Raw genomic sequence first — 229012 nt, 5'->3', positions numbered from 1 at the left:
TCGACGGCCCACCGGCTGCTCGAGCAGATGTGCGGGATCGGCGCGGTCGAGCGGCTGTTCCGCGGTTACGTCGTCGGCCCCCTGGCGGGCAGGCTGGTCCAGGGGCGTGGGCGGTTGCACGCGAGGATCCGCGCGGCGGTGGGGAGACCGGCGATCCGGCTGGCGAAACTGACCAGGGCCGACGTCGTGGTCTGCGTGCTGGCGGGGTCCGAGGTCGTGGTCGTCGCGGCGGTCTCGGGGCATTCCGCGAGAGTGCCCGCCGTCTCGCCGGGCTCCATGCTGCCGTCCTCGGCCGCGGTGGCCGGGGTGCTCCTCGGCGGGGTCGCCCGTGGCGCGGCCGCGCCGATCCGGTGCCCGGAAGGGCGGGCCGTGGCTGCGATCGGTTTGCTGACCACCCCGGCGAATGATCTCCAGCTGATGCGGCAGCTGGTCGACGCCGCCGCGCTGGAAGCCGGTCACGAGTTGGCCGAATCCGCCCACTGATGGCCGGGAAATCACCAGTCCGCTGAGTGGACCGACCTCTTCACGTGGATTTCACAACTGGTCAGCCTTCTCCGAGTGAACGGCGCGTCGTCGCGCGCCCGTGAACGGGGAGGTGCCCGATGGGCTCACGTGCCGGCTCCAGGTGGCTCGCGCTGACGACGGCGTTCGTCGTCTCGCTCGGGATGGGGGTGGTGGTCACCCCGCCACCGGCGCGGGCGGCGAGCCCGGGTGTCGGCACGCTGGTCAACGCGTTGGCCGGGCCCTCGAACAGCTTCGCCACCTGGAGCAAGGGGCTCGGCGCGATCGGGCAGCTGGCCAAGGCCTTGCCCGCCGTGCAGACCAGCCCCGGCGCCGCTCTCGGGTTCGACACCCTGGCCCAGGAGGCGTTCAACGCGGGCACCAAGAAGCTGTCCGCCGCGGTCGACGACGCCGATCTGGACATCGACCAGCCGATCACGTTGTCGGCCGACCGGGCGGGGACGCTCAAGACCACCCTGAGCACCGTCGGGGAGGACAAGAAACTCGACCTCACCCTGACCGTGTCCCGCGTACTGCAGAACCAGGCGCTGAACATCCCGGTCCCGCTCGGGGAGGGCAGCAACGCCCCGCAGTCCGCGTTCTCCTCCACCGGCGGCGTGCGACTCACCGTCGGCACCACGGTGAAACTGACCCTGATCTGGGACAAGGCGCACGACAAGGCCTACATCCTCAACGACGGTACGACGCCGTCGCTGACCGTCGACGCTTCGGCGGACTTCCCCGACGCGAACGCCATCAAGGCCGTCAACGCGGCCATCGGTGTCCTCGGGGTGAAACTCGTCGAGACGGACACCTCACTGGATCTCAAGGCGCATTTCGCCGCCACGATCAACGATCCGGACAACGACGGGCGGCTGGCGTTCCTCAACAACGACGGCACCGCGGGGGAGCTGGCCCAGAACGGTTCGCTGGCCGGTCTCGTCAGCTTCGGCTTCGCCAGCCCGGCTGGTTCGCTGAACGGTTCCCTGCACCTCGCGGCAGCGCCGGCCGCCTCCTTCTCGCTGGCGCTGCCCGCGGTCGACGCCAAGATCGGCATCGGCTGGCCGGACATCGCCACCGGATCCCCGCAGATCACGCCGGAGGGCATCGGCACCGTCGGCCCGTTCCTCAACATGACCCCGCGCGACCTGGCCACCGGCCTCGCGCAACTGGCGACGACGCTGACCTCGATGCAGCGCGCGAAGTGGGGCGACGCGGCGAACCCGATCGGCAACCTCGACCTGCCGTTCCTCAAGGGCACCCTCGCCGACGCGATCCAGCTCAACGAGTCGATCAAGAAGTTCCTGCAGGACAACACGAAGACCGCGGCGGACCCGACACAGGCCGGTGAACCGCTGTTCGCGTCGCTGCAGCAGATGCTCGACAAACTCAACACCGCGGCGAACCTGCCCGGTGGGGGCAAGATCGGCATCTCCGACGTCCACTTCCCGCCGGGCTCGACCAAACTCGACTTCAAGATCACGTTGTCCCGCAAGGCACCGGCGACGGCCGTGGACCTCAACGCGGCCGCGGCGGCGGCGTCCGGACCGGCTGGCACCCCGGCCAAGACGAGCTACACGCAGACCACCCTCAAGGACGAGAACCAGACCTGGAAGCCGGGGGAGTTCGCGGGACGGCGCGTCGTCGCCGGCGCGGCGGGCGCGACCGTCGAGAACAACGACGGGAACACGCTCTTCCTGCAGGCACCCGGCTGGACGCCGGTGATCCCGGCCGCCAACGCGCCGTACACGATCTCCGGGATGCAGGGCGACGTCGGCGTCGTCCAGCTCGGCAACGACCTGAAGACCGGCGGCCGCGGTGTCGGCGAGGCCAACGCCGTCAACGCCACCGCGAAGGTCAAGCCCAGCTACGACGCCGCGGTCACGCTCGTGCTCGACCTGCGGAACCCGACCGTGCACACCCCGCCGATCGAACAGAAGAACCCGGACGGCAGCACGACACTGGTCGGCGCGACACCGACCGGCCCGGACCGGGTGCTGCTGCGCACCTCCGGCGCTCCCTCGCTGTTCACCGCCGACTTCCCGATGGACGCGGGCATCGACCTCTTCGCCAACGCCGGATTCCTCCAGGTGCAACTGAAGGGCGCGGCACACGTCTGCCATCCGAACGCGGGTGCGGACTGCGCCGGCACACCGGGCGCGGACGACCACATGGTGCAGGTGAAACTCAAGGACTTGGGCGACCTGACCTTCGGCGCTGTCGTCGACAAGCTGCTGCACGATCCGGGAGCGCTGCTCGACTTCCAGGTGCGGGTCCGCGGGGCGGGCGGTGTCGATGCCAGCGCGCCGGGTACGGGTGACTTCCTGAAGGGTGCCACGGCGCACGCGGGATTCACCTGGAACGACCTGACCAAGCCGACCGGTCCCGACGGGCCGCAGTTCAACGCGAGCGACCTGTCCGAGCTGGCGAACTTCGACTTCGATCCGGCCAACCCGAAGGCGCTCTTCTCGATCATCCTCAAGACGCTGCAGACCCTCAACGCGTCGCTCGGCGACGCCTCGCCGTCGGGGGCCGCGGTGTTCGGCACGAAGATCCCCCTCGTCGGCCGTTCGCTGAAGGACCTTTTGCGGGCCGACCAATCCGGCTCCGGCCCGACCGTGAGCTACGGCCCGAATTCCGTGAAGGACATCGCGCGCACCGTCGAGAAGGGCAACGCGTTCCCGCCCTCGCTCGTCGGCCGCACGGTCGTCGCGGGCACCCAGGTGGGCGTCGTCGGCAGCGTCACGCCGGACACGCTCGTCCTGGCCGGCCCCTGGGCCAGCCAGCCTTCACCGGCCACGTCCTATGTGGTCCGGTCCGAATTGGACGACGTGATCTCGATGCTGGAGGCGGCGCCGTCCGACAACCTGCAGCGCCTCGTCCAGACCATCAACACGCGCTTCAAGGACAGCGTCCCGGTCACCTTCGAATACGCCGAACCCGGCGGGACACCGTCGCTGATCATCCGGCTGGACTGGAAACGCGCCTATCACACCAGTACGCCGGTGCAGTTCGACTTCAGCCTGCCGACCGGCGGTCAGCGGGTCGCCGGGGTGCAGGGCGACGGCTCGGTCTCGCTCGGCGTCGGCGGTCAGGTCAAGATGGGCCTGGTCGTCCCGCTGCAGCCCGGTGCGGGCCCGGCCGACGCGAACGCGCTGCGGGTGCTCGACGATTCCAAGATCGGCGTGAAACTCGACGCCACCGTGGAGAACGCCACCATCGCGACCACCTTGGGCCCGTTGAGCGTTTCGCTCGGCGACCCGAAGTCGGCGGACAAGGCGACCGCGAAGGCGTCCTACTCGATCGACCTCGCCAAGGGCGGTGGCACCGGCGCGCCGGTCAGCTTCACCGACTTCCTCGGCGCCGTCGGGCCGACGATCAACGCCGGCAGCACCGCGGTCGGCTGCGGCCTCGACGGCGGGACGCCGCTGGCCCTGTGTGCCAAGTTGCCCTTGTACATCAGCGAGGACGGCGGCGCGACCTACAGCAAGGTGATCACCGACGCCGCCAAGTCGAACAACTTCGCCTTGCGGCTGCCCAAATCGACCGCTGCCGACGATTACTTCAACCTCGGCGGGGCGCCCATCGACGGGCATCCGCGCTTGGAGACACCGGATCCGGCCTTGCTGGCGGACGCGCTCGCGGCCAAGCTGATCGACTTCGGCAGGCTCGACGGCCTCGACAGCTACCTCAACCTCGTGGAGCAGGCCCTCAACACCGCCAGCTTCGGCGGCAAGCTGCCGTTGCTCGGTGACGACCTCCAGCAGGGCGCGGACTTCATCGGGAAACTGCGCACGGCGATCCACACCGCGCTGGACCAGTTGCCCGCGAACGGTCATTTCACCGACATGGCCGCGGTGCGCGGCTGGGTCAACGACCAGCTCGGCGGCAAGCTCGCCGGAGCGGGCCTCAACCCGGACACCGTCACCGTGGACACCCTCTGCAAGACGCCGCTGGGCACCGTCGGCACACCGACGGTCAAACTGCACGAAGGCGCCACGGCGGCGGACAAGACCTACCGCTACGTCGTCGCGTCCTATGTGACCGTCAACGGTGAGAAGAAACAGGCCAAGGCCAGCGATCCCGGCCAGATCACCACCGGCCCGGCCGCACTGTCCACAACGGACTCGCTCGACATCGCCTGGGAACCGGTCACCAACGCGGCCGGGTACCTGGTGTTCCGTGAGGAGGGCGGCGCCTTCAAGCTGATCGCGGACGTCACCGACGCCAAGCTCACCGACGTCGGTACCGCTTCGATCGGCGGGGCACCGGAGAACCCGCCCGAGAACCCGCGGCCGCACGACTGCTCGTACAACGACCTCGACGCGGTCACGATCAGCCTGAACGTCAGCCAGGGCGACTTCAGCGGCGACCTGCTGAACTGCGCCGGCCTGCCGTCCGGCCACGAATGCCTCAAGAAGACCGTGCCGCTGGACCTGGGCATCCCCGGCTTCTCGCTGAAGGCCGACGGCGGCGCGGGCCCGGAGGTCCAGCTCGGCTGGCGGCTGCACCTGGCCATGGGTATCAGCCGAAGCGAGGGATTCTTCGTCGACACCAAGGATTCCGCGCAACCCGAGTTCGCGGTCGGGCTGAACGTCACGCTGCCGAAGAAGATCGACGCGCAGCTCGCGTTCATCAACATCACCGCGGAGAACTGCACGAAGCAGAAGAGCCAGGACGACTGCAACCACGCGGCGGCCCCGGCGAACGACGCGGGCGTCCTGCCGCTGTTCGGCGGCGCGTTCAAGATCGACCTGGTGGCGCCGGACGATCCGACCAACGGCAGGCTGCATCTGACCGATCTGCAGAACGCCGGACTGGACCGGCTCGCCGACGTCAAACTGCACGCGAGCGCGGACATCAACTGGCTGCTCAAGGCACGGCCGGGGGAGGACGCCGGCTTCCCGGGCATCCAGGCCGACTTCCGGCTGCACTGGGCGTGGAACAACGTCAAACCGGGGACCAACAGCGCCGACGGCGGCAACTCCCCGCTGACGCTGGCCTTCGACAAGGTGGCCATCGACAGCGGCGAGATCTTCGGCAAGATCCTCGGTCCGATCGTGAACAAGATCAAGCAGGTGACCGGACCGCTCGACCCGGTGATCAAGACGCTGTACGCGCCGATCCCGGTCCTCTCGGACCTGTCCCATCTGGCAGGCGGCGGAGACGTCACCATAGTGTCCATCGGCAAGGCCTTCAGCACGATCGCCGGTGGCCCGGACCTGAAGTTCGTCGACACCATCGCGGGGGTCGTCAACTTCATCAACCACTTCCCGACCTGCACGACCTCGTGTCTCATCCCGCTCGGCTCGTTCGAACTCGGTGGCCAGAAGGCGCTCGACACCACGGTCACGCCGGACAACACGGAGAGCCTGATCAGTGCGAAGAAGGACGCCGGTGGCGGCAACGCCTTCACCCCGATCCTCGGCGCGATCAACGGCAAGAACCAGAACAACGACCCGGAGTCGGCCAACCCGATGACCACCAAGGCGGCGACGGCCGGGTTCAGCTTCCCCGTGTTCGAGAAGCCCGCGTCGCTGTTCAATGTCCTGCTCGGCGGTGACGTGGACCTGGTCAAGTTCGACTCCGGACCGCTGCGCCTCGGCTTCGACTGGCGTCAGCAGTTCGGGCCGGTGTACGCGCCGCCGCCGGTGGTGATCACGTTGCACGGTTCCGCGTCGGTGACGCTGCGCATCGTCGCGGGCTTCGACACCTTCGGTATCCGCAAGGCGTTCGAAGCGGCTCGTGCGGGCGAACTCGACCTCGCGACCGTGGGGCAGGCGTTCCTGCAAAGCCTGTTCTTCTACACCACGGAAAACGGCAAACCGATCCCGGTGGTGTCGTTCACGGGTGAACTCGCCGCCGGGGCGGCGGTCACGGCGGTGATCATCACCGTCGGGATCGAAGGCGGCGTCGGGCTCACGGTCTCGTTCCTGTGGAACGATCCCAACCACGACGGGAAGTTCCGGATAACGGAGTTCCTGCAAACGGCGCTGAACAATCCGATATGCCTGTTCACCGTTTCAGGGCGCCTCTATGTCTTCCTCAAGCTCTACGTGACGGTCGGCTTCGGCCCGTTCTCGGTGTCCTTCAGCTTCACGATCGTCGACGTCACGCTGCTCGACTTCACCGCGACACCGAACTGCACGCCACCACCGCCGAAACTCGGCGGGCTCAGCGGTGACGGGAAGACGCTCGTGGTGTACGCGGCCGCGCTCGGCCACACCGCCCAGCGCGGTGGCGGCACCGGCGACCCGTACGAGTCGAACAAGCAGGAGAAGGACACAGTCAAGATCACGTCGCTGCACGACTACGCGAACCCGGCGAGCCCGGCGTTCACCGGCGTGGCCGTGGACATGCTCGGGATCCGGCGTGAGTTCCGGAACGCGAACATCGAGCGGGTGGTCGTGGACGGCCGCGGTTACGCCAAGCCGATGAGCGTGACGTTCATCGGGGACGCCAAGCTCGACACCGCGAAGGACGGCCCACCGCCGCCGACCGCGCAGTTCGACCGCGACGCGATCGTGTTCGGCGGCGACAAGAACGACCAGATCAAGACCGGTATCGGCAACTCGTGGGTCGACGGCGGCAAGGGTGACGACACGATCGTCACCGGTGACCGCACCGTGCTCGCCGCGGACAGGAAGAGCTATGTCCAAAATGGAGCGAAGGCGCGCGTCGCGGGCGGCCCCGGCGTCGACAGCATCACCGTCGGCAACGGCGAGGACGTCGTCGCGGGCGACTCGAGCCTCGGCGCGCCTCCGGTGACCTCGGTCGGCTTGAAGGAACTGAAGAACGACGGCCGCGACGGTGGCGACCCGATCACGGACGGCGCCGGCGGTCCGACCGTCTCCGTGCCGAACTGGGCGATCCTGCCCGATCCGGCCGGCGGGACCGGGACCGGCGACGGAGGCGACACGATCAAGGTCGGTCTCGCCAAGTCGACCGCGTTCGGCAACGGCGGCGACGACACCCTCGGTGTCGCGGCCGACGATCCGCTGAAGGACGTGCCGACGCTTCCGCAGGCGCTCTTCGTCTCACCGGGCGCGATCCTCATCGGCGGTGACGGCAGCGACCGGTTCGCCGGCGGCACCGGACCGGACGAGATCTACACCGCGGGCAAGGTCGACCCCGGCATCGACGGCTACGGCTCGGACGACGCGAACACCACGGGCGGCCCGGCGGGCGGGCCGGTCAACACCGTCGACACCGGCTCCGGCGACGACAAGGTGTTCGGCGGCAAGGGACAGGACCGGGTCACCGGCCACTCGGCGAAGACGCAGAAGGACGACTTCCGCGGTGGCGGCGGCAACGACATCCTGTTCGGCGGATACGGGGCGGACACCCTCTACGGCGGGCCGGACGACGACTACGTCATCGCCGAGCCGTCCACTTTGGACTTCCCGGATCCGGCGAAGACCGACGACTACGGTCCGCTCTACTTCGTCACGCACACCCCGCTTCCGCAGGGGGTGAGCCCGTCGCACAAGACGCTGGTCGGCGGCCTCGGCCGGGACCACATCATCGGCGGCGACGGTGGCGCGGACGTGTACGGCGACAAGCAGACGACACCGTGCAAGGCCGGTGCGCCGCTCCCGTCGACCCCGGTCGACGAGACGGTGAACGACGCGCTCGACGGCAACGACCGCGTGCTCGGCGGCGCCGGTGTGGAGAACGTGCGGGCAGGCGGCGGTGACGACAATGTCGACGCCGAGGCGAACGAAGACCTCGTGTGCGGTGAGAAGGGCAAGGACATCCTGCACGGCGGCCGCGACGCGGACCAGGTCTGGGGCGGCTCGGACGACGACTCCGTCCACGGCGACACCGGCGCGGACACCTTGTACGGCAACGACGGCGTCGACACGATGTTCGGTGGCGACGACCCGGACACCATCGAGGGCAACAACGGCAAAGACTGGATCTCCGGTGGCCTGTCCGGTGACGTGATCGTCGGCGGCACCCGGGCGGCCGGGCAGCCCGACGACGCCGACAAACTGTTCGGCGACGGCGGCACCGACACGATCATCGGCGACAACGGCGATCCGGCGGCGCCCGGGGGGCCGGTGTTCGACCTGGCCAGTAGCGCGGACGCCACGCTGGGCGGCGACGACACCATCGGCGGCGGCATGGACACCGACGCGCTCTACGGCGGGCTGGAGAACGACACCGTCTCCGGCGGGAAGGATCCGGACCGTATCGAAGGAAACCCCGGCGCCGACACGCTGAACGGGGAGACCGAGGCCGACGACATCATCGGCGGCAGCCACCAGACGCCCGGCGACCCCGCGGTGAAGAACGCGGCCGGTTACCCGGACGCGGGTGACACGATCTCCGGCGGCGACGCCGACGACGTGATCACCGGTGACAACGCCACGATCACCGTCACGGGCGGTGCCGACACCGGCGATCCGGTCACCCGGGGCCGCGGGCTGTCGGCGGGCAGGCACGTGGTGCTGTTCGACCTCGGCTTCACCGCGAACGCGGCGAACTCCGGCGGTGACACCATTTCCGGTGGCAACAACACGGACGTCGTCTACGCGCAGGCCGGAACGGACACCGTGCACGGCGACGCCGGTGACGACTACGTCGAGGGCGACCAGGACGCCGACAAACTGTTCGGCGACTCCGGGCAGGACGATCTCCTCGGTGGTTCGTCCGCCGTGGAGATGGGCGGTGGCCAGGGCACCGTCGGTCAGCTCGACACCGGGGACACCATCTCCGGTGGCGAGGACGCGGACGTGATCGCCGGTGACAACGCGCTGGTGACCAGGGACGCGGGCATTCCGAAGAGCCCGATCACCCAGGGCCGCTTCGACACGGACCTGCCCGGGGCACTCCCGATGACGCACCGCAGCATCCAGCTGTACGACCTCGGTGACACGCCGGTGCCGAACACCTCCGGCGGCGACGACATCACCGGTGACAACGGCTGCGACGCGATCCTCGGCCAGTCCGGCAACGACCGGATCAAGGGCGGCAACGACGGCGATCACGCCGAAGGCGGCCCTGGCCGGGACTGGATCGAAGGAAACAACGGCGACGACGACCTCGTCGGTGGCAGCTCGACGATCCACGGCGGCGACACCGCGCTGACCACCCAAGGCCAGCCGGACACCGCGGACGTGGTCTTCGGTGGCACGGGCGACGACGTGGTACTCGGCGACAACGCGATCACAGACCGGATCGCGCCGCCGTCGCCGTACCTGCTCCGCGTGGGCAGCAACGGGACGTTCGAGACGCAACGTTCTCTGCGACTGCTGGATCTCTCGTGGAGCAACGGATTCCTCGGCGCGCCGAGCCGTGCCGTGGCGGGCGGGGACCAGCTCTCCGGCGGTGGCGGCGTCGACGCGATGTTCGGCCAGGACGGCGACGACCAGATGTCCGGCGGCGCGCACGACGACTACGCCGAGGGCAACGGCGGGCACGACACGATGTTCGGCGACCGCACCCTCGCGGAGGCCGGGATCGCGATCAGCCCACCCACGCCGGCGTGGCCTGGTGCGGCGTCGGACGACCTCGGCGACGTCTCCGCCCCGAACGGCCAGGACGACCTGATCGGCGGCAGCTCGCTGGCGGTCTTCCGCGACACGGCCGACGACGCGCACGGTGACGGGGCCGCCGACTTCATCCTCGGTGACAACGGCACCGCGATGCGGGACATCGTGGACCAGACCGGCAAGCCGGTGGCGCTCGGCGACGACCTCACCAAGGTCTCGCTGCCGCTGACGAACCGGATCTACGCGAAGCGTTACGACCCGCAAAACCTCCCGCAGGGCGCGGCGTTCGTGCGCCACGGCGTCAACGGTGCCCCGACGCGCTTCTGCACCACCACACAGGCGACCTGCGAAGCGATCGGCGCCTCCGGCGGCGACAACCTGTGGGGCGACGCGGGGGAGGACACCCAGTACGGACAGGACGGCGACGACCTGATGTACGGCGACACCGGCACGACGACGGCTCCGGGTGACGGCGCCGACGACATGTACGGCGAGCTGGGCGGAGACCGGATGTGGGGCACCGGCGGCGAAGACGCCATGGTCGGTGACCGCGGCGGCGTCGTGGACGTGTTCCAGAACGGGTCGAACAAGTTCGTGATCGACAATCCCCAGGTGCCCGCGATCCACTACGAGGGCTTCCTGGCCGGCTCTGTCACCCGGCAGGTCGACCTGCAGCACGACGTCAACGGCGACACCTTCGCCGCACCCGGCAACGCTCCGGCGATGCCGCACCGCGGCGACCTCGAAGGCGGCGGCGACCGCATCCGCGGCGGCGACGACCACGACTCGATCCACGGCGGCTTCGGCGACGACCTGGCCAACGGGGATTCGGGCGGCGACATCGTCTTCGGCGACGACGGCGCGGACGTGCTGTGGGGCGGCAAGGGCGGTACCGACCCGGCCAACCCGAACGACCGGGGTGTCAACGACTCGCTCGTCGATCACCTCATCGGCGGCAAGGGCGCCACGTCCGGACCGTCGGTCGACCCGAACACCGGCGCGCTGGGTTCGGACATCCTCGACTGGCGCCCGCGTGGCACCTACGGCGCACCAGGGCAGACGACCTGCACCGCGAACCCGTGGCCGCAGACGTTCGGCAACGGCAAGAACGCGGTCACGGTCGACCCGTGCTCGTGGTTCGAGATGACGAACCTCGACAACGCCGACGTCGCGGACAACCAGCACCACCAGGGCATCGACTGGATGTACGGCGGCTGGGACCGTGACGTGCTGCAGGCCGACGTCGCCGACAACGGGCCGAATCAGGGCGACCGGCTGCTCGACTGGGGCGGTGCGTACAACCTCTACACGCACTGCAACGCGGCCTATGGCGGCTACAACGACGTCCGGCAGCACAGCCCGACGCATCAGGACTTCCTGCAGCGGTGGGCGTATTCGCTGGGTGCCGGGCAAGTCGCCGGGGACGTGACCACGGCGGGCACGTCGGCCTACGACGAACTCGCCCTGGTGTATCAACCGGACATGAACGACCACGGCACGGGGCCGGCGTTCCCGACCACTCCTGGTCACTTCGACAACCCGAACGCGTGCGCGCCATGAGGACGGTCGTTCTTCCGGTCCGGGACGGTACCGGCAACGCGTTGATCGGCTTTCGTGTCACGACGGAAGAGGAATCGGCTTACCCGGTCGAGCGAAGTGCCGTGCCCGCGTCGCTGGTTGTCGTGCTTCACGCGAGCACCGTGCTGATGATGTTCGACAGCTGGCGGAAGCAGTGGGAGCTACCAGGAGGAAAGCGGGAATCAGGCGAAACCCCGCGTCAGGCCGCCGTGCGGGAGCTGCGCGAGGAGACCGGTATCCAGCAGGTGGACTTGGCCTTCGTCGCGCTGGCCGAGTTCGACCTCGTCAATCCGGAGCGGAGGGAACTCCTTGCTGTCTATAGGGTTCAGCTTCAGGTGGTGCCCCGGCTGACGGTGAACGACGAAGCGCTGGACTTCCGATGGTGGCCGCCATCGGAACCGGTCGGCGAGGACATGAGCCCGCTGGACGCGGAGATAGCCAGGCGGGTGGTCCGCTCCTCGGTCACGTGACGTCGGATGAGGCCTCGGCCGGGACTAGCGATCCGATCGCCGGTATTTGCCCGGCGGGGTGCCGTAGTGGCGTTTGAACGCGGTGGCGAACGCGAATTCGGAGTGGTAGCCGACCTTACCGGCGACGGTGCTCAGTGGCGCGTCGGTGGTGCGGAGGAGGCGGGCGGCGGTGGTCATGCGCCACCAGGTGAGGTAGCGCAGCGGTGGTCCGCCGGTGAGGTCGGTGAACCGTTTGGCGAAGGGTGCTCTGGACATTCCCGCCAGTGCGGCCAGCGACGCGACGGTCCACGGGTGTGCGGGCTCCCGGTGCATGGCCGCCAGTGCCGCGGCGACCGCCGGGTCGGTGAACGCCGTCGCCCAGCCGGTCTCGGTGGTTTCCACCCAGGCGCGGAGGGCGTAGTGCAGGAGCGTGTCGAGAAGTGCGGGAATGACGCCGTCGGTGCCCAGGCCCGGCCGGGTCAGTTCGCCGGTGAGCAGCTCCACCGCGGCCTTCAGCTCGGAGCGGTCGTGGGTGGTGAGGTGAACGATCTCGGGTAGGTCCCGCAGCAACGGGTGCATGCCGGCGGGGGACAGCTCGTAGGCGCCGCAGAGCGTCACGGTGACCGCGCCTGTGCCGCCGGGATCGACGGCTGTGGGAGCACACGGGCGCGCGTTCGTCGCGCTGGCGGCACTGTCTGCCAGCACGTGGCCTTCTCCGTGGGGCAGGAGCACGACGTCGCCCGGTTCGAGCCGGACCGGTGCGCTCCGGTGGGGGAGGACGACGCAGGTGCCCCGCACCACCACCCGGAATCCGACGGCGCCCGGCACCGCCGGGAACCGCAGGGCCCACGGCGCGTGCCAGGTCTCCACGAAGGATCTCGGTCTGCCGGTGCGCATGACGGAGAGCACTTCGCTGAGTACGTCCACGACGGTCAGCATAGGACGATCGCGAAGGAATCGGGGACGTTCACACATGGATCGTCTTGATCACCGCCCTTATGGTCACGGACATGAGAGCAGCACGGATCCACCAGTACGGCGATGCGAACATGATCCGGATCGACGACCTCGCCCGTCCGGCACCCGGACCGGGGCAAGTGCTCATCCAGGTCGCCGCGACTTCGTTCAACCCGACCGAGGCGGCACTGCGCTCCGGAATGCTGCGCGACCTGACTCCGACGGAGCTGCCGCTGACCCTGGGCTGGGACGTCGCGGGCACGATCACCCAACTCGGTGACGGGGTGCCCGCGCACGCGGTCGGTGACCGGGTCATCGGCATGATCGGCGCCGCGGCCGCCGAGTTCGCGGTCGCCGACGCCACGGCGGTGGTCGCCGCACCCGTCACCATTCCGCTCGCCGACGCGGCCGCTCTGCCGCTCGCCGGACTGACCGCGTGGCAGGTGATCGAACGCGCCGGGCTCACCGAGGGCGAGCGAGTCCTGGTCAACGGCGCGGGCGGCGGTATCGGCGGATTCGCCGTGCAACTCGCCAAGCGGGCCGGAGCGTGGGTGATCGCCACGGCCGGTCCCCGCAGCACCCAGGCGGTCCGGCGGCAAGGCGCCGATCACGTCATCGACTACACCGCCACCCCGCTCGCCGATGCCGTCGACGGCCGGGTCGATGTCGTGCTGAATCTCGTCCCCCTGAACCAGGCGCAGGCGACCGCGGTGGCCGCACTGGCCCGGCCCGGCGGCCGCGTCGTCTCGGCGACCAACGTGATCGTGGCGCCCTCCGGGGTCACCGCCACGCACGTCGTCGCCGACAACGACCCCGTCCACCTGGCCGCGTTGGTGGGCCTCGTCGACCGTGGCGCGGTCACCGTCGACATCTCCGAACGCCGCACGCTCGACGACCTCGCCACCCTCCACCGCAGAAGCGAAGCAGGCGACATCCGCGGCAAGATCATCATCCGTCCGTGAGCAGGTTCCGGGAGAGGGTCACCGGGTACGGGCGCGGACGTGGATCCGTTCGCCCTGCTTGCCGAAGAGGCTGAGCACCTCGACCCCCTCGGGGCCGGCCGCGCCGAACCAATGCGGCGTCCGGCAGTCGAACTCGGCCGCCTCGCCGGGCCCCATGACGACCTCCTGGTCCCCGAGCACGAGCCGAAGCCTGCCCCGGAGCACGTAAAGCCACTCGTATCCGGTGTGCGTGCGCGGGCGGGGCGCCTCGTCGTCGGGCGGGATCGTCATCTTGTAGGCGCGAGGCTCGCCCTGGTGCCGGGTGAGCGGGATGAGGACTCGCCCGTCCGGGGGCAGCGGTGGTTCCAGCACCCTCGGTGAGGAGACGATTTCGTCGACGCGCAGGCCCAGCGTGGCGATGACCGGCAGGATCAGTTCGAGGCTGGGCTTGCGCTGCCCGGATTCGAGGCGGGACAGGGTGCTGGTGGAGATGCCGGTGGCGCGGCTGAGTTCCACCAGCGTCGTCCCCTTCTTCTCCCGGGCGCGACGCAGCCGGGGAGCGATCAGCTCGATCGCCGCGGTGACGGCGGGTTGTGTCTCCATGAGGCCAGACCACCAGCTCGTCCCGGTTTCGGCAACTTTCTTTGCTGAAACCGCCAAACCCGCCCGATGCTGGCGCCATGATCGAAACCAACCGGCTCCCCACCGGCGTCTATCTCCTCGCTTTCAGCCTCTTCGCGATGGGGAGCGCCGAGTTCCTGATGGCCGGGGTCCTGCCCTCGGTCGCCACGGACCTCGGCGTCTCCCTCTCCTCGGCGGGCGCGCTCATCACCGCGTTCGCCCTCGGTGTCGTCCTCGGCGGCCCGCCGTTCGCCGTGCTCAGCTTGAAGTGGCCACGACGCACCGCGCTGATGACCACACAGGCCGTTTTCGCCGCCGCCATCGCGGCGGGCCTGCTCGCCGACGACTACTGGACCCTGCTGGTCACCAGATTCGTCGCCGGTCTCGCCTACGCCGGCTTCTTCGCCGTCGCCGCGGTGACCGCGATCAGCCTGGTGACCCCCGACCGCAACGCCCGTGCCTCCGGCGTCGTCGTCGCCGGACTCAGCGTCGCCATGGTCGCCGGAGGACCCGCCGGCACCTTGCTCAGCAACCTCACGGACTGGACCGGCGGCTTCTGGGGCGTCGTCGCGCTCACCCTGCTGGGCGTGGTCGCCTGTGCTTCCGGCCTGCCCGTCACCGCGGCGTCGGCAGAACCCAGCCTCGCCGCGGAACTGCGCGCGATGCGGACCCCACGCCTCTGGGGTGTCTACGCGATCACGATCCTGAGCACCGCCGCGTACATGGTGTCCTTCAACTACCTGGCCGCGGTCCTCGCCGACGTCACCCGCGTTCCCGCTGTCTGGATCCCCGCGATACTCGCGCTTTTCGGCATCGGCGCCTTCGCCGGTCTCTCCCTCGGCGGCCGGATCTCCGACCGGCGGCCGCACCACGCGCTGCTCGGCGGGGCACTCGGCATCGCCCTGTTCTCGGCCCTGCTCGCCCTCTTCGCCGCGTCCACCTGGATCGTCGTGCCCTTGGTGTTCCTGCTGGGCGTCGCGGCGTTCGTGCTGAACCCGGCCCTGTACGGCCGGGTCTTCGCGATCGCCGCTTCCGCGCCGACGCTGGCCGGTGCCACCACGGTGTCGGCCTTCCAACTGGGCATCAGTCTCACTCCCGCCTTCGCCGCCGGGGTGCTGAACCTGGGTGCCTCGGTCACCGCGGTGTTCTGGATCGGCGCGGCACTGGCATTGGTCACGATCCCGTTGGTGATCCTCGATCGCTCACCGCGTACCGACTGGTCACCCGTCCCGTCGTCCCGGTGACCGTGGTTGATCGTGAGACACGGTCAGGCCGGTGGCTTGCGACCAGACACAACGCCACGTGCCGTCGGCCTTGGTGTAGACGTCGGTGTGCCATGCCTCGTGCCGCGGGATGTCCGCGCCGTCGACGGTGACTTCGATGACGCACCGGTAGCGGAGGACGACGACGTCGGTGCCGACGATGGCGTCCACGTCGCCGGTCAACCCCAGTTCCCGGTAGGCGACCCGCCCGGTGGTGAGGAGATCCAGGTATTCGGCCTTCGTCCACACGGTGCCGGTCGGGTTGCACAACCGGTACTCCGCGGCGTGCAAGCGGTCGTAGGTGCCGCGATCCACGTCGAGGAGACATCGGATCCGATCCTGCTCGGCCTTGATCACCTGGCCGGCCACATCGTCGGTCATATCCGCTCCTTTTACTTCTTCGGTCTGGTCGGCGACACCTGCGCCCACAATCAGTCGGAAGGCGTAGAGGTGGTTTCTCGCTGACGTCGAATGGCGGGGAGTGGCCCGGCGGATCGCCGGGCCACTCCTGTCCACTCAGCAGACGTGGTCGTACCAGGCGTTGTTCACGTCTCCCGCGCCACCGAGGTCGGTGATTCCGCGATTGGGGATGTGTTTCCATCCGTCGGTGGTCCTCGTGTAGTCGACCCAGATCCAGATGCAGCTGTCCGCGCAGTGGTTGTAGTAGGCGGTGACGGCGGTCTTGTAGAACCCGCACACCTCCATGGACGTGGGCTTCGCGGCGTAGGCCGTCGTTGTCTCCGCCGGCGCCGCGACGGCGGTGGCTCCGGCGAGGGTCATTCCCGCGACCACCGACGCGGCGATCGTGGAAGCTTTGAGCAAGCGCATTTCTCTGTCCTATCTTCTGGCGACGAATGATTTCTGGCTACAACGCGCGACAGTTCCCTGCCCGGGTGAAAAGGAATCGAGTATCCTTTTTTCGGCAGGTCTCTGGCACGCTCACAGACTAGAAGGGGCGCGGTGTTCGTGGATTGGAAGAATGTCGTCTTTCATCAGGATTGAGTGCGCGTCCATCGATCGGACGAAAGGCTAGAAGAGCGGGCGGCCCGCTTCCAGGTTGGTGCCGGTCAGTGGGGTGGGGCGCAAGCTGAAGAGGCTGCCGAGATGGAGGTCGGTCGCGCTCCCGGGTCGCAGCAACGCCGTCGGGGTGCGATCGATCAGCAGGCGAAAGTCACGGTTGAGGTGCGCCTGATCGGTGTACCCGCACATGGCGGCGAGCGTGGGCAGCGGCGGCGGGTTCGTGCCTGTCAGAAGCCGGATCGCTTGGTGGCATCGGGCTACCCGCCCGACGGCTTTCGGTGGTAGCCCGACTTCCCGGTGGAAGCGGGTGGCCAGATGTTGTCGGCTCAGACCGGCCCGTTGCGCGAGGTCGTCGACCTTGACCGCGCCGCCCGATACGGTCAGGCTGCGCCAGCTGCGGTCGAGTGGCTCGGGCAGTTCCGGTGCGTCCAGGAGCCAGCTCGCCAACCGCCGGTCGAGGATCCGGAACCGGTGGTTCGAATCCCTCGCTTCCTGTAGCTCTTCCCGCAGAATCCTGGCTCGTACGCCCAGAAGATCGTCGATTCCCACACTGGCGTGGCTGATTTCCCGCAGTGGCAGGCCGAAGAGTGCTCGTGCGCCCAGCGGGGTCAGCTCGACGATGACCCCTCGCTCCCGGCCCACCCGCGTGTAAGTCAGCGGCTTGGTCGACAGCCCGACGACCGGGGAAACCGCCGCCAGCGGTGAGCCGGCCACGTGATGCCGGACAGGCGTGTCCAGATCGATCACCACCACGACCGAGTTCAGCGCGGCCACGGTACGTGTCTCCGGCACCGGTGCGATTCGCTGGAAAGCCAGGTAGAAGCCGACCCAGCGCGTCAGGCGACGATCCGGCAAACGGGACATCCAGAACTCGTCGTCGGACGACGAAGCCTCCGCCATCGCTGTTCCCCTCGGTTCCGGCGATGCTGTGCGACATCGTGGCACGGAATGATCATGGCAGGACATGCGCTCTCTGCGGGGCTGTCCAACTGTGAATGAACCGAAAAGAGCAGCCATGACTCCGATCCAAGGGGCGTGTCCGTCACTAACCTCGAATTCGCGTTCTCGACCCGACGAGTACACCTCGAAACGGGTCTTTTCGGCAGATTCCTATCCGGCCGCGGCACTTTCGTCTCACACGACCTCGTCCGCCTGTTCCTGCGCGAGCCGGCGGAGAACGAACTCGACGAGGCCGAGCGTGGGGAGGCGTCCCGCCGGTACGGCTACGACCAGGGCGTCTGGTGTCCGCGGTTGATCCAGTTGCGCATGATGTCGGCGGCGAGCCAGTGTCCGAGGATCTCCGCCTCCTCGACGACTGGGATCCCGTTGCGGCGCCGGAGGGGATCGGCTCCGCGGGCGAGCAGGAACGCGGTGATGTCGGCGTGCGGAGGTTCGCCGGTCTGGACGTGACTGTCGTGCTCGACATCGACGGCATGGCGCAGCAGGGTCCAGCCGTCTCCATTGTCGTCCTCGACGTCGTGACCGGCGTCGAGCAGATCCCGAAGCTGAGACAGGCTGTGGAGTTCGACTGCTTGGTGAGCTGGTGACCAGTTCATAAGGGGCTGTTGTCCCCTTCGCGGTCGGCTGGACGACGGATCGCTCGCGCTGGGGCTCCGCCGAACGCGATTGCCCGCACGGCGCCATGATCACGGGCACCAGCGGGGTGACATACCCGGGCTCGATGGACGTGCATGTTCCCAACATGCCAGATCAGCCTCTCTGCTCGTCCGCCACCGCGACAGGGCCCCGAGCACCGGTGTCTTGACGAGGCTGCGATCTCCTGCCAAGCTCATGTGACAGGTCGCCATGTGATGTCACAGTTGTGCTCGGATCAGGGTGGCGTATTGGGGGTCGTGTCGAAGGTGGCAATCCATACGCGGTGCTGAGGCGGGTGTGTGACGAGCGCGCGTCGCGTCAATACGGCGAGGCTGGCCTCGGTTATCGTCGATCCCCTGGGGTGGTGCCGGGTATGACGGTCTCGTCGTCGATCGCGCTGAGCAACTACAGTGCCACCCCGTCCGAGGTCAGGAGCAGATTTTTTCAATGAACAGATCCTGGGCTATTCTCGCCTCGGTAAGCCTGCTGCTAGCGGCTTCAGCCTGCGGCGGTCCGGACGAAAGTCCCACACCTCCTCCTTCGTCGTCGTCGAGCAAGCCGGCACCGAGCAAATCTGCCCCCAGTAGCACGCCGCCTGCCTTCACCCCTGCGATCTCCCCGGCGAAGGTGACCGCCGCCTGCCCGTTCCTCGGGGCCGGAGAACTCGCCCCGATCATCGGCATCGTGGGTATCGTCGCCACGGAAGAACCACCCGGAGCGACCAAGACGGCGCCTGAGTACACCTGCGCTTACGCAACCGACGGTCAGCGGACCGAAACGAGGCCAAGGCTCTACTATTTCGCCTTCGCCAAAGCCAATCCCAACACTCCGGTCTTCACGACGGCCGAGAACTGCCCTGGCCCGAACACGCCGATCCCCGGGGTCGGAGACGCCGCGATGTACTGCGACCTGGATGACTACTGGACCACGCTCGCCGTCGCCAAGCGCGTACACGGAGAGACCAGGATGCTGAATCTCCATCTCCCGCAGCTCCGGAAGAAAGAAGGCTACATTCAGGTGGCGAAACTTTTGGGAGAGCGACTGTAATCCGCGAGGTCTCTTTCTTCACACTTGGAGGCAGCGGCGCAAGCGATTCAGCAGAACCGGGTGAAGCGCATCATTATGCTGGCATCGATGATCAGGACTACCATTCAGGTGCGACGGCAGTCAGCTTTTCATCGAAGCGGCCATCCCCGGTGAGCTGGACGAACTCGAGATGAGGTGCACGCCGCGATCTCGATCGAAGTGAAGCCAGGCTGACCGTGCCCGACGGCCGCTCTGCGAGCCTCAACGCTAGGGTTCGACCGTGGCCGTGCTGGAGATCTCGGATCTGGTCGTGTCTTGGGATGTGCGCACCGGCGAGCGTGTTCCCGTCCGCCGAGCGGAGGTGGTCGCCCGGCTGCAAGCGGCAGGGGACCGCCCAGCCGCCCGGGTCGTACGCCGGTTGCCGGTGATCGGCGAATATCTGGATCCCGCCGCGGTGGACCGGCTCCTGGTCCGGGTGCACACGGAACTGCAACGGCTCAACGAAGAACTGCACATGCCCCGCCGGTTCGCCGAGTTGCTGATGCCGATGCTCGCCGTCGCCAGGGCGAGTGGCCGCCGTTTGCGGGTGGTGGACGTCGGCTGCGGGCTGGGGTTCACGGTGCGGAGCCTGGCCGCTTCCGGTGTGCTGGGCACGGACGTCGAACTGGTGGGCGTGGACTTCAATCGCGCCCTGGTAACGGAAGCGACCAGACTGGCGAAGGAGGAGCAGCTTCCGTGCGCGTTCGTCTGCGCGGACGCGTTTTCGCTGACCGAGGAGGCCAGTGTCTACCTGTCGAACGGGGTGCTGCACCATTTCGAGGCCGGCAAGTTGCCGGAGTTCTTCCGCGCTCAGGACCGGGCCACCACGGTGGGATTCATCCACTACGACGTCGCCGCGACCCGGCTGGCCCCGCTGGGCGCCTGGTTGTTCCACCGCGCCAGGATGCGAGAGCCACTGGGCCGTCACGACGGTGTCGCGTCCGCGCGGCGCGCTCACGGGGATTCGGTCGTGCTTTCCGCCGCCGCGGCGGCTGCGGGAATGAAGACATTCCTGTTCGAATCGTTCAGGCACACCAACCCGTTCTGCGCGGCGATGAGGCCGGTCGTCGGAATTCGCCCGGAGCTGGCCACCGAGTTCCGTCGTGCACTGGGCCACCGGGCACGCAGGCTGGTCGCCGGCTGATGGCGGCAGTGGTTCCGCTCGTCCTGGGCTTGCTCGCGCTCGTGGACAGCGGTTTCGCGGGATTCCGGGCCGCGACCGGCCGCAACGCCCGGATCGGCAAGCGCTCCTACTTTCTGCTGGCGGTGCGACGAGGACTCACGGGCGGAGCGATCGGGCTCGGACTTCTCGCCTTGCTGATCGTGGTGACCCTCGCCTGTTCGGCGGATCCGGACGCTCGTTACGGCGGACTGCTCCGCGCGGGCACGCGCATGCTCCAGGTGCTGGCGCCGTACGCGGCGCTCGTGGTGGCGTCACTGCTGGCGTATTGGCTGCTGCCGATGCGGGGGAGTACGTTCGTGATCCTCGTCGGCCTGGGGCCGTTCACCTTGCTGCGGCCCCTGATCGTGCTCGGCGCCCTGGTGTGGTCGGTGGCAGGGTCGAGCGACTGGCTCGCGTGGGTGGTCGCTACCGCGGCCGCGGCCGGGGTGCTGGCCGTCGAGCCGGTCATCCACCGTCGCTGGTACCAGGCTCCCGTGTGACCGGTCGACCACCGCGGAATCCGGCCGTGGCGGCGTGCACTCAGATCCAGTGGGCGAGTCAAGCTTCGACATCGCGGGCAAGGCGCTCGAGATATCGGGCGAAGGTGGCTCGGTCGGAGGAACTCCAACCGGCGGTGAGTTCGACGAACTTCGCTCGCTGCCACTGGTGTGATTGGTCGAGCAGGTCCTGTCCGGCAGCTGTCAACGCCACTACGCTGCGACGAGCGTCTGAGTGAGCCCGTCGTTGCTCGAGGTAGCCCTTCTCGGCCGCTGCGGCGACCATCCGGCTGGCTCCGGAGCGGTCCAGACCGAGCTGCCTGGCCACCTGGCCGATCGTTACCTCGCCCCCGGTACGCCGAAGCGCGTCGACGGCGTCGACGACGAGAACGTGCTGGGGCACCGACGCGTCGTCTCCTGTCTCCAGTGCGACACCACGGGCCCATCGCCGCGACCAATACCGCACGAGCCGGAAGAGTGCGGGCCCACCATCGTCCATGCGGCAAGTCTAGCCAAAACGTGCGGATCGCACCTATAGTACGTGCGAATCGCACGCTTCTACTGGGGAGGTTCGTCCAGTGACCGTGGTCCTCAACCACACCATCGTCCGCGCCGCCGATCAGGACGCGGCAGCGTTGTTCTTCGCCGAGCTGCTCGACCTGCGGGTCGGGGAGCGTGCAGGGCCGTTCACCCCGGTGCGGGTCAACGGCGACTTGACCCTCGACTTCGACGAGCGTCACGCCGTCGTCGCCGGTCACTTCGGGTTTCTTGTCGACGACACCACCTTCGACGGCCTGATCGCGCGTCTGGAGCGGTGGCCCCACGTGCCATACGGGTCCGGCCCCGAAAACGGTTGGGACCGGTCGATCAACCACCTGGGTGGCGGGCGTGGCGTCTACGTCGGCGACCCGAACGGCCACAGCTACGAGTTCTTCACGGCTGTGCCGCCGGCCTGATTGCTCGATTACCTCATCTCTCGATGAGTGCACGTGGTCTAGGGCGACCGTCGCGCACACGCGAAATCGCCCGCGCCCGACTTTCGGGCCTACACGCCGGTGTGACGGCAGGCCTACCTTGGGGGTGGTCTAGACCTCTCATGAGAGGAACTTTGCGATGAGATTTTCCCGCTCCGCCGTCAAAGTCGCGATACTGACCGCCGTGTTCGGCACGGTCTCGGCGTTCGTCGCCGTCCCCGCCCTCGCGCACGGCTCAATGAGCAATCCGATCAGCCGGATCATGCAATGTTTCCAGGAAGGTCCGGAAAACCCGCGCTCCGCCGCGTGCAAGGCCGCCATCGCGGTGGGCGACAGCTGGCCGATCTACGACTGGGACGAGGTCAACATCGCGGACGCCAGCGGCCGCAGCCGTGAGATCATCCCGGACGGCAAGCTGTGCAGCGCCGGCCGGAGCAAGTACAAGGGGCTCGACCTGCCCCGCGCCGACTGGCCGGCGACCACGATGCCGGGCAGCGGCCCGTACACCTTCAAGTACCAGCGGACCGCCGCGCACCCGGGCACGTTCGAGCTGTACGTCACCAAGCCGGGCTACGACCCGACGAAACCGCTCAAGTGGTCCGATCTGGAAGACACCCCGTTCTACAAGCAGGACAATCCGCCGGTCGTCGGCAACGCCTACCAGCTGCGGGCGAACCTGCCCGGCGGGCGTACCGGCAGGCACCTGATCTACTCGATCTGGCAACGCCACTGGCCCGACTCCGGCGAGGCCTTCTACACCTGCTCGGACGTGATCTTCCCCTGACCTCCACGACCCGGCCGCTGCCGGAGATCGTACGGTCCGGGCGGCGACGTACACCGACGGCTCACCGCAGCGAACGGCGCCGCCGTCGATCGGCAGGCCGCGCCTTGATGCACAGACCTTGCCCCACCGGTGGCTACACCGGTGGGGCAAGCTTTCTCAGCACAGAATGAGAATCCCGTCCGCCTTGTCGTGTGCCGCCGCCGGCAGATCACCCCAGTTACCGGGGAGAGATTCCCAGATCACGTCCCAGTAGCCCACCCAGTCCAGCAGAAGCACGGTGTGGGTCGACTTGTTGTCGATCGACGCGATCCTGTCGATGGCAGGGGACCCCGCCAACTTGTACAGACCACACGCGTTCTGCTGAAAAACCATGTTCCCGCCGGTGAGCCAGTCGTACCCGCAGAAGTAGTTCGCCGTACACGAGTCGTAGTGCTGTACGCCTGCCCCGGATCCGGTACGCGCTTCGTACGCGGATGCCACCCCGGCTCCGGTACCGGCCGTGAGAAAGAGAATCGCGCCGATCGCGATGCCTGCCGCCGAACGCACCCTTCTGGATTTCAAGTCGTCCTCCCAAGTCGCTCTTGCCTGCCTGCCACGGAGGGAGCCCTCAGTGAGCAGATTCCATGTCCAAACACCGGTGGTGTAGTCACAGTGCACCGAAGCCTTTGCGGAAACCTTGAACAAACCTTGCGACGCGATGACCTACCTTGGCCGGTGGTTCGCCGACGCCCCTCGGCGTGAGTCAGGCCGCACCAGGATTCTCGGCAAGCTGCACGGCGGCGACCTGAACCGCGCAGGTCACCGCCGAGTCACCGGTATCAGGCTTTGCCAGTCATCTCCGGAGTCCGGCCACGGCCCGCCCTCGGCCTTCGACGGTACCCAGCCGTCTGGCCAGCTTGAGCGGGCCGCCGTTCGCGCCCAGGTTCCCTTGAACATCTTCTGGCGCTGCTGCGGTGCGCGTTTGAACGTCGCTTCGCGGAACCTGACGTCCCGGAGGAATACCGCTTCGGGGAACCTTATGTCCTGCTCGAATGTGGCGCGGGTGAACCAGACATCGCCGTGGAAGATGGCGCCGCCCAGCCAGGCGTCATCGAGGAATTCCGTGCCCGTGAATCGGGCGTCTCCATGGAAGTTGGTACCGCGGAACCGTACGGGTCCCTGAAAGGACACGTCGCGGAACCTCGCGTCCTTGACGAAGGTGGCGTTGCTGAACCGGGCGCTGCTGGAAAACGTGGCATGGTCGAACTCGGCGTGGTCGAGGAATGTCGTTCCGCCGAAGTCCGTGTCGCCGGTGAAGGTCGCCTCGGTGAACCGGGCGGACCTGACTCGGCAGCGTTGGAACCGGAAGTCGATCAGCGTGGCACCGGTCAGGTCCAGATCGACATCCGGCCAGAATCTGTCCGTGTCCGGTTGCGCACCGGGTCGCAGGTGCTGCGCGAGGATCCGTTGGGCGGCGATCCGGACCTGGCGTTCCTGCGCTATCCCTGATGAAGCTGGTGAATCCTGCTCGGGGTCGGCGGCCACTTCGAAAGGCATACGCAGGTACGCGCAGAGCACATTGACCACCGTGTACCGCTGCGATGGTGTGTTCTGAGCCAGTCGTTCGAGTGCGTAGAGCCCGCCCAGCCGCACCGGGGCCTTGTCTGACCCAAGCTGTTCCACGGCCTTCGCGTACAACTCGGTGATCCGCCGCTCGGCCGCGTCCGTCTCGGTCTGAGCCGAAAGGTGCTGCTGGTGGGCCAAGGTGTCGGCGGCGACTGCCTCCGCATGCCGCTGGACGCGCTCCTTGTGCTCGAGATCCCGCCGCTTCTCCACCAGGTCCTGCTCGGCCGTCTGTTGCCGGCGGGCGGCGAGGAGCAGACCGATCGCGCCGCCGGCGCCGAGCACAATCGTGCCGACGGTCCGGATCGCTTCCAGCCCGAGGCCGTACACCGCCAGCAGCGGCCAGCTGAGGCCCGCGGCGACCAAGATCAGGACGACCGAGGTCCACGCAATCACTCGGTTGGAGAGAACCTTGCCCGCCCCGGGCTGCGACGTCATCGGTAGATCGTCATTCAAATCCCATCTCCGGTGGTATCCGCCAGAGCGGCGATTCCATCGGACCGGCGAGAGCCGTCTGCAGTGTCTCGGTGGGATGCCGGCCACCGGGGGAGCGTCGGCAGGGACGAGGGATGCAGTAGCGGCATGCGGCGCATGTCGGTTCCGAAGCAGCCGATCCTCCCGACCCGTCAGATCGGCTCGTTGGTCGCGCTTACCCCGGTGAGCGGACGAAACTGGGGTAAGCGCCGCTCCAGATGCGCCTACCATCGCCATCATGACGACGTGGCGCCGATGGTTCCAGCTCGACGAGTGTTCCGACGAGCTCGGTCAGGACGAGCAGCTGTTCCTCGGCGGACTTCAGCAGGCGGCGGCCCGGTGGGACGTCGGCTACGCCGCGAGTTGGGCGATTCGGGACGAGGAGGAGCATCCGTGTTTGATCGCCGCCGTGTCGCTCAGTGATCCCGTCCGACGTATCAGTTTGGGCGAGTTCGGCGTCCACTACCGGGACCACCACGCGCGAGGCGATCTGCTGCACAGCTGCCTGCATGAACTCCCGGACGAGCCGAGTCCGATCGCGCTCGATGTCGGCGGTACCCCCGAAGAGGTGGCCGTCGAGTGCGCGGCGTGGTTCGAGACCATCCTGCGCAGACCCGTCAAGTACAGCAGCTGGCGGAACCACCACGGTCAACTCTATGCCGAAGGCTGGAAGTTCAGCGACGACGAGGACGAGGTCGAGCTGAGCCAGTCCTACATCCCTGCCCTGGCGCCCCGTAAACAGCGCAGGCGTCTGCTCCGCGGAGGGTTCGTGTTCGGCCGGGGCTGGAGGCAGGTCAAGGGCATCGAGGATCCACCCTCGCACGAACGACGCGTGCGTTAGCAACGCGGAATCACTCGAGTGGAGTTGCCGCGACTGTCTGCCAACGACGGTCCCAACCCTGCAATTTCCTTGCCGCGCAAGACTTTCTGGAGCCTGCCACACCTCACACTGGTAGCCGCTACTGCAGAGGGCTTGGTGATCGATGCGGTCGTTGACCGCTGGGAGTTGACTCGACATGGTGATCACGACGTGGGTTCAGGCGGCCGGGACCGTGTTGCTGGGGTTGGTCGGGCTCTGGTTCGCACACAACTATCGGCGGCAGATCCGGCTCAAACTCGCCGAACGTCAGGTCGAGGCGTACGTGCGGCTCTGGGCGCTGACCGCGCCCGCAGCCCCGTTCCGCGCTACTCCCTTGGAGCCCGCAGAGCTGAAGAAGCTCTACGACGACATGAGCAAATGGTACTTCGACGACGGTGACGGCATCCTCACCTCGTCCGCGGCTCGTGATCTGTTCGTAGGCGTCCACAGCAATCTCATCTGCCCGTTCGGCGAGATGAAGCCGGCCGTACTGGCCGCGCAACTCGCCGCGTTGTCCCCGGCCGACGCCGAACGCCGTCGCGGTTGCGCGATCATCCGCCAGATATCCCTCTTGCGAACCCAGCTGAAGAAGGACTTGGCCATGCACTTCGGCGTCGGCTACTACCCCGACCTTCAGCCCGATGATCGAGCCTTTCTGGTCAGCTGTGGTCTGTCTCCCCGGCGGCGGCCGTGGCGACCACGTCGGCTGCGCCCCGCAGACCGGCCACGCGTCAACTCATGCGTGTGTGGCGCCTGTCCAGCGAAGGCTTTACCCGACGCGGGACATCCTGATTCCTGAACATGGTCACACGAAGGCCACTCCTGGTGTCCTCGCGTCGTGAACATCCGCTCATGCCGATGAGAGGACGTTAAAGTCGGCAGGTGGACGATGTCTCAGTGCGAACGGCACTCTTGGTGGCGAAGGTGGCGGAGTCCCATGGTGTCCTACAGCCGGGCGACTGGCCGGATGTCGCGGTCAGCCTGCTTCTGGAGGGCAATGAAGATCCTGAGATCGCCGAGCTGGCCGGCCTGAGTCGTCGGGTGAACGGGTGGGATACCGAACCACTGGTGGCTGCCGCGTGCGAGCGGTACGAGGTCTCACTTCCCAGCCAGGAAGAGTCAACGGATCTTGTCGCCAGGTTGATGGCGGATGACCTCCGTGCCCGCCCGGCCGTGGTCACCGCGCCGATGATTCGCCTCATGGCCCGATTCGGGTCAGCGGATTTCGCCTCGGATTCGGCCCACCGTTGCTTCGCCGCGGAGGAGTATCTGGATTGCGACTGTGCGGAGGTCGATCTTGAGTTCGAGGTGGAACTGCAGTCGATGCCGACGCTGGGGCTACCCGCGCCCGTCGTGCAGGCAATCGCGCGATCACTGCGTTCGACTCTCCCAACGGCTCAACCCCCTCACGGGCATCGCGATCGCTGATCGCGCGCAAGGTTCGAGCTCGAGAACGAGGCGTAGCCGGGCCGCAGCTAACGCACTGACATGCCGATGAGTGCACCCCTGCCGGGGCGGGTTCGCGCTGAGGCGTTGCCGGTCGGATTCGAGGTGCTCGGCTACGCGGTGCCGCACCTGCTCTCCACCGCGGAGGCACTGTGACAAGGCCAGGTTGGCCGCGCACCTACCGCGTCTCCGCCATCGCCGACCTGCGGCTTCTGCCCGGCAAAGTCCACCCGCACGGCCACCGACCCGGATGGCTGGCATCGCCCCACATGACCGAGACGATCCAGGAGATAGCCCGTCTCTTTCCGCCCCACTGAACGTGAATCGGTTCACGCGAACGAGTGAAAGCCCATCAGGCTCTGTGCGGCTGCGGGGACGATGGCGGCATCTTTGGCCGAGTGACGTGATCTGCGGAGGTTTCGTGTCGTCTGATGCGCTGCATCGCACTGTTCTGGTTGTGGACGTGGAGCAATTCAGCGGCCGGAAGAACCCGCAACAGAGGAATGTACGCAACGCCCTCTATGCGGCCTTGGCTCATGCGCTCGGCTCGCACTGGAGCGCCTGCCATCGCGAAGACCGGGGTGACGGTGTGCTTCTTCTGGCACCGGCGGATGTTCCGAAGCAGCTGTTCGTCGAGCAGGTGCCCGGTCGCCTGGTAAAAGCGTTGAGCAGGCACAACCGGGCGCACGGGACCGGCGAGCAGATCCGGCTGAGGATGGCGGTGCACGCCGGGGAAGTCCTGCTCGACGCGCACGGCGCGGCCGGCGTCGCGATCAACCACACGTTCCGGTTGCTCGACGCGCCGCCGTTGAAGGACGCCCTCGCCGGGTCGGCCGGCGTGCTCGCGGTGATCACTTCCGACTGGTGGTTCCGTGAAGTGGTCTGGCACAGCGCTGCCGATGAGACCCGCTATCGGCCCAAACGCGTCCGGGTCAAGGAAACGGAGACGGTGGGGTGGATCTGCCTGCCGGACGACCCGTACCCGCCCGACGTCAGCCAGGCGGAGTGGCCGGAGGACGTCTGCCCCTATCCGGGTCTGCGTGCGTTTCAACCTGACCAAGCGCGGTGGTTCTTCGGCCGTGAGACGGCCTTGTCGGTGTTGATGGACAAGATCGATCACCGCGGCGGGCCGGTCTTCGTCGTCGCACCGTCCGGTGCCGGCAAGTCGTCGCTGCTTCGAGCAGGCGTGACAACCGCGGTCGCCGACAGTGGACGCCCATGGCTGTTGCTCACCCCGGTGAAGGAGCCCTGCGAGACACTGGCACAGCAGGTCGCGCAGCTCGTCGACGGCAGCGTGGACGGCGTGCTTTCCGCAGTCGGATCTGATCCAGCCCAGCTGGCAAGCATGCTGCCTGACGGGACTGTCGTCGTGGTGGATCAGTTCGAAGAGGTGTTCACCCTGTGCGCCGACGAGGCCGAGCGGCGGCGTTTCATCGCCGCGGTGATCGCGATGCGTGCGGTTCTCGGGGTGCGGGGCGACTTCTACGACCACTGCCTCGCTGACGATCAGCTCGCGACGTTCCTGCCGGCAAGCCAGTTCAACCTCCAGGCGATGACCCCGGCCGGGTTGCGAGCGGCCATCGAGCGGCCGGCTCGGCAGATCGGCGTCGACGTCGAGCCGAGTCTGATCGAGGTCCTCCTGCACGAGATCGGGACGGATGCGGGCGGGCTCCCACTGCTGGCCCACGCCTTGGCCGTCACCTGGCAGCGACGCACGGGCGACAAGCTGACGTTGGCGGATTATGACCGGACCGGGCGGATCCAAGGCGCGATCGCGGCCACCGCGGACGAGGCCTACGCGCGTTGTTCCACGGCCGAGCAGCGCGCGATCTTCCAGCACATTCTCATGCATTTGGTCGTGGTCAGGCACGACGCGCCACCTGCCAGGCGGCGCGCGGATCCGGCCGACCTCGTCAAGGGTTTCGACGCACCGCAGACCGCTGAGACAGTTCTCGGCTGGCTGATCGAAAAACGTCTGGTCACGCTGGACGGCAACGCCGTCGAGCTTTCCCACGAAGTGTTGCTGCGGGCGTGGCCGCAGCTCGGCACCTGGATCGAGACGGGCCGCAACGATCAGGTCATCCGGCAGCAGCTGATCGAGGCCGCCGAACAGTGGGAGAGAGAAGGGAAACCGGTCGGATCGCTGTATCGCGGCGATCGGCTGGCCATCGCGAGGGGGTGGCAGTCCAGGAGTGAGCACCGCGGCGCCCTCACGCCGCTCGGAGCGTCCTTCCTCGGCGCGTCGATCCGGCACGAAAGCAGGCGGGCCAAAGTTCGTCGAACGGCGGTCACGATGCTGGCCGTTCTCGGCCTCGTCGCGTCCAGCGCCGCTGTCTACGCCTTCCAGCAACGCGACATCGCCCAGGAACAACGTGACGCCGCGATCTTCAACAAGGTCACCGCCGAGGCGAACCGGATACGGACCATCGACGTGTCGCTGGCGGCCCAGCTCGATCTCGTCGCCCACCGGATGCGCCCGGCCGATCCGGACACGGGCACCCACTTGATCGTCGACGCGAACGCGCCGCTGTCCGCCACGTTGCCCTCGGGCGCCAAGGACGTCAGCGTGGTGGCGTTCAGTCCCGATGGGCGAACGTTGGCCACCGGCAGCGGCAGCGGTGACAGACTCGTGCGGTTGTGGAACGTCGCCGATCCGGCCCGTGCGGTGCTGCTGAACGAAACCATCAGTCACGGCGAAGCAACCCGTGCGCTGGCGTTCAGCCCGGACGGACGCACTCTGGGCACCGGCGGCGCTGACAACACGGTGCGGCTGTGGAACGTCACCGACCCAGCCCGCCCTGAGGCGCTCGGCACTCCGATCACGGGGCACGCCAAGACGATCCGGTCGTTGGCGTTCAGTCCTGACGGGCGGACGCTGGCCAGCGCGGGCGACGATCGGACCGTACGGCTGTGGAACGTCACCGACCTCGCTCGGCCCACGGCGCTCGGCCCGCCGATGGCCAGGCACACCGACACCATCTACTCCGTGGTGTTCAGCCCTGATGGCCGGACTCTGGCCACCGGCGGCGACGATCGGACAATACGGCTGTGGGACACCGCCGCGCCGGATCGAGCCGAACCCTTCGGGCCACCGTTGACCGAACACACCGGGCCTGTCCATTCGGTGGCGTTCAGTCCCGACGGACGGACGCTGGCCAGTGCGAGCAACGACCGGACGGTGCGGCTGTGGAACGTTGCCGACCCGGCTCGCCCGGTGGCGCTGGGCCGGCCGATCACGGGGCATGCCAGCGCGATCCGATCGGTGCTGTTCGGGCCCGGTGGGCGGACGCTGGCCACCGGCGGCGACGACTACACCGTGCGGCTGTGGACCATCACCGACCCCGCCCGCCCCGCGCCCATCGGCGCGCCGATCACCGGGCATGCCGACGGCGTCAGGTCGATGGCGTTCAGTCCGGACGGCCGCATCTTGGCCACTGCCAGTGGCGACCGGGCGGTAAGGCTGTGGAACATACCCGACACTGTCCTAACTGGACATACGGGGGAAGTCAAGGCGTTGGCGTTCAGCCCTGACGGGCGCATCCTGGCCACCGGCGGCGGCGACCGGACCGTCCGGTTGTGGACGCTGGCCGATCGGCAGCAGCTGGGCCGGCTGCTCACCGGCCACCAAGACGACATCAACGCCTTGGCGTTCCGTCCGGATGGCCGCGTGCTGGCCACCGGCGGCGGCGACCGGACCGTGCGGCTGTGGAACGTCACTGATCCAGCTCGCCCGGCGCCCATCGGCGCGCCGATCACCGGGCATGCCGACGGCGTCCGGTCGATGGCGTTCAGCCCGGACGGCCGAATCCTGGCCACCGGCGGCGATGTGAAGGACGAGAACACCGTGCGGTTGTGGGACGTCGCCGACCCGGCCAAACCCGTGCTGCTGGCCCGGATCGTGATCGGACCGGACGCCAACGCCTTGGCGGTGGCGTTCAGCCCGAACGGACGAACTCTGGCGACGGGCACCGAATACAGCGATGTCGCGGTGTGGTTGTGGAACATTTCCGATCCGGCTAAGCCCACGTTGCTGGCCGGACCCCTCAAAGGGCACCAGAACGATATACGCCAGGTTGCGTTCAGCCCGGATGGGCGGACCTTGGCCAGCGGCAGCGACGACGAGCAGGTGCGGCTGTGGGACGTCAGCGATCCTGCTCACGCCACACCGCTCGGCGAATCCCTTGTCGGCCATACCAACCCCGTCTTGGGGGTGGCGTTCAGCCCAGATGGGCACACGGTGGCCAGCGCCAGCAGCGACAACACCGTGCGGCTCTGGCGGACTGCCGACCGGACGCAGTCGGGTCAGCCGCTCACCGGCCACCAGGCCGACGTCAACGCGGTGGCGTTCAGCCCCGATGGCGCCACCCTCGCCACTGGCAGCCATGACCACACCGTGCGGCTGTGGGACATGACCGTGCCCCAAGCCGTGCACAGCATCTGCGCCATCACGGGGAGCACACTCACTCGCGAGATGTGGGACAAGTTCGTGTCGGCTGAGCTGCCGTACAGTCCGCCGTGTTCCTGAGACAGGGGTTGACGTGGCTCGACTCCAGCGCCTCGGAGCGTGGGACCGGCCACATGTGCGTGCGATCCGGCGCGTCTACTGGGGAAGTCTTCCTGACATCGAATCTCTTGATCGCGGTGACGAGCTGAGCGTAGTTCAACGTCGGTGCCGAGGACAGCCTGATCAGCAGCTACCGTGCGGTCGTGACAGGTTCTGGACAACTACCGCTGCTCTTCCTCGACGTCGACGGGCCGCTTATCCCGTTCGGCGCCCCAGCTGACCAGTACCCGATCTATCGGTCCCGCCTCGATTTACCTGCGATCGGCTCGAACCCGCTCCTGGCCCGGGTCAACCCCGGTCACGGACTCCGGCTGTCCGCGTTGCCCTGCGAGCTGGTCTGGGCCACTACTTGGACCTCCGATGCCAACGAATGCCTTTCCCCGCGATTGGGCCTTCCGCCGTTGCCGGTGGTGGACTGGCCAGAGCCATCCGACCTTGATGAACAGGACGCACGCGACGGACTGCACTGGAAGACCCGAACCCTTGTCAACTGGGCGGCAAGACGCCCGTTCGCCTGGGTCGACGACGAGATCACCGACATAGACCGACACTGGGTGCACACCTGCCACGCGGCACCCGCGCTACTGCATCGCGTCGACCCACGACAGGGCATCACCGAGGCCGACTACACCACCCTCGGTGAGTGGCTGCACAGAGTCTGACGACCATCCGCCTACCAGTCAGCTCCTCCTCGGATCCTCGCGTTTCGGATAGATACCGGAGACGCGCCGTCCGCTCATGCCGCAATGAAGACCTTCGGGCAGGCGGCTGAACCTGCGCACGCTGCTCGGTCGCCGCAGGCGTCACTGATCATGGTGACGCCACTGTGAGACAACGAACTCTCTGTCTCTGGCTTGAGGCGGTCGTATCGATCTTGAGCATGGGGCGCAAGGCCTTCGGGAGCTCCTGCTCTGGTGTCGCCTGCCGCCAAGGAGAGCCGCGTGCAGAAAGGGCGAGGCGTGGCCGGTTTCATGCTCTACGGATATCGTAGACAATCGATATGAGTGAGCACGTTTGTCGCGACAACCCTGTATTTATATGATTTTTTATCGAAAGCGGAAGCAGTGTGGCGAAGTTTCCATGTTCGAGCAATCCCAGTCATTCTGCGTGAATCAGGATGCTGATCAGATTTCGCGATCTTGCACCGATCTGCTCCGATCGGGTGGGAAGGCGAAAGTGCAGGGTGCAACGAGGATGAAGTGCGGTAGTAGTAGATATTGTTCGGATACCATCCGACGGAAAGGGTGATAATGAAAAGACTTGGACTGGTAGTCGGCGCACTCGTGGCGACACTGTTGCTCATGGGGGTACCGTCCGCCCCTGCGGCCCAGCAGGTCGCGGCTGTCCCGTGCTCCACCTGGCAGTACAACACCGATGCAGGAAAGCCCATCTACAGCGGCAGTAATGGCACTGGACTTGTCGGATATACCGCTAATGGCGGGTTTGTGAATGTCACCGGGTTCGCCAACGACTTCCGTTATGGGAACTTCTACAACTCCAGCAGTGCTTGGTACAACGTGGGCTACATTTACATCGCCCACATCCATTATGTGCGCTGCTGGTAGCCGCGGAGGCGTCTTGCCCGGCGAGTGAGCGTCTGCATTCAGGTCACGACCTGTAATTTACCAGTATCGATGGCAAGGTTTGTATCAATTACTTACACTGCCCGCAAGAGGAGTTACGGTGAAGGCCGGGCGATTCCGGTCCGCGATCATCATCGTGCGGTCCAAGCGCGAGCCGTCAGGGGCAACGACGGCGGGGCAGCTTGATCGGAGCTGTTTCCTCTCATCAAATCAGCGGAAGCGCACGCTTATGCCGAGTTGAGTGCGTTGCCGGACGCCGAGATCGCAGCAGTTCAGCCGAGCTGGAACCGTTGTAGTCCGGCGCGGCCGAGAAGGATGCCCCTCGTTTCGACCATGGCTTGAGCGGCCGGACCGATGCGGTAGCCAGTCAGCCGTCGGCCATTCTGATCTTTGATGCGGGCCGGACGAGTCGTGGCTGTCAGCGCCGACCGAACCGCACGTGTCTGCCGCAGGAGGACCTGGTGGGTGGAGTCACCGACTTCGTCCACAAACCAGCGTGTGGCCAGCCTGCCGGCATCAAAGTACGGGCCGCCTTCCGGGTGCCGGTACCGGGCGTCGTGATCGCAGTACGTACCGCCGGGATCATGTCGGCGCGTTGAGCGCAGGAGTTGCATGATGGCAGCGATTGGTGGTCCGTCCGGCAGCGGGACGCCATCGGCGAGCGTGACGGTTGATGGCAGGCTCGCGCCGATCGGCAGGTGCAGAAATGCCTGAACTCCACGGCTGCCGCAGGCCATCGCGTTTGCCAGCGAGCAGTGGAGGTGGAGGGGGTGAAGCCCCAGCGGTCCCGGCTGCGAGCACTGCCATCCGGCGTCCGGGAACGTGTCGTGCAACGCCAGGTCGAACGCGCCTTCATCCTCGGGCAGCAACCAGGTTCCGACATTCATGGTCCGGGAGCCCGCGTACGCCATTATCCAGATGGTATGTCATGCCGATCGGCCATGATCCGGTGCACTCCTTCATACCGATGATCGGATGCTGGATGTCGTGTTCCTGTCGTTAGCACCGATTCACCGTCGATGGGCCCGGACGCACGGCCCGACCGTTTCGGATGCGGCACCAATGACTTTCGAGCTGTGTCGGCCGTGCCGTATGGCTCACCGATCGTCTGCGGGTCCGACCACCCGCGCCCGCCACAACCTCGCCTACTGGAAGGGGAGGTTGTGGCTACCCGTCCGGCTGATGCTCCCGACCCCCTACGCAGATCAACCAGTGCTGGTGGGAAGTTCGCCGTGCGGAGCGGGCAGTCCAACGCACCCTCATGCCGCTGACCAGCGCCCAACTGCACGCTCATGCCGACGAGCGGACGTTCGACAGTCCGGATCGACGGTGACAACCCGATCGATACGGGATGCGGCGACTCGGTAGATTCGACTGCCGGAGGTGAGCGTCCACATGGAACTTATGAGACTGGAGATCGAGCGGTACGACTGGGCCGCGATGAGATGTGGGTGCCAGCGTTCATCAGGACACCTCGCTGAAGACCTGGTGGCGGTGGCACAGGGAATGGAGGGCACGGATCTGGTCGACCACGTGGTGGCGCCCGGTGACGTGCTGGTCGAAGCGTCGTTGCCCACTCTGGCCGTGGCGCTGGCTGCGATCGCTGGCGACCTCGCGGAGCAGGCGCGGGCCAAGTTCTTCCACCTCATCCTCTGTCTCATCGGGGACAATGGGCACGCGCACGGGCTGTCCGAGGGAAGGAATCCTGTCGCGGAGTGCCGTGAACTGGCACGCACTGGACTATGGATGTTCTACAGCGAGGTGTTTGCGGGGCACTCCGGATCGCTCGCCGCCGTCTACGCTTTCGAGATCGTGAGCATCCTCGATGAGGACGGGGCTAACCGGGATCGGGTACTGCGGGTGCAGGCTGCCGCAGCAGAGCGACTGCCGTGGGACCTACGCCCGCCACGTTCGCCTTTCGAGGATTGATCGGCGGCCGTCGCCATCAGGGAATAATTCGCGTCGCGATCCATCGCACTCACATGCCGCTGAGCGTGCTCGCTCCTCGGGTCGTGACCTAGGGGGCCCATTCTGGGGATCAGGGTGCTAGACAGGTCAGCGCCTCGGCAGCGAGTCGTCGAACCTCACACCAGCCACGGTCACCGAACCAGGCCGCATCCGAAGCCACAGCGCCCTGCCGATCCGACACGGCGACGACTGCGGCCACGACCGCGCGGATCACGTCGGCCTCGTCACCGTTGCAGAGGATTGTCCCAACGGACGTGACCGGATCCACCAAATCCCACGGAGTGTCGTCCACCAACCAGTGGACAGCGTTCGTGAGATCGGGAAATCGTGTGTCCCGGCCGGCACCGTCCAGCGCAGGACGCTCCGCTGCGAGGACTACGAGTGCGGAGATCACATCCTCGCGCCGTTCCGGCCATGCGACGTTCACGGGCCCATGGTGGCATGCCGGCGAATCGGTCCTCTGCTGCTCCTCTCGCACACAGAAGCCCGTTCATGTCGAGGTCAGGTCAGGTATGACAGGGAAGATGGTGCACAACGTAATCGGGAGGCAGGACGGGTGGGGTTGCGCGACACTCCCTGGGTGATCACGATGCAGCCCGTTCTGGAGGTCCACGCGCCTGACGGCTTCGCCCTCTGGCCGGTCGCTGAGGTCGATTCGTTCGGATATCTGGCGCTCACCGGCGAACTCACGCCGCTGGAGGTCGGGACAGCGGTGATGCGCATCGCCGGCTGCAACGACATCGCACCTGAGGACGACAACCGCCCATCCCGCCCCGCCGACCCACTGGGGTCGTTCTTGCACGGCCTGCTCACCCTCGACACGCTCTTCGCGGCCGGCGGCCTGCGGGTGACCGACAGCGCCACGGGTGTGGCGTTCCTGCCCGGCTGCTGCAACGGTCTGGAGGACTGGCGCGAGTGGCACGAGGTCCTCGATGGCAGCGGGCAAGCCTGGGTCGGGCACGATCCCGATCCGCGCGCCGAACGCCACGGCGAGACAGTCCGGCTGACCGTCGACGCCGAGCAGAACGGCAGTCCGGTGATCGAGTTGCCCGCCACCGATCTCCGGCGCCTCCTCGCCGGAGCCGAACACGACCTCGCCGGCTTCCTCACGCTGGCAGCCGACTGGGCCGCCCAGAACCTGCCCCGCCACGCCGCCCCCGTCACCGCGGCCCTCGCCCGCGCACTGGACCTCCCGACACCGACCGAACCCTCAGCCGGAAACCTCGAGGCACACGCCGACACCGCTTGACCTGAAGCTGAGAGATACCGGTGGCCGTGGGTCGCAGTGATGGGCGAGGTTGTGTGGTCGGTGACGGCGTCCGAGCTGGCTGGACGGCTTCTGGACGCAACTGTGGGCTGAGTCGCCCTGCCGCAATCGTGGCTGCCGTCGCCGTCGGCGCGCCTACGTTGGGCGGTGGATGCGTAGCCGACCGCCATCCTCGCCCACGGCGACGATCGGACGAGAAAAGAACACGCCGGCGGGGCCGGCGTTCCGCCGGGTCTAGGGGGAGCTAACGCCGGTCAGGGTCGAATTGCTTGCCTGCGGGTGAAACCGGTGATTGACACGTGCGCCGAGAACGGCTCCGATCTCATCCCGACGCGTTGTGGGGAATCAGGCGCCGCGGTGGCTCTTGCGGCCAGTCACCTTGTTGTAGATGACCAGGACGATGACCGCGCCGATGACCGACCCGATCCACCCGGCAGGCTGAAAGCCGCGGATACCGACTGTGAGCAGGCCGAACAACAGGCCACCCACGACCGATCCGACAACGCCCAGCACGATCGTCCGGAGCAGGCCGATGTCGTCCTTCCCAGGGACCAGGGCTCTGGCCAGGAATCCGGCGATCAGACCGAACAGGATCCAGCCCAGGATGGTCCAGAACATCATCTCTCCTCATGTCAGTCGGACGGATGATCACAGTACGACGGAACACTGCCTGTCCGCCAAACGGAGATGATCAGGCGAGCGGGTTCCTATCAGGGGCGGATTTTGACGGTCATCCGGTGGCCGAGAGCCGGTTCTCTACCTCGTGCGCGATGAGGCGGGCGGAGTGTTGGTAGAGGTCGAGGTCGCGGTCGCCGTCCTCGGGTGTGGTGTAGTCGGCGCGACCGTCGGCCGCGTGCAGCAGCATCTCCTCGACCACCAAGTCGCCCATGCTGTGGGTGACAAAACACAGCGGACGCTGCCCGATCCCGTGACCCTGCAGTTCAGCCAGCGAGTTGATCGCACGGTCCTGGATCGGCATCGAGTCGCCCAGCCAGCGGCTCGACGCCGCGTCATACCCCAGCGACCAGATAGACAATCCCTCGATGTCCCGCCCAAGCCACTCCGGCCAGAACGAGTCCTTCCGCTTCGCCGACCAGCTCTTATAGGGGTCGCCGTCGAGGCCGTGCACGAAAACGACATCCAGCACCGGGTCCTCGTCCGTACCCACATTGACGAGCTCGGTCACCGGTTGCCCCCACATCGATTTCGGGCCGACCCGCCGCGAACTCGGCTTGGTGAACTGTCGCTTGGCGCCGCATCCGTGTTATAGCCCGATCACCGTCCGTAAACAACCCTTCATGTCGCGGGGCGGGCGTGGTCCCGACGCTGCCGAGCCCGCCTGTGCCGGTGGACACGGGACTCGCATGGCTCAGCGCTCAGCGCGCCTTATGGTGGCGGCGAGTGGCAGGCGGTCGTGATCGGATATCGGCCAGCGCCCACGGCTTCTGGCCGTGTCGCAGGTGGCCGGCGAGAAGGTATCTGACCCCTTTGGGCGTGAAGTTGGCGTCGTGGACGGCGGCGGGGGTGAGCTCGATGCAGTTCCAGGAACACCCGCCCGGTGCTGGAGGGAGCCGCTCAGTGAAGTCCCCCGAAACCGAGTTGTCCCCGTCGATGTGCGCGATGAACACGTATTCGTCGTCAACGCCGGTCTTGTCGATACTGATGAGCGCCCCAATGGTCGTATTGAGGTTCGCCTGCTCGCGGAGGGCACGCCGCAATGCGTCCTCGAACGGCCCCTCGGTGTCGTCGACCCCGCGGCCCGGCAGGAGATGTCGATGGGTGCCGTCAGGCAAGTCTTGCCGTACGGCGAGCAGGTATCCGTTCGGCGCCTTGATGACCGCGCTCAAGCGAACAGACATGAACAGCTCCTCCTGCCGGGTCGGCCCCGTTGAACACCGGTGGGCAATTCGCGCTCATGCCGCTGATCGGTCGTCACGGTGTGGCGGGGTGGTCAGGCGATGATGGCGGGGGTTGGAGGGATTTCCACGTGATTTCGGGGAGCGGGCCGCTGGTGATGTCGAGGTCTGCGCGGGCGCGGGCATAGAACTCGTTGCGTAGTCGCATGGCATTCCGGTAGGCGTTCGTGAACGCGGCCGCGTCGGGGTGCTCCTCGCGCAGGATGTACTCCAGTTGCCACACCTGCTCGCTCCATGCTCGTGCGGCGGAGATCGTCGCCGGCTCGCCGAGGAGCAGGACGGTCTCCCATCGTGCGGCTCGTTCGGTCTCCCCCTCGGCGAGGTCGGCGAACGCGGAGTCGAGGTCGATGGGCTGACCTGTGGGCAGCAGCTTTTGGGTCTCCGCGATCCGACGGCACAGCCGGACCATGTGCTTGACCGCGTTGGCGTACTCCGAATACGCGAGCAGACGCTTGTCGTCCCACCGGGCGGATTGCGTTCGCCGCCAACGGGCTCGCTCGGTGAGGGACGTGACGACGAACGTGGCGGCCGAGCCGAGCAAGACACCGGCGATGGTCAACACCTGCGCGACGATCGGGTTCACAGATCACAGCTTGCCATCTCCCAAGACGTCCTACGTACCCATTCGGAGATGGCGACAAGAGAGGCTTGCCCCGTCGCCGACCTGTCGGCCGGGCAGCGCACGCTCATGCCGCGATGTGACTGATCCGCGCATACCGGCTGAGTTCGTCGATCATCTCGTCGGTGAGGAACACGGACACCGGGTTCTGCGAGCGGTCGGAAAGGGGCACAAGGTCGTACTGGTGCTGTTGCCGTCGGCGGTCGGCCGGGCTGTCGACCGTGCCATCGGTGAACGCGACCACGGTCCGATGCTGCTCAACCGGCGAAGTGTGCGCACGGACCGGCACTGCGCAACGCGACGGCTGCGAGCGCTGTCCGAGGTGTCGGTGGCACGGCTGCCGTGGATGCATCCGCACAAGCTGCGCCATACGTTCGTGACCCTGGTATTCGGCAACGCCACCGCACTGGCGATCGACGCGGTCCCCGAATCCGCCGGGACCGCGTCGGCAATACCGGGAACACTCCAAAGTGGACTCGGCGCACCCCTGGTCGGACTCGGCGGCCAGCACACCGCGATTCCCCTCTACCTGGCCATGACGGTGTGCTCGGTCGCGGCCCTGCCGTGCGGGTCGTACTTGGTGGGAGCGAAGCCGAAGCGACCACAGCCCGCGCGGGACGCGGATCACCTGATCAGGCAACGTTGATCAGTTGCGGATGCCGGGGTCCCTCGACATCCACGAGGTTGAGAACCCCTACCAACCGCGATCTTTTGGAGTGTCCGTGTACCGACTCGCCCGATCCGCCGGCCTGGTCGCCGTCGCGGCGGCCGCCGCCCTGTTCCTCGTTCCCGCCCTCGCCGCGGAGTCGCCGTCCGGCGGCACGCCACGAAACCAAGACGGCCTCGTCCTCGGCATTCCCATCGGCCCCTTTCTCGGCGGTGTCATCCGCGGTGCGCAGAACGTGCTCGGCTAGCACGGAACAGCAGGCCAGGTGCCGGGACGCCGTCCGGCCTGGACCCACCTGGAGATGAACCACGCCGCATCGTCGGCAACGGCCCCGCCCGCGAGTCGATCCACGGGCGGGGTCGTCTGTGTCTGGACGTCCCCGGGGTAAGACCGAACCCTGATCGATACCCTCGACCTTCCGCCCGGCGGCAGCGCTGGCATGTGTGGATTGCACAAAAATAACTGAAAGTTCGTACATTTCGCGCTTCGGGAGATGTGCGTTCGGCGGTTACGATGAGCTTTCCGGCGGCAGTGGTGACCGGCAGGTGGGAGACGGCATGAGTGCGCCCCCGTGCGCCGATCCGGAGCACCCGAAGTCCGTGCAGCGGCCGCATCCTCCGATCCTGGTCGGAGGGCATGGCGATCGGGTGTTGCGGCTGGCGGCGCGGAACGCGGAGATCGTCAGCTTCGTCGGTGCCCAGTACCGCGCGGAGTACGGGCGGATGGTCATCGCGACCGCCGAGGAAATGGCGGAGCGGGCCGAGTTCGTGCGTCGCGCGGCCGGTGCCAGGGCCGAGGAGATCGAATACAACATCCTGTCCAAGGCGACCGTGCTCACCAAGGACCGGAGGTCCGCGCTCGACCAGGTCCGCCGTTTCGCGCCGCACCTGGACGACGAACGGATTCTCGCCGCTCCGACGGTGTCGATCGGGACGCCGCGGCAGATCGCCGAACAGCTCCGGGAGAACCGTGAGGTGTACGGGATCAACTACATCACGGTGATGGAACCGGCGATGGAAGCCTTCGGCAAGGTGATCGAGGCCATGCGCTGACCGGTCGTGCGAATGGCCCGCGGTCGGTCCGCGGCTGGAGCCGACGACGCCGGCGAAGTACCGGTCCTTTCCGGACAACCGTCTGTTGCCGCAGCCCTTGAACGACAAGCTCTTGAACGACTGAAGCCCTGCCCCTCCGAAGAGGAGCAGGGCTTCTGACCTGCCAAAACAGATGGTGCGCGATACTGGGATTGAACCAGTGACCTCTTCCGTGTCAGGGAAGCGCTCTCCCGCTGAGCTAATCGCGCGAGGTGGAGACGGGATTCGAACCCGTGTACACGGCTTTGCAGGCCGTTGCCTCGCCTCTCGGCCACTCCACCGTGTCAGGCCCGAGAGGGCCTTCCGAGCGGATGACGGGATTCGAACCCGCGACCCTCACCTTGGCAAGGTGATGCGCTACCAGCTGCGCTACATCCGCACATCCTCGGCCGGGATCGGAGGTCAGTACCTCGCGGTTCTGTTCCTCACCCCGTCGCCGTGGTGTGTGTGAACACTATCGGACCCCGAAAACGGCCTTGCAACCGGGGTGCCACTTGCTGTTCGCAAGCCCGTCATCAGGCCAAATCGTTGGGAATGAGGTGGGTCAGGGCGTCGTCGACGTCGACCCACAGATGCTCGTTGCCGGGCAGCACGACGTCGTAGGTCCGGTCGAGGAAGTCGGCCAGCTCCTGAGCGGACGCCTCGAACATGGCGTGCCCGGACGGCGAGTTCAGTTCGATGAGGACGGACTCGGGGTCTTCGACGGACGGGCGGATGCGTACGTCGCCGTCGCCCGCGTCGGCGAGGAGGCCGTCCGCGAGGAGATCGCGCGCGTAGACCCACTCGACCCAGCCGGCGCGGCCGGTGCGGAAGGCGGCGACGACCGCATAGGGGTCGCGTGTGTCGTATCGCAGTTCCACCTTCACGGGGACCGCGGGTGTCCGCGGCGCCAGGAGGTCGAACACCGCCGTCGAGCGGAGCGTCACGTGATCGTTGCGCATCGTCCTACCCTTCGTCTCCTTCCCGGCCCGGTCGAACCGAGTGGCGATGATGTGACGTTTCGGCCGGCCGATCGGAACGCGGTTTTGCCGCAGATCACCCGGACGGGGTCATCGGACCCCGGGTCCATGCTCCGTCACCCCATCATCACCCGCGCGACGCGCAGCCATCCATGCGCCCTGCAGGCAGTCCACATGTACATACTGCGCGGTTTAGTCGTCACGCGATAGCACCGTCGCACGAATGTCGAAACGCGTCGCGGGCGGCCCCTGGCCCCGACAACCCCGGCTAGCTCGTGGTTGTTCGCTCCGTATTTGCTGGTGAGCGGAGTGTGGTCGGAGTGAACCACCCGTTTGCAGGCGCCCTAAAGTCGTGAGGTAGAGTCTGCCGGACACCGCGAGCGGGCGATTAGCTCAGCGGGAGAGCGCTTCGTTCACACCGAAGAGGTCACTGGTTCGATCCCAGTATCGCCCACCGGATGAAGGCCCTGGACCATCGGTCCGGGGCCTTGATTCATTCTCGGACAGTGTCGACCGGCAGCCGTCCGGACGCATTCGATCCCCAGGTCGGACGCGGGTTATCCGGGGTCGGTACTTCTGCCGTCGCGGAATGGGCCGGGAGCGGGGGCACTTCGCCGGCGCGACGGCGATGTCCGCGCGCCCGCCGGTTCGAAGATCGCCGTCGGGTCCCGGTCCGGCCGGTGTGGACATTCGCCGGAAACCTTGTTTCGCGTGTCGAACAAGTAGCAAGAGACGGTCATCGAGACGACATTGTGATCCTCGGCACCATGGGCCACCATGAGAGGTTCAGACCACAGCGGAAGTGATGCGGGGCACGGAGGAACGCCTCACCCGCACGGCCCCTGCGCCGGGGCCGTCGTGATGCTGACGTGATGTGACGAAACGCCACCCCGGTGACCGATTGACAAGGTAGGTCGTCTCGCCGTCGGCGCGAGGCGCGGGCCGTGGGGCTCCGGGGGCGCGAAATCCACAGTGGACCGGCCGGAGATCGATTCAGTCAGACCGTCCACTGTGGAGTTTTCTGGGCTGTTCGGCCGTTCGGGCGCGCGGTGCTCCAAGTGGCCGGGAAAGCGGGAATTGATGACTACTTTGCGTAGTTGTTCGGGGGATACGGTCTATTACGCATCGTCATCATCTTGTTATCAACACGGCATTCATTTGCCGGAAGCCCGCGCAGGATGTGGCTGGAAATCCTTGTAACGATGGTCGGAGAGTGGCCGATACCTTGGCGTGTGTCGCCCCATCGGCCGCTGAAGGATCTTGAGAATCGATCACTCTTCGAAATCGCTCTCATTGACTCAGCGTGTTGATCCGGCGTTCGGGAATTCCCACTCCGGGAGGTCTGATGGAAGAGTCGGTGCGGCCGTCGTCCACCGTCAAAGGGACGCCGCAGCACATCGACCTTCAGTCGATCCCGCTTCCCCCGCAAAGGGGTGCGGGCGTCGCCGCCGCGGTCGACACCACGTCGGCGCGGCCGCCGTACGCGGCTTGGGAATCGCGCTACCGCGCCTGGGTCATCGGTAGTGACGTTTTCACCGCCTTCGTGCTCATCGTGATGAGCGCCTTCCTGATCGATCGCTCCGATCCGCACGACATGCACGCGGCCGGGACCGCCGCGGCCTTCCTGTTCGGATTGTCGGTCTGCCGCGCCTGGAGTCCTCGTGTGCTGGGAGAAGGCGCGGAGGAGTACCGCACGCTGGGCCGGGGCCTGGTGGCCACCGCGGTCCTCGTGGCACTGGGCGGCCTGCTCTTCGGCGCCCTCGCCGTGCAGCCGTGGGTCTTCATCGTCGTCCCGATGATCTCGGTCTTCATGTTCCTGCAGCGGTACGCGCTGAGACAGGTGCTGCACCGGCGCAGACGGCTCGGTGAATGCCTGCTGCCGGTGCTCGCCGCGGGAAGTCCCGACACGGTCGCCGATCTCATCGCCCGCACCAAGGCCGATCCCCATGTCGGCTGGCGGGTCGAGGCCGTCTGCACCTACACCGGCACCGGCGCGGAGCGGGGGAGCGGTGAGGTCGAAGGTGTTCCGGTCGTCGGGAAGCTCGACGAACTCGCGGGCCACGTCCGCCGTGGCGGCTACCGCGTGGTCGCCGTGACCGCGGATCAGCACTGGAACCCGAAACGGCTGCAGCGGCTGGCCTGGGATCTGGAAGGGACCTCCGCCGAGATGGTGGTCGCCCCGATGCTCATGGAGGTGGCCGGTCCCCGGCTGAACGTCTCCGGGGTGCTCGGCATGCCGCTGCTGCGGGTCAGCGCGCCGGCGTTCACCGGCGGCCGCCGTCTGGTCAAGGAAGTGCTCGACCGGTTCGGCTCGACCTTGCTCCTCACCCTCGTTTCCCCGCTGCTGCTGGCGATCGCGATCGCGATCAAGGTCGACGACCGCGGCCCGGTGATCTACCGGCAGCGCCGGGTCGGCCGCGACGGTCACACCTTCACCATGCTGAAGTTCCGCACGATGGTCACCGACGCCGACAAGCTCAAGCAGGATCTCCAGGCGGAGAACGAAGGCGCGGGGCCGCTGTTCAAGATGCGCAAGGACCCGCGGGTCACGCGGGTCGGCGCCCTGCTTCGCCGGTACTCGCTCGACGAGCTGCCGCAGTTGTTCAACGTCGTGAGCGGGCGGATGTCCCTCGTCGGCCCGCGTCCGCCGTTGCCGGAGGAGACCGCGAAGTACGCCCCCGACGCGCGCCGTCGTCTGCTGGTGAAGCCGGGCCTGACCGGGCTCTGGCAGGTCAGCGGCCGCAGCGACCTCAGCTGGGCCGAGAGCATCCGTCTCGACCTGCGCTACGTCGAGGACTGGTCCCTCGCCCTCGACCTGGTGATCCTCTGGAAGACCTTCCGTGCCGTGATTCAGGGACGCGGGGCTTACTGACCCCTCATCGCCTCCCCTCATCGGCCGCCGTTCCCCTGGGACGGCGGCCGTTCTTGTGATCGAGCACACACGGAGGGGTAGTTGAACGAGAAATAGTTCAGCGCTCAACTAGGTTGGGAGGAGTACAGGACGCGTACGGAAGGAAGAGTCACCCATGACCACCAGCGTTGAGCCGACCGAAGCCTTGAGCCTCCCGCAGGACGTTCAGGACCTGTTGTTCCGCGAGGCCCGCACCGCGAACAACTTCAGCGACGAGCCGGTGACCGACGAGCAGATCCGCGCGATCTACGAGCTGGTCAAGTGGGCTCCGACGTCGATGAACAACCAGCCGCTGCGCGCGCTGGTCATCCGCACCGAAGAGGGCAAGAAGCGCCTCGCGCCGCTGATGTCCGAGGGCAACCGCGCCAAGACCGAGGCCGCCCCGGTGACCGTCGTGCTGGCCGCCGACACCGAGTTCCACGAGAACCTGCCGCGCACCTTCCCGCACTTCCCGGGTGCCAAGGACCTGTTCGCCGACGAGACCGCCCGCGTCGAGACCGCCAAGCTCAACGCGCTGCTGCAGGTCGGTTACTTCATCATCGGCGTCCGCGCCGCCGGACTGGCCGCCGGCCCGATGACCGGCTTCGACGGCGATGGCATCGACAAGGAGTTCTTCGCGGACAAGCCGTGGAAGTCCCTCGTCGTGATCAACGTCGGCAAGCCGGGCGAGAACCCCTGGTTCGACCGCCTGCCGCGGCTGGACTTCGACGAGGTCGTCGAGACCGTCTGACCTCGTCCCTCGATACGCGAAGGCCTTCTTCCGACGGGAAGGAGGCCTTCGTGGTGTTAGGGGTAATGCGCGTGAGCCGCGCCGCACCTGACGACTAACATCACGGGAACCATCCGCTTTAACCGCGAGGAGTCCATCGTGTCCCAGCCGTCGTCAGTAGCAGCCGCAACCGCCCCGCGCGTGGTGGTACCGGCGGGCACTACGGCGGGCTCCGCGGTCCGCGAAGCCGGGCTGCCGACCAAGGGACCGGACACCATCGTCGTCGTGCGCGACGCCGAGGGGAACCTTCGCGATCTCGCCTGGGCGCCCGAGTCCGAGGTCGAGGTCGAGGCCGTCGCCGCGAACACCGAGGACGGCCGCAGTGTCATCCGCCACTCGGCCGCCCACGTGCTCGCCCAGGCGGTGCAGCAGCAGTTCCCGCAGGCCAAGCTCGGCATCGGCCCGCCGGTCAAGGACGGCTTCTACTACGACTTCGCCGTCGACACGCCGTTCACCCCGGAAGACCTGCAGGCGCTGGAAAAGCGCATGAAGCAGATCGTGAAGGGCGCGCAGCAGTTCTCCCGCCGCGTCTTCGATTCGGTCGACGAGGCCAAGAAGGAACTGGCCGACGAGCCGTTCAAGCTCGAACTGGTCGACCTCAAGTCCGAAGACTCCACTGTGGACACCTCCGAGGTGATGGAGGTCGGCGGCGGCGAGCTGACCATCTACGACAACCTCGACCCGCGCACCAAGGAGCGCGTGTGGAGCGATCTCTGCCGCGGCCCGCACGTGCCGACCACCAAGTTCATCCCGGCGTTCAAGCTCACCCGCGTCGCCGCCGCGTACTGGCGCGGTGACGACAAGAACCCGCAGCTGCAGCGGATCTACGGCACCGCTTGGGAATCCGCCGAGGCGCAGGACGTCTACCTGGAGCGGCTGGCCGAGGCGGAACGCCGCGACCACCGCAAGCTGGGTGTCGAGCTGGACCTGTTCTCGTTCCCGGACGAGATCGGCTCGGGCCTGCCCGTGTTCCACCCCAAGGGCGGGATCATCCGGCAGGAGATGGAGAACTACTCGCGCCAGCGGCATGTGGAGGCGGGCTACGACTTCGTCTATTCGCCGCACATCACCAAGGGCGCGCTGTTCGAGACCTCCGGGCACCTCGACTGGTACCGCGACGGCATGTACCCGGCGATGCACCTCGACGCCGAGCACAACGAGGACGGTTCGGTCCGCAAGCCCGGCCAGGACTACTACCTCAAGCCGATGAACTGCCCGTTCCACGACCTGATCTTCCGCTCGCGCGGGCGTTCCTACCGGGAACTGCCGCTGCGGATGTTCGAGTTCGGTTCGGTGTACCGCTACGAGAAGTCCGGCGTGATCCACGGACTCACCCGAGTCCGGGGCATGACGCAGGACGACGCGCACATCTTCTGCACCCTGGAGCAGGTCCCCGGTGAGCTGAAGTCCCTTTTGGACTTCGTGCTGAACCTGTTGCGCGACTATGGTCTCGACGATTTCTATCTCGAACTGTCCACTCGGAACGAAGAGAAGTACATCGGCTCCGAAGAGGTCTGGGCCGAGGCCACCGAGGTGCTGCGCACCGCGGCCGTCGAATCCGGTCTCGAACTGGTGCCGGACCCGGGCGGCGCGGCGTTCTACGGTCCGAAGATCTCCGTGCAGGCGAAGGACGCGCTGGGCCGCACCTGGCAGATGTCGACCATCCAGCTGGACTTCATGCTGCCGGAGAAGTTCGAACTGGAGTACACCGCCGGTGACGGCAGCCGTCAGCGTCCGGTGATGATCCACCGCGCGCTGTTCGGTTCGATCGAGCGGTTCTTCGGCGTGCTGACCGAGCACTACGCGGGCGCGTTCCCGGCGTGGCTGTCGCCGGTCCAGGTGGTCGGCATCCCGATCACCGAGGATCAGGTCGAGCACCTGCGCGGGGTCGAGAAGGCGCTGCGGGCCAAGGGGATCCGGGCCAACGTCGACGCGAGCGACGACCGGATGCAGAAGAAGATCCGCACCCACACCACGCAGAAGGTCCCCTTCATGCTCCTGGCGGGCGCGAAGGACGTCGAGGCGGGCGCGGTCTCGTTCCGGTTCCGCGACGGCGGCCAGATCAACGGGGTCCCGGTGGCCGACGCGGTCGAGGCGATCGCCGGCTGGGTCCAGCGCCGCGAGAACTCCTCGCCGACGGTGGCGGGCTTGGAGGCGGTCCTCCGGTGACGGGCCCCGATGGCCCTGAAGTCGTCGGACAGGACGGTGTGGGGGTTCCGGACGCGTTGCAGCGCCTGTGGACCCCGCACCGGCTCGCCTACGTGCAGGGGTCGAAACGGCCCGACGAGGGCTGCCCGTTCTGTCATCTTCCCGAGAAGAGCGACGAGGACGCGCTGATCCTCGCGCGCGGGAAGACGGTGTACGCGGTGCTGAACCTGTACCCGTACAACCCCGGGCACCTGATGGCCGTGCCGTACCGCCATGTCGCGGACTACACGGATCTGACGGCGGAGGAGACGGTCGAGGTCGCGGAGTTCACCCAGCGCGCTATGCGGGTCATCCGCGAGGTGTCGTCGGCGCACGGGTTCAACATCGGGATGAACCAGGGCGTGATCGCCGGCGCGGGCATCGCCGCGCATCTGCACCAGCACGTCGTGCCGCGGTGGGGCGGCGACGCGAACTTCATGCCGGTGATCGGGCATACGAAGGTGCTGCCGCAGCTGCTGGGGGAGACCCGGCAGCTTCTGGCGGGCGCCTGGTAGGCCTGCCGCCTGCTCACGTCGGCGGGCCCATGTTCTCAAGTCCGCGAAGGCCTCCTTCCTTGCTCTCAGAGCAAGGAAGGAGGCCTTCGCGGACTTCGGGCTGAGGTGACTACCGCTTGATGTAGAGGTCCCAGGACCAGGTCGACGCGGAGCAGAAGTAGGCCGACCACCGGCCGTTCTGCTGGCCGAAGTAGCCGTTGATCTGGCAGTCGCCCTCTGACGACCAACTGGACTCGTAGTAGTACCTCGTGTCGACGCCCGCGCTGGCAGGCTGCGCGAACGCGACCGTTGACGCCAGCGCGCCCATGACGGCGGCCGCTGCCGCGATCTTCTTCTTCACTTGTAGAGCCCCAGTTCTCTTGTGAAACACGTGCGCGCACAATCAATCATGAAACGGGCGGGCGTGTCTGCCGAACGGCCGAATTCACCGACCTGCCGACGACAACCGGGGAACGCGTGAAGCCGAGCCTCAGGAGTTGAGCGCGGCCTGCAGCTCGATGTCGATCTTGACCTTCTCGGACAGGAAGGCGTTGCCCTCCGGGCCGATGCCGAAGTCGCGGCGGTTCACCGTGGCGGTGGCCGAGACGCCGAGGGTGGTGGCGTTGTCGTTGGCCGGGTTGGTGCCGATGCCGTTGAACTCCGCCTCGAGCGAGACCGGGACGGTCTTGCCGCGCCAGGTGAGCTCGCCGTCGATGACGTAGTCGCCGCCGTCCTCGCGGATGCCGGTCGAACGGAAGGTGATGACCGGGTGCTCGTCGACGTGGAAGAAGTCCTCGGACTTGAGGTGCGTGTCACGCCCGTCGACACCGCTGGCGACCGACGAGGCGTCGATCTCGACGGTGACCGAGGAGTCGAGGATGTTGTCGGCGGTCACGACCTCGCCGGTGAAGGCGGTGAAGTTGCCCCGGGACTTCGCCAGGCCGAGGTGCTTCACGGTGTAGGCGATGTCGGAGTGAGCGGTGTCGATCGTCCACTTGCCCGCGACGTAACCCGGGATTTCGGTGGTGGTCATGAAGTCGATCTCCAAAAGTCTGTGGTCTGTCCAGGGGAACCCTCAGCTGATTGAGCGCTCAACAAATACTGTAGCGCAGTTTGGTTGAGCGCTCAACCAGGGGTAGAATGAGTCACATGTCCGAACCCCGATGGCTCTCCGACGAGGAGCAGAAGATCTGGCGCGACTTCTCCGCGGCCACGCGGATGCTGCAGGCGCACCTGGAGGGCCAGCTCCAGCATGAGGCGGGCATGCCCCACACCTACTACGAAGTGCTCGTCGCCCTGTCCGAGGCGCCGGGCCGTCAGCTGCGGATGAGCGAGCTCGCCGACGCGCGCAAGGCGTCGCGCAGCAGGCTTTCGCACGCTGTCGCGCGGCTCGAGGCGAACGGCTGGGTGCGCCGTGAGTCGTGTCCCACCGACAAACGCGGTTCCTGGGCGGTCCTCACCGCCGAGGGTTTCGCCGCGCTGGAGAAGGCCGCACCCGGGCACGTCGAGGCCGTCCGCGAGAGTCTCTTCGATCCGCTGACCCCGGAACAGGTGAAGGCGCTCGGGGAGATCAGCGCCGCCGTGCTGGGACGCCTGACGCCGAAATGTGCCGCCGCCGAGGCGGAACTGGCCCTGCGCGAAGAGTCCGGTGTGGCCTCCGGCGACCCGCGAGAGGCACCGGAACTGGCCAAAGCGGACTGAGCGGAAGCCGGTCCGGGGCGGGCACGACGGCGGGCGTCGGTGCGGGGGGATAGGCTTCGGACGCCCATCCGACCCTGCTGCTTAGGTGCACCTGAAGAACCGATGCTCAACATTTTCGCGCGCGCCTCCGTTTCCCGCGTCACCGACCCGATGGGGAAGGTGCTCGTCCGCGCGGGTCTGACCCCGAACGCGATGACCGTCATCGGCACGGCCGGCGCGGTCCTGTGCGCGCTCGCGTTCTTCCCCAACGACATGCTGCTGTGGGGCACCTTCACCGTGTGGGGCTTCGCGATGCTGGACCTGCTCGACGGCGCGATGGCCCGCGCCCGCGGGTACGGCACGGCGTTCGGGGCCGTCCTCGACGCGACCTGCGACAGGCTGGTCGACGGCGCCTTGTTCGCCGCGATCGCGTGGTGGTGCTTCGTCCACGACGACAACCGTCCGGCCGCGGCCGCCGCGTTGATCTGTCTCGTGCTCGCGCAGGTCATCTCCTACGTCAAGGCCCGCGCCGAGGCCTCCGGGCTGGAAGCGGACGGCGGGCTCGTCGAACGCGCGGAACGGCTGATCATCGCCCTCGTGGGAACCGGACTGCACGGTCTGGGCGTTCCGTACACCGTGGACATCACCCTCTGGCTGCTGGCGGTGCTTTCGGTGATCACCCTGCTGCAGCGGACGGCCGCGGTGGCCAAGGCGGCGAGGGCCGCCAAGGCGGCAGGGCCACCCGCCACGGAAGGCGGGTCATGAGCGGGTTCTCCCAGCGTCTCGGCGACTTCGGCTACGCGGCGGGCTGGCGGCTCGCGCGCTGGCTGCCGGAGCAGGTCGGCGCGGTGACCTTCGGCCTCGGCGCGGATCTCGCCGTCCGGCGGGACGGTGGCGGGGTGCGCCAGCTGCGGAGCAACCTCGCCAGGGTCGTGCCGCAGGCCGACGAGGCCGAACTCGACGAACTGACCCGCCGCGCGATGCGGTCCTACGCGCGCTACTGGCACGAGATGTTCCGGCTGCCCTCGATGGACCACAAGGAGGTCAGCCGCAAGGTCGCCCAGTCGATCACCGGGGTCGAGAACCTCGACGCCGCGCTCGCCGAGGGCAACGGCGCGGTGATGGCGTTGCCGCACAGCGGCAACTGGGACGCGGCGGGCGTCTGGCTCGCGGACTACCTCGGCGGCTTCACCACGGTCGCGGAGCGGCTGAAACCCGAGTCGCTGTACCAGCGGTTCGTGTCCTATCGCGAATCGCTCGGTTTCGAGATCGTGCCGCTGACCGGCGACAGTTCCGCGATGCGCGTGCTGCTCAAACGGCTGCGGGAGAACAAGGCGATCTGCCTGGTGGGGGACAGGGACCTGACGAATTCGGGGGTGCCGGTCAAGTTCTTCGGCGAGCAGACCCGGATGCCCGGCGGGCCTGCCAGGCTGGCCGCGACCACCGGCGCCGCGCTGATCCCGGCCGGCTGCTGGTTCACCGAGGACGGCTGGCAGATCCGGCTGCACCCGAGGATCCGGGTCACCAACCGGTCCGAGGTCCCGGCGGCCACGCAGGCGCTGGCGGACATCTTCGCCGGGGACATCGCCGCGCATCCCGCCGACTGGCACATGATGCAGAAGTTCTGGCTCTCCGATCTCGAACCCGGGGAACAGGCCGACCTCGGCGAAGCGAGCTGAGCCGATGGCTCAGGCGCGGATCATGAAGATCGGGATCGTCTGCCCCTACTCGTTCGACGTTCCGGGCGGGGTGCAGGGCCACGTCATCGATCTCGCGAAGGCGCTTCTCGCGCGCGGGCACGAGGTCTCGGTGCTCGCGCCGGCGGACGAGGACTCCGACGTCCCGGATTTCGTCGTCCCCGCGGGGAAGGCGCTCGGCATCCCGTACAACGGCTCGGTCGCGCGGCTGCAGTTCGGCCCGGTCTCCTACGCCAGGGTGCGGCGGTGGATCCGTGATGGCGAGTTCGACGTCCTGCATCTGCACGAGCCCGCCGCGCCGAGTCTGTCCCTGCTGGCGCTGAAGGTCGCGGACGGCCCGATCGTGGCGACCTTCCACACCGCGACGACCCGGTCGCGCACGTTGGCGGCGTTCCAGCCGGTGCTGCGGCCGCTGCTGGAGAAGATCACCGCGCGGATCGCGGTGTCGGCGCTGGCCCGCCGGGTCCAGGTCGAGCATGCCGGAGGAGACGCGGTCGAGGTGCCCAACGGCGTCGACGTCGACTTCTTCTCCCGTGCGCTCCCGCTGGACGGCTACCCGCGGGCGGGCGGCACGGTCGGCTTCGTCGGGCGGTACACCGAGCCCCGCAAGGGGATGGGTGTGCTGCTGGAGGCGTTGCGCATGCTGCTGCCGGAGTTCGAGGACCTGCGGATGCTGGTGGTCGGCCGCGGCGACGCGGAGCAGCTCCGGCGCGAGGCCGGCCCGGAACTCGCGTCGCATATCGACCTGCTGGGCCAGGTCGACGACGAGACGAAGGCCCGGGCGCTTCGCAGCGTCGACGTCTACTGCGCGCCGAACACGGGCGGCGAGAGTTTCGGGATGATCCTCACCGAGGCGATGGCGGCGGGCACGCCGGTACTGGCGAGCGGGCTGGACTCGTTCCGCCGGGTTCTCGACGACGGCAAGGCCGGGATGCTGACCGAAACCGGGGACGCGGCCGCGCTGGCCGACGGGTTGCGCGAGCTGCTCGGTGATCCGGCGCGACGGGTGTCGCTGGCCGCGGCCGCGGGGGAGCGGGTCGCGATGTTCGACTGGTCCGTGGTCACCACGCAGGTCCTGCGAGTGTACGAGACGGCGATCGCCGCCGATCCCCGGCGGGTCGGCGCGGGCGAACGCGAGTTCAGCCGGTGACGACGTGGTTGTGGATCGGCGGCCTGGTGGCCGTGATCGTGGTGCTGGGCGGGTTGTTCCTGCTCGCGACGGCGAACCGGCTGGACCGGCTGCATGTCCGGACGGACGCGGGCTGGGCGGCGCTCGACGCGGCCCTCGCGCGGCGCGCCGTCGTCGCCAGGGCGGCCGCCGCGATCCTGGGTGACGAGGAACTGCGCGCGCTGGCCGAACGGGCCGAGCACGCCGGGCGCCCGGATCGCGAAGCCGAGGAAAGTGAACTGACGCTGCGGCTGGCGGGCGTCGATCGGACGACGTTGCCGCCGCCGCTGGCCGAGGAATTGACCGACGCCGAGCACCGCGTCGTCATCGCGCGGCGAGTGCACAACGACGCCGTCCGGGACACCCTGCATCTGCGGCGGCGCCGGAAGGTCCGGTACTTCGGCCTCGCCGGCACCGCCCGGCTCCCGGAATACTTCGAAATCGCCGAACCCGACCTCTGACCCCTCCCGCGTTCAGTCCTCTGGATGCGGTACTTGCGTGTGCAACCACCGCATCCAGAGGACTAAATGCGGTGGTTGCGTGTGCATGGAGCGCATCCAGAGGACGAAATGCGGGAGGATGGGCGCGTGACTGACGAACAGCGGGTACTGGTGGCGGTGTTCGCGACGCCGGTGGCGTCGTTCCTCCTGCGCTACGGCAAGGACCTCGGGTACACGACGGTGTTGCTGGAGCCGGACGGCGCGCGGGCGACCGACGTCGAGAACGGCTTCGAGGCCGTCTCGACGGTGCCGGAACTGGGCTCGGATACCGACGTGGTCGTCACCGACCATGACCGGCCCGAACTCGGCGAGGTGCTCAAGGCCGTCCTCGACCGCCCGGCCCGCTGGGTCGGCGTGCTGGGCAATCCGCGCCACGCCGGTCCGCATGTGTCCGCCCTCAAGGCGCTGGACGTCCCGGAAGACCGGATCGCGCGCGTGCATCGCCCGGTCGGCCTGAACATCGGCTCGCGTACGCCGCCCGAGATCGCCATCGCGACCCTCGCCGGTCTGCTCGCCGACCGGAATGGCCGTCCGGGCGGCTTCGAGTTCTCCTCGCCACGCGTTTAGTCCTCTGGATGCGGTACTCGCGTGTGCGATCACCGCATCCAGAGGACTAAACGCGAGGGGTCAGCGGGCCACGGCTCCTTCCGGCATCGGCTCGAACCGCGCGTGCTTACGGGGGAACGTCGCCGTGCCCGAGGTCAGTGAGCGCAGATCGATCGCGTAGCGCAGCAGTTCCACGGCGGGCACTTCGGCGCGGATGACGGTGCGGCCGCCTTCACCCGATTCGGTGCCGAGAACGCGTCCACGCCGGGACGACAGATCACCCAGCACGGTGCCCAGATGCTCGTCCGGTAGCCGCACCGCCACCTCTTCGAGTGGTTCGAGCAACACGATCTTCGCGGCCGCGGCGGCTTCCTTGAGCGCCAGCGCACCCGCGGTCTGGAACGCCGCGTCCGACGAATCGACACTGTGCGCCTTGCCGTCGACGAGGGTCACCCGGATGTCGATCAGCGGATGGCCGTCGACCAGCCCCCGTTGGGCTTGAGCCCGGACTCCCTTTTCGACACTCGGGATGAACTGGTGGGGCACCGAGCCGCCGACGACCTTGTCCACGAACTCGAAACCCGAACCCCGCGGCAGCGGCTGGACTTCGATGTCGCAGACGGCGAACTGGCCGTGGCCGCCGGACTGCTTGACGTGCCGTCCGTGCCCACGGCCCGGTCCGGCGAAGGTCGAACGCAGGCTGATGCGGACGGGTTCGGTGTCCACGTCGGCGCCGCCCGCCCGCAGCCGTGACAGCACGACGTCGGCGTGCGCCTCGCCCATGCACCACAGCACCAGCTGGTTGGTCTCGGCGTTGCGGTCCAGGCGCAGGGTCGGATCGCCCGCGACCAGCCGGGAGAGGTTGCGCGCCAGCGTGTCCTCGTCGCTGCGCGTCTTCGCGATCACGGCGACCGGCAGCAGCGGCTCCGGCATCGTCCACGGTTTCATGATCAGCGGGTCGTCGGGCGAGGAGACGGTGTCGCCCGTTTCCGCCGAGCCGACCTTCGTGAGCGCGCAGAGGTCGCCCGCGACGCAATACGGGACTTCGCGCAGGTTCGCGCCGAGCGGGGAGTACAGATGTGCGACCCGTTCGTCGGCGTCGTGATCCTCGTGCCCGCGTTCGGCGAGACCGTGGCCCGAGACGTGCACCGGGCGCTCCGGGCGCAATGTCCCGGAGAACACCCGCACCAGTGACACCCGTCCGACGTAGGAGTCGACCGCGGTCCGGACCACCTCGGCCGCCAGCGGGCCGTCGGGATCGGCGCGGAGATGCGCGTGCGGCTCGCCGTCGGGCGAGGTGACCTCCGGCGGGACGTGTTCCAGCGGCGACGGGAAGGCGCGCACGATGCCGTCGAGGACTTCGGCGAGCCCGACGCCGGTCGTCGCGCACACCGGGATCACCGGATGGAAGGACCCGCGGGCGACGGCGGTTTCGAGGTCGGCGATCAGCGTGTCCTCGGCGATCTCCTCACCGGCGAGGTACCGGTCCATCAGGGTCTCGTCCTCGCTCTCGGCGATGACCCCTTCGATCAGTTCGTTGCGGGCCTCGTTCAGCCGGGCGAGATCGGCCTCGTCCGGCTCGCCGATCTTGGGCGGGAAGCCGTCCGAGTAGTCGAAGTAGCGACGCGTGATGAGCCCGACGAGCCCGTCGCGGGCGGGCAGGTACAGCGGCAGGACACCGGCTCCGAAGGCGGCCTGGCAGGCCGCGATCTCACCGGCGGGGTCGGCGCGGTGATGGTCGAGCCGGGAGACGACCACCGCCCTCGGCATCCCGACGGCCGCGCATTCCTCCCAGACCGCGACCGTGGCCGCATCGACGCCTTCTGCTGCGCAGACCACGAAAAGCGCCGCGTCGGCGGCACGGAGCCCGGCCCGCAGTTCCCCGACGAAATCGGCGTACCCGGGGGTGTCGATGAGGTTGATCTTGTGTCCCTGGTGCAGCACCGGCGCGACCGAGAGGCCGACCGACCGCTGCTGCCGGACCGCGGCGGGGTCGTGGTCGCAGACCGTGGTGCCCTCGACGACGGAGCCCGCCCGCGTCACCGTGCCGGACGCGGCGAGCAGCGCTTCGGCGAGCGTCGTCTTGCCGGATCCCGACGGGCCGACCAGTACCACGTTGCGTACTTTCGCCGGGTCGTCCACAGCGACGGCGGCCCCGGAGTCTCCGTTCTTGCTCTGTTTTTCGGCCATGCCGGTCTCCTCACCAGACGACGCCGGGTACAGGTGTGTCCTCGATCACACACCCGCGACCGCCGTCGCGGCAAGGCGACCGGCGAGGGAACCCCCGAATGTCGACCCGTCGCTATGCTCGATGGCGGACACCCGGAGGCGAATCCGACCGAATCCGAGGGTGGGGGATGAGCGATGGAGCTCGACAGGCGGACGGTGTTGAGGCTGGCAGGCGCGGTTCCGGCGATGGCGGTGGTCCCCGGCCCCGAGGGCGGGGACGAGTGGGAGCGGCTGCGCGCCCGGCTGGCGGGCCCGCTGTTCCGGCCCGGCGAGCCGGGGGACGACGAAGCACGGCTCGGGTTCTTCTCGCTGTACGACCACCGGCTGCCCGCCGGTGTCGCGGTCTGCGCGAACGAGGACGATGTCCGGCGCTGTGTCGATTTCGCGGCGCGGCATCAGGTACCGATCGCGGCACGCTCCGGCGGTCACAGCTACGCCGGATACTCCATAGTGGACAGAGGGCTCATCGTCGATCTGTCCCGCCTTTCCTCGGTCGAGATCCTGCCGGGCGGCCGGGCGGCGATCGGCGCGGGCGCGGTACTCGGCCAGGTGTACGAGGCTTTGGCGGCGGCGGGCCGCGCGTTGCCGGCCGGCAGCTGTCCGGCGGTCGGCATCGCCGGGCTGACCCTCGGCGGCGGGATCGGTGTACTGGCCCGTAAGTACGGCTTGACCTGCGACAGCGTGGAATCCGTGCGGTTCGTCGGCGCGGACGGGAAACTGCGCCTCGTGTCGGCGGAGACGGCGCCGGATCTGCTGTGGGCATTGCGCGGCGGTGGCGGCGGCAACTTCGGCATCGTCACGTCGTTCACCTTCAGGACGGCGGCTGCGCGGACGCTGACCAACTTCGCGCTGACCTTCCCGCCCGCGGTGCTCGCCGACCTCGTCGCGGCATGGCAGGAGTGGCAACCCGCGATGCCGGACGAACTGTGGGCCGGGATGGGCCTCGGCGCGACCGTCGCGAACTGTGGCGGTTGTTTCGTGGGCTCCGCCGCGCAGGTGAACCCCTTACTCGACGACCTCGTCCGCCGCGTCGGCACTCAGCCGACCAAGCGCGAAGTGACCGAGCAGGGCCATCTGGCCTCGATGCGCGCCTTCGCCGAGGAGGCCGGGTTCCCGGCCGCGGCCCGTGAGCGGGCGGATTATGTGGCCACTTCGAGAATCCTCACTCGTCCGGTGCCGGACACCGACGCGCTCGCCTCGCTGCTGACCAGCGATCCGGATCTGTACACGATCTTCGACGCCTATGGCGGGGCGATCGCGCGGGTGCCGTCGAGCGAATCGTGTTTCCCGCATCGGGACGCGCTCGGAAGCATCCAGGTGATCCGCGGTACGAGTGATGGCGAGGCTCGGGCGCGGCAGGTGATCGGCCAGGTCAGGGACGAACTCGGCCGGGAGCTGGGGCAGGCGGGCTACGTCAACTACATCGACCCGGAGATGCCGCACTGGGCGAAGGCGTACTACGGCGAGAGCCTGCCGGGGCTGCGGCGGGTGGCGCGGAAGTACGACCCGGATGGCCTTTTCGCCTTCGAGCAGGGCCTGGCGCGCTAGGTCTCGTCGCATTTCGTCCTCTGGATGCGGTAGTTGCCCGCGCAACCACCGCATCCAGAGGACCAAATGCGGGCCACGTCACTCAGTGGACTGCTGAAATCGTCGCGAACTGGCCTGCTTGAGAGGTCCAAAAGCGGCCTACCCTCGGAAGGGTCACCCTCCTCGCGCGCTTTCCGAAAGGTCCAGCAGTGTCTGACGACTCCACGAACACGGCCACCACCTCGCTCACCGGCACCGCCCGGGTCAAGCGCGGGATGGCGGAGATGCTCAAGGGCGGTGTGATCATGGACGTGGTCACCGCCGAGCAGGCGAAGATCGCCGAAGACGCCGGTGCCGTCGCGGTGATGGCACTCGAGCGGGTCCCCGCGGACATCCGCGCGCAGGGCGGCGTCGCGCGGATGAGCGACCCCGACCTGATCGACGGCATCATCGAGGCCGTCTCGATCCCGGTCATGGCGAAGGCCCGCATCGGCCACTTCGTCGAGGCCCAGCTGCTGCAGTCGCTCGGCGTCGACTACATCGACGAGTCCGAGGTGCTGACCCCGGCCGACTACGAGAACCACATCGACAAGTGGGCTTTCACCGTCCCCTTCGTCTGTGGTGCCACCAACCTCGGCGAGGCGCTGCGTCGGATCAACGAGGGCGCGGCGATGATCCGCTCCAAGGGTGAGGCGGGCACCGGCGACGTCTCGAACGCGACGACGCACATGCGCAAGATCCGCGCGGAGCTGCGTCGCCTCTCCTCGCTGCCCGAGGACGAGCTTTACGTCGCGGCGAAGGAACTCCAGGCTCCGTACGACCTCGTCAAGGAGGTCGCGGAGAAGGGCAAGCTCCCCGTCGTGCTGTTCACCGCGGGCGGCATCGCAACCCCGGCCGACGCCGCGATGATGATGCAGCTCGGCGCCGAAGGCGTGTTCGTCGGTTCCGGCATCTTCAAGTCCGGCAACCCGGCGCAGCGTGCCGAGGCGATCGTCAAGGCCACCACGTTCTACGACGACCCGGACGTCATCGCGAAGGTTTCGCGGGGTCTGGGCGAGGCCATGGTCGGCATCAACGTCGACGACGTGCCCGAGCCCCACCGTCTTTCCGAGCGCGGCTGGTAGAGCCTCGACACACTGAGAGGCCCCGTGGACTTCTGTTCACGGGGCTTCTCAGCGTCAAGGACCCGGTGCCCTTACGGCCTTCGAGCAGCGAATAAGCGGGAGTAAGGGGTCTATCCGCGCCCGATGTAGGTGATCACCCGATGCCGGAAGGCACCCCTCAGGACGAATCTGGTCATCACCAAACGAGGTAGTGAGTTCCTGAGGGGAAACGATGATGAACAGCAACGACGTTCTGCTCACCGGGGTGCTGGCCGAAGTGGACTACCGGACCGAGCAGATGCTGAAGGCCGGTCGCAGCGTGTGGGTCGAGCGAGCCCGCCGGGCGGGAAAGCGGATCCGCTCGCACCGCGCCGAGGCCCGGGTGTCGGCCCAGTAAGCGCGGAGGAAGAGGTCACGCGGTGGCGAACAGGGCCCGGGCGGCGGAAACGACCTCGTCGGGCCGCTGCTCCGGGATGAGGTGCCCGCAGTCTTCGAGCACCCGGACGCGCAGGTCGTCGGCATAGCGCTCGCCACCGCGCAGGAAGGCCGGCGGCACCAAAACGTCGCGGCCACCGACGAGGATCTCGGTCGGCACACTCAGCCGAAGTTCGCGGTACTGCCTGAGCCGGGGCAGATCGTGGACGACGAACTGCCAGTTCAGTGCCTGGCCCGCTCGCGCGTGGGCGGGCAGACGGCTGTCCTCGGTGAACTCGGAGATCGCGTCGGCCGCCGCGCCCCAGCGGCGAAGCAGGAATCCGGTCAGGCCGGGCCAGTGCCGCAGCACCGCCGGTCCGAGCAGCGGGTACTCCCAGAGCGCGGTGTGCCAGAACCGCCAGGCCTGAGCGCGGATCGCCGTCCGGTCCGGCCACGGATGTGTCATGTTGAGCGCGAGATGGTTCTCGATCCGTTTCGGCGCGCGGAGGCTGAGGAAGAAGCCGGTCCACGCGCCCCAGCCGTGTGAAACGAGCGAAACCCGCTCCAGCCCCAGTGCGTCCAGCAGGCCGATCAGGTCGTCGACGCGGGTGCGCGTGTCGTAGCCGGATTTCGGCGAATCCGACCAGCCGGCGCCCCGGAAGTCCGGGCAGAGCACGCGATGGTGTTCGGCCAAGCCGGGGAGCACGTGGCGCCAGGCGTACCAGTGCTGCGGGAAGCTGTGCAGCATCAGCACCGGCGTGCCGGTACCCGCCTCGGCGACGTGCAGCCGGAGACCGGCGACGTCCACGAACCGGTGCTTCACTCCTGCTACTTCGGGGAACGGTCTCATCGGTGCGTCCTTTCCTGCGGAGTCCTCGATCGGGAGAGGAGCGGCGGGGCGAGTACGTTCCCGGCGAAAGTGTGACCTGGATCCCGGGAACCATCCGGGGCCCGCCGTCCTCTATCAGCCGGAACCCCGCGAGGTGAGGAGGCGAATGGCCGGACTCGACGAGCTCGTGCGTGCCGCCCAGCGCGGCGACGCGCTCGCCATGCAGGAACTGCTCGGCCTGCTCACGCCTTACGTGGGGCGGTTGTGCGGCCCGATCGCGCTGGACGACGGACCCGACGCCGCCCAGGAGGCGCTGATCGCGATCTTCCGGAATCTGCCGCGGCTCGCCGAGCCCGCGGCGGTCTTCGGCTGGGCACGCGCGATCGCCGTCCGCGAAGCCGTGCGGGTGGCGAAACGGTCCCGCCGCGCCGTCCCCGCCGAACTCGCCGAAGTCCCGGCCGCCGGCGATCCGGAGCTCGCCGTCGACATCCGCGACGTGCTCGACCGGCTGAGCCCCGAACACCGCGCGGTGCTGGTGCTCCGTGACATCGAAGGCCTCGACGAGCAGACGGCGGGGGAAGTGCTGCGGGTGCCCGCCGGCACGGTGAAGTCGCGGCTTTCCCGCGCCCGCAAGAGTTTCCGAAAGGAGTGGAGCCGATGAGCTGGCCGGTCACCGAACTCGACGCGGTCGCCCGGATGCGGGTGCTCGCCGCGGCCCTGCCCGGCGCGTTCATCACCGAGGCCGTGCTCGACGCGCCCTTCGACCGGGTCTGGGCGGTGGCCGCGGATCTGGAAAACGAGCTGCCACGACTGCTGCGCACCGTCCGCTCGGTGCGGATCATCCGTGATGACGGCGAAGACCAGGTCGCCGACATCACGGGTCACTTCGGGCTGCGGGACTCCTTCGACGTCGTCCTGCGGTCCGGCTGGTGCGTGATGCAGAGCGGCCGGGTGGTCGGCGGGATGGCCGCTGTCGCCGAAGGTTCAGGGACCCGCTTCGCGTTCCTCGGCGCGCTCCGCGTCCCGGGCACTCGAACGCTCGGCCCCGTCCTGCGCCGAGCCGGGCGGCCGCTCGGTCGCGGCATGCACGCCCGCCTCCGCGAGCGCGTGGCCGAAGGATGACGCGGCTGTCCGATGCGCCTCGCATGGGACGATCAACGTCTCAAGCGTGGCGCTCGCGATCTTCCTGGCGGGAGGGGAGAGCGGCGACCGCGGTTCGGCGAACAAGGAGGAAACGGTGGCATTGCCGGCACGGCGGCCGTTGGTACTCGACGGAGGACTGTCCAACCAGCTGGCCGCGGCGGGATGCGATCTCAGCGGCGCGCTGTGGTCGGCGAGACTGCTGCTGGAGGATCCCGGCACCATCGTCGCCGCACACGAGGCCTACTACTCGGCAGGCGCGGACATCGCGACGACCGCGAGCTACCAGGTCAGCTTCGAGGGGTTCTCCGCCGCCGGCATCGACGAGGGAACGACGGCGGCCATGCTGCGGCGCAGTGTCGAACTCGCCAGGGTCGCGGCGGAACGGGCCTCCCTCGATCGAGAGTTGTGGGTGGCCGCGTCGGTCGGGCCCTATGGCGCGATCTCCGCGGACGGGGGCGAATACCGGGGCCGCTACGGTCTGCAGAAGGCCGAACTCGCGGCGTTTCACCGGCGGCGGCTCGATGTCCTGGTCGCCGCGGAGCCGGACTTCCTCGCCGTGGAGACGATCCCGGATCTCGACGAGGCCCTCGTACTCGCCGAACTCGTCGACGAATACGACGTTCCCGCCTGGCTTTCCTACACGGTGGACGGTGCGCGCACGCGGGCCGGACAGCCGCTCGCCGAAGCCTTCGCGGTCGCCGCCGGTGCGAAACGGATCATCGCCACGGGAATGAACTGCAGTCCCGCCCCGGACGTCGACGCGGCGATCGCACTGGCGGTGGAGGAATCCGGGAAACCCGCCGTGGTCTATCCCAACAGCGGGCAGACGTGGGACGCCGCCGCCCGGGCCTGGCGAGGCGAGCCGACCTTCGATCCCGGCAGGGTGAACGGCTGGATCGACCAGGGGGCGCGGTTGCTCGGTGGCTGCTGCCAGGTGGGCCCGGACCAGATCCGGACGCTGGCGAAGGTGATCGGCTCGATCGACCGTCCGGATCGGCCGGTGAGCACCGTCCGGGACGCCTGAACCGGAGGGCACGCCCGAGAGAACGTGCTCCGGCACCGGTGGGCAAGCTACCGGGATGGACATAGACGACGTACGCGCGCGGCTGGTCGGGAGATTCGGTCCCGACGCCGAGGCGTGGCTGGCGGAGGTTCCGGCACTCGCGGCGAGTCTGGCCTCGCGGTGGGGTTTCGCGCTCGGGGAACTCTTCGAGAGCGGAGCGTCGTCCGTCGTCCTGCGCTGTCGATGGCCCGACGGCACACCCGCCGTGCTCAAGCTCAGCCCGGACAAGACCTTGCTGGCCGGCCAGGTCGAAATGCTGCGCGTCTTCACGGAATCGGGCCGGGTTCCGGCCTTGCTGGCCGCCGACGCGGAGGCCGGGGCGATGGTGTTGGAAGAGATCTTGCCCGGCACCGTCGCCGAAGATCTGCCGCGGGCTTCCCTGCCGGGACAATGGGGTGAGCTGCTCGCCGCGCTGCATTCGGTACCCGTGCCGCCGCGGTGGCGGTCGGATCTGCGCGGCCGGTTCGAGGAGTCCTTCACCCGCATCGGCCGGAGGCTCTCCGAACCGGCCATCGCCGCGCGGATCGACGAGGGCACCTGGCAGCGGGCCATCCGGCGATGCGAGACGTTGCTGGACACCCAGTCCACGAAGGTGTTGCTGCACGGTGATCTCCATCCCGGCAACGTCCTGGACGGTGGCCCGTCACGCGGTCTCGTCGCGATCGACCCGAAGGCGTGCGTGGGTGATCCGTGTTTCGACGCCGTCGACTACGTGGTGGGCGGCGCCGGGCATGAGGGTGTCGAGGCTCGTTGCCAGGTGGTGGCGGCCGCGTGCGGACTCGACGGGGACCGGCTTTTCGCCTGGAGCCGCGTGATCGCGCCCATGTTCGTCATCGCGCACCTGACCTACGGCGGTCCGGAGGGGGCGCTCGACGAACTACTCGCGTTGGCTCGCCCCGACCGCTCGGCGATTCGCCCGAACGGATGACGCCCACGCCTGCTCGGCTGTGACACTCTGAGACTGGCTGTCACATCGAAGGGGGCTTCATGAGGATAGGAGAACGCTTTTATCGCTTATTGGGGGAGCCTGCCGCCGAATGGGCGGGGGTGGATCTCCCGCTCGGCCCGCCGCAGGCACGGCGGCTTTTCGCCCTGTTGCTCATCCAGGCGGGGCAACTGGTCTCCTCCGACCGGATCATCGACGAACTCTGGGGTGCCGCTCCGCCGGCATCGGCGAAGGTGCAGGTCCAGGGCCTGATCTCCGGACTTCGCCGGAATCTGCGGTCACCGCTGGGGGACCAGCCGATCCTGACCAGGGGCGCGGCGTACCTTCTCGACGTGCGGCCGGAGGAGACCGACACCGGCCTGTTCACCCGGCTGGCCGCTGAAGGCCGCGAACTGCTCATGCGCCAATGCCATCATGAGGCCGCGCAGCGTCTCCGGGAGGCGCTCGCGCTGTGGCGCGGGCCGGTGCTCGCCGGGGTCCCCGCCGCCGCCGAGGTCATCGCGCGCTGGGAGGACCAGCGGCTTTCCGTGCTGGAGGACCGGATCGAGGCCGAACTCGGACTCGGCGAGCACGACCGCCTGGTGCCCGAACTGCGCGACAATCTCGCCACGGCCCCATTCCGCGAGCGGACCTGCGGGCAGTTGATGATCGCGCTCGCCAGGGCGGGCCGGGCGGCCGAGGCACTCGACGTCTACGGGAAATGGCGCCAGGGGCTGGTCGACGAACTGGGCATCGAACCGTCCCCGGCGATCCGCGCGCTGCACGGCGAGATCCTGCGTGACAGCCCGGGTGTGACCGCGTGCCACCACCCCGCGTACCGGGAATCCGTGGTGCCGAGCCAGTTGCCGCCCGGTATCCCGGATTTCGTCGGCCGCGACGCGCTCGTCGCGGACCTGCTGGCGGAACTGACCCCGGACGAGGAGCGCGAGACACCGCGTGTCCTGCTGCTCACCGGCGCGGGCGGGATCGGTAAGTCGTCGTTGGCGATCCGGCTCGCGCATCAGGTCGCCGAGGCGTACCCGGACGGCACGCTCTTCGCCTCCTTGCGCGGCACCACGAACGAACCTCGCCCACCGGAGGCCGTCCTCGCCGGCTTCCTGCGCGCGTTCGGTGTCCCCGCCGACGCCGTCCCCGCCGACGTCGACGAAAGCGCCTGCCTGTTCCGCAGCCTGGTCCACGGGCGCCGGGTCCTGCTGGTCCTCGACGACGCCGCCGGTGAGGCCCAGCTGCGGCCACTGCTTCCCGCGGGCGGAGGCTGCGCGGTGCTCGTGACCAGCCGGTTCGCCTTGGACGGCCTTGAGATCGGCCGCCCGGTCCCGGTCGACGTCCTGCCGTCCGCCGACGCGGCCGCGTTGCTCGCGAGGCTCACCGAGTCCGGCGAGTTCGACGAGGATTCCGTTGCCGCCCAACAGGTCCTCGAATACTGCGGTGGTCTTCCGCTGGCACTGCGGATCGTCGGGAGCAGGATCGGCGACCGGTCCGGCTGGAGACTCGCCGACGTCGCCGTCGAACTGTCCGTCGAACGGCGACGGCTCGACTGGCTCCGCACCGGGGACCTCGCCGTCCGCAGCAGCCTTTCCCTCGGATACCGGCAGCTGGCGCCGGACCGGCAGCGCCTCTTCCGCAGGCTGGGTCTCCTGCCGACGGCCGACTTCCCCGCCTGGGCGGCCGCGCTGGCGGACGGCGGCGAGCCCGATCGCGTCGACGGCGCGCTCGAAGACCTGCGGCACCGGCACATGATCCAGCCGATTTCCCGCGACAGCGGCACTCCTCGCTACCGGGTGCACGAACTGCTGCGCGCGTTCGCCGTCGAGGAAGTCGGCGCCGAGCCGGAAAGGGAGCGCGCGGAAGCCGTCGAACGGGTGCTCGGCGGGTGGCTTTGGCTCGCGGAGAAGGCCGCGGCCCGGCTGCCGGGCAGTGTGCTCCGGCCTGAACCCGGTACGGCGGCCCGTACCGCGCTCGACGAAACGCCCGTGGCCGAACCGCTTTCGTGGTTCCAGAGCGAGCTTCACTCGCTGGAAGCCGCCGTCTCGCAAGCGGCGGCCGCCGGATTGGGGGAACTGGCCTGGGAAATCGCCGTGGTCGCCGCGTCTTATTTCGACCACAGTGGACTGTACGCGGAATGGTCGCGATGCCACCGGCGCGCGCTCGCGGCGGCAAGGACGTCGGGCTGCGCACGCGGGGAAGCCGCGCTGCTGCGCGGAATCGGCCAGATCCACCTGTACTGGGACGACTACCCGGAGGCGACCAGGACGCTCACCGAGTCGTACCGGATCAGCGAACGCATCGGCGATCCCGCCGGGCGGGCCAGGGCGCTGACCGGGCTCTGCGTCGTCGCCCGGTCGACCGGGCGGCCCGGGGAATCGCGGGAGACCGCCAAGCGCGCGCTGGCGATCTTCACCGAGATCGGCGACGTCCTCGGCATGGCGCATCTCCACACGTCGTACGCCGTCGCGAGCGCCGACCTCGACCTGCTCGACGAAGCCGAGGCCGAACTGGACGAGGCCTGGCGGCTCTGCGTCGAACTCGACGATCCGCACCGGATGGCGCTCGTCCTGCGCAGGCAAGGACAACTGCACCTGCGGCGCCGGGACCCGAGAGTCGCGATGTCCTGTCTGCGCCGTGCGCTCGACCTGCTCGAATCGCTGTCGGACGAGCTTTGCGCGGCGCAGGTCCGGCTCGACATCGGCCGCACCTACACGACGCTGGGCCAGCGTCAGGCCGCCGCGAAGGTGCTGACCGGCGCGTCCTCGCGGTTCACCGGGGCGGGCAACCGCAGCAGCGCGGCCGCCTGCGCGCGTCTGCTCGGCACCCTGACCGGCGCCTGACCGCCCGCTGTCTGAAGAGCCGGCTGGTGTCATCCGAGTACGCCACGACCCCAGGCGGCCGTGGCGTAGTCGGCGAAGTCCATCGGGTCGCGGCCGAGCACAGCGGCGACGTCCGGGCTCACCGGCTCGTGCTCGCCGCGCCGGATCCTGTCGAACACCATCGCCAGCAGTTTCGCCCAGCTCTCCGGGACCCCGGCGGCTTCCTGCTCCTTGAGGAACTCGTCTTCGGTGACGTCGGTGAACGTCACTTTCCGCCCGCAGGCTCTGGCGATCTCCGCCGCCGCGTCACCGAAGCTCAACGACCGTGGGCCGGTGAGCTCATAGGTCTTCCCGGTGTGGCGGGGATCGGTGAGCGCCGCCACGGCGACCGCGGCGATGTCGGTGGCGTCGATGAAAGGCTCTCGCCCGTCGCCGGTCGGCACGCGCAGGTCCCCGGCGAGCACGTAGTCACGGAACTGGCCGAGGTCGAAGTTCTGGTTGAACCAGCTCGGCCGGAGGATCGTCCAGTCCACGCCGGACTCGCGGACCGCGTGCTCGACGTCCAGCAGCTCCGGCAGCCCGTACTCCTCGATGCCGCGCCCGGACAGCGCGACCAGGCGGCGTACGCCGCGCTCTACGGCGAACCGGATGAACGGCCGGGCCCCGGTGACATCGTCGTCCGGCAACGCCAGGTAGACCGCGTCGGCGCCGGTCACCGCCGCGGCCCACGTGGACTCGTCGGTCCAGTCGAAGCGCACCTCGCCAGAGCGGGACGCGGGCCGCACCCGGTGCCCTGCCGCACGCAGGCCGGTAACCACGTGGCGGCCGGTCTTGCCGGTGCCGCCGAGAACCAAGGTCGTTGTTGTCATGAGATCCAGTCAACCGCCGGGGGAGTAGACAGAACATCATTGATCTGCTCGATTGCATGTCCATTCGTCTACGCTGTCGTCATGGATCCTTTCGCCGATCTGGTTCGCGGCGTCCGTGCCGACGGTGCCCTGCTGGGTCACTCGGTACTCACACCGCCCTGGTCGGTGCGTTATGTGCACGAGGCCGAGCTGACCCTCTGCGCGGCTCTGGAGGGGTCCAGCTGGGTGCTGCCCGTCGACGGCGAGCCGGTGCGGCTCGCTCCCAACGCGATGGCCGTGGTCCGCGGGCCGGAGCCGTTCGTGGTCGCCGACGAACCAGGCCGTCAGCCCGTCGCGACCGTGCGCCGGGGTGAGCTGTGCACGGTCGCTCCGTCCGGCGAGTTCCGGGTGGACAGCGCCGCCCCCGCCCCTCTGGTCACCGGTGATGGCGCCACCCTCGTGGTCGGCGCGTACCGGGCGCCGGGCGAGGTGGGCAGGCGGCTGCTGGATGCGCTTCCCCCGGCGCTGGTGGTATCGGGCGAGTCCGTGCCGTTTCCGGAACTGAAGCTGTTCGTCGACGAGGTGTGCTCGCTCGAACCCGGGCAGCAGGTCGTCCTGGACCGGCTGCTGGATCTTCTTCTGGTGTGCACGCTGCGGGCTTGGTTCGCGCACGAGGACACCGAGCCGCCTGCGTGGTTCTCCGCGCTCGGCGACCCGATGATCGGGCCGGTGCTGCGGGCCATGCACGCCGAGCCGGGCCGTCCGTGGACGGTGGTCACCCTGGCCAAGGTCGCCGGCGCGTCCAGGGCGGCGTTCGCGCGGCGGTTCACCGCGCTGGTCGGCGAGCCGCCCCTGGCTTACTTGACCGGCTGGCGGATGACGCTGGCCGCCGACCTGCTGCGCAGGCAGGATACGCCGGTGGCGTCGGTGGCGAGCCAGGTCGGCTACGCGGACGGCTTCGCCTTCAGTGCGGCATTCAAACGAGTCCGCGGCGTGAGCCCGAGCGTCTACCGCGCGGGCTGAGCCGTGCCGGCGCCGGATTCTCGGCGGTCGCCGTCAGGCAGGACGCCCGGCTTCGGCCAGTGCGCGTTCCCGTACTTCCCGCACGACGAGGGAGTGGGTGAACGCGGACGACACCGCGCTCAGCCAGGCGCCTTCCTCCCGCACGCCGGGATGTGCCACCTCCGGGCCGTTCGGAGGACGCGGCCAGCTGCGGCCCGCCTCGCGCATCACCAGCGCCGCCGCGAGTTCGGCGGCGGCGCGCGTGGGTTCGTCGACCGGGGCCCGCAGCCAGTCGCCGAGCTGGGGCGGAACGTGGGCCCGCAGCGCGAGGAGACCGTCACGGATCTCGATCACCCTGCGGTACAACGTGAACTCGAGATCGTGGCGCGCGGGCAGCGCGATCTGCGGATGGGCGGCGACGAGTTCCTTCCACAACGGTGTCACCGCCCGGATCCCTCGCCACGCGCGCGTCAGCCGGAGCGCGCCGTCCCAGGTGGTGAACAGTCCGCCGAGGACCCACAGCACCATCGCGCCGAGTCCGACGAGGCGGGCGCGCGGCATGAAATCGAGGTCCGCGAGGTCGGTGATCTCCAGCCACAGCGAGGGAAGGCCGGAGAACAGCACCCACGCGATGGTCACGACGGCGGCGCAGACCAGGATCCGCAGCCCGGTCCGGAACGTCCCTCGTGGACGGGCAGCGGCGCTGCGGGCCAGCGTGCGCGTGAACATCACCAAGCAGGTGACCCCGTATGTCGTGAGGACCACCTGGTAAGCGACGACGCTCGGACGCCACTGGAACGCGGGCGTGCCCACTTCGAGCCGATGCGGGACGATGTCGACGTAACACAGGGCCATCAGCGCCCAGCACAGCAAGATGGGCCAGAATGGCGTCGGCTTTTCCGGTGACCGGGTACTTCGGACCACCTGGACCAGCGCGCGCATCGCGAGCAGTTGCAGCGCGTTGGTGACCAGCCGCGGGAGCAGGTCGTCGCCGAGCAATCGGACCGTGGCATCGGCGGAAACGGCGAGGCCTGCCGCCATGCTGAGGAAGAACGTGACCAGATGCCTCGGCCCGGCACGAACCGTCAGCAGCCTGGTGATGCCGATCGACGCGAGCAGCGCGGCGGAAAGATAGCTGATCACGAACCGAGGGCGTGGCGCAGCCGGTCGGTTTCCGGCCCGGTGTTCGTGGCTCGGCGCATGAGCAACGACGCGAAGAGTTCAGCCTCCTTCTCCTGCTCCTCCGCGTACGTCGTGCGGCCGAGGACGCGGCGGACCAGGTCCACCGAAAGCGAGGGCGCGACCATCGCGGCGATCGCCTCCGGCCGCACCTCGCCTTCGACGTGCCCGCACAGCAGATGGCCGAGTTCGTGCAGCAGGATGTGCCGCTGGTGCAACGGAGACGTGTCCCGCGTGTAGAACACGTAATCCGCCCGATCGGTGGCCGCGAGCACCCCGCACGGCGCCCCCGGCCGCGCCTCGAGCGCCACCAGCTCGATGGGCCGCCCCCGCATCGCCGCGACCTCGCCGAACAACGTGGCGACGTCGAACGGTTCCGGTAGTCGCACGGTGGCCGCGATCCGCTCACATCTGCGCCAGAGCGCACTCTTCCTGCCGAACATGGTTACTCCCCCTGGTCACGCATGGCCTCGCGCCGCTTGATCGCCTCGACGATGTCGGACACGGTGCCGAGCCCCTCCTCGGACAACGTCACCGCGCGCAACGCCAGATTCCGCACGGCGACGTTGCGTAACGCTCCCAGCAACTCGACCTCTTCGGCAAGAGCTCTCCCTTGCTCGTCGTCGAAGAAGTAAGCGGGCGGCACCTGGAAGAACCCCGCGAGCGCTTCGAGGTGCCGTTTGGTCGGGTTGTCCCTACGACCCGTCCGCAGCTGCCAGAGGTAGGTGGCGGAAAACGATTCGCCGGTGCTCTCCCGGCAGGCCCGGGCCACCTCTTCGTGACTGTACTGCTCACCGTCGGGCCGCCGGACCACCTGGAAAAGGCGGTCGATCCGTTCGGTGAGCGTGGTCGCCCGTGGTTCGGTCATCGCCACCTCCGTAAGCTGAAATGAATCTGATCAAGATAGTCGTTCACATGAGTTGACAGGCGAACCGACGCTCCCTTACGGTCATCACGTTAGCTGAGATGAATGACTGAAGGGAGTCAGTCGATTCTGGCTGACGACTCAGAGGGGAGCTCTCATGAAGAAGTTGCTGACCGCGGCCGCCCTGGCGGTGGCCGCGGTGGCCTTGTCGGCGCCGCCCGCTTTCGCCGTGGAGACGGGGGACTTCTACGCCACCGGCATCGGACCGTACCCGAGCGACGCCATCAGCTCGGCGGAAAAGGTCGCCCGCACCTTCGCGCGCAACACCGGCTGGCTGGACTCGCAGTGCTATCGGCGCAGCGCCGACGTCCGGTCACACACGAGCTACTACAGCGCGACCGTCTGGCTCTACTGCCAGCGATGAAATCAAAATCAGGAGGGGAAACCATGAACAGAACGATCGCCCGCGCGACGGGGGCCGCCGTGGTCCTCGCGGGACTCATGACACTCGCACCGGGGGTGGCGAACGCCGAGGAGACCCGCGCGTTCCTCGGGACCACCGTGGAGAAGACGTCGGCCTCGGCCAAGCGGACGGCGTTGGCGCAGGCCTACAACGAGGCCTCCATGTACGGGTTCGCGCAGGAGCGGTGCGTGACCATCCACCTGTACTCGGTGAGGATCAGCTCCGTGATGTACCGGGGTGAAGCCGGGATCCACTGCACGAAGTAGGCCGTGCGGCGGAGCCGAGCCTCCCGCATTTCGTCCTCTGGATGCGGTCCTTGCGCACGCAACTAACGCATTCAGAGGACGAAATGCATGGGGTCAGGGTCGCCAGGGGGTTCGGGGGAGGGCGGGGACCCGGTGACCTCGGTGGCCGGTCATCTCCTCGTTCGCGAACAGCGCGTTGAGCACCGCCTCTTCGGTCGCCTGGACCACGGCTTCGAAGAACGGGTCGAGCCTGCCCCACGGAACGAACCGGAGGTTCTCGTACTCGGCCTCCGTCGTCCGCGGGAACCGGCTGGTCAGCGCGCCGGGGTTCGCCGTGCTGAACGCGAGGAAGAGATCGCCGGAGAAATGCGACCCGGTGGTGCCCGTGCGGGCGAGGCCGAGCGGGACGCGGCGCGCGAGCGACGTGCACTGCCCGGGGAGAAGGGGAGCGTCGGTGCCCACGAGCACGATCACCGATCCCGCGCCCGACGGCGCCGACCAGGCCTCCTCCATCGGATTGTCGGCGCTCAGTTCGAGACCGACCCGCGCACCGGCCACGGTGAGTTCGTGGCGTGAGCCGAAGTTGGCCTGTACCAACACTCCCACGGTGTACTCATCGTCCCCATAGGACACCAGACGCGATGCGGTGCCGGTGCCACCCTTGAAGCCGTAACAGGTCATCCCGGTTCCGCCGCCGACGGAACCCTCCTCGGGCACCCCGCCGCCCGCGGCGTCGATCGCGGCGACGGCGTGTCCACTGTGGATGGTCGGCGCGGTGCTGTCGTTGAGATAGCCGTCCCAGGTCTCGGCGACCACCGGCAGCAGCCATTCTGCCGCCACGTCGGGTCGTTCGCGCACCACCCAGTCGATCACGCCGCGGTGACACGCGCCGACCGCGTGCGTCGAGGTGATCAGCACCGGCAGAGTCAGCGACCCGGTCTCGGCCAGCCAGGCGGTGCCGGTCATCTCGCCGTTGCCGTTGAGGGCGTACGTCCCGGCGGCGCACGGCACGGCGAAGTCCGCACGTCCGCGCGGCAGGACGGCGGTGACCCCGGTGCGCACGGACTCGCCTTCGACGAGCGTCGTGTAACCGATCTCGACGCCGGGGACGTCGGTGAGCGCGTTGTGCTCGCCGGTCCGGCCGGGCAGGGGGACACCCAGGTCGCGGGCGCGGGTCATGACCGTTCCTCCAAGGGGTTCGAGGTGGCGGTGCGGGCGTAGGAGAGCAGCATCGCTTCGGCGGTGGCGGTCTCCAGCGTCGGCACGGCCTGGGTGAGGTGCAGGCCGTAGCCGTCCTCCAGCGCGACGAGGTTCCGCGCGATGGACACCGCGTCCGCGGTCAGGGTGAACTCGCCGGTGGCGGCGCCGGCTTCGAGGATGCCGGTATAGATCCGCACCTGCTGTTCGAAGAGCGCGATGTGGCGTGCCGCGTACACGGGATCCCGGCGGGCGATCGTGCCGAGTTCGTAGAGCAGCACGCAGAGTTCGTCGTCCGGGCCGGTCGGCAGACCGCTGCGGATCATCGAGCGCAGCCGCTCTCCCGGGTCGGTTTTCGCGGCGGCCGCCTGTTCCCTCGCCGAGCAGAAGCGCGCCACCGCCTCCCGCTGTACCTCCTGGAGCAGGTCGGCGAGGGTGGGGAAGTAGTACAGGACCGAGCCCGACGACAGCCCCGCGCCCTCGGCGATGTCCCGTAGCCGCAGGTTCAGGACCCCGCGTTCGACGACGGCGCGCCGCGCCACCTCGATCAGTTCCGCTCGCCGTTCCGGTGCCTTGCTGGGTCTTGCCATGCCCTCATTCTTCGAATCTTGTTCGAAAAACGCAAGAGCTGATCGCGGATAGGTCTTGACGTCACACCGAGAAGAGCCTTTGATGCGTGCTCAACAGTTCTTCGAAGGAGAGTCAAAGAACCGATTCCGCCAGCTCACAGGAGGTCGGCCGTGTCCACTCCCGCACTTCGCCGCGGTCTGCGCACCCTCGGCACGCTGCTCATCACGTTGTCCGCGATCAGCCCGGCCTCGTCGGTCTTCATCATCGCGCCGGGCGTCCTCTCCGGGGCCGGTACGGGCGCCTTCTACAGCTTCGTGGCCGCCGCGGTCGTCGGCGTGTTCATGGCCTTCGTCTACGCCGAACTCGCGTCGGCCTTCCCGCTGGCGGGCGGCGAGTACGCGATCGTCACCCGCACCCTCGGCAAGTTGCCGGGCTTCGCCGTACTGGGCCTGATGATCATCACGCAGGTGCTCATCGTCGCGGTGATCGCGCTCGGCGTCGGCACCTACCTCGGGGTGCTGCTGCCCGGCGTGCCCGGCCCGGTGATCGCCGCGGCGACGTGCGTGGTCGCGGCCGTCGTCGGGGTGTTCGACATCAAGCTCAACGCCTGGGTCACCGGGATCTTCCTGGCGATCGAGATCCTCGCGCTGATCGTGGTCAGCGCGCTCGGGTTGCTGAACCCGGCCCGTTCGTTCGGCGAGCTGCTCACACATCCGGTCGCCCCGGACGGCGGCCCGGCGACGGTCGGCGCGATCGCGATCGCCACCTCGGTCGCGATCTTCGCCTACAACGGCTACGGCTCGGCGGGGTACTTCGGCGAGGAGACGCAGGACGCCTCCCGTGGGATCGCCCGCGCGATCCTGTTCGCACTCGGCATCACGGTGCTCGCCGAACTGATCCCGGTGACCGCCGTACTCCTCGGGGCGCCCGATCTGAACGCGTTGTTCGCCTCGGGGAACATGTTGTCCCACTTCATCGACTCGCGGGGCGGCGGCACGCTCGGCACGGTGATCGGCCTGGCCGTCGCGCTCGCGATCATCAACGCGGTGCTGGCGATCGTCCTGATCAGCTCGCGGATGCTGTTCAGCAGCGGCCGCGACCGCGCGTGGCCGTCGCCGGTCAACCGGGCGCTGGCCGCGGTGCATCCGAAGTTCGGGACGCCATGGGTGGCCACCGTCGGCACCGGCGCCGTGGCCGCGCTGCTCTGCTTCGTCGATCCGAAGCTGCTGCTGGTGGTCACGAGTACGTCGATCGTGGCGGTGTACGCGGCGTTGTGCCTCGGCGCGATCGTCGGCCGCCGAACCGGCGCCACCGCGCACGCCCGCTACCGGATGCCGTGGTTCCCGGTCGCGCCGGTGCTGGCGCTGGCCGTGCTGGTGTTCGTCGTCTACCAGAACCTGCTCGATCCGGCGGTGGGACGGCCGAGCCTGATCGTCACGGCCTGCGTCGCCCTGCTGTCGATCGGGTACTACGTCTTCGTGCTGCGGCGGCGGGGCGGCTGGAAGCTCGCCGAGGTCGAGGAAGAGAAGGCCGAGGAGCCCGCCTGACTCAGGTGTACTCCGCGATCTCGACGCCGTAGGTGCCCGGCTCGAGCGCCTCGAAGATGTGCGGGACGTCGCCGGGGTAGCAGATGTAGTCGCCGGGCAGCAGCTCGACCGGTTCCTCCCGCGGTCCGACCTTGGCACGGCCCGCGCTCAGGACGATGTGCTCGACGATGCCGCTCGTATGCGGATCGGAAAGCCGGGGCTTCCCGGGCTCGGCGCGGATCAGGTACACGTCGCGCCGGGCGCCGGGCGGGCAGGAGCTGAGCAGCGTGCACGCGTAGTCGGCGTGTTCGGCGAACACGGTCGGTCCGCTGCCCGAGCGGATGACCTGCACGCGGGGGCGCTCGGGTTCGACCACCCGGGAGAACGGGATGTCGAGCGCGACGCACAACGCCCAGATCGTCTCGACGCTCGGGTTCCCGGTCCCGGACTCCAGCTGGGAGAGCGTCGACTTCGCGATCCCGGCGCGTTTGGCGACCTCGGTGAGGGACAGCCCGGTGCGGGCGCGCTCCCGGCGCAGGGACGTGGCGATGACGTCCAGTGGTGCGCCGTCGGACGCGGTCGGGGACATGCGTTCGCTCCATCGGTCGTTGCGTTCGCCTTGACGAACGGGGTGGCGTTCGTTCATTGTATGACGCTATGCGTTCGATTTGGCGAACAACCGTCCGTGTCCTGGGGCGCGATCTCCTCCGTGACATCGGCCTGGTCTGCCTCGCCGACACCATTGTCGGGATCTCCTACGGTGCGATCGCGGTGGGCTCCGGCTTCCCGATCTGGGCACCGATGCTGCTTTCGGTGCTGGTCTTCGCCGGCGCCTCGCAGTTCATGTTCGTCGGCATCATCGCCGCCGGCGGCAGCCCGGTCGCGGCCGTCGCCGCCGGCCTGCTGGCCAACGCGCGGCATCTGCCGTTCGGCTTCGCGATCGGTGACGTCCTGGGGAAGCGGTGGTCGTCGAGGGTGATCGGCAGCCATCTCATGATCGACGAATCGGTCGCCTTCGCGCTGGCCCAGCGCGACGAGCAGCGGCGCCGGGCCGCCTACTGGGTGTGCGGCATCGGGCTGTTCGTGTGCTGGAACGTCGGTGTCCTCGCCGGGGCGTACGCCGGGACCGCGATCAGTGACACCGACGCCTTCGGCCTCGACGCCGCGTTCCCGGCGGTCCTGCTGGCACTGGTCCTGCCGTCGCTGCGTGACCGCGCCGCCCGGCTGCCGGTGTTCCTCGGGGTGGCCGTCGCGCTGGCGACGACGCCGTTCCTGCCCGCGGGGCTGCCGGTGCTGCTCGCGCTGGTCGGCGTACTGGCCGGTGTCGCGGCGAAGGAACCGGCCGACCGCGAACCCGAAGGAGTGCGCTGATGGACCCGCTGGACTTGATCATCGCGGGCGGCGTGCTCGCCGCCGGTACCTTCGCCTTCCGCTTCGCCGGACCGGTGCTGAAGGCGCGGTTCACCGTGTCGCCCAAGGCTGAGAAGCTGATGGCGCGCTCGGCCGTCGTCCTGCTCGCCGCCCTGGTCGCGGTCGCCGCGCTGACCGAGGGGCACGAGTTCGCCGGGTACGCCCGGCCCGCCGGTGTCCTGGTCGGCGGCGTGCTCGCCTGGCGGAAGGCGCCGTTCGCCCTGGTCGTCGTGGCCGCCGCCGCGACCGCCGCCCTGCTGCGGCTCGCCGGGGTCCCCTGACCTGGCCGTTCCCCGGGACGCCTAAGCTGGGGGGAAGGTCTTTCGGGAGGTCGAGTGGCGATCGCGACGGGGGCACGGCCGGTGGTCGGCGTGCTCGCACTGCAGGGTGACGTGCGGGAGCACGCCGCGATGGTGGAGCGCGCCGGTGCCCGTGCGCTGCCGGTCCGCCGCCCCGGTGAACTGTCCGAAGTGGACGGTCTGGTGCTGCCGGGCGGTGAGTCGACGACCATGTCGAGGCTGCTCGAGACCTTCGAACTGCTCGAACCCCTGCGCGAGCGGATCGCGGACGGACTGCCCGCGTTCGGCTCCTGCGCCGGGATGATCCTGCTCGCCCGCCAGGCCCTCGACGGACGGCCTGACCAGCGGCAACTCGGCGGCCTCGACGTCGTCGTCCGGCGCAACGCCTTCGGACGTCAGGTGGACTCCTTCGAGGCGGACCTCGACTTCACCGGTATCGAAGGCGGCCCGGTGCACGCCGTGTTCATCCGCGCCCCGTGGGTCGAAAAGGCGGGCGACGGGGTGGAGGTACTCGCCAGTGTCCCCGAAATACCGGGGCCGGACGGCGCGGGCGCTAGGATCGTCGCGGTCCGGCAGGGGGCGGTACTCGCCACGTCGTTCCACCCCGAACTCACCGGGGACGAGCGCGTGCACAGGCTGTTCGTCGACCTCGTGCGACAGGCTTAGGCAAACCGACACTGTGCTCAGCGGCGGGCACAGGAGTAGATGGAGGAGAGATGAGCGGCCACTCCAAGTGGGCCACCACGAAGCACAAGAAGGCCAACCTGGACGCGAAGCGCGGCAAGCTCTTCGCCCGGTTGATCAAGAACATCGAGGTGGCGGCACGGACCGGCGGTGGCGACCCGGATGGCAATCCGACGCTCTACGACGCCATCCAGAAGGCGAAGAAGAACTCGGTCCCGCAGGACAACATCGAGCGCGCCCGCAAACGCGGCGCCGGTGAGGAAGCGGGCGGCGCCGACTGGCAGACCATCACCTACGAAGGCTACGGCCCGAACGGTGTGGCCGTGCTGATCGAATGCCTCACCGACAACAAGAACCGCGCCGCCATGGAGGTGCGGACCGCGCTCACCCGGAACAACGGCTCGCTCGCCGACCCGGGTTCGGTCGCCTACATGTTCAACCGCAAGGGCGTCGTGATCATGCCCAAGGGTGACGCCGCCGAGGACGACGTCCTCATGGCCGTGCTCGACGCGGGTGCCGAAGAGGTCAACGACCTCGACGAGAACTTCGAGATCGTCGCCGAGGCCACCGACCTCGTCCCGGTCCGGAAAGCCTTGCAGGAAGCCGGTTTCGAGTACGAGTCCGCGGATCTCACCTTCCTGCCGTCGGTCAGCGTGCCGCTGGACGTCGAAGGCGCGAAGAAGGTCTTCAAGCTCATCGACGCGCTCGAGGATTGCGACGACGTGCAGAACGTCTACGCGAACTTCGACGTTTCCGACGAGGTCATGGCCGAGGTCGGCTGATCGTTTTTCCCGTCATGCCGCGGAAAATCCGTGCCGGGGCTAGGTGCGGGCACGGACGTGGGGCAGAATGTCGCGCGTGACGACCTCCGAAGCCGACGCCCTCACCGCCGAAGAAACCGAACTGATCCAGTGGATCGAGTCGCAGGCGAAGGCGAGAGGCAACGCGGTCATCGCGGTCGCGGGGGACGAGGAGGAAACGGGCTTCTGCTTCACCGCGTGCGCCTGGGCGCTGCACAGTGTCGCGGAGGCGGTCGTGATCGGGCTGCCCGAGCAGATGGGCCCGGTGCTGCTCGACGCCTACGTCGACCGTGCGGCCAACGGCGAGATCTTCGAGGTCGGCAAGCGCTACGACGATTTCTTCGAGGGCGCGCCGGTGGTCTTCGAGCGGGTCGCGAAGGGGCACTATCCCGAGTACTTCGGGAGCGCGTTCCTGATCTACCCGGACGGGGACTTCCCGGCGCTGCAGCTGATCGTCGCCACGCCGGATGGGCACTTCCCCTGGCACCCGGACGCTCCGGAGGGCTTCGCGCGGTACCAGCCGGTGCTGACCGAATCCGGCGACCCGGAGAGCTGGACGCCGGGCGTCGACGGTCCCTGAGACCGCTGCTGAGCGCGCTATGAAAGGTCCTTTCCTTGCAAAATTTGCGAGGAAAGGACCTTTCCTTGCATCCGTCGCCCTGGTTCGTGGCGCATTCAGAGGACTAAACGCGGGCCTCAGGGGAGCCAGGGCTTCAGGTCGTCCGCCGCCTCCGGCCATTCCGCGGCCAGCGCCGCGGCGGAACGGAACTCCACGCTGTCGTCGGTGTAGGGCGGCACCACCACGGTCCCGGCCAGGCTCCACTCACCGGTACTGACCGACGCCTGCCAGACCCCGGCGGGCACCACCACCTGCGGACGCTGACCGGCCGCGACGTCCGGTCCCAGCACCGGCCGCGAGATCCGCCCGTCCGGGAACAACAACAGCATCCGGACCGGCGCCCCGGCGTGATGGGCGTAGATCTCCAGCCGGTCGAGCCGGTGCGGCGCCGAGGTTTCCGGCGGTACCAGCAGGTAGTAGATCGCCGACGCGGTCTCGTCGCGCCAGCTCTGCGCCCAGCGGCCACCTTCCACGGGCAGCGGTTGGAGACCCAGATGAGCGGTGAAGTCGGCAGGGCTCGGCATGTCTCCATCCTGCCGTCGATCGCTCCGGGTAGCCTCAGGCTCGAACGGATGTTCGTGAAACGGCGGAGGGAAACACGTGCGGGTACTCGGGGTCGACCCCGGTCTGACCAGGTGCGGGCTCGGCGTGGTCGACGGCGGCACGGGCCGTACCGTCCGGGCCGTGGCGGTCGACGTCGTGCGGACCTCGCCGGACGCCGACCTTTCCGTGCGCCTGCTGGGGATCTCCGACGCCGTCGAGCGGTGGATGGACCGCTACAAGCCCGAAGCCGTCGCCGTGGAGCGGGTTTTCGCGCAGCACAACGTCCGCACCGCGATGGGCACCGCGCAGGCGGGCGGGGTCGTCGCGCTCGCGGCCGCCCGGCGCGGGCTGCCGGTCGTCTTCCACACGCCGAGTGAGGTCAAGGCCGCCGTCACCGGCTCCGGCCGTGCGGACAAGGCGCAGGTCACCGGTATGGTCATGCGGCTGCTCGGCCTCGAGGTCAAACCGCATCCGGCGGACGCCGCGGACGCGCTCGCGCTCGCGATCTGCCATCTCTGGCGTGAGCCGATGCGGGTCCGGCTCGCCGAAGCCGAGGCCAGGGCGGCCGAGATCGCCAAGAACCACAAGGCCAGGCTCGCCGCCGCGGCACAGCGCGCCAAACAACACGAAGCGAAGACGCAGGGAGCGGCTCGATGATCTCCTCGGTACGCGGTGAAATCCTCTCCATCGGCCTCGACCACGTCGTGATCGAGGTCGGGGGAGTCGGCTTCGCCGTGCAGGCCACGCCCGCCACCCTCGCGACGCTGCGCCGCGGAGAGCAGGCGATGCTGCACACCGCCCTCGTGGTCCGCGAGGATTCGTTGACACTGTTCGGTTTCGCCGACGCCGACGCGCGCGAACTGTTCGGTCTGCTGCAGACGGTCTCCGGGATCGGCCCGCGGCTCGCGCTCGCGACGCTGGCCGTGCTCGATCCGGACAAACTCCGGTCCGCGCTGGTCGAAGGCAACATCACCGTGCTCACCCAGGTTCCCGGCATCGGCCGCAAGGGCGCCGAACGGCTCACCCTCGAACTGCGCGACAAGGTCACCGCGCTCGCCGGCCCGACCGACGGCTCCCCGGTGGCCGCCGCCCCCGGCGTGCTCCGGGGCGAGGTCGTCGAAGCGCTCGCGGGCCTCGGATTCCCGGCCAAGCAAGCCGAACAGGCCGTCGACAAGGTGCTCGGTGAGGGCGACGGGCACACGACGTCCTCCGTACTGCGCGCCGCGTTGGCCACCCTCGGGCGTAAGCGGTAACGAGCCACATGGACTATGAGGCCGTGACGGAATTCGACGCCGACGAGACGCTTTCGGCGCTGCCGCAGACCGGCGAACGCGAGGTCGAGACGACGCTGCGCCCGCGCAAACTCGACGAGTTCGTCGGCCAGCCGCGGGTCCGCGAACAGCTCGAACTCGTACTGGAAAGCGCGCGCCGCCGGGGGGTCCCGCCGGACCACGTCCTGCTCTCCGGGCCGCCCGGACTGGGCAAGACGAGTATGGCGATGATCGTCGCCGCCGAACTCAACGCCGCCATCCGGATCACCTCGGGGCCCGCGCTGGAACGGGCGGGCGACCTCGCCGCGATGCTGTCGAACCTGGCGCCCGGCGACGTCCTGTTCATCGACGAGATCCACCGCATCGCCCGCCCCGCCGAGGAGATGCTGTACCTCGCGATGGAGGACTTCCGCGTCGACGTCGTCGTCGGCAAGGGGCCCGGCGCCACCAGCATCCCGCTGGAGATCGCGCCGTTCACGCTGGTCGGCGCCACCACGCGGTCCGGCTCGCTGACCGGCCCGCTCCGCGACCGGTTCGGTTTCACCGGCCAGATGGAGTTCTACACCGACAGCGAACTCGAACTCGTCGCGCGCCGCGCCGCCACGATCCTCGACGTCGACATCGACCGGGACGGCTGCGCGGAGATCGCCCGCCGCTCCCGCGGCACACCACGGATCGCGAACCGGCTGCTGCGCCGGGTGCGCGACTACGCCGAGGTCCGGGCCGACGGCAAGGTCACGCGCAAGATCGCGCGCGCCGCGCTGGAGGTCTACGACGTCGACGAACTCGGCCTCGACCGGCTCGACCGCGCGGTGCTGACGGCGCTGGTGCGTTCCTTCGGCGGCGGCCCGGTCGGCGTGTCCACGCTGGCGGTCGCGGTGGGGGAGGAACCGACCACCGTCGAGGAGGTGTGTGAGCCGTACCTGGTCCGCGCCGGTATGCTCGCCCGCACTCCTCGTGGCCGGGTCGCCACAGCGGCCGCGTGGGAGCACCTCGGACTGCCGGCCCCGGCCGGTGCCACGCGCGGCGACCAGGGTGGCCCGACCCTGTTCGACCAGGACTGACCGGACCGTTCACGCGGTACGGGGCCCGTGGTGACGACGGGTGGCTGTGGAGTTTCCGCTGGCACCTGGCACACTCGGGTAGAGCACACCCCGCCAAATCGGACAAAACAGCGCACCGCGCGGCGTCCGCTCGAAATGGAGAACCATGAACCAGTTATTGCTGCCGCTGCTCCTGATGCTCGTTGTGGCGATTCCGCTCGTCATGGGCACCCGTAAGCAGAAGAAGGCGGCGGCAGCGCAGCAGGAGCTGCTCGCGAGCCTCGCTCCCGGTGACCGGGTGATGACCACCTCCGGTCTCTACGCGTCTGTCGCCGACGCCACCGCCGACACCACGATCGACCTCGAGATCGCCCCCGGCGTCGTGACCACCTGGCTGCGCCAGGCCGTCCGCGAGAAGGTCGAGCCGGTCGTCGAGACCGACGAGGACACCGCCGATGTCGCGGACGCCGACGAGGTCGTCGAGGCCCCGGTCGTCGAGTCGAAGGACGACGAGCGCGTCGAGGAGAAGTCCGGCGCGCAGATCGCTCCTCCGCTGGAGCACGGCAAGAAGTAAAGCCGGTAAGGCCATCCCCGACACCAGACTTTCGTAGGTGCGGGGCCAACGCCGGGCTCACGCAGCACCGAGTAGTGTCTCGGTGCTGCGTGCGTGTCCGTCGTCATAGTCGTGCCCGTTCACCGGGCATCGTCATCGAGGCAGGTTCGCGGTACCACCGGGCTCCCGTCCGGTGTGTGAACAGCCAAGTCCATTGGGGAACACCCAGTCCGTCCGAGGAGACCGAAGCACAGTGGCCGCACCGGCCGGGCATCTCCGCCCGGGACGCTATCTCGCCTTCTTCGCCCTGATCGTGGTGGCGCTGTACGCCCTGGTGTTCTTCACCGGTAGCGGCAAGCCGACGCCGAAGCTCGGCATCGATCTGCAAGGCGGCACGAGAGTCACCCTGACCGCCCGTAATCCCGACGGCGGCGACCCTCCGCGAGAGTCCCTCGAACAGGCCCGCTCGATCATCGAGCGCCGGGTCAACGGTATCGGCGTCGGCGGCACCGAGGTCGTCCTCGACGGCAGCAACGTCGTGATCACCGTTCCCGGCGAGCAGGGCGACCAGGCCAAGACCCTGGGCAAGACCGCGAAGCTGGGCTTCCGGAAGGTCGTGACGTCGCAGCCGGTGACCCCGGTCCCGCAGCCGTCCACCCCGCCTGCCTCGGGCGCTCCCTCGTCGGCCCCGCCGTCGTCGGGTGCCCCGGGTGCGTCGAGCGCTCCGCCGAGCAGCCCGGCCAACGGTGGCGGTAGCGCCGCCGGCGCGCCGCAGCAGCAGCCGAACGACAACGTCGACGAGAAGACGAAGAAAGAGATCGAGGAAGCCCGGAACATCCGGCAGAACCCCGATCTGATGTCGACGGACCAGGCGAAGCAGGCCGCGGCCGCCGAGAAGGCCTTCGCGTCGCTGAACTGCGCGCCCAACGTGTCGGACCCGCTGGTCGGCAACGACCTCACCGACAAGCCGCTGGTCGCCTGCGGTGACAAGAACACGATGAAGTACCTGCTGGAGCCGGAGTTCCTCCCCGGAACGGAGATCTCCGACGCCTCCTCGGGTTACGACACGCAGAACTCCCAGTGGGTCGTCAACCTGAACTTCAAGAGCGACGGTTCCCGGATCTGGGGCGACTTCACCTCGAAGAACATCCAGAAGCAGGCGGCGTTCGTCCTCGACACCCAGGTCGTCTCCGCGCCGACCATCCAGTCCGCGATCCTCGGCGGCCAGACTCAGATCACCGGCCGGTTCGGTCAGGCCGAGGCGAAGGATCTGGCGGACGTGCTGAAGTACGGCTCGCTGCCGCTGTCGTTCGAATCCTCGGACGCGACCACGGTGTCGGCGACGCTGGGACTCGCGTCGCTGCAGGCAGGCCTCATCGCCGGTGGCATCGGCCTGCTGATCGTGTTCATCTACTGCTTGTTCTACTACCGGCTCCTGGGCGTGCTGACGATCCTTTCGCTGGGCTTGTCCTTCATGCTGGTGTACGCGGTGTTGGTGTTGCTGGGGCGGTGGATCGGGTACACCCTCGACCTCGCCGGCGTGGCCGGTCTGATCATCTCGATCGGTATCACCGCGGACTCGTTCGTCATCTACTTCGAACGTTTGAAGGACGAGATCCGGGAAGGCAGGACCTTCCGGTCGGCGGTCCCGCGTGGCTGGTCCCGTGCCCAGCGCACGATCCTCGCCTCGGACGCGGTGAGCTTCCTCGCCGCGGCGATCCTCTACTGGCTGGCCGTCGGTGACGTGAAGGGCTTCGCGTTCACGCTCGGCATGTCGACGGTCCTCGACCTCGTCGTGGTCTACCTCGTGACGCACCCGCTGGTCGCGATGGTGTCCCGGTCCAAGTCGAAGTTCCTGTCCAACCCCAAGAACCTCGGCCTCGGCGCCGTGCAGCAGCTGGGTTCGGAACGCAAGTCCGCGGCCCGTACCGCCGGGCGCCCGAACGTCAAGGAGGCGTGACCGTGGTCGACGACAAGAACACCACCGCGGGCAAGCGCGAGAGCGTCTTCCGCCGTCTCTATGTGGGCACCGGCGCGTTCGACGTGGTCGGCGCGCGCAAGCGCTGGTACCTCTTCTTCGGTGCGCTGGTCCTGGTGTGCATCGCCTCGATGGGCATCAAGGGCTTCAACTTCGGCATCGACTTCGAGGGTGGCACCCAGATCCAGCTGCCCGCGAACGGCAAGAACGGGCAGATCACCGAAGAGCAGGCCAAGAAGTCCTTCGCCGACGCGCTGGGCAAGCCGGCCGACGAGGCGCAGAAGGTCGGCAGCGGTGTCTCGTCGACCATCCAGCTGCGTTCGGACACGCTGGACGCGGCCGAGGTCGCCAGGGTGAAGCAGGCGCTGTTCGAGGAGCTGGGCCCGATCGGGACCAGCGGGCAGCCGAGCGTCCAGGCCATCAGTGACAGCGCGGTGAGCGCGTCGTGGGGCGGGGAGATCTCCCGGCAGGCGCTGATCGCGCTCGGGGTCTTCCTCCTGGCGGTCACGCTGTTCCTGGCGTTGTACTTCGACATCAGGATGGCGGCCGCGGCGCTGGTGTCGCTGCTGCACGACATCGTGGTCACCGCGGGTGTGTACTCGCTGATCGGCTTCGAGGTCACGCCGGCGACGGTGATCGGTCTGCTGACGATCCTCGGTTTCTCGCTGTACGACACGGTGGTGGTGTTCGACAAGGTCCGCGAGAACACGCGCGGACTGCTCGGCCTCACCCGCCGTACCTACGGCGAGGCGGCCAACCTGGCGCTGAACCAGACCCTGATGCGCTCGTTCAACACGGCGCTGATCGCGATGCTGCCGATCCTCGGGCTGCTCGTGGTCGGGTACATCCTGCTCGGCTCGGGCACGCTGCAGGACCTCGCGCTGGTGCAGCTCACCGGCACCCTGGTCGGCGTGCTGTCCTCGGTCGCGCTGGCCACCCCGCTGCTGGTCGACTTCAAGATGCGTGACCCGAAGTACCGGCAGCAGGCCGACAGGGTCGCCTCGCGCCGCGCGAACCAGGCCCGCAAGGCCGCCGAGCGCGCGGACGACGACTTCGACCCGACCGACGAAGACGCGCTGGAAGCCGAACTCCGCAAGGAGAAGGCGTACGCGGCCGCGGCGAGCGTCCCGGCCCGGAACCAGAAGGCCACCAAGGGCCGTCCGTCGGGTAAGCGCAAGAGGTAACCCGGGTCTCCGCTGCTAGGAAAGGTCCTTTCATTGCAGAATTTGCAATGAAAGGACCTTTCCTAGCGTTCAGAGCCCGGACGCACGACACGAGAGCAGGGAAGTACATGGAGCTGGACAAGGCCCTCGACCTGATCGCCGAGGTGCCGGACTTCCCGGAACCCGGCGTGCTGTTCCGGGACCTGAGCCCGATGTTCGCCGACGCCGCGGGCTTCAAGGCCGTCACCGACGCCTTGGCGGCCACTATCGGCCCCGAGGTCGACCTGCTGGCGGGTGTCGAGGCCCGCGGCTTCCTGCTGGCCGCCGCCGTCGGCTACGCCCGTGGCCTCGGCGTCGCGCTGATCCGCAAGCCCGGCAAGCTTCCCCGGGTCGCCGGCCGGGTCGGCTACGCGCTGGAATACGGCACGGCGACCGTCGAGTTGCCCGAGGGCGTCGTCCAGCCGGGTCAGCGTGTCGCGATCCTCGACGACGTGCTCGCCACCGGCGGCACCGTCGCGGCCACCTGCAAACTGCTGGAAGACGCGAAAGCGCAGGTCACCGGCGTGTCGGTGGTCATGGAACTCGCCGGGCTCGGTGGTCGTTCCGTGCTTGAAGGGCGTCATGTGGAGGCCCTCCGGGTGTGTTGACCGGGCGTACCAAGTAGGCCGCGAGGGGGAGCGGCTACTCTTGATGTCCGAAGGCCGCACGAAGCGCAGGAGGTGCGGGTGAGCCAAGAGCTCGATGCCGCGGTGTCCTCGAAGGACGGCACCGAGCAGAACGGTGTGTCACGACAGGGGGCCGCGCCCACGCCCTCCGCGACGCGCCGGGTCCGCGCCCGCCTCGCCCGCCGGATCACCGCACAGCGCGCCGCGCCGGTCAAGCAGGTACTCGAACCGCTCGCCGTCATCCACCGCGAGCTGCACCCCAACGCCGATCTGGCCCTGCTGCAGCGCGCTTACGACGTCGCCGAGGAGCTTCACCGCGATCAGCGGCGCAAGTCCGGCGACCCGTACATCACGCACCCGCTCGCGGTCGCGACGATCCTCGCCGAACTCGGCATGGACACCACGACGCTGGTCGCGGCGCTGCTGCACGACACCGTCGAGGACACCGGGTATTCGCTGGAGAGCCTGAAGGCCGACTTCGGCGAGAAGGTCGGCGAACTGGTCGACGGCGTCACCAAGCTGGACAAGGTCAAGCTCGGCACGGCCGCCGAGGCCGAGACCATCCGCAAGATGGTGATCGCGATGGCACGCGACCCGCGCGTGCTGGTCATCAAGCTGTCCGACCGGCTGCACAACATGCGCACGATGCGCTTCCTGCCGCCGGAGAAGCAGGCCCGCAAGGCCCGCGAGACCCTGGAGGTCCTCGCCCCGCTGGCGCACCGGCTCGGCATGGCGACGGTCAAGTGGGAGCTGGAGGACCTGGCCTTCGCCATCCTGCAGCCGAAGAAGTACGACGAGATCGTCCGCCTGGTCGCCGATCGCGCCCCCTCGCGGGACACGTACCTGCGGTCGGTGATCACCGAGCTGACCAGCAACCTGGAGGGCTCGCGGATCACCGCGAAGGTCGAGGGACGGCCGAAGCACTACTACTCGATCCACCAGAAGATGATCGTCCGCGGGCGCGACCTCGACGACATCCACGACCTGGTGGGCGTGCGGATCCTGGTCGAGGACGTCCGCGACTGCTACGCCGCGATGGGTGTCGTCCACGCGCTGTGGCAGCCGGTCCCCGGCCGGTTCAAGGACTACATCGCGCAGCCGCGGTTCGGCGTGTACCAGTCGCTGCACACCACGGTGATCGGACCGGACGGCAAGCCGCTGGAAGTCCAGATCCGCACCTACGAGATGCACCGCACCGCCGAGTACGGCATCGCCGCGCACTGGCGGTACAAGGAGACCAAGGGCACCCACAACGGCAACGCCGTGGACGTCGACGAGATGGCGTGGATGCGCCAGCTCCTCGACTGGCAGCGGGAAGCCGCGGACCCGGGCGACTTCCTCGAATCACTGCGCTACGAACTCGCCTCGCGCGAGATCTTCGTGTTCACGCCCAAGGGCGACGTGATCACGCTGCCGGTCGATTCGACCCCGGTCGACTTCGCCTACGCCGTGCACACGGAGGTCGGGCACCGCTGCATCGGCGCCCGCGTCAACGGCAGGCTCGTCGCGCTCGAGCGCAAGCTGGAGAACGGCGAGGTCATCGAGATCTTCACCTCGAAGGCCGAGACGGCGGGACCGAGCCGCGATTGGCTGCAGTTCGCCGGTTCCCCCAAGGCGCGCGCGAAGATCCGGCAGTGGTTCGCCAAGGAACGCCGCGACGAGGCGATCGAAGGCGGCAAGGAGGCCATCACCAAGGAGGTCCGCAAGGTCGGCCTCCCGATCCAGCGGCTGGTCTCCGCCGAGTCGATGGGCGCGGTCGCCACGGAACTCCGGCACCCCGACATCAGCTCGCTGTACGCCGCCGTCGGCGAGGGCCACACCAGTGCGAAGCACGTCGTGCAGCGGCTGGTCGCGCTCATCGGCGGGGTCGACGAGGCGGAGGAGGAGCTCGCCGAACGCGCGACCCCGTCCACGGTCACTCGCCGCCGCGGCTCGAACGACGTCGGCGTCGTGGTGAAGGGTGCCAGCGACGTCTGGGCCAAGCTCGCGCGCTGCTGCACGCCGGTGCCCGGCGACGAGATCCTCGGTTTCGTCACCCGCGGTGGCGGGGTCAGCGTGCACCGCACGGATTGCACCAACGCCGACGACCTGACAGCGCAGCCCGAGCGGCTGGTCGAGGTCGAGTGGGCGCCGTCGGCCTCGTCGGTGTTCCTCGTCGCGATCCAGGTCGAGGCGCTGGACAGGCACCGGCTGCTCTCGGACGTCACCAAGGTCCTCGCGGACGAGAAGGTCAACATCCTGTCCGCGTCGGTGACGACCTCGCGCGATCGCGTCGCGGTCAGCCGGTTCTCGTTCGAGATGGGCGACCCGAAGCATCTGGGCCACGTGCTGAAGGTGGTCCGGGGCGTCGAAGGCGTCTACGACGTCTACCGGGTGACTTCGGCGTCCTAGACCGGGGTTTTAGCCGGTTCCGCGGACGAAGGCCCAGGCACTGCGGTTGAGGGTGTCCTCGATCCCGCTGAAGCCTTCGGACTGGCTGATCTCGTCCTCGACCAGGTCGACGTCCGGATCGTCGGCCGTGCCGCCGCGGCCGTCGGGACCGACCCCGAACATCGCGGCCGGATCACCGCCGGGGTCCATGATGCCGACGACGTCGTTGGTGAGGTTCGTATGCCAGCTGCCCGACATGTGCCCGGCCTCGTGGCTGGTGACGTTGCCGATCGAGCGCCCGAGGAAGGCGATCTTGTCGCTGCCCGGTCCGAGATAGGTGTTGAGCGACCACGCCGGTCCGGCGGGCGAGCTGATCTCGTCGAGCAGGACCAGAGCGGTCTCCTCCTTGCCGAAGTTGCCCGCGTCGATGGACTGGGCGATGCCGATGGTCTGGATGCCCGACTCCAGGATGGTGCCGCCGACGACGACCCGGCTGACGTTCGGCTGTCCCCACGGATCGGCGTGGTCCCGGCTGTTGAGGACGCGTAGCGCGAACCTCGGGTTGGTGCCCTTGGCGATCAGGTCCCGGTGGAGGTTTTCCTTGACGGTGGCGACGATCGCGTCGGCCAGCGCGCGCTCGTCGTCCGCCGTGAGCCCCCAGCGCGGCAGGAAGGCGGACAGCGGGGAGAGATCGCGGATCCCGCCGCCCGAGCCGTAGATCGCCGTGTTCACCCTGGCGCCGTCGAAGTCGAGGAAGATCGTGTGCACACTGCCGCGCGGCGCGGTTTCCGTACCGGGCCGGAACGCTTCGACCTTGACCTCGTACGCCCCTTCACCCGCCTCGACGCCGAGCCGGTATCGGCCGTCCTTCGGTGCCACGAAGTCGACGACGGCGTTGCCCCCGCCGGGCATCGGCGAAGTGGAGGCGAAGATGGAGGTGAGGTCCTGCGAGGAGCCGAACACCTCCCGCCCGGCCGGGTCGTACCCCGCGAGCCGTGTCCCGCCGCCTGCCACCGACGCGCCCAGTACGTCCCCCGCGCGCAGGTCGAAGGAGTAGTAGTCGAGGTCGCCGCCGCTCTTGCCGCTGGTGATCACCAGGTCGTACGGGCCCTCGGTCTGGACGCCGCGGCCGGTGCCCGGTTTCTTGGGGTCATCGGGCACGCTGAAGGGGCCCGACCCGACCATGAGGAAGTACTCGCGGCCCGGCGGGATGGTGAACGAGAGCGTGGAGTCGCTGGATCCTCCCGCGTTGTCGTTGAGTCCCCACGTGTTGCCCGCGGCGTCGAACAGCGCGAGGAAGGTGTCGAGGGCGCCCTCCGGCGTCAGCGTCCGCGCCGCGAACGTCACCGGCGTGGCCGCCGCACTCAGCCGGTAGAAGTCGACGTCACCCGTGCCATCGCCGGCACTGCCGTACGGCCCGTCACCGATGACGCCGCGGGCGCGGGCGGCCCGGCGGGTGGCGCCGACGCCCGTTTCGTTCGCGAGACCGAGGGCGTCGTCGGGTTCGGCGGCCGGGGGCAGCGTGGGGATGGAGGTATCCGGTTTGAGGTCGCCGGTCAGCCGGACCTTGGGGTTCTTGCCACGTGGCGTCCCGAATCCCGCGATGTGTTCGGCGGCGGCGGGGGAGTCGTTGGCGCCGCTGGTCCCGGCCTGCTCCTTTTCCGCGTACGGGAGCGGATTCTGAGCCGACACCTGCGAGCGCGTAGTGGTCTTCGCCGCCCTGTCGCGGGTGACGGCCGCCCAGTCGACGGTCCCGAAATGCGAAGGGAACATCAGCAGCGGGTCGGGTTGGATACCTGCGGGCGCGGCCGTCGACTGTCCGCTCAGCAAGGCCGAAGTGAGCAGAGTGACCGCGAGAATTCCGAACACGCGTTTCGCCATCGAGTTTCCCCCTGGCTCGTTGGACGACCAGAAAACCACAGCGGGACGGCGTTGAAAGCCGCCTTTTGGGGTCTTGTTCACGTTCGGCGGGCTCCGGTGGAAACGCGCACTAGGGTGCGGAACATGACTGAAGGGTTCGAGTTCACTCGCGACGGCGAGGTCGCGCGGCTGACGTTCACCAGGCCGGAGAAGATGAACGCGATCACCTATGGGATGTGGTCGGCGATCCCGGACGTGGTCGCGCGGGTGGAGGCGGATCCGGGGATCAAGGTGCTCGTGCTGACCGGTGCGGGCGCGCATTTCTCGGCGGGCGCGGACATCAGCGAGTTCCGGGAGCTGCGGTCCACCGCCGACGCGGCCGAGACCTACGACAAGGCCGTCGACGGGGCGGTGGCGGCGCTGACGGCGTCGCGGAAGCCGACGGTGGCGATGATCCGCGGGAACTGCATCGGCGGCGGCTGCCAGCTCTCGGTCGCGTGCGACTTCCGGTTCGCCGCGGAGGGCTCGCGGTTCGGCATCACGCCGGCGAAGCTCGGCATCGTCTACCACTTCGGCTCGACGCGTCAGCTGGTTTCGCTGGTCGGCCCGGCGAACGCCAAGTACTTCCTGCTCTCGGGCGAACTCGTCGACGCGTGCCGGGCGCGGGAGATCGGGCTGCTCAACGACGTCTTTCCCGCGGACGACCTGGAGGCGTCGACGAGGAAGTTCGCCGAGACGCTGGCTTCGCGTTCGCAGGCGTCGGTGCGCGGGATGAACCGGATCATCGAGAAGATCGTCGCGGGACAAGAGGAATCCGACGCCGAGGTGGACGAGATCCGGCTCGGCGCCCTGCACGGCGAGGACTACGCCGAGGGCGTGGCCGCCTTCCTAGCGCGGCGGCCGCCGAAGTTCACCTATCGCTGACGGCTCGCTCAGAGCACGGCGAGCCGGTCCACCAGCAGCTCCACCCGCTGCTCGGTGTACTCCGGCGGCAGCCGTCCCGACCTGGTCAAGGTCGCCACCCCGTGCAGGGACGCCCAGAACACCTCGGTGAACAGTCCCGGGTCGACGCCGTCGCCCGCGACCTCACCGAGGCTCTCCAATAGCGCGGCGAAGGCGTCCTTGAGAGGTTCCGGGGTCTCTTCCTGTGCGTACGCGAGGCCGCCGTCGAGCTGGAAAAGGGCGTCGTAGACCGCCGGGTTGCGGGCGGCGAAGTCGAGGTAGGCGCGGGCGAGGGCGGATACCCGGGCGCGCGGGCCGTCCGCGGCGGCGGTCGCGGCCCGCATCGCCACGGCCATCTCGGTGGCGCCCTGGAGGGCAACGGCGCCGATGATCTCGCGTTTGCCGCGGAAATGGCTGTAGAGGACGGGCTGGCTGTATTCGATGCGCTCGGCCAGCCGTCGGGTGGTGACCGCGTCCCAGCCCTGCTGCTCGGCGAGTTCGCGGGCCGTCGCCACGATGAGGCGTTCGCGGTCCGCCCGTTCGCGCTCCTTGCGTTCTTGTACCGACATGAACAGATCCTAGCATCGCTAGACAAGCGAGCGGTAGAAGTACTAGCGTTGCCACATCAGCTATCAACGCTAGATTCTGGGAGACGTCGCCATGCTCAACGCTTTAGAGGTGCTCACCACCGTGCTCGTCGGGGTGATGGTGGGGGTGGAGTTCTCCGTCGCCTTCGTCATCAACCGGATTCTCAACGGCCTCCCGGACGACAGCGCCCTGCGCGGTCGCGCCCACGGCGGCCGGATGCTCGGCGCCGTGATGCCGTTCTGGTACATCGGCTCGCTCGTCCTCGTCGCGGTGTGGGCCATCGCCGGCTGGCAGGACCAGGGCAGCGGCCTTGTCGTCACCGCCGGGGCGCTGCTGGTCCTCAGCGTGATCATGTCGATCCTGCTGCTCGTCCCGATCAACAACCGGGGCAAGACGTGGACGCCGGAGAACCGGCCCGCCGACTGGAAGCAGCAGATGAACCGCTGGGACCGTTTCCACTACGGCCGCGTCGCCGTCATCATCGCCGCCTTCGCCCTGCTGGTCGCCGCCCGCGCGTGACGCGGACGGCGGGTCCGGACGGCGCCGGAGCGGGTCAGATCTCGTCCCAGGGGTTGCTCTCGTACGCCTCGGTCAGGATCCGGCCGGTCTCCGGCGCGAACGGCAGGACGACGTCGTCCACCGACGCCACCGGCCGGCCGATCGACTCCGAGTTGGTCAGGAACATCGCGTCGAATCCCGGCAGCTCGGCCGGGCGGACTTCCCTGCTCTCCTGCGGGATCCCGCCGCGCTCCAGGCCCCGCCGCACCAGTTGCTGGGAAATCCCGTCCAGCACCGGTGCCTGAGGCCAGACCACCGTGCCGCCGTCGAGGAAACCGACGTTCCAGATCGACGCCTCGCTGACCCGGCCCTGGTAGTCGATGAACAACGCGTCGTCGTAGCCCGCCATCTTCGCCTCGCGCCTGTGGTGGACCAGCCCGAACGTGCCGACGTGCTTGACCTCGGGCAGCACCCGTTCGTAGCGCACGGACCGCAGGCGCAGCGGCGTCAGTTCGTGCTCCTGCGGCGGCCCGGTCCGGACCAGCACGTCCGGCGCCGCGGGCGCGCCGGGATCGGACCAGTCCATCGCGCGGGAGAAGATCACCACCCGCACGGACAGCGCGCCCGCGCCCTGGACGGCCTGCCGGACATACCCGCGCACGGCGTCGGTGTCGAGCTCGCTGGCGAACATCCGCCGCGTACTCGTCACCAGCCGGTTCAGATGGACGTCCAGGCCGCGGACCTTGCCGTCGCGGACCTGCATCGCGGTGAAATGACCGTAACCGAACGCGCCCGCCAGGTCTTCCGACCGGGCGGGCGCGCCGTTGAGCTCCAGCTTCACGTCAGGGGCTGACCGTGACGCCGGTGAACTTGACCTCGGTGTTGGGCGGGCCGGTCCCGTCGCCGTTGCCGGCCTGGGCGTTGGCGCCCGCCTTGGCGACCTTGTCGAGCACCTTCAGGCCGTCGTCGGAGATGCTGCCGAAGACCGAGTACTCCGCGGGCAGTTCCGCCTCGCCGTAGACCATGAAGAACTGGCTGCCACCGGAGTTCGGCTGCTGCGTCTTCGCCATCGCGAGGAGGCCGCGGCCGTACTTGATCTCTTTGAACGCCTCGTCCGGCATCGTGTAGCCCGGGCCGCCCATGCCGCTGGCTTCGGGGTCACCGCACTGCAGCATCTGCAGGCCGGTGGTGCCGAGCCGGTGGCATTTGGTGTCGTTGAAGTAGCCCTGCTGGGAGAGGCTGATGAAGCTCTGGACGGCGCACGGCGCGAGCGCCCGGTCCAGCGTCAGCGGGATGTCGCCCGCGGTGCTCTTGAGCACGACGTTCACCGTGCCGTTCGAAGAGACGTCCTTGCCTTCCGGCTTGTTCACCTTCTTCGACGCCGGCTTGGTGGTGTCGTCCTTGTAGTCGCAGGACACCGGGTTCGCCAGCGGCGTCGGCCGCTTCGGCATCGGAGCGCGCTCCGTGGGGATGGTGACCTCTGGGGTCGGGGGAGCCGAGCTCGGGGAAGCGTCGGAGGCGGCGTCGTCACCACTGTTACTGCTGACGATCCACCACACCGCGCCCGCCACGATGGCGACGACGCCGACGACCGCCACCGAGCCGACGATCTTGCGCCGCTTGGCCTTTTCGGCCCGTCGCACGATCTGTCGCTCGAGCTTGCGCTTCGCGGCTTCGCGGCGCTGCTGGTTGGTCGGCACCCGCCCTCCCCGTTTCCACTCGATGTTCACACGTCTGAGGTGGGGGAAGTCTATGGGCACAGCCTGTGAGGCCCCCGTACAGGGGCCGCTACGCTTACTTGATCGTGATCAGGGCCATCCTGTCACCTGTTCGGCGGAAGATACGAGGAGGCGTTTCGTGCTGGTTGTCGGTTTTCCGGCAGGCCCCCTCGAAGCCAACTGCTATCTGCTCGCGCCGGAAGACGGCGGGGACTGCGTGCTCGTGGATCCCGGCGAGGACATCGGCGCAGCCCTCGATGCCGCGCTGGCCGCACACGGCCTGACGCCGGTCGCGATGCTCGCCACCCACGGCCACCCCGACCACGTCGCTTCGGCGGCCGAGGTCGGCTCGCGTCACGGGATACCTCTTCATCTGCATGAGGCGGACCGGCCACTACTGGCCGCGGACGCCGGGGAATGGAAGGACGGGATCGTGCCACTCGTCAAGGGCCCGCTCAGGCTGGCCGGACTGGAGATCACGGTGTCCCACACGCCGGGCCACACCGCCGGTTCGGTGACCTTCGGGCTGACCTCCGCCGAGGGCGGCCGGATCGTGCTCACCGGGGACAGCCTGTTCGCCGGTTCGATCGGCCGGTCCTCCGGGGCGGACGGGGAACTCGTGCGATCCCTCGGCGCCAAGGTGATGACGCTGCCCGACGACACCGTCGTCCTGCCGGGGCACGGCCCGGCGACCACGATCGGGCAGGAGCGCGCGGGCAACCCGTTCCTGGCCGGGACGGGATCGTGAGCGAGATGGCGGAGTCCGGCGGCGCACCGGAGACCCCCGAGCGCCTTCCCCTGTTCCACGACGACCCCAAGCTCCGCCGCAAGCGCGGCTGCTCCGGCATCGTGGGCGTCGTGATCTTCGCGGCCGCGTTCGGCGGGATCGCCGGGCTGATCGGCGGTGAGATCGCCGGGCTCGTCGTGGCCGGGGTGATCGCGCTGCCGTTGCTCTACATCATGTTCTACAACCTGCGCCGTCGTGTCTGGCTCGAAGGCGAAACGCTCATCGTGCGGACGTGGGGACTGCGGCGGGTCGCCCTGACCTCGGCCGAGCGCATCGACCTGGTGATCAGCGATGTACGCGGCACCCGGACGGTCAGCCTGCTGGTCAACGCGGGCAAACGGCGCAAGGTGGCGAAGGTCGACCTGGCCGTCTATTCCGGTGCGGGCGGGCGGGAACTCGGCATCCTGCAACTGCGCAAGCTGGCGAACGCGCTGCTGAACAACACCGAGGCGAACGGCCTGGTGTTCTCGGAACTGCTGGTGGCGCAGCTGAAATCGGAGGCGCGCGGGGACGCGGCGGCGGAGCGGCCGCTCTACCGGCTGGCCTCGGCGGCGCCCGCCGGGAAGTACATCCAGCGGTTCACGATGGAGGCCGTCAGCCGGTTCGTGGCGACCTTGGAGTGAAGGCGGCGGAGAGCGTTCGGTCTCGTGAGTGGTGATGACGGTCAGAACCGTCATCACCACTCACGAGGATCCGGCCTTTGCGGTGCTGGGCGGCGAAGCCTGACTGTGTGGGTTTTGGGACATCTGACGTCCCAAAATCCACACAGCCCCGCGTCATAGGAGTTTGTGGTTCCGCGAGCGCAGCGCCTGTCCGTCTCGTGAGTGGTGATGACGGTTAGAACCGTCATCACCACTCACGAGACTTGGGGCTCCCGCGAGGCGATCAGCGCGGCCAGCACGGTGGTGACCGGAACCGCCGCGACGATGCCGACACTCCCGGCCAGCGTCCGCACGATCTCCTGCGCGATGTTCTCAGCGCCGAGGATCGAACCGAGGCCCACACCCGAAAGCGACGTGTACAGCAGCACCGGCAACGCCGCGCCCGCGTACGCCATCACGAGCGTGTTGACCGCCGAACCGACGTGGTCACGCCCGATCCGCAGGCCCGCGCCGTAAAGCTCACGCCAGCCGAGCGCCGGGTTCGCCCGCCGCAGCTCCCACACCGCGCTCGTCTGCGTCACCGTGACGTCGTCCAGCACCCCGAGCGCGCCGATCACGACACCGGCCAGCAGCAGCCCCCGCGCGTCGATCCCGTGCCCGAGCGAGCCGATCAGCTGCGAGGTGCTGTCGTCCAGTCCGGTGAGCGACGACGCCGCCGAGAAGATCGCCGACAGGACGCCGATCAGGACCAGGCTCACCAAGGTCCCCAGCACCGCCACCGAGGTTCTCGCCGACAGCCCGTGGGTCAGGTACAGCGCGACGAACATGATCGCGCCCGCGCCCGCGATCGCCACCAGCAGCGGACTTTCCCCGGCGAGGATCGACGGCAGCACGAACAGGGCCAGCACCAGGAAGCTCAGCCCCAGCGCGATCAACGCGGCGATTCCCTGCCACCGGCCCAGCACGATCACCGCGAGCGCGAACAGCCCGGCGAGCAGCAGCAACGGTGTGCCGCGTTGGAAGTCGACGATCTGGAACGACGCCGGATTCGCGACGTCGCCGCCGTTGTAGGACAGCACCACCTTGTCGCCTGCGGTGAACCGCGGCGTGCTCGGCTCGATCGGGAGGGTCAGCTTCAGCGGCTTTCCCGTCCCAGGGCCGTCGGTCATGGTCAGTTCGCTGGTGAGGCACGGTTTCGCGTCCGGCGGCGGATCGCCGACCTGGACCTGCCCCTCGGCGAGACACGGCCCGGTGATCGTCGCGGTGATCGTGGCGTTGACCGGAGTCCCTTGGGGGAAGGCGCTTTTCGCCGGATCCTTGCCCCAGGGATAGAGCAGGACCATCCCGGCCACGGTCGCGACGGCGAGCGGGATCAGCAGCCACATCAGCAGCTGCCGGACCCGGCGCGACGCGGGCGCCGCCGGTCCGTGGCCGTGCGAGTGCCCGTGTCCGTGACCGGCGGGCTCGGGCCGGGGCTTGGGTGCCGGTGCCCGTTCCGGCGCCGGTGCCGACGCCGGTTCTGCCGCGCGGCGTCTGCCCGGGGCGGCCTGCCGCGGCCGTTCGGCCTGGGGACGCGGGCGCCGGACGCCTTCGGGCGGGGTCCGGCGCGGCGAACGGGACGTTCCGGGCGAACGATCGGACGGGGTGTCCGTTACCCGGCGAATCGGGCCGGTGTCGTCGTCGGAGAGGTCGCGGCGGTTCACCCGCACATCCTGCACAGCCCGCGCCGCCCGCCGCTCGCGGGGCCCGGTGCGGTCAGCCGAAGGCCTGGCGCAGGTGGACCCGGCGGTAGGCGGACGGCGGGGTGTCGAAGTGGTCGAGGAAGGCCTGGCGAAGCGTCTCGGTCGAGCCGAAGCCGCACCGCCTCGCGATCGACGTCAGGGGAAGTTCGGTGCCGCACAACAGCTTCGCCGCGTTCTCGGTCCTGGCCGCCCGGACGTACCGGCTGGGCGTGGTGCTCAGATGCGCGTCGAACAGCCTCGTCAGCTGCCGGGTGCTGATCCCCGCGCGATCGGCGAGCACGGTGGTGCTGAGATCGCCCGCGAGGTGTTCGGAGACGTACGCGGTGATGTCGCGGACCAGCCGGTTCTCCGGCGGTGGGCCGGAGAGGAACATGCTCACCTGCGCCTGGTTCCCCGGTCGCTGCAGGTAGGTGACCAGCATGCGGGCGACTTCCCTGGCGAGGCTGGGGCCGTGGTCCTCCTCGACGAAGGCGAGGGTGAGGTCGATCCCGCTGGTGACGCCCGCCGCCGTGCAGACGTTGCCGTCGCGGATGTACAACGGCACCGGGTCCACGTTCACCTGCGGGTAGTTCGTCGCCAGCCGGTTCGCGAACCGCCAGTGCGTGGTGGCGCGGCGCCCGTTGAGCAGCCCGCACGCGGCCAGCACGGTGGCGCCGGTGCACACCGAGGCGACGCGACGGCTGTTCTGCGCGAGCCTGCGGATGTGGGAGACGATCCGCGGGTCGGCCGCGGCGGTCTCGTGCCCGCTCCCGCCCGCGACGATCAGCGTGTCGAGTTCGCCGGTCACCTGGTCGAGCCGGTGCTGTGCCTGCAGGGTCAGCCCGGAGTCGCAGCGGATGCCGCGGCCGTCGACGCTGGCGAGCATGATCTCGTACCCCGGCCGGCCGCCGAGTTTCGTCGCGGCGTCCAGGACGTCCGAAGGGCCGGCGATGTCGAGCAGCTCGGCATGGGTGTACCCCACGATCAACACTCGTCTGGGTGAACCCGGCATGATCGAACGCTAGCAGGATCGCCCGGCCGTTGGACATGGTTCGCAGGAATCCGGACATCCGGCTCACCGGCTCGGCCCGGCTGCGCCACCGTGGCCCTCATGACTGAGGACAAGAAGACCATCGCGTTCGTGGTGTACCCGGGGATGACCCCGCTCGACATGGTCGGGCCGCTGACCGTGCTGGACGGCATGGCGAGCACCGTCCCGGAATTCCGGACCGTCGTGGTCGGCGAGACGAAGGAGCCCATCGGCACCGACAATCCCCTGAAGCTCTCGGCGAACCACACCTACGACGAGGTTCCTTCGCCGTACGCGCTCCTCGTCCCGGGCGGCGCCGCGCCGACGCTGAAGGCGCTCGCCGACGAGAAGCTGATCGACTACGTGCGGACAGCCGCGGCGAGCGCGGAGCTGGTGACCTCGGTGTGCACGGGATCGCTGGTGCTGGGCCAGGCGGGGCTGCTGGAGGGCCGCCGCGCGACGACGCACTGGATGTTCCGGGAGCTGCTGGGCGCGTTCGGCGCGGAACCGGTCGCCGAACGCTGGGTCGAGGACGGGAACGTGATCACCGCCGCCGGGGTGTCGGCGGGGATCGATCTCGCGCTGCACCTGGTCGAGCGGCTCGTCGGCGCCGAGATCGCGCGGACGATCCAGTTCGTCATCGAGTACGACCCGGAGCCGCCGCTCGGCGCGCTCGACTGGTCGAAGCGGCCGTACGGGGACCTCAAACCGTTGCTGGAGCACACTTTGAAGGACGCGCTCGCGGACGAGCCCGCTCTGCGGGACAGGTTGCTTGCGCACACCGGACGGTAGGGCGGCGGCCATCCGGGTGAGAAGCGACGATTCGGGGACTCCGCCGGGTTAGATTCTGGCCACCCGTCCAGGTGATAGGTGCTTCGTGGAGTTCAAGGTGCTCGGCCCGCTCAGGGCCTCGGTCCCGCTGCCGTCGGCGGCTCAGCCCCGTCGGGTGCTCGGGCTGCTCCTGGCCCGGCCGAACGAGTTCGTCCACCGGAACACCCTCGTGGACGAACTCTGGCCGCAGGGGCCGCCGTCGAGTGCCGCCGCCGTCGTGCAGATGGCGGTTTCCAAGCTGCGCAAGGCGTTGTCGCCCGGAGTACCGGTGGACGACGCCCGGCAGCGGCTGCGGTCCGGCCGGGACGGCTACCGGCTGATCGTGTCGGAAGGGGAACTGGACGTCTCCGGTTTCACCGGCCTGACCGCGGCCGCGGCGACGGCGACCGGCGACGAGCGCAGGGCGCTGCTCGAACGGGCACTCGGGTTGTGGCGCGGCCGGGCGTTCGCCGACGTCCCGGCCGGGCCGCTGCTGGAGGCGTACAAGCTGTGGCTGGAAGACCGGCGGTGCTCGGTTCTGGGCAAACTCGTGGAGCTGGACCTGGCGGCCGGTGACCACAAGGCGGTCGCCGACCGGCTGGGCCCGGAATTGGCCACCCGGCCGGGCGACGAGCGCCTCGCGGGATGGCTCGCCGAGGCACTGCACGGCCTCGGCCGCCGGGACGCCGCGCTCGCCGTCCTCGACCGGTGTCGTCACGCGCTTTGGGAGCACGCGGGTGTTTCGCCGGGCGAGGACCTGCTCGCGGTCCACCGCCGGATCGCCGGAACCGGCTGGTCGGCAGGCGGCCCGCCCTGCCGCCTCCCGCCGGCGACCCCGGATTTCACCGGCCGGGCGGGCGAACTGGCGGAACTGGGCCGTGCGCTGCGCGGTCCCGCGCCGGTCGTCCTGCACGGCGCGGCGGGTGCGGGGAAGAGCGCGCTGGCCGTCCAGGCCGCGTGGCGGGTGCGCAAACGGTTCCCGGACGGTCAGTTCGTCGCCGATCTGCGGGAGACCGGCGACGTGCTCGCCGGATTCCTCCGCGCGCTGGGCCTCGCGGAAACGGAACTCCCGGCCGACCGGGCCGGGCTGATCTCCCTGTGGCGCAGCCATACCGCGGACCGGCGGGGGCTGGTGCTCGTCGAGAACGCGCGCTCCGAGGCCGAGGTCCGGCCGTTGCTGCCGAGTGGTCCGGGCTGCGCGACGATCGTCACGACACGGCGGCAGCTGGCGGGACTCGCCGGTGCCAGGCCGATCGAGGTCGGTGATCTGTCCTACGCGGAATCGCGGGTGCTGTTCGGGGCGATCATCGGCGAGGACCGGGCGGCGGCCGAACCGGACGCCGTCCGCCGGGTGCTGGCCTGCTGTGACGGGCTCGCGCTGGCGGTGCGCGCGGCGGGGACGAAGCTGCGGCAGCGGCCGAGGCTGGGCATCGCCGAATTCGCGGCGCGCCTGGAGAACGAGCGCCTGCGTCTCGACGAACTCGCCGCGGGCGACCTCGCCGTCCGCCCGGTGCTCGCCGAAGCCCTCGCCGAAGTGTCGCCGCGGCAGCGGAACTCCTTGCGTTTGCTCGGTTTCCCCGGCGCCACCGAGGTCGCAGACTGGTTCGCGGCCGCCCTGCTGGGCTGTTCGTCCCGTCAGGCGGCCGAGCTGCTCGACGAATTGGTGGATGAACACCTGCTCCACGTCGCACCGGATCAGGCCGGTTTCCCGCGGTACCGGCTGCCCGGCCTGATCCGTCTCGCGCTCCGGGAACCGCCGGATCCCGCCGCCCTCAAGCGCGCGCTGACGGTCACTGCGGCGTTGGCCGAACACGCGAGCGCCGCGCTCGGCGCCGAGTACCCGCCCGCTCGCCGGACGGACACGCCCGTGGCGGCGTCGGACCGAGTCACGGCCGACCCGATCGGCTGGCGTGACACGGAAATCGCGAACGTCGCGCTCGCCGTCCGGACCGCGCGCGGCCACGGCTGGACCGAGTTGACCGCGCGGCTGGCCGAAGCACACGGCGACCTCGTCGGCCCCCGGCACGGCGGCCCGTTGGCGCTGATCGGGTTCGACGTCGTCCGCGAACGGCTCGACCTGCCCGCGGAGGCGGGGAAACTGCTGAAGCTCGGTCACTCACACGCCGACGCGGGCGATCTGGCGCGGGCGAGGACGTGTTTCGCGTTGGCCGAAGCCAGGTTCCGCACTTCAGGCGATCCGCGCGGCACCGGATCCGCGCTCGTCGCGCTCGCCGACGTCGACGCGGACTCCGGCAGGCCCCGGTCGGCGGTCGGCGCGTTGCGGGAGGCGCTGGACCTGTTCCGGGACTCCGGTGATCTCGCCGGGCAGGCGATGGCGTCGGCCCAGTTCGGCTCGCTCTGGGACGATCTCGGCGACTTCCGGCGGGCGAAGGAGTGTTTCGAGGCGAGCCTGCTGCTTTCCCTCCATTGCGAGGACGGGCGGCAGCACGACCGGTCCGCCAAACGGTACGCCGACGTCCTGCGCCGCAACGGCAGGCTGGACGAGGCCGGTGACCTGCTGGCGAGTGCGCTGACCGGCACCCGCAGCTCGCGCGAACGCCACTGGGAGGCGCACGTCCTGCGCAGCCTCGGTGACCTTCACGCGGAGGTGGGGGAAGCGGGGGAGAGCGAACGCTGTCTTTCACGGTCGCTGGAGTTGTTCGAGCACGTCGGCCACCGGCACGCGGCCGCCTACACGCACCGGAGTTTCGGCGAGTCGCTGCGGCTGGCGGGTGAACCGGACCGGGCGGCGGAGCACCTGGGACTCGCGATGAGCACGTTCCGCGCGCTCGGTGACCGCCGGGGCGGCGGATACGCCCTGCTCAGCTTGGGTCGTCTGCGGGCCGACGAAGGCGTCGTCACCGAAGCGGCCGAAGGACTCCGTACGGCGGCCGGGCTGTTCCGGGAACTGGGTTTCCCGGTGTGGGAACTGCGCGCGCTCCAGGGCCTCTCCGCCGTCGACAGGGATGGGCGGCAGCGGGAACGGGCTCGTGAAGCCTTGACGAAGATCCGCTTCGGAGCGACGCCGGGATAGCCCGGCAGGGGATCACCGCCCGCCGCGTTTGGCGAAGTTATGGGGCCGGTGTGTTGACTCGGTCCCGGGACTTCGCGCCGTCCCGGAATCGCGGGACTGGGGGTGACGGCGCGTGCTCGTGGCCGGGTGACGCCTTCCGAGGGCAGGAGGCGTCACCCGGTTCGCCGGTCAGCCGCCGACGTGCAGCAGCACGTCCGCGTCGTCGAGGATCCCTTGGTCGAGCGGGAAGTAGCCCTGCCGCGGGGTGGGGTCGGTCCGGACGCGTGCCGCCGGGACCTCCCCGGGCTGGAGCAGACCCCACTCGGTGGTGACGTGCTTCTGCAGGAAGCCTTCGTAGGTATCGGGTTCGGGCTCCTGCAGCGCGATGGCCCCACTTCGGCCGAGACTGGTCACGACGAAGGTGTAGCGGTCGCCGAGCAGCGGCCCCACCAGCGCGCCGGCCGGGAACCAGGTGGTCTCCGTCCCGGCCACGGTCATCGTGCTCGCTTGGCGCCGCAGGTGGAGGTTGTGCGCGAAGACCAGTGTCGCGCCGCGACCGGCTTCGGCGGCGCGGATGTCGAGCAGATTCCGCGCCATGATCGCGTCCCTGATGGCGACCAGGGGCAGGTACCGATCCTGCGGTTCGAGCGGTTCGGCGCATTGCCGGTGGTAGCGCAGCAGATCGATCCCCGCCATGAGGTGGTTCTCCGCCCGCGCCCAGTCAGGCGTGACCGGTCGCGGCTCGCGGGCGCGGAGCGCGGTGAGCAGATCGGCCGCGATCGCGCGCAGCCGGTAGGCGTCCGCTGTGGCACCGATCGACGAGGCCGCGTCCAGCACCGCCTCCGTCCGGCTCCAGCGTTCGTCGTCGCCCGCCGGGCCGGCGATGTCCACGTCCAGGCCGAGGAAGTCGCGGGCGTACTCGAGATAGCGCCGCGGGCTGGGCGCCGAGGTGTTCTCGGTCTGGGTGTCGAAGCCGTGGAAGGTGAGCTGTTCTCCGGGCGGGCGGTTCTCGTTGTACTCCCGCATCCACGCGATCAGCCGCCGATTCGCTTCCACGGTGCCGAAGACGTGCGTGAAGCCCTCGCTCATCGCGAGGTCGAGGGATCCTTTGCCATGCTGGACGAAGTCGTTCGCGATGTGCGCGGCCACGCGATCGGTCTCCAGGGCGATCGAACGGAAACCGCGGTCGACGAGCTGGGCGAACAGCTCGTTGCGGATCTCCGCGAAGAGCGGGATCGCGTGCGTCGGCTCGCCCAGGGCGAGCAGGTCGCAGGAGGGGGTGACGAAGTCTCGGATGTCTTGACTCATGAGGTTCAAGCGTATCGTTGATACACCGGTTGAAACTTTCCTCAGCTGGACATGGGGGAGAGTCGCCAAAGCTTCAAACCGGGGTAAGGGGAGGCTGGCGGCAGGAGGCGGGCCGGGGTGGTCGTGAGTGGCGATGAGGGTTAGAACCCTCATCGCCACTCACGACGACTGGGCTGCTGCGCGACCGGCCGCCCGTGCCGGCGGGGAGGGCCGGGGGAGCCGTGCCGATCCCGCAACAATTCCCCTTCCCGCAATTAGCCCCCATTTGTTTCTTGCGCTATAAACTTAAAGAACCCTTCGCGCGCGAAGGTGCTTCGCTCGCGAAGCGGCGCTTCGCGAGAATGCGGGAGTGCAAGTGGTCAGCAATTGAGGTGAATTACCGCGTGGCAGTCACTGCGCGGCCGGAGTTCGGCTCTACTTTGGCCCGCATGGTTGAGAAGGATTCGACGGCGCGGACCCGGGAACTGGGCCACCGCATGAAGGCGTTCCGGCAGCGCAGGCACTTCAGCGGAGCCGACGTCAGCCGCCGTAACGGCTGGTTGCAGAGCAAGGTCACGAGGTGGGAACAGGGCCTGCGCGAGTTGTCCGTCGTGGACGCCGCGCTGTATCTCGCGACCTGTGGCGAGGCGGAACCCGAGCGCGAACTACTCCTGGAACTCACGCAGTCCGGCAACGACCTCTACTGGGTGCGGCCGTACTTCGACGAGCTCGTCGATCCGACGAAATCCCTGATGATCCAAGAGAATCTCGCGCATACCGTGGTGCGCTACGAGTCGCTGACCCTCCCCGCGCTGCTGCAGACCGAACCGTACGCCCGCACGACCTACGAACTGCTCGGCAACCGCGATCAGGCGCGACTGGACCAGATCGTCAACGCCAGGATGGACCGGCAGAAGCTGCTGCGCCGGGACCGGCCGCCGCAGTGCCGGTTCTACGTCCACGAGCGCGCGCTCCGTTCCGTCGTCGGCGGGCCGCGGATCATGCACGAGCAACTGCTGCACCTGGTCCTGTCGGCGAATCTCCCATATTGTTCCATCCGCGTCGTCCCCGAAACGAACGAAGTGAGCAGAACAATCGAGAATTCGTTCACCATCATGGAATTCTCGGAGCATCCGGCCGTGGTGTACACGGATTCCTATGCGGCCGGGATGTTCATCGACGACCGGGTGGCGGTCGAGGCGTACTATTCGCTTGTTGCGCGACTGGAAAGCGATACCCTGACCGTGGAGAATTCGCGGCAAATGCTCGCCGAGTGGGCGGACCGGTACGACCGGATGGAGGAGTGACCCGATCGGGGTTTCCCGGCGCCTCGTCCTGGGGTAATCCTTCCTGGTAGCCGAGGAGAAGGAGTTCGTGGTGACGAAGACGCAGGGCGGTGCCCCGGTCGCCGAGGCGGAGATCGAGCGGAAGTACGACCTGGCGGCCGACCGGCCCATCCCGCCGCTGGTCCCGGCCGGTCCCGTGACGAACCAGGCCGAACCGAGGGTGGACGTCCTCGACGCCACGTATTTCGACACCGCCGACTTCCGGCTCGCGCAGGCGGGGATCACGCTGCGCCGCAGGCTCGGCGGAACCGACGAGGGCTGGCATCTGAAACTGCCGGTCAGCGCGGACAGGCGCGAGGAACTGCGCCTCCCGTTGTCGGGCAAGCCGGACAAGGTGCCAGGCGCGCTGGCGAAGCTGGTCCGCGCGCACACTCTCGGCGCCAAACTCGTCCAGGCCGCGCACCTGCGCACCGAACGCACGTCGTACGCCCTGCTGGACGCGGAAGGCCGCGAGCTCGCGACGCTGACGGACGACGTCGTCACCGGTGAGGCGGGCGGGGAGAAGGCACATCTCGATCGCTGGCGGGAGATCGAGATCGAGCTTTCGCCCGGCACCGCCCTCGAAGTCCTCGACAGCCTCGACGAAGCCGTCGTGAACGCGGGGGCGGAGCGGTCGAAGTGGCCGTCGAAACTCCGGCGGCTGACCGACGAACTCGTCCCTTCGGCCGGGGCGGCGTCCGGTTCGGTACTCGCGGATTACCTGGCCGAGCAGCTGGACGCCTTGCGCCGCAACGACATCGGGGTGCGCCGGGACGTCGAGGACGCGGTGCACCAGATGCGGGTCGCGAGCAGGCGACTGAGGAGTGCGCTGCGGACGTTCCGTCGCTCCCTCGACGCCGACGTCGCGAACGAGCTGGCCGCCGAACTTCGCTGGCTTGGCGGCGAACTCGGGCCGGCGCGGGACAACGAGGTGATGGCCGAGCGGCTGCACGACGAGGTCAAGGCGCTTCCGTCGGAACTGGTTCTCGGCAACGTCGGGCAGCTGATGACGCGGCACTTCGCGCGCGAGGCCGAAGAAGCCAAGGCACGGGCCATCCGGGCGCTCGACAGCAAGCGGTACACGAATCTGTTGCGAGCACTGGAAAAGCTCGTCGCGAAGCCACAGAAGATCAAGGATGGCACGAAGGAACTCCGCAAGGCGGTGGCGCGTTCGGACCGGAAGCTGCGCAAGGCCGTCGCCGCGGCGAACGCCCTGCGGCCGGGCGCGGAGCAGGAAGCCGCGTTGCACGAGGTGCGCAAGAAGGCCAAGCGCGCCCGGTACGCCGCGGACACGGTCCGGCCGGTGGCCGGCAAGAAGCTTCGAAAATGGCGTAAGAACGTCAAGGCCGTGCAAAGCACCCTCGGCACTCATCACGACGTGGTGGTCACCCGTGAGGTCCTGCGGCTCCTCGGGCTCCGCGCCTACGCCGAAAGCGAAAACGCTTTCACCTATGGCCTCCTGTACGGCCGTTCGGTCGCCACCGCCGAGGCCGCGCACCGGCGTTTCACCGGCGAATGGCAAGAGGTACGTAAAGGTTCCCGCCCGAAATGGCTCAAATGAGGGATCGCGGGGTTGACCTCCCGCCGCCGCCGAGTACCGTCGAGGGAACTTGGTGGTCTGGAGAGAGGCGCCCCCAATGTTGCCTGGCAAGCGTGTTCCCGGCGACCCGCCTCCCTTGGCCGTGACCAGCAGCCGACGGCCCGACGGCGTCCTCGTCCTCACCGCAGTGGGGGAGATCGACGCGGCCACGGTCGGCCGGTTCCGCACCGAACTCAGCGGCGCGTGCGTCAAGGCCAAGCGGGTGATCCTCGATCTGTCCGGCGTGGGCTTCCTCAGTTGCGCGGGATTGCACGCCCTGGAGGAGGCCAACGCCGCGTCGCCGCGGTTCTCGGTGATCGTGAAGACCAAGCTGGTGTCGCGGATCCTTGACGTGAGTGGCGTCGGGGCGGGTCTCGACGTCTGGCGCGATTTCGAGGACGTGCGGGTCTGAGCCCCCTCACGTGGGTCGTGAGTGATAAGTGACGTTCTAACGGCACTTACCACTCACGACCATCTGTGGAAAGGCCTGATCAGCCGTCGAGTACGACCTCGTCGGCGGTGACGTCCGGCAGCAGGCCGCGCCAGCGCGGGTTCCGCAGGCAACCCGCGTCGGTCCAGCCGCCGAAGACGACCTCGCCGACGATGGTCGGCCGTGACCAGTGCGCGTCCTTCGCCTGTTTGTCCGGGACGGAGTGGAACGGGGATGTCTTGCGCTCCAAGCGGAACAGCCGCCGGGAGAGTTCCTCCAGCTCGTCGCCCGCGAATCCGACGCCGACGTTTCCGATGTACCGCAAGCCGTCTTCGTGCGGGACGCCGAGCAGGAGCGAGCTGAACGTGCCTGCTCGGCTGCCGCCTCCCGGCCGCCAGCCGCCCAGCACCACTTGCTGGACCCGGGCTCCGGTGATGGAAAGCCATTCCCCGGTGCGCTTCCCCGGGTGATAGGCGGAGTCGGCGCGTTTCGCGACGATCCCGGCGAGTCCGTGTTCGCGGGCCGCCCGCGCGACCGCGCCGCCGTCCCCGAGGTAGTGCCGGGGGACCTGCCAATGAGGTCCGGCGAGGCCGAGTCCGTCGAGGAGTTCCCGCCGCTCGACATAGGACGCTTCGACGCAGGAACGGCCGTCCAGGTGCAGGAGATCGTTCACCAGGTAGAACGCCGGATATCGGGCGGTGAGCCGTTTCGCGGAACTCTTCGTGGCCCGCGCGCGATGCCCGAGCCCGTCCACACTCGGCTTCCCGCCGTCGAAGACGACGATTTCCCCGTCGAGAAAGGCTTCGGTGGCACCGAGTTGCTCGCCGAGGCCGCGGAACTCGGGGTACAGCCCGGTCACGTCGTCACCGGAATCGTCGTAGGCGGTGATGCGGCCGCCGGACACCCGGATGAGGGTGCGGCGCCCGGACCAGTCGAATTCGTAAGCCCATTCCGCGTCTTCGCCGGTCGAGGGGAGACGGCCGGGTTTCGTCAGCATCGGGGCGAGGAAAGGGGGAAGTTCCGCCCGGCCGGGTTCGGCGGGGTCCAGCCGTTTGAGCAGCCAGCCGCGATCGTTCCCGTCCTTCTTCACATTGAGGAAGAGGTATTTCCCGCGTGCCCGTTCGCCGTGGAAGACGATCTCGACCTTGTGGTCGTTGAAGTGCAGCGTCTCGTACCGGCCGGTGTCCCAGATCGTCATGCTGCCGCCGCCGTATTCGCCGACGGGGATCTCGCCCTCGAAGGTGAGATATTCCATCGGATGGTCCTCGGTGTGCACGGCCAGCCGTTCGGTTTCGGGCGACATCGGCAGGCCTTTCGGCACCGCCCAGGAGACCAGGACACCGTCGCGTTCGAGGCGGACGTCCCAGTGCAGGCTGCTCGCGTGGTGTTCCTGGATGACGAAGAGGTCGTTCGACCCGGTTTCGCCGTCTCCGTCCGGAATGGGTTCGGGGGTCCGCTCCGGTTTGCGCTTACGGCGGTATTCGCCGAGTTTCTCCGCCATGGTCGGCCAGCGCACCCCCTCCTGATCCGGTCACGCAAGCCTAGCGCCGTTACCCGTCGCCACGCGTGGTGAAGGCCCCTTTTCCCACTGTGAGAGTAGGGAAAGGGGCCTTCACGAAGGAGCGATCAGTCGGTTTCGGCCAACGCCTCGGCGAACTGGGCGGCGTAGAGCCGCGAGTACGCCCCGCCGGTGAGCAGCAGCGTTTCGTGGTCGCCCTGTTCGACGATCGAGCCGTTCTCCATCACGAGGATGACGTCCGCGTCGCGGATGGTGGAGAGCCGGTGCGCGATGACGAAACTCGTCCGCCCCTCGCGCAGCGAGTTCATCGCCCGCTGGATCAGCACCTCGGTCCGGGTGTCGACCGAACTCGTGGCCTCGTCGAGGATGAGGATCGCGGGCTTGGCAAGGAACGCCCGTGCGACGGTGATCAGCTGTTTCTCCCCGGCGCTGACCGTGCCGCCCTCGTCGTCGATGACCGTGTCATACCCCTCCGGCAGGGTGCGGACGAAGCGGTCGACATGGGTCGCCTTGGCCGCCGCGACGATCTCCTCGTGCGTGGCGCCCGCGGAACCGTAGGCGATGTTCTCCGCGATGGTGCCGCCGAACAGCCACGCGTCCTGCAGCACCATGCCGGTCTTGGCCCGTAGGTCCTCGCGGTCCATCTCGGCGATGTCGACGCCGTCGAGGGTGATCCGGCCGGCGTCGAGTTCGTAGAACCGCATGAGCAGGTTGACCAGCGTGGTCTTCCCCGCGCCGGTCGGCCCGACGATGGCCACGGTGTGCCCGGGATCGACGGTGAGCGACAGGTCCTCGATGAGCGGCGTGTCCTCGGCGTACCGGAACGACACGTGCTCGAACTCGACCTGGCCGCGCACGTTCGCCACCCGCGCGGGTTCGGCGGGCTCGGGGTCCTGCTCGTCCGCGTCGAGCAACGCGAAGACCCGCTCCGCGGACGCGATCCCGGACTGCAGCAGGTTCGCCATGCTGGCGATCTGCGTGACCGGCTGGCTGAACTGCCGCGAGTACTGGATGAACGCCTGGACGTCGCCGAGCGACAGCGTCCCGGACGCCACCCGCAGCGCCCCGATCACGGCCACCAGCACATAGCTCAGGTTGCCGATGAACATCATCGCGGGCTGGATGGTGCCCGAGATGAACTGCGCCTTGAAGCTCGCGCCGTAGAGCGTGTCGTTGTGCTCGCGGAAGACCTCTTCGGCCTCGGCGCGGCGGCCGAACACCTTGACCAGCGAGTGCCCGGTGTACATCTCCTCGATATGCGAGTTGAGCCGCCCGGTGGTGGACCACTGTTTGATGAACTGCGGCTGCGCCTTCTTGCCGATCTTGGCCGCGACGAGCACCGAAGCCGGCACCGAAAGCAGCGCGACCAGCGCCAGCACCGGCGAGATGACGAACATCATCACGAGCACGCCGATGACCATCAGCAGCGACGACACGATCTGCGCGAGCGTCTGCTGCAGGGACAGCGCGAGGTTGTCGATGTCGTTGGTCGCCCGGCTCAGCACCTCACCGCGCGGCTGGCGGTCGAAGTAGCTCAGCGGGAGCCTGGCGAACTTCTCCTCGATCCTCTCCCGCAGCTCGAACACCGCCCGCTGGACCAGGTTCGTGGTCAGCCGGGCCTGCAGCAGCGCGAAGAACGCGGCCACGATGTAGAGCAGCAGCACCCACATCAGGACCTGGCCGACGGCGTCGATGTCGATGCGCTGGCCGGGGACGAAGTCCATCGACGAGAACATGTCGGCGAGGGTGTTGTCACCCCTCGCGCGCATCCCGGCGATGACCTCTTCCTTGCTCAGCCCCGGGGGCATGTCCTTGGCGACGACACCGGCGAAGATGAGGTCGGTCGCCATGCCGAGGATCTTCGGGCCGATGACGCTCAGCGTCACGCTGGCGACACCGAAGGCCAGGATGCCGTACAGCACGGCGCGTTGCGGCTGCAGCAGGCGCAGCAGTCGCTTCAGTGATCCTTTGAAATCCAACGCCTTCTCGGCCGGACCACCCATGAGGGCGGCCGGGCCGCGGCCGAAGGCGGCCCCGCCGCCCGGTCCCGGCCCGCGGGGAGCGCTCGCGCGCTCGCCGACGCCCTTCGCCGGAGCGGCCGAAGCACCTGGGGTGCCTGAAGTGTCCGTTGTGGACTCGGGCGCGCTCATCAGGCGGCCTCCTGTTCGGTCAGCTGGGACAGCACGATCTCCCGATAGGTTTCGTTTCCGTCCATGAGTTCGGTATGCGTTCCGCTGCCGACGACGCGGCCCTCGTCGAGCACGATGATGCGGTCGGCGTGGCGGATCGTGCTGACCCGCTGCGCGACGATCACCACGGTCGCTTCGGCGGTCTCGGCGACCAGCGCCCGCCGCAGGGCGGCGTCGGTCGCGTAGTCGAGCGCGGAGAAGGAGTCGTCGAAGAGGTAGATCTCGGGGCGGCGCACCAGCATCCGCGCGATCGCGAGCCGCTGCCGCTGGCCGCCGGAGACATTCGTCCCGCCCTGGGAGATGGGGGAGTCGAGCCCCTCGGGCATCCGCTCGACGAAGTCCTTGCCCTGCGCCACTTCCAGCGCGTGCCAAAGTTCCTCGTCGGTGGCGTCGGGCTTGCCGTACCGGAGGTTGCTCGCGACCGTCCCGGCGAACAGGTACGGCTTCTGCGGCACCAGCCCCACGGCGTCGGACAGCACGGTCGGATCCAGTTCGCGGACGTCGACGCCGTCGACGCGCACCGAGCCGTCGGTGGCGTCCATCAGCCGGGGGATCAGGTTGAGCAGCGTGGTCTTGCCGCTGCCCGTACTGCCGATGATCGCGGTGGTCTCACCGGGCCTGGCCAGCAGCGAGATCTCCTGGAGCACCGGCTTCTCCGCACCGGGATAGCGGAATTCCACATTGGACAGCTCGAGCCGCCCGTGCACTTCGCCCGGGCTGATCGGGTTCGCGGGGAGCACGACACTGGTGTGCGTGTCGAGCACCTCGGTGATCCGCTCGGCGCTGACCTCGGCACGCGGCACCATCATGAACATGAAGGTGGCCATCATGACCGCCATCAGGATCTGCATCAGGTAGGACAGGAACGCGGTGAGCGCGCCGATCTGCATGCTGCCGTCGTCGATGCGCAGCCCGCCGAACCACAGCACGGCGACGCTGGAGGCGTTCATCACGAGCATGACGATGGGGAACATCAGCGCCATGAGCCTGCCGACGATCAGCGAGACGTCCAGCAGCTCGGTGTTGGCCTTGGTGAACCGCCGCCGCTCGTGGGTGTCCTTGACGAAGGCCCGGATCACCCGGATGCCCATGATCTGCTCGCGCAGGATCTGGTTGATCTTGTCGAGGCGCTCCTGCATCAGCCGGAACGCCGGCCGCATCTTCGCGATGATGATCCCGACCGAGACCCCGAGGATCGGCACCACGACCACGAGCAGCCACGACAGCGTGACGTCCTGGTTCAGCGCCATGATGATGCCGCCGAAGCACATGATCGGCGCGGACACCATCAGGGTGAACGCCATCAACGTCAGCATCTGCACCTGCTGGACGTCGTTGGTGGTGCGGGTGATCAGCGACGGGGTGCCGAACTGGCCGACCTCACGGGCGGAGAAGTCCTGGACGCGGTGGAAGATCGCGCCGCGGACGTCGCGGCCGACCGCCATCGCGGTGCGGGCGCCGAAGTAGACGGCGCCGATCGAGCAGGCGATCTGCACCAGCGACACCAGCAGCATCACGCCGCCGACGCCGAGGATGTAGTCGATATCGCCCTTGACCACGCCGTCGTCGATGATGTCGGCGTTCAGCGTCGGCAGGTAGAGCCCGGCGAGGGTCTGGACGAACTGCAGCAGCACGATCAGCCACAGGTCTCGCCGGTACGGGCGCAGGTGAGTGCGCAACAGCTTCGTCAGCACAACGGTTTCTCCCCCAGTGGTGGGTAGGTGTTACTTCTTGTTCGGTTTCTTCACCGGTTCGCGTCCGGTCAGCGAGGGGACGCCGGACGCGGCCTCGCGCAGGAGGGTCTCGACCGTGCTCAGGAACGGCTCGGCGCCCTCGTTCACCAGCCAGTTGAAGAACGCGGTCTTCACCGCGGACTCCACGATCGCCGCCATGAGCCGCGCGTTCAACGCGTTTTCCGGGCCGGCGCCCGCCCGTTCGAGGATCGCCTCGGCCAGCACCTGCTCGACGGTGGCGTGTGCCTTGAGGAACTCGCCGTGCATCGACGGGTGCTGCATCATCGACCGCGCGACCTTCACCGTGCCGCGGTCCGGTTCCCCCGAGCTGCCGTAGGCCTCCAGCGTCGCGGCGCTGACCGCCTCCCACAGTGTCTCCCCGGCGGGCCGCTCGCGCAGCGCCTCCCGCACGCGTTCCTGCCGTTCGACGATGAACGAGCAGATCGCCTCCTCCTTGCTGGAGAAGTAGTTGTTGAACGTGCGCGGCGAAACCCCCACGGCGCTGGCGATGTCCTCGACGCGGACCTGTTCGACGCCCTTCTCCGCGGCGAGTTTCAGCGCCGCCTCGCTCATGGCGCGCCGAGCCGCGCGCTTCTTGCGTTCGCGTAGTCCGAGAGGGGCGACAGGGTCCGTGGGCACGACCGCAAGGGTAGGCAAAAGTTGCGTGGCACGCAAATTTATGCGCACTCCGCACTTTTCGGACACGACACGGCGCACCTGATGGGCAAATTGAGCCGAATGGCCTAGTGCGCACCGCTCACCAGCCGCAACGCTTTCGTTACCACGTCACTGCCAGCTGTTGAACGGAAACCGGTTGTGGACACCGATAGTTCCGTCTGCTTGCATGTCGGACGTTGTCACTGGGGAGTGCAACACGGGTCCGGGTACGCGAAGAGAAAGAAGTGGAAGCACATGGTGACGCGGGCTCGAGGCTTGCTTGACCGCTCACGGGTTCTTCTGGACCGCTCCCGGGTAGCCGCGGCGCAGTTCCTCGCCGCACCGCCCCGGCACGCCCCTTCGGCGCCATCCGCCGAACCGGCGGCGGAACAGCGGCCCGCCGTGGAAGCGCCGGACGCCGGCGCGCTCGCCGGGGTCTGTTCGAACGTCGCGCTGCGGGACCTCAATCTGCTCGACCAGTTGCTCGCGCAGCTGGAAACGATGGAGGCGGGGGAGGAGAACTCCGACCGTCTCGCCGAGCTCTACCGGCTCGACCACCTGGCGACCCGGTTGCGGCGCAACGCCGAGAACCTGCGGGTGCTCGCCGGACGGGACGCCGACGACGCGGCGGCCGGGACCTCGTCCATGCTGGACGTGATGCGGGCCGCGATGTCGTCGATCGACCACTACTCGCGGATCACGATCGGCCGCGTCGTTTCCCTCGGTGTCGTGGGTTTCGCCGCCGAGGACGTCAGCCGGATCCTCGCGGAACTGTTCGACAACGCGGCGAACCAGTCGTCGCCGAGTTCGCCGGTCAGCGTCAGCGCGCACCTCACCGAACAGGGGAGTGTGCTGATCCGCATCGAGGACGAGGGCATCGGCATGCCGCCGGAGCGCCTCGCGGCGCTGAACGAACGCCTCGCCGCCGGTCCCGTGCTCGACGACGAGTCGGTGCGGCACATGGGACTCGCCGTCGTCGGCAGGCTCGCCCACCGGCACGAGATCGTCGTCAAGCTCGACCGCCGTACCCCGCATGGCACGGTCGCCACCGTGCTGCTGCCGGTCCCCGTGGTGTCGGAGCTGGCCGAGGCGCAGTGGTCCGGCACGCAGACCGTCGTGCTGCCCCAGACGAGGGTCGCCAACGGAGCGCCCGTGGGGAGTCCCGTCGCGACGCCGTCGGCACTGCCGAGGCGCCGCCCCGCCGCGTCACCGGCACCGGAGCCGGAACAACGGAAGCCCAGCCCGCGTCCGCGCACGGCCGTCCCGCCGCCCGCCGACGGCGGCACCACGGCCAGCGGCCTGCCGCGCCGGGTTTCCCGCAGTATCAGGACTTTGCCCGACGAACCGGCCCCGCCGACCCCCTCGTCCGCCGATCCGGCGGACGGGCATGAGGCGCTGCTGGCCGACCTCGACGCCTTCACCGACGGCGAGCGTGCCGCTCTCGATGACCGGCGCGAGCGTGAGACCGGAGGAAACACCCAGTGACCGCCCAGGACGCGACCACGGATTTCACGTGGCTGCTCGACGACTTCGTGCGCAAGGTGCACGGCGCCAGTCACGCGCTGATCATGTCCGTCGACGGTTTCCCTTTGACCGCCTCGGAATCGGTGTCCAACGACGACGCCGAGCAGCTCGCCGCCATCGCGAGCGGCCTGCTCAGCCTTGCCGGGAACAGCGCCACGTTGTTCGGCAAGGGGAACTGCGAGCAGATCATCATCCGGCTCACCCGCGGGTACTTCCTGTTCATGGGGATCGGTGCCGAAGCCGGGCTCGCCGTGCTCACTGAACCCGACTGTGACATGAAGGTCGTCGCCTACGAGATGACCCAGTTCATCACCAACGCCGGTCACGCCCTCACCCCCGAGGTGCGCGCGGGCCTCCGGCAGGTCCTGACCGCCCGACGGCCGCAGGCCTGAGAATCCGGAGAAGGAAGGGATGACCGTGTCCAGCGACCAAGCTCCGGACCGGCCCGTCAAGATGCGCAGCCGCAGAATCCGGCCGTACGCGCTGACCGGCGGCCGGACCAAGAGCAGTCACCTGCTGCTGGTGGAGACCCTGATCTCGGTGCCGCGCTACGACCCGGCGCTGGCCGAGGCGCTGATGCCCGAATCGCGTTCGCTGTACGAGCGCGCCCGCGACCGCTCGTCGATCGCTGAACTTTCGGTGGGACTCGACCTGCCGCTGGGCGTGGTCCGCGTCCTCATCGGCGACCTCGCCACCCAGGGCGCGGTCTTCGTGCACCCGACGGCGCACGCCTACAACCACGATACGAACGTGCTCGAGAGGATCCTCGATGGACTCAAGCGCCTCCCGGTCTGACGCCGATCTTCTGGCGATCTCCGCCAAGATCGTGGTCGCCGGCGGATTCGGCGTGGGCAAGACGACGTTCGTCGGCTCCGTCTCCGAGGTCCCGCCCCTGAGCAACGAGGCCTGGATGACCGAGGCGGGTGCCGGGGTCGACGAGCTGGTGCCGCCCGGAACCAAGTCCACCACCACGGTCGCGATGGACTTCGGCCGGATCACCCTGCGCGAAGACTTGCTCTTGTACCTGTTCGGCACGCCCGGCCAGGCCCGGTTCTGGTTCCTGTGGGACGACCTGTCGCGTGGCGCGCTCGGCGCCGTCGTGCTGGTCGACACCAGCCGGATCGACCAGTCGTTCGCCGCGATCAACTACTTCGAGAACGACTCCGAACTGCCGTTCATCGTCGCGGTCAACCAGTTCGAGGGAATGCCGGTGCACGACCTCGACGAGGTCCGCGACGCGCTGGCGCTGTCCCCGGACATCCCGCTGATCACCTGCGACGCACGCGACCCCAAGTCGGCGGTCGCGACGCTGCAGGAACTGGTGACCCACACGCTGTCCCTCGCGGTGCTCTCCGGGGGACGTGAGTTTGCTTCGCTCAGCTGACCAGTTCTGGGAGGAACGTCGAGGATGCGCAAGGTTCTGATCGTCGGTGCCGGGCAGTCGGGGTTGCAGCTGGCCTTGAGCCTGCTGTCGCACGGCTACGACGTCACGGTGATGTCGGCGCGGACACCGGACGAGATCCGGTCCGGCAAGGTGATGTCGACCCAGTGCATGTTCCACTCCGCCCTGCAGCACGAGCGGGACCACAAGCTGAACCTGTGGGAGGACGAGACCGTCCGGGTCGAGGGGCTCGGCGTGTCGATCGCCGGTCCCGACTCCAGCCGGGTGCTGGACTGGTTCGGGCCGCTGGAGCAGTACGCGCAGTCGGTGGACCAGCGGGTGAAGATGGCGGGCTGGCTGGAGCTGGTGGAGGAGCGCGGCGGCAAGGTCGTCATCCACGGCGTGACCACGTCCGATCTGGCGCCGCTGGCGAAGCTCTACGACCTCGTGGTGATCGCCGCCGGCAAGGGTGAGCTGGTCCAGCTGTTCGACCGTATCCCGGAGCGTTCGCCCTACACCGAGCCGCAGCGCGCGCTTTCGCTGGCTTACGTGCACGGTCTCGAGCCCCGGCCGGAGCATCCGGACAAGGCCGCCGTGCGGTTCAACATCATCCCGGGTGTCGGCGAGCTGTTCATGATCCCCGCGTACACGCTGAGCGGGAACTGCGACATCCTGTTCTTCGAGGGCATCCCCGGCGGACCACTGGACTGCTGGAACGACCGGCCGTCGCCGCAGGAGCACCTCGACAGGATCCTGTCGCTGATGAAGCAGTTCCTCCCGTGGGAGTACGAGCGGTCCAAGAACGCCGTGCTGACCGACGACAAGGCGACGCTGGCCGGCGGGTACACGCCGGTCGTGCGGAACGCCGTCGGCGAGCTGGCCTCGGGCACGGTGGTGCTGGGCATGGCCGACGTCGTGGTCGCCAACGACCCGATCACCGGGCAGGGCTCCAACAACGCGAGCCACTGCGCGGCGTCCTATCTGGACTCGATCCTCGAACGCGGGGACAAGCCGTTCGACGCGGAGTGGATGACGGCGGCGTTCGAGAAGTACTGGGAATACGCCCAGCACGTGACGACCTGGACCAACGCGATGCTGCAGCCGCCGCCCCCGCACGTGCTCCAGATCATCGGGGCGGCGGGGGAGAACCCCGCCGTGGCGAAGCGGTTCGCGAACGGATTCTCCGATCCGACCGACTTCCAGCACTGGTTCCTCGACCCGGCCAAAGCGGAGAAGTACCTGGCCGAAGCGTGATTTTCGGACCGCGACAGTCCCGCGATCGGGTTCACGGGACTGTCGCGGTCCGACGTTTCGGGCTACCGTTGTTACCGAGCGTGAGTACGGTCGGTAACGGCGGTGGAGGTGCGGCGCGATGCGTTCGATGTGGAAGGGCTCGGTGTCGTTCGGGCTGGTGAGCATCCCGATCCAGCTCTACGCGGCCACCGAGAACAAGAACGTCTCGCTGCGCCAGGTGCACGAGGCCGACGGTGGCCGGATCCAGTACAAGCGGTTCTGCACGATCGACGGCGAGGAAGTGCCCTACGCCGAGATCGCCAAGGGCTACGAACTGCCCGACGGCGAGATGGTCGTGCTCACCGACGAGGACATGGCCGAACTGCCGCTGGCGTCGTCGCGCGCGATCGACGTGCTCGAGTTCGTGCCGCTGGAGTCCATCGACCCGATCCACTTCGACAAGACGTATTACCTCGAACCGCAGAAGAACGCCGTCAAGCCGTACGTCGTCCTGCGTGACGCGCTGCAGAAGGCGAGCCACGTGGCGATCGCGAAGGTCGCGATCCGGCAGCGGGAGACGCTCGCGATCCTGCGGGTGCACAGCGACGTCCTGATGATGACGACGATGTTGTGGCCCGACGAGGTCCGCGTCCCGGATTTCGGCTTCCTGCACGACGATCCGCCGCAGGTGCGGCCGCAGGAGCTGACGATGGCGGGCTCGCTGATCGACTCGCTCTCGGAACCGGTGTTCGAACACGAGAAGTACACCGACTCCTACCGTGAGGCGCTGGAGGCCATGATCGAGGCCAAGGCCGCGGGCAACCAGACGGCGAAACCGAAGGCCGTGGGCGCGAAGGCCGACGTCGTCGACCTCATGGAGGCCCTGCAGGCCAGCGTGAGCGAGGCCAAGAAGAGCCGGAAACCGGCGGCTTCGAGCGCCAAGAAGGCCACCGCGGCGAAGAAACCCGCCACGGGCAAGCGGACCCCGAAGAGCGCCTGACCCTCCTTTGTGGACAATGTGCCCGGTCTCACGCGACCGGGTTTCACGACACGCCGCCTCGCGCGGATGCCGGATTCTGTCGTGCCTTGGTGGTATCAAGGCAAACGAGGAGAACTTTTCCGGAGCGATCTTCGATGTGATCGCGGGAGGCGGCATGAGCATGGAGTGCGCGTTCTGCGCCGGCGGACTCGACCACTGCCACGGAACCCTGGTGGTCCACCTCGACGGTGGTTTCACCGAATGCAGCGAAGACGGCTGCGTCGACCTCGATTTCGCCCGGCACACGCTGACGATCGACTGTTTCGACGTCGACGGTGGTTGCACGTGTGCGGAGGTGGAGGCCCGGCTGTTGCTGCGGGCTTCCTGACCGGCGGCCGCTACACCAGTCCGCCCGGATCCGGGCGATCGGCACCGATTGCCACCCGAAGGTGTAAGCCTTCGTGTACATCGTGGCCGGAAATGTGTTAACTATGACGGGGTCCTCCGGCTCTCCCTCCCCCTCGGAGCCGGGGGACCCCTTCATGTCACGGTGCTTCCTTCGCGGTGTCGTGGATCGAAGCGCCGTCGCAGTCGCGCACCGCTTCCCAGACTCGGTCTCCGTCCGCGTAGTCGCTCGCGGGAAGCGTCCCCAGTGGACCGAGGATGTCGTCACCCGCTCCGGCCGCCGCGGCGGCCCGCAGGAGTTCGTCGCGTCCGCACGGGTACTTCGCCGCCGCCAAGTAGGGGCGGGGGTCCGGTCCGGCCATCGGCTCTCCCTCCTTCTCCTCGTCCACGATGGATTACCCGGTGGACGGGGGACGGAAACAGACCGGGCACCCGGCGTGAGGGGTACGCCGGGTGCCCGGTCTGTTTCAGTGCTGGTACCGGGGGCTCAGTACCAGGTTTGGCTCGGTGCTCAGTACCAGTGGGCGCGACCGCCGATGGCCTTCCCCGTGTTCCCGAGGACGGCCAGGATGATGCCGATGACCGCGAGCGCGATCCCGATCGAGTACAGGACGGGGATGCTGGCGATGACACCGATGACAATCAGGATGACGCCGAGAATGATCACGGGGCACCTTCTCCTTCGTAGTCGCCCGGCCGACTTGATGCCGGGGTGTGGCTACTTGGGGGATGCCCGTTCCACGCCCGGGGAAACAGGTCCATCCGGCCGTAGTTTTCACGCATTCGGCCTAACGGCCCGCCCGCTCGTGAGTGGTAATGACGGTTCTAACCGTCATTACCACTCACGAGGGTGCTCAGTAGCGGTAGTGGTCCAGCTTGTACGGGCCCTCGACGTCCACGCCGATGTACTCGGCCTGGCGCTTGGTGAGCTTCGTCAGCCGGACGCCCAGCGCGTCGAGGTGCAGGCGCGCCACCTTCTCGTCGAGGTGCTTCGGCAGGACGTGGACATCGGTGGCGTATTCGCCCTGCTTCGTGAACAGCTCGATCTGCGCGATCGTCTGGTTGGTGAAGGAGTTCGACATCACGAAGCTCGGGTGACCGGTCGCGTTCCCGAGGTTCATCAGCCTGCCCTCGGACAGCACGATGATCGAGTGCGCTTCGCGGTCATCGGTGGCGGGGAAGACCCACTCGTGCACCTGCGGCTTGATCTCGATCTTCTGGATGCCCGGCGTCTTCGCGAGTCCGGCCATGTCGATCTCGTTGTCGAAGTGCCCGACGTTCGCGACGATCGCGTTGTGCTTCATCTTGGCCATCTGGTCGGCCATGATGATGTCGAAGTTGCCGGTGGTGGTGATGAAGATGTCACCGCGCTCGACGACGTCGTCGAGTTCGACGACGTCGAGACCCTCCATCGCGGCCTGCAGCGCGCAGATCGGGTCGATCTCGGTGACGACCACGCGGGCGCCCTGGCCGCGCAGCGATTCCACCGCGCCCTTGCCGACGTCGCCGTAGCCGCAGACGACCGCGACCTTGCCCGCGATCATCACGTCGGTGCCGCGGTTGAGACCGTCGATGAGCGAGTGACGGATGCCGTACTTGTTGTCGAACTTCGACTTCGTCACCGAGTCGTTCACGTTCATCGCCGGGAACAGCAGCTCGCCTTCCTTGGCGAGCTTGTAGAGCCGCTTGACGCCGTTGGTGGTCTCCTCGGTGACGCCGCGGACCTCCTTGGCGATGCGGGTGAACCGGCCGGCGTCACGGGCGAGGCTCTCGCGCAGCGTCCGCAGCACGGAGTGGTATTCCTCGGGGTCCTCTTCGGTCGGCTGCGGGACGGCGCCCGCGGCCTCGAACTCGACGCCCTTGTGGATCAGCATGGTCGCGTCGCCGCCGTCGTCGAGGATCATGTTCGGGACGCGGCCGTCGCCGAAGTCGAAGAGCTGGTCGGTGCACCACCAGTACTCGGCGAGCGTCTCGCCCTTCCAGGCGAACACGGCCGAGCCCGAGGGGGCGTCGACGGTGCCGTCCGGGCCGACGACGACGGCCGCGGCCGCCTCGTCCTGCGTCGAGAAGATGTTGCAGGACACCCAGCGCACCTCGGCGCCCAGCGCGACGAGCGTCTCGATCAGCACGGCGGTCTGGACCGTCATGTGCAGCGATCCCGCGACCCGCGCGCCCTTCAGCGGCTGCGAGGCGGCGTATTCGCGGCGCAGCGCCATCAAACCGGGCATCTCGACCTCGGCGAGGCGCAGCTGCTTGCGACCGGCCTCGGCGAGGGAAAGGTCGGCGACGGCGAATTCGATCCCGTTGACCTTGGACAGGGTGGGGCTCACTGGGTCTCCAATCATCAAGTAAGGCAGGGTGAAGCGGTCCTTCTCGCCGATGGCGGGAAGGACGGAAGCAGCGCGGAGGTTCAGAACTCGGCCTCGACGGCCGGAAAAGTGTTGTCAGACAAAAAAGAGGCACCTCCGCAGTGGGAGGCGCCCTTACGTCTGTCACAGCGGGCCGAGCGTGGCGGAAGAAATTCCGTCGCAGCGCCTCTCGGCCCGAAACCAGAATGGCAAAACGCCGCGAGGGCTGTCAAGGCGACGCTGATCGCGCCGCCGCCGAGGAGAATTCGGCGCGGACACCCAGCAACCGGACCGGCCTGCCGAGGTCGAACATGCCGAGCACGGCCAGCGCCGCCTTCTCGATCTCGGCCGGGTCCGCGGTCGGCGCGGGCAGGGTCACGCTGTGGGTGTGGGTCAGGAACGGCGCGAACCGCACCTTGACCGCCACCCGGGCTGCGGGTCTTCCTTCCTCGGCGACGTCCTGGGAAACGCGTTTCGCCAGCGCGACGACCTCGGCGGCCATGGCCTCGGGGTCGGTCAGGTTCTGCTGGAACGTCGTCTCGCGGCTGCGGGACCGGGCCACGTACGGCGTCGCGGTGACTTCGGCGTCGCCGATCCCGCCGGCGAGGATCCGGTACCACGGGCCGAGCTTCGGGCCGAACCGCGCCGCGAGATCGGCCGCGTCGGCGCCCGCCAGCTCCAGCACGGTGTGATAGCCGGCCGCGGCGAGCTTCTTCGTGGTCTTGGCGCCGATGCCCCAGAGCGCGTCCGTCGGCTTCTCGGCCATGACGTCCCACCAGTTCTCCTGGACGAGACGGAAGATCCCGGCCGGTTTCGCGAATCCGGTGGCGAGTTTGGCGCGCAGCTTGTTGTCGCCGATGCCGACCGAGCAGGACAACCCGGTCTCCTCGGCCACCACCCGCCGGATATCGGCGGCGAGGGCTTCTGGATCGTCGGTGGTGACGCCGAGGAACGCCTCGTCCCAGCCGAGTACCTCGACGACCACCGGGAACTCCCGCAGGGTCGCCATCACCCGATCGGAGACTTCTTGGTAGGCGGGCGCGTCCGTCGCCAGGAAGATCGCGTCAGGACAGCGTTTCGCGGCGGTCCGCAACGGCATCCCGGACTGGATGCCGAACTCCCTCGCCTCGTACGACGCTGTCGCCACCACGGCTCGCTCGGCCGGATCGCCCGTGCCGCCGACGACCACGGGCTTGCCGCGCAGCTCAGGCCGCCGGGCGACCTCGACCGCCGCGATGAACTGGTCGAGGTCGACGTGGAGCACCCACTCCCGGACGGCCATGAAGCGAGCTTAGGACCGTTCGGCGATCTCGGCGCGCATGCGCTGCTCGTTCTCCTGCAGTTCCGGGGTGAAGGCCTCACCGAAATCTTCGGCTTCGAGGATCTTGCGGACCTCCAGGACGGTGGCGCCGTGCGGGGGAGTGGGACAGCGCTTCGCCCACTCGATCGCTTCGGCGCGCGACGGTACGTCGACGATCCAGAAGCCGCCGACGAGTTCCTTGGCTTCGGTGAACGGACCGTCGGTGACAGTGGCCCCGGCTGCGTTGAGCGTGACCCGCGCGCCCTTGGAACTCTCCTGCAGGCCTTCGCCGCCTACCAGCACCCCGGCGTCGAGCATCTCCTGATTGAACTTCGCCATGGCGGTCAAGGCCTCCATCGGCGGCATCTTCCCGGCCTCGGAATCCTCGTCCGCCTTGATGATGATCATGAACCGCATGGTCTTCCTCCCGGTGAACCGGACTTGACGCCCGGACTCTACCGGCGTGCGGGAAGACGATCAGTCACGTCCGAACCGGGACAGGTGGACGATCACGGCGCTGGTCACGGTGATCATCCCGATCAGCAGCAGGGCCGGGCTGTTCGTCACCATCCCCAGCAGCATCAGCAGCCCCGCGGTCAGGTCGAGGCCCAGCACGACCGCCAGCCGGAGCAGGGGAGGGCGTGCGGGCTTGCCGGATCGGAGCCGGGCGGCCAGTGCCGGCTCGGTGAGTTCGAACCAGCGCTCGATCTTCTCCAATTCCTGCCGATCGTGATGGCTCAGCATCGGTTGCTCCTTCGGCGCGCGCCCGCTCGACAACGAGGGAATACCCAGGACCAGGGCGGGGTAAGCATCGAACTTCACCCGGATTTTGTATAACGGCCTATACGTCTGGCGAATGGTGCGTTCGGCTGGATCGCGCTGGCCCATTCGGGGCCTCCGCACGCAGAAAGATCCTCAACGAAGACAAGGATCGGTAGTTTCCGTGATCACTACCGTAGGCGGCTCCATCTGGGAGGAAAGCGCACGATGACGATACCCACCGAACCGATCGGCAGCATTCCCCGTCCGGCGTACCTCCTCGAAGCTCTCGGTGAGCACGCGGCCGGACGGCTGGACGCCGACGGGCTCGATGAGGCGAAGGAAAAGGCTCTCGTGGAGACCATCAAGCGGTTGGAGGAGACCGGCTCCCCGGTCATCACCGATGGCGAGCAAGGCAAGCCGAGCTTCGCCACGTATCCCTTGGCAGGCTTGGATTCGCTCGCGCCGGACGGTGTCGTCATCCCCTTCGCCGACGGGCACACCCGGCAGCTTCCCCGGCTCACGGCCGGTCCGTTCCGTTACCAGACCCACGCCGCCTCTTATCTGCGCGAGGCCAAGAAGTATGCGACCAAGCCGGTCAAGCAGGCGGTGATCGCGGCTTCGGCGATCAGTCTCGTCTATTCCGGTGAGGAATTGGCCGGATACAGCAAGGAACAGTTCATCGCCGACCTGGTGAACGAAGCGGAGGCGGATATCCGCGGCAGTCTCGACGCGGGCGCGGACAGCGTTCAGATCGACTTCACCGAAGGCAGGCTGTCGCTGAAGCTCGACCCGTCCGGCGGGCTGTTGCAGTCCTTTGTGGACCTGAACAACTCCGTGCTGGAGCGGTTTTCCGAGGAGGAGCGCAAGAAGATCGGCGTGCACACCTGCCCCGGCGGGGATCAGGACTCGGTGCACAGCCTCGACGTCGACTACGCCGAACTGCTGCCGACGTTGTTCCAGCTGAAGGTGGGCAACGTCTACGTACAGCTGGCGAGCGAGGCGGATCCCGAGCGGGCGCTCGGCGTGATCGCCGCGCACTCCCGGCCGGAGCAGCGGGTCTTCGTCGGCGTGACCGATCCGATCGACCCGCGCGTCGAAACCGCCGAGGAGGTTCGGGACCGGGTGCTTCAGGCGGCGCGGTACATCCCGGCCGAACGGCTGGGCACCTGTGACGACTGCGGTTTCTCACCGTTCGCCGACGACACGTCGACGTCGCGGGAGATCGCGTTCGCCAAGATCGCCGCTCGTGTCGAGGGCACGCGTCTGGCCGCGGAATCCCTCTGACAGTAGGAGCCTCATCCGGCTCTTGACTGTGCGAGGGGTCGTGAGTGGCGATTCGGGTTAGAACCCGAATCGTAACTAGTCAGGTCCCGGTCACGTGGTGATCATGGTTCTGCGATGATCACCACGTGGCCGGGGGTGAGCGTCCGTCGTATGACGAGTTGGCTGCTCTGGTCGTGTCTCAGGCGGAGACGATCCGGGTGTTGCGGGCCGAGGTGGAGCGGTTGTCCGCGCGGGTCGGGGAGCTGGAACGGCAGCTGAAGACCACGTCGCGGAATTCGTCGAAACCGCCGTCGCAGGATGTGTATGTCAAGCCGGCGCCGAGGTCGTTGCGCCGGAAAACCGGTCGTGGGCAAGGGAAACAACCCGGGGCGCCGGGCGCGAGCCTGACACTGGTCGATAATCCCGGCACCGTGGTTGATCATGTTCCGTCGGCATGTGCGGGCTGCGGGACAGGGCTGTCGTGCCGTCCGGATGTGGGCGTGGTGCGCCGTCAGGTGCATGATCTGCCCGAGATCGTCCCGGTGGTGACCGAGCATCGTCTGTATCAACGTCGCTGCCGGTGCGGGGTGCTGACCACCGCGCCCGCCCCGGCCGAGGCCACCGCTGCGGCCTGCTATGGGCCGAATGTGACCGCGTTGGCCGCGTATCTGCTGACCTATCAGCATCTTCCGATCTCCCGTGCCGCTGAACTGCTGGCCGAGGTGACCGGTATGGCGGTGTCCACCGGCTGGGTCAGCTCGGTGCTGGGGCGTCTCGCGCCCGGGCTGGCCCCGTTCGTCGAGGCCGTTCAGGCAGCGATCGTGGCGGCGCCGTTGGCGCATTTCGACGAGACCGGTGTCCGGGTGCTCGGCAAGAACAGGTGGCTCCACTCGGCCAGCACGCTGTGGTTGACCGTCTATTTCCTGCATGACAAACGCGGCCGCGAAGCGATCGACGCGTTCGGGATCCTGAACGGCTTCGCCGGCATCGCGGTGCACGACGGCTACCACTCCTACCGCACCTACGACCTCACTCACGCCCTCTGCAACGCCCACCACCAGCGGGAGCTCCAAGCCGCGGCGGAGACCCATCCCGATCAGGCCTGGCCCACCGGGCTCAGTGATGTCCTCGACGAACTCAACGCCGCCGCCCACACCGCCCGTGACCTGGACCTGTCCGAGATCCCCGACGACGTCCTCACACCGATGACCGGCCGCTACGACACCCACGTCCGCACCGGCCTGGACCTGCATCCGCGCAACCAACGAGGCCACCCCAAAGGCGGAAGACCCACCCAATCCCAGGCCCGCCGCCTGCTCGAACGACTCGAGAAATACCGCGGCGACACCCTGCGGTTCGCGTTCGACCTGACCGTTCCCTTCACCAACAACCAGGCCGAACGCGACATCCGCATGACCAAAACCCAGCTCAAAATCACCGGCGGATGGCGCACCCACCACGGCGCCACCACCTGGCTCACCGTGCGCTCCTACATCTCCACCATCCGCAAACACGGCCTCAACACCCTCACCGCGCTCCGCGACGCCATCACCGGAAACCCCTGGCTACCAACCCGACCCGCAACCACCTGACTAGTAACCCCGAATCGCCACTCACGACCTGAGCCCCGCCACCGGTGAGCGCGGCGCCTCGGTCAGCTCTGGACGGCGACCCGGATGCCGAGCCCGACCAGCAAGGTGCCCATCACCGCGTCCATCGCGCGCCGCACCCGGCCGGCGGTGAAGAACCTCCGCAGCGAACCGACGAGCGTCGCCAGGACGAAGGTCCACACGACGGCCACCATGGTGGCCAGTCCCGCCAGTTGCAGGGTCTCCGCCGTCGTGGCCGAGTGGGGCAGGAACTGGGGCAGCAGCGCCAAGAAGAACACCGCGACCTTCGGGTTGAGCAGGTTGGTGAGCAGGCCGTGCCGGAACGCCGCCCGCGGCGCGACGACGGGCGTCACCTTGTCCTTGAGTTCGGCGTAGTCGCCGCGGCGCACGGCCAGCCACGCCTTGACGCCGAGGAAGATCAGGTAGGCGGCGCCGATCAGCTTCACCACGGTGAAGGCGATCGCCGACGCGGTGAGGATCGCGGCGACGCCGAGGGCGATCGCGACCACCCAGACGAAGACGCCGAGCGCGATGCCGAGTCCGGCGGCGATCCCGGCCTTGCGCCCGCCGAGGATCGCGCTGCGGGTCACCACCAGGAAATCCGGTCCGGGTGCCATCGCGCCGAGCAGGCAGACCAAGACGAAGGAGAGTGCGGTAGCCCCGGAGATCATCAGGCGATGCTATCCGGCTGGTCGATATCCCGGCTCATGACGGCTCCGGGGACGTCGACGCCGTCGGGCGTCGTCACCGTCACCCGTTCGACCTCGGTGAAGCCGAACGCCCGGTACAGCGGGACACCGGGCATGGTCGCGGTCAGCGTGAGCGAGGTGAATCCCTCGGCTTTCGCCGCGAGGCGGCACGATTCGAGGATCGCGCGGCCGAGCCCGCGCCGCGTCCAGTCGCCGCGGACGAACATGGCGCGGATCCGCGCGGGCTCGGTGGCCGGGTCGAGCGGGCGGTCGTCGTCCGCCGCGTCGCCGGCGCCGGCGTGCGTCTTGTTGCGCCTGCTCCAGCCCCCGCAGGCGACGATCTCGCCGTCCGCCTCGTGCACGAAGTAGGTGCCGTCTTCGATCAGCCGCAGATCGAGATGCGCGATGTGCTCCGCCGCGCTCGCGGTCTGGCGGTCGTCGTAGAATCGGGGGAACAACTCCAGCACCGAAGCCCGCATCAGCGCGGCGATGGCGGGCGCGTCGGCGAGCGTGGCCGTCCGCTGCGGTGGCGTCTCCTTCGTCATGCGCGGAAGATAACCAACAACGCCCGCCGCGCCTACCGGATAATCGCGTGGTGATCACCGACGACGGCCGCGAACTCTGGACCTCGGCGACCGGCCGGGGCGAGCCGATCCTGTGCTGTCACGGCGGCCCGGGGCTGTGGGACATGTTCGGCACCCTCGATCTCGGCTCGCGGTTCCGCCTGATCCGGTGGGACCAGCGCGGTGCCGGACGATCGGAACCGTCCGGCCCGTACACCCTCGGGCGGATGGTGGCCGACGTCGACGCCGTCCGCGAGGGACACGGGCTCGATCGCGTCCCGGTGCTCGGGCATTCGTGGGGTGCGCAGCTGGGTCTCCTCTACGCCCTCGCGTATCCCGAGCGGGTGAGCGCGCTCGTCTATGTGTCGGGTGTCGGCCTCGGTCACGACTGGCGCCCGGAGTTCAAGCGGAACTTCGAACGGGCTCTCGGGGACCGGCGCGCGCGATGGGCCGAGCTGCGCGAGAAGGATCGCGATGAGGCCGAAGAGCGGGAACTCGCGGTGCTGCAATGGACCGCGGACTTCGTGGCGGACGGCGACCGCCACGCCGAGGCGATGGCGACGCCCTGGTTCCCGGTCAACTACGAGGCGAACGCAGCGTTGAGCGAGGAAATGCGGGCGACGCCGGAGCGGGAACTGGTCGAAGCGTGCCGGGCGCTCACTGTGCCGGTGCTGATCATCGACGGGGCGGCGGACATCCGGCCACGATGGGCTGTCGACTCGCTGGAGCGGGCCCTGCCCTCGGTGACCAGGGTGCGGTTGCCCGGCGTCGGCCATGTGCCGTGGCTGGAGGAGCCGGACGCGTTCCGGGCCGCCGTACTCGATTTCCTGCCCGGCTCGTGAGTGGTGATGACGGTTCCAACCGTCATCACCACTCACGAGCGCTCAGGCATTGGTGATCGGCTGCTGCAGTTCGGTGACCCACTGGTCGCCGTCGGCCGGGCAGTCGAGGTAGTACTCCCGTGCGGGCCCGCTCGCGCGGTATCCGTGCGCGTCGACCCATTTCGCCAGTGCCTGGTAACTGGCGAGCACGTTCTCGATCGCGCCCCGGTGCAGGATCGTCGCCGCGGCCGGGACTTCGGCGAGGCTCACCGTCGAGAACCCTTCGCTGCCGTCGGTTTCGGCCGAGATCGGGGCGGCGGCGTGGATCAGCACCTTCTCCCCGGAGGGGTCGTCCTCGTAGTAGGCGATCAACGGCCCCGACGGGGTGATCGGCCCGAGCGCGCCGAACAGCTCCCGGTAGAGCCGCTGCACCACCGGACCGATCTCCTCGTTGACGTATCCGCTCACCGTGCCGGTCAGCTCGGCGACCCGCACCGCGGGAAGGCTCTTGACGACGACGTCTTCGGAAGGCATGACTCCCTCGCTTTCGATCGACCGGAGCCTCGCCTCGACGGCCCTGAGCCGCATCTCGTCGGCCGCGATGGCCGCTTCGAGTTCGGCCCGCCGGAGCCGCAGCATTCCGCGCAGCTCGTCCACGCCGATCTCGGCGTCGAGGATCTCCTGTACCTGGGTGAGCGTGAAACCGAGATCCTTGAGCGCGATCACCCGGTTGAGCCGGGCCAGCTGATCGCCGGTGTAGAACCGGTAGCCGCTGAACGGGTCGACGTGAGCGGGCCGCAGCAGCCCGATGGCGTCGTAGTGACGCAGCATCCGGACCGACACCCGGCCGTGTTTGGCGAAGTCTCCGATACTGAACATGAGGTCTCCCAGCAGACAGCCTGACACGGTGTCACGGTCAAGCGATCAGCGCACGAGCCGGAAGAACGACCGCACCTCCTCGGTGAAGACAGCCGGCTGTTCGAAGGCGGCGAAATGCCCGCCCCGCTCGAGTTCGTTCCAGTACCGGATGTCGGTGAAGCGGCGTTCGGCCCAGCGCCGGGACGGACGCGGGGTCTCGCGCGGGAAGATCGAGCAGCCGGTCGGCACGGCGATCTTGTCCACGGTGGACTCGGAGAACCAGCTCGACACCTCGCCGAAACTCTCCCAGTACAACCGGGCGGACGAGGCGCCGGTGCCGGTCAGCCAGTAGAGCGTGATGTCGTCGAGCATCGCGTCCCGGCTCAGGGCATTCTCCGGATGGCCGTCGCAATCGGTCCACGCCTGGAACTTTTCGAGGATCCACGCGCACAGCGCCACCGGTGAGTCCGTCAGCGCGTAGCCGATCGTCTGCGGCCGGGTCGCCTGCTGGTTCGCGTAGCCGGAACCGTCCACTTTGGCGTGTTCGAGATCGGCGAGCGACTTCCGCTCGAACTCGGTCAGATCGTCGAACGTCGCCGGATCCGGTGCCGCGAGCGGCGGGTTGAGGTGGATCCCGGCGAGGCGTTCGGGAGCGGTCCGTCCCATGAGCGTGGTGATGCTCGTGCCCCAGTCACCGCCCTGCGCGCCGAAGCGTTCGTAGCCGAGGCCGGTCATCAGGCGGATCCACGCGTCGGCGATGCGCTGGATCGACCAGCCGGTCTTGGCCGGCTTGTCACTGAAGCCGTAACCGGGCAGGGACGGGACGACGACGTGGAAGGCGTCGGCCGCGTCGCCGCCGTGGGCGACCGGATCGGTGAGCGGGCCCAGGACGTCGAGGAATTCGAAGACCGAACCCGGCCAGCCGTGCGTGAGGATCAGCGGCAGCGCGCCGGGATGCGGGGAGCGGGCGTGCAGGTAGTGGATGCCGAGGCCGTCGATCTCGGTCCGGAACTGGGGGATCGCGTTGAGCCGGGACTCCGCGGCACGCCAGTCGTAGGTCTCCGCCCAGTACGCGCAGAGTTCGCGCAGGTAGGCGGCGGGAACCCCTTGCGACCAGTCGTCGACGGTCTCGTCCTCGGGCCAGCGGGTACGGCGGAGCCGGTCGCGGAGGTCTTCGAGTTCGGCCTCCGGGACCCGGGCTCGGAAGGGCGTCGTGTCCATGGCGGTCGACGGTAACGAGGGGGTCCGACAATTCGTGGATTCAGCTCTCTCCGGGCCGGAGGCCGTTGACCGAGGCCAGATCAGCGGGCTATTCTCGATATACGAAAGAAAGTTTCCGCATAGCGAAATAACTGAGGTTTCGATGGCTGATCTTGCCGGTTCGCGTCATGCGCTGCCCTACGTGCTGAACCTGTCGATGGTCTTCACCGAGTTGCCGCTCCTCGAACGCGCGGAGGCGGCGCGCGCGGCGGGGTTCACCGCGGTCGAGTACTGGTGGCCGTTCGAGACGGCGGTGCCGGACCCCGCCGACGTCGACGCGTTCGTCGCGTCGGTCGAGAAGGCCGGTGTCGCGGTGACGGGGCTGAACTTCTTCCCCGGCGACGTGGCGGGCGGGGACCGGGGCCTGGTCACCTGGACCGGGCGCGAGAAGGAGTTCGCCCACAGCGTCGCTTCCGCGATCGAGCTGGGTGAGCGGCTCGGCTGCCGCCGGTTCAACGCGCTCTACGGCAACCGGATCGACGGCGCCGACCCGGCCGGGCAGGACAAGCTCGGACTGGAGAACTTGGCGCTCGCCTCGGACGCCGCCGCGCGGGTCGATGCGGAGATCGTCCTGGAGCCGTTGTCGGGGGCGGGAAAATACCCGCTCAAGACCGCGGCCGACGTGCTGAAGGTGCTCGACGAACTCGGGCGGGACAACGTGAAGCTGCTGGCCGACCTGTACCACCTGGCGGTCAACGGTGACGACCTCGACAAGGTCGTGTCCGTCCACACCGGACGGATCGGTCATGTGCAGATCGCCGATGCCCCAGGGCGGCACCAGCCGGGGACCGGAACGCTGGACATCGAGGGATACCTGGAAAAGCTGCAGACGGCGGGCTACCGCGGGCAGGTCGGCGTGGAGTACAAGCCCGACGGGCCGAGCGCGGATTCGCTGTCGTGGCTGCCTTTCGAACGAAGGGGACTGGCATGACCAAGCTGGGATTCATCGGTCTGGGGATCATGGGCGGGCCGATGGCGGGACATCTCGCCGCCGCCGGGCACGAAGTGAGCGGATTCGACACGAACGCCGACGCGCTCGCCCGGCTGGAAGCCGTGGGCGGCCGGGCGGCCACCGGGGTGACGGACGCCGTCTCGGGCGCTGAAGTCGTCATCACCATGCTGCCGAACCACCCTCAGGTCGAGGCCGTCGTGCTCGCGGCGGGCGGGGTGCTGGAATCGGCGAAACCGGGGACCCTGCTGATCGACATGAGCACCATCCGGCCCGAGACCTCCATCGAGGTGGCCGAACGGGCGGGCGAGCGGGAGATCCGGGTGCTGGACGCGCCCGTTTCCGGCGGTCAGACCGGTGCCCAGCAGGCCTCACTGTCCATTATGGTCGGTGGGGAGGACGACGACTTCGCGGCCGCGCTCCCGATCCTGGAGGCCGTCGGCAAGACGATCGTCCATGTCGGTCCGCACGGTGCCGGGCAGGTGGTGAAAGCCGCCAACCAGCTGGTGGTCGGCGGGACGTACGGGCTGATCGCCGAAGCCATCGTGCTGCTCGAAGCCTCGGGCGTCGACGCCGGTGTCGGACTGGACGTGCTGGCGGGCGGCCTGGCAGGCAGCCGGATCCTCGAACTCAAGCGGAAGTCCATGGTGGCGCGGGAATTCGCGCCGGGGTTCCGGATCGATCTGCACCACAAGGACATGGGCATCGCGCTCGCCGCCGCCAGGCAGGCCGACGTCGCGCTGCCGATCACCGGGCTGGTCGCCCAGCTCATCGCCGCCGGACGGGCGATGGGCCACGGCTCGCTCGATCACTCCGCCCTCCTGAAGGTCGTCGAAGCGCTGTCCGGCGCGGAAAGCAAGGAGTGACGCATGCCCAGAATCCCCGCCATGCAGGCCGTCGTCGACGTCCTGGTCAGTGAGGGCGTCGACACCGCGTTCGGCTGCCCCGGCGCCGCGATCCTCCCGCTGTACCAAGCGATGCAGGGCAGCGGCATCGAGCATCTGATCGTGCGCCACGAAGAGGGCGCGACCCATATGGCCGACGGCTGGGCAAGGACCACGGGCAACGTCGGCGTCGCGATCGGCACCTCCGGGCCCGCCGGGACGAACATGATCACCGGGCTCTACACCGCTCAGGCCGACTCGATCCCGATCATCTGCATCACCGGGCAGGCCGACTCGCGGAAGCTGCACACCGAGGCGTTCCAGGCCGTCGACATCGTCGAGATCGCGAAGCCGGTGACCAAATGGGCGGTGCAGGTCAAGGAGGCCGCGCAGCTGCCCTGGGTGTTCCGCGAGGCGTTCCGCGTCGCCCGGTCCGGCCGCCCCGGCCCGGTGCTGATCGACCTGCCGATCGACGTCCAGCGCCACGACATCGAGTGGGACTCCAGCATCGACTCGCCGCTGCCGGTCACCACGGTGACGCCGTCGCCAGCCCGGGTCGAGCGGGCGCTCGATCTGCTGCTGGCCGCGGAACGGCCGCTGATCCTCGCCGGCGGCGGCGTGGTGCTCGGTGGCGCGAGTGACCGGCTGCGGACCGCGGCCGAACTGCTCGGCGTGCCGGTCGGCGTGACGTTGATGGGCAAGGGGACCTTCCCCGAGGACCACGAACTGTTCGCCGGGATGGCGGGGATCCAGACGTCGCAGCGGTGGGCGAACGCGGCCTTCCTCGAAGCGGACCTGGTGCTCGCGCTCGGTGCCCGGTTCGGTGACCGGCACACCGGTGACCTGGAGGTCTACCGCGGCGGCCGGAAGTTCATCCACGTCGACATCGAGCCCACCCAGCTGGGCAAGGTGTTCGGGCCGGACCTCGGGATCGTGTCCGACACGGGCGCGTTCCTGGACGCGCTGATCGAGGCCGCGTCGAAACGTTCCCCGGCGAGGGATCGGGCGTGGCCGCGGCGGATCGGCGAACTCAAGCAGAGCCTGCCGAGGCGCGAGGACTTCGACGACACGCCGATCAAGGCACCGCGCGTGTTCAAGGAGATCAACGAGTTCTACGGCGAGGACGCCTACTTCGTCACCGCGATCGGGCTGTACCAGATCTGGTCCGGGCAGTTCCAGCGCGCGCACAAGCCCCGCCACTACCAGGTGTGCGGCCAGGCGGGTCCGCTCGGCTGGGAGATCCCGGCGGCGATCGGCGTCAAGAAGGCGAAACCGGAGGCGGAGGTCGTCGGCGTCGTCGGGGACTACTCGTTCCAGTTCCTGGTGGAGGAGCTGGCGGTGGCCGCGCAGTACGACGTCGGGTTCGTGCTGATCATGCTCAACAACGAATACCTCGGGCTCATCCGGCAGGCCGAGACCGGCTACGAGATGAACTTCGAGGTCGACATCCACTACGACAAGATCGGCACGGACAACGTGAAGGTCATGGAGGCCTACGGCTGCTCCGGGACCCGCGTCACCGAACCGGGCGAGATCCGGGCGTCGCTGGAATGGGCGCGCAAGGAGGCCGAGCGCACCTCGCGGCCGGTGCTGGTGGAGATCATGATCGAACGGGAAGGGAACGCCGCGATGGGCAAGGCGCTCGACAGCGTCGTCGAGTTCGAGCCGATCGCGGGCTGAGGAAATGAGCTGAACGGGACTTTCCTGGCGAATTTCGCCAGGAAAGTCCCGTTCAGCTCATCCGGTGCTACGCCTTGCCCTGGTCGTTGCTCAACCACTTCTCCGGCCGGACGCGGACCAGGACGGAGTTGTCGCTGAGGGCGCCATCGACGTACTTCGCACCTTCGTCGCCGGGCAGGTAGCGCTGCGCGATCTTCAGCGCCTGCTCACGGGTGGGCGGCGTGTCGTTGGCGATGACCGGCCCCTCGGCCGTGACGTACTTGTACGGCAGGGTCTCCGACTGCGCGACCAGGCTCAGCCTGCCCGCCTTCTTGATCGCCTTGTCCTTGACCGAACCGGCGTCCATCCAGATCAGGAGCTCCCCGCCGGGCTCGTAGTCGTACCAGACCGGCACGGCCAGCGGAGCCCGTCCTTCCCGTTCCACGGCCAGGACCCCGATGTGGACCTCGCTCAGGAAGGCTTCCCGTTCCTCGGCGGTCATGACGAAAGACGACATCCGTGTCCCACTTCTCTCGGCTCGATGATCTACGAGAGAAGGTAACGCGGAACACGTTCAGGACATTCCGGGCACGACGAGGCTCGCATCCAGAGGACTGAACGCGAGGTTACGGCGTAGGCGAAGCGGAGCTGGTCGGCGTCGCGTCACCGGTGTTCCCCGCCGGGGTCGAAGACGGCGGCGGAGTGGTCGTGGTGCTCGACGGCGGAGGAGTCGACGACGGCGGAGTGCTCGAAGGCGGCGTCGACGAGGGCGGCGTGGAGGAGGGCGGCGTGGGCGAAGGCGGAGTGCTGGTCGGCTTCGACGGCGACGTGCTCGTGGGAGGTACGGGGCTGCTCGGCGGGAACGACGAGCCGGGCAGCGGGTTCGGCGGCGGCGTGGTCGTGCCGGGCGGGGGAGTGCCGGGCAGGGTCGGGACCGGCAGCTGCCCGCCGGGGGTGTCGGCGGCGACGTTCGAGGAATCGGGAGCGCCGACCGGGACCTGGCTGTCCGGCAGCGTGGCGACACCGCCGCGGTAGGCGACCGCCCAGCGGATCACGGTGTCCACATAGGACAGTGAGTGGTTGTAGCGGTACACGGCCACGCGCTGGGTCTGCTCGGAGGTCAGGTCGACGCCGCCGGAGCAGAGGTAGCGGCCCGAACCCAGGGTCGCGTCGTAGATGTTGTTCGGGTTCGACTCGCCGTCGCCGTTCCCGTCGGAGGCGTAGCCCTTCCACGTGGACGGGATGAACTGCGTCGGGCCGACGGCGCGGTCCCAGGCCGTGTCGCCGTCGTACTTTCCGCCGTCGGTGTCCGGGATGGCCGCGAACGGACCGGCGCCGTTGAGCTGCGGGCCGAGGATCGGTTCGAGCGTGTTGCCCTTGGCGTCGACGTAGCCACCGCGCGCGTGGTTGGACTCGATGCGGCCGATGCTGGCGATCAGGGCCCAGTCGATGTGACAGCCCGGCAGTTCCTTGGCGAGGATGTCCGCCGCGTTCCGGTACGCCTTCATCATGCTGGCGGGGATCCCGAGCGCACCCGACGGTGCGAACGAGCCGCCGACGTTGCCCGTGCCGCCGGGGACGGTCAGCGGATCCGGGTTGGGCGGTTCGGGGAGACTGCCGTCGACCGCGATCTCCGGGACGACGCCGGCCGGCGGCTGCCAGTGCGCCGCCTGGTTCTGCGGCGCGGTGTCCTTCGCCGCGGCGATCGGGGTGTCGGGACCGGCCGACGCGGTGACCGCGGGCAGGACGGCGAGCGCCCCGCCGGCGAGCGCGAAGGCCGTCCGGTGCCGGGCGGACAACCTGTCCGTCTGTCGAGGGCGGTGCTTCGGCATGTTTTCTCCCGCTAGGTCGACTCCGGGCAAAACTATCCGATACAACCGAATTTCGGGGGCGACACAACGAAAAACCTGCCGGGCCGCTGGGATTTCGTCCGCCCGGCACAAGACCTTCGTAGTGAAGTTGTCAATTTCACGCTGAGTTCACCGAAATCCCAGCAGAATCCTCCGGCCGCTCCGAGGACTGGTCTGAACCGCGTGCAAAGAAGCCTTTGCACAATCTTCTTTGCACGGCTACCTTGGTGGCATGACCGGTCCACCGCCGCCCGAAGAGATCACCGATCCCGCCGTCCTGAAGGCGGTGATGCATCCGTTGCGCAGGCGGATCATGGAAGCGCTGGGCCGGGGGCCCGCGACGGCGACGAAACTGGCCAAGGAACTGGGGGAGAGTTCGGGCGCGACCAGCTACCACCTGCGAGAACTGGCGAAATACCACTTCGTCGACGAGGCGCCGGAACTCGCGCACGGCAAGGAACGCTGGTGGCGCGCGAGGCCGCGCGACATCCGCTGGCCCCGGCACAGCGAGCAGAGCGAAGAGATGCGCGCGGTGTTCGACGAGGCGCAGCGCGCCGCGTTCACCGAAGACCTCGAACAGCTGGCGCGTTTCCTCGAACGCCGCGGTGAGCTGGGTGAATGGGGTGACGCGCTGGTGTTCTCCCGGGGCGCGGTGCACGTGGACATCGAGGAGCTCGCGCAGTTCTGGGAGGACTATCTCGAGCTGCTGCGCCGCTATTGGCGGCCGGAGCCCGGCCCGGACGCGCGGAAGGTGTTCGTGCGCTGGATCGCGTTCCCGGATCCAGGCGGGAAGGAAGGTGAGCGGGGGAACTGAAAAGCAGGTGGGAGAGCGGCCACTCGACCACCTCTGATCGCGTCACCACGCCGGACGGCGTGTCTTCACGAACGACTCCACAGACAAGGGGGAGCAGCATGCTGCTCTGGAAAAGAACGGGGGCCATCGGTGCGGCGATCGCGGCCGTCATGGCGGTGTCCTCGCCGATCCCCGCCGCGGCTTCCGCCGGTGACGTCTCGTTCACCAGCCACGGCGTCACCCTGCACGGAACGGTGGTCGCGCCGGAAGGGGGCGGTGCGGCGCCGGGGATCGTCATGGTGCACGGCTCGGGCGAACACGACCGGGACGACTACCGAGCCGAAGCCGAGGCGTTCGCCAAAGCGGGGATCGCCACGTTGATCTACGACAAGCGGACCGCGGGTTATTCACTGTTCGAGCGGGATTACTCGGTCCTGGCCGACGACGCGCTCGCCGCCGTCCAGGCTCTGCGCTCGCGGCCGGGCGTGGACCCGGCCCGCGTCGGGGTGTGGGGTTTGAGCGAAGGGGGCTGGGTCGCGCCGTTGGCGGCGTCGAAGTCCGAGGACGTCGCCTTCGTGGTCACCATTGGGGCGAACGGGGTCTCACCAGACCGTCAGCAGTCCTGGGCCTTCGAGACCTACCTACGGCGAGGCGGCGTCACCGGCTCGATGGTGGACATGGTCTCTTCGACGAACATGCGGACCCTCGCGGGTGCCGGGGTGTTCCCCGAAGCCGGGTACGACCCCGTGCCGGTACTGGAGAAGGTGCGGCAACCGGTGCTCGGGATGTGGGGCGAACTGGACCGGCTCACCCCGCCCGGCGAAGCGGTGCGGATCTTCCGGGAAACCTTGGAGCGCACGGGGAACCGGCAGTACACGCTGAAGGTGTTCCCCCAGGCCCAGCACGCCCTCAGGCCGACGACCGACGGCTTCGACAAGCTCGACGGATTCGCCCCCGGCTATCTCGATCTCGTCGGGACCTGGGTGAACGGCCTGAAGGACGGGCCCGTCCGGCCGTCCGCGGATCCGCCGCCGGTGCAGGCGAGCCAGAGTGCCGCCCTGGCGCCGCTTGCCTGGTATGAGACACCGTGGTCGCAGATCGCGGTGTGGGCGCTGGCGCTGCTCGCGTTCGCGGCCTATCCGGTGACGGCGTTGTTCCGCCGCCGTCGTGGCGGGACCGTGCCGCTCGCCAAGCCGGCGTGCTGGCTGGCGTCGACCGGTTTGCTCGCCACGGTGGGATTCCTCGTCTACTACGTCGTGTTGACGACGGGGGCGGCGATGGCGCCTGGACCTGTCCTGTTAGGACGGACGCTGCCGTGGCTCGCGCTGCAGCTGATCGCCGTCGGCGTCGTCGCCGCCGGTGTGGTGACCGCGGTTTCGTGGTGGCGGGCCAAGGGCGGCGGGGGCATCCGGGTCGGCCTGCTGCTGGCCGGAGCCGTCCTGTTCATCCCGTGGGCCGTCCATTGGGGACTGCTGGTGCCGTGAGGTGAGCCTGGGTGCCGGGCGGCCACCCGGCACCCAGGCGAGCGGAAGCGCGTCACCACGCCCGAGGGCGTGTCTTCACGAACGGACTTCCGCCTCAGAAGATACTCAGGACTTCGGCGTGACAGCGAACCGGCGCAGTTCCAAGGCCGGGTTCTTGGCGCGGACCTCGGAAACCCGTTCGGCCGAAAGCTCGGCGGCGGCGGTGCCCGTGCGTTCGCCGACGGAGGCGAGCACGACGCCCATCGGGTCGACGATCATGCTGTGCCCCGCCCCGGTCGGCGCCGCCTGTCCCGCCGCGACGAGATAGATCGTGTTCTCGATCGCCCGCGCCCGGACCAGGGTGGTCCAGTGGTCCTCCTTGAGCGGGCCGGGCATCCATTCGGCCGGGAGCAGCACCGCGTCCGCGCCCGCGTCGACCAGCCGCCGGGTGACCTCCGGGAAGCGCAGGTCGTAACAGGTCTGCAAGCCGAACACGAACCCGTCCGCTTCGAAGGTCTCCGGTGTTTCGATGTCACCGGGCCGGACGAGTTCCGATTCGCGGAAACCGAAGGCGTCGTACAGGTGCAGTTTGCGGTAGAGGGCGGCGATCGCCCCGTCGGGACCGGCCGCGACGAGCGTGTTCGAGATCCGGTCGCCACCGGGGAGGGCTTCGTTGATGCCCGCGACGACGGTGATCTGGCGGTCCTTCGCGAGGCCGCGGAGTTCGGTGACGAACGGGCCGTCGAGTTCTTCGGCCGAGGTCACGAATTCCCGGCTCATCGTCGGTACGGTGAACAGCGAGTACTCGGGCAGCACGACCACCCGCGCCCCGCGGTCGGCCGCTTCACCGACGAGGGAGGCGACGCGTGCGAGGTTGGCCTGTTTGTCGTTGCCGGGCGCGAACTGCGCCACCGCGACGTGCACCATGGGACCCCTTCCAAGACGTGGAACTCTTGTATACATGATGGATACTTGACTGGTCCAGGTGTAGGCTCTGTCGCGGACAGTAACCGGCATAGAGGGGGACGGGATGACTGCGACCGCCGAAGGGGGCGGCCCGGCGCGCGAACGGGTCTATACGTGGCTGCGCGACGGAATCATCTCAGGCGAGCTGGAAGGCGGCCGCTTCCTCGACGAGATGTGGGTTTCCGGCGTGGTCGGCGTTTCGCGGACGCCGGTACGCGAGGCGTTCCACCGCCTGGCCGCCGAACGGTTCATCAGTCTCCTGCCGCGCAAGGGCGCGCAGGTGCGCACGGTCACCGCGCGGGAGCTGGAAGAGGTCTACCAGAGCAGGCGGCTCATCGAAGGCCACGCCATCGCGGCGCTCTGCGCGAACCGCGCCGGGGCGCCCGCCGAACTGCCGGAACTCATCGAAGCGATGGTGCGCGCCGGTGCCGAACACGACTGGTTCGCCGTCTCGGGGTTCGACCGCCGCTTCCATCGCGCCATCGTGAACGCCGCCGGCAACTCGGTGCTGACCGAGTTGTACGACACGCTCCGCTCGCGGCAGCAACGGGTCACGGTCCGCGCGCTGGAGGCCCGGCCTGAGAGGCTGACGGTGATCAACGCGGAACACCGGGAACTGGTCGCCGCCTTGAACGACCACGACGCGAAAGAGGCGTCGCGGTTGCTGGAGGAGCATTTGCGCCCGGTCTCGGAAGTGATGTCCGTACTGCCTCAGGAGGGCTGATCGCGATGGGACTCGAGAAGGTCACCGGAGCCATGCGTGACAATCTCACCGTCCGGCGCGTCTACGGCGAACCCGTGGAGAAGGACGGCGTCGTCATGATCCCCGCCGCGAGCGTCATCGGCGGCGGAGGCGGCGGACACGGCACCGAACAGGGCAAGGAAGGCGAGGGCGGCGGCTTCATCCTGGCCGCGCGCCCCGTCGGCGCGTACGTGCTCAAGGGCGGGGACGTGCGCTGGGTGCCCGCCGTGGACGTCACCTTCCTCGGCGCGGTCTTCGCGATCATGGTCGCGTCGATCCACCGGGCCCGGCGACGGCGATCCCGGCAAGGATGAGATCGACCCCGGCCAGGAACTGTTCCCGGTCGTCGTGATCACGGGCCTCTCCGGCGATGGACCGGAGGAAGGGGTACTCGCCGGGGTCGAGTTCTTCCCACGCGTTCGCCGCGGCGCGGAGGAATTCGGCGCGGTCCACGCCGGATCCGAGCACCCGGGAGTTCGCGGCGTTCTGGGCCGCGGCGCCGAAGATGTAGTGCACCAGTGCCGAGGTCGCGGTGAACCAGGTGTCCTGGGGGACGCCCAGCGCGCTGACCCGCTGTCCGACGCTTTCGAAGATCCGCGGCGTCACCGAGCCCCAGGGGCTGCGGGAGAGCTGAAGGGCGAGTTGCGGGGAAAGCCACGGGTGCCGCTCGATTGCCTCGAACAGGCCCAGCGCGACGGCGCGGATCTCGTCCTCGGGCGAGCTTCCGACCGCTTCGGTGGTCAATGCGCCCGCGATGACGGAGTCGGTCGCGGCGGCGAGCAGTTCGCCCTTGTTCGCCACATGCCAGTAGATCGCTCCGGGGCCGGTGGCGAGGCGTTCGGTCAACGTCCGGAAGGTGAGCCCGCGTTCGCCGTCCGCGTCGAGCAGCGCGACGGCGGCCTCGACGATGCGCTCGCGGCTCAGTGCCTCCGCGCGGGTCCGGGATGCCATGCCGCCATCCTGGCAGAGCGCCGATCCGCGCCGAGCGGACGCGGACCGCCGGATTTCGGGTTAGTTTCCCTTCATGGCGAAAAGCTCGGCGGTGGAGATCGAGGTCGGTGACCGGACGGTGCGCGTCTCGAACCCGGATCGCGTCTACTTCCCGGCGCGGGGTGAGACCAAGCTCGATCTCGTCCGGTACTACCTCGCGGTCGGCGACGGGATCGTCCGTGCGTTGCGGGAGCGGCCGTGCATGCTGCACCGGTTCCCGTCCGGTGTCTCGGGGGAGAAGGTCCACCAGAAACGCGTCCCGAACGGGGCGCCGGAGTGGCTGCAGACCGTCCGCGTCGACTTCCCGTCCGGCAGGCACGCCTACGAACTCTGCGTCACCCATCCCGCCGACGTGATCTGGGCGGTGCAGATGTCGACGGTCGAGTTCCATCCCTGGAACTCCCGCCGCGCCGACACCGAACGCCCGGACGAGTGGCGGATCGACCTCGACCCGATGCCCGACTGCCCGTTCTCGACCGTGCGGAAGGTCGCCGGCACCGTCCGCGAGATCCTGGACGAACTCGGCATCACCGGCTGGCCGAAGACCTCTGGCGGGCACGGTCTGCACGTCTACGTCCGCATCGAACCCCGGTGGGGTTTCCAGGAGGTACGCCGGGCGGCGCTCGCCTTCGCGCGCGAGGTCGAACGCCGGATGCCCGACGAGGTCACCACCACCTGGTGGCGCAAGGACCGCGATCCCTCGAAACTGTTCGTCGACTACAACCAGAACGCCCGCGACCACACCATCGCGAGCGCGTACTCGGTCCGCGGCGTGCCCGAAGCCGTCGTCTCGACCCCGATCACCTGGGACGAGATCGACGACGTCGAGCCCCGCGACTTCACCATCGCGACCGTGCCCGCGCGCTTCGCCGAACTCGGCGACCTGCACGCGGGCATCGACGACACGAAGTACTCGCTCGACACCCTGCTCGAATGGGCCGATCGCGACGGCCTCGAAGCCGACGCCGACTGATCTCCCGCATCCAGAGGACTAAACGCGGGTGGCCAGGACCGGTGACCTGCTCCCAGAACCCGGCACACCCGGACCACAAGCGCAGCACTGACCACCAGCCCTAACACTCACCGCAGCCTGGAGCCCGTGAAGGCACTCGGTGTGGCTGGCGGCGCGCAAGTGTTACCGCTAGTGAGGGGGGTGTGGATTTAGGGACGTTCAACCTGGATCCACCGGTGGATGCGGGTGTTGATCTCGCCAATGTTGTCGATCTTGTGTTTTCGCTGGTGGCAGGGTGGGGTGCCGGACGTCTCATCCGGTGTGTCCACTGTGGTCCTGGTTGTTGGGGTGGGGGTCAGAGTCTTTGGTGTGTTGCGGTGAAGAGTGCTTGGTAGTGGTGTTGCCAGGGCCAGTTGGCTGGTAGTCGCAGGGTGATGCGGCGGGCGGTGCGGGTGATGCGGGCGGGGATGGTGATGAGATGTCGGCGGAGGGTTGCGGTGCGGGCTTTGGCGTGAAACATGCTGGTGAGGCTGCCGGTGGCGCGGAGCAGGTTGTGGGTGAGGCAGGCCAGGGTGAGCCAGGCCTGGTTGGCGGCGAAGCGGCCGGAGGGGAAGTGGGCGAGGGCGGCGTCGTTGAGGTCGGCGAAGACCTGTTCGATGATCGCGTGTTTGCGGTGGTACTCGTCGGCGGTGTGCAGGTCGAAGCCGGTGTCGGTGAACACGGCGTGGTAGTTCCAGGTGCGGAACAGCTCGCCTTGCTCGGTGGTGGTGAATCTCGGGGTGCGGCGCACGATCAGCCGCGCGGTGGTGATCTGGCCCGGGTTGGTGGTGGCATTGGTGAACGCGGTGTGGACTGTTTCGGCGATCTCCGCGTGCGTGATCCACTCACCGGTCTCGGGGTCGGGGATCGGGTGCCGGTAAGCGACCTGGCCCCAGTCGTCGTCGCCGATAGCGTTGATCGTGGCCATCACCGCCGCGTTTTTCTGGGCGGTGACCGAGAATGAGGCGCCCGTCCGGCGGATCGCGGTGATGATCGGGCCGGTGCAGAACGCTGAATCCGCGCGGACCACGAGCGTCCCGGTCGCGCCGGACCGGCGGGCGAGACCGATCGCCTCGGTGATCATCGACGCCGCTCCGCGGCGGGAATCAGCGTTCCCGCCGCGCAGCCGGGCGGTCAGGATCACCGGCGCGCAGACCGGGGACGACAGGGTGGCGATCAGGTGGTTCAGGCCGCGGATCCCGTTATAGGCGAACCCGCTGCCCTGTTTGCCGTGACCGTAGGTTTCCTTGATCTTGGAATCGATATCGATGAACGCCAGCTGCTCGACGCCGGCCAGCAGCGACGGCACCCGCCCGGCCAGCCGGATCAGAGCCTCGGAGGCGGCCGAGGTGAGCTGACGGACGTGGCCGTGGGTGAACCCGCGCAGCCACGACCCACACGTCGAGGGCGCGCGGAGACCGGTGAACAACCGGCGCATCCCGCCATGCCGGATCACGTCCAGGTCCTCGATTGAGTCCGCGCCGGCGACCATGCCCGCCACGACCGAGAGTGCTTTCGCGTCCGTGTTCGCACCGACCGGGATCCCCAGGTCAACCCGCTGTTCGATCAGGCCGCCCAGGCCGATGTCCTCGGCCAGCCGCAGCACCGGGACCAGCCCCGCGCACGACACGAGACCCGCATCATCGAACCTCACCGACACCGATCCGGCGGTATGAGAAGATCGCATCCAGCAGATGCCCTCTCGCTAGGTGGATTTGTTTCGTCGCAAGAACAATCATCCCAAGCCAGAGGGCATTTGCGCGCCCACGACACGTCAACCCCGCCAACAACACCGGTGGATCCAGGTTCAACGTCCCTAAATCCACACACCCCTCACATCGGTCGCCGTCCACGGACCAGCACCTCTGCGACTTTGCCGGGCCCTGACCTTCCGGGTAAGGAAGGGGCCTTCACGGACCGTGGTCTGGGATTTCGGTAGGGGCTGAAGGGCGCTTTCCCCTCATCTCATGCGAGGAAAGCGCCCTTCGCCGCATGCGATGAGAGGAAAGGCCCCTTCAGCCCCGCACGACCCACGGCCACGAGTGCTGCGCGCCGTCGCGCCCTGCATTTAGAGGACGAAATGCGGGAGGTCGAGGGCGGGGGTTACTTGCCGACGTAGGCCGCCAGGTGCTCGCCGGTGAGCGTCGCACCGGTCGCGACGAGGTCGGACGGAGTGCCCTCGAAGACGATCTTGCCGCCGTCGTGACCGGCTCCGGGGCCGAGGTCGATGATCCAGTCGGCGTGCGCCATGACCGCCTGGTGGTGCTCGATCACGATCACCGACTTCCCGGCGTCGACGAGACGGTCCAGCAGGCCGAGCAGGTTCTCGACGTCGGCCAGGTGCAGACCGGTGGTGGGCTCGTCGAGGACGTAGACACCGCCCTTGTCGCCCATATGCGTCGCGAGCTTCAGCCGCTGCCGTTCACCGCCGGAGAGCGTGGTGAGCGGCTGGCCGAGGCTGAGGTAACCGAGCCCGACGTCGTTGAGCCTGCTGAGGATGGCGTGCGCGGACGGGATGCGTCCCTCACCCTCGCCGAAGAACACCTCGGCCTCCGACACCGGCATCGCGAGCGCCTCGCTGATGTTCTTGCCGCCGAAGGTGTACTCCAGCACCGAAGCCTGGAACCGCTTGCCGTCGCATTCCTCGCAGGTGGTCGCGGTGCCCGCCATGATGCCGAGGTCGGTGTAGATGACGCCGGCGCCGTTGCAGTTCGGACAGGCGCCCTCGGAGTTGGCGCTGAACAGCGCGGGCTTCACCCCGTTGGCCTTGGCGAACGCCTTGCGGATCGGTTCGAGCAGGCCGGTGTAGGTGGCCGGGTTGCTCCGCCGCGAACCGCGGATGGGCGTCTGGTCGACCGAGACCACGCCCTCGGCGGCGGGGATCGAGCCGTGGATCAGCGAACTCTTGCCGGAGCCAGCGACGCCGGTGACGACGCAGAGGACGCCGAGCGGGATGTCGACGTCGACGTTCTGGAGGTTGTGGCGGTCCGCGCCGCGGATCTCCAGTTTGCCGGTGGGGGTTCGGACGCTGTCCTTGAGCGTCGCCCGGTCGTCGAGGTGGCGACCGGTGCTGGTGTCGCTGGCGCGCAGGCCTTCGACGGTGCCCTCGAAGCAGATCGTCCCGCCCGCCGTACCCGCACCGGGCCCGAGGTCGACGACGTGGTCCGCGATGGCGATCGTCTCCGGCTTGTGCTCGACGACCAGTACCGTGTTGCCCTTGTCGCGAAGCTGCAGGAGCAGGTTGTTCATCCGCTGGATGTCGTGCGGGTGCAGGCCGATCGTGGGCTCGTCGAAGACGTAGGTGACGTCGGTGAGAGACGAGCCGAGGTGGCGGATCATCTTGGTGCGCTGCGCCTCGCCGCCGGAGAGCGTGCCCGATGGCCGGTCCAGCGAGAGGTAGCCGAGCCCGATGTCGACGAACGAGTCGAGGGTGTGCAGCAGCTTCTCCAGCAGCGGCGCGACCGACGGCTCCTTGAGCTTGCGGACCCATTCGGCGAGGTCGCTGATCTGCATCGAGCACGCGTCGGCGATGTTGATCCGCTTGATCTTCGACGACCGCGCGGCCTCGCTGAGCCGGGTCCCGTCGCACTCGGGACAGGTGGTGAAGGTGACCGCCCGGTCCACGAACGCGCGGATATGCGGCTGCATCGCCTCCCTGTCCTTGGACAGGAACGACTTCTGGATCGTGGGGAGCAGACCCGAATAGGTCAGGTTGATGCCGTCGATCTTGAGTTTGACCGGTTCCTTGTAGAGCAGATCGTCCAGCTGCCGCTTGGTGTACTTCTTGATCGGCTTGTCGGGGGCGAAGAAGCCGCAGCCGCGAAGGATGCGGCCGAACCAGCCCTCCATGGAGAAGCCGGGGACCGCCAGCGCGCCCTCGTTGAGGGACTTGTTCTCGTCGTACAGCGCGGTGAGGTCGATGTCGTTGACCGTGCCCCGCCCTTCGCAGCGCGCGCACATCCCGCCGGTGATGCTGAATTCGCGCCGTTCCTTCGTGGTCCGGCCGCCCTTCTCGACGGTCACGGCGCCCGCGCCGCTGATCGAGGCGACGTTGAAGGAGAACGCCTGCGGCGAGCCGATATGCGGCTTCCCGATCCGGCTGAAGAGGATGCGCAGCATCGCGTGGGCGTCGGTGGCGGTGCCGACCGTGGAGCGGGGGTCGGCGCCCATCCGCTGCTGGTCCACGATGATCGCGGTGGTCAGGCCGTCGAGGACGTCGACCTCGGGGCGGGCCAGCGTCGGCATGAAGCCCTGCACGAAGGTGCTGTAGGTCTCGTTGATCAGCCGCTGCGATTCGGCCGCGATCGTGTCGAAGACCAGTGAGCTCTTGCCCGAGCCGGAGACACCGGTGAACACCGTCAGTCGCCGCTTCGGCAGCTCGACGGCCACGTCCTTGAGGTTGTTCTCGCGCGCGCCCAGCACGCGGATCAGGTCGTGGCTGTCGGCGGGGTGCTCTTCGGGCTTCTGCGCCTTCGTGGTCCTGCTCATCGTTTCTCCATCTCTGAGGCGCTCCGCCCACGCGGTCACCGGTCGGCCTCACCGGCCTCGATCTAACCAGTTTCGAGCCGTTCATCCTCTTCGTACGTGCGGTCCGTCCGCGACGATGATCACGTTAGGTGAACGGCGGCCGCCGTCGCTTCTCGATTCCTGACCGGCCTCAGACGCTCCAGCCCTCGCTCTTCGTGGCCTTCAGGTAATCCTCGACCGGAGGCCCGACCGGCCTGCCTTCGAACTGCGTCGACAGCACTACCGAAGACCTCAGCTCGCCGTGTTTGCCCAGCCGTTCGAAGAGGCCTTCGAGATGTTCGAGCGACACGGCCCGCACCTTCAGCATGGTGCAGCGGTCACCGCTGAGCCGATGCAGTTCGACCACTTCCGGATAGTCTTCCGACTTGCTGGTGCGCAGCAGGCAACTGCCCAGCGAGCAGCGCATCTCGACGAACGCCTGCAGCTCGTAACCGGTGCGGCGCGCGTCGACCTGCGCGCGATACCCGGTGATGACCCCGGTCTCCTCCAGCCGCCGGACCCGTTCGGCGACCGCGGGCGCGGAGAGGTTGACCCGGCGGCCCAGTTCCTTGAACGAGAGCCGCCCGTCGCTCTGAAGGATCTCGACGAGCCGCCAGTCGAGCTCGTCCAGCGGCCTTTCCGATCGTAAGGTCATCGCGCCCGGATTCCTTTCATGATGCGCCTCGCATCGCCGCGACGCCTTCGTCAGCCTATTCGCCGGGGCGCCCGGATTCCTTAGGTTTGAATCATGAAACCGATGTTCGCGCTCTTCATGGGCGTCGCCTGCCTCAGCACCGCGGTCGTCGGGCTGTCCACCACGGCGGCGCTGATCGTGGTCGAGGATGCCGGTGCCGCCTGGAGCGGGCTGCCGAACGCCGCGCTGGTGCTCGGTTCCGCCGTGGGGTCGCTGACGTCGGGCGCACTGGCCGCCCGCTACGGCAGGCGCCTCGTCCTGGTGCTGATGTACGGCACCGCGGTCGCGGGCGCGCTGATCTCGTTCGCCGGTGCCCTCGCCGGATCCGTACTCGCCCTGGTGGCGGGGATGCCTCTGATCGGCTTCGGCAACAGCGGGGCACAGCTTTCCCGCTATACGGCCGCCGACCTGTCTCCCGAGCATCGCAAGGGTTTCGCATTGTCCACAATGGTCTGGGCGGGGACGGTCGGCGCGATCGCGGGGCCCGCCCTGATCGCACCCGCCGCGGCACGCGCGGAAGCCGCCGATCTGCCTGCCCTGTCCGGTCCGCTCGTGGCGGGCGCGATCGTCGTGGCCATCGCGGTACTCGCCGTCGCCGCCCTGCCGCGCGGTCTCGCCGCCCCGGCGGAACGAGTGCCGAGGCGGGAGCGGATGTCCGTGCGGGATCCGCTGATCCTCGGCCCGCTCGTGGCGATGGTCGGCGCGCAGCTGGCGATGGTGGCGGTGATGACGATGACCCCGGTCCAGCTGCACCGGCACGGTCAGGGGCTGGACGTCGTCGGCTGGGTACTGAGCGCGCATCTGATCGGGATGTTCGCGCTGGCGCCGTTGTCCGGCTGGATCGCCGACCGCTGGGGCGGCCGCGCCACGATCTTCGGCGGGATCGGCACGCTCACCGTCGCGGCCGTGACCGCGATCGGTGCCCCCGATTCGCATCACGTGGGAATCCCGGTCGCGATGTTCCTGCTGGGCTACGGCTGGAACCTGGTGTTCGTCGGCGGCAGCAGCATGCTCAGCCGTGACCTCCCGCCCGCGCAGCGGGCGAGGGCGCAGGGCACGGTCGACGCCTTCGTCTGGGGGACGTCCGCGGCGGCCAGCCTGCTCGCCGGGCAGCTGTTCGACTTGGGCGGATACGTTCTGGTCGCCATCGCCGGCGGACTCTGCGCCCTCGCCCCGCTCGCGGTGCTCGGCCGCCGGGCGCACGTCGCCGCCCCCGGTGAAAAAGCCGGTCTCCGCTGATCTGCGAAACCTCGGCGATGCCGTCATACTGCTTCATTCCGACCACGAACGAGCCCGTGATGACGCAGATCACGTCGGCCACGAATTCGGAGGGTCCTAGGGTGAAGACAGACAAGGTGCGGGAGAAGAGGGGGTGCACGATGAGCGAGTTCGCGGTGAATCTGCGGGACCGGGTACGGCAGGCGAGGGAAGACGTCCGGATCGCCAAGCGGGAATCGGACGAGGACCGTGCGTCCGCCGTCGGCGCCGATCTGGCCAACCTGGAGCGGCTCGCGGCCGAGCACGGCGTCGAACTGCCGGAGCAGGCCTCGGGTGACGCGCGGGCGTGACCCGGGTTCCGCCCGCGTGATCGGCCTTTGACACCCTGGGGCGCGTGACCGAAAGCCTGAACCGGATCCGCGCCTTCCTGGCGGATCGTGAACCGCCGACGCCTTGCCTGGTCGTGGACACCGACCTGGTCGCGGCGCGGACGGCCGCGGTCGCGGCGGTGTTCCCGGACGCCCTGATCCGCTACGCGGTCAAGGCGAATCCCGCTCCCGAGGTGCTCGACGCGGTGTTGTCGGCGGGGGCGGGGTTCGACGTCGCGGGCACGGGCGAGATCGAGCTGTGCCTGTCCCGGGGCGCGGAAGCGGCGGAACTGGCCTACGGCAACACGATCAAGAAGCCGTCGGACATCGCGTTCGCCTATGCGCGCGGGGTTCGTGAATTCACCACGGACTCCGCCGGTGATCTGGCGAATCTGGCCGAGTACGCGCCCGGTTCGCTGGTTTCGATCCGCTTGCTGCTGACCGGTGGCCCGGATTCGGTCACGCCGTTCGGCCACAAGTTCGGTTGTGAGCCTTCCGTGGCCGCCACGCTGCTCCGCCGGGCCGTCGACGCCGGGCTGCGGCCGGGCATCGCGTTCCACGTCGGCTCGCAGCAACCGGATCCGGCCGCCTGGGAGATCGGCGTCGCGACCGCGGCCAAGGTCGCCGCCGACGCGGGTGTGGAGTTGACAAGGCTCAACATCGGCGGCGGGTTCGCCACCGAGCACCGGGAACCCGTGCCGTCCTTGGCGGATTACGCCGCCGTGATCCACGCCGCCCTCGGAGAGCACCTGCCTGGGCCGGGTCCGGAACTCCTGCTCGAACCGGGCCGCGTGATCGTCGCCGACGCCGGGCTCATCCGGACCGAAGTCGTCCTGGTGACCACCCGCGCCGCCACCGACGAACGCCGCTGGGTCTATCTCGACGTCGGCAGGTACAACGGAATGGCCGAGTGCGAGAACGAAGCCGTCGCGTATCGGCTGGAGCCCGTCGGCGTCAAGGGACCGGAAGGGCCGGTGGTCCTCGCGGGGCCGACCTGCGATGGTGACGACGTGCTGTACCAGCGGACGCCCTGTGCCCTGCCGATGTCCCTGCGGGCGGGTGACCTGCTGGACATCCCGGGGACCGGTGCCTACACCGCCAGCTATTCGTCCGTCGCCTTCAACGGAATCGAGCCGTTGCGCACCTACTGTGTGGGGAGGTTCGCCGATGCCGGGTGAAGTGCCACTCGTCGGCCGGTTCGCCGGCCGCCACGTCCTCGCGGAGTTCGAGGGGATCGAACCGGCGCTGCTCGACGATCCCGCATTCCTGAAGAAGACCCTCGCGGACGCGGTGACCGAGGCGGGGGCGACGGTCTGCGAGGTCGTGTCGCATTCCTTCGCCCCGCAGGGGGTCACCGTGCTCGCGCTGCTGGCCGAATCGCACGCGTCCGTGCACACCTACCCGGAGATCGGCGCGGTGTTCGTGGACGTGTTCACCTGCGGGGACCGGGCGGATCCGGAGCGGGCCGTCGCCCTGCTGGCCAAGCTGCTGGGCGCTGGTACCGTCCGGATGTCCACTGTGGAACGAGGAGAGAGCTGATGGCACAGCGGCGGATCGCCGAGCCGATGGGGCCGGGGCTCACCCGGCACTGGGACGTCGAGGAGGTGCTCTTCGAAGGGCGCACCGCGTTCCAGAACGTCCTCATCGGACGGACGGCGCAGGGGATCTCCCTGTTCTGCGACGACGAACGGCAGAGCACCGAACTGAGCCAGCTCGTCTACCACGAGGCGCTGATGATCCCGTCGCTGCTGCTCGCCGACCGGGTCGAGCGGGTGCTGATCATCGGCTCCAGCGAAGGGGTCGCCTCGCACCTCGCGGTCGCCGCGGGGGCCGGGGTGGTCGACCACGTCGACATCGACGCCGAGGCGGTGCGGGCCTGTGCCGAGCACCTTCCCTACGGCTACACGCCCGGCGAGCTGGCCCGTGCCGAGCGCGGGGACGGGAAGGTCCGCGTCCATTACCGCGACGGCTGGGAGTTCCTCGCCGAGGCGCGGGAGCGCGGGGACGCCTACGACGTGGTCGTCATCGACCTGCCGGACGAGAACGATGATCCGGAGGCACAGCACAATCGGTTGTACGGAACCGATTTCCTGACCCGGTGCACGAAGCTGCTCACCCACGGGGGAGTGGTCGGCTGCCAGGCGGGCTGCCCGACATTGTGGCGGAACCAGACGTTGATCTCGTCGTGGCGGCGGTTCACCGAATCGTTCGGTACCGTCCTCTACTACGGTTCGGACGAGCACGAGTGGGCGTTCCTGAGCGGCCGGGCCGACGTGCTCGACGATCCGCGCACCCTCGTCGCGGAGAAGATCGGCAAGGCGGGAATCGGCGAGTCCACTATGGACGAAGACGCGCTGCTGACGAATACCGTGCCGCCGTTTTCTTTGCGACGGCAATAAGAACCTGACCCGTTGTCGCACCGAGATCACCCGGTCGTCGTACCTCGGTGACCACGTGATGAAGGATCGTCCATCTGGTCGTTGCCGGGTGCCCCCATGCGGGCCAGAATCGCTCGGGTGAGTATTCGACGCGCGGTGCGAAGCGCGGATAGGCGACTGAACCTCCGGGACCGGTGATGGCGTTCATGGGGAGGGACGCGGGGGCGGACAGGGAATCCGCGGTCTGCGCGGCGTTCGCGAGTTTGACCGCGAGTGTCGCGGAGGACCAGGGACCGGATCGGGTCGTGGACACGTTGTCCAGTGAATGCGTACGGCTGCTGCCGATCGATTCGGCGGAAGTGTTCCTTCCCGGTCTGAAATCCGAGCGATATCCGGCGGCGGAAGCAGGGCCCGCCCTCGAATCGTTCGAAACCGGGAGTGGTGTCGCCGTCGACGACCTTTCCGCCGAGGTGACCCGCTGGCCCGGCTATGTCGCCAGGATGGCCGGACTCGGCTTTGCCGCGGTTTCCGCGCTCCCGTTGCGGGCGATGGAAGAAACCGTCGGCGCGGTCACCTTTTTGAGTACGGAAACCGCGGTTTTGAGTGCCGAGGACCGACGGCTGGGACAGGCCCTGGCGGACGTCGCGACGCTGTGCCTGATCCAGCAACGGGAACTGCGCCATTACCGGACCCTGTCGGAGCAGTTGCAGACGGCGCTCGACAGCCGGGTGATCATCGAACAGGCGAAGGGCATGCTCGCCGAACGTGCCGGTGTCGGTGTCTCCAAGGCTTTTCAGCGGCTGCGCGCGTTCGCTCGCAGTACGAACCGGAAGCTTTCGGACGTGGCGCACGGGGTCGTCGACGGTACGGTGGACAGCGAGGAATTCCTCCGGTCACGCGGCGGTTGACAACTGCCGAACGGTATCCGGCAGTTGCCGGTAGGGCCGTTGGTCACCGGATCCGGTGACTTGTCCCGCCGAACCCGCGACCGTGCGGCCCTAGGGCGCGAGGACCCCATCGGAAAGGCTTTACGCAGATGAGAGGATGCGTGAAGCCATGGCGTTGCTGGGAAGCCTTCTGGGGAGGAACCGCTCGGTACGCCCGAGCCTGCTTCCGTTGCTGGAGTTGAGGTCGGCTGCCTTGACCCTCCGGTCCGGGTTCGGGCTCGCGCCGACGGGCGTGGGGACGGTCTGCTTCGTCGCCGAGGGTCGTCCCGGAGCGGGGACGGAGGCGGAGATCGTCGCGGGCCTCGCGGGGGACTCCGTCCGCCGCAACGTGATCACCCACGACTCGCACGGGCGGACGATCGTCCGCTGCTGGCGGGAGAACGGGGATCTGGGCTGGCTGCTCGACGATCTCGTCGATGTCAACGACAGGCTGGCCCAGGCGGGCTTCGCGGCCTGGCTGCTGCACACGACGGTCGATTTCGCCGAGCTGAGGGACATGCGCCACCCGAAGCTGTCCATGGTCTACCGCCGGGAGCGCGGCACCTTCTACCCGTACGCGCCGCGCGGGAGCCGCGGCCGCGACCGGGCACTGGAACTCAAGGTCCGCTCGGCGCTGACCCGGACCGTGCCGATGGAGGCCGACATCGGCCGGTGGCGTCCGGTCTGAGGGGCCGCCCGGTCAGCCGGGCGCACCGCTGAGCCAGCCGCGCAGCCGCTGCACGCGCCGGTCCCGCGGGTTCCACCGCGGGAAGTGATACCGGTGCCGGGGCCGCGCGGCGGCGGCGCCCGCCGGGGCCACGCCGTCGAGTCGCCGGACCGTCGTCAAGACGTCGTCGAGCAGGGGCGGGGGCGTTTCGGGCTTCACCGCGACCTTCGGCAGCTTCTCGAGTTCGGCGGAGACGAGCGTCCGGAGGGCGCCGGCGTGCGCGCCGGGACGGCGGCGGGTCTCGCAGATCCTCGTGGTCACGTCCCGGTCACCCTTTCCCTGCCTCGGTCCGGCAATTGCCATCTTCGACGATGCGGTATGGCGGGCCGTTCCGGTCACCGCCGAAGGTAGTGCCATCGAGGGCACAAAGACCCCAGTCGGTCGCCGGATGGGTACGGCGTGTCACGGGTTGGCGTCGAAAGCCCGGGCAAGCCCGCGGTGGTGGGATAATGTCGGCCGGACACGGCCTAGGCGTCTCCCGTTCTGCGAATCCGCCGGACACCGGTCCCGGCGAGACCACGATCGACGGAGAAGGTTGCATGCCGAACCCGAACTCCCCGCGGCCCGTGTCCCCGGCCGCGGCCCCGATCAGGGTGCTCCTCGTCGAAGACCACAAGATGGTGGCCGAGGCACTCGGCGCGGCGTTCGAGGAATTCCCCGAGATCCAGCTGGTGGCTTCGGTGGAGACCCTCGCCCGCGGGATGGCCGCGGCGGCGGAGCAGCTCCCCGACATCGTCCTCCTCGACCGGCGGTTGCCGGACGGCGACGGCATCGAGGCGATCACGCGGCTCCGCGCGATTTCGCCGTCGAGCCGCGTGCTGGTGCTGACGGGTGACGCGAACAGTGCCATCGCCGCGAGGATCCTCGAAGTCGGCGGAGCCGGGCTGCTGCTGAAGTCCGGCCTCCTCGACGAACTGGTCACGGCGATCCGCACCGTCGCCGCCGGCGACGTGATCATCGATCCGGAACTGCTCGGCGGCGCGCTGGCCATGCTGGCCGGGAGTTCCGGTCCGCTCGGGCCGGGGCTGACCCTGCGGGAGCGCCAGGTGCTCGGCCTGATCGCCGAGGGCGCGGGAACCGACCGGATCGCCGAGGAGTTGCGGCTCGCGCGGAATACAGTGCGGAATCACGTGCAGCGGATCCTGGTGAAGACCGGAACCCATTCGAAACTCGAAGCCGTGGCGCACGCACGTAAGAATGGCCTCCTCGAACGGCCGTAGCGCCGGGACGCACTCGGGTGCCAAGCTGCACTATGGCCATGCTGCCATCGGAATCGGCGCCCGATCACCGCAATGCTGTGCTCTTCGAGTTGTTCGTGCACAGCGTCGTCGACTACGCCATATACATGCTGGACGTCGACGGCAAGGTGATCAGCTGGAACGCGGGCGCGGAACGGATCAAGGGATATTCCGAGAAGGAGATCCTCGGCCGTCATTTCTCGGTTTTCTTCACCGAGGAGGACGTCGCCGACGGCAGGCCCACCGCGGAACTGCTGATCGCCGCCGAGATGGGCCGCCACGAGGACGAGGGCTGGCGGGGCCGCCGGGGCGGAAAACGCTTCTGGGCCAACACCGTGCTCACCGCCCTGCGTGACCCCGTCGGCACGCTCGTCGGGTTCGGCAAGGTGACCAGGGACCTCACCGAACGGCAGCGGACGCAGGAGGAAAGGAGCGGGCATCACCAGGCGTTCACGCATTTGGTGCGGGCACAGGAAACCGAACGTCGCCGTATCGCGTGGGATGTTCACGACGATTCCATCCAGTCGATGATCGCGGTGAGCATGCGCCTGCAGATGCTCGCCGCCCAGCGCCGCGATTCCGCTTTGCTGCAACTCGACGACGCGATCCAGGGGGCGATCCGGCGGCTGCGGATCCTGGTCGCCCAATTACGCCCGCCCGCGCTGAACGACGAGGACCTGGTCGCCTCCATCCGCGACTACCTCGACGACGTCGTCCGCGGCTGGGGGCTGGACTGCACGCTGCGGCACGATTTCACCGCCAAGCCGCCGCCGGAACTCGTCGTCACCGCTTTCCGGATCCTCCAGGAGGCGCTGGTGAACGTCCGGAAGCACGCGAACGCCAGCGCCGTCGTGGTCTCGCTGACCGAACAGGACGGCGGGCTGCTGGTGAAGATCGCCGACAACGGCGTCGGGATGAAGCCGGGCGCCGACAGTTCTCCCGAGACGTTGTCGGGTGGGCACATCGGAATGGCGTCGATGCGTGAGCGCGCGGAGGCGGCGCAGGGATGGTTCCAGATTTCCGGCAGGCCGGGGGAAGGCACGTCGGTCGCCTTCTGGATTCCGCTGGCCGCTCCCGCGACCGTGCGGGGATGACGGTCTTCCCCTGGACCTTGGGGACCGAATGAAGGAGGCGCCTCGATGCCGGAGCCGGGGAACGAGCGGGCCGCCGTCCGCACGCTGAACGACGAAGGTCTGCAACGACTCCTGGAGGGGCTGAAAGCCGTTCGGGACGGCGACTTCAGCACGCGACTGCCCCAGGTGGACGACGTCCTGATGGACGAGATGGCGGTCGTCTTCAACGGGATGGTCGACCAGCTGGCGTTGTTCACCTCCGAGGTCACCCGGGTCGCGCGCGAGGTGGGGACCGACGGCAAGCTCGGCGGTCAGGCCGCGGTGCCGTCGGTTTCGGGGACCTGGAAGGACCTCACCGATTCGGTGAACGCGATGGCGGGCAACCTGACCGGTCAGGTCCGCGACATCGCCGAGGTCGCGACGGCGGTGGCGAAAGGGGATCTGTCGCAGAAGATCACCGTCGACGTCAAAGGCGAGATGCTGGAGCTGAAGAACACGATCAACACGATGGTGGATCAGCTGTCGTCGTTCGCGGACGAGGTCACGCGCGTCGCGCGCGAGGTGGGCAGTGAAGGACGGCTCGGCGGCCAGGCGGAGGTTCCCGGGGTGGCCGGGACTTGGCGTGATCTGACGACGTCGGTGAACTTCATGGCCGGCAACCTCACTGATCAGGTGCGTTCCATCGCCGAAGTCACCACCGCCGTGGCGAAAGGCGATCTGTCGCAGAAGATCACCGTCGATGCCCGGGGCGAGATCCTCGAGCTGAAGAACACGATCAACACGATGGTGGATCAGCTGTCGTCGTTCGCGGACGAGGTCACGCGCGTCGCGCGCGAAGTCGGCACGGAAGGCGCGCTGGGCGGCCAAGCGCAGGTTCCCGGGGTGGCCGGGACCTGGCGCGACCTCACGACGTCGGTGAACTTCATGGCCGGGAACCTCACCGCGCAGGTGCGGTCGATCGCCCAGGTGGCCACCGCCGTGGCGAAGGGCGATCTGTCGCAGAAGATCACGGTGGACGCCCGGGGCGAGATCCTCGAATTGAAGAACACGATCAACACGATGGTGGATCAGCTGTCGTCGTTCGCCGACGAGGTCACGCGAGTGGCGCGCGAGGTGGGCACGGAGGGTCGGCTGGGCGGGCAGGCGGATGTCAAGGGTGTGTCGGGGACGTGGAAGGGTTTGACGGAGTCGGTGAACGTGATGGCCGACAATCTCACCGACCAGGTCCGCTCCATCGCCGAAGTCACCACCGCGGTGGCGAAAGGCGACCTGTCGCAGAAGATCCGCGTCGACGCGCGCGGGGAGATCCTGGAACTCAAGGACACGATCAACACGATGGTCGGCCAGCTGTCGTCGTTCGCCGACGAGGTGACGCGGGTGGCGCGTGAGGTGGGTACGGAGGGTCGGCTGGGCGGGCAGGCGGATGTCAAGGGTGTGTCGGGGACGTGGAAGGGTTTGACGGAGTCGGTGAACGTGATGGCCGACAACCTGACCGACCAGGTCCGCTCCATCGCCCAGGTCGCGACCGCGGTCGCGCGCGGGGATCTGTCCCAGAAGATCACCGTCGAGGCCAAGGGCGAGGTCGCCGCGCTCGCGCAGACGATCAACACGATGGTCGACACGCTCTCGGCGTTCGCGGACGAGGTCACCCGCGTGGCGCGCGAGGTCGGCACCGAGGGCATCCTCGGCGGGCAGGCCAGGGTGCCCAACGTCGCCGGCACCTGGAAGGACCTCACCGACAACGTCAACTCGATGGCGAACAACCTCACCGGCCAGGTCCGCAACATCGCCCAGGTGACCACCGCGGTGGCGCAAGGCGACCTGTCCCGCAAGATCGACGTCGACGCGCGCGGGGAGATCCTGGAGCTCAAGACCACCATCAACACGATGGTCGACCAGCTCTCCGCCTTCGCCGCCGAGGTCACGCGCGTGGCGCGCGAGGTCGGCAGTGAGGGACGGCTCGGCGGCCAGGCCGAGGTCGAAGGCGTGTCGGGGACCTGGAAACGGCTGACCGAGAACGTCAACGAACTGGCCGGGAACCTGACCCGCCAGGTACGGGCGATCGCCGAGGTCACCAGCGCGGTGGCCACCGGCGACCTCACCCGGTCGATCTCCGTCGAGGCGCAGGGCGAGGTCGCGGAGCTGAAGGACAACATCAACGCGATGGTCCAGTCGCTGCGTGAGACGACGCGGGCGAACGAGGAGCAGGACTGGCTGAACACCAACCTGGCGCGGATCTCCGGTCTGATGCAGGGCCACCGGGACCTGCGGGTGGTGGCCAAGCTGATCATGGACGAACTGACCCCGCTGGTCGGCGCGCAGCACGGGACGTTCTTCCTCACCGAATCCGGCGAGGACGGCACCCGGCTGCGGCTGATCACCAGCTACGGGCACAGCGAGAATCCGGAGCTGCCCGCGCAGTTCGCGATGGGACAGTCGCTGATCGGGCAGGCCGCGCACACCAAGAAACCGATCGTGGTCGACCGGACCCCGCCGGGTTTCGTGAAGATCTCGTCGAGTCTCGGCTCCGCTCCGCCGGTCACGCTGATCGTGCTGCCGATCGTGTTCGAGGACCAGGTCCTCGGTGTCATCGAACTGGCGACGTTCGGCGAATTCACCGCCGTCCGCAAGGACTTCCTCGAACAGCTGATGGAGACCATCGGGGTCAACGTCAACACGATCATCGCCAACGCGCGGACCGATTCGCTGCTGGAGGAATCCCAGCGTCTGGCACAGGAATTGCAGGCGCGTTCGGAGGAACTCCAAGCGCAGCAAGCGAAACTGCAGCGGTCCAACGCGGAGCTGGAGGAGAAGGCGGAACTGCTGGCGCAGCAGAACCGCGACATCGAGGTGAAGAACTTCGAGATCGAGCAGGCGCGCCAGGAGATCGAGGAACGCGCGCAGCAGCTCGCGCTGGCGTCGAAGTACAAGTCCGAGTTCCTGGCCAACATGTCGCACGAACTCCGCACCCCGTTGACCAGCCTGCTGATCCTCGCCGGGGTGCTGTCGCAGAACTCGACCCAGAACCTGACGCCCAAGCAGGTCGAGTTCGCCAAGGTGATCCAGTCCGCGGGCACCGACCTGCTGCAGCTGATCAACGACATCCTCGACCTGTCGAAGGTCGAGGCGGGCAAGATGGACATCCACCACGAGCCGTTCCCGCTGCGCCAGCTGCTCGACTACGTCGGCACGACGTTCCGCCCGCTGACCGCGGAGAAGGGCCTCGACTTCCAGGTCACGGTGGAGCCCGACGTGCCGGAGCTGCTGTTCACCGACGAGCAGCGGTTGCGCCAGGTGCTGCGGAACCTGTTGTCGAACGCGGTCAAGTTCACCGAGGCGGGCAGCGTCGAGCTGCGGGTGAAACTGGTCGACACCCTGGTCTCGCCGTCGGCGGACGGGCACGAGTCCCTCGTGGCCTTCAGCGTGATCGACACCGGGATCGGGATCGCCGAGGAGAACCTCGATTCGATCTTCGGCGCGTTCCAGCAGGCCGACGGCACCACCAGCCGCAAGTACGGCGGCACCGGGCTCGGCCTTTCCATCAGCCGCGAGGTCGCGTACCTGCTCGGGGGCGAGATCCGCGCGGACAGTGTGCTGGGGAGGGGCAGCACGTTCACCCTCTACCTGCCGGTGGCCCGGTTCGCCGCGGCCCAGATCGTCACCGAGTCCACTATGGACAGTTCCGCGTCCCCGGCCGCCGAACGACGCGTCCTCGTCGTCGAGAGCGAGCAGAACAGCCTGCTGACCCTGCTCGCCCGCGGGGTCGCCGCCGACCTCGCCGACAGCCACGGCTCGGTCCAGGTGCGGGCCATGTCGGATCCGATCGCGGCCTTCGAGGAACTGCGCCGCAACAGCTACCGCTGCGTCGTCCTCGACACCAGCATTCCCGGCACGAGCGCGCTGTCGTTCCTCAAACGTCTTGTCGAGGGACCGGATCCTGTCGAGGTTCCGGTGCTGGCACACGCGAGCCGCAAGCTCAGCGCCGCGCAGGACCGGCTGCTGCAGGGCCACGCCCGTCTGCATCCGGTCGAACTGCTGCCGTCGCTCGACATGCTGCGGGAACGCATCATGCTGCACATCTCGGCCAGTGAACTCGAAGGCATCCTCCCGCTGATGCACCAGCGCGAGATGACCTCGGGGGACCCCGAGGCGAAGGCGACCGAGCCGCCCGCGGGATCCCCGCGATTGCGGGGACGCAAAGTGCTCCTGGTCGACGACGACGCCCGCAACGTCTTTGCGATCTCCGGGATGCTCGAACTGCACGGGCTGTCGGTCGTCCACGCCCCCAACGGCCGTAAAGGCATCGAGGAACTGCTGGCCGACGACGACATCGACCTGATCCTGATGGACGTGATGATGCCGGAGATGGACGGCCACGCGACGACGGCGGCGATCCGCGAGATGCCGAAGTTCGCGGGCCTGCCGATCATCACGGTGACCGCGAAGGCGATGGAAGGTGACCGCGAGAAGAGCCTCGCCGCCGGGGCGAGCGACTACGTCACCAAACCGGTGGACGCGGCGGAACTGCTGGCCTGCATGGAACGCTGGCTGCTGGACTGAGGCCCACCCGCGGAAGGTCTCGTGAGTGGTGATGACGGTTCTAATACTCCAGCTGTAGTTCGTGATGGTGCTGGGTGACCCGCTGAGATGGGTGCGGCCACCGCAGTGATCATGGGTGTTTGTGAGGACAACTCAAGATCGTGTGGTGGCCGCGGCTGTCAGCGTAGAGGTTGTGCGGTGGCAGGCGTTGCTGGGTGAGGGTTTAGGTCGTGTTGCGGGCCGGTTCGCGCGGGTGGAGCCGCGTCGGCGAGCGGGCCGGTTCGTGGCGGGCCTGTTGTCGGGGCTGTCGCGGGTGAATTGCTGGACGATCGCCGAGCGGGTCGGGGAACGGACCCCGGACGGGATGCAGCATCTGCTGTCGCGGGCGAGCTGGGATGCCGACGGCGTCCGTGATGACCTGCGTGGCTGGGTGCTGGAGCACCTCGCCGATTCGGATGCGGTGCTGGTCATCGACGAGACCGGGGATCTGAAGAAAGGCACCGAGACGGTCGGGGTGCAGCGGCAGTACACCGGCACGGCGGGGCGGATCGAGAATTCGCAGATGTCGGTGTTTCTGACCTATTCCGCGCGGCGTGGGCACACGCTGATCGACCGGGAGCTCTACCTTCCTCAGAGCTGGGCCGAGGACCCGGTGCGGCGGGAACGCGCGGGTGTCCCGGCCGGAACCGGGTTCGCTACGAAGTCGGCGCTCGCCTTGTCGATGATCATCCGTGCGTTGGACGCGGGCACGCCCGCGAAATGGGTGACCGGGGACGAGGCCTACGGCAAAGACGGCGCTGGGCTGCGGGATCCGCTCGAGACCCGGGAACAGGCCTATGTGCTGGCCGTGGCCTGTGACCACCGTGTTCCCGGCCGAGCAACGTCCGCGTCGACGAGCTGGCCGGCCGGCTCCCGAAACGAGCGTGGCAGAAACTCTCCGCCGGGCCCGGCGCGAAAGGACATCGCTACTACCTCTGGACACGGATCCGACTGAACCCGGCCGGGAAATCCGGGCATCACTGGGCCTTGATGCGCCGGAACCAGCGGACCGGCGAGACCGCGTTCTACCGCTGCTACAGCCCGCATCCGGCGTCGCTGCCCGAGCTCGCCCGGATCGCGGGGCGCCGCTGGACCATCGAGGAAACCTTCCAGACCGGCAAAGAACTCACCGGCCTCGACCAGCATCAGGTGAGGACCTGGACCTCCTGGTATCGCTGGACCACCCTGGTCATGCTCGCGCACGCCTTCCTCGCCATCGCCAGCGCTCACGCCCGCGCCGACACCACCCCGGGCCTGATCTCGTTGACACGCAACGAGATCAGGCACCTCTACAGCAAACTCGTCATCGAACCGGCCTACACCACCATCGACACCCTGGGCTGGTCGCAATGGCGACGCCGACACCAGCACCGAGCCAAAACAAGCCACTACCAGCGACGACACCAAGATCACGATCTACAGCTGGAGTACTAACCCTCTCAACCACTCACGACGGGAGGGTCAGCACTCCGTGCCGTTGGCGCTGTTCACGCAGAGACGGCGGATGGCGGCGACGATCTCGGTGTTCGGGCTGCCTTTGACGACGTATTCGGAGACACCGGCCGAGGCCATCTGGGCGATGGACCGGGTGTCGCTGTGCGCGGAGAACGCCATCAGCCGCGTATGGGGCACCCGCCGCCGGATCTCCCTCGCCATCCACGCGCCGCCGCCGCCCGGGATCCGGACGTCGAGGACGGCGACCTCCGGGCAAAGCAGTTCGGTGAGGGCGACCGCTTCCCCCGCGGTGAGCGCGATGGCGACCACTTCGATGTCGGGTTCGGTCTCCAGGAGGGCGCGCAGGGCGTCCCCGATGACCGGATTGTCGTCCGCTACGAGCACCCGAAGTCTGGGGGGCGGCGTTCGGTTCATGACCCAGTCCGTGCCCGCGGTGTCGGCGGTGCCGGTGGTGGTCGCGGGCCCGCCGCCGAACTTGGCGTGCCTCAGCAAGACAGTCGTCGTTCGCCTTCGCTCGGCTGCTCGACGAGCGTCCTGGCGACGTCGTGGATCTTCATGTTGTTGTTGCGGCAGAACGAACGCAGCAGGTCGAACGCCGAATCGATGTCGATCTGGTAACGCTCGGCGAGGATTCCTTTCGCCTGTTCGATGGGCAGCCGGTGGTCCAGCGCGTACTGGAGCTGTTCGGCACGGGCGCGGTAGAAACGGACGCGGTTGCGCATGGCCACGAGGTCGTCTGCCGGGTCTGGGGTGCCGGACGAATGAGCCGGCGAAAGCGTGGTCTCGGACATGGGGTGATCGTCGCAGCGGCGGACCGGCACCGGGAAGAAGACAACGTCCTGACTCGCCTGATGCAAATGGACCGGGTCCGTCCGCCAGGGCACTCGAACGCGCGCCGAACAGGGTCCTTTGGCCGGTCGCAGTAACCGGTCGTGCACCGTACGCTCTGAGCCGAGGAGGGAAACCGTGGAGGTCGGAATGCTCCGGGTGTTTCTGGTCGACGACCACGAGGTGGTCCGCCGAGGTGTCGCGGACATGCTCGAGGAGGACGAAGGCCTGTGCGTTGTCGGCCAGGCGGCCACGTTTTCCCAGGCGCTGGCGAGGATTCCGGCGCTGCGGCCCGACGTCGCGGTCCTCGACGTGCGGCTGCCGGACGGCAACGGCGTCGAACTCGCGCGGGAACTGAGGTCCAAGATCCCCGAGCTGAAATGCCTGATGCTCACTTCCTACACCGACGAGCAGGCGATGCTGGACGCCATCATGGCGGGCGCGAGCGGCTTCGTCATCAAGGACATCCGGGGGATGGACCTGGTGGCGGCGGTCAAGGAGGTCGGCCTCGGCCGGTCGCTCCTGGACGCGCGCGCCGCCGCGACACTGATGGCGAAGTTCCGCGACGACGCGGTCAAGAAAGGCCCGCTCGCCGGGCTTTCGGAGCAGGAGCGCACGCTGCTGGAGCTGATCGGCGAGGGGCTGACCAACCGGCAGATCGCCGAACGGATGTTCCTCGCCGAGAAGACCGTCAAGAACTACGTGTCCCGGTTGCTCACGAAACTCGGCATGCAGCGGCGTACCCAGGCGGCGGTGCTGGCCACGGAACTGCGACGGCAGTGACGGATCGCCGCGCTCAGGCGGAAACGAGTGTTTCGAGCAGGACGTCCTCCAGCGGGCGGCGCGGGATCCAGGGCAGCGGCGAGCCGTAGCCGAGGCGCAGCAGTACCTGCGGCCACACGCCACAGCCGAGAAGGCGCCTGAGTTCGGCCCGTGCCGAAGGGACCATGATCGGCGGCGAGATGAACGACGCGGCCAGTCCCGCGGCGGTCGCGGTGAGCAGGACCCGTTGGAGCGCCTGGCCCGCCTGCAGCCGGTCGAGCCGGTCGTCGGTCAACGACCCGATCACCACCACCAGCGGAGCCGGCCGCGTGCCCTCGGCGGGGCCGCCGAATTCCTGGAGGATCCAGCTTTCGTCGGCGGGGGCGCCGACGGTCGCGTAGGACGGCACCCCGTCGCGGGTACCCGCGCCCAGCTGGGTCCAGCGGCCGAGTTCGGCGACGAACGCGGGATCGGCGAGCTGGTCCCGCCGCGCGCGGGCGGTGAGGTCACGCAGATGACGGCACTGTTCGGCGTCGAGGCTCGGCATCCACGCGTGCTCGAGTTCGGTGGCGTGGCGGAGCGTGGTGAGGGTCGACCGCGGGATGGTGGTGGGCCGGAACGGCCGCCGGTTGGTGCGGCGGCGGGGGATCGCGCGGGCGAGCCGGGCGATCTTGGGATCGGGGGTGCGTTCGGCGAGGGGACGGACGACGGCCAGCAGATCGGGATCGGCGCGGCTCGGCAGCAGCGTCGTCGCCGGATGGAAGCCCAGTGCGTGGATCGCCGTCCGGAGGGTGAACAGGGCGGCACCGCACGAGAGGACGAGCTCGCGTCCGTCCGGATCCGTGACCGGTAGGATACGGCGCGGATCGGCGTGGAGTTCGATTCCGGTGCCGGCGCACCGGAAAAGCCACGGCTGGGTGTTGTGCGTCGACGGGGCCAGCATGGCCGACCGGAGCACGGAATTCACCTGATCGGAGTTCAAACGCCCGACCCTGGTGACTTGTAAGGTCATGGTTTCTCCCACCGCCGCGCCACGGGCAATGCCGTATCTTTCGAGAACCACGGTTTCTCGGTGAGACGGTCCCGCCTGCGATGCGGGGCCGAAAGAGGAAAAAGTCACCACGGCCGCGAGTCGTCCCGATCTTCGGAGGCGAAGCAGATGCCGGCTCAGGACGGGCTGGGCGGAAGCGACGACCGGATCTCCGGCGCGCTGTCCCAGTTGCGGGTCCGTGAGGTGCTGCGGGATCTCCAGGATCGCATCGAACGGCTCATCGGTACGCGCGACAAGATGGACGGCCTGCTCGAAGCGGTGCTCGCCATCGCATCGGGACTGGAGCTGGACACCACGCTGCGCCGGATCGTGCAGGCGGCGATCGATCTCGGCGAAGCCACCTACGGGGCGCTCGGGGTGATCGCGGACGACGGTTCGCTCTCCGAATTCGTCTATCTCGGCATCGACGGCGAGACGAAACAGCAGATCGGGCATCTGCCGAAAGGTCACGGGCTGCTGGGTTACGTCATCGAGGAGGCGAAACCGGTGCGGCTGGCCGACATCTCGGGGCATCCCGCGTCGGTCGGTTTCCCGCCGTGCCATCCGCCGATGCGGTCCTTCCTCGGCGTGCCGATCCGGGTACGCGACGAGGTGTTCGGAAACCTGTACCTCACCGAAAAGCGCGGGGAGGGTTTCACCGACGACGACGAGGTGGTCGTCCAGGCGCTCGCCGCCGCGGCCGGGATCGCGATCGAGAACGCCCATCTCTACGAGCAGGCGCGGATCCGCCAGCAGTGGCAGGCGGCGACCAGCGAGGTGACGACGGAACTGCTGGGCGGCACCGATCCGGTCGAGGCGCTCAACCTGATCGCCAGCCGGGCCCTGGAACTGACCGGCTCCGACCTCACTTTGCTGGCCCTTCCCGGTTCCGGCAGGGTCGACGTCAGCCCGCGGGGCGAGGAAGAGGCCGACGAACTCACCATCGCCGTCTGCGCCGGCGCGCGGTCCGGAGAGCTGACCGGCACGCGGATCAGCGTCGCCGCCTCGTTGCCGGGCGCGGTCTATCGCGACCGGACCCCGCGCAGTGTGCCCGAGCTGGTGCTCGGTGAAGAGCGGAAGCTGTCCTTCGGCCCGACGCTGGTGGTGCCGCTGCGTACCAGGGAACGCACGTCCGGGGTGCTGATGGCGGTGCGGAACCCGGGTGCGACCCCGTTCGAGCTGGCCCAGCTGCCGGTGGTGGCCTCGTTCGCCGACCAGGCCGCGCTCGCGCTCCAGCTCGCCGTGCAGCAGCGCACGGCCAGGGAACTCGACGTACTGGCCGACCGTGACCGGATCGCGAGGGATCTGCACGATCACGTGATCCAGCGGCTGTTCGCGGTCGGCCTCGCCATGCAGAGCACGCACCGCCGGGCGCAGACCCCGGAACTGCGGCGGCGGATCGGCGAGAGCATCGACCAGATGCACGAGATCGTGCACGAGATCCGCACGGCGATCTTCGATCTCCACGGCGGTGAGGCGGGACAGCACGGCGTCCGGCTGCGGTACCGGCTCTACGACTCGATCACCGAACTCACCGACGACACCCCGGTCCATCCGACGGTCAGCCTGTCCGGACCGCTCGACTCGATCCCGCTCCTGTTCGCCGAACACGCCGAGGCGGTGGTGCGGGAGACGGTCGGGAACGTCGTCCGGCACGCGGGGGCGAACGGTGTGTCGGTGAGCGTCGTGGTGAAGGACGACGTCCTGCGGATCGTGGTCACCGACGACGGCGCCGGGATCGGCGAGGCGTCCGGGGACTTCGGCGGCCTGCGGAATCTGCGCGACCGCGCGGAAAAGGCGGGCGGGCGGTTCCGGGTGGAGACACGCGAAGAGGGCGGCACCCGGGTCGAGTGGTCCGCCCCCTTGCGCTGAGGTCTCAGTTCGCCGACTGGGCGGCGAGGATCCCGTCGACTTCGGTGATTTCCACCGCGCGCGAGACCTCGGCGTCGACGTCGGAGGCCACCGTCTCGAGAAGTTCCGCGGTGAGGTCCGAAAGCGCGCGTGCCACGGCGAGATAGGCCCCGACCTGGGAGACCGAACTGTCTCTCAGTCCGGCGTGCGCGAGCCCGACGCCGACGAACTCACCGCCGTCCCGATGCCGGAGCAACGCCTCCGCGCGCACCCGGTATGGCCCGTGCTGCAGGGAAACGTCAATGGTCCATTTGCCGGTGTTGTCGGTCATCGTCGGCTCCGTTCCGGTCATCGAGACTCCCATCGCCGCCGTAGATGGCACAGGGTCCTAAGTCCTCGCTCCGCGAAAAACGGGGGCGAAAGTCCTCGGGATTCGTGACCGGCGGCCGCTGCGGTCGCCGGGTACCCCGGCCGAAGGTGGATCAATCCCCATATTTTCCGGAGTCCAGGATGAAGATCCCGTTGCCGACCCATGTCGACCAAGCGGTGGCGGCCGCCGTGCGCGCGCCGTCACCGCTCAACACCCAGCCGTGGCGGTTCGTCGTCGACCGGGAGCGGATCGAGGTGTGGCTCGACCGCGCCAGGGTGCTCCGCATCGCCGATCCGGAGGCCCGCGAAGCCCGCCTTTCGTGCGGCGCGGCGGTGTACAACCTGATCGTTTCCCTGCGGTCGAACGGGAAGACGCTCTCGCTGCGGGTGCTGCCGTCACCGGAGGAGCCGGACCTGCTCGCCGACCTCCGGATCGACGGCGACCGGTTCTCCTCGGCGGAGGAACGGAAGCTGGCCGAGGCCGTCTTTCGGCGCCACACGAACCGCCGCCCGTTCCTGAGCAGGCCGGTGCCCGTGTGGGCACGGACGACACTGCGGGCTTCCGCGCTGGTGGAGGGCGGACTGCTGGAGCTGTTCGGCCGCGGCGACCGGGCGAACGCCGTCGCCCGGGTTCTGCACCGGGCGGAAGCCGCGCAGGCGCGCAACGGCGCGTTCCAGGCGGAGATAGCGTTGTGGACGCGGCGGTCGGCCAACACCCCCGACGGTGTCGCGGCGCCGGACCGGCCGCCTTCGCCGCATGGTATCCCCGCGCAGGAATCGTTCTCCGCCGCCGAGCCCGACGGCGGCGAGCCGGTACTGGGCGCCGTACTGACCGCGGACAGCGGGCCGGCCGCGGACCTGCGGGCGGGGATGGTGCTGCAACGGGTGCTGCTGACCGCGACGGCGGCCGGGCTCGCGACGTCGTTCGTCGGCAGGCCGTTCGAGACGCGGGAGACGCGGGCGGCGATGGACCGGATCTTCGCCGATCTCGGCCGTCCGCACGCGGTGCTGAGACTGGGTTACGGCCGTCCGGTGGCGATGACCGAGCGCAGGCCGGTCGAGGAGGTGATGGTCCGGCGGTCCGAGGCGATGCTCTGACCGTCCGGCAAGCCTTTCCACGCGCCGAGCTGGCGCTGCACGGCGCGTGGATCAAGGCCTGCTGGTGGATCGGTCGAGCTGTACTTCCGTGTCGGTACCGGCCGTTCGGGGGGCTGCCCGGCCGGTACCGACACACCAGAGAAGAGGGGACCCCGCCGTGAGAATGACGCCTGGCCGAGTCTTTCACCTGACCGAGTGAATTAGGCGCTTTGGTGGGCGGCATTGAGCCGTTCGGGGTATAAGCCTCAGCCGAGGAAAGCCTGTAGCTCGTCGATGACCGCCCGCGGCTGTTCCTCGGCCACGAAGTGCCCCGAACCGGCGATCTTGCGCACCCGGACGTCCACCGCCTTGGACGGCAGGACGGCCGCGAGGTAGTCGTAGTTGAACTCCGACCCCAGCCCCAGCATCGGCGCGGTGATCTTCCCGTAGGCCTTCTGATCCTCGATGTCCTGGCCGAACGCCTGGTACCAGCCGTTGCCCGCGCGGATCGCGTCCGGACGGTCGTACGCGGCGGCGTAGATCGCCCGGTCCCGGTCGCCGATCGAGGCCGGATCGGCCACCAGATGGTCGAACATCCAGTCGACGAGGAACCGCGCGCGGCCTGCCAGCAGCTGCTCCGGCAGGGTGGCGACCTGGTTGAAGGCGAACCACCAGACGTGCACCGGCTGGCCGGGCGGGGCCAGCATCGGGATCTGGTACAGGCTTTCGTCGGGGTGGGAGACGTCCATGAGCGTGACGGTCTTGGTCGCCTCCGGGTGGTTGGCGGCGAAGCTGAACGCGACCATCGCGCCGATGTCGTGCGCCGCTATATGCGCCTGCCGGTAGCCCAGCGCGCGGACCAGTTCGAAGATGTCGCGGGCCATAGTCTTCTTGTCGTACCCGCCCTGAGGCTTGTCAGAGCCGCCCATGCCCCGCAGGTCGACGGCGATGACGCGGTAGCGCTTCGCCAGGGTGGGCATGATCTTCCGGTACTGCCACCAGGTCTCCGGCCAGCCCGGCAGCAGGATCAGCGGCTCGCCCCGGCCACCCGCGACGTAGTGCAGCCGGACGCCGTTGACCTGGGCGTACGCACTGCGGAATCCGCCGGGGAGGGAACGGGCGAGTTCCGCGTCGCCGGGAGTGTTCGGCTGGCCGGCCTCGGCGATCCCGGCCGAAGCCACCAGCGCGGCCGCGGCACCCGCGCCCAGGGTGAGCATGGAGCGGCGGTTGAGGAAGGAACGGCTCTCTTCGGTCATGACTGAATCCTGGGCCAGGAGGCGCACTGACCGTGAGCGGTGTTTTCGCCAACGCGCGTCGGTTTCCGGACAGCCCGGTTTCAGGACAGCATGGGTTCGAGGACACCCAGCCGGGTCCCGAAGGTGTCCCGGTACGCCACCGGCGTGACCCCCACCTGCCGCCGGAAGTGCGGCCGGAGCGCGGCCGAGGAGGAGAACCCGCAGTACCGGGCGATCTCGTCGACCGGGAGGTCGGTGGATTCGAGCAGCTGCTGGGCGCGGATGACTCGCTGATGGGTGAGCCAGGTGCCGGGCGCGGCGCCGGTGATCTCCCGGAACCGGCGGTCGTAGTTGCGCCTGCTCATATGCGCCCGCCTGGCCAGTTCGTCGACCGGGAGCGCGGTGTCGAGCCGGGTGAGCGCCCACGCCATCGTCTCCGAGACCGGGTCGCCCTCGTCGAGTTCGGGCATCGGTGACTCGATGTACTGCGCCTGCCCGCCGGGCCGGTGCGGCGGGACCACCATGCCCTTCGCGAGCCGGTTCGCCACCTCCGCGCCGCACCACGAGCGGATCAGGTGGAGACCGAGGTCCATCCCGGCGGCGCCACCGCCCGCGGTCAGGATGTCACCGTCGTCGATGTAGAGCACCGATTCGTCGAGGCGGACCGCCGGGAAGCGGGCGGCGAGCAACGGGGCCATCGCCCAATGCGTGGTCGCCGGACGGCCGTCGAGCAGGCCGGCGGCGGCCAGGACGAACGCGCCACTGCACAACCCGGCGACCCGCGCGCCCCGGTCGTGCGCCGTGCGGAGGGCGGCCAGCGCCGCTTCCGGCGGGTTCTCCGCCGGTGACCGCCAGTTCGGGACCAGCACCAGGTCGGCGTCGCGGATCGCGTCGAGGTCTTCGGGGACCGGGACGGTGAGGCCGCCACCCCGCAGCGCGGCCCCCGGCTCGCCCCCGACGACCCTGATCTCGAGGTCGGGCAGTTCCCCGAACTGCGCGGCCATGTCGAAGACCCCGAACGCGAACGACATCGCGCCGAGTGAAGCCCCGTTGAAGACCACGACGGCCAGCCGTTTCATGCTTTCGAGTCTAGGGGGAGCATCATCGCTGTCGTGAGTGGTAAGTGCCGTTCTAACGACACTTACCACTCACGACACATGCTGTGACTGCTGGTGCCTGTAGCGATCTTCGTGGCCGTGAAGGACTCCTTGAGGGACCCAGAGTCCCTCAAGGAGTCCTTCACGGACCGGCAAAAGGCTCAGTCCAGAGGTGACCGTCCGAAGGGGACGGTAGATTCGCCGGGCAGATCGCCAGGGAAGGAATCGCCGATGTCGTATCCGCAGGGACCGCAAGGGCCGCAGGGGCCTCAGTGGGGACAGGGCTACCCGCAGCAGCAGCAATACCCGCAGCAGCAATACCCGCAGCCGGGGTATCCGCAGCCGGGGTATGGCGGGCCGCAGTTCCCGGGGCAGCAGCCGCCCAAGAAGGGCAACGGCCTGATGATCGGGCTGATCGCCGGTGGTGGCGCGCTGGTGGTGATCGTCTTCGTGATCCTCGCGTTCGTGGCACCAGGGTTCCTGCTGAGTGACAGCAAATCCACCTCCAGGCAGAGCGCGACCCAGGCCCCGCTCAGCGTGGACTGGGGCCCGGTACTGGCTGGCAAGTTCATGCTCGCGGTGTTCAGCGACGAAGCCGACAAGGCCGCCGAATCGGCCTGCGCGGATTCCAAGGAAAAGGTCCGTGCCGCGGCGAAGGCCCTGGGGGACCGGAACGCGTCGCTCACCGCGAAGGATCCGAAACAGGTCAGCCCGGATCTGATCTCGGTGACGATGTCCGGAACGCTGAACTACGAGGCGGAGTTCAGCACGACGATGGAGGTCCGGCGCGAGGGCAACGACAAGTACTGCATCGTCTCGGTCTCGCCGCTGCCGCCGCCTGCCTGAGTCAGGGGAGCAGGCCGAGCCGCCGCGCGTGCGTGACGGCCTGCAACCGGGAGTTCGCGTCGAGCTTGCGCATCGCGTCCCGCAGGTAGCTCTTGACCGTTTCGGCGGTCAGGCCCAGCCGGTGGGCGATCTCGGCGTTGGTCAGGCCGAGGGCCACGAGCGCGACGGTGTCCAGTTCCCTCGGCGCGAGGCGGACGGCCGCGGTGGCGGCGCCGGTCAGGTTCTCGCAGACCGCGTCGAGACGGGCACGGAGCGCACTGTCGGCGACCTGGCCGGCGAGGGCGCGGAGTTCGCCGTAGACCTCGCGTAGCCGTTCCCGCGGCGCGGCGTCCTCCTGGTGCTCGGCGAGCGGCCGCGCCTGGGCCAGCCGCTTCTCGACCTCGTCCTCGACGGCCATCGTCTGTTCGAGGTCGCGCGCGGCGTGCAAGGCGGCGGTGATCGTGCGGTCGGAGAGGACGGCCTCGTCGCGCAGGCCGCCGTACAGCACGGCGCGGACCCGGCGGCGCACCACGACCGGGATCGCGACCACGGAGTGGATGCCCTCCTCGCGGACCGGTTCGTCGTAGTCGTGACTGATCGTGGTCGCGCTGTGGTAGCCGTTGGCGACCACGGGCCGGGTCAGTGCGAGCGCCTTTCCTCCGAGGCCGAGGCCTGCGCGGACGGACAGGCCGTCGAGGGCGGTGCCGCGGTTGCCGAGGAACGCGGTCAGCCGCATCCGCGGCGAGGGACCCGCGATCCCGGCGAATCCGACCGGCAGTCCGGTGTCGCGGCGCAGGTTCGAGACCGCGCCGAGCAGCAGGGCGTCGTCGACCCGCATCGGCTCACCTCCTCGGTGATCCCCCTCGATCGGGGGTGGTGGCGGATCCGGTCCGCCCGCACGATTTCCGGAACTGTACGCCTTCGGAAGTTCCCGGGAGAAACGATGACCGAAGCTCACGTCCGGCGGTTGCTCGAGGTCTACGGCGACGAGCGCGCGAGCGCCGCGACCCTGCTGTGCGACCGGCATCCGGCCGACGCGGTCGCGTTCACCGTGGTCGAACCCGATCTGACCGGTCACGACCTGACCTACGGCGAACTGCGCGAGCGGTCGGAACGGTTCGCCGGGGCACTGGCCGGCCTCGGGGTGGGGCCGGGTGACCGGGTGGCGACCCTGATGGGCAAGTCGGCGGAGCTGGTGGTGGCGCTGCTGGCGATCTGGCGGCTGGGCGCGGTGCACGTTCCGCTGTTCACCGCCTTCGCGCCGCCCGCGATCGCGCTGCGGATCACCGGCAACGGCACGAAGGCCGTCATCGCCGACGCGGACCAGCTGGCGAAACTGGAGCCGTCCGCGGACCTGCCCGCCGACGACGGGCGCCGGATCGTCGTCGTCGGTGACGCCGCCGGTGGAGCCCTGTCGTTCGGGGAGCTGGAAGCCGGTGCGGCGCCGTGGCCGGACGCGGCGGTGACCGGCGGCTCCGGGGTACTGGTCGAGTTGTTCACCTCCGGGACCACCGGGACGCCCAAAGCGGTCCCGATCCCGCTCCGCGCGCTCGCGGGTTTCCAGGCGTACCAAGACTTCGCGCTGGACGTCCGGGACGACGACGTCTTCTGGAACGCCGCGGACCCCGGATGGGCGTACGGGCTGTACTACGCGATCATGACGCCGATGGCGACCGGCAGGCGGAGCCTGTTGCTGCACGCCGGTTTCTCGGCCGAGCTGACCTGGGCGGTGCTGGAGAAGTTCGGCGTCACCAACTTCGCCGCCGCGCCGACGGTGTACCGCGCGCTCCGCAACGCGGACGCGCCGGTGCCGGACGGTCTCCGTCTGCGGCACTGCTCGTCGGCGGGCGAACCGCTGACGCCGGACGTCCTGGAATGGGCGTCGTCGAAGCTGGGTGTCGGCGTTCATGACCACTATGGACAGACCGAACTCGGCATGGTGGTGGGCAACGCGTGGCATCCGGAGCTCCGCGCCGAGATCAAACCGGGTTCCATGGGACGGGTTCTGCCGGGCTTCGCCGTCGAGGTACTCCGGGAAGACGCCGACGTGGTGGTGGAGCCGGGGGAGCGCGGCCGTGTCGCCTTGGATCTTCCCGCGAGTCCGTTGCTGTGGTTCCGGGGTTACCGTGATGCCCCTGAGCGCACCGCCGCCCGGTTCAGCCCCGACGGCCGCTGGTACTACACGGGCGACGTCGCCGCCAAGGACGCCGACGGCTACCTGACCTTCGCCTCACGCGATGACGACGTCATCCTGATGGCGGGCTACCGGATCGGCCCGTTCGACGTGGAAAGCGTTCTGCAGCAGCATTCCGCCGTGGCGGAGTCCGCCGTGATCGGCGTTCCGGACGCGTTGCGGGGCGAGGTGGTCGTGGCCTACGTGGTGGTACGGGACGGCGTCACCGCCGACGCGGAGCTGGCGGATGAGCTGCGGCGCCTGGTGAAGACACGGTTCGCCGCGCACGCTTACCCGCGTGAGGTGCACTTCGTGGGAGAGCTGCCCAAAACGCCCAGCGGGAAGATCCAGCGCTTCCTGTTGCGGAAGCGGCACGCGTCCTGAAGGTCCACAAAGGACACTATTGGTCGATCGGCCAGGTCTCGTCCTTCAGCAACCGCTTGAGCACCTTGCCGGTCGCGTTCCGGGGCAGTTCCTCGACGAAGTACACGTCCCGTGGCACCGCGAAACGCGCCAGCCGCCGGTGGATGTAGGCGCGGACGTCCTCGGCGTTCATCCGGGCCCCGTGCTTCGGGACGATGTAGGCGGCGAACCGTTGCCCGTACTCGCGGTCCGGCACGCCGATCACGGCCGCCTCGTGGACACCGGGAAGCGCGACGATGGCCTCCTCGACCGGGCGGGGGGACACGTTCTCCCCGCCGGACACGATCATCTCGTCGGCCCGGCCGGTGACGAAGAGGCGTCCGGAGGCGTCCTGGTAGCCGACGTCGCCGGTCGCCATCAGTTCGTCCGCGCGCGGCACGCTGGCGCCGTCGGTGTAGCCCTCGAACAGCATGTCGTTGCCGACGAAGATCTGTCCCTCCCAGCCCGGCGGGACGCGGTTGTGCTCCTCGTCGAGGATGGCGACGCGGGTGCCGGGCGGGCAGCGGCCGGCGGTCGTCGGCACCGCCCGGAGGTCTTCGGGGGTGGCGATACTCGCCCACGAGACCTCGGTGGAGCCGTAGAAGTTGTAGAGCACGTCGCCGAAGGTGTCCATGAACTCGGTGACGATCGTCCCCGGCAGCGCGGAACCGCTGCTGGCGACGATGCGCAGCGACGACAGGTCGTACCGGCTGCGGATCCGCTCGGGCAGGTCGAGGATGCGCTGCAACATGATCGGGACGGCGAACAGCACGCCAGCCCGGTGTTCGGCGATGGTCCTCAGGATCTCCTCCGCGTCGAAGCGGCGGATCAGCGACAGCGACGCGCGCACCGCCATCCCGATCTGCATCCCGGCGAGGCCCCAGCTGTGGAACAGCGGAGCGGCCACCACGAACCGGTCGCCGGTGCGGAGCGGGATGCGGTCCAGCATGGCGGCCGAGGTCGCGAGTCCCTTCGGCGTCGGACGGCGCGCGCCCTTGGGCGTTCCCGTGGTGCCCGAGGTCAGCACGACGAGCCTGCCGATCCGGTCCACCGGCTTGAGTTTGGTGGTGGGCACCCCGGCGATCAGCTGGTCGATCGTCGGGTAGCCGTTCTCGGTCTCCGGCCAGGTGGACAGCCGCAGGAAATCGCCGGGGATGTCGGCGATGACGCGCGAGAACTCGTCGTCGGCGAGCACCGCCACCGGTTTGTGCAGGTCGATGACGTTCGCGACCGCGCCGGCGGAAAGCCCGGTGTTGAGCAGGATCGCGTCCGCCCCGAGTTTGCTGCACGCGATCAGGCACTCGACCATCGCGGCGTGGTTGCGGCACAACAGGGCGATCCGGTCGCGGGAACGGACTCCGCGCAGCGCCAGCGCGTTCGCGATCTGGTTGCTGCGCTCCGCCGCCTGCTTGAACGTCCGGACGTTGCGCTCGTCGTGCAGCGCGACGTCGTCCGGCACGCGGGCGGCGTTGGCCGTGTAGCCGCCGGCGACCGTCGCGCCCCACTGCGAGAGCGAGGTGAGCTGCCGGGCGATCTTGTCCGGCCGCGCGGCCGCGAGCACCCCGGCCTTGATCAGCGTGCTCGCCGTGTGCAGCGTGGTGGCCTTGGTATGCGCGGGTTCCTCTTGCGGTGGCGCGGCCCGGCCCGAAAGGTGCAGGTCGATCCGCCGGGTCACCGCGCGGACGGTGCGTTTGAACGACGCGGCGGACACCAGATGCGCGTTCCGCGCGGGAAGCATCAGCTGCGCGACGAGTTCCGTGCCGTTGTCGGGAGCCTGCCTCAGCTCGATCGAGACCCAGTTGCCGTCGTCCTCGGCGCCGCACCAGACGACATGCTCACCGGGCCGCCAGACCCGCGCTTCGATGTCACCGACGACGAGCTTGCCAAGCCTCGGCTCCAGCCGGATGAGGCATTTCGGGCCGCGCCCGCGTTCGGCGGACTGCCGGATCTCGCACCAGCTGATCTCCGCGACGAACCTCGAGTAGGACTCGGGATCGCCGATCACTTCCCAAACCTGGCCGGGAGAGTGCCCGAGGATCGAGCTCGCCTGGACCACATCGTCTCGCATGCGATTCGCCTCACCACGCGCGTTCGGGTGTTGACCGGGCAGCTGCCGGCGCCTCCTTCGTCGTTCAAGTTCGGCGAACTTACCAGCAATCGGCCGAACGCAGTACTCCGAACGACACGGGATTCGCGCCTGCCTCAAGGAACCTCCACCGGAAGGGTAGGCGCTCGCGGCCGGTGAGGCCGTCTGCCGAGGGAGTTGATCGCGACGTCCGATTCTCGCCAGCTTCCGTCGCGCGGCGCGGCGAAGCTGGCGGTCGTGACAGTGACGACGTCAGCGGCCGAGGCCGCGCACACCCGTATAGAGCCCGGAATCCTCTACTTCGGCACCCCGGTGGTGCTCCTTTCGACGGTCGACGGGACCGGGGCCGGAAACCTGGCTCCGATGTCCTCTGCGTTCTGGCTCGGCTGGCGGGGCATGCTCGGACTGGGCGCGAAATCCAAGACGGCACAGAATCTCATGCAGAATGGTGAATGTGTTCTGAATCTCCCTTCCGACGACCTGGCGGCCGCGGTGGACCGGCTGGCCTTGACCACCGGATCGGATCCCGTCCCGCCGCGTAAGTACGAACGTGGCTACCGGCACGAAGCCGACAAGTTCGGCCGGGCCGGGCTCACCCCGGTCGCTTCGGAGACCGTCCGCCCGGCGCGGGTGGCGGAATGCCCGGTGACGATGGAGGCCGTCGTCGAGGCCGTCCACCCGCTCGCCGAGGACGACGAGGCGCAACGCGGCGGGGTGCTCGTGTTCGAGGTCCGCGTGCAGCGCGTCCACGTCCACGACGACATCCGGATGCCGGGTACCGACGACCGGATCGACCCCGACCGGTGGCGGCCGCTGATCATGAGCTTCCAGAAGCTCTACGGCCTCGGCCCGCAGGTGCACCCGTCGACACTGGCGCGGATTCCGGAACGGCTCTACCGGGGACCCGACATCGAGCGGTCACGGACTCAGTCCTCGCGGGAGAACGAGAACCGGTTCACCAGCGGCAGCCAGCGCTGATAGGACGCGGCCAGTTCCGGCCACGACTCGCCGGACAGGCCGCGTTCGAGCTTCGGCCGCAGTTCGTGGTCGTTCAGCGACGACACGATGTCGAGCGCCCTGTCGCCGGGATCCGTCCCGGCGAGGGAGGCGAAGAACCAGGAGACGGCCTCCGGGTATCCGACCAGTACCGAGAGCAGCACCAGTACCGCGCGAAACGGTGCCTCCCGCGAGCCGTCGGCGACGAACTCGGCCAGTTCTTCGCCGGCGAGCCTCGCCCGGAGCAACCGATACAGGTTCAGGAGCCGTTTCGCGGCCCGCGGGGACCGGACGAGCGGCGCCAGTGTCGCCAGGAAGTCCAGCTCCGCCCGTGAGATGACCAGTCGAGGGGGTCGAAGGTCTATTGTGGACTGTTCGGACGACGGTCCCGGTGCTTCCTCATGCGGAGGAGGCGCGGCCGCGATTTGAGGGCGGGCGCCGGATGGCTCGTCCGCTTCCGCGGGCAGGGTCACCGGTGTGGCGTCCTGACCCTCGGTGGCGGCGAGCCCGCGCACGAGCCCCGCGAACCCTGGATCGTCCATGGGGGACAACGTGAACGGAACCTGGAAGATCTTCTCCAGGTAGTTCTCGGCGAAGGCTTCCGGATCGTCGCCGAGCATGTCCTCGTAGTGCTGCTCGACGGCCTTCTTCAGCCACCGCGAGTCGACGCCCACCACGACGACGAACACCGGCAGCGCCAGCAGGAGGTGAATGGCTTCGAGGACCTGGACGACGACCTTGGGCGGGCACCGGTCGAGGTCGTCGATGTAGAGCACGGTCCGCTCGATCTTGCCGGAACCGTGCGGTACTTCGGCGAGCATGGTCGCGAACGTCTCGAGATCCTTGCGCAGCAACGAGACCACCCCGAGATGCTCGACGTAGTCCGAGAGCCGGGACTCGGCGAACGACACGAGATCCAGCCCGGGCGCGAGTTCGGTGACCGCCTTTTCGAGCCGTTCTGATTCCGCGTCCAGTTCGGCCAGCCGTCGCTCGGTCTCTTCGTCCTCTTCGGACGGACCGCCGAGTTTGCCGAGTGCCTCGTGGATCCGGCCCGCGCTGGCACGCATCCGCAGCACCACGGTCAGCGCGGAACTCACCACGGTGAGCCCGCCGAGCACCCCCGAAACCTGTGACCGGCCCACGAGCAGGGTGACGACCAGGACCGTCACCAGCCCACCGATCAGGACCAGCAACGGAACCGGATCCTGCCGCAGCCGTCGCCAGAATTCGGCTACGTCCGAACGCAGCCCGCCGGTCTCCTGCGCGAGGCGTTCGAGATCCTCGGCGGTCGGCCGGTCGACCCCGAGCCGGGACGCGATCCAGGCCTTGTCCGTTTCGGTGAGACTGTCGAAGACCGCGCGAACGTACTCGCGGGGCTTCCGCCGTCGCCGCGTCGCCTGCTTCTGCCGAGCGGTCAGGGTCCTGCGTTCGAGGCGGACCGCGCTGAGCCTGCCGAGGAGCGTCTTCTCGGTCTTGCGGCGTTCCGCGAGGGCGTCGGCCTGGCGCTGGAGATCATTCTCGGCGCCGCTCGCGGCGAGGTTGTCGAAGATGTGGGTGGCGAGGCTGGCCAGAAGGTTCGCTTCGCTGTAGTGCCAGGCGTTGAAGCTGATCTGGCGGACGCTGGAACAGTAGGACGACACGGTTTTCCCGTGCGCCCCGGCCGCGGCCTCGGCCTCGCGCGCGGAATCGGCGAGTTCGCGGACCCGCAGCTGCATCTGGCGCATGAAGAAACTCTTGCCGGAACCCCAGCTGCCGAACAGGCCGATCGACAGGGGCGGGGTGATCATCCGGGAGACGACCAGGTCGGCGAGCATCCGCACGTCGGGACCGATGCCGAGGCGGTCGACGCCGTCGTCGGTGTCGGGCCGGTAATCGGCGACGTGGGCGGAGTACGGATCCGGCGCCGGAACCTCGTCGGGAGGGGGCTGGCTGGTTCCGCGTCCGGTAAGGGCCGTCAGCAGGGCCGCCGCTCCGTCCCTGGTGAAGTCACTGACGGCGAACCAGATCTTGGTGTACTCGGTGACGACGGCTGGGATGTACGCGCTCGACTCCCCCGGAAGTACGACCGGCAGGATCCGGCGGGCGTCCGTGACGCCGTGAAAAGGTTCCTGCTGCTGACTCCATCCGGAGTCGGCCGAGACCTCACCCTTGGTGACACGCAGATACTCGGGAGAGACGAGGACCAGGATGAAATCAGCCAGGTGCAACTGTTCGGCCGCCCACTCCGCCCAGTCGCGACGGTCGTCGTCCCGCCACTGGTCCAAGTACACGGTGAACCGGGTTTCGGTTTCGAGAAAATCCGCGAACCGTTGGACCGACTCGACGTGTCCGGCCGAGTCGTGCGCATAGGAAACGAACACCCGTGACGAAATTTGTCCGCCCACCCTGTACTTTCCCTCCCTGAACGAACGGAAGGGCAGTCTAAAGGGGCGGCCGCTCAGCCGTTGATGCCGGTGAGGGCGAAGAATTCCTGGCGCGAACGGGCGTCTTCGCGCAGCGTGCCGAGCAGGGTCGAGGTGACGGTGCTCGATCCGGTGGCCTGGACCCCGCGCAGGGTCATGCACGAATGCTCGGCCTCGATCACCACGCCGACGCCGCGGGGTTCGAGTTGCTCGTCGAGCCAGTCGGCGACCTGTTTCGTGAGCCGCTCCTGAACCTGCGGGCGGCAGGCGAAGTGCTCGACGATCCTGGCCAGCTTGGACAGCCCCAGGATCCGTTCGCCCGGCAGGTAGCCGACGTGCGCGACCCCGACGAACGGCAGCAGGTGGTGTTCGCAGACCGACCGGACGGGGATGCCCCTGGCGAGGACCAGTTCGTCGTAGCCCTCGTCGTTGGGGAAGGTCGTGAGGTCGAAGGAACGCGGTGTGAACAACTCGGCGTACGCGCGCGCCATTCGGCCAGGGGTGCCGCGGAGACTCTCCGAGTCCAGCGAGATGCCCAGTGCGGTGAGGAGATCGGCGGCCGCGGCCTCGGCGGCCTCCAGGTCCGGTCCCGGCCCGGGTTCATGCACGACGCGCAAGGCGGGAGTGGACATAAGGCCTCCTAGGATGGACCGCGATCCCCAGTGTTATTCGACTAATATTTTTGGGCGTTTTACCGTCCGCCGGTTCAGCCTACATGGTAGATCGGCGGTCCAGAATGTTCCGCCGGTTGAGATGGGCGATATCGTGGTGTACGTGACAGTGTCCGATCCGGACGGCCTCGACGTCCCCGCCATCGCCGCGGTGTCGGCGCTCGACGACGACCTCCGCCGCGGCATGTACGCCTACGCCCGGCGTGCGCGGCGTCCGGTGACGCGGGACGAGGCGGCGGCCGCGGTCGGGATCTCCCGCAAGCTCGCCGCGTTCCACCTCGACAAGCTCGTGGCGGCCGGGCTGCTCAGGTTCGGCTACGCGGCGGGCCCGGTGGCGAAGGTGGGGCGCAAGCCCAAGGTCTACGAACCCGTCGAAGAAAGCATCCAGGTGCAGCTTCCCGCGAGGCGGCACGAGATCCTGGCGAGCATCCTCACCGAGGCCGTGCTCGCCGAAGGGTCCGGTGAACCGGCGCGGGACGCCGTGCTGCGGGTCGCGGGGGAGCGGGGCCTCGCGTTGGGCGAGGAAGAACGCGCGCGGACCCGGCCGGGCAGGCTCGGTGCCGAGCGCGCGCTCACCGTCGCCGAAGGGGTGCTTCGCCGTTACGGTTTCGAGCCGAGCCGCGACACCCGGACCTGCGTCCGGCTACGGAACTGCCCGTTCCACCCGCTGGCCGCCGAGGCGCCGGAGCTGGTCTGCGGGATCAACCAGGCCTTCCTCGCCGGCTTTCTGACCGGCGTCCGCGCCGGGAGCGTGGAGGCGGTCCTCGCTCCCGGTGCGGCCGAGTGCTGTGTGGAGCTGCGCCAGACGCGGTGAGGGGTCGGAAAATCAGGGTGCAGGCCGTCGATGAAGGAATTGGGACGTTGAGTGTCCCAATTCCTTCATCGACGCGGGGTCAAACCCGTTGCACGGTCAGGAGGCCCCGGCGACCTGCCGGGTGGCGACGTTGAGCCGGTTCCAGGTGTTGATGGCGGCGATCGAGAGGACCAGGCTCGAAAGCTGCTTTTCGTCGTAATGACGGGCCGCTTCGTCCCAGATCTCGTCGTCGACCGGATCCGCCCGGTCCGCGATCCGGGTGAGTGCCTCTGCCAGCGCGAGCGCGGCACGTTCGGGCTCGGTGAAGTAGGCCGTGTCACGCCACGCGGCGACGGTGAAGATCCGCTCGTCGGATTCACCCGCCTTGCGCATCTCCTTGGTGTGCATCTCCAGGCAGCCCGCGCAGCCGTTGATCTGGCTGGCACGGACGTGCATCAGGTAGTGCGTGGTCTTGGGGACACCGGTGTCCCCGGTCGACTCCGCCAACGCGATCAGGGCCTTCAGTGTGGCGGGGGTCGCCAGCGCGGGGTTCGGGATCCGGGCTTGCATGGTGTTCTCCTCCAGGGTTTCCGTCGTGCCTTCACCGCACTGACGGATCCCGGGCGCCGGATGTGACCGGGCTCGACGTCGACGCGGTCACCCTCGCCGTGGCGCGGTCGCGGAGGGAGACGTCGAGCTTGAACCCCTCCGGCTTCAGCGTCAGCAGTTCCTGCACCTTCAGTCGATAGGACGGATCACCGCGCAGTTCGTAGCGGCTCAGCAGCATGCCGAGTACCAGCGTCGCCTCGTGGAGCGCGAACTGCCGTCCGATGCAGGCGCGTTCCCCGGTGCCGAAAGGTTTGTAGACGTGCGGCGGGCGGGCCCGGTTGCGTTCCGGGGCGAAGCGGTCGGGGTCGAACGCCTCCGGGTCGTCGCCCCAGACGGGATCACGGTGCAGGGCCGGGATGAGGACGAGTGCCCAGTGTCCCGCGCGCATCGGGTACTCGCCGCCGACGACGGTGTCCACCTTGGCCTGGCGCGCGAACGCGGGCGCTGTCGGCCAGAGCCGCAGCGCCTCGTCCAGAACGCGCCGGACGTAGCGGAGCTTGGCGACCTCTTCGTAGGACGGATCCGGGTGCTCGCCCCAGACCTTGTCCACTTCGGACCGAGCGCGGGCGAGGACGTCCGGATTCCGGGCCAGGTAGTACAAGGCGAACGACAGCGCGCCCGAGGTCGTCTCGTGCCCGGCGATGAGGAAGGTGATGATCTGGTTCCGGATGTTGACCTCGTCCAGCGCCTCGCCGGTGCCCGGCTGCACGGTGTTCAGCATGAGCCCGAGCAGGTCTTCGGTGCTCGTGTCGTCCCGGCGCGCCTCGACGACCTCGTCGACGACGGAGCGGAGGAACGCGAGATCGGCTTCGTTGCGCCGGTTCGCTTTCCGGTTGAGGAGCGGGCCGATGACCGGCGGCTGGATCACCGTCCGCTGTGCGTGCCGCAGGGTGCGGACCATCGCGGCGACGAACGGATGCGGTTCGGCGCGTTCGAACGACGAGAAGCTGTAGCCGAATCCCGTCCGCCCGATGGTCTCCAGCGTCAGCTTGGTCATGTCGTCCGTGACGTCGACCTCGCCGCCGCGATCCCACATGTCCAGCAGTTCACGGGTGATCGCCAGCATCGTCGGGTGATAGCGCCGCATGGCGTCACGGCTGAAGGCGGGTGCGAGGATCTCGTGCGCGCGCCGCCAGTTGGGTTCCTCGTTGTGCGCGGTGAACAACCCGTCGCCGCCGAGCGGGCGCAGGTTCGAGATCGCGGGCGTGACGTGTTTCGCGAACCGCTTCTCGTCCGAGAGCTCGGCGACCAGCCCGGCGCCGTGGACGAACACGATCTTGCGGCCGAACACCTTGCGCTCGAAGACGGGGCCCAGTTCGGCGGCGTGCCGCATCGAGTCCTGGACGGGGGTCTGCGGCGAAACGCCCAGCACGTCGCCGACCAGCGGGATCCGGCGCGGGGGATGGGGGAGAGCGGTGGCCATGGCCCCTCCAGGTAAACGCTGTTGAATCGACATCCAATAGCGAGCGTGGCCTGTTACTGAACTCGTGTCAAGTAAGTACGATGACGGGATGGCGGCGAGTACTTCCGGAAGGCCACGCAGCAGGCTGAGCACCGCCGAGCGGCGGGAACAGCTGCTGCGGATCGGTGCCCGCCTGTTCGCGCAACGGCCGTACGACGACGTGTGGATCGAACAGGTCGCGGACATCGCCGAGGTGTCGCGAGGGCTGCTCTACCACTACTTCCCGACGAAACGGGACTTCGTCACCGAGGTCATCAAGGCCGAGGGTGAACGCCTGCTCGACATGACCAGGGCCGATCCCACGCTGCCGGTCACGGAGCAGCTGACGGCGGGCCTCGACGCGTACCTCCGCTACGCCGAAGCCAACGAGGACGGCTACCGCGCCCTGCACGCCGGCACGGCCATCGCGGTCGACGACGTGCGGGAGGTCCTGGACCACAACTTCGCCGAACAGGGCCGCCGGATCCTGGCGGCGCTGTGCCCGGACGTCGAACCGCCGGAAACCCTGCGGGTGATCGTGCGCGGCTGGCTGGCGTTCGTCGTCGCGGTCTGCCTCGACTGGCTCAAGTACCGGCGGCTGACCAGGGATCAGACCCGCGATGTGTGCGCCAAGTCGCTGCTCGACATGGTCGCCGCGTTGCCGGACGTGAGCATCGAACTCTAGGGGCCGGGTATGAAGGTCTTCGTCACCGGAGGTACCGGCGCGATCGGCGGCCACGCCGTCCCTGCGCTGGTGGAGGCGGGCCACGAGGTCACCGCGCTCGCCCGCACCTCGGGCAAGGCGGCGGCTCTCCGCGCGCAGGGCGCGAAGCCGGTCATCGTCTCGCTCTTCGACCGGGACGCGCTCGGCGAGGTGTTCGCCGGGCACGACGCCGTCGTCAACCTGGCATCGGCACTGCCGTCCATGTCGCGGTTCCTTTCCGCGAAAGCCTGGGAGCGCAACAAGAAGATCCGCGCCGAGGGGTCGGCGGCGGTGGCAGGCGCGGCGCTCGAAGCGGGCGTGGGGCGCCTGATCCAGGAGTCGGTCTGCATGATCTACCCGGACCGCGGCGGCGAATGGATTGGGGAGGACGTCCCCGCCGAGCATTACCCGCTGGCACTGGGAAATCTGGCCGCGGAGGCGAGCGCGAACCGGTTCACCGACGCCGGCGGGGCCGGGATCGTCCTGCGGTTCGGCTGGTTCTACGGTCCCGGCGCGGCACACAGCGAGCAACTGCTCGGCCAAGCCCGGCGCGGGATCGGCGCGGCGCTGGGACGGCTCGACGGTTACGTGTCCTCGATCCACCTCGCCGACGCGGCAAGCGCCGTCGTGGCCGCGCTGGGGGTGCCGGCCGGGACCTACAACGTGGTCGACGACGAACCGCTGACCAAACGGGACTTCACCGCGGCGCTGGCGGCCGCCGCCGGGAAACGCCAGTGGATCCGCGGGCCTGGCCGGGCGGCGGCACTGCTGGGCGACAGGCTGACCTCACTCACCCGCTCGGTCCGCGTCAGCAACGCCGCGTTCCGCGAGGCGTCCGGCTGGGCGCCCCACTACCCGAGTGCCCGTGAAGGCTGGCTCGCCACGGCGGAAGCACTGGGCGCGCGCTGAGCCCGTCGCGCCAGCATGATCTCGGCACGTTCCTCGATCAGCTTCATCCGCGCGAGCCGTTCGGCGTCGTCGTTGTGCGCGGCGGATCGGGTGACCTGCCCGGCCCACTTCCGGTAGAACATGCCGCAGGTGGCCACGAAGTACCCGTCGGAGGCGACGTTCGCGGCGAGGATCAGCCCGGTGTCCTCCGACGCGGGCAGGGCCATCCAGCCGCCCAGGTCCAGCAGCACCTCGCGGCGGATGCACAGCGTCCCGGCCACCACGGGGGAGAGGTAGCCGTTGCGCCGCCAGTGCCGGAGGATCGCGCCGCGTTCGATCGGCCCTTCCTCGGGATCGCTGTCGACGCCCGCCGTGGTGCCGTCGGGGAAAAGGTCGAGGACCCGGCAGGTGGTCCAGTCGATCGCGGGATCCTCCAGTACCGCGATGTCCCGCGCGAGCGCGCCCGGCGCGAGCAGGTCGTCCGCGTCGAGCGCCTTGATCAGCTCCCCGGAGGACCGCGACACCGCCATCATCCTCGTGACCCCGGGGCCGCCCCGGCGGCCCGAACCGGGCAGCACCCGCTCGTCGGCGGGGAGGACGTCGTCGAGCAGGCCGGTCTCGCCGTCCTCTTGCACCAGCCATTCCCAGGTCCAGCCCGGCGGGAGTTCCTGCGCGGCGAGGGATTCGTAGGCCTCGGTCAAGTACGGCAGGCTCGGCGGGTGGACCGGGGTGATCACGCTGACGACGGGCACGAGGCGAGGATAGTGACGATCAGCCGCGACCCGGCTTGCGAGCCGTGATCAGCAGGTGCTCCTCCGGCGGTGTCCCCGGCTCGTCCGCGGTGAAGAGTTCCGACGCAGTTCCGGTGACCTCCAGTCCGGCCGCCTCGACCCGCCGCACCAGATCTTCCGGCGCGAAGCTGGTCTCGTGGAAAGTGTGCCCGAAGAACTCCACCGGAACGTCCTCGACGTCGCGCGGGACGGTCACGAGCGCGAACAATCCGCCCGGGACCAGCCATCGCGCGATGTCGGCGAGCACCGCTTCGGTGTCCCGGCGCGGCATCTGCAGGAACGGGAAGAACGCGCAGACGGCCTCCCAGGACTCCGGGGGTGAAGCCCAGTCCCGCACATCGATGTGGACGAAGGAGGCGGCCGGAACCTGCCGCCGGGCGAGGTCGATCATCACCGACGACACGTCGAGCCCGGTCACGCGGTGCCCGGCGGCGGCCAGTTCCTCGGCCACCGGACGACCGGTCCCGCTGCCGATGTCGAGCACCCTCGACGACGGCGGCAGCGCGCCGAGCAGATGCCGCAGCGCCCTGTCGATCACCGGCGGACGGCCGAAGACCTCCTCGTAGGCGGAACCGATGGTGTCGAACAATTCCTCCGCCGTGGCCGGACGGTCCATTCCGCAGCTCCTCCGGGTCGGGTGACTCACTTCCGGAGGCGAGGGTAGCGAGGATCAGCCATCCGCGACCGCGACCACGTCGAGCACTTCTTCGGCCAACCGGGTCGAAGCCTCCCGGATCCGCGCGTCGAGCCGCGCGAAGACCTGCTCCGCCCGGATGGCGGGCCAGTCCGCGGGAAGATGCTCCGCCGGGAGATGCGGATCCTGGCGTACGGCCTGGAGCCAGTCGGTGTGGAGCAGCAGTCGGCGGGCGAGGTCGTCCGGGGCCGACGGAAGTGGCTTCGGCCGGTCCCAGCGGTCGAGGAAAGTGCGGTACCGCGCGGAAATCGCCTCGATGTCGAAGGCCTTGCGGACCAGGTCGGCGGATTCGGTCGGTTTGGCCTCCTGCGCGCTGAACACCGTGACGTGGTCGAGCAGGCCGAGCGGTTCGGCGATCGCGGTGACGTCCCTGGTGCCCGGCGCGATCCACAATCCGTTCTGGAGAAGGCCGAAACCCGCCCACACGAGCTGGCTGCGCAGATCGTGCCGGTCACTGCGCCTGCTGTCGGGCAGGGAGTAGCCGACGAGTGTCCAGGTGCCGTCCCAATCGCGGTTGACCGCGCCGGTGTCCCAGATCCGCCGCCCGCCGTCCTCCAGTACCTCCGTCGCGCGGGGCGTCAGTCCGAAGTAGACACGGCGGCCGTGTCGCTGCCGGATCAGCAGGCCGCGGCCGACCATCCGGGTCAGCGTCGAGCGGACGGCCTCTTCGGAGACGCCGACGCGGGCGAACACGTCGATCACGCTTCCGGAGTAGACGGCGGTGTCGTGGCCGAGCACGTGCATGCCCAGGAAGGTGAGCATCAGGGATTGCGGCCGATGGGCCTGGCCGGGTGCGGTGTCGTCTTCGGTCACGGAGAGCAGCTTAGCCGATGATGTTGGGCAGATTCTTGACGACAGTTTGAATAGTGACCTACTTTGAGTTCCGCAGCGGACGACGAGAGGACGGCTTCATGGACTTGTCGGGCAAGGTCGCGGTGGTCACCGGCAGCGGCCGCGGACTGGGGCGGGCCTACGCGGAAGCACTCGCCGCCGCCGGCGCCGCCGTCGTGGTCAACGACGTGGACGAGGCCGCCGCCGAAACCGCCGACGCGATCCGGAAAGCGGGCGGACGGGCCGTGCCGGTCGTCGCCCCGGTCGGCGACGCGGAGGTCGCCGGACGGCTGGTCGGCACCGCGGTCGAGGAGTTCGGACGGCTGGACACGATGGTCACCAACGCCGGGATCCTGCGGGACCGGGTGCTGTGGAAGATGTCGGACGACGACTTCGACGACGTCGTCCGTGTCCACCTCCGCGGCACGTTCACCTGCGCGCGGGCGGCCGCGGTGCGGATGCGGGAGCAGGGGGAGGGCGGGCGGCTGATCCTGGTCTCCTCGCCGGCGGGACAGCGGGGCAACTTCGGGCAGACCAACTACGCCGCCGCGAAGGCCGGGATCGCCGCGATGGCCCGTACCTGGGCGATGGAACTGGCGAAGGCCGAGATCCTGGTCAACGCGATCGTCCCGGTCGCGGCGACCGAGATGACCCGCACCATCCCGGCCTTCGCGCCGGTGATCGAAGAGGCCGAGCGCACCGGGAAACCGTTCCCGCCGTGGCTCCGTCGCGACGAAGGACTGGGAACGGCCGAGGACGCCGCGTCGCTCGTCGTCTTCCTGGCTTCGGACGAGGCGAAAGGTGTCACCGGCCAGGCGATCGGCATCGGCGGCGACCGGCTCGCGCTCTGGGCGCACCCACGTGAGAAGGCCGTCGACTTCGCCGACGGCGGCTGGACCGCCGAGCGGATCGCGGCCTCCTGGCACGCCGGGATCGGCGCCGAGCCGGAGAGCTTCGGCATCCCCGCGCCGAAGGGGCCGTGACGTGCCCATCGACATCGACGACGTCGTCGCGATCGACGTCCACACGCACGCGGAGATCTCGAAGAACGGCCACGGCTCGTTGAGCCCGGCCCTGTTCGGCGCCTCGGAGAAGTACTTCAAGGCGCACGGGCACCGGCAGCCTTCGATCGCGGAAATGGCGGCGTACTACCGGGAACGCAGGATGGCCGCGGTCGTGTTCACCGTCGACGCCGAACACGCCACCGGCCATCCGCGGATCGCGAACGAGGAGGTCGCCGAGAGCTGCGCCGAACACGGCGACGTGCTCATCCCGTTCGCGAGCGTCGATCCGTGGAAGGGCAGGGCGGGCGTCCGCGAGGCGCGCAGGCTGGTCGGCGAATACGGCGTCCGCGGGTTCAAGTTCCATCCGAGTATCCAGGGCTTCGCGCCGAACGACCCGATGGCGTATCCCCTCTACGAGGTCATCGAAGAACTCGGCGTTCCCGCGCTCTTCCACACCGGGCAGACCGGGATCGGCGCCGGTGTACCCGGTGGCGGCGGGATCCGGCTCAAGTACTCGAATCCGATGCTGGTCGACGACGTCGCCGTCGACTTCCCCGAACTCCGGATCATCCTCGCGCATCCGTCGTTCCCTTGGCAGGACGAGGCCTTGGCCGTCGCGACGCACAAACCGTACGTCCACATCGACCTGTCCGGCTGGTCGCCGAAGTACTTCCCGCCCCAGCTCGTCCGGTATGCCAACACCCTGCTGAAGGACAAGGTGCTGTTCGGCTCCGACTTCCCGGTGATCACCCCGGATCGCTGGCTCGCCGACTTCGCCGAGCTGGAGATCAAACCCGAAGTCCGCCCGAAGATCCTGAAGGACAACGCGGCGAAGCTGCTCGGTCTCGTCAAAACCGACTAGGAGAAGCATGACCCACGCGAACGGCATCGAAGAGATCAAGGCACTCGCGGGCGCGGACCTCGGTCACGGCGACTGGCTGGAGATCACCCAGGACCGCATCGGGCGATTCGCCGACGCCACCGGCGACCACCAGTGGATCCACGTCGACCCCGAACGCGCCGCCGACGGCCCGTTCGGCGGCACCATCGCGCACGGATACCTGACACTGTCCCTGCTGATCCCGCTCTTCAGCGACCTGCTGCGGATCACCGGCGTGCGGATGAGCGTCAACTACGGGCTGGAGAAGGTGCGATTCCCCAGCCCGGTGCCGTCCGGCGGCAAGATCCGCCTCGCCGGGAAGGTCGCCGAGGTGACCGACATCGCCGGGGGAGTGCAGATGGTCCTCGACTTCACGGTCGAACTCGACGGTTCCGCCAAGCCCGCGTGCGTCGCGCGGGCCGTCTACCGGCACTACGCCTGAGGACAAGGGGAAAGCCATGCGATCCCACCAGAACGTCCAGCTCCGCCGAGCGGTCGCTTCGAGCTACCTCGGCAGCCTCATCGAGTACTACGACTTCCTGCTCTACGCCACGGCGTCCGCCGTCGTGTTCAGCAAGGTCTTCTTCTCCGACCTCGATCCCGCCCTCGCGACCGTCGCCAGCTTCGGCACGTTCGCCACCGGCTACCTCGCGCGGCCACTGGGCGGCGTGCTGTTCGGCCACTTCGGCGACAAGCTCGGCCGCAAGCGGATGCTCGTGATGACCATGACGCTGATGGGCGTCTCCAGTTTCCTCATCGGACTCCTGCCCACCTACGCCGACGTCGGCGCCGCCGCGCCGGTCGGGCTGATCCTGTTGCGGGTACTGCAAGGCATCTCGGTCGGCGGCGAATGGGGCGGCGCGGTCCTGATGTCGGCCGAGCACGCCACCTCCCGCCGCGGGCTGTGGGCCAGCTTCGCGAACGCGGGCGCGCCGAGCGGGATGGTCGTGTCCACGGTGGCGATGACCGCGACGGTGGCCGTCACCGGCGAGGCCGCGTTCCTCGCGTGGGGCTGGCGGGTGCCGTTCCTGCTCAGCGTGGTCCTGCTCGCGATCGGGTTGTTCGTCCGGTCGCGGGTCGAGGAGACCCCGGCGTTCCTCGCCGCCAGGACCGTGGCGCCGCGACGGCGGTTCCCGCTGGTGGCCGTCCTGCGCGAGCAGCCGAAGACGCTGCTGCTGGGGGTCGGCGTCGGCCTGGCCGCGTTCGTCGTGCAGGGGACACTGACGACGTTCGTGCTCGCGTACGGGGTCCAGGCGGGACACGGACGCCAGACCGTGCTGAACGCGCTCACCGTGTCGTCCGTCTGCGCGGTGGTGGGGATCATCGGCTGGTCGGCGGTCTCGGACCGGTTCGGCAGGCGGCCGATCGTGCTCATCGGCGCGCTGGTGACGGCGGTGTACGGGTTCGTCCTGTTCCCGCTCGTCGACAGCCGCAGCGGGGCGCTGCTGGTCGTGGCGCTGGTGATCGGACAGGGCGTGCTGCACCCGATGATGTACGGGCCGCTGGCGGCGCTCTACACCGAGCTGTTCGCCACCGAGAACCGGTACACCGGCGCCTCGCTGGGCTATCAGCTCGCCGGTCTCGGCGCCGGGTTCGCGCCGGTGCTGTTCGCCGAATTCCAGCGTGCGTCGGGCGGACCGTCGACCACGGCGGTGTCCTTGACGATCGCGGCGTTCTGCCTGCTGTCGGCGGGCTGCGTCCTGGCGCTGAAGGAGACGAACCGGCGAAACTTGACCGAGCCCAGCCCGGCTCGTTCCACCACCGAGGCCGCTGATGTGGGCTGAAGGAATCGGCGGCTGGCCTGCCCGCCGCGCACGGATCTCGCCCCAGCGGACCGCACTGCTCTTCGAAAGCGAACCGACGACGTACGCCCAGCTGGCCCGGCGGATCGCGAAGTTGGCGTCGCGGCTGACGGCGGCAGGCGTGGGCCAGGGGGACCGTGTGGCCTACCTCGGCCCGAATCATCCGGCGTTCGTCGAAACCCTGTTCGCGACCACGTCGCTCGGCGCGATCTTCGTCCCGCTCAACTTCCGGCTGACGGCGCCGGAGATCGAGCACATCCTCACCGACTCGGGTGCCACAGTGCTGATCTACGCGCCACAGACGGCGAAGGTCGTCGAGGGGTTGCAGGGCCCCACCGCGCGGCTCGTGGCGCTGGAGGACTACGAAACCTGGCTCGGCGAGGGCGCGGAGACCGCGCCAGAGGTGGCGGTGTCTCCCGACGACGTCGCGCTGATCCTGTACACGTCGGGCACCACAGGACGCCCGAAGGGTGCGACGCTCACGCACGCCAACCTGCTCTGGAACACGTTCAACCTGCTCATCGGCGTGGACGTCGGCGGTGACGAGGTCACGCTCGTCACCGCGCCGCTCTTCCACATCGCCGCGCTGGCGCAGACCCTGCTTCCCACCGTGATCAAGGGCGGCTGCGCGCTCCTCACGGCATCCTGGGATGTCGACGGCTGCTTCGACCTGATCGAACGGCACCGGGTGACGTGGATGTTCGGGGTGACGACGATGTACGCCGCACTGGCCGCGTCCCCGCGCTGGCCGTCGGCCGATCTGTCATCGGTGCGGAGCCTGATCTGCGGCGGCGCCGCGGTCCCGGAGGAGCTGGTGCGGACGTATCAGCGGCGAGGACTCGTGTTCTGCCAGGGCTACGGGCTGACCGAGACCGCTCCGGGCGTGACGTTCCTGGAGGCACGCGAAAGCGATGGCCGGGCAGGCTCCGCGGGCGTCCCCGTGTTCTTCGCCGACGCCCGGCTCGACCCACCGGGCAGCGGACCAGGGGAGATCCTGGTGAAGGGCCCGAACGTCACCCCCGGCTACTGGCGGAACCCGCACGCGACCGCTGCCGCCTTCACCGAAGACGGCTGGTTCCGCACCGGCGACGTGGCCACCGTCGACGAGGACGGGCACTTCCGGATCGTCGACCGCCTGAAGGACATGTTCATCTCCGGCGGGGAAAACGTGTACCCGGCCGAAGTGGAGAACATCCTGTACGAACATCCCGCGGTGGCCGAGACCGCGGTCATCGGGGTACCGGACGGAAAATGGGGCGAGGTCGGCTGCGCCTTCGTCGTGCGCTCCGGCGACGTCGGCGGCGAGGAACTGCGCGAGTTCCTGCTCGGGCGGCTGGCGAAGTACAAGGTGCCGGTGCGCTTCGAGTTCGTTGAAGGGCTGCCCCGGACCGCGTCCGGAAAGGTGCGCAAGGCGGAGCTGCGGGCGGGCTCCTGATCTTGTCGGCCCGTCCGCCTACACTGTGGCCGCCGAGTTTTCTGGGGGCAGCTGTGTTTGGGGTTCAAGATGGGTGTGCCGAGTGACGAGTTCCACCGAATGCTGGAGAAACTCGCCGACGTCGAGCGTTCCGACGCGACGGAGTGGGAGTCGTACAGCGTGCGCGGTAAGCGATTCGGGTACTACTGGCCGCGCACGCAGACCGTCGGCCTGAAGCAGACGCTGTCCGAACAAGAGGCCCTCGTGGCCGAGCGGCCGGACGTCTTCGAGGTGCAGTTCACGGCCGGCGGATTCGGCTGGGTCGTGGTGCACCTCGACGGCCTCGAAGCCGACGAGCTGAACGAACTCGTCTACGAGGCGTGGAGGCTGTCCGCTCCCGAGGAATTGGTGGAGCAGGTTCCGCCGCCCTGCTGAGTGTTACTGCTTTCGAGTGTTGACGTGGGTCACTGTCCGGGCTGGAACATTTGGCGGGTGTGTGCGTTGTAGAAGGTGTCGGTGCGGATGGTGCCCCCGGGCCTCACCTTTTGCCTTCGTGGAATACCGGTTCGGCCGGAGCCATGTTGTGCGTTTCGCCGAGAGGCGGCCCTCCGTATCGGCTTTAGCTCCCGCTTCCGCTCGCAGGTGACCCCCAGGCCTTCGCTGAGCGGGAGCGGGTCTTTTTGTTTTCTGGTGCGGGTTTGGGCGATGTAGGTCACGTGGTCGTCTGTTGGGTGGTCGGGAACATTTGGCGGGTGTGTGCGTTGTAGAGGGTGTCGGTGCGGATGGTGCCCCCGGGCCTCACCTTTTGCCTTCGTGGAATACCGGTTCGGCCGGAGCCATGTTGTGCGTTTCGCCGAGAGGCGGCCCTCCGTATCGGCTTTAGCTCCCGCTTCCGCTCGCAGGTGACCCCCAGGCCTTCGCTGAGCGGGAGCGGGTCTTTTGTTTCTGGTTGGGTTTCGAGGGTGATGACGGGCGTCACGTCCGCTGGGGAACATTTCGGAAGAATTTGCGTTATAGAGAGTGTCGGTACGGTTGGTGCCCCCGGGCTCACCCTTCGCCTTCGTGGAATACCGGTTCGGCCGGAGCCATGATGTGCCTCTCGCCGAGAGGCGGCCCCCGTACCGGCCTTGACTCCCGTTTCCGCTCGCAGGAACCCCCAGCCTTCGCTGAGCGGAAGCGGGACCTTTCTTTCTCGATAGACAGGTGTCCCGTTGACAACCCGGGAAGGTGAAGCCCTGATCGCAGATGTTCGTCGTCGGTCCGGGTGACGAGCGGTCTGGAGCGTCTGCGGTGGGTCGTCTGTCTGTGGGCATGCCGAGGGGCCCGTCGCCGGTGTGGCTGGCGCGGGCTCCTCGGGTGGCGTAGGGATCAGGCGGCGGCGCGGTGCAGGATGTTGCGCCGGGTTCGCCGTAGCGGGTCCAGATACTGGGGCGGGATGAACTCGGGTAGCCCGTCGGCTGCCATGCGGACTTCCCAGTCGCCGTGGTGGATCAGCCGGTGGTGGAAACCGCACAGCAGCGTGAGATTCCGCAGGTCGGTCGGTCCGCCGTCTGCCCAGTGGTGAATGTGGTGGGCGTGGCAGTTCTTCGGCGGCCGATGACAGCCCGGGAACGCGCAGCCCCCGTCGCGGATGTTCAACGCCCGTCGCTGACCGGGAGTGACGAACCGTCTCAGACGCCCCACATCCAGCGGCTCACCAGCCGCGTTGAGAACGACCGGCAGCAGCAGGCAGTCGCAGGCCGCCATCCGAGCCTCGCGAGCGGTCATTGTCCCGACGTAGTCCACACAGGCGGTCCCAAGACCGGTCTTCAGCTCGTCGAGGCCGATGGTGACGTGCACCAGCGTCCGGTAGCCGGAGGTGCCGGGCTGGTCGGGGCAGGCGATCGCCAGGTCGACCAGGTCCACCCACGCATCACCCAGGCGCTCGGGTTTCGTCCGCAGATCGGCTTGGCCGAACTCGTCGACCGGGCGCGGCGCAGCGTGGGCCTCGAGGGCGGTGGCGGTGCGGGCACCGGCTTCGTCGTCGAGGAGGCCGTTCAGTTTCCAGAACCCGTCTTTGCGGCGTTCCAATGTCAACTCGCGGCGCGGTTGCTTCGGTTCGGGTTCTTTCGGCTCGGCACCGTCGGGGTCGAGCCAGCCGAGGATGTTCTGTTCGGCTTCGGCCAGCTGCCGGGGACCGGCGTGCCGGGCCAGCTCGGCCAGGGTCCTCTCCGCGCTCTCCCGGTCCTCCACCGATGTATCGAGCGGCAGGCTCGCCAGGAAGTCCAGAATCTGCTGGATCCGCTCGTCACCGACCGCCCCCTCCGCGGCCGCGGCAGCGGTAGCAGGTGCCACAGCCGGAAGCTCGGTCCCATCCAAACCACGCGTGGGATTCAACGCGATCGCCCGATTCACCACCGGACGCGCTTCACCGAAGGAAAGCCCGGCCACGTCAGCGAACCATGTGGCCGTCGATCCGTACCCGTACAAGTCTTTCGCGCCCCGAGACTCGATCTCCGCCAGATACCGCCCCAGCCCGGCGGTGGCGACCCTGATCACCTGCAAGAACTGTTGCACGCCATGGGCAAGCTCCAGCTTGCCAGCGCGCCACAACTCCTGCGGCAACTCGGGAAGGATCGTCTCGGACACCCCACGATAATACCAAAGAAATTCGAACACGTGTTCGTAATTTTAAGTAACAAGGCAAGACGGTCGTTAATGCTGAAGAGTGATCACGGTGAACCGCCCCGACTACTATGTGGCAACTGTGACGATCCGACCGCAGTTAGTCGACTAATTGCGGCGGGCGCCCCCAAGGGCCAACACCGCCCAACCTCGCGTAACTGCTTTGCGAAGTCAAGCCCAGTGGAATAGGAAAACGGGACGTCCCACTCCACCAAGGCCCAACCCGGCGCAATCAGCCGACTAATCGCGCCACCCGGCGCTAACCCTCACGAAGCGCCCCATCGACCAGCCTCACCCGACGATCCACCTTGATCTCCCCCAAAAACCGCTCATCGTGGCTGACGACCACGAAAGCCCCCTGATAAGCACCCAGCGCGCTCTCCAGTTGCCCGACGCTGACCAGGTCGAGATTGTTCGTCGGCTCGTCCAGCAGGAGCAACTGAGGCGCGGGCTCGGCGAACAGGACGCAGGCCAAAGTGGCCCGAAGTCGTTCGCCGCCGGACAGCACGCCGACGGGAAGCTGGCTGCGCGCGCCGCGGAACAGGAAGCGGGCGAGCAGCGTCATCCGTTGCGATTCGGGGAGGCCGGGGGCGAAGGACGCGAAGTTCTCGGCGATGGTCCGGTCCAGGTCCAGGAGGTCGAGTCGCTGCGAGAGGTACGCGATCCGGCCCTCGGGCCGTTTGATCATCCCGGCGGAAGGTTCGAGGTCGCCGTTGAGTACCCGGAGGAGGGTCGACTTCCCGCTGCCGTTGCCGCCGGTCAGCGCGATCCGCTCGGGGCCGCGGATGGTCAGGTCGACACCGTCGCCCGCGAAGACGTTCCGGTCGCCGTAGCGTACTTGGATGCCTTCGCCGTGGAACATCGTGCGGCCCGCGGGGACGTTGGTGCCCGGCAGGATCAGCGCGATCTTCTGGTCGTCGCGAAGCGAGCGTTCGGCCTCGTCGAGGCGGTTCTTCGCGTCGCTGACCCGCGCGGCGTGCGTCTCGTTGGCCTTGCCTGCGGATTCCTGGGCGTTGCGTTTCATGGTGCCGGCGAAGATCTTCGGCAGACCGGCGTTGCCGAGGTTGCGGGCGGCGTTGCCCGCTCGCCGCGCGGCTCGTTCGCGCGCCTGTTGCATCTCCCGCTTTTCGCGTTTGACCTCTTGTTCGGCACTGCGGACGTTGCGTTCGGCGACCTCTTGTTCGGCCTTGACCGCGGCTTCGTACTGGGTGAAGTTCCCGCCGTGGTAGCGGAGGTCGCCGCGGTCGAGTTCGGCGATCCGGTCCATGCGGTCGAGCAGTTCCCGGTCGTGGCTCACCAGCAACAGGCAGCCGGACCAGTCTTCCAGCACGCCGTAGAGCTTGCGGCGCGCGTCGAGGTCGAGGTTGTTGGTCGGTTCGTCCAGCAGCAGGATGTCGGGCCGTTTCAGCAGCTGCGCGGCCAGGCCGAGTGAGATGATCTGACCGCCGCTCAACGTGCGCAGGCTCCGGTCCAGCGTGATGCCGTCGAGGCCGAGCCGGTCGAGCTGGGCACGGGTGCGTTCCTCGATGTCCCAGTCGTTGCCGATGGTGGTGAAGTGCTCCTCGCTCGCGTCACCCGATTCGATGGCGGACAGCGCCGCGAGCTGCGGGGCGATGCCCAGCACCTCGGCCACGGTCAGCTCGGCGGTGAGCGGCAGCGACTGCGGCAGGTAGCCGAGCACCCCTTGGGCGGACACGGTCCCGCTGAGGGGCTTCAGCTCGCCGGCGATCAGCTTGAGGAGTGTGCTCTTGCCCGCCCCGTTGGGCGCGACGAGACCGGTGCGGCCACCGGGCACGGTGAAGGACAGGTCGTCGAAGACCGGGGTGTCGTCCGGCCAGGCGAAGGACAGCGCGGACACGACGACGAAGGCGTCTGACATGGAGAAAGACCTCGCGAAGGAAGCGGGCGCCTCAAGGCTGCACCGCGGTGGACGTGGCGTTGAGGGAACGACGAAATGGCCACGTCGGCGCTACCGCCGGTGGCCTGGCAACTCCGGCTCACCCGGAGATGTCGTCTTCACCCGCCACGTCTGGTCTCCTCTGCGTTGATCAGGTCCGGCTCCACGATAACAAATCCGGTCGGAGCCCGCCCGGGCTCCGACCGGACGCGATCAGCTCAGGCCGTTGAGGCTGATCGCCCTGGAGTACCAGAGCGCGCTCTGCTTCGGCGTCCGTTGCTGCGTCTCGTAGTCGACGTGCACGAGCCCGAAGCGCTTGGCGTACCCCTCGGCCCACTCGAAGTTGTCGAGCAGCGACCAATAGAAGTACCCGCGCAGGTCGACGCCCGCCTCGATCGCCTCGTAGGCGGCACGTAGATGCGAGTCGAGGAAGGCGATCCGGTCGGTGTCCGCGACGTCCCCGGCGATCAGGGCGTCCGGATAGGACGCGCCGTTTTCGGTGATGTACAACGGGATCGGCCGGTAGTCACGGTGGACCTGCAGCAGGCATTCGGTCAGCCGCGACGGCTGGACCTCCCAGCCGGAGTCGGTGAGCGGCGCCGCCTCGTCGGGGACGAAGTGGACGTCGGGCACGCCGAGCCAGTCGGGGCCAGCCGGCTCGCTGCCGGGCCGAGGGGTCCCCGCGACCTGGTAACCGCGGTAGTAGTTGACGCCCATCCAGTCGATGGGGGCGGAGATGGTCTCGAGATCACCTTCTTGGATGAGCGCTTCGATGCCGAGGTGGGCGAGATCGGCCACCATGTCCTCGGGGTAGGCGCCGTTCAGCACCGGATCGAGGAAGAGCCGGTTCTGCAGGCCGTCGATCCGGCGCGCGGCCTCGACGTCCACAGTGGACGACGGGTCGGCGGCGGAGACGGGGTACAGGTTCAGCGTGATCCCCGAGGCCGCCGAAGGGGCGTGCCGTCGCAGGACGTCCATCGCGAGCCCGTGTCCCAGCAGGAGATGGTGGGTGGCGGCGACCGCGGCTTCGGGTTCCTGACGGCCGGGCGCGTGGATGCCGCCCGCGTAGCCGAGCATCGCCGCGCACCACGGCTCGTTCAGGGTCGACCAGTTCTGCACCCGGTCGCCGATCCGCGCCACGATCGTTTCGGCGTACTCGGCGAACCGGAACGCGGTCTCGCGCGAGGTCCAGCCGCCCTTGTCTTCCAGCGCCTGGGGGAGATCCCAATGATAGAGCGTCGCCCAGGGCTGGACCCCGGCTTCGAGGAGCCTGTCGACGAGCCGGTCGTAGAAGGCGAGCCCCTTCGGGTTCGGCGCGCCGCCGTCGGGCCGGATCCGCGGCCACGACATGGAGAACCGGTACGCGCCGAGCCCGAGCTGCCGCATGAGGTCGACGTCTTCGGCGTAGCGCCGGTAGTGATCGGCCCCCGGTTCGCCGGTGTCGCCACCGACGACGGCGCCGGGGCGGCGAGCGAAGACGTCCCAGATCGAGTCGGTCCGGCCGTCGGCGGCGGTGGCGCCTTCGACCTGGAAGGCCGCGGTGGCGGCGCCCCACACGAATCCGGGCGGGAACGGCAGCGCGGTCTTCTCCCGGACACTGTCGGGATGAGTGGACATGGTCACCCTTTCACGGCACCTTGCATGATCCCGGCCACGATCTGGCGGCCGAGGAGGAGGAAGACGATGAGGATCGGGATGGTGGCCAGGGTGGTCCCGGCCAGCACCAGCGAGTAGTCGACGTAATAGCCGCTCTGCAGCTTCTCCAGTGCCAGCTGGACGGTGGGATTGCCGGCGTCCAGCACGACGAGTGGCCAGAGGAAGTCGTTCCACGACGTCATGAACGTGAACATCGCCAGGATCGCCGCCGCCGGGCGGACGGCGGGAAGGCAGACGTTCCAGAAGATGCGGATCATGCTGCAGCCGTCGACCCTGGCCGCCTCGATCAGTTCGTACGGTACGGCGTCCACTGTGTACTGACGCATCCAGAACACGCCGAACGCGGTCACCAGGTTGGGCACGATCACCGACTGCAGCCCGCCCGCCCAGCCGAACTCGGACATCGCCATGAACAACGGGATGATGCCGAGCTGGGTCGGGACGGCGAGCGTGACCACGATGAACACGAAGAACCCGTTCCGGCCGCGGAACCGCAGTTTGGCGAACGCGAACCCGGCGAGCGAGGAGAACAGCACCGTGGTCAGCGTGACCGTGCCGGACACGATCAGGCTGTTCGCGAGCGCCTTCCAGAACGGCACCGTGTCGAACACCCGCGCCGCGTTGGCGAAGAAGTTGCCGCCGGGCAGGAACGGCGGGACCCGTTCGGTGAGCATCCCGCTGTCCCGGCTGGCCACCAGGAACGACCAATAGAACGGGAACAGCGAACCCAGCACGAAGATCGCGAGCACGATGTAGGTCGCCCGGCGCGGTTTGCCCAGTGCCGAAACCCCCCGCTTCAGCCCGCCGTTTTTGAGTCTATTGTGGATGGTGGTCGTCACTTCTTCACCGCCGGGGTCCGGGCGAGCCTGCCGGTGAGGAAGAAGTTCACCAGCGCGATCAGCACGATGATCAGGAACAGGACCCACGCGATCGCCGAGGCGTAGCCGAGTTCGTAGTTCTCGAAAGCCGTTTGGTACAGGTACAGCGTCACGGTCTGGAACTGGTTGGACGAGCCGCCGTTGTTCGACCCCGGCATGGCGTCGAACAGCTTGGGCTCGGTGAAGATCTGCAGCCCGCCGATCGTCGAGGTGATCGTGACGAAGATCAGCGTCGGCTTCAGCAGCGGGAGGGTGATGCTGAAGAACCGGCGTGCCGCGCCCGCGCCGTCGATCAGGGCGGCTTCGTGCAGTTCCTTCGGGATGGCCTGCATGGCCGCCAGCACGATGAGCGCGTTGTACCCGGTCCAGCGCCAGTTCACCATGATCGCGATCGCGACATGGCTGCTGAACCGGCCGGCCTGCCAGTCGACCGGATCGAGGCCGATGGTCTGCAGCAGGCCGTTGACCAGGCCGTACTTCGGCCCGAACAGGTTCGCGAAGATGATCCCCAGCGCCACCAGGCTGGCGGCGTAGGGGAGCAGGATGCCGACCCGCCAGCCGGTCGCCCCGCGCAGCCTGGCGCTGAGCAGCGCCGCCAGGAGCACCGCGATGATCAGCTGGGGAACGCTGGAGAGCAGGAAGATGCTGACGGTGTTCTCGAGCGCGTTCCAGAACTGCGTGTCGGCGAACAACTGCTTGAAGTTGTCCAGCCCGATGAAGTCCGGGGCGTCGTCGCCCGCCTCCCAGCTGAACAGCGACACATACGCCGTGTAGAGCAACGGGAACAGCCCGACGACCCCGAACACGATGAAGAACGGGGCGATGTAGAGGTACGGCGAAACCTTGACGTCCCACCGGCTCAGGCGATGCCGGAGGGTGGGCCGGGGTGACGTGCGCACCCCGGCCTTACTCCCTTCCGGCGCGATCTTGTCGACGACGGTCATCGGTCAGCGCGTGATCTTCTTCGCGGCCTCGAGCAGTTGCGCCCAGCCCTCGTCCGCCGACTTGCCCTGTTCGACGGCCGCGAGCGCCGGGGTCGAAGCGTTCTCCTGGATCTGGCCGTCACCCGGGCCCTTGTACTGCGGCTTGGCGACCTTCTTGGCCTGCTCGGCGAACAACTGGCCGACCTTGGCGTCGCCGAAGTACGGTTCGGTCTTGCTCAACAGCGCCGGGTCCTCCAGCGCCTTGACCTGGCTGGGGAAGGTGCCCTTGGCCTGGAACGCCTTGATCTGCTGCTCCGGCGCGGTCAGCCAGGCGGCGAGTTCGGCTGCCTCCTTCGGGTGCTTCGACTGCGTCGGGACGGTCAGGTACGAACCGCCCCAGTTCCCGCCGCCACCGGGGAACGCCGCGGTGACCGCCCACTTGCCGGCGTTCTCGGGTCCCGCGTGCTCCTTGATCACACCGAGCATCCACGCGGGACACACCTTCGTGGCGAAGGCACCCTGCTTGAAGCCGGAGTTCCACTCGTTGCTGAACGCGGTGAGCTTGGCCGACTGTCCTTTCTTGACGGCCGCGGTGACCTTGTTCCAGGCGTCCTTGATGCCCTGGTTGGTCTCCAGCGCGAGCTTGTCATCGTTGCCGATGTAGCCGGTGGGGAGCTGGTTGACCATGGCGTTGAAGTTCTGCGCGGCCGCGTCGAACCACGGCTTGCCACCGGTCTTGGCGACGTACTGGTCACCCGCGGCGAAGTAGCTGTCCCAAGTCGCGAACAGCGGCTTGACCGCTTCGGGATCGGTCGGCAGGCCCGCCGCCTGGAGCATGTCCTTGCGGTAGCACATCGCCAGCGGCCCGATGTCGGTGCCGTAGCCGATGATCTTGCCGTCCTTGGTCTTCGCCGCGTCGTACTTCCAGCCGAGCCAGCGGTCGGGGGAGGCCTCCGCCGGGCCGATCTTGGGCAGGTCGTTGAACTTCGAGCCCTTGTCGAGGACGTTCGACAGGTGTCCCTCCTCGACCGCGGTGACGTCGGCGAGACCGGAACCCGCGGCCAGCTTGGTGATCAGCTCCTGGTGGTACGGCCCGCCCTGGCCGACCTTGCGGTGGGTGATCTTGATGTTCGGGTGCAGCCGTTCGTACTCGGGAAGAAGCTCCTCGTAGCCGAATTCGGTGAACGTCGCCAGCGTCAGCTCGACCTTCGCGTTCGGGTCGGACGCGGCGGGGGTCCCGCCGTCGTCACCGCCGCACGCGCTCACGCCGAATGCCGTCATCGTGATACCCAGTGCCAGCACCAGGCCGTTCCGGATGGTTCTCACGTGTCTCTAACCCCTTGCCGATGGATGGGAACGCCGTCGCGGTATGACCAGAAAATGGGAGCGCTCCCAGGATGCGCCGAGTCTGTCGCCACCGCATAGTCATGTCAAGAGCTTGTAATAAGAGCGTTTCCATCACGGGAGCGCTCTCAGCGCCAAGGCCCGCGGACACTAAGCTGTCGGTGTACGGATGATGCTGAAGGGTGAAGGTGACGCGGGTGGGGCCTCGACCAGGGGAAGACGAGCGGCCGACGTTGGAAGACGTCGCCGCGTCCGCCGGGGTCAGCCGGTCGACGGCTTCCCGCGCGCTCAACGACGACGGTTACGTCAGCGCGCGGTCGCGGGAGAAGGTGCAGGCCGCGGCCCGCGAACTCGGCTACTCCCCGAACCAGGCGGCCCGGTCGCTGGTCACCAGGCGGACCGGGGCGGTCGCGGTCGTGCTGTCGGAACCGGAGGCGCGGCTGCTCGACGACCCGTACCGCACCGCGGTCATGCGGGCGGGGTACCGCGAACTGGCCGACATCGGCTGCCAGATGGTCTTGATCTTCAGTGACACGCGCGAGGACCTCGACCGTACGGTGCGGTTCCTCGACGGCGGGCACGTCGACGGCGTGCTGGTGTTCGCGCCGCACCGGACCGACCCGCTGCCCAAGGCGTTGCGGCAGCTGAGGATCCCGGTGGTGTACGGCGGGCAGGCGGCGGGGCTCAAACGCGGCGTCCACGTCGTCGACTTCGACAACGAGGGCGGCGCGAAGCTGGCTGTCGCGCATCTGGTCGAGACAGGCCATCGCCACATCGCCACGATCGCCGGCCCGCAGGACCAGAGCGCGGCGATCGACCGGCTCTCGGGCTGGCGCAAGACCCTGCTCGACGCCGGACTCGACCCAGCGGACCTGGTCGAAGAGGCCGACTTCACGCTCACCGGCGGCGCGAAGGCGATGTCGAACCTGCTCGAACGCCGTCCCGATCTCGACGCCGTCTTCGTGGCCAGCGACATGATGGCCGTGGGCGCGCTCCGGACCCTGCACGCGGCCGGACGGCGGATCCCCTCGGACGTCGCCGTCGTCAGCTTCGACGACAACGCGACGCTCGCGCCCGAGATGGAACCGCCCCTGACCTCGGTGCACCAAGACCCGCGCGAGCAGGTCCACGCGATGGTCGAGACGCTGCTGGCGGTGATGGACGACAGGGACCTCAAGCCCCGCCAGCGGATCTTGCCGGTCTCCCTCACCCATCGCGCTTCGAGCTGACCCCGGTTCACCTCGCCGGGATCGGCCGGGGCGCGACCCCTTCGAGGGTCGGCTTGACCGGAGCGATCCGGCCGTCACGGGTGAAGGACAACTTGTCGATGGCGGTTTCGCGGTGCATCCCGTCGCCGCCGGGGATGGCGAAGCGGTGATAGGCGATGTACCACTCGTCCGTTCCCGGCACCCGCAGCATCGAACTGTGCCCGGTGCCCTTGATCCCCAGTGAGGTGTCCTTGCTCAGGATCAGGCCGCGGTTCGTGAACGGCCCGGTCGGGCTGGGCGCCGTGGCGTAGGCGACGCGGTAGTCCTCGCTGCGGGTGTCGTCGACGGACCAGGTCAGGTAGTAAGTACCGTTCCGCTCGACCATGAAGAGGCCCTCGCGGAAGTCGTCGAGTCCGGTGATCCGCTGGACGGCTGCCGGGTCGAAGGAGACCATGTCGTCGTTCAGCCCTACGACGTACGCCTCGCCGTTGCCCCAGTACAGGTACGGCTTTCCCGAGCGGTCGACGAAGACCGCCGGGTCGATCGCCTGGCCGCCTCCCGGGTTCTTCGCGATGAGCGGTTTGCCGGTGTCGACGAAGGGCCCGGTCGGTGAATCACCGACGGCGACGCCGATCTTGGCTTCCGCGCAGAAGTAGAAGTAGTACTTGCCGCCTCCCTCGGCGATCGTCGGCGCCCAGGCGTTCTTGTCGGCCCAGCTCACGCCGGGCCCGAGATCGAGGGCGACCCCGTGGTTCGTCCAGTCGACGAGGTTCTTCGACGACCACGCCGAGAACGTCGTGCCGCTCCAGCCGTCGAAGCCGTCGGTGGTGGGGTAGAGGTAGTAGGTGTCGCCGAACGCGACGATGTTCGGATCCGCGTTCAGGCCCGGTAGCGCGGGACTGCGCATTTCGCGGGCTTCGACGGTCCAGGCCCGGGTCTGCCCGCCGGCCGCGACGACCGTGTAGCGCTTCGGGCGGCTGAGATCGACAGCGCGGCCGTCACCCGGGTTGATCTTCGCGCCCGGGGCCAGGGTGAACCGCGGGCTGAGCCGGCGCGTATCCGTGCCGGGTCGCACCGGCAGCACGACCGTGCCGGCGCCCGCGTCGATGACCGCAGGGACCTTCAGCGCGTCGAGTGCGACCGAGCGGATCAGCGTGCTGTTCGAGGGCAGTCCCGCGACCTCGGCGCCGGAGAGGGCCCGGTTGTAGAGGCGGACGTCCTTCATCCGGCCCTTGAACTTCTTGTCCGCCGAGTAGACGGAACGGCCGAGGTAGTTCGCCGCGGTGACCCCGCCGCCGAGGTCGGACGGTTTGATGGTGACCTTGTCGTTGCGTGCCACCTCGACGCCGTCGGAATACAGCACGGCTCTGCCACCGCCGACGGTGAGCGTGACGTTCTTCCACACTCCGCGGGGCAGGCCGCCCGTCGCCGCCGCGGCTTGCTCGGTGGTCCAGTTCCCGGTCGCGATCGCGCCCCGGAAGCCGTCGCCACCGGTACCGCCGGTGGCGAAGAGGTAACCGTCCCCGGCGCCGGACGGGCCGGTGTTGCCGAAACCGTAGAGGAAGTAGGGCGTCTGCTGGCCCGGATCGACGAGGACGTCGGCGGACACGGTGGCCGAAGCCGCGCCGTTCAGCAGGTTGTTCGGGAGCTGCACGTGACCGGTGGTGCCGCCGAACTCCAGCGCGCCGTCGGTCCACTTCACGTCACCCGCGAGCGCGCCGTCGTAGCCGTGGCCGGTGCTGTCGGCCGCGGTCGTGCCCGACTTCCCGTTGAGCGGCCACTGCGCCACGAGACCGTTCCGGTCGGCCTTCGCGGGAGCGGGCGGCGCGGTCAGCCTGTCGAGTTCGGCCTGCGTGACCGGGAGAACGGTGCCGTGCCGGGGCGACGCGGGCAGCTTCGCCCCGGTCGACATCGTCCACTTGCCCGACGCGAGATCGGTGGTCTCGAACGGGACGTAGCCGCGGCCGCCGTACTCGTCGATGAACAGGTACCACTTGTTCTCGGTGTTGGACTTGAAGCCGGTCGGTCCCTCGCCGCGGTCCAGGCCGGGATTCCCCTTGCCGATGCAGTCGGCGACGAAGTCGTAGGAGGGGTCGAGCAGATCGGTCGACTTCTCGGCGGTGATGTACTTGCTGCACGGCGAGGACGACGTCGGGTTGCGTTCGTCCTTGGTGAACCGGTAGTACGTGCCCTTGTCCTCGATGACCGTCGAGTCGATCACTGAGTATCCCGGGTCGATCCACACCTTCGGCTGGCTGAAGGTCACGAAGTCGCGTGTCGTGGCGTAAAGCATCCGGTTGTAGCTGTCCCCGGTATGCGCGGGATCGTTGTCCGCGTAGAGCTTCGAGGCCCAGTAGACGACGTAGCTGCCGCGCTTGGCGTCCCAGAACGCCTCGGGCGCCCACGTGTTCCCGGCGGTCGGCGGGGAGACCTGGACGCTCCGCTGACGGGACCAGGTGACCAGGTCGGTGGACTCCCACACCATGATCGAGCGGCTGCCGGTGCGCTGCGCGGCGTCCCAGCCGCGGCCGTCGTGGATCTTGAGGTCGGTGGCGAGCAGGTAGAACTTGTCGCCGTCGGGGGAGCGGAGGATGAACGGGTCGCGGACGCCCAGCTCGCCGAGGCTCGACCTGAGCACCGGCTTGCCGTTGTTGAGTTCGGTCCAGTTCAGCGGGTCGTTGCCCTTGCTGGCCGCCGTGTAGATCTGCTCGCCGTCCGGAGTCCCTTCCCCGGTGAAGTAGAAGAAGCTGTAGCCCTTGAGCGGTTGTGGCGCCGGTTTCGGGGGCACTGTCGCGGTGAACCGCCGGGTCGCGGTGTCCCGTCCGCTGGCGACGGTGGCGGTGAGCGTGACCGTCTTGGTCGCCGCGTCCGGCCTGGCGACCTCGCCGGTCGGGGTGATCACCGCGGGATCCGAGGACTGCCAACGGATCGTGGTGCCGCCCTGGCCGGTGCCGGGCAGGGTCAGGTTGCCTCGGACGTCGTCGATGCCGGGAACCGAAAGTGTGGTCGCCACCTCCCGGGCCTTGGCCTGGTCAGGAGTGCCGCCGGACGGCGCCGCGGTGGCCGGGGCCAGGCCGGCGCTCGCGAGCAGTACTGCCACCGTCGCGAAAAGGGCGCCGGAACGGCGTGGACGCGAGGAGATCATCGTGGAGGGCTCCCTCGGGCTTCCTTGACCGATGAAACTGTTAGCGTTAACAGTTCGCTGTGCATGCTGACCGTAGAACGGTGGCCCCTTTCGGTCAAGAGACCTTCTGCTGGTTCCAAGTTCGCTTCCTTATCTGATACGGACCGGAGAACGGTTCGGTTCAAAGATATTTCTCTTTTCTTTTTCTGGTCTTTTCCCTGGACAGCGCCGCGTCGGAAAGGTCACGATATGTGCAGGCGGAGCGGCCATCGCCGATTTTTCGCCGCATTCATTTCCTTTACTCGACAATGGAGATACCTATGTCTCGAAGAGCAGGTGCCCATCGCGTTTCCCGCCGGACGAAGATCGCCACCGGTGCGCTGGGGCTGGCCATCGCGGCCGGCGCGCTGGTCGTGTCGACGGCCGCGGGCAACTCCGACAGTGCCGGCGCGGCCCAGGCGGGGAGCCGGATCGTGTGCCCGGACGTCGCGAGCAGGCTGCCCGCGATCCCGGCGCGCGCGAAGGCCGAGGTCGATCGGAATCTGGCACAGCTGGGCACGCAGATCACCGAAGCCGAACAGCGCTTGGCGTCGTCGGTGGGGCAGGGTGGTCCGAACTTCGTCCAGAACGCGATCCTCGGCCCGCTGGCGGACAAGCGGACGGCGGCGATCGAACGGATCGCCATTTCGATCGGCCGTGCGGCGGCGAAACCGCAGGGTTTGGCGGATCTCGCCCCCTGTTCGCTGGGAACGAGCGGGGCCCCGAGCGTCGCGCCGAGTTCCGCCCCGAGTGCCGCGCCGTCGTCGAGCGCGGGTGGCGTCACTGGTGCTCGCCGGATCGTGTGTCCTGACGTCGCGAGCAGGCTGCCCGAGATCCCCGCGCGGGCACAGGCCGAAGTCGACCGGAATCTGGCACAGTTGAGGACGCAGATCGCCGAAGCCGAGCAGCGGCTGGTGTCGTCAGCCGGGCAGGGAGGGCCGAACTTCGTCCAGAACGCGATCCTCGGCCCGCTGGCGGACAAGCGGACCGCGGCGATCGAACGAATCGCGATCTCGATCGGCCGTGCGGCGGCGAAACCGCAGGGTCTCGGCGCACTGGCGCCCTGTTCGGCCAGGTGATCACCAGGCCGCCGGCGCGAACCGGAGCCGCCGAGTCCGGCTCCGCCGCGCGTTCGAACCGGCGGCCCGGTCCGTGACCCGACTGTGACGGCAAGTCCTCTTGACCCTGTCCGTGTTATCGCTAACACTTGCGGCACTCGTCACCCGGCGAGGAGCTGCGAGGGGAGACAGGCGATGGCACGCGACACCGTCGGCGAGCAGAGCAAGGTGCCCGCGGGCAAGCAGGCGAGCCTCACCGACGTCGCCGCGCTCGCCGGTGTCTCCCATATGACGGTGTCCCGCGTCATCAACGGCACCGGCCCGGTGCGCGCCGAGACCCGCGTCCGGGTCAACGCCGCCATCGAGCAGCTGGACTACCGGCCGAACTCGGTCGCCCGCGCCCTGGTCACCGGCCGTTCCGGCACGCTCGGCGTGATCGCGCTGGAGGCCAACCTCTACGGCCCGGCCAGCACGCTGAGCGGAATCGAGCACGCCGCCCGCGAAGCCGGCTACGCGACGAACATAACGAGCATCAGCCGCCCCGGCCGCTCCTCGATCACCGACGCGGTGGAGCGCCTGCGGCGCCAGGCCGTCGAAGGCATCGTCGTGATCGCCCCGCACGTCACCGCGGGCCGCGCCCTCGAAGCGGCGCCCCGGGACGTGCCGCTCGTCGCGGTCGGCGGCGGGGAAGAGGCGCCGGTACCGGTGATCTCGGTCGACCAGTACGACGGCGCCCGCCGGGCGACCGAACATCTCCTCGGCCTCGGGCACAAGACCGTCTGGCATGTCGCCGGACCGGAAGACTGGCTGGAGGCGCTCGACCGCGAGCGTGGCTGGCGGGAAACCCTGCAACGGCACGACGTGCGGATCCCGCCGGTCGTGCGGGGTGACTGGAGCGCGCGGTCCGGGTACGCGGCGGGGCGATCCCTCGTCGGCGAAAAGGGACTCGACGCGGTGTTCGTGGCGAATGACCAGATGGCCCTCGGCTTTCTCCGCGCCTGCACCGAAGCAGGGGTGAATGTGCCGGGGGAGGTGCGCATCGTCGGATTCGACGACGTTCCCGAGGCGGCCTATTACACGCCGCCGCTGACGACGGTGCGCCAGGACTTCGTCGAAGTCGGAAGGCGGACGTTCGAGCTTCTCCGGCGCCGTATGAACGGTGGCGAGGAACGCGCCCGTGACCTGGTGTCTCCCGAATTGATCGTGCGGGAGAGTACCGGCATCTCGTAGTGCCGGAGCCGGGTGCCCGCCTTGGTGCTCGGCCCAAATGTTAACGCTAACTCAGATGATCAGTGCGGATCTAGGAGTCGATGTGGCAAGAAAACCGTGGACGGCGATCGTGGCCGGAGTGGCCGGTCTGCTCGTGCTCACCGCTTGTGGCGGTGGCGGCGGGACGGGTGACGGCGGCGGCGCCATCACCCTGGGGTTCGCCCAGGTGGGCGCGGAAAGCGGCTGGCGGACCGCGAACACCAAGTCGATCCAGGACTCCGCGAAGGCGGCCGGGATCGAGCTGAAGTTCTCCGACGCGCAGCAGAAGCAGGAGAACCAGATCACCGCGATCCGGTCCTACATCCAGCAGAAGGTGAAGGTCATCGCCTTCTCGCCGGTCGTCGAATCGGGCTGGGACACCGTGCTCAAGGAGGCGAAGACGGCGAACATCCCGGTGATCCTCACCGACCGGGCCGTCGACTCCCAGGACAAGACGCTGTACAAGACCTTCCTCGGTTCGGACTTCGTGGCCGAGGGCAAGAAGGCGGGGCAGTGGCTGACCAAGGAGTTCGGTTCGGCCCCCGGTGACGTGAACATCGTCGAACTGCAGGGCACCACCGGCTCCGCGCCGGCGAACGACCGCAAGAAGGGCTTCGCCGACGTCATCTCCGCCGAGCCGAAGTTCAAGGTCGTCGCCTCGCAGACCGGTGAGTTCACCCGGGCGAAGGGCAAGGAGGTCATGGAGGCATTCCTGAAGTCCCAGCCCAAGATCGACGTGCTGTACGCGCACAACGACGACATGGCCCTCGGCGCCATCGAAGCGATCGAAGCGGCGGGCAAGGTGCCCGGCAAGGACATCAAGATCGTCTCGGTCGACGGCGTCCGCGACGCGTTGCAGGCACTGGCGGACGGCAAGATCAACCACGTCGTCGAATGCAACCCGCTGCTCGGCCCGCAGCTGATGGACCTGGTCAAGAAGGTCGCCGCCGGTGAGCAGGTGCCGCCGCGCATCGAAACCGCCGAGACCGAGTTCGACCAGGCGGCCGCCAAGGCCGCGCTGCCGCAGCGTCAGTACTGATCTCCCGCCCGCGTCCCCCCGAAACAAGGTCAGCGATGACAGAACCCCCTGAGCTTCTGCGGATGAGCCACATCCGGAAGGAATTCCCCGGTGTGGTCGCCCTCGACGACGTCTCCTTCCGGATGTTCCCCGGCGAGGTGCACGCCTTGATGGGCGAGAACGGTGCCGGGAAGTCCACCTTGATCAAGGTGCTCACCGGCGTCTACGGGGTGGACGCGGGCGCGATCGAACTCGCCGGGGAACCGGTCGCGTTCAGCGGCCCCGGTGAGGCACAACGGTCCGGTGTCAGCACCGTGTACCAGGAAGTGAATCTCTGCCCGAACCTGTCGGTGGCGGAGAACATCTGCCTCGGCAAGGAGCCGCGCCGCCGCGGCCGCGTCGACTGGCGCGAGATGCGCCGCCGGGCGGTCGCGCTGCTGGCCAGGCTGGACGTCGAAGTGGACGTGTCGGCCGAACTGGGCAGCTGTTCGATCGCGGTGCAGCAGCTGGTCGCGATCGCCAGGGCGCTCGATGTCGACGCCCGCGTCCTGATCCTCGACGAGCCGACGTCCAGTTTGGACGCCGGTGAGGTCGAGCGGCTGCTGAACGTGGTGCGCTCGCTGCGGGATCAAGGGATGGCGATCCTGTTCGTCTCCCATTTCATCGAGCAGGTCTTCGCCGTCGCGGACCGGATGACGGTGCTGCGCAACGGGAAGCTCATCGGTGAGTACCGCACCGAGGAGATCAGCCCGGTCGACCTGGTCACCAGGATGATCGGCAAGGAACTCGCCGCGCTCGAGGACATCGAGGACGCGGGCCACAGCCGGTCCGAGGTGGCGGGTGCCCCGGTGTTCCTCGAAGCGGACGGCGTCGGCCGCAAGGGCGGGGTCGCGCCGTTCTCGCTGGACATCCGTGAGGGCGAGGTCATCGGCCTGGCGGGTCTGCTCGGCTCCGGCCGGACCGAACTGGCCCGGCTGCTGTTCGGCGCCGATCACGCCGACAGCGGTTCGGTGCGGATCAACGGCGAACCGGTGTCGCTGAAGACCCCGCGTACAGGCCTCGACCGGCGCATCGCGTTCTGTTCGGAGAACCGCAAGACCGAAGGCCTCGTCGAGGAACTCACCGTGCGCGAGAACATCGTGCTCGCGTTGCAGGCCTCGCGGGGCTGGGCCCGGCCGATCTCGCGGCGGCGCCAGGACGAGATCGCCGAACGCTACATCCAGGCGCTCGACATCCGGCCGGCGAACCCCGAGGCGAAGGTCGGGGATCTCAGCGGCGGGAACCAGCAGAAGGTGCTGCTCGCGCGCTGGCTCATCACCGAACCGCGGCTGCTGATCCTCGACGAGCCCACCCGCGGCATCGACATCGGTGCCAAGACGGAGATCCAGCGGCTCGTCACCCGGCTTTCGGACGACGGGATGGCCGTGGTGTTCATCTCCGCCGAACTGGAGGAGGTCCTCCGGCTGAGCCACCGGGTCGTCGTCCTGCGCGACCGGTCGGTGGTCGCGGTGCTGGACAACGACTCGCTGACCGCGGACCAGGTCATGGCGACCATGGCGGAAGGAGTCGCCCGATGAAGAAACTGACCGGGTACCGGTTGTTCTGGCCCGTGGTCGCGCTGCTGGCGTTGCTGCTCGGCGACCTCATCGCCCAGCCGTCCTTCTTCGCCCTCGAACTGCGCGACGGGCACCTCTACGGGAACCTGATCGACATCCTCAAGAACGGGGCGCCGCTGATCCTCATCGCGATCGGCATGACCCTGGTGGTGGCGACGCGGGGGATCGACCTCTCCGTCGGCGCCGTCGTCGCGATCAGCGGCGCGCTCGCGTGCCTGCACATCAGCGGCCTCGGCGACCAGAACAGTCTCGGCGGAGCGCTCGCCGCGGTCGGGATGGCGCTGGGGCTGGCCGTCGCGCTCGGCGCGTGGAACGGCTGGCTGGTGGCGGTGCTGGGCATCCAGCCGATCATCGCGACGCTGATCCTCATGGTCGCCGGGCGCGGTATCGCCCAGCTGATCACCGGTGGCCAGATCATCACGATCAACTCGCATCCCTACGAATGGATCGGCAGCGGGTTCACCTTCGGGCTGCCGAGCGCGATCCTTCTCTCGCTGGCGGTGTTCGCCATCGCCGCGGTCCTGGTCCGGCGTTCCGCACTGGGGCTGCTGGTCGAATCCGTCGGCGGCAATCCCGAGGCGGGCAGGCTCGCCGGGCTGCGGTCGGCGAGGCTGATCTGGCTCACCTACGTGTTCTGCGCGCTCTGCGCCGGGATCGCCGGGCTGATGATCAGCGCGAACGTGCACAGCGCCGACGGCAACAACGCCGGGCAGTTCATCGAACTCGACGCGATCCTCGCCATCGTCATCGGCGGCACGCAGCTGACCGGCGGCCGGTTCTCGCTCACCGGCTCGGTCATCGGCGCGCTGCTCATCCAGACGCTGACCACCACGGTCTACGCGCTGGGCATCGCGCCGCAGGCGATCATGCTGTTCAAGGCACTGGTGGTACTGGTGGTCTGCCTGGTGCAGTCGCCCGCGTTCCGGAAGAAGCTCGCCAGGCGGCGGAAACCCGCGCCGCCGTCGGCCGTCGTCCGGCCGGAGAAGGTGGAGGCAGGGGTATGACCACCGTGCTCGACCGCGTCAAGGGGTACCGTCCGCGCCAGCGGCATCTCCCGATCCTGGCGACGATGGCGATGCTCATCGGCGCGTACATCTACGGCGCCTCCAGCTACACGGCGTTCGGTTCCGGCCAGGTCATCCTCGACCTGTTCATCAACAACGCCTTCCTGCTGGTGGTCGCCGTCGGGATGACGTTCGTGATCCTCACCGGCGGCATCGATCTTTCCGTCGGCTCGGTGGTCGCACTGTCCACTGTGGTCTCCGCCGACCTGCTGCAGAACCGGGGCTGGCCGGTGTTCGCGGTGATCCCGGCGGTCCTGCTGATCGGCGCGGCGCTGGGCTTCGGGATGGGCGTGCTGGTCCACGTCTTCGAGATCCAGCCGTTCATCGCGACCCTGATCGGGATGTTCTTCGCCAGGGGGCTCTGCTACACGATCAGCACCCAGGCGTACTCGATCGACAACGCGACCGTCGCGGAACTCGCACAGACGCAGATCCCGCTGGGCCCCGAACTGCACATCTCGATCGGCGTGGTCGTCGCGCTCGTGGTGGTCGCCGTCGCGGCGTATGTCCTTTACGGAACGCGGTTCGGCCGGACGGTGTACGCGATCGGCGGCAACCCGAAGTCCGCGCTGCTGATGGGCTTGAACGTGGGCCGCACGCGGATCGCGGTCTACACGCTCAGCGGGTTCTGCTCGGCGCTCGGTGGCCTGCTCCTGGTGCTGTACAAGTCCTCCGGCGACCCGCTCAACGGGGTCGGGCTGGAGTTGACCGCGATCGCGGCGGTCGTCATCGGCGGCACGCTGCTCACCGGCGGCTCCGGTTACGTCCTCGGCACGGTGCTCGGGATCATGGTGCTGGGCATCATCCAGACGCTGATCACCTTCGACGGCACGCTCAACTCCTGGTGGACCTCGATCATCACGGGAGCGCTGCTGTTCGCCTTCATCGTCCTGCAACGGCTCGCCGGCAGGCGGGCCACTTAAAACTGCCGCCACCACACCGGTGGCGGCGTCCGACCACGAATGTGAACGCTAACATCGCGGGAGAAGAAGTGAGTACAGGGGAACCGCTGGTCGTCGGCGTCGACTTCGGGACGCTGTCCGGCCGGGCCGTCGTGGTCCGGGTCCGTGACGGCGCGGAACTGGGCAGCGCGGTTTCGGAGTACCGCCACGGCGTGATCGACCGGATCCTGCCGGAGACCGGACAGGGCCTGCCGCCGGACTGGGCGCTGCAGGTGCCGTCGGACTACGTCGACGTCCTCCGCATCGCCGTACCGGAGGCGATCCGGGCCGCCGGCGCGGATCCCGCCGGCGTCATCGGCATCGGGACCGATTTCACCGCTTGCACCATGGTGCCGACCACCGCCGACGGCACCCCGTTGTGCGAACTGCCCGAGTTCGCCGGGGAACCGCACGCCTACGTGAAGCTGTGGCGCCACCATTCCGCGCAGCCGCAGGCCGACCGGATCAACGCACTGGCGCGGGAACGCGGTGAGTCATGGCTGCCGCGGTACGGCGGGTTGATCTCCTCGGAGTGGGAGTTCGCCAAGGCGCTGGAGGTCTTCGAAGAGGCCCCCGGGGTGTACTCGCGGATGCGGCACTGGGTCGAAGCCGCGGACTGGATCGTCTGGCAGCTCACCGGAACCTACGTCCGCAACGCCTGCACCGCGGGCTACAAGGGCATCCTGCAGGACGGCCGGTATCCGGGCGTCGGGTTCCTCGAAGCACTTGCCCCCGGCTTCGGGTCCTTTGTGGACGACAAGCTCATGCATCCGCTGGGCGCGCTCGGTGCCAAGGCCGGGAGCCTGAGCGCGCAGGCCGCGGAGTGGACCGGACTGCCCGAGGGGATCGCGGTCGCCGTCGGGAACGTCGACGCGCATGTCACCGCACCCGCGGTCCAGGCCGTCGCACCCGGCCAAATGGTCGCGATCATGGGAACCTCCACCTGTCACGTGATGAACGGCGCCGAACTGCGCGAGGTGCCGGGGATGTGCGGCGTCGTCGACGGCGGGATCGTGGCCGGGCAGTGGGGCTACGAGGCCGGGCAGAGCGGTGTCGGCGACATCTTCGGCTGGTTCGTCGAACACGGTGTCCCGGCGTCCTATGTGTACGACGCCCAGGAAGCGGGCATCTCCGTCCACGAACTGCTCACCCGGCTCGCCGCGGCGCAGGAGATCGGCGAGCACGGTCTCGTCGCACTGGACTGGCACAGCGGGAACCGTTCGGTACTGGTCGATCACGAACTCTCCGGTGTAGTCGTCGGCCAGACGCTGGCGACCCGCGCCGAGGACATCTACCGGGCGCTGCTGGAGGCCACCGCGTTCGGCACCAGGACGATCGTCGAGACCTTCGAGCGCGCCGGCGTCCCGGTCACCGAACTGATCGTCGCCGGTGGCCTGGTCAAGAACGAGCTGCTGATGCAGATCTACGCCGACGTCACGAACCTGCCGCTCTCGGTGGCGGGATCCACGCAGAGTCCCGCGCTGGGGTCGGCGATCCACGCCGCCGTCGCCGCGGGCGCGCATCCGGACGTCCCCGCCGCCGCGGCGGAGATGGGTTCGGTCCGCCGCGCGGTCTACCGGCCGATCGCCGAGAACGTCAAGGCGTACGACGACCTTTACGCCGAATACGCCGCGCTGCACGACTACTTCGGCCGCGGCGCCAACGACGTCATGCACCGTCTCGCCGCCCGCCGTCGCGCGGCCGCCTCCGTCCGGAAAGGACAGCACCGATGAGCCTGGCCGCCGACATCACGGACACGTTCGAGGAACTGCGGGACACCGTCGCCCGGCTGCACAGCGAGCTGACCAGGTACGAGCTGGTCATCTGGACGGCGGGCAACGTGTCGGCCAGGGTCCCCGGCCACGACCTGATGGTGATCAAGCCGTCCGGAGTCTCCTACGACGAGCTGAGCGCCGACACGATGGTCGTCACCGATCTCCACGGCGAGGTCGTGCGGGGTGATCTCGCACCTTCTTCGGACACCGCCGCGCACGCCTACGTCTACCGGCACATGCCGGAGGTCGGCGGTGTCGTCCACACGCATTCGACCTACGCCACCGCCTGGGCGGCCCGCGGCGAGCCGATCCCGTGCGTGCTCACGATGATCGCCGACGAATTCGGCGGGGAGATCCCGGTCGGGCCGTTCGCACTGATCGGGGACGACTCGATCGGCCGGGGGATCGTCGAGACGCTCCGGTCCAGCCGGTCGCCCGCGGTGCTGATGCGCAACCACGGCCCGTTCACCGTCGGCCGGACCGCCAAGGACGCGGTCAAGGCCGCCGTGATGGTCGAAGACGTCGCCAGGACCGTCCACATCGCCTCCGCGCTCGGGAAACCGGAGCCACTGTCCGAAGAGGACATCGACCGGCTCTACGCGCGCTACCAGAACGTCTACGGCCAGCAGGGAGAGAAGTGAGCACACAGCGGAAGACCGAGGTCTGGTTCCTCACCGGAAGCCAGGCTCTGTACGGCGAAGACACCTTGGCGCAGGTCGCCGGCCAGTCGCTGCAGATCCAGCGGATGCTGGCCGACACCGGGCGGATCTCGGCGGAGATCGTCGCGAAGCCGGTGCTCACCGAACCGTCGGCGATCCGGCGGGTGATGCTCGAAGCGAACGCGGACGACGCCTGTGTCGGCGTGATCGCGTGGATGCACACCTTCTCGCCTGCCAAGATGTGGATCACCGGGCTGGACGCGCTGCGGAAGCCGTTGCTGCATCTGCACACCCAGCTCAACGAGGCGCTGCCGTGGCGGTCCATCGACATGGACTTCATGAACCTGAACCAGGCCGCGCACGGCGACCGCGAGTTCGGCTACATCCAGACCAGGCTCGGGGTGCCGCGCAAGACCATCGCCGGGCACGCCGCGGATCCGTCGGTCGCGAAGCGGATCGACGCGTGGGTCCGCGCGGCGATCGGGCGCCAGACCCTCGGCTCGCTCAAGCTCGCGCGGTTCGGTGACAACATGCGCGACGTCGCGGTCACCGACGGGGACAAGGTCGAGGCGGAGCTGAAGTTCGGCGTCTCCGTGAACACCTACGGCGTCAACGAACTCGTCGCCCTGGTCGACGCCGTCCCGGACGCCGACGTCGACACGCTGGTCGAGGAGTACACCGAGGCGTACGCCCTCGCGCCGGAGCTGGCGAAGGGCGGGGAGCGGCACGAATCCCTGCGCTACGCGGCCCGGATCGAACACGGCTTGCGCACCTTCCTCACCGAGGGCGGTTTCGGCGCGTTCACCACGAACTTCGAGGACCTCGGCGGGCTGCGCCAGCTGCCCGGCCTCGCCGTGCAGCGCCTCATGGCCGACGGGTACGGCTTCGGCGGCGAGGGCGACTGGAAGACGTCCGCGCTGCTGACCGCGGTGAAGGCGATGAGCCGCGATTCCGCGCTGGGAACGTCCTTCATGGAGGACTACACCTACCACTTCGGCCCCGGCGAACCGAAGATCCTCGGCGCCCACATGCTCGAAGTCTGCCCGAGCATCGCCGCCGCCCGCCCGTCGTGCGAGATCCACCCGCTCGGTATCGGCGGCCGCGAGGACCCGGTCCGGCTGGTCTTCGACGCGGCACCCGGCGACGCCGTGGTCATCGGCATGGCCGATCTCGGCGACCGGTTCCGCCTGGTGGCCAACGAGGTCGAGGTCGTCGCGCCGGACGAACCGCTGCCGAACCTGCCGGTGGCGCGCGCGGTCTGGAAGCCGGCGCCGTCGCTGGCGACGTCCGCGGAGGCCTGGATCACCGCGGGCGGACCGCACCACACGGTGCTCACGCAGGCCGTCGGCGCGGAATCGATCCGCGATCTGGCCACCATGCTCGACGTCGAGCTGCTGATGATCGACCACACGACGACGCCCGAGTCGATCGCGGACCGGATGCGCTGGAACCAGGCGTATTACCGGCTCGCACAGGGTTTCTGAGCGGTCCCCACCGGAGGAGAAGGAACAATGAAGTTCACGAAACTGGCCACGTTGGCCATGGCGATCGGCGTCGGAGCGGCGCTGACCGCCTGCGGTTCGAGTACGAAGACGGGAGAGCAGCAGCCGGCCGCGGGCAGTGGCGCGGCGGGCGGGCTCGTCGGGGTCACCATGCCGACCAAGTCGTCGGAGCGGTGGATCCACGACGGCGACAACATCAAGGCGGCGCTGGAGAAGCTGGGTTACCAGGTCGACCTCCAGTACGCGGAGGACGACATCCCGACCCAGGTCAACCAGATCGAGAACCAGATCACCAAGGGCGCGAAGCTGCTGGTGATCGCCTCGATCGACGGCACCGCGATCACCACTCAGCTGCAGGAGGCCGCGGACAAGAAGATCCCGGTCATCGCCTACGACCGGCTGATCCGCAACACCCCCAACGTCGACTACTACGCGACCTTCGACAACTTCAAGGTCGGCGTGCAGCAGGCGACGTCGTTGCTCACCGGGCTGAAGGTCCTCAAGGAGGACGGTTCCCCGGGTGAGGGCAAGGGCCCGTTCAACGTCGAGCTGTTCGCCGGTTCGCCGGACGACAACAACGCGACGTTCTTCTTCAACGGCGCCATGTCGGTGCTGAAGCCGTACCTGGACAACGGGACGCTGGTCGTCAAGAGCGGCCAGACCGCGTTCAACGTCGCGGCGATCCTGCGCTGGCAGGCCGCGACCGCGCAGCGGCGCATGGAAGACCTGCTGACCAAGACCTACAGCTCGGGCGCGAAGGTCCAGGGTGTGCTCTCGCCGTACGACGGCCTCTCCATCGGCATCCTCTCGGCGCTGAAGAGCAACGGTTACGGCACGCCGGGTCAGCCGTACCCGGTCGTCACCGGGCAGGACGCCGAGGTCGCGTCGGTGAAGTCCATCATCGCGGGCGAGCAGTACTCGACCATCTTCAAGGACACCCGCAAGCTCGCCGACACCACGGTCAAGATGGCCGACGCGGTGCTCAAGGGCGGCAAGGCCGAGACCAACAACACCACGGACTACAACAACGGCCAGAAGGTCGTCCCGGCGTTCCTGCTGGAGTCGGTGATCCTGAACAAGGGCAACTACCAGAAGGAACTCATCGACTCCGGCTATTACAAAGCGGAACAGCTGAGGTAGTGGAAGTGACCGACGAAATCCTTCGGATGCGGGGGATCACGAAATCCTTCCCCGGGGTCAAGGCGCTGCAGGATGTGAACCTGTCGGTGCGGCGGGGTGAGATCCACGCGATCTGCGGCGAGAACGGCGCGGGCAAGTCCACGCTGATGAAGGTTCTTTCGGGTGTTTACGCGCACGGTTCGTACGAGGGCGAGATCGTCTTCGACGGCGAGCCGTGCGCGTTCTCCGCGATCCGCGACAGCGAACGGCGCGGGATCGTGATCATCCATCAGGAACTCGCGCTGTGCCAGCAGTTGTCGATCGCGGAGAACATCTTCCTCGGCAACGAGAAGGCGCGCGGCGGCTTGATCGACTGGAACCGGACCAACCACGAGGCGGGCGAGCTGATGAAGCGCGTCGGCCTGCGGGAGAACCCGGTGACGCCGGTGCTGGACATCGGTGTCGGCAAGCAGCAGCTGGTCGAGATCGCCAAGGCACTGTCCAAAGAGGTCAAGCTGCTGATCCTCGACGAGCCGACCGCGGCGCTGAACGACGACGACTCGGCGCATCTGCTCGACCTGCTGCGAGGGCTGCGCGACGACGGCGTCACCTGCGTCATGATCTCGCACAAGCTCAACGAGATCGCCGCGATCGCCGACTCGATCACCATCCTGCGTGACGGGCGGACGATCGAGACACTCGACGCGGCCAGTGTGACCGAGGACCGGATCATCTCCGGGATGGTCGGCCGGAAGCTGGAGAACCGGTTCCCGCCGAGGGAACCGCGGATCGGCGACGAGGTGCTCCGGATCGAGGACTGGACCGTGCACAGCCCGACCCAGCACGGCCGGGTGGTCGTCGACGGGGCGAGCCTGACGTTGCGGCGCGGCGAGATCGTCGGGCTGGCGGGGCTGATGGGCGCCGGGCGGACCGAACTCGCGATGAGCGTGTTCGGCCGCTCGTACGGCAAGGACATCTCCGGCCGCTTGATCAAGGACGGCAAGGAGATCGAGGTGCGCACGGTCGGCGACGCCGTCGAGCACGGGATCGCCTACGCCACCGAAGACCGCAAACGCTACGGGCTCAACCTCATCGAGGACATCCAGCGCAACGTCTCGGGTGCCGCGCTGGGCAAGCTCGCGCGCCGCGGCTGGGTGGACGAGAACGAGGAACACCGGGTCGCGGAAGAGTTCCGCAAGAGCATGAACATCAAGGCGCCGAACGTGCAGAGCGTGACAGGCACGCTGTCCGGCGGCAACCAGCAGAAGGTCGTGCTGTCCAAGTGGATCCTGACCGATCCGGACGTGCTGATCCTCGACGAGCCCACGCGCGGTATCGACGTCGGCGCGAAGTACGAGATCTACACGATCATCAACCGGCTCGCCGACGAGGGCAAGGCCGTGCTGGTCATCTCCTCCGAGCTGCCGGAGCTGATCGGTCTGTGCGACCGGATCTACGCGCTTTCGGCAGGCCGGATCACCGGTGAGGTCGCCAGGGAAGAGGCGACCCAGGAGGTCCTCATGCACGCGATGACCAGGGAACAGGAGTAAGTCATGAGCACCGCCTCCGCAGACACCGTCACCGGTGTCCCGGAACCGAAGGGATCCACGCCGGATCGGGCGCCACGGCGGATCTCGTTCAACCCGCGCCAGAGCGGGATCTACGTCGCGTTCGCGCTGATCGTCGTGCTGTTCTCGATTCTCACCGGCGGCGCGCTGCTGGAACCGCAGAACATCTCGAACCTGATCGTGCAGAACTCCTACGTGCTGATCCTCGCGATCGGGATGATCCTGATCATCATCGCCGGGCACATCGACCTGTCGGTCGGTTCGGTGGTGGCGCTGACCGGCGGGATCTCCGCCGTGCTGATGGTGAACCTCGGCATGGCGTGGCCGCTCGCGCTGCTCATCACGCTGGCCATCGGCGCGGTGATCGGGGCGTGGCAAGGGTATTGGGTCGCCTACTTCGGCATCCCCGCGTTCATCGTGACGTTGGCGGGGATGCTGATCTTCCGCGCGCTCACCCTGACCGTGCTCGGGAACCAGGGCATCGGCCCGTTCCCGGACGAGGTGCGGACGCTGGCGAACGGCTTCACCGGCGGGTATCTCGGCAACATCGGCCTCGGCCCGCTCGGCGGCGCCGACCTGGTGAGCCTGCTCGTCGGGGTGCTGGCGATCGCGGGCGCGGTCTTCTCGCAGTGGCGTAAGCGCTCGGCGCGGATCAACTACCTGCAAGAGGTCGATCCGTTGCCGATGTTCCTGCTGAAGATGGTCGCCGCGGCCGCGGTCGTGCTGTTCGTGGTGGTCCAGCTGGCCCGCTACAAGAACCTGCCGTGGGTGTTGATCCTGCTGTCCGTGCTGGTCATCGGGTACACGCTGGTGACGACGCGGGCGGTGTTCGGACGGCACATCTACGCCATCGGCGGGAACCTCCAGGCCGCGACCCTGTCCGGGGTGAAGGTCAAGTCGGTCACGTTCTGGATCTTCGTCAACATGGGTGTGCTGTCCGCGATCGCCGGCGTCATCGTCGCCGGACGGCTCAACCAGGCCGGCCCGACCGCGGGCAACATGTTCGAACTCGACGCCATCGCCGCGGCCTTCATCGGCGGCGCCGCCGTCCAGGGCGGGGTCGGCAAGGTGGTCGGCGCGATCACCGGCGGCCTGATCATGGGCGTCATCAACAACGGCATGTCCCTCATCGGCGCGCCGACCGAGAGCGTGAACCTCGTCAAGGGATTCGTGCTCCTCGCCGCCGTCGCCTACGACATCTGGACCAAACGCAGGTCGCGTACCGCCGCCTGACGGCGTGGGTGTTCCGGGCCGCTCCGGCGACCCGGGACACCCACGCCGTACCGAACCTCAGGAGACTTCAGTGTCGAAGCGCCTGTTCTTCGTTCTAGCGTCCGCTCTACTGCTCACGGCAGGTGTCCCGGCGGCCGCGGAAGCGGCACCGAGCGGGACGTTCTCCGTACTCACCTACAACATCGCGGGCCTGCCCGAATCCCTCTCGAGCGCACCGACGCCGCGGGAACCGGCCACGAGGGCGATCGGCGGCCGGATCGGCCCCTACGAGGTCGTGCACGTCCAGGAGGATTTCAACTACCACGCCACGCTCTACGCCGCCGACGGCCATCCTCATCGGACGCCGACCAGCGGCGGCGCGGGCTTCGGCAGTGGCCTCAACACGCTGTCGGGTATCCCTTACGACGTCGATGACTTCGAACGCGTCAAATGGGACTCGTGCCAGTTCGACTCCGGCGACTGCCTCACGCCGAAGGGGTTCACCTTCATGCGGGTCCGGCTCGCCGAGGGCGTGTTCACCGATTTCTACAACCTGCACACCAACGCCGGGACCAACGACGGTGACCTGAAGTCGAGGGCGGCCAACCTCAAGCAGCTGACGGCGTTCATGAAGACCCGGTCGGCGGGGAACGCCGTCGTGGTCATGGGCGACACCAACACCCGCTACACGAGGACGGGCGACACGATCGCGGCGTTCGCGGCCGACAACGGCCTGACCGACGCCTGGGTCCAGCTGGTCCGCGGCGGGACCGCGCCCGCCCCCGGCAGCCCCGCGCTGGTGTGCGACCCGGCGGCGGTGACGAACCACTGCGAGGTCGTCGACAAGATCCTTTACCGGGGCAGCAAGCTCGTGAGCCTCGAAGCGACCTCGTACGCCAACGAGCACGCCAAGTTCCTCGACGAATCGGGTGCGATGCTGTCGGATCATTCCCCGATCGCCACCGCCTTCACCTGGCGCCAGAACGCCGACTTCCTGCCGACCGATCAGTTCGGCGGTCCGCACGGCTCCTACTTCACCGACATCGACGCCATCCTCGCCGGTGCCGGCGTCCGCTCCCTGTCCGTGCGCGGCGGCTCCCGGGTGGACAACATCGGCCTCACCCTCGCCAACGGGACCACGGTGTCCCATGGCGGGAGCGGGGGAACCGCCGTCACCTTGACTCTGGAGAACGGCGAACACCTCGTCGCCGCGACGCTCTGCCGGGGCAAGCACGACAACACCACCCGGATCTTCTCGGCCACGTTCACCACCGACCGCGGCAGGACGTTGTCGGCCGGGACCGCGACGTCGGACTGCGTGACCCGCGGCGCGGTGCCGGGCTGGCAGATCGCGGGATTCCACGGCCGGGCCGGGGACGAGGTCGACAAGATCGGCTTCATCCGGACCCGGAGCTGACCCGGACCGGAAACGAACCACGACCATCGCAAAGGTGCGAAAGGAAGTGCTGTGCGCAGGAGAATCGTCCGGCTGGGCGCGCTGACGTCCATCATGGCCTTGGGGATCGGAGTTCCCGTCCCCGCCGCTTCGGGCCAGACACCGATGACCGACTACACGCTCGCCGTCGACGCGGCGGGCCGGGGTGCCACGATCGACCGTTCGATGTACGGCGTCTTCTTCGAGGACATCAACCGTGCCGCGGACGGCGGGCTGTACGCCGAACTCGTCCAGAACCGGTCCTTCGAATACGACAAGGCCGACAACGCGTCCTACACCCCGCTGACTTCCTGGGCGCCGACGTCACTCGGTGGAGGGACCGGTACGGCGCAGGTCGCCGACGACGACCAGCGCCTCAACGAGCGGAACCGGCGCTACCTGCGGCTCGACCTTGCCAGTGGTGAATACGGCGTCGCGAACTCCGGGTACAACTCGGGGATCCGCGTCGAGAAGGGCAAGCAGTACGACTTCTCGGTGTTCGCCCGGACCGATCGGGCGGCGGGGACGCCGCTCACGGTGGCCGTCACCGACCCCGCCGGGAAAGCGCTTGCCGATCCGCTGCGGGTTCAGGTCCGCGGCGACGGCTGGGTGAAGTACTCGGGTGCGGTCCGGGCGAGGGAGTCGAGTGCGCTCGGCAGGCTCGCGCTGACCGCGTCCGGCGGCGGGACACTGCGGCTGGACATGGTGTCGCTGTTCCCTCACGACACCTACAAGAACCGGCCCAACGGGATGCGGGCCGACCTCGCGGAGAAGATCGCCGCGCTCAAGCCCGGTTTCGTGCGGTTCCCCGGCGGATGTCTGGTCAACACCGGCAGCCACCGGGGTTACGAGGCGCCGGACTGGGAGCGGAAGCGCTCGTACCAGTGGAAGGACACCATCGGCCCGGTCGAGCAGCGCGCCACGAACGCGAACTTCTGGGGCTACAACCAGTCCTACGGCATCGGCTACTACGAGTACTTCCAGTTCTCCGAGGACATCGGCGCGATGCCGCTGCCGGTGGTGCCCGCGCTGGTCACCGGCTGCGGCCAGAACCGGGCCACCGACGATCCCGCGTTGCTGCGGCGGCACATCCAGGACACGCTCGACCTGATCGAGTTCGCCAACGGCCCGGTCACCTCGGCCTGGGGGAGGAAACGGGCCGAGATGGGGCATCCGGCGCCGTTCAACCTGACGCACGTCGGCGTCGGCAACGAGGAGAACCTGCCGGACGAGTTCTTCGCCCGCTTCACCGAGTTCCGCAAGGCGATCGCGGCGAAGTACCCCGGCATCACGGTGATCAGCAACTCCGGTCCGGACGACACCGGCGGGACGTTCGACCGGCTCTGGGACCTGAACCGGAACGCGAAGGTCGCCATGGTCGACGAGCATTACTACAACAGCCCGCAATGGTTCCTGCAGAACAACCAGCGCTACGACACCTACGACCGCAACGGTCCCAAGGTGTTCCTGGGCGAGTACGCGTCACTGGACAACAAGTTCGGCAACGCGCTGGCCGAGGCGGCGTACATGACCGGGCTGGAGCGCAATGCCGACGTCGTCAAGCTCGCGTCGTACGCGCCGCTGCTGGCGAACACCGACTACGTGCAGTGGAAACCGGACATGATCTGGTTCGACAACCAGCGCTCGTGGGGATCGGCCAGTTACGAGACGCAGAAGCTGTTCATGACCAACACCGGCGACCACGTCGTACCCAGCAAAGCGTCCTCGACGCCGTCGACGGTGGCGCCGATCTCGGGGGCCATCGGGCTGTCGACCTGGGCCACGAGCGCGGCCTACGACGACGTCAAGGTCACGTCGGCCGGGGGAGCGCAGCTGTTCTCGGACGACTTCTCCGGTGACGATTCACGCTGGACGAAGGTGGCCGGACGGGGTTCGTGGACGGTGTCGAACGGCGCGTACGTCCAGTCCGACCAGACCGCGGAGAACACACTGGTGACCGCGGGCGATCCGGCCTGGAGCGATTACGACTTCTCGGTGAAGGCGACCAAGACCGCCGGACGGGAAGGGTTCCTCATCGCGTTCGGGGTCAAGGACACCGGGAACAACTACTGGTGGAACCTCGGCGGCTGGAACAACACCGTCTCCGCCGTCGAGAAGACCGAGGGTGGCGGCAAGCAGACCCTGATCCAGAACGACACCAAGATCGAGACCGGCCGCCAGTACGACCTGCGGGTCGAGGTCCGCGGCCGTCAGGTCACGCTGTTCGTCGACGGGCAGAAGTGGGGCTCGTTCACCGACGACAAGGTCGCCGAGCCGTTCCGCCAGGTCGTCACGCGTGACCTCAAGACCGGTGAACTCGTGGTCAAGGTGGTCAACGCGCAGAACGCGGCCGCCCGCACCAAGGTCGACCTCGGTACCCGGGTCCAGCCTGGTTCGAGCGCACGCGTGACGACGTTGCAGGGCCTGCCCGACGACGTCAACACCGCCTACGCCACACCGATCGCGCCCCGCGAATCACGGTTCACCGGTGTGGCGAACACCTTCAGCTACACCTTCCCGCCGAATTCCGTGACCTTCCTGCGCTTCCCGGCCCGAGTGAGGGGATGACCATGACGATCGACCGACGTGACCTGTTCAGAGCGGGTGGCGGGCTGCTGGCCGCCACCGCCGTCGGCACGCTGACCTCGACGGCCGCCACCGCCGCTGCCGCCGAAGCCGCTCCGGCCGGGCTGACCACCCGGAACCCGCTGGTCGAGCAGCGGGCGGATCCGTTCATCACCCGGCCGGTGAACGGGATGTACTACCTGACCGGCTCGGTGCCCGAGTACGACCGGATCGTCGTGCGCGGCTCCGCCACCATCGACGGCCTGGCCACCGCCAGGGAGAAGACGATCTGGCGGCGTCCGTCGTCCGGCAAGATGGGCGGCCACATCTGGGCGCCGGAACTGCACCGGATCGACGGGCGCTGGTACGTCTACTTCGCCGCCGGCGACTCGGACGACGTGTTCCGCATCCGGACGTACGTGCTGGAGTCCACTTCGGACGATCCACGGGCCGATACCTGGGTGCTGCGCGGGCAGATGGTGACCAAGTGGGACACCTTCACCCTCGACTCGACGACGTTCGAACACCGGGGCAAGCGGTATTTCGCCTGGGCGCAGAGCGAACCGGGGATCGCGACCAACAGCAACCTGTACCTGGCCGAGATGGCGTCGCCGCTGGCGCTCAAGGGCGACCCCGCCCGGCTCGCGGTGCCGACGCTGCCGTGGGAGATCCAGGGGTTCAAGGTCAACGAGGGGCCTGCCGTGCTCATCCGCAACGGCCGGGTCTTCATGACCTACTCGGCGAGCGCCACCGATTCCCGGTACTGCATGGGACTCCTCACCGCCGACGAACGATCGGATCTGCTCGACCCGCGCTCGTGGACGAAGTCGCCGCAGCCGGTGTTCACCACCAGCGAGGCCACCCGGCAGTACGGGCCAGGGCACAATTCGTTCACCGTCGCCGAAGACGGGGTGACCGACGTACTCGTCTACCACGCCCGCGACTACCGCGACATCACCGGCGATCCGCTGTACGACCCGAACCGGCACACCCGGGTCCAGCGGCTGTACTGGAACAACGACGGCACCCCGAGTTTCGGCGTCCCGGTCGGCAAGGGCGGCCCCTGCTTACGACTGTCTCCTTTGGACGCTCCCGCGTCCTATGTGCGGCACTACGAATACCGGCTGCGCGCCGATGGTGACGTGCGGGAACTCGCCGATTCCCAGTTCCGGATCGTGGCGGGTTTCCGCGGTGGCGGCAGTGTGGCGTTGCAGTCGGTGAACTTCCCGGACCGCTACGTCCGCGTGGTGGACGGTTCGACCGTGCGGATCGATCCGTACGACGAAAGCGACGCGTACGGCCGGGCGGCGAGTTTCACCCAGGTGCCGGGCCTCGCCGACCAGCAGGCGGTGTCGTTCCGCCTGTCCGGTGATCCTGCCACCTATTTGGCCCACGACAATGGAAGGATCTTGCCCTTCCGTCCCGGTACCGGGGTGCGGGATCGTCAACGGGTCAGCTTCCGGCTCAGCTGAACTCTCTGGGAGGTCGAACGCAGTGCTGCGAACACGCCCCATGGTTCTGGTACTGGCGATGCTCGCCGGTACCCTCGCCGCGGCCGTCCCGCCGGCCGCGGCCGACGGTCCACCCGCCGACGTCCAGTCCTATCTCGACGATCCACGGAAGGTGTCCGAGGGACAGGAACCACCGCACGCCTATCTGCGCCCGTACGCGGACGTTTCCGCCGCCGCCCGCCGCGACGAACGCTCCCCGTACACGATGTCGCTCGACGGCAAATGGCGGATCGCGATGGCGGACAACCCGTCCCAGGTCCCGGCGGGCTTTCACGAGGACGGCTACGACGCGTCACGCTGGCGCGAGGTGTCCGTGCCGCATACGTGGCAGACCGACGGTCTGGACCACCCGATCTTCCGCAACATCGCCACCGAGATCCAGCCGGACGATCCGCCACGCGTCCCGCGTGACGTCAACCCGACCGGTGCCTATGTCCGCGACTTCCCGTTGCCGTCGGACTGGACGCAGCGGAAGACGTTCCTGCGGTTCGACGGCGTCACGTCGGCGTACTTCGTCTGGGTCAACGGGAAGTACATCGGCTACGACCAGGGCGGGTACACCCCGGCGGAGTTCGACATCTCGGCCGCGCTGCGGCCGGGGCCGAACCGGATCGCCGTGCAGGTGCACCGCTGGAGCGCGGGCGCCTATCTGGAGGATGTCGACCAGTGGCGGTACTCTGGCATCTTCCGTTCGGTGACCCTGCATTCGGCGCCGGGCACGTTCATCCAGGACGTCGGGCTGACGACCGACCTCGACGCGTCCTACACCGACGCCACGCTCAAGGCCGCGGTCGAGGTCGCCACCAAACCCGGTGGGACGACGGGCAAGCACCGGGTCGGCCTGAGCCTGCGCGACGCGGCGGGCAAGGAGGTCGGGGCGGTGAACGGGGAAGTCGATCCGGGTGGCAAGACCACATTGAGCCTGCCGGTCCGCAGCCCCGCGAAGTGGTCCGACGAGACGCCGAACCTGTACACGGTCGTCCTCACGCTGACCGCGCCCGACGGCCGGGTCACGCACATCACCAGTGAGACGGTCGGCTTCCGTGAGATCGAGATCCGCGACAAGCAGTTGCTGGTCAACGGAAAGCGCTTACTGTTCAAGGGCGTCAACCGGGCCGAGACCGATCCCGACCACGGCAGGCATGTGCCCCGCCGCGCGCAGGAACGCGATGTCGCGCTGATGAAGCAGCTCAACGTCAACGCGGTCCGCACGTCGCATTACCCGTCGGATCCGTACTTCTACGAGCTGGCCGACCGGCACGGGCTCTGGATCGACGACGAGATCGACATCGAGACCCACAACCACGAGAACTGCGCGAACTACTGCCAGGCGAACGACCCGGCCTGGCGGGACGCGTTCTTCGACCGGATGATCGGCATGGTCGAACGGGACAAGAACCATCCGAGCGTCTTCCTGTGGGACACCGGGAACGAAGCCGGTCTCGGTGCGCACCACTTCGCGCTGGCCGAATGGCTGGACGTGAACGAGCCGACCCGGCCGATCTACCACCAGTCGAACAACCCGGACGGCGACGCTCCCTTCGCCGACGTCTGGGGGCCGCGCTATCCGTCCCCGGAGAAGTTCGCGGAGCAGGCCAAGAACACCACCAAACCGCTGATCTTCGGCGAGTACGCGCACGCGATGGGCAACAGCCTGGGGAACTTCCGGGAGTTCTGGGACACCCTCCGCGCGAATCCCCAGACCCAGGGTGGGTTCATCTGGGACTGGGCGGAGCAGAACATCCGGCAGCCGATCCGGATCACCCCGGACTCCTCCGGCAACGACATCTCGGCGCATGTGACCGGAAAACCGGATCTGGTCGAAGGCCATCGCGGAAAGGCGCTGGCACTGTCCGGATTGGACGATTTCGTCGAGGTCTACCGTGACCGGAAACTCGACATCACCGGCAAGGCGCTCACCCTCGACGCGTGGGTGAAGCCGGGGAAGTGGACCGGCGACTTCCGCATCCTCGGGAAGGGCGACCACCAGTACGCGCTCAAGATGAAGACGCAGGACACCCTGGAGTTCTTCATCCACAGTGGAACGTGGCAGGCAGTCCAGGCCAAGGTACCCGCCGACTTCTACGGCAACTGGCACCGGGTGAGCGGTACCTACGACGGTACGGCCCTGCGGCTGTACCTCGACGGCAAGGAGGTCGGGAACAAACCGTTCACCGGCGCGATCGATCCGTCGTCGGCCGAGGTCAACATCGGCCGCGATTTCGAAACGTCGTGGAACGATCCGTCTTCGATCGGCTGGATGGGACGCGGCGCGGTCGACGACGTCCGCGTCTACGACAAGCCGCTTTCCGCCGCGGACCTGTCCAGTGCCACACCGGCCGGTGGAGCGGTGCTGGCGCTGGACTTCGACAGCGTCACCGATCGCGGAAGCCACCTCTCCTACGGGTCGAGTCTGTCCGGTGTGGACGGTCTGATCGGTTCGGATCGGTCGGCGCAGCCGGAGACCGCGCAGATGGCGTGGGCCCACCAGCCGATCCGTTTCGCCTACTCCGGCGGCGCGCTGTCGGTGACCAACGAGCGGCAGTTCAAGGGCACCGACGAGCTGAACCTGCGGTGGCGGATCCAGGAAGGCTCCCGGATCGTCGCCCGTGGCGAGCAGCCGTTGCGCGTCGGCGCGGCGTCGACGGGGAAGACCTCCTTGCCCGTACCGGCGAATCCGGCCGATCGGGAACGGTTCCTCACCGTCGAGGCGGTGACGACCCAAGGCGAACCGATGCTCGCGCGAGGGCACGTCCTGGCGCACGACCAGTTCTCCTTGGGGGGCAAGCGGATTCCGGGTCTGGACCGCTCGCCGCTCGACGGGAAGTCCGTCAACGTCAGCGAGGACGCGGCTTCGGTGACGGCGTCCGCGGCCGGCGTCACGTACAAACTGGACAAGAACACGGGGACGTTGTCGTCCATCCGGCACCAGGGCAAGGAATTGCTGAGCGGCGGGCCGAAGCTCGACGCGTGGCGCGCGCCGATCAGCAACGAGACCTTCGCCTGGGGTCGCGCCGAAGGTGAGGACTGGCGCAAGGCCGGACTGGACCGGCTGAAGACCACGGTCACCGGCGTCCGCGTGGAGAAGGACGGCTCGCGGAGCGCGCGGGTGATCGTGGACAGCCGGGTCGCGGCGCCGGACGTCGCCGGGGCGTGGTTCGACCAGACGATGACCTACACCGTGGACCGGACCGGGACGCTGAGCCTCGGCAACAAGGTGGTGCCGCAGGGGAGCGTGCGCACCCTGCCGTACCTGCCGAGGATCGGGGTCTCGCTGGCGGTGCCGGATTCCTACGACCGGTTCGCCTGGTACGGGCGGAAGGCCGAGAGCTACGTCGACCGGAAGGACGGGACCCCGATCGGCGTCCAGTCCAGCACGGTGGACCAGCAGTACGTCGACTACCACCGGCCGCAGGACCACGGCAACCACACCGACAGCCGGTGGGCGCTGCTCACCGACGGCCGGACCGGCGGACTGCTGGTCGGGGGAGCGAACGACGTCAGCGTGACCCCGTTCGACGACCTCGACCGGGCGGCGTACCCGTTCCAGTTGCGGCGCAACCCGGGCTGGTTCACGCTGCACGCCAGCCACGCTGTCACCGGTGTGGGGGACACGCCCAATCCGGTCCGTGAGCGCAGTCAGGTGCAGCAGGACCGCACCTACGAGTACACGCTGTCACTGCGGCCGCTGACTTCGCAGGAAGCGCGGGCGGGGCTGCCCGACGGCGGGTGATCTCAGGTCTCGTGAGTGGTGATGACGGTTCTAACCGTTATTACCACTCACGAGACGAGACACCGGCCGCTCGCTCTCGCTAGTCTCGGTCCGACTGCGAGGGAGGACTGACTTCATGGCGGAATGGGCCGATCTGGTCGCGTTCGTACGGCAGGAATATCGGATCATCCGGGACGAACCGGACGAAATCCGGATCCGGTTGTCCTATGGGGACGACGACTACGAAGAGCGGGCCCAGACCGTGGTCATCGCGCGCGAGATCTTCGACCGCCGCGAGGACTGGGTACAGATCGCGACGCCGTTCGCGCGCGTCGACGAGGTCGACCTGGCCACCGTCCTGACGGAGATCGGCAACACGATCGTCGTCGGGGGACTGGTGGTCATGGGCGAACACCTGGTGCTGCGCCATTCCCTGCCGCTGGTGAACCTCGACATCAACGAGTTCACCGACCCGCTCGAACTCGTCGCGGGCTCGGCGGAATTGCTGGAGCAGCAGTTCACCGGACGCGACGACTACTGAGCCCGGGGCGGGCCAGCGTGTTTCGCGAGGACTTCGTCGAAGGAGGTCACGCGTTCGCATTCCTTCTCGGTGAGCTTATTGATCGCCGCTCGGTAGGCCTGCGCTTGGGCCGTGCTGGGCAGCTCGCCGCCGAGAAGAGACGGCAGCCCGAGTTCGAAGCCGCAGCGGGACCGTACTCCGTAGCGGTGCCGGGCACGGGCGACGACCATTTCGGCGAGTTCGGTTTCCTCGCGTGTTCCGGCGGCGACGCCGTACTCGGCGAGGAACCGCCGCCAGCATTCCTCGATACTCGCCTCGACGGCCGCCAAGGCCTCGGCGGGACGGCCGCCGCGGGGAAGAGCGGTCATGACGGGGACCCTGGACCGCGTACGGCCGGATCGCGGTCGCTATTTCGCCCGGAGAAGGGTGTCGGCGTCGATGCAGAGGTGACCGTCGCAGGGAACGACCGTCAGTTCGTGGGTTTCGGTGGGGGAGGGACGGCCGTCGCGGTAGTGCAAGGTGATGCGCGCCCGCACGGTCGTCGCGGAGGTGGCCGAGGCACTGTGGACGTCCACCGCGCTGATCTTTCCCCAGTGGGCCTCGTAATCGGTCAGGCCGCGGCGTTGCAGATTCGGTCCGATGAGCGGCCAGCCCGCACGGGTGTCGGGCATCAGGCGGTAGTAACCGGTGACGAACTCCGCGATGCCTTCGCTCGAGGTCGGCTGGAGCGTGACGGACATCGTTGTGGGATGGGGGAGCGTGGTGGTCGTCGTCGGTGGGGATTCAGGTCGCGGTTCGACCACGGCGGGCAGCGGTGTGCCGGCTGTCTGGGTCGAGCCAGCGAAGTGAACGCCGACGAAGATGGCCGCCAGCATGGACCCCGAGACCCCCAGTACCAAAAACACCAGCCAGACGTTGACCTGTGGCTGCCCGGCGTGGCGGACCTGCGTCGTGCCCGCTGATCGCGCACCGCCACCGTCGCGACGGCTGAGCACCTGCGAAATGCCGCTGATCAGCCCCGTCGCGACCGTGAACGCGACGGCGAGACCCCACGCGAGGTAATTGGTCTTGAGGTCGGTCGCGAAATTGATCGCCGTGCTGAGAGCGGCGGCGATGAAGGCGCCGAGCAGGGACCAGAACCACACAGAACCCGCCCGTCGCAAGATCGTCTCCCTTTTTCGCGTGTCGAAGCCATCGGCTTACCACTCGCGGGGCGGACGGACGTTGTTACGATGGACGGGTTCTGTGGCTCTATCGTGATCGGTGTGCCTTTTCCAGCGCGGAAAGGAACGTGACCACGGACTGCGCGCCGGAAACGCCATAAGCGCCGTTCAGTACGAAGAACGGGACCCCGTTGACGCCGATCCTGCGGGCCTCGGCGAAATCCGCGTCGACCTCGCCTGCGAACTTCGTGCCCTCCAGCACCTCGCGCGCCTCGTCCTCGGGGACACCGACCTCGGCGCCGAGCCGGACCAGCGTGTCGAGATCGTCGACGATCTCGCCGTCACAGAGGTGCGCCTTGAGCAGCCGCTCGTGCATTCGATCGCCGAGTCCGTGCTGATCGGCGAGATGGGTGAGGCGGTGGGCGTCGAGGGTGTTGACCGACACGGCGTTGTCGAGGTCATAGGTCAGCCCCTCCGCGGCGGCGAGTTCGGTGACCTGGCGCGTCATCGCCTTGACCTGCTCGGGCGGCGCGCCCATCTTCTTGGCGAGCATGTCCCGCACCGGCTCGCGGTGTCCCCGGGGGTGCGAGGAATCGAGCTGGAAACTGTGCCAGCGCACCTCGACCTCGGCGGCGTGCCCGAATCGGCCGAGCGCGGTCTCCATCCGGCGTTTGCCGATGTAGCACCACGGGCAGACGACGTCGGACCAGACGTCGATGGACATCACCACGAGCACACCCCGTCCGTGCAGGTCGGCGCGTCCTCGGCGCCGAGGACGATCAGGTTCGGTTCGGCGGGCTCTGGTCGTTCGAGCGGTTCTTGTTCAGCAGGGGCGGTCATGACCACTTCCGTTGGTTACTTCTTGTTCGTAACCTCAACCTACGCCAGTATGGGGCGCGCCGGTAAGGAGGCACTTCCATGTCAGCTACGCACATCGATGTGCCCATGCCCGTACCCGCCGACCACGACTGCCCGACCCGCG

Annotated in this window: 213 protein-coding genes and 4 tRNA genes (2 of these 217 only partly in view); 130 read left to right on the top strand and 87 right to left on the bottom strand. The window is 68.4% G+C overall.

Going from position 1 to position 229012, the window contains the following annotated elements:
* From SD37_RS23035 to SD37_RS23025, 3 genes are all read left to right on the top strand, one after another.
* Nucleotides 1-483: the 3' portion of a helix-turn-helix domain-containing protein gene (locus SD37_RS23035; RefSeq protein ID WP_052675088.1), read on the top strand. Its footprint begins 183 nt before the window's first position; the window shows 483 of its 666 coding nt (coding positions 184-666); the start codon falls outside the window, past its left edge; its stop codon occupies nt 481-483.
* Nucleotides 484-602: 119 nt separating this feature from the next.
* Nucleotides 603-11558: a calcium-binding protein gene (locus SD37_RS23030; protein ID WP_065912938.1), complete on the top strand. Its 10956-nt coding sequence runs from the start codon at nt 603-605 to the stop codon at nt 11556-11558.
* Complete coding sequence (locus SD37_RS23025) at nt 11555-12046, top strand: NUDIX hydrolase (RefSeq protein ID WP_044855071.1); 492 nt, start codon at nt 11555-11557, stop codon at nt 12044-12046. Before SD37_RS23030 ends, SD37_RS23025 begins: the two co-directional genes overlap by 4 nt.
* A gap of 24 nt (nt 12047-12070) precedes the next feature.
* Here the strand turns inward: SD37_RS23025 and SD37_RS23020 are convergent, their stop codons facing one another.
* Nucleotides 12071-12952, bottom strand: coding sequence for an AraC family transcriptional regulator (locus SD37_RS23020; RefSeq protein ID WP_044855072.1), 882 nt, complete (start codon nt 12950-12952; stop codon nt 12071-12073).
* An 83-nt stretch (nt 12953-13035) separates the two neighbouring features.
* Here SD37_RS23020 and SD37_RS23015 point away from each other — a divergent pair, with 83 nt between their 5' ends.
* A complete protein-coding gene (locus SD37_RS23015; protein ID WP_044855073.1) occupies nt 13036-13944 on the top strand; it encodes an NADP-dependent oxidoreductase in 909 nt (302 codons plus the stop codon).
* A gap of 18 nt (nt 13945-13962) precedes the next feature.
* Here the strand turns inward: SD37_RS23015 and SD37_RS23010 are convergent, their stop codons facing one another.
* Nucleotides 13963-14526 (bottom strand): helix-turn-helix domain-containing protein, encoded by a 564-nt coding sequence (locus SD37_RS23010; protein WP_044854945.1) that lies wholly within the window; start codon nt 14524-14526, stop codon nt 13963-13965.
* Between the two features lie 77 nt (nt 14527-14603).
* Between SD37_RS23010 and SD37_RS23005 the strand changes: the two genes are divergently transcribed.
* Nucleotides 14604-15788: an MFS transporter gene (locus SD37_RS23005; protein ID WP_044854946.1), complete on the top strand. Its 1185-nt coding sequence runs from the start codon at nt 14604-14606 to the stop codon at nt 15786-15788.
* On the opposite strand, the gene SD37_RS23000 is transcribed toward SD37_RS23005, so the two are convergent.
* From SD37_RS23000 to SD37_RS42760, 5 genes are all read right to left on the bottom strand, one after another.
* Nucleotides 15765-16187 carry a nuclear transport factor 2 family protein gene (locus SD37_RS23000; RefSeq protein WP_044854947.1) on the bottom strand — a complete coding sequence of 141 codons (423 nt, stop codon included), beginning with the start codon at nt 16185-16187 and terminating at the stop codon, nt 15765-15767. The genes SD37_RS23005 and SD37_RS23000 overlap by 24 nt on opposite strands.
* 135 nt (nt 16188-16322) lie before the next feature.
* On the bottom strand, nt 16323-16634 hold the full coding sequence (locus tag SD37_RS22995) for a DUF6355 family natural product biosynthesis protein (protein ID WP_044854948.1): 312 nt from the start codon (nt 16632-16634) through the stop codon (nt 16323-16325).
* 201 nt (nt 16635-16835) lie between these two features.
* Nucleotides 16836-17726, bottom strand: coding sequence for an AraC family transcriptional regulator (locus SD37_RS22990; RefSeq protein WP_044854949.1), 891 nt, complete (start codon nt 17724-17726; stop codon nt 16836-16838).
* 323 nt (nt 17727-18049) lie between these two features.
* On the bottom strand, nt 18050-18382 hold the full coding sequence (locus SD37_RS22985) for an ankyrin repeat domain-containing protein (protein WP_044854950.1): 333 nt from the start codon (nt 18380-18382) through the stop codon (nt 18050-18052).
* A 468-nt stretch (nt 18383-18850) separates the two neighbouring features.
* Nucleotides 18851-19105, bottom strand: coding sequence for a hypothetical protein (locus SD37_RS42760; RefSeq protein ID WP_145926705.1), 255 nt, complete (start codon nt 19103-19105; stop codon nt 18851-18853).
* Between the two features lies 1 nt (nt 19106).
* Here SD37_RS42760 and SD37_RS22980 point away from each other — a divergent pair, with 1 nt between their 5' ends.
* From SD37_RS22980 to SD37_RS22970, 3 genes are all read left to right on the top strand, one after another.
* The gene (locus tag SD37_RS22980) at nt 19107-19469 is read left to right on the top strand and encodes a hypothetical protein (protein WP_145926704.1); all 363 of its coding nucleotides are present in this window, start codon (nt 19107-19109) and stop codon (nt 19467-19469) included.
* A 259-nt stretch (nt 19470-19728) separates the two neighbouring features.
* Entirely contained in the window at nt 19729-20631 is a 903-nt protein-coding gene (locus tag SD37_RS22975; RefSeq protein ID WP_065912937.1) for a class I SAM-dependent methyltransferase, read from the top strand.
* Complete coding sequence (locus SD37_RS22970; RefSeq protein WP_044854953.1) at nt 20631-21149, top strand: hypothetical protein; 519 nt, start codon at nt 20631-20633, stop codon at nt 21147-21149. Before SD37_RS22975 ends, SD37_RS22970 begins: the two co-directional genes overlap by 1 nt.
* Before the next feature lie 58 nt (nt 21150-21207).
* Here the strand turns inward: SD37_RS22970 and SD37_RS22965 are convergent, their stop codons facing one another.
* Nucleotides 21208-21645: a MarR family winged helix-turn-helix transcriptional regulator gene (locus SD37_RS22965; RefSeq protein WP_044854954.1), complete on the bottom strand. Its 438-nt coding sequence runs from the start codon at nt 21643-21645 to the stop codon at nt 21208-21210.
* A gap of 79 nt (nt 21646-21724) precedes the next feature.
* On the opposite strand from SD37_RS22965, the gene SD37_RS22960 reads away from it, so the two are divergent.
* A complete protein-coding gene (locus SD37_RS22960) occupies nt 21725-22102 on the top strand; it encodes a VOC family protein (protein ID WP_044854955.1) in 378 nt (125 codons plus the stop codon).
* A gap of 157 nt (nt 22103-22259) precedes the next feature.
* Nucleotides 22260-22904: a lytic polysaccharide monooxygenase auxiliary activity family 9 protein gene (locus SD37_RS22955; protein WP_044854956.1), complete on the top strand. Its 645-nt coding sequence runs from the start codon at nt 22260-22262 to the stop codon at nt 22902-22904.
* Between the two features lie 156 nt (nt 22905-23060).
* On the opposite strand, the gene SD37_RS22950 is transcribed toward SD37_RS22955, so the two are convergent.
* The gene (locus tag SD37_RS22950; RefSeq protein ID WP_044854957.1) at nt 23061-23450 is read right to left on the bottom strand and encodes a hypothetical protein; all 390 of its coding nucleotides are present in this window, start codon (nt 23448-23450) and stop codon (nt 23061-23063) included.
* A 252-nt stretch (nt 23451-23702) separates the two neighbouring features.
* Complete coding sequence (locus tag SD37_RS22945) at nt 23703-24944, bottom strand: pentapeptide repeat-containing protein (RefSeq protein ID WP_052675091.1); 1242 nt, start codon at nt 24942-24944, stop codon at nt 23703-23705.
* 274 nt (nt 24945-25218) lie between these two features.
* On the opposite strand from SD37_RS22945, the gene SD37_RS22940 reads away from it, so the two are divergent.
* The 6 genes from SD37_RS22940 (at nt 25219) to SD37_RS42755 (ending at nt 33414) form a co-directional block, all read left to right on the top strand.
* Nucleotides 25219-25821, top strand: a complete 603-nt coding sequence (locus SD37_RS22940; RefSeq protein WP_044854958.1) for a hypothetical protein — start codon at nt 25219-25221, stop codon at nt 25819-25821.
* Between the two features lie 175 nt (nt 25822-25996).
* Nucleotides 25997-26638 carry a hypothetical protein gene (locus SD37_RS22935; RefSeq protein ID WP_044854959.1) on the top strand — a complete coding sequence of 214 codons (642 nt, stop codon included), beginning with the start codon at nt 25997-25999 and terminating at the stop codon, nt 26636-26638.
* Nucleotides 26639-26721: 83 nt separating this feature from the next.
* Complete coding sequence (locus SD37_RS22930) at nt 26722-27267, top strand: hypothetical protein (RefSeq protein WP_145926703.1); 546 nt, start codon at nt 26722-26724, stop codon at nt 27265-27267.
* Between the two features lie 439 nt (nt 27268-27706).
* Nucleotides 27707-31810, top strand: coding sequence for a WD40 repeat domain-containing protein (locus SD37_RS22925; RefSeq protein ID WP_167369656.1), 4104 nt, complete (start codon nt 27707-27709; stop codon nt 31808-31810).
* Nucleotides 31811-31992: 182 nt separating this feature from the next.
* Nucleotides 31993-32511 (top strand): HAD domain-containing protein, encoded by a 519-nt coding sequence (locus tag SD37_RS22920; RefSeq protein WP_044854961.1) that lies wholly within the window; start codon nt 31993-31995, stop codon nt 32509-32511.
* A 639-nt stretch (nt 32512-33150) separates the two neighbouring features.
* The gene (locus SD37_RS42755) at nt 33151-33414 is read left to right on the top strand and encodes a hypothetical protein (RefSeq protein ID WP_145926702.1); all 264 of its coding nucleotides are present in this window, start codon (nt 33151-33153) and stop codon (nt 33412-33414) included.
* Between the two features lie 290 nt (nt 33415-33704).
* Here SD37_RS42755 and SD37_RS22915 read toward each other — a convergent pair whose 3' ends face one another.
* Nucleotides 33705-34343 (bottom strand): hypothetical protein, encoded by a 639-nt coding sequence (locus SD37_RS22915; RefSeq protein ID WP_044854962.1) that lies wholly within the window; start codon nt 34341-34343, stop codon nt 33705-33707.
* A 493-nt stretch (nt 34344-34836) separates the two neighbouring features.
* On the opposite strand from SD37_RS22915, the gene SD37_RS22910 reads away from it, so the two are divergent.
* On the top strand, nt 34837-35361 hold the full coding sequence (locus tag SD37_RS22910) for a hypothetical protein (RefSeq protein WP_145926701.1): 525 nt from the start codon (nt 34837-34839) through the stop codon (nt 35359-35361).
* A gap of 109 nt (nt 35362-35470) precedes the next feature.
* Here the strand turns inward: SD37_RS22910 and SD37_RS22905 are convergent, their stop codons facing one another.
* Nucleotides 35471-35827, bottom strand: a complete 357-nt coding sequence (locus SD37_RS22905) for an SCO4402 family protein (RefSeq protein WP_235783459.1) — start codon at nt 35825-35827, stop codon at nt 35471-35473.
* Nucleotides 35828-35989: 162 nt separating this feature from the next.
* On the opposite strand from SD37_RS22905, the gene SD37_RS22900 reads away from it, so the two are divergent.
* A complete protein-coding gene (locus tag SD37_RS22900; RefSeq protein WP_083255299.1) occupies nt 35990-36649 on the top strand; it encodes a hypothetical protein in 660 nt (219 codons plus the stop codon).
* 363 nt (nt 36650-37012) lie between these two features.
* On the opposite strand, the gene SD37_RS22895 is transcribed toward SD37_RS22900, so the two are convergent.
* From SD37_RS22895 to SD37_RS43220, 5 genes are all read right to left on the bottom strand, one after another.
* Entirely contained in the window at nt 37013-37285 is a 273-nt protein-coding gene (locus tag SD37_RS22895; RefSeq protein ID WP_037305678.1) for a GlsB/YeaQ/YmgE family stress response membrane protein, read from the bottom strand.
* 112 nt (nt 37286-37397) lie between these two features.
* A complete protein-coding gene (locus SD37_RS22890) occupies nt 37398-37853 on the bottom strand; it encodes a lipase family protein (protein ID WP_145926700.1) in 456 nt (151 codons plus the stop codon).
* A 190-nt stretch (nt 37854-38043) separates the two neighbouring features.
* Nucleotides 38044-38526 carry an NUDIX hydrolase gene (locus SD37_RS22885; RefSeq protein WP_044854964.1) on the bottom strand — a complete coding sequence of 161 codons (483 nt, stop codon included), beginning with the start codon at nt 38524-38526 and terminating at the stop codon, nt 38044-38046.
* Between the two features lie 73 nt (nt 38527-38599).
* The gene (locus SD37_RS22880) at nt 38600-39166 is read right to left on the bottom strand and encodes a hypothetical protein (RefSeq protein ID WP_236725083.1); all 567 of its coding nucleotides are present in this window, start codon (nt 39164-39166) and stop codon (nt 38600-38602) included.
* A 103-nt stretch (nt 39167-39269) separates the two neighbouring features.
* Entirely contained in the window at nt 39270-39446 is a 177-nt protein-coding gene (locus tag SD37_RS43220; RefSeq protein ID WP_167369655.1) for a hypothetical protein, read from the bottom strand.
* A gap of 6 nt (nt 39447-39452) precedes the next feature.
* On the opposite strand from SD37_RS43220, the gene SD37_RS22875 reads away from it, so the two are divergent.
* The 3 genes from SD37_RS22875 to SD37_RS22865 all read left to right on the top strand — a co-directional run bounded on the left by SD37_RS22875 (nt 39453) and on the right by SD37_RS22865 (nt 40921).
* Nucleotides 39453-39848, top strand: coding sequence for a multidrug effflux MFS transporter (locus SD37_RS22875; protein ID WP_145926699.1), 396 nt, complete (start codon nt 39453-39455; stop codon nt 39846-39848).
* A 76-nt stretch (nt 39849-39924) separates the two neighbouring features.
* Entirely contained in the window at nt 39925-40116 is a 192-nt protein-coding gene (locus SD37_RS22870) for a hypothetical protein (RefSeq protein ID WP_145926698.1), read from the top strand.
* 310 nt (nt 40117-40426) lie between these two features.
* Nucleotides 40427-40921 (top strand): LLM class oxidoreductase, encoded by a 495-nt coding sequence (locus tag SD37_RS22865; RefSeq protein WP_201788843.1) that lies wholly within the window; start codon nt 40427-40429, stop codon nt 40919-40921.
* 173 nt (nt 40922-41094) lie between these two features.
* Here the strand turns inward: SD37_RS22865 and SD37_RS22860 are convergent.
* The 4 genes from SD37_RS22860 to SD37_RS22845 form a co-directional block, all read right to left on the bottom strand.
* Nucleotides 41095-41169: transfer RNA gene (locus tag SD37_RS22860), tRNA-Val, on the bottom strand.
* A gap of 1 nt (nt 41170) precedes the next feature.
* Nucleotides 41171-41241: transfer RNA gene (locus SD37_RS22855), tRNA-Cys, on the bottom strand.
* Nucleotides 41242-41266: 25 nt separating this feature from the next.
* A tRNA-Gly gene (locus SD37_RS22850) sits at nt 41267-41339 on the bottom strand.
* 136 nt (nt 41340-41475) lie between these two features.
* Nucleotides 41476-41901 carry an SsgA family sporulation/cell division regulator gene (locus SD37_RS22845; RefSeq protein ID WP_005159130.1) on the bottom strand — a complete coding sequence of 142 codons (426 nt, stop codon included), beginning with the start codon at nt 41899-41901 and terminating at the stop codon, nt 41476-41478.
* A gap of 400 nt (nt 41902-42301) precedes the next feature.
* On the opposite strand from SD37_RS22845, the gene SD37_RS22840 reads away from it, so the two are divergent.
* From SD37_RS22840 to SD37_RS22820, 5 genes are all read left to right on the top strand, one after another.
* Nucleotides 42302-42373: transfer RNA gene (locus SD37_RS22840), tRNA-Val, on the top strand.
* Between the two features lie 891 nt (nt 42374-43264).
* A complete protein-coding gene (locus tag SD37_RS22835; protein WP_044854967.1) occupies nt 43265-44791 on the top strand; it encodes a sugar transferase in 1527 nt (508 codons plus the stop codon).
* Between the two features lie 154 nt (nt 44792-44945).
* A complete protein-coding gene (locus tag SD37_RS22830; RefSeq protein WP_044854968.1) occupies nt 44946-45560 on the top strand; it encodes a malonic semialdehyde reductase in 615 nt (204 codons plus the stop codon).
* 138 nt (nt 45561-45698) lie between these two features.
* Nucleotides 45699-47768 carry a threonine--tRNA ligase gene (gene thrS / locus SD37_RS22825; protein ID WP_044854969.1) on the top strand — a complete coding sequence of 690 codons (2070 nt, stop codon included), beginning with the start codon at nt 45699-45701 and terminating at the stop codon, nt 47766-47768.
* Nucleotides 47765-48301: an HIT family protein gene (locus tag SD37_RS22820; protein WP_044854970.1), complete on the top strand. Its 537-nt coding sequence runs from the start codon at nt 47765-47767 to the stop codon at nt 48299-48301. Before thrS ends, SD37_RS22820 begins: the two co-directional genes overlap by 4 nt.
* A 109-nt stretch (nt 48302-48410) precedes the next feature.
* Here SD37_RS22820 and SD37_RS22815 read toward each other — a convergent pair whose 3' ends face one another.
* The gene (locus SD37_RS22815; protein WP_037307083.1) at nt 48411-48641 is read right to left on the bottom strand and encodes a hypothetical protein; all 231 of its coding nucleotides are present in this window, start codon (nt 48639-48641) and stop codon (nt 48411-48413) included.
* Nucleotides 48642-48770: 129 nt separating this feature from the next.
* The gene (locus SD37_RS22810; RefSeq protein WP_044855081.1) at nt 48771-49313 is read right to left on the bottom strand and encodes a YceI family protein; all 543 of its coding nucleotides are present in this window, start codon (nt 49311-49313) and stop codon (nt 48771-48773) included.
* Between the two features lie 116 nt (nt 49314-49429).
* Here SD37_RS22810 and SD37_RS22805 point away from each other — a divergent pair, with 116 nt between their 5' ends.
* The 6 genes from SD37_RS22805 to SD37_RS22780 all read left to right on the top strand — a co-directional run bounded on the left by SD37_RS22805 (nt 49430) and on the right by SD37_RS22780 (nt 53892).
* Complete coding sequence (locus SD37_RS22805; protein WP_044854971.1) at nt 49430-49981, top strand: MarR family winged helix-turn-helix transcriptional regulator; 552 nt, start codon at nt 49430-49432, stop codon at nt 49979-49981.
* A gap of 102 nt (nt 49982-50083) precedes the next feature.
* Nucleotides 50084-50725, top strand: a complete 642-nt coding sequence (gene pgsA, locus SD37_RS22800; RefSeq protein WP_037307085.1) for a phosphatidylinositol phosphate synthase — start codon at nt 50084-50086, stop codon at nt 50723-50725.
* A complete protein-coding gene (locus SD37_RS22795; RefSeq protein WP_044854972.1) occupies nt 50722-51639 on the top strand; it encodes a phosphatidylinositol mannoside acyltransferase in 918 nt (305 codons plus the stop codon). Before pgsA ends, SD37_RS22795 begins: the two co-directional genes overlap by 4 nt.
* 22 nt (nt 51640-51661) lie before the next feature.
* Nucleotides 51662-52807 (top strand): glycosyltransferase family 4 protein, encoded by a 1146-nt coding sequence (locus SD37_RS22790; protein WP_044855082.1) that lies wholly within the window; start codon nt 51662-51664, stop codon nt 52805-52807.
* A complete protein-coding gene (locus SD37_RS22785; RefSeq protein WP_044854973.1) occupies nt 52804-53286 on the top strand; it encodes a hypothetical protein in 483 nt (160 codons plus the stop codon). The genes SD37_RS22790 and SD37_RS22785 overlap by 4 nt, the downstream gene beginning before the upstream one ends.
* Nucleotides 53287-53394: 108 nt before the next feature.
* Nucleotides 53395-53892 (top strand): XdhC family protein, encoded by a 498-nt coding sequence (locus SD37_RS22780; RefSeq protein ID WP_044854974.1) that lies wholly within the window; start codon nt 53395-53397, stop codon nt 53890-53892.
* 60 nt (nt 53893-53952) lie between these two features.
* Here the strand turns inward: SD37_RS22780 and SD37_RS22775 are convergent, their stop codons facing one another.
* The gene (locus tag SD37_RS22775; protein ID WP_065912935.1) at nt 53953-56061 is read right to left on the bottom strand and encodes an elongation factor G-like protein EF-G2; all 2109 of its coding nucleotides are present in this window, start codon (nt 56059-56061) and stop codon (nt 53953-53955) included.
* 174 nt (nt 56062-56235) lie between these two features.
* On the opposite strand from SD37_RS22775, the gene SD37_RS22770 reads away from it, so the two are divergent.
* The 3 genes from SD37_RS22770 to SD37_RS43215 all read left to right on the top strand — a co-directional run bounded on the left by SD37_RS22770 (nt 56236) and on the right by SD37_RS43215 (nt 59127).
* A complete protein-coding gene (locus SD37_RS22770) occupies nt 56236-57648 on the top strand; it encodes an FAD-binding oxidoreductase (RefSeq protein WP_065912934.1) in 1413 nt (470 codons plus the stop codon).
* 188 nt (nt 57649-57836) lie between these two features.
* Complete coding sequence (gene pdxS / locus SD37_RS22765; protein ID WP_034307818.1) at nt 57837-58751, top strand: pyridoxal 5'-phosphate synthase lyase subunit PdxS; 915 nt, start codon at nt 57837-57839, stop codon at nt 58749-58751.
* 211 nt (nt 58752-58962) lie between these two features.
* Nucleotides 58963-59127, top strand: coding sequence for a hypothetical protein (locus tag SD37_RS43215; protein WP_167369601.1), 165 nt, complete (start codon nt 58963-58965; stop codon nt 59125-59127).
* Nucleotides 59128-59142: 15 nt separating this feature from the next.
* On the opposite strand, the gene SD37_RS22760 is transcribed toward SD37_RS43215, so the two are convergent.
* Nucleotides 59143-59994 carry an alpha/beta fold hydrolase gene (locus SD37_RS22760; protein WP_044854977.1) on the bottom strand — a complete coding sequence of 284 codons (852 nt, stop codon included), beginning with the start codon at nt 59992-59994 and terminating at the stop codon, nt 59143-59145.
* A gap of 145 nt (nt 59995-60139) precedes the next feature.
* On the opposite strand from SD37_RS22760, the gene SD37_RS22755 reads away from it, so the two are divergent.
* The 5 genes from SD37_RS22755 (at nt 60140) to SD37_RS22735 (ending at nt 65953) form a co-directional block, all read left to right on the top strand.
* Nucleotides 60140-60634, top strand: a complete 495-nt coding sequence (locus tag SD37_RS22755) for an RNA polymerase sigma factor (RefSeq protein ID WP_044854978.1) — start codon at nt 60140-60142, stop codon at nt 60632-60634.
* Entirely contained in the window at nt 60631-61095 is a 465-nt protein-coding gene (locus SD37_RS22750; RefSeq protein ID WP_044855083.1) for an SRPBCC family protein, read from the top strand. Before SD37_RS22755 ends, SD37_RS22750 begins: the two co-directional genes overlap by 4 nt.
* A gap of 115 nt (nt 61096-61210) precedes the next feature.
* Nucleotides 61211-62140 (top strand): homocysteine S-methyltransferase, encoded by a 930-nt coding sequence (gene mmuM / locus SD37_RS22745; RefSeq protein WP_145926954.1) that lies wholly within the window; start codon nt 61211-61213, stop codon nt 62138-62140.
* 55 nt (nt 62141-62195) lie between these two features.
* Nucleotides 62196-63107 (top strand): aminoglycoside phosphotransferase family protein, encoded by a 912-nt coding sequence (locus SD37_RS22740; RefSeq protein ID WP_174567848.1) that lies wholly within the window; start codon nt 62196-62198, stop codon nt 63105-63107.
* Nucleotides 63108-63166: 59 nt separating this feature from the next.
* A complete protein-coding gene (locus tag SD37_RS22735) occupies nt 63167-65953 on the top strand; it encodes an AfsR/SARP family transcriptional regulator (protein WP_083255047.1) in 2787 nt (928 codons plus the stop codon).
* Nucleotides 65954-65982: 29 nt separating this feature from the next.
* Here SD37_RS22735 and SD37_RS22730 read toward each other — a convergent pair whose 3' ends face one another.
* Nucleotides 65983-66801, bottom strand: a complete 819-nt coding sequence (locus SD37_RS22730) for an NAD(P)H-binding protein (RefSeq protein WP_145926697.1) — start codon at nt 66799-66801, stop codon at nt 65983-65985.
* Nucleotides 66802-66882: 81 nt separating this feature from the next.
* Between SD37_RS22730 and SD37_RS22725 the strand changes: the two genes are divergently transcribed.
* Nucleotides 66883-67803, top strand: a complete 921-nt coding sequence (locus tag SD37_RS22725) for an AraC family transcriptional regulator (protein WP_044854980.1) — start codon at nt 66883-66885, stop codon at nt 67801-67803.
* A gap of 33 nt (nt 67804-67836) precedes the next feature.
* Here the strand turns inward: SD37_RS22725 and SD37_RS22720 are convergent, their stop codons facing one another.
* From SD37_RS22720 to SD37_RS22710, 3 genes are read right to left on the bottom strand one after another with little or no spacing between them, the layout of a single operon-like run.
* Nucleotides 67837-68925 carry an MAB_1171c family putative transporter gene (locus tag SD37_RS22720; RefSeq protein WP_044854981.1) on the bottom strand — a complete coding sequence of 363 codons (1089 nt, stop codon included), beginning with the start codon at nt 68923-68925 and terminating at the stop codon, nt 67837-67839.
* Nucleotides 68922-69404, bottom strand: a complete 483-nt coding sequence (locus SD37_RS22715; RefSeq protein WP_044854982.1) for an ImmA/IrrE family metallo-endopeptidase — start codon at nt 69402-69404, stop codon at nt 68922-68924. Before SD37_RS22715 ends, SD37_RS22720 begins: the two co-directional genes overlap by 4 nt.
* Before the next feature lie 2 nt (nt 69405-69406).
* Nucleotides 69407-69829 carry a helix-turn-helix domain-containing protein gene (locus SD37_RS22710; RefSeq protein WP_044854983.1) on the bottom strand — a complete coding sequence of 141 codons (423 nt, stop codon included), beginning with the start codon at nt 69827-69829 and terminating at the stop codon, nt 69407-69409.
* A 154-nt stretch (nt 69830-69983) separates the two neighbouring features.
* On the opposite strand from SD37_RS22710, the gene SD37_RS22705 reads away from it, so the two are divergent.
* Both SD37_RS22705 and SD37_RS22700 read left to right on the top strand, forming a co-directional pair.
* On the top strand, nt 69984-70250 hold the full coding sequence (locus SD37_RS22705) for a hypothetical protein (RefSeq protein ID WP_044854984.1): 267 nt from the start codon (nt 69984-69986) through the stop codon (nt 70248-70250).
* Nucleotides 70251-70273: 23 nt separating this feature from the next.
* Nucleotides 70274-70555, top strand: a complete 282-nt coding sequence (locus SD37_RS22700) for a hypothetical protein (RefSeq protein WP_044854985.1) — start codon at nt 70274-70276, stop codon at nt 70553-70555.
* A gap of 93 nt (nt 70556-70648) precedes the next feature.
* Here SD37_RS22700 and SD37_RS22695 read toward each other — a convergent pair whose 3' ends face one another.
* Complete coding sequence (locus tag SD37_RS22695; protein WP_044854986.1) at nt 70649-71713, bottom strand: DmpA family aminopeptidase; 1065 nt, start codon at nt 71711-71713, stop codon at nt 70649-70651.
* Nucleotides 71710-72321 (bottom strand): TetR/AcrR family transcriptional regulator, encoded by a 612-nt coding sequence (locus SD37_RS22690; RefSeq protein ID WP_044854987.1) that lies wholly within the window; start codon nt 72319-72321, stop codon nt 71710-71712. Before SD37_RS22690 ends, SD37_RS22695 begins: the two co-directional genes overlap by 4 nt.
* 150 nt (nt 72322-72471) lie before the next feature.
* Between SD37_RS22690 and SD37_RS22685 the strand changes: the two genes are divergently transcribed.
* Nucleotides 72472-73848, top strand: coding sequence for an APC family permease (locus tag SD37_RS22685; RefSeq protein ID WP_065912933.1), 1377 nt, complete (start codon nt 72472-72474; stop codon nt 73846-73848).
* A gap of 1 nt (nt 73849) precedes the next feature.
* Here SD37_RS22685 and SD37_RS22680 read toward each other — a convergent pair whose 3' ends face one another.
* Nucleotides 73850-74416, bottom strand: coding sequence for a helix-turn-helix domain-containing protein (locus SD37_RS22680; RefSeq protein WP_044854989.1), 567 nt, complete (start codon nt 74414-74416; stop codon nt 73850-73852).
* Nucleotides 74417-74484: 68 nt separating this feature from the next.
* Here SD37_RS22680 and SD37_RS22675 point away from each other — a divergent pair, with 68 nt between their 5' ends.
* The 5 genes from SD37_RS22675 to SD37_RS22655 all read left to right on the top strand — a co-directional run bounded on the left by SD37_RS22675 (nt 74485) and on the right by SD37_RS22655 (nt 77600).
* Nucleotides 74485-75198, top strand: a complete 714-nt coding sequence (locus SD37_RS22675; RefSeq protein ID WP_044854990.1) for an AzlC family ABC transporter permease — start codon at nt 74485-74487, stop codon at nt 75196-75198.
* A complete protein-coding gene (locus SD37_RS22670) occupies nt 75198-75518 on the top strand; it encodes an AzlD domain-containing protein (RefSeq protein WP_005159089.1) in 321 nt (106 codons plus the stop codon). The genes SD37_RS22675 and SD37_RS22670 overlap by 1 nt, the downstream gene beginning before the upstream one ends.
* Nucleotides 75519-75572: 54 nt before the next feature.
* Nucleotides 75573-76202, top strand: coding sequence for a pyridoxal 5'-phosphate synthase glutaminase subunit PdxT (gene pdxT, locus SD37_RS22665; protein ID WP_044854991.1), 630 nt, complete (start codon nt 75573-75575; stop codon nt 76200-76202).
* 50 nt (nt 76203-76252) lie between these two features.
* The gene (locus SD37_RS22660; RefSeq protein WP_037308275.1) at nt 76253-77002 is read left to right on the top strand and encodes a YebC/PmpR family DNA-binding transcriptional regulator; all 750 of its coding nucleotides are present in this window, start codon (nt 76253-76255) and stop codon (nt 77000-77002) included.
* Between the two features lie 67 nt (nt 77003-77069).
* Nucleotides 77070-77600, top strand: coding sequence for a DUF4262 domain-containing protein (locus SD37_RS22655; RefSeq protein WP_044854992.1), 531 nt, complete (start codon nt 77070-77072; stop codon nt 77598-77600).
* A gap of 116 nt (nt 77601-77716) precedes the next feature.
* On the opposite strand, the gene SD37_RS22650 is transcribed toward SD37_RS22655, so the two are convergent.
* On the bottom strand, nt 77717-78163 hold the full coding sequence (locus SD37_RS22650; RefSeq protein ID WP_044854993.1) for a cupin domain-containing protein: 447 nt from the start codon (nt 78161-78163) through the stop codon (nt 77717-77719).
* A 76-nt stretch (nt 78164-78239) separates the two neighbouring features.
* Here SD37_RS22650 and ruvC point away from each other — a divergent pair, with 76 nt between their 5' ends.
* From ruvC to SD37_RS22610, 8 genes are all read left to right on the top strand, one after another.
* The gene (ruvC, locus tag SD37_RS22645; protein WP_044854994.1) at nt 78240-78839 is read left to right on the top strand and encodes a crossover junction endodeoxyribonuclease RuvC; all 600 of its coding nucleotides are present in this window, start codon (nt 78240-78242) and stop codon (nt 78837-78839) included.
* A complete protein-coding gene (gene ruvA / locus SD37_RS22640; RefSeq protein ID WP_044854995.1) occupies nt 78836-79435 on the top strand; it encodes a Holliday junction branch migration protein RuvA in 600 nt (199 codons plus the stop codon). Before ruvC ends, ruvA begins: the two co-directional genes overlap by 4 nt.
* A gap of 8 nt (nt 79436-79443) precedes the next feature.
* The gene (gene ruvB / locus SD37_RS22635) at nt 79444-80517 is read left to right on the top strand and encodes a Holliday junction branch migration DNA helicase RuvB (protein WP_037308260.1); all 1074 of its coding nucleotides are present in this window, start codon (nt 79444-79446) and stop codon (nt 80515-80517) included.
* 145 nt (nt 80518-80662) lie between these two features.
* Nucleotides 80663-81070, top strand: coding sequence for a preprotein translocase subunit YajC (gene yajC / locus SD37_RS22630; RefSeq protein WP_044854996.1), 408 nt, complete (start codon nt 80663-80665; stop codon nt 81068-81070).
* Nucleotides 81071-81302: 232 nt separating this feature from the next.
* Complete coding sequence (secD, locus tag SD37_RS22625) at nt 81303-83009, top strand: protein translocase subunit SecD (protein WP_044854997.1); 1707 nt, start codon at nt 81303-81305, stop codon at nt 83007-83009.
* The gene (gene secF, locus SD37_RS22620) at nt 83006-84211 is read left to right on the top strand and encodes a protein translocase subunit SecF (RefSeq protein WP_044854998.1); all 1206 of its coding nucleotides are present in this window, start codon (nt 83006-83008) and stop codon (nt 84209-84211) included. The genes secD and secF overlap by 4 nt, the downstream gene beginning before the upstream one ends.
* 107 nt (nt 84212-84318) lie before the next feature.
* The gene (locus tag SD37_RS22615) at nt 84319-84837 is read left to right on the top strand and encodes an adenine phosphoribosyltransferase (protein WP_044854999.1); all 519 of its coding nucleotides are present in this window, start codon (nt 84319-84321) and stop codon (nt 84835-84837) included.
* 78 nt (nt 84838-84915) lie between these two features.
* Entirely contained in the window at nt 84916-87246 is a 2331-nt protein-coding gene (locus SD37_RS22610) for a RelA/SpoT family protein (RefSeq protein ID WP_044855000.1), read from the top strand.
* Between the two features lie 9 nt (nt 87247-87255).
* Here SD37_RS22610 and SD37_RS22605 read toward each other — a convergent pair whose 3' ends face one another.
* Nucleotides 87256-89106 (bottom strand): hypothetical protein, encoded by a 1851-nt coding sequence (locus SD37_RS22605; protein WP_065912932.1) that lies wholly within the window; start codon nt 89104-89106, stop codon nt 87256-87258.
* A 123-nt stretch (nt 89107-89229) separates the two neighbouring features.
* Between SD37_RS22605 and SD37_RS22600 the strand changes: the two genes are divergently transcribed.
* A complete protein-coding gene (locus SD37_RS22600; protein ID WP_044855002.1) occupies nt 89230-90009 on the top strand; it encodes an enoyl-CoA hydratase/isomerase family protein in 780 nt (259 codons plus the stop codon).
* 8 nt (nt 90010-90017) lie between these two features.
* Here SD37_RS22600 and SD37_RS22595 read toward each other — a convergent pair whose 3' ends face one another.
* Complete coding sequence (locus tag SD37_RS22595) at nt 90018-90596, bottom strand: TetR/AcrR family transcriptional regulator (RefSeq protein ID WP_044855003.1); 579 nt, start codon at nt 90594-90596, stop codon at nt 90018-90020.
* Between the two features lie 91 nt (nt 90597-90687).
* On the opposite strand from SD37_RS22595, the gene SD37_RS22590 reads away from it, so the two are divergent.
* Nucleotides 90688-91134: an anthrone oxygenase family protein gene (locus tag SD37_RS22590; protein ID WP_044855004.1), complete on the top strand. Its 447-nt coding sequence runs from the start codon at nt 90688-90690 to the stop codon at nt 91132-91134.
* Between the two features lie 34 nt (nt 91135-91168).
* On the opposite strand, the gene SD37_RS22585 is transcribed toward SD37_RS22590, so the two are convergent.
* Nucleotides 91169-91954, bottom strand: coding sequence for an aminotransferase class IV family protein (locus tag SD37_RS22585; protein ID WP_044855005.1), 786 nt, complete (start codon nt 91952-91954; stop codon nt 91169-91171).
* A gap of 1 nt (nt 91955) precedes the next feature.
* Entirely contained in the window at nt 91956-92813 is an 858-nt protein-coding gene (locus tag SD37_RS22580) for a peptidylprolyl isomerase (protein ID WP_044855006.1), read from the bottom strand.
* Nucleotides 92814-92970: 157 nt separating this feature from the next.
* Between SD37_RS22580 and SD37_RS22575 the strand changes: the two genes are divergently transcribed.
* On the top strand, nt 92971-93579 hold the full coding sequence (locus SD37_RS22575) for an MBL fold metallo-hydrolase (RefSeq protein WP_044855007.1): 609 nt from the start codon (nt 92971-92973) through the stop codon (nt 93577-93579).
* 5 nt (nt 93580-93584) lie between these two features.
* Entirely contained in the window at nt 93585-94241 is a 657-nt protein-coding gene (locus tag SD37_RS22570; RefSeq protein ID WP_044855087.1) for a hypothetical protein, read from the top strand.
* A 233-nt stretch (nt 94242-94474) separates the two neighbouring features.
* Here the strand turns inward: SD37_RS22570 and SD37_RS22565 are convergent, their stop codons facing one another.
* Together SD37_RS22565 and SD37_RS22560 are read right to left on the bottom strand one after the other, a co-directional pair.
* Nucleotides 94475-95923 carry a YibE/F family protein gene (locus SD37_RS22565; RefSeq protein WP_044855008.1) on the bottom strand — a complete coding sequence of 483 codons (1449 nt, stop codon included), beginning with the start codon at nt 95921-95923 and terminating at the stop codon, nt 94475-94477.
* Nucleotides 95924-95975: 52 nt separating this feature from the next.
* Nucleotides 95976-96953, bottom strand: a complete 978-nt coding sequence (locus SD37_RS22560; RefSeq protein ID WP_044855009.1) for a GlxA family transcriptional regulator — start codon at nt 96951-96953, stop codon at nt 95976-95978.
* 99 nt (nt 96954-97052) lie between these two features.
* On the opposite strand from SD37_RS22560, the gene SD37_RS22555 reads away from it, so the two are divergent.
* Nucleotides 97053-97763: a DJ-1/PfpI family protein gene (locus tag SD37_RS22555; protein WP_044855088.1), complete on the top strand. Its 711-nt coding sequence runs from the start codon at nt 97053-97055 to the stop codon at nt 97761-97763.
* 85 nt (nt 97764-97848) lie between these two features.
* Nucleotides 97849-100815: an AfsR/SARP family transcriptional regulator gene (locus SD37_RS22550; protein WP_065912931.1), complete on the top strand. Its 2967-nt coding sequence runs from the start codon at nt 97849-97851 to the stop codon at nt 100813-100815.
* 168 nt (nt 100816-100983) lie between these two features.
* Here SD37_RS22550 and SD37_RS22545 read toward each other — a convergent pair whose 3' ends face one another.
* Nucleotides 100984-102102, bottom strand: a complete 1119-nt coding sequence (locus SD37_RS22545; RefSeq protein ID WP_065912930.1) for an erythromycin esterase family protein — start codon at nt 102100-102102, stop codon at nt 100984-100986.
* Nucleotides 102103-102530: 428 nt separating this feature from the next.
* Here SD37_RS22545 and SD37_RS22540 point away from each other — a divergent pair, with 428 nt between their 5' ends.
* From SD37_RS22540 to SD37_RS22530, 3 genes are all read left to right on the top strand, one after another.
* Nucleotides 102531-103388, top strand: a complete 858-nt coding sequence (locus tag SD37_RS22540) for a helix-turn-helix domain-containing protein (protein ID WP_044855012.1) — start codon at nt 102531-102533, stop codon at nt 103386-103388.
* A gap of 70 nt (nt 103389-103458) precedes the next feature.
* Entirely contained in the window at nt 103459-104967 is a 1509-nt protein-coding gene (locus SD37_RS22535) for a CYTH and CHAD domain-containing protein (RefSeq protein ID WP_236725081.1), read from the top strand.
* Nucleotides 104968-105043: 76 nt separating this feature from the next.
* The gene (locus SD37_RS22530; protein ID WP_044855014.1) at nt 105044-105397 is read left to right on the top strand and encodes an STAS domain-containing protein; all 354 of its coding nucleotides are present in this window, start codon (nt 105044-105046) and stop codon (nt 105395-105397) included.
* 79 nt (nt 105398-105476) lie between these two features.
* Here the strand turns inward: SD37_RS22530 and SD37_RS22525 are convergent, their stop codons facing one another.
* From SD37_RS22525 to SD37_RS22510, 4 genes are all read right to left on the bottom strand, one after another.
* Nucleotides 105477-106931 carry a DNA polymerase ligase N-terminal domain-containing protein gene (locus SD37_RS22525; protein WP_044855015.1) on the bottom strand — a complete coding sequence of 485 codons (1455 nt, stop codon included), beginning with the start codon at nt 106929-106931 and terminating at the stop codon, nt 105477-105479.
* Nucleotides 106932-107041: 110 nt separating this feature from the next.
* Nucleotides 107042-109084, bottom strand: coding sequence for an ABC transporter ATP-binding protein (locus tag SD37_RS22520; protein WP_044855016.1), 2043 nt, complete (start codon nt 109082-109084; stop codon nt 107042-107044).
* Nucleotides 109084-110817 carry an ABC transporter ATP-binding protein gene (locus SD37_RS22515; RefSeq protein ID WP_044855017.1) on the bottom strand — a complete coding sequence of 578 codons (1734 nt, stop codon included), beginning with the start codon at nt 110815-110817 and terminating at the stop codon, nt 109084-109086. Before SD37_RS22515 ends, SD37_RS22520 begins: the two co-directional genes overlap by 1 nt.
* 30 nt (nt 110818-110847) lie before the next feature.
* Nucleotides 110848-111495, bottom strand: a complete 648-nt coding sequence (locus tag SD37_RS22510; RefSeq protein WP_044855018.1) for a TetR/AcrR family transcriptional regulator — start codon at nt 111493-111495, stop codon at nt 110848-110850.
* A 273-nt stretch (nt 111496-111768) separates the two neighbouring features.
* On the opposite strand from SD37_RS22510, the gene SD37_RS22505 reads away from it, so the two are divergent.
* The 7 genes from SD37_RS22505 to SD37_RS22475 all read left to right on the top strand — a co-directional run bounded on the left by SD37_RS22505 (nt 111769) and on the right by SD37_RS22475 (nt 117018).
* Nucleotides 111769-112998 (top strand): sensor histidine kinase, encoded by a 1230-nt coding sequence (locus tag SD37_RS22505; protein ID WP_044855019.1) that lies wholly within the window; start codon nt 111769-111771, stop codon nt 112996-112998.
* Entirely contained in the window at nt 112995-113429 is a 435-nt protein-coding gene (locus SD37_RS22500) for a roadblock/LC7 domain-containing protein (protein WP_044855020.1), read from the top strand. The genes SD37_RS22505 and SD37_RS22500 overlap by 4 nt, the downstream gene beginning before the upstream one ends.
* Before the next feature lie 19 nt (nt 113430-113448).
* Nucleotides 113449-113832, top strand: a complete 384-nt coding sequence (locus tag SD37_RS22495; RefSeq protein WP_044855021.1) for a DUF742 domain-containing protein — start codon at nt 113449-113451, stop codon at nt 113830-113832.
* A complete protein-coding gene (locus SD37_RS22490; RefSeq protein ID WP_037305018.1) occupies nt 113807-114421 on the top strand; it encodes a GTP-binding protein in 615 nt (204 codons plus the stop codon). Before SD37_RS22495 ends, SD37_RS22490 begins: the two co-directional genes overlap by 26 nt.
* A gap of 24 nt (nt 114422-114445) precedes the next feature.
* On the top strand, nt 114446-115672 hold the full coding sequence (locus SD37_RS22485; RefSeq protein ID WP_044855022.1) for a styrene monooxygenase/indole monooxygenase family protein: 1227 nt from the start codon (nt 114446-114448) through the stop codon (nt 115670-115672).
* Between the two features lie 118 nt (nt 115673-115790).
* Nucleotides 115791-116651: a non-homologous end joining protein Ku gene (gene ku / locus SD37_RS22480; protein WP_044855023.1), complete on the top strand. Its 861-nt coding sequence runs from the start codon at nt 115791-115793 to the stop codon at nt 116649-116651.
* Nucleotides 116652-116805: 154 nt separating this feature from the next.
* The gene (locus SD37_RS22475; RefSeq protein ID WP_083255298.1) at nt 116806-117018 is read left to right on the top strand and encodes a hypothetical protein; all 213 of its coding nucleotides are present in this window, start codon (nt 116806-116808) and stop codon (nt 117016-117018) included.
* Between the two features lie 157 nt (nt 117019-117175).
* Here SD37_RS22475 and SD37_RS22470 read toward each other — a convergent pair whose 3' ends face one another.
* The 6 genes from SD37_RS22470 to SD37_RS22450 form a co-directional block, all read right to left on the bottom strand.
* A complete protein-coding gene (locus SD37_RS22470) occupies nt 117176-117397 on the bottom strand; it encodes a DUF2795 domain-containing protein (protein WP_044855090.1) in 222 nt (73 codons plus the stop codon).
* A gap of 149 nt (nt 117398-117546) precedes the next feature.
* The gene (locus SD37_RS43210; protein ID WP_005159014.1) at nt 117547-117702 is read right to left on the bottom strand and encodes a DUF6131 family protein; all 156 of its coding nucleotides are present in this window, start codon (nt 117700-117702) and stop codon (nt 117547-117549) included.
* Between the two features lie 187 nt (nt 117703-117889).
* Complete coding sequence (gene ahcY / locus SD37_RS22465; RefSeq protein WP_044855024.1) at nt 117890-119365, bottom strand: adenosylhomocysteinase; 1476 nt, start codon at nt 119363-119365, stop codon at nt 117890-117892.
* A gap of 247 nt (nt 119366-119612) precedes the next feature.
* On the bottom strand, nt 119613-120665 hold the full coding sequence (locus SD37_RS22460; RefSeq protein ID WP_044855025.1) for a DNA polymerase IV: 1053 nt from the start codon (nt 120663-120665) through the stop codon (nt 119613-119615).
* Nucleotides 120666-120674: 9 nt separating this feature from the next.
* On the bottom strand, nt 120675-121100 hold the full coding sequence (locus SD37_RS22455) for a YciI family protein (protein ID WP_044855026.1): 426 nt from the start codon (nt 121098-121100) through the stop codon (nt 120675-120677).
* A 60-nt stretch (nt 121101-121160) separates the two neighbouring features.
* Nucleotides 121161-121427, bottom strand: a complete 267-nt coding sequence (locus SD37_RS22450) for a DUF3040 domain-containing protein (protein WP_044855027.1) — start codon at nt 121425-121427, stop codon at nt 121161-121163.
* A 243-nt stretch (nt 121428-121670) separates the two neighbouring features.
* Here SD37_RS22450 and SD37_RS22445 point away from each other — a divergent pair, with 243 nt between their 5' ends.
* Together SD37_RS22445 and tnpC are read left to right on the top strand one after the other, a co-directional pair.
* Nucleotides 121671-122729 (top strand): cobalamin-independent methionine synthase II family protein, encoded by a 1059-nt coding sequence (locus tag SD37_RS22445; RefSeq protein WP_044855028.1) that lies wholly within the window; start codon nt 121671-121673, stop codon nt 122727-122729.
* Between the two features lie 125 nt (nt 122730-122854).
* Nucleotides 122855-124300: an IS66 family transposase gene (gene tnpC, locus SD37_RS22440; RefSeq protein ID WP_083254876.1), complete on the top strand. Its 1446-nt coding sequence runs from the start codon at nt 122855-122857 to the stop codon at nt 124298-124300.
* A gap of 62 nt (nt 124301-124362) precedes the next feature.
* Here the strand turns inward: tnpC and SD37_RS22435 are convergent, their stop codons facing one another.
* Nucleotides 124363-124989 carry a LysE family translocator gene (locus SD37_RS22435; protein ID WP_044852042.1) on the bottom strand — a complete coding sequence of 209 codons (627 nt, stop codon included), beginning with the start codon at nt 124987-124989 and terminating at the stop codon, nt 124363-124365.
* Nucleotides 124989-125552, bottom strand: a complete 564-nt coding sequence (locus tag SD37_RS22430) for a GNAT family N-acetyltransferase (protein ID WP_044852041.1) — start codon at nt 125550-125552, stop codon at nt 124989-124991. The genes SD37_RS22435 and SD37_RS22430 overlap by 1 nt, the downstream gene beginning before the upstream one ends.
* 50 nt (nt 125553-125602) lie before the next feature.
* Between SD37_RS22430 and SD37_RS22425 the strand changes: the two genes are divergently transcribed.
* Complete coding sequence (locus SD37_RS22425) at nt 125603-126412, top strand: alpha/beta fold hydrolase (protein ID WP_044852043.1); 810 nt, start codon at nt 125603-125605, stop codon at nt 126410-126412.
* Nucleotides 126413-126454: 42 nt separating this feature from the next.
* Here the strand turns inward: SD37_RS22425 and SD37_RS22420 are convergent, their stop codons facing one another.
* Both SD37_RS22420 and SD37_RS22415 read right to left on the bottom strand, forming a co-directional pair.
* Nucleotides 126455-127270: a MerR family transcriptional regulator gene (locus SD37_RS22420; RefSeq protein ID WP_044852040.1), complete on the bottom strand. Its 816-nt coding sequence runs from the start codon at nt 127268-127270 to the stop codon at nt 126455-126457.
* Nucleotides 127271-127315: 45 nt separating this feature from the next.
* Nucleotides 127316-128470: an epoxide hydrolase family protein gene (locus SD37_RS22415; RefSeq protein ID WP_044852039.1), complete on the bottom strand. Its 1155-nt coding sequence runs from the start codon at nt 128468-128470 to the stop codon at nt 127316-127318.
* A 142-nt stretch (nt 128471-128612) separates the two neighbouring features.
* Between SD37_RS22415 and SD37_RS22410 the strand changes: the two genes are divergently transcribed.
* Genes SD37_RS22410 through gcl form a run of 3 tightly spaced genes read left to right on the top strand, consistent with a single transcriptional unit; the run spans nt 128613 to nt 132022 of the window.
* On the top strand, nt 128613-129440 hold the full coding sequence (locus SD37_RS22410) for a hydroxypyruvate isomerase family protein (RefSeq protein WP_044852038.1): 828 nt from the start codon (nt 128613-128615) through the stop codon (nt 129438-129440).
* Nucleotides 129437-130324 (top strand): 2-hydroxy-3-oxopropionate reductase, encoded by an 888-nt coding sequence (locus tag SD37_RS22405; RefSeq protein ID WP_044852037.1) that lies wholly within the window; start codon nt 129437-129439, stop codon nt 130322-130324. Before SD37_RS22410 ends, SD37_RS22405 begins: the two co-directional genes overlap by 4 nt.
* Before the next feature lie 3 nt (nt 130325-130327).
* Nucleotides 130328-132022, top strand: a complete 1695-nt coding sequence (gcl, locus tag SD37_RS22400) for a glyoxylate carboligase (RefSeq protein ID WP_083255045.1) — start codon at nt 130328-130330, stop codon at nt 132020-132022.
* A 67-nt stretch (nt 132023-132089) separates the two neighbouring features.
* Here the strand turns inward: gcl and SD37_RS22395 are convergent, their stop codons facing one another.
* Together SD37_RS22395 and SD37_RS22390 are read right to left on the bottom strand one after the other, a co-directional pair.
* Nucleotides 132090-132518: a pyridoxamine 5'-phosphate oxidase family protein gene (locus SD37_RS22395; RefSeq protein ID WP_044852035.1), complete on the bottom strand. Its 429-nt coding sequence runs from the start codon at nt 132516-132518 to the stop codon at nt 132090-132092.
* Nucleotides 132519-132627: 109 nt separating this feature from the next.
* Nucleotides 132628-133833: a lytic transglycosylase domain-containing protein gene (locus tag SD37_RS22390; RefSeq protein ID WP_044852034.1), complete on the bottom strand. Its 1206-nt coding sequence runs from the start codon at nt 133831-133833 to the stop codon at nt 132628-132630.
* Nucleotides 133834-134083: 250 nt separating this feature from the next.
* Here SD37_RS22390 and SD37_RS22385 point away from each other — a divergent pair, with 250 nt between their 5' ends.
* Both SD37_RS22385 and SD37_RS22380 read left to right on the top strand, forming a co-directional pair.
* On the top strand, nt 134084-134665 hold the full coding sequence (locus SD37_RS22385) for an ArsR/SmtB family transcription factor (RefSeq protein WP_044852033.1): 582 nt from the start codon (nt 134084-134086) through the stop codon (nt 134663-134665).
* Between the two features lie 98 nt (nt 134666-134763).
* The gene (locus SD37_RS22380) at nt 134764-136128 is read left to right on the top strand and encodes an alpha/beta hydrolase family protein (RefSeq protein ID WP_044852032.1); all 1365 of its coding nucleotides are present in this window, start codon (nt 134764-134766) and stop codon (nt 136126-136128) included.
* A 105-nt stretch (nt 136129-136233) separates the two neighbouring features.
* Here SD37_RS22380 and SD37_RS22375 read toward each other — a convergent pair whose 3' ends face one another.
* On the bottom strand, nt 136234-137034 hold the full coding sequence (locus SD37_RS22375) for a carbon-nitrogen hydrolase family protein (protein WP_065912929.1): 801 nt from the start codon (nt 137032-137034) through the stop codon (nt 136234-136236).
* 103 nt (nt 137035-137137) lie between these two features.
* Between SD37_RS22375 and SD37_RS22370 the strand changes: the two genes are divergently transcribed.
* Nucleotides 137138-137797: a GntR family transcriptional regulator gene (locus SD37_RS22370; protein ID WP_037304983.1), complete on the top strand. Its 660-nt coding sequence runs from the start codon at nt 137138-137140 to the stop codon at nt 137795-137797.
* 5 nt (nt 137798-137802) lie between these two features.
* Nucleotides 137803-138129 carry a sporulation protein gene (locus tag SD37_RS22365; protein ID WP_044852030.1) on the top strand — a complete coding sequence of 109 codons (327 nt, stop codon included), beginning with the start codon at nt 137803-137805 and terminating at the stop codon, nt 138127-138129.
* On the opposite strand, the gene SD37_RS22360 is transcribed toward SD37_RS22365, so the two are convergent.
* Nucleotides 138077-138766: a TetR/AcrR family transcriptional regulator gene (locus SD37_RS22360; RefSeq protein ID WP_044852029.1), complete on the bottom strand. Its 690-nt coding sequence runs from the start codon at nt 138764-138766 to the stop codon at nt 138077-138079. The two genes, SD37_RS22365 and SD37_RS22360, sit on opposite strands and share 53 nt — an antisense overlap.
* A gap of 73 nt (nt 138767-138839) precedes the next feature.
* Between SD37_RS22360 and ligD the strand changes: the two genes are divergently transcribed.
* Nucleotides 138840-139778, top strand: a complete 939-nt coding sequence (ligD, locus tag SD37_RS22355) for a non-homologous end-joining DNA ligase (RefSeq protein WP_044852028.1) — start codon at nt 138840-138842, stop codon at nt 139776-139778.
* 334 nt (nt 139779-140112) lie between these two features.
* Here the strand turns inward: ligD and SD37_RS22350 are convergent, their stop codons facing one another.
* The 3 genes from SD37_RS22350 to SD37_RS22340 form a co-directional block, all read right to left on the bottom strand.
* Complete coding sequence (locus tag SD37_RS22350) at nt 140113-141450, bottom strand: IS1380 family transposase (RefSeq protein ID WP_236725074.1); 1338 nt, start codon at nt 141448-141450, stop codon at nt 140113-140115.
* Nucleotides 141451-141899: 449 nt separating this feature from the next.
* Complete coding sequence (locus SD37_RS22345; RefSeq protein ID WP_065912928.1) at nt 141900-144284, bottom strand: ATP-binding cassette domain-containing protein; 2385 nt, start codon at nt 144282-144284, stop codon at nt 141900-141902.
* Nucleotides 144285-144453: 169 nt separating this feature from the next.
* Nucleotides 144454-144957, bottom strand: coding sequence for an Lrp/AsnC family transcriptional regulator (locus tag SD37_RS22340; protein WP_044852017.1), 504 nt, complete (start codon nt 144955-144957; stop codon nt 144454-144456).
* A gap of 93 nt (nt 144958-145050) precedes the next feature.
* Between SD37_RS22340 and SD37_RS22335 the strand changes: the two genes are divergently transcribed.
* The 7 genes from SD37_RS22335 (at nt 145051) to pspAB (ending at nt 150574) form a co-directional block, all read left to right on the top strand.
* Nucleotides 145051-146235 (top strand): MFS transporter, encoded by a 1185-nt coding sequence (locus SD37_RS22335; protein ID WP_065912927.1) that lies wholly within the window; start codon nt 145051-145053, stop codon nt 146233-146235.
* 140 nt (nt 146236-146375) lie between these two features.
* Nucleotides 146376-146564, top strand: a complete 189-nt coding sequence (locus tag SD37_RS22330; protein ID WP_037304975.1) for a hypothetical protein — start codon at nt 146376-146378, stop codon at nt 146562-146564.
* A 44-nt stretch (nt 146565-146608) separates the two neighbouring features.
* Complete coding sequence (locus SD37_RS22325; protein WP_044852019.1) at nt 146609-147760, top strand: type III PLP-dependent enzyme; 1152 nt, start codon at nt 146609-146611, stop codon at nt 147758-147760.
* Nucleotides 147750-148121 carry an adenosylmethionine decarboxylase gene (speD, locus tag SD37_RS22320; protein ID WP_044852020.1) on the top strand — a complete coding sequence of 124 codons (372 nt, stop codon included), beginning with the start codon at nt 147750-147752 and terminating at the stop codon, nt 148119-148121. Before SD37_RS22325 ends, speD begins: the two co-directional genes overlap by 11 nt.
* The gene (locus SD37_RS22315; RefSeq protein ID WP_044852021.1) at nt 148121-148981 is read left to right on the top strand and encodes a spermidine synthase; all 861 of its coding nucleotides are present in this window, start codon (nt 148121-148123) and stop codon (nt 148979-148981) included. The genes speD and SD37_RS22315 overlap by 1 nt, the downstream gene beginning before the upstream one ends.
* 185 nt (nt 148982-149166) lie before the next feature.
* Nucleotides 149167-149868, top strand: a complete 702-nt coding sequence (locus SD37_RS22310) for a GAF and ANTAR domain-containing protein (RefSeq protein ID WP_083255297.1) — start codon at nt 149167-149169, stop codon at nt 149866-149868.
* A 136-nt stretch (nt 149869-150004) separates the two neighbouring features.
* On the top strand, nt 150005-150574 hold the full coding sequence (gene pspAB / locus SD37_RS22305; protein ID WP_418189785.1) for a PspA-associated protein PspAB: 570 nt from the start codon (nt 150005-150007) through the stop codon (nt 150572-150574).
* A gap of 12 nt (nt 150575-150586) precedes the next feature.
* On the opposite strand, the gene SD37_RS22300 is transcribed toward pspAB, so the two are convergent.
* On the bottom strand, nt 150587-150874 hold the full coding sequence (locus SD37_RS22300; protein WP_044852023.1) for a hypothetical protein: 288 nt from the start codon (nt 150872-150874) through the stop codon (nt 150587-150589).
* Between the two features lie 278 nt (nt 150875-151152).
* On the opposite strand from SD37_RS22300, the gene SD37_RS22295 reads away from it, so the two are divergent.
* The 5 genes from SD37_RS22295 to SD37_RS44225 all read left to right on the top strand — a co-directional run bounded on the left by SD37_RS22295 (nt 151153) and on the right by SD37_RS44225 (nt 158936).
* Nucleotides 151153-151833 carry a response regulator gene (locus SD37_RS22295; RefSeq protein WP_044852024.1) on the top strand — a complete coding sequence of 227 codons (681 nt, stop codon included), beginning with the start codon at nt 151153-151155 and terminating at the stop codon, nt 151831-151833.
* A gap of 38 nt (nt 151834-151871) precedes the next feature.
* Nucleotides 151872-152945: a PAS domain-containing sensor histidine kinase gene (locus SD37_RS22290; RefSeq protein ID WP_236725079.1), complete on the top strand. Its 1074-nt coding sequence runs from the start codon at nt 151872-151874 to the stop codon at nt 152943-152945.
* 45 nt (nt 152946-152990) lie between these two features.
* Nucleotides 152991-157484: a HAMP domain-containing protein gene (locus tag SD37_RS22285; protein WP_044852026.1), complete on the top strand. Its 4494-nt coding sequence runs from the start codon at nt 152991-152993 to the stop codon at nt 157482-157484.
* A gap of 145 nt (nt 157485-157629) precedes the next feature.
* Nucleotides 157630-158457: an IS701 family transposase gene (locus SD37_RS44230; RefSeq protein WP_335622479.1), complete on the top strand. Its 828-nt coding sequence runs from the start codon at nt 157630-157632 to the stop codon at nt 158455-158457.
* A gap of 35 nt (nt 158458-158492) precedes the next feature.
* Nucleotides 158493-158936, top strand: coding sequence for a transposase (locus SD37_RS44225; protein ID WP_083255043.1), 444 nt, complete (start codon nt 158493-158495; stop codon nt 158934-158936).
* Between the two features lie 27 nt (nt 158937-158963).
* Here the strand turns inward: SD37_RS44225 and SD37_RS22275 are convergent, their stop codons facing one another.
* A complete protein-coding gene (locus SD37_RS22275; RefSeq protein WP_044856767.1) occupies nt 158964-159341 on the bottom strand; it encodes a response regulator in 378 nt (125 codons plus the stop codon).
* 101 nt (nt 159342-159442) lie between these two features.
* The gene (locus SD37_RS22270) at nt 159443-159748 is read right to left on the bottom strand and encodes an ANTAR domain-containing protein (protein ID WP_044856759.1); all 306 of its coding nucleotides are present in this window, start codon (nt 159746-159748) and stop codon (nt 159443-159445) included.
* A gap of 187 nt (nt 159749-159935) precedes the next feature.
* On the opposite strand from SD37_RS22270, the gene SD37_RS22265 reads away from it, so the two are divergent.
* A complete protein-coding gene (locus tag SD37_RS22265) occupies nt 159936-160568 on the top strand; it encodes a response regulator (RefSeq protein ID WP_044856766.1) in 633 nt (210 codons plus the stop codon).
* 13 nt (nt 160569-160581) lie between these two features.
* Here the strand turns inward: SD37_RS22265 and SD37_RS22260 are convergent, their stop codons facing one another.
* The gene (locus SD37_RS22260; protein WP_083255041.1) at nt 160582-161559 is read right to left on the bottom strand and encodes an Acg family FMN-binding oxidoreductase; all 978 of its coding nucleotides are present in this window, start codon (nt 161557-161559) and stop codon (nt 160582-160584) included.
* Between the two features lie 147 nt (nt 161560-161706).
* Here SD37_RS22260 and SD37_RS22255 point away from each other — a divergent pair, with 147 nt between their 5' ends.
* Nucleotides 161707-163449 carry a sensor histidine kinase gene (locus tag SD37_RS22255; RefSeq protein WP_044856758.1) on the top strand — a complete coding sequence of 581 codons (1743 nt, stop codon included), beginning with the start codon at nt 161707-161709 and terminating at the stop codon, nt 163447-163449.
* 4 nt (nt 163450-163453) lie between these two features.
* On the opposite strand, the gene SD37_RS22250 is transcribed toward SD37_RS22255, so the two are convergent.
* Nucleotides 163454-163780 carry a dsRBD fold-containing protein gene (locus tag SD37_RS22250; RefSeq protein WP_044856764.1) on the bottom strand — a complete coding sequence of 109 codons (327 nt, stop codon included), beginning with the start codon at nt 163778-163780 and terminating at the stop codon, nt 163454-163456.
* 158 nt (nt 163781-163938) lie between these two features.
* Between SD37_RS22250 and SD37_RS22245 the strand changes: the two genes are divergently transcribed.
* Nucleotides 163939-164895: an Acg family FMN-binding oxidoreductase gene (locus SD37_RS22245; protein WP_044856757.1), complete on the top strand. Its 957-nt coding sequence runs from the start codon at nt 163939-163941 to the stop codon at nt 164893-164895.
* 245 nt (nt 164896-165140) lie between these two features.
* On the opposite strand, the gene SD37_RS22240 is transcribed toward SD37_RS22245, so the two are convergent.
* Nucleotides 165141-166130 (bottom strand): alpha/beta fold hydrolase, encoded by a 990-nt coding sequence (locus SD37_RS22240; protein ID WP_044856756.1) that lies wholly within the window; start codon nt 166128-166130, stop codon nt 165141-165143.
* Between the two features lie 80 nt (nt 166131-166210).
* The gene (locus tag SD37_RS22235; protein ID WP_044856755.1) at nt 166211-167188 is read right to left on the bottom strand and encodes a GlxA family transcriptional regulator; all 978 of its coding nucleotides are present in this window, start codon (nt 167186-167188) and stop codon (nt 166211-166213) included.
* A 249-nt stretch (nt 167189-167437) separates the two neighbouring features.
* On the opposite strand from SD37_RS22235, the gene SD37_RS22230 reads away from it, so the two are divergent.
* Nucleotides 167438-168052 carry a hypothetical protein gene (locus tag SD37_RS22230; protein WP_044856754.1) on the top strand — a complete coding sequence of 205 codons (615 nt, stop codon included), beginning with the start codon at nt 167438-167440 and terminating at the stop codon, nt 168050-168052.
* A gap of 1 nt (nt 168053) precedes the next feature.
* Here the strand turns inward: SD37_RS22230 and SD37_RS22225 are convergent, their stop codons facing one another.
* Complete coding sequence (locus SD37_RS22225; RefSeq protein ID WP_044856753.1) at nt 168054-168869, bottom strand: response regulator transcription factor; 816 nt, start codon at nt 168867-168869, stop codon at nt 168054-168056.
* A gap of 105 nt (nt 168870-168974) precedes the next feature.
* On the opposite strand from SD37_RS22225, the gene SD37_RS22220 reads away from it, so the two are divergent.
* Complete coding sequence (locus tag SD37_RS22220; RefSeq protein WP_044856752.1) at nt 168975-170588, top strand: AMP-binding protein; 1614 nt, start codon at nt 168975-168977, stop codon at nt 170586-170588.
* A 16-nt stretch (nt 170589-170604) separates the two neighbouring features.
* Here the strand turns inward: SD37_RS22220 and SD37_RS22215 are convergent, their stop codons facing one another.
* Nucleotides 170605-172674 carry an AMP-binding protein gene (locus tag SD37_RS22215; protein ID WP_044856751.1) on the bottom strand — a complete coding sequence of 690 codons (2070 nt, stop codon included), beginning with the start codon at nt 172672-172674 and terminating at the stop codon, nt 170605-170607.
* Nucleotides 172675-172929: 255 nt separating this feature from the next.
* Between SD37_RS22215 and SD37_RS22210 the strand changes: the two genes are divergently transcribed.
* Complete coding sequence (locus SD37_RS22210) at nt 172930-173670, top strand: flavin reductase family protein (protein ID WP_044856763.1); 741 nt, start codon at nt 172930-172932, stop codon at nt 173668-173670.
* On the opposite strand, the gene SD37_RS22205 is transcribed toward SD37_RS22210, so the two are convergent.
* Both SD37_RS22205 and folE read right to left on the bottom strand, forming a co-directional pair.
* Complete coding sequence (locus SD37_RS22205; RefSeq protein WP_236725078.1) at nt 173619-176048, bottom strand: P-loop NTPase fold protein; 2430 nt, start codon at nt 176046-176048, stop codon at nt 173619-173621. The genes SD37_RS22210 and SD37_RS22205 overlap by 52 nt on opposite strands.
* 77 nt (nt 176049-176125) lie before the next feature.
* Complete coding sequence (gene folE, locus SD37_RS22200; RefSeq protein WP_044856749.1) at nt 176126-176722, bottom strand: GTP cyclohydrolase I FolE; 597 nt, start codon at nt 176720-176722, stop codon at nt 176126-176128.
* A gap of 121 nt (nt 176723-176843) precedes the next feature.
* On the opposite strand from folE, the gene SD37_RS22195 reads away from it, so the two are divergent.
* Entirely contained in the window at nt 176844-177575 is a 732-nt protein-coding gene (locus SD37_RS22195; RefSeq protein ID WP_044856748.1) for a helix-turn-helix transcriptional regulator, read from the top strand.
* Nucleotides 177576-177671: 96 nt separating this feature from the next.
* Here SD37_RS22195 and SD37_RS22190 read toward each other — a convergent pair whose 3' ends face one another.
* Nucleotides 177672-178124: a carboxymuconolactone decarboxylase family protein gene (locus SD37_RS22190; protein ID WP_065912925.1), complete on the bottom strand. Its 453-nt coding sequence runs from the start codon at nt 178122-178124 to the stop codon at nt 177672-177674.
* 31 nt (nt 178125-178155) lie between these two features.
* Nucleotides 178156-179586, bottom strand: a complete 1431-nt coding sequence (locus tag SD37_RS22185; RefSeq protein ID WP_052675184.1) for a cytochrome P450 — start codon at nt 179584-179586, stop codon at nt 178156-178158.
* A gap of 88 nt (nt 179587-179674) precedes the next feature.
* Here SD37_RS22185 and SD37_RS22180 point away from each other — a divergent pair, with 88 nt between their 5' ends.
* Both SD37_RS22180 and SD37_RS22175 read left to right on the top strand, forming a co-directional pair.
* Nucleotides 179675-180289: a TetR/AcrR family transcriptional regulator gene (locus SD37_RS22180; RefSeq protein WP_044856745.1), complete on the top strand. Its 615-nt coding sequence runs from the start codon at nt 179675-179677 to the stop codon at nt 180287-180289.
* Between the two features lie 9 nt (nt 180290-180298).
* Nucleotides 180299-181216 carry an NAD-dependent epimerase/dehydratase family protein gene (locus SD37_RS22175; protein ID WP_044856744.1) on the top strand — a complete coding sequence of 306 codons (918 nt, stop codon included), beginning with the start codon at nt 180299-180301 and terminating at the stop codon, nt 181214-181216.
* Here SD37_RS22175 and SD37_RS22170 read toward each other — a convergent pair.
* From SD37_RS22170 to SD37_RS22160, 3 genes are read right to left on the bottom strand one after another with little or no spacing between them, the layout of a single operon-like run.
* The gene (locus SD37_RS22170; RefSeq protein WP_044856743.1) at nt 181159-181947 is read right to left on the bottom strand and encodes a glycosyltransferase; all 789 of its coding nucleotides are present in this window, start codon (nt 181945-181947) and stop codon (nt 181159-181161) included. The two genes, SD37_RS22175 and SD37_RS22170, sit on opposite strands and share 58 nt — an antisense overlap.
* A gap of 19 nt (nt 181948-181966) precedes the next feature.
* Nucleotides 181967-182602, bottom strand: a complete 636-nt coding sequence (locus SD37_RS22165; protein WP_044856742.1) for a class I SAM-dependent DNA methyltransferase — start codon at nt 182600-182602, stop codon at nt 181967-181969.
* Nucleotides 182603-182656: 54 nt separating this feature from the next.
* Entirely contained in the window at nt 182657-183493 is an 837-nt protein-coding gene (locus SD37_RS22160; RefSeq protein ID WP_256376513.1) for a PaaX family transcriptional regulator, read from the bottom strand.
* A 98-nt stretch (nt 183494-183591) separates the two neighbouring features.
* Here SD37_RS22160 and SD37_RS22155 point away from each other — a divergent pair, with 98 nt between their 5' ends.
* The 6 genes from SD37_RS22155 to SD37_RS22130 all read left to right on the top strand — a co-directional run bounded on the left by SD37_RS22155 (nt 183592) and on the right by SD37_RS22130 (nt 189046).
* Entirely contained in the window at nt 183592-184494 is a 903-nt protein-coding gene (locus tag SD37_RS22155; RefSeq protein ID WP_044856741.1) for an SDR family oxidoreductase, read from the top strand.
* Between the two features lie 7 nt (nt 184495-184501).
* Nucleotides 184502-185377, top strand: coding sequence for an amidohydrolase family protein (locus SD37_RS22150; RefSeq protein WP_044856761.1), 876 nt, complete (start codon nt 184502-184504; stop codon nt 185375-185377).
* Between the two features lie 7 nt (nt 185378-185384).
* On the top strand, nt 185385-185837 hold the full coding sequence (locus SD37_RS22145; protein WP_044856740.1) for a MaoC family dehydratase: 453 nt from the start codon (nt 185385-185387) through the stop codon (nt 185835-185837).
* 16 nt (nt 185838-185853) lie between these two features.
* The gene (locus SD37_RS22140; protein WP_065912924.1) at nt 185854-187179 is read left to right on the top strand and encodes an MFS transporter; all 1326 of its coding nucleotides are present in this window, start codon (nt 185854-185856) and stop codon (nt 187177-187179) included.
* Nucleotides 187169-188632 carry an acyl-CoA synthetase gene (locus SD37_RS22135; protein ID WP_044856738.1) on the top strand — a complete coding sequence of 488 codons (1464 nt, stop codon included), beginning with the start codon at nt 187169-187171 and terminating at the stop codon, nt 188630-188632. The genes SD37_RS22140 and SD37_RS22135 overlap by 11 nt, the downstream gene beginning before the upstream one ends.
* A 69-nt stretch (nt 188633-188701) precedes the next feature.
* On the top strand, nt 188702-189046 hold the full coding sequence (locus SD37_RS22130) for an MmcQ/YjbR family DNA-binding protein (protein WP_044856760.1): 345 nt from the start codon (nt 188702-188704) through the stop codon (nt 189044-189046).
* Between the two features lie 933 nt (nt 189047-189979).
* Here SD37_RS22130 and SD37_RS22125 read toward each other — a convergent pair.
* From SD37_RS22125 to SD37_RS22100, 6 genes are all read right to left on the bottom strand, one after another.
* Nucleotides 189980-191239 carry an HNH endonuclease signature motif containing protein gene (locus SD37_RS22125; RefSeq protein WP_065912923.1) on the bottom strand — a complete coding sequence of 420 codons (1260 nt, stop codon included), beginning with the start codon at nt 191237-191239 and terminating at the stop codon, nt 189980-189982.
* Between the two features lie 295 nt (nt 191240-191534).
* Nucleotides 191535-193154 (bottom strand): ribosomal protection-like ABC-F family protein, encoded by a 1620-nt coding sequence (abc-f, locus tag SD37_RS22120; protein WP_044856516.1) that lies wholly within the window; start codon nt 193152-193154, stop codon nt 191535-191537.
* Nucleotides 193155-193385: 231 nt separating this feature from the next.
* Nucleotides 193386-194795, bottom strand: coding sequence for a GH1 family beta-glucosidase (locus SD37_RS22115; RefSeq protein ID WP_044856515.1), 1410 nt, complete (start codon nt 194793-194795; stop codon nt 193386-193388).
* Nucleotides 194792-195628: a carbohydrate ABC transporter permease gene (locus SD37_RS22110; protein WP_044856532.1), complete on the bottom strand. Its 837-nt coding sequence runs from the start codon at nt 195626-195628 to the stop codon at nt 194792-194794. The genes SD37_RS22115 and SD37_RS22110 overlap by 4 nt, the downstream gene beginning before the upstream one ends.
* A gap of 35 nt (nt 195629-195663) precedes the next feature.
* Nucleotides 195664-196650 carry a carbohydrate ABC transporter permease gene (locus SD37_RS22105; protein ID WP_044856514.1) on the bottom strand — a complete coding sequence of 329 codons (987 nt, stop codon included), beginning with the start codon at nt 196648-196650 and terminating at the stop codon, nt 195664-195666.
* Between the two features lie 3 nt (nt 196651-196653).
* Nucleotides 196654-197955, bottom strand: coding sequence for an ABC transporter substrate-binding protein (locus SD37_RS22100; RefSeq protein WP_044856513.1), 1302 nt, complete (start codon nt 197953-197955; stop codon nt 196654-196656).
* A gap of 200 nt (nt 197956-198155) precedes the next feature.
* On the opposite strand from SD37_RS22100, the gene SD37_RS22095 reads away from it, so the two are divergent.
* Complete coding sequence (locus tag SD37_RS22095; RefSeq protein WP_083255039.1) at nt 198156-199202, top strand: LacI family DNA-binding transcriptional regulator; 1047 nt, start codon at nt 198156-198158, stop codon at nt 199200-199202.
* A 7-nt stretch (nt 199203-199209) separates the two neighbouring features.
* Here SD37_RS22095 and SD37_RS22090 read toward each other — a convergent pair whose 3' ends face one another.
* Nucleotides 199210-202326 (bottom strand): family 43 glycosylhydrolase, encoded by a 3117-nt coding sequence (locus SD37_RS22090; RefSeq protein ID WP_044856511.1) that lies wholly within the window; start codon nt 202324-202326, stop codon nt 199210-199212.
* Nucleotides 202327-202625: 299 nt separating this feature from the next.
* Between SD37_RS22090 and SD37_RS22085 the strand changes: the two genes are divergently transcribed.
* The 17 genes from SD37_RS22085 to SD37_RS22005 all read left to right on the top strand — a co-directional run bounded on the left by SD37_RS22085 (nt 202626) and on the right by SD37_RS22005 (nt 226888).
* Entirely contained in the window at nt 202626-203423 is a 798-nt protein-coding gene (locus tag SD37_RS22085) for a hypothetical protein (protein WP_044856510.1), read from the top strand.
* A 174-nt stretch (nt 203424-203597) separates the two neighbouring features.
* Complete coding sequence (locus SD37_RS22080) at nt 203598-204632, top strand: LacI family DNA-binding transcriptional regulator (protein WP_037303705.1); 1035 nt, start codon at nt 203598-203600, stop codon at nt 204630-204632.
* 82 nt (nt 204633-204714) lie between these two features.
* Nucleotides 204715-205689: an ABC transporter substrate-binding protein gene (locus SD37_RS22075; protein ID WP_201788842.1), complete on the top strand. Its 975-nt coding sequence runs from the start codon at nt 204715-204717 to the stop codon at nt 205687-205689.
* A 62-nt stretch (nt 205690-205751) separates the two neighbouring features.
* On the top strand, nt 205752-207245 hold the full coding sequence (locus tag SD37_RS22070; protein ID WP_236725077.1) for a sugar ABC transporter ATP-binding protein: 1494 nt from the start codon (nt 205752-205754) through the stop codon (nt 207243-207245).
* The gene (locus SD37_RS22065; protein ID WP_044856507.1) at nt 207242-208288 is read left to right on the top strand and encodes an ABC transporter permease; all 1047 of its coding nucleotides are present in this window, start codon (nt 207242-207244) and stop codon (nt 208286-208288) included. Before SD37_RS22070 ends, SD37_RS22065 begins: the two co-directional genes overlap by 4 nt.
* Nucleotides 208285-209271, top strand: coding sequence for a galactofuranose ABC transporter, permease protein YjfF (gene yjfF, locus SD37_RS22060; protein WP_044856506.1), 987 nt, complete (start codon nt 208285-208287; stop codon nt 209269-209271). The genes SD37_RS22065 and yjfF overlap by 4 nt, the downstream gene beginning before the upstream one ends.
* A gap of 68 nt (nt 209272-209339) precedes the next feature.
* Nucleotides 209340-211022, top strand: a complete 1683-nt coding sequence (gene araB, locus SD37_RS22055) for a ribulokinase (protein WP_044856505.1) — start codon at nt 209340-209342, stop codon at nt 211020-211022.
* Complete coding sequence (locus SD37_RS22050) at nt 211019-211705, top strand: L-ribulose-5-phosphate 4-epimerase (RefSeq protein ID WP_044856504.1); 687 nt, start codon at nt 211019-211021, stop codon at nt 211703-211705. The genes araB and SD37_RS22050 overlap by 4 nt, the downstream gene beginning before the upstream one ends.
* The gene (gene araA, locus SD37_RS22045; protein WP_044856503.1) at nt 211702-213207 is read left to right on the top strand and encodes an L-arabinose isomerase; all 1506 of its coding nucleotides are present in this window, start codon (nt 211702-211704) and stop codon (nt 213205-213207) included. The genes SD37_RS22050 and araA overlap by 4 nt, the downstream gene beginning before the upstream one ends.
* Nucleotides 213208-213234: 27 nt before the next feature.
* The gene (gene chvE / locus SD37_RS22040) at nt 213235-214365 is read left to right on the top strand and encodes a multiple monosaccharide ABC transporter substrate-binding protein (RefSeq protein ID WP_037303720.1); all 1131 of its coding nucleotides are present in this window, start codon (nt 213235-213237) and stop codon (nt 214363-214365) included.
* 5 nt (nt 214366-214370) lie between these two features.
* Complete coding sequence (gene mmsA / locus SD37_RS22035) at nt 214371-215894, top strand: multiple monosaccharide ABC transporter ATP-binding protein (RefSeq protein ID WP_173426338.1); 1524 nt, start codon at nt 214371-214373, stop codon at nt 215892-215894.
* A 3-nt stretch (nt 215895-215897) separates the two neighbouring features.
* A complete protein-coding gene (gene mmsB, locus SD37_RS22030) occupies nt 215898-217145 on the top strand; it encodes a multiple monosaccharide ABC transporter permease (protein ID WP_044856502.1) in 1248 nt (415 codons plus the stop codon).
* A 70-nt stretch (nt 217146-217215) separates the two neighbouring features.
* Nucleotides 217216-218541, top strand: a complete 1326-nt coding sequence (locus SD37_RS22025) for a jacalin-like lectin (RefSeq protein ID WP_052675168.1) — start codon at nt 217216-217218, stop codon at nt 218539-218541.
* Nucleotides 218542-218592: 51 nt separating this feature from the next.
* Nucleotides 218593-221127 carry an alpha-L-arabinofuranosidase C-terminal domain-containing protein gene (locus tag SD37_RS22020; RefSeq protein ID WP_145926693.1) on the top strand — a complete coding sequence of 845 codons (2535 nt, stop codon included), beginning with the start codon at nt 218593-218595 and terminating at the stop codon, nt 221125-221127.
* 2 nt (nt 221128-221129) lie between these two features.
* Nucleotides 221130-222596 (top strand): family 43 glycosylhydrolase, encoded by a 1467-nt coding sequence (locus SD37_RS22015; protein WP_236725076.1) that lies wholly within the window; start codon nt 221130-221132, stop codon nt 222594-222596.
* Nucleotides 222597-222636: 40 nt separating this feature from the next.
* Nucleotides 222637-226368, top strand: coding sequence for a glycoside hydrolase family 2 TIM barrel-domain containing protein (locus tag SD37_RS22010; RefSeq protein WP_236725075.1), 3732 nt, complete (start codon nt 222637-222639; stop codon nt 226366-226368).
* A gap of 115 nt (nt 226369-226483) precedes the next feature.
* Complete coding sequence (locus SD37_RS22005) at nt 226484-226888, top strand: hypothetical protein (protein ID WP_044856498.1); 405 nt, start codon at nt 226484-226486, stop codon at nt 226886-226888.
* On the opposite strand, the gene SD37_RS22000 is transcribed toward SD37_RS22005, so the two are convergent.
* The 3 genes from SD37_RS22000 to SD37_RS21990 all read right to left on the bottom strand — a co-directional run bounded on the left by SD37_RS22000 (nt 226882) and on the right by SD37_RS21990 (nt 228754).
* Nucleotides 226882-227235, bottom strand: coding sequence for a hypothetical protein (locus SD37_RS22000; RefSeq protein WP_044856497.1), 354 nt, complete (start codon nt 227233-227235; stop codon nt 226882-226884). The two genes, SD37_RS22005 and SD37_RS22000, sit on opposite strands and share 7 nt — an antisense overlap.
* Nucleotides 227236-227274: 39 nt before the next feature.
* Nucleotides 227275-228030 (bottom strand): hypothetical protein, encoded by a 756-nt coding sequence (locus SD37_RS21995; protein ID WP_044856496.1) that lies wholly within the window; start codon nt 228028-228030, stop codon nt 227275-227277.
* 88 nt (nt 228031-228118) lie between these two features.
* Complete coding sequence (locus SD37_RS21990; RefSeq protein ID WP_044856530.1) at nt 228119-228754, bottom strand: DsbA family oxidoreductase; 636 nt, start codon at nt 228752-228754, stop codon at nt 228119-228121.
* Between the two features lie 194 nt (nt 228755-228948).
* Between SD37_RS21990 and SD37_RS21985 the strand changes: the two genes are divergently transcribed.
* Nucleotides 228949-229012, top strand: partial view of a winged helix-turn-helix transcriptional regulator gene (locus SD37_RS21985; protein WP_044856495.1) — the 5' portion only. Its footprint extends 317 nt past the window's final position; 64 of the gene's 381 nt are visible here — the first part of the coding sequence; it begins with the start codon at nt 228949-228951; its stop codon lies off the right edge, out of view.

Origin of the sequence: Amycolatopsis orientalis, assembly GCF_000943515.2 — a bacterium.
GTDB classification, from domain to species: Bacteria; Actinomycetota; Actinomycetes; order Mycobacteriales; family Pseudonocardiaceae; genus Amycolatopsis; species Amycolatopsis orientalis.
This window is presented reverse-complemented; position numbering and strand designations above follow the sequence as displayed.

Coding starts and splice junctions, on each gene's coding strand:
- SD37_RS23030 (WP_065912938.1), top strand. CDS start 603: ATGGGCTCACGTGCCGGCTCCAGGTGGCTCGCGCTGACGACGGCGTTC.
- SD37_RS23025 (WP_044855071.1), top strand. CDS start 11,555: ATGAGGACGGTCGTTCTTCCGGTCCGGGACGGTACCGGCAACGCGTTG.
- SD37_RS23015 (WP_044855073.1), top strand. CDS start 13,036: ATGAGAGCAGCACGGATCCACCAGTACGGCGATGCGAACATGATCCGG.
- SD37_RS23010 (WP_044854945.1), bottom strand. CDS start 14,526: ATGGAGACACAACCCGCCGTCACCGCGGCGATCGAGCTGATCGCTCCC.
- SD37_RS23005 (WP_044854946.1), top strand. CDS start 14,604: ATGATCGAAACCAACCGGCTCCCCACCGGCGTCTATCTCCTCGCTTTC.
- SD37_RS23000 (WP_044854947.1), bottom strand. CDS start 16,187: ATGACCGACGATGTGGCCGGCCAGGTGATCAAGGCCGAGCAGGATCGG.
- SD37_RS22995 (WP_044854948.1), bottom strand. CDS start 16,634: ATGCGCTTGCTCAAAGCTTCCACGATCGCCGCGTCGGTGGTCGCGGGA.
- SD37_RS22990 (WP_044854949.1), bottom strand. CDS start 17,726: ATGGCGGAGGCTTCGTCGTCCGACGACGAGTTCTGGATGTCCCGTTTG.
- SD37_RS22985 (WP_044854950.1), bottom strand. CDS start 18,382: ATGAACTGGTCACCAGCTCACCAAGCAGTCGAACTCCACAGCCTGTCT.
- SD37_RS42760 (WP_145926705.1), bottom strand. CDS start 19,105: ATGCCGATGATCGGGGCGAGTTCTCCGGCCCCGAGGAACGGGCAGGCG.
- SD37_RS22970 (WP_044854953.1), top strand. CDS start 20,631: ATGGCGGCAGTGGTTCCGCTCGTCCTGGGCTTGCTCGCGCTCGTGGAC.
- SD37_RS22965 (WP_044854954.1), bottom strand. CDS start 21,645: ATGGACGATGGTGGGCCCGCACTCTTCCGGCTCGTGCGGTATTGGTCG.
- SD37_RS22955 (WP_044854956.1), top strand. CDS start 22,260: ATGAGATTTTCCCGCTCCGCCGTCAAAGTCGCGATACTGACCGCCGTG.
- SD37_RS22945 (WP_052675091.1), bottom strand. CDS start 24,944: ATGACGTCGCAGCCCGGGGCGGGCAAGGTTCTCTCCAACCGAGTGATT.
- SD37_RS22940 (WP_044854958.1), top strand. CDS start 25,219: ATGACGACGTGGCGCCGATGGTTCCAGCTCGACGAGTGTTCCGACGAG.
- SD37_RS22935 (WP_044854959.1), top strand. CDS start 25,997: ATGGTGATCACGACGTGGGTTCAGGCGGCCGGGACCGTGTTGCTGGGG.
- SD37_RS42755 (WP_145926702.1), top strand. CDS start 33,151: ATGGGGGTACCGTCCGCCCCTGCGGCCCAGCAGGTCGCGGCTGTCCCG.
- SD37_RS22915 (WP_044854962.1), bottom strand. CDS start 34,343: ATGGCGTACGCGGGCTCCCGGACCATGAATGTCGGAACCTGGTTGCTG.
- SD37_RS22910 (WP_145926701.1), top strand. CDS start 34,837: ATGAGACTGGAGATCGAGCGGTACGACTGGGCCGCGATGAGATGTGGG.
- SD37_RS22900 (WP_083255299.1), top strand. CDS start 35,990: ATGCAGCCCGTTCTGGAGGTCCACGCGCCTGACGGCTTCGCCCTCTGG.
- SD37_RS22895 (WP_037305678.1), bottom strand. CDS start 37,285: ATGTTCTGGACCATCCTGGGCTGGATCCTGTTCGGTCTGATCGCCGGA.
- SD37_RS22885 (WP_044854964.1), bottom strand. CDS start 38,526: ATGTCTGTTCGCTTGAGCGCGGTCATCAAGGCGCCGAACGGATACCTG.
- SD37_RS22875 (WP_145926699.1), top strand. CDS start 39,453: ATGCTGCTCAACCGGCGAAGTGTGCGCACGGACCGGCACTGCGCAACG.
- SD37_RS22865 (WP_201788843.1), top strand. CDS start 40,427: ATGAGTGCGCCCCCGTGCGCCGATCCGGAGCACCCGAAGTCCGTGCAG.
- SD37_RS22845 (WP_005159130.1), bottom strand. CDS start 41,901: ATGCGCAACGATCACGTGACGCTCCGCTCGACGGCGGTGTTCGACCTC.
- SD37_RS22835 (WP_044854967.1), top strand. CDS start 43,265: ATGGAAGAGTCGGTGCGGCCGTCGTCCACCGTCAAAGGGACGCCGCAG.
- SD37_RS22830 (WP_044854968.1), top strand. CDS start 44,946: ATGACCACCAGCGTTGAGCCGACCGAAGCCTTGAGCCTCCCGCAGGAC.
- SD37_RS22810 (WP_044855081.1), bottom strand. CDS start 49,313: ATGACCACCACCGAAATCCCGGGTTACGTCGCGGGCAAGTGGACGATC.
- SD37_RS22805 (WP_044854971.1), top strand. CDS start 49,430: ATGTCCGAACCCCGATGGCTCTCCGACGAGGAGCAGAAGATCTGGCGC.
- pgsA (WP_037307085.1), top strand. CDS start 50,084: ATGCTCAACATTTTCGCGCGCGCCTCCGTTTCCCGCGTCACCGACCCG.
- SD37_RS22795 (WP_044854972.1), top strand. CDS start 50,722: ATGAGCGGGTTCTCCCAGCGTCTCGGCGACTTCGGCTACGCGGCGGGC.
- SD37_RS22790 (WP_044855082.1), top strand. CDS start 51,662: ATGAAGATCGGGATCGTCTGCCCCTACTCGTTCGACGTTCCGGGCGGG.
- SD37_RS22780 (WP_044854974.1), top strand. CDS start 53,395: ATGCGGGAGGATGGGCGCGTGACTGACGAACAGCGGGTACTGGTGGCG.
- SD37_RS22775 (WP_065912935.1), bottom strand. CDS start 56,061: ATGGCCGAAAAACAGAGCAAGAACGGAGACTCCGGGGCCGCCGTCGCT.
- SD37_RS22770 (WP_065912934.1), top strand. CDS start 56,236: ATGGAGCTCGACAGGCGGACGGTGTTGAGGCTGGCAGGCGCGGTTCCG.
- SD37_RS43215 (WP_167369601.1), top strand. CDS start 58,963: ATGATGAACAGCAACGACGTTCTGCTCACCGGGGTGCTGGCCGAAGTG.
- SD37_RS22760 (WP_044854977.1), bottom strand. CDS start 59,994: ATGAGACCGTTCCCCGAAGTAGCAGGAGTGAAGCACCGGTTCGTGGAC.
- SD37_RS22755 (WP_044854978.1), top strand. CDS start 60,140: ATGGCCGGACTCGACGAGCTCGTGCGTGCCGCCCAGCGCGGCGACGCG.
- SD37_RS22750 (WP_044855083.1), top strand. CDS start 60,631: ATGAGCTGGCCGGTCACCGAACTCGACGCGGTCGCCCGGATGCGGGTG.
- SD37_RS22740 (WP_174567848.1), top strand. CDS start 62,196: ATGGACATAGACGACGTACGCGCGCGGCTGGTCGGGAGATTCGGTCCC.
- SD37_RS22735 (WP_083255047.1), top strand. CDS start 63,167: ATGAGGATAGGAGAACGCTTTTATCGCTTATTGGGGGAGCCTGCCGCC.
- SD37_RS22730 (WP_145926697.1), bottom strand. CDS start 66,801: ATGACAACAACGACCTTGGTTCTCGGCGGCACCGGCAAGACCGGCCGC.
- SD37_RS22725 (WP_044854980.1), top strand. CDS start 66,883: ATGGATCCTTTCGCCGATCTGGTTCGCGGCGTCCGTGCCGACGGTGCC.
- SD37_RS22715 (WP_044854982.1), bottom strand. CDS start 69,404: ATGTTCGGCAGGAAGAGTGCGCTCTGGCGCAGATGTGAGCGGATCGCG.
- SD37_RS22710 (WP_044854983.1), bottom strand. CDS start 69,829: ATGACCGAACCACGGGCGACCACGCTCACCGAACGGATCGACCGCCTT.
- SD37_RS22705 (WP_044854984.1), top strand. CDS start 69,984: ATGAAGAAGTTGCTGACCGCGGCCGCCCTGGCGGTGGCCGCGGTGGCC.
- SD37_RS22700 (WP_044854985.1), top strand. CDS start 70,274: ATGAACAGAACGATCGCCCGCGCGACGGGGGCCGCCGTGGTCCTCGCG.
- SD37_RS22695 (WP_044854986.1), bottom strand. CDS start 71,713: ATGACCCGCGCCCGCGACCTGGGTGTCCCCCTGCCCGGCCGGACCGGC.
- SD37_RS22690 (WP_044854987.1), bottom strand. CDS start 72,321: ATGGCAAGACCCAGCAAGGCACCGGAACGGCGAGCGGAACTGATCGAG.
- SD37_RS22680 (WP_044854989.1), bottom strand. CDS start 74,416: ATGTCCCCGACCGCGTCCGACGGCGCACCACTGGACGTCATCGCCACG.
- SD37_RS22675 (WP_044854990.1), top strand. CDS start 74,485: ATGCGTTCGATTTGGCGAACAACCGTCCGTGTCCTGGGGCGCGATCTC.
- SD37_RS22670 (WP_005159089.1), top strand. CDS start 75,198: ATGGACCCGCTGGACTTGATCATCGCGGGCGGCGTGCTCGCCGCCGGT.
- SD37_RS22660 (WP_037308275.1), top strand. CDS start 76,253: ATGAGCGGCCACTCCAAGTGGGCCACCACGAAGCACAAGAAGGCCAAC.
- SD37_RS22655 (WP_044854992.1), top strand. CDS start 77,070: ATGTCGCGCGTGACGACCTCCGAAGCCGACGCCCTCACCGCCGAAGAA.
- SD37_RS22650 (WP_044854993.1), bottom strand. CDS start 78,163: ATGCCGAGCCCTGCCGACTTCACCGCTCATCTGGGTCTCCAACCGCTG.
- ruvA (WP_044854995.1), top strand. CDS start 78,836: ATGATCTCCTCGGTACGCGGTGAAATCCTCTCCATCGGCCTCGACCAC.
- ruvB (WP_037308260.1), top strand. CDS start 79,444: ATGGACTATGAGGCCGTGACGGAATTCGACGCCGACGAGACGCTTTCG.
- yajC (WP_044854996.1), top strand. CDS start 80,663: ATGAACCAGTTATTGCTGCCGCTGCTCCTGATGCTCGTTGTGGCGATT.
- SD37_RS22615 (WP_044854999.1), top strand. CDS start 84,319: ATGGAGCTGGACAAGGCCCTCGACCTGATCGCCGAGGTGCCGGACTTC.
- SD37_RS22605 (WP_065912932.1), bottom strand. CDS start 89,106: ATGGCGAAACGCGTGTTCGGAATTCTCGCGGTCACTCTGCTCACTTCG.
- SD37_RS22600 (WP_044855002.1), top strand. CDS start 89,230: ATGACTGAAGGGTTCGAGTTCACTCGCGACGGCGAGGTCGCGCGGCTG.
- SD37_RS22595 (WP_044855003.1), bottom strand. CDS start 90,596: ATGTCGGTACAAGAACGCAAGGAGCGCGAACGGGCGGACCGCGAACGC.
- SD37_RS22590 (WP_044855004.1), top strand. CDS start 90,688: ATGCTCAACGCTTTAGAGGTGCTCACCACCGTGCTCGTCGGGGTGATG.
- SD37_RS22570 (WP_044855087.1), top strand. CDS start 93,585: ATGGCGGAGTCCGGCGGCGCACCGGAGACCCCCGAGCGCCTTCCCCTG.
- SD37_RS22560 (WP_044855009.1), bottom strand. CDS start 96,953: ATGCCGGGTTCACCCAGACGAGTGTTGATCGTGGGGTACACCCATGCC.
- SD37_RS22555 (WP_044855088.1), top strand. CDS start 97,053: ATGACTGAGGACAAGAAGACCATCGCGTTCGTGGTGTACCCGGGGATG.
- SD37_RS22545 (WP_065912930.1), bottom strand. CDS start 102,102: ATGAGTCAAGACATCCGAGACTTCGTCACCCCCTCCTGCGACCTGCTC.
- SD37_RS22540 (WP_044855012.1), top strand. CDS start 102,531: ATGGTTGAGAAGGATTCGACGGCGCGGACCCGGGAACTGGGCCACCGC.
- SD37_RS22530 (WP_044855014.1), top strand. CDS start 105,044: ATGTTGCCTGGCAAGCGTGTTCCCGGCGACCCGCCTCCCTTGGCCGTG.
- SD37_RS22520 (WP_044855016.1), bottom strand. CDS start 109,084: ATGAGCGCGCCCGAGTCCACAACGGACACTTCAGGCACCCCAGGTGCT.
- SD37_RS22505 (WP_044855019.1), top strand. CDS start 111,769: ATGGTGACGCGGGCTCGAGGCTTGCTTGACCGCTCACGGGTTCTTCTG.
- SD37_RS22495 (WP_044855021.1), top strand. CDS start 113,449: ATGACCGTGTCCAGCGACCAAGCTCCGGACCGGCCCGTCAAGATGCGC.
- SD37_RS22490 (WP_037305018.1), top strand. CDS start 113,807: ATGGACTCAAGCGCCTCCCGGTCTGACGCCGATCTTCTGGCGATCTCC.
- SD37_RS22485 (WP_044855022.1), top strand. CDS start 114,446: ATGCGCAAGGTTCTGATCGTCGGTGCCGGGCAGTCGGGGTTGCAGCTG.
- ku (WP_044855023.1), top strand. CDS start 115,791: ATGCGTTCGATGTGGAAGGGCTCGGTGTCGTTCGGGCTGGTGAGCATC.
- SD37_RS22475 (WP_083255298.1), top strand. CDS start 116,806: ATGAGCATGGAGTGCGCGTTCTGCGCCGGCGGACTCGACCACTGCCAC.
- SD37_RS22470 (WP_044855090.1), bottom strand. CDS start 117,397: ATGGCCGGACCGGACCCCCGCCCCTACTTGGCGGCGGCGAAGTACCCG.
- SD37_RS22460 (WP_044855025.1), bottom strand. CDS start 120,665: ATGGCCGTCCGGGAGTGGGTGCTCCACGTCGACCTCGACCAGTTCATC.
- SD37_RS22455 (WP_044855026.1), bottom strand. CDS start 121,100: ATGCGGTTCATGATCATCATCAAGGCGGACGAGGATTCCGAGGCCGGG.
- SD37_RS22450 (WP_044855027.1), bottom strand. CDS start 121,427: ATGCTGAGCCATCACGATCGGCAGGAATTGGAGAAGATCGAGCGCTGG.
- SD37_RS22445 (WP_044855028.1), top strand. CDS start 121,671: ATGACGATACCCACCGAACCGATCGGCAGCATTCCCCGTCCGGCGTAC.
- SD37_RS22435 (WP_044852042.1), bottom strand. CDS start 124,989: ATGATCTCCGGGGCTACCGCACTCTCCTTCGTCTTGGTCTGCCTGCTC.
- SD37_RS22430 (WP_044852041.1), bottom strand. CDS start 125,552: ATGACGAAGGAGACGCCACCGCAGCGGACGGCCACGCTCGCCGACGCG.
- SD37_RS22420 (WP_044852040.1), bottom strand. CDS start 127,270: ATGTTCAGTATCGGAGACTTCGCCAAACACGGCCGGGTGTCGGTCCGG.
- SD37_RS22415 (WP_044852039.1), bottom strand. CDS start 128,470: ATGGACACGACGCCCTTCCGAGCCCGGGTCCCGGAGGCCGAACTCGAA.
- SD37_RS22410 (WP_044852038.1), top strand. CDS start 128,613: ATGGCTGATCTTGCCGGTTCGCGTCATGCGCTGCCCTACGTGCTGAAC.
- SD37_RS22405 (WP_044852037.1), top strand. CDS start 129,437: ATGACCAAGCTGGGATTCATCGGTCTGGGGATCATGGGCGGGCCGATG.
- gcl (WP_083255045.1), top strand. CDS start 130,328: ATGCCCAGAATCCCCGCCATGCAGGCCGTCGTCGACGTCCTGGTCAGT.
- SD37_RS22395 (WP_044852035.1), bottom strand. CDS start 132,518: ATGTCGTCTTTCGTCATGACCGCCGAGGAACGGGAAGCCTTCCTGAGC.
- SD37_RS22390 (WP_044852034.1), bottom strand. CDS start 133,833: ATGCCGAAGCACCGCCCTCGACAGACGGACAGGTTGTCCGCCCGGCAC.
- SD37_RS22385 (WP_044852033.1), top strand. CDS start 134,084: ATGACCGGTCCACCGCCGCCCGAAGAGATCACCGATCCCGCCGTCCTG.
- SD37_RS22380 (WP_044852032.1), top strand. CDS start 134,764: ATGCTGCTCTGGAAAAGAACGGGGGCCATCGGTGCGGCGATCGCGGCC.
- SD37_RS22375 (WP_065912929.1), bottom strand. CDS start 137,034: ATGGTGCACGTCGCGGTGGCGCAGTTCGCGCCCGGCAACGACAAACAG.
- SD37_RS22370 (WP_037304983.1), top strand. CDS start 137,138: ATGACTGCGACCGCCGAAGGGGGCGGCCCGGCGCGCGAACGGGTCTAT.
- SD37_RS22365 (WP_044852030.1), top strand. CDS start 137,803: ATGGGACTCGAGAAGGTCACCGGAGCCATGCGTGACAATCTCACCGTC.
- SD37_RS22360 (WP_044852029.1), bottom strand. CDS start 138,766: ATGGCATCCCGGACCCGCGCGGAGGCACTGAGCCGCGAGCGCATCGTC.
- ligD (WP_044852028.1), top strand. CDS start 138,840: ATGGCGAAAAGCTCGGCGGTGGAGATCGAGGTCGGTGACCGGACGGTG.
- SD37_RS22345 (WP_065912928.1), bottom strand. CDS start 144,284: ATGAGCAGGACCACGAAGGCGCAGAAGCCCGAAGAGCACCCCGCCGAC.
- SD37_RS22340 (WP_044852017.1), bottom strand. CDS start 144,957: ATGACCTTACGATCGGAAAGGCCGCTGGACGAGCTCGACTGGCGGCTC.
- SD37_RS22335 (WP_065912927.1), top strand. CDS start 145,051: ATGAAACCGATGTTCGCGCTCTTCATGGGCGTCGCCTGCCTCAGCACC.
- SD37_RS22330 (WP_037304975.1), top strand. CDS start 146,376: ATGAGCGAGTTCGCGGTGAATCTGCGGGACCGGGTACGGCAGGCGAGG.
- speD (WP_044852020.1), top strand. CDS start 147,750: ATGCCGGGTGAAGTGCCACTCGTCGGCCGGTTCGCCGGCCGCCACGTC.
- SD37_RS22315 (WP_044852021.1), top strand. CDS start 148,121: ATGGCACAGCGGCGGATCGCCGAGCCGATGGGGCCGGGGCTCACCCGG.
- SD37_RS22310 (WP_083255297.1), top strand. CDS start 149,167: ATGGGGAGGGACGCGGGGGCGGACAGGGAATCCGCGGTCTGCGCGGCG.
- pspAB (WP_418189785.1), top strand. CDS start 150,005: ATGCGTGAAGCCATGGCGTTGCTGGGAAGCCTTCTGGGGAGGAACCGC.
- SD37_RS22295 (WP_044852024.1), top strand. CDS start 151,153: ATGCCGAACCCGAACTCCCCGCGGCCCGTGTCCCCGGCCGCGGCCCCG.
- SD37_RS22290 (WP_236725079.1), top strand. CDS start 151,872: ATGCTGCCATCGGAATCGGCGCCCGATCACCGCAATGCTGTGCTCTTC.
- SD37_RS22285 (WP_044852026.1), top strand. CDS start 152,991: ATGCCGGAGCCGGGGAACGAGCGGGCCGCCGTCCGCACGCTGAACGAC.
- SD37_RS44225 (WP_083255043.1), top strand. CDS start 158,493: ATGCGCCGGAACCAGCGGACCGGCGAGACCGCGTTCTACCGCTGCTAC.
- SD37_RS22270 (WP_044856759.1), bottom strand. CDS start 159,748: ATGTCCGAGACCACGCTTTCGCCGGCTCATTCGTCCGGCACCCCAGAC.
- SD37_RS22265 (WP_044856766.1), top strand. CDS start 159,936: ATGCTCCGGGTGTTTCTGGTCGACGACCACGAGGTGGTCCGCCGAGGT.
- SD37_RS22260 (WP_083255041.1), bottom strand. CDS start 161,559: ATGACCTTACAAGTCACCAGGGTCGGGCGTTTGAACTCCGATCAGGTG.
- SD37_RS22255 (WP_044856758.1), top strand. CDS start 161,707: ATGCCGGCTCAGGACGGGCTGGGCGGAAGCGACGACCGGATCTCCGGC.
- SD37_RS22250 (WP_044856764.1), bottom strand. CDS start 163,780: ATGACCGGAACGGAGCCGACGATGACCGACAACACCGGCAAATGGACC.
- SD37_RS22245 (WP_044856757.1), top strand. CDS start 163,939: ATGAAGATCCCGTTGCCGACCCATGTCGACCAAGCGGTGGCGGCCGCC.
- SD37_RS22240 (WP_044856756.1), bottom strand. CDS start 166,130: ATGACCGAAGAGAGCCGTTCCTTCCTCAACCGCCGCTCCATGCTCACC.
- SD37_RS22235 (WP_044856755.1), bottom strand. CDS start 167,188: ATGAAACGGCTGGCCGTCGTGGTCTTCAACGGGGCTTCACTCGGCGCG.
- SD37_RS22230 (WP_044856754.1), top strand. CDS start 167,438: ATGTCGTATCCGCAGGGACCGCAAGGGCCGCAGGGGCCTCAGTGGGGA.
- SD37_RS22225 (WP_044856753.1), bottom strand. CDS start 168,869: ATGCGGGTCGACGACGCCCTGCTGCTCGGCGCGGTCTCGAACCTGCGC.
- SD37_RS22220 (WP_044856752.1), top strand. CDS start 168,975: ATGACCGAAGCTCACGTCCGGCGGTTGCTCGAGGTCTACGGCGACGAG.
- SD37_RS22215 (WP_044856751.1), bottom strand. CDS start 172,674: ATGCGAGACGATGTGGTCCAGGCGAGCTCGATCCTCGGGCACTCTCCC.
- folE (WP_044856749.1), bottom strand. CDS start 176,722: ATGTCCACTCCCGCCTTGCGCGTCGTGCATGAACCCGGGCCGGGACCG.
- SD37_RS22195 (WP_044856748.1), top strand. CDS start 176,844: ATGGGCGATATCGTGGTGTACGTGACAGTGTCCGATCCGGACGGCCTC.
- SD37_RS22190 (WP_065912925.1), bottom strand. CDS start 178,124: ATGCAAGCCCGGATCCCGAACCCCGCGCTGGCGACCCCCGCCACACTG.
- SD37_RS22185 (WP_052675184.1), bottom strand. CDS start 179,586: ATGGCCACCGCTCTCCCCCATCCCCCGCGCCGGATCCCGCTGGTCGGC.
- SD37_RS22180 (WP_044856745.1), top strand. CDS start 179,675: ATGGCGGCGAGTACTTCCGGAAGGCCACGCAGCAGGCTGAGCACCGCC.
- SD37_RS22175 (WP_044856744.1), top strand. CDS start 180,299: ATGAAGGTCTTCGTCACCGGAGGTACCGGCGCGATCGGCGGCCACGCC.
- SD37_RS22165 (WP_044856742.1), bottom strand. CDS start 182,602: ATGGACCGTCCGGCCACGGCGGAGGAATTGTTCGACACCATCGGTTCC.
- SD37_RS22155 (WP_044856741.1), top strand. CDS start 183,592: ATGGACTTGTCGGGCAAGGTCGCGGTGGTCACCGGCAGCGGCCGCGGA.
- SD37_RS22145 (WP_044856740.1), top strand. CDS start 185,385: ATGACCCACGCGAACGGCATCGAAGAGATCAAGGCACTCGCGGGCGCG.
- SD37_RS22140 (WP_065912924.1), top strand. CDS start 185,854: ATGCGATCCCACCAGAACGTCCAGCTCCGCCGAGCGGTCGCTTCGAGC.
- SD37_RS22135 (WP_044856738.1), top strand. CDS start 187,169: ATGTGGGCTGAAGGAATCGGCGGCTGGCCTGCCCGCCGCGCACGGATC.
- SD37_RS22130 (WP_044856760.1), top strand. CDS start 188,702: ATGGGTGTGCCGAGTGACGAGTTCCACCGAATGCTGGAGAAACTCGCC.
- abc-f (WP_044856516.1), bottom strand. CDS start 193,154: ATGTCAGACGCCTTCGTCGTCGTGTCCGCGCTGTCCTTCGCCTGGCCG.
- SD37_RS22105 (WP_044856514.1), bottom strand. CDS start 196,650: ATGACCGTCGTCGACAAGATCGCGCCGGAAGGGAGTAAGGCCGGGGTG.
- SD37_RS22090 (WP_044856511.1), bottom strand. CDS start 202,326: ATGATCTCCTCGCGTCCACGCCGTTCCGGCGCCCTTTTCGCGACGGTG.
- SD37_RS22085 (WP_044856510.1), top strand. CDS start 202,626: ATGTCTCGAAGAGCAGGTGCCCATCGCGTTTCCCGCCGGACGAAGATC.
- SD37_RS22080 (WP_037303705.1), top strand. CDS start 203,598: ATGGCACGCGACACCGTCGGCGAGCAGAGCAAGGTGCCCGCGGGCAAG.
- SD37_RS22070 (WP_236725077.1), top strand. CDS start 205,752: ATGAGCCACATCCGGAAGGAATTCCCCGGTGTGGTCGCCCTCGACGAC.
- SD37_RS22065 (WP_044856507.1), top strand. CDS start 207,242: ATGAAGAAACTGACCGGGTACCGGTTGTTCTGGCCCGTGGTCGCGCTG.
- yjfF (WP_044856506.1), top strand. CDS start 208,285: ATGACCACCGTGCTCGACCGCGTCAAGGGGTACCGTCCGCGCCAGCGG.
- SD37_RS22050 (WP_044856504.1), top strand. CDS start 211,019: ATGAGCCTGGCCGCCGACATCACGGACACGTTCGAGGAACTGCGGGAC.
- chvE (WP_037303720.1), top strand. CDS start 213,235: ATGAAGTTCACGAAACTGGCCACGTTGGCCATGGCGATCGGCGTCGGA.
- mmsB (WP_044856502.1), top strand. CDS start 215,898: ATGAGCACCGCCTCCGCAGACACCGTCACCGGTGTCCCGGAACCGAAG.
- SD37_RS22015 (WP_236725076.1), top strand. CDS start 221,130: ATGACGATCGACCGACGTGACCTGTTCAGAGCGGGTGGCGGGCTGCTG.
- SD37_RS22010 (WP_236725075.1), top strand. CDS start 222,637: ATGGTTCTGGTACTGGCGATGCTCGCCGGTACCCTCGCCGCGGCCGTC.
- SD37_RS22005 (WP_044856498.1), top strand. CDS start 226,484: ATGGCGGAATGGGCCGATCTGGTCGCGTTCGTACGGCAGGAATATCGG.
- SD37_RS22000 (WP_044856497.1), bottom strand. CDS start 227,235: ATGACCGCTCTTCCCCGCGGCGGCCGTCCCGCCGAGGCCTTGGCGGCC.
- SD37_RS21990 (WP_044856530.1), bottom strand. CDS start 228,754: ATGTCCATCGACGTCTGGTCCGACGTCGTCTGCCCGTGGTGCTACATC.